Genomic DNA, 230,686 nt, shown 5'->3' on the forward strand with positions numbered 1-230,686 from the left:
AGCGCATGGAATATGACGCCAAGGCGGATAAGGTGCAGCTCTTCAAGAAGGCGAGACTGAGACGTGGCCAGGATGAAGTGCATGGCGATTATATTTCTTACGATGCACTGAATGAGTTTTTTCAGGTGACCGGGAACAACGATACGAGTGCTCAGAGCCAATCCGAGGGGAGAGTGAGGCTGGTCATCCAGCCCAAGAAGAAGGAGCCGAAACCAGACGCTGAAAAAGATGAATGAAATCGACTAACGCCCGGATCCCGAAAAATGAGCGAATTAAAAGCCGTTAATTTAAAAAAGCGATATAAATCCCGGACGGTGGTACAAGACGTTTCACTTTCTGTCAGCAGCGGTGAAGTGGTCGGCCTGCTGGGCCCCAATGGCGCAGGCAAGACCACCTGTTTTTACATGATGGTAGGGTTGGTACCCCTGGATGGTGGCAGCATATCCTTGGACGATGTCGATTTGAGCCCAATGCCGATGCATCTGCGCGCGCGCCTGGGCCTGAGCTATTTGCCCCAGGAGGCTTCAATTTTCAAGCGACTGTCCGTGGCCGATAATATTCGGGCAGTACTGGAACTGAAAAATTATACGCGCGATGAAGTGCAGCAGCATCTCGACGATCTGCTGCATGATCTGCACATCAGTCACATACGGACCAATCCGGCAATCAGCTTATCCGGAGGCGAGCGACGCCGTGTCGAAATCGCCCGGGCATTGGCAACGCAGCCGCGCTTTATCCTGTTGGACGAACCGTTTGCCGGTGTGGATCCTATTGCCGTGCTGGATATCCAGAAAATCATCGGGTTCCTGAAGGAGCGTGGCATCGGTGTGCTCATTACAGACCATAATGTCAGGGAAACGTTGGGGATTTGTGATCATGCCTATATCATCAGCGAAGGAAAAGTCCTGGCTAGCGGAAACCCTGATGAAATCATCTATAATGAAAGTGTGAGAAAAGTATATCTGGGAGAACATTTCAAGCTGTGAAAAAGATTCGGTCCGCACGAATCTTGCCTTACCGTGGGTATTCCAAATTATGAAGCCTACTCTTCAGTTTAAGCTGTCGCAGCACCTGACGCTTACTCCGCAATTGCAACAATCCATACGGCTGCTACAGCTTTCCACGGCAGAACTGAGCCAGGAAATAGAACGTATGGTTCAAGAAAATCCTCTCCTTGAACTTGACGATCATATCGGTAGCGATACGATCGACTATCGGAATATGCCCAACGATATTCGGGCAGAGCCGTTATCGGATCTGATTGAGATTCCGGATGAAGCCAGTGCGAAATTGCTTTCTATCGAGGACAGCTCCGACACGAGAAAGATGACCGATGAGTCAGACTGGTTCTCGGACGATAGAGCCGTTCGCAACACGCGGGATGATGATGACGAACGGGATTTTCAGCAACAAGCGGCGGAACCGCCCAGCTTGCGTGAATATCTTAACCTGCAGCTAAGTCTTAGCCAGATTCCGGAGCGTGGGCGAAGAATCGTTGGTTTGCTGATCGATAGTCTGGATGACGACGGCTATCTTGCACAGGATCTTGAAGAGCTCGTTGAACTGCTGCCGCCCGAGCTCGCGATAGACATCGACGATCTTCACAATGCTCTGGAACAGTTGCAACGCATGGATCCTCCCGGCATTGGGGCGCGTAACCTCAGGGAATGCCTGCTCATGCAATTGCATGCGCTGCCGGGATGTACTCCTTACCTGGATCAGGCGGTGCTGCTGGTGAATGACGATCTTGAAAGCCTGGCATTACGGGATTTCGCCACCATTAAAAAACTGCTGCACTGTGATGATGAATGTCTGCGATCGATCCGGCACCTGATTACCCGACTGAACCCGAGACCCGGCATGGCATTCAGTTCCACTGTCGCCCGTTACATCATACCCGACGTAATTGTGACAAAGATCAGCGGTTCATGGGTAGCCAGCCTTAATCCTGAAGCAATGCCCCGCCTCAAAATCAACCGGCTCTATGCTGATATCCTGAAACGCTCTCATGATGATTCCGCACGAGGCCTGTCGGGCCATCTGAATGAGGCGAAATGGCTCATCAAGAACGTACATCAGCGTTTCAGCACGATACTCAAGGTATCCTCAGCAGTGGTCGAACGCCAGCAACAGTTTTTCGAGCATGGCGCAGTGGCCATGCGCCCCATGGTATTGCGGGAAATTGCGGATACGCTTGACTTGCATGAATCCACGATTTCGCGGGTAACGACACAAAAATTCATGAGGACGCCACGGGGCATATTCGAATTAAAATATTTCTTTGGCAGTCATGTAGCGACCGACACCGGCGGTGCTTGTTCCGCCACCGCAATTCGTGCTCTGATCAAGCAAATGATAAACGCCGAAAATGCACAGAAGCCACTGAGCGATAGCCAGATTTCAGAAATTCTGGGGCAGCAGGGAATTATGGTTGCCCGCCGTACCGTGGCAAAATATCGGGAGTCCATACAAATTCCTCCCGTTAATCTTCGGAAATCTTTTTAATCCAAGCCAAGGAGACATGATGAATCTCAATCTTACCGGTCACCACGTAGAAATTACTCCTGCGCTGCGCGATTACGTTACGTCAAAGCTGACGCGGGTTATGCGTCATGTCGACAACGTCATCGATATCAACGTGATTCTATCCGTGGAAAAGCTTAAGCAAAAGGCTGAAGCAAATGTCCATGTGCCTGGTAAGGATATTTTTGTCGAGGCTGACGGTTCCGATATGTACGTTTCCATCGATAACTTGATGGATAAGCTTGACCGCCAGATGCTCAAGCACAAGAAAAAAAATGAAAGCCAACGTAATATCGGCGCATTAAAGAATCAGGATGTCGAACAACCTGAATAATCGGCTCAATCAGGACTTTAGCATTGTTAGATAAGCGGAAGCTTTGCCCCTTTGTCCTATAACTTGGGAGATGATTCAAACCAGATGCCCCGATTTAACGTTGCACAGCTATTTGAAGACAAGCAGTCAAATCTGAGCCTGACCTGGGAAGCCGGTAAAGACGGCGGCGACCGGTATCTGGACGCGGAAGCCGTTGCCCGGTCGACACAGGGAATGATCGGTCACCTCAATTTCATCCACCCTAACTGGATACAGGTACTGAGCGAGACCGAAGCCAAGTATCTCAACACGCTTGGTGCCGAGTCGCTGGCGCAGAGTATGCAGCAGATCGCGCAAAGCGACCTCCTGTGCATTATCGTTGCCGGTGGCGGTTCAGTGCCGGACTCGATAAGAGCCTTGGCGGATGCCACCCGCACTCCCCTTTTCTGTTCACCCTACTCCAGTCTGGAGGTGATCTGGACGTTACGCCCCTATCTGGGGCGCGTCCTTGCGCCCTCCTGTAGCCGCCATGGCGTACTGCTGGACGTTCTGGGAATGGGCGTAATGATCACCGGTGAAAGCAGCGTCGGCAAAAGCGAATTGGCGTTGGAACTCGTGAGCCGGGGCCATGGGCTCGTTGCGGATGATGTCGTGGAACTTTATAGAATTGCGCCAGAAACGCTGGAAGGTTGCTGTCCTCCGATATTACGTGATTTTCTTGAAGTGCGTGGGTTGGGGATGCTGAACATCCGAACTATTTTTGGCGAGACCGCGGTACGCCGGAAAAAAAACATGAAGCTCATCGTGCATTTGCAAAAACCCAGCAGCGTTGATTTCAACACGATGGAACGACTGCCGATCAACGATGTTACTGAAAGCGTCCTGGACGTCAATATCCGCAAGGTGATCATCCCGGTTGCCGCTGGGCGAAATCTGGCCGTGCTGGTAGAAGCGGCGGTGCGCAATTATGTTCTGCAACTTCGTGGTATAGACAGTGCTCAGGAATTCTTTGCGCGACATCAACAGGAAATGGAAAATGGCCAAAATAGACAAAAGCAGGAAAATGAACTTTGAATTGCAGGGCGGGAACCATTAATTCTCCGCTCGTATTCGAAAAATGCAGCTGATCGTCATTAGCGGCCTCTCCGGTTCCGGCAAGAGTATCGCCCTTACCGTGCTCGAGGACAGTGGCTACTATTGCGTGGACAATCTTCCAGCAAACCTGCTGCCGGAGGTTACGGTATATTTGAAGGAATCCGGACACCAGCGCGTAGCGGTCAGTATCGACGCAAGGAGCCGCGAAACCTTGCATTTGTTGCCGCAACGCTTGGCCGATCTAAGGCGGCAGGGAATGGAAGTGCACCTGCTGTTCCTTGAAACTAAAACCGATACGCTGGTAAAGCGTTTTTCGGAAACTCGGCGCCGCCATCCACTCAGCGATAACCGCTCGACTTTGCCGGAAAGTATAGAGTTGGAACGCGAAATGCTGCGCGAGATACACGATCTTGCAAACCGCATCGATACCAGCGATTTGAGCGCCAGTTCATTGCGGGCATGGATAAGGGATTTTGTCGGTCTGAATCATGCAAGCCTGACTCTCCTGTTCCAGTCATTCGGCTTCAAACACGGCATCCCTCTGGATTCCGACATGGTATTCGATATTCGCTGTCTTCCCAATCCGCACTACGAGGCGCTGCTGCGGCCTCTTACCGGAAAAGATGCCGCGGTAATTGAATACCTTGATGCGCAAGCCAACGTCAATAAAATGTTTGAGGACATCAAGCGATTTGTGGACGACTGGCTACCCTGCTTCGTTCGCGACAATCGCAATTATCTGACTGTGAGTATCGGTTGCACCGGCGGACGTCATCGCTCGGTTTATTTCGCTGAACGGTTGGCACGGTATTTTTGCGGAAACAACCAGGTTCTGGTACGGCACAGGGAGTTTGATGTGTAGAGCTCTGGCTGAAGGGAAAGTGCAAGCTCATTCCGGTACGAATATCGTCTTCTTTATTCCACCCGGAAAATATACTGAAGCTTGCACACAGCGGTGGGGCTGAATGCCATCGCTGGTTATGACCTTACCGGAGTGTCTCTGCCGCGCATTCTTCGGGAGAGATCAACATCAGGCCGGTTGCCGCCACCCGATAAATTCCGGCCTCGGTCACAATAAAATCCATCGGAATATCGTGCGGTTGCGGATGCGTAGTGTGCATTCTCAAAATTTCGAACGCGACGCCGATCGCCAAAGGCCGGGGAGTGATCGCGATCAAAGTACGATCAAAATAACCGCCACCATATCCCAGCCTGAAGCCCAGTTGGTCGAAGCCTATCATTGGGATTACCAGCGCGCCAACCGTGACCACGCCGGTATTATCAGGTACCGGAATGTCATAGGTCCCCTTTTTCATCGGCGCACCCGGCCACCATCTGCGAAAACACAGTGGTTCCTGTTTATTCACTACTTCGGGCAGTGCAAGCGTCGCGCCGCGTTCCCGGATAAAATTCATCAGCGGGCGCGGATCGTATTCGCCTCGATGAGGCCAGCAAAACCCCACCACGTTCCGCTGCAAGGATGGAAAGCCCTGTTCCAGCAAGGCTGTGATAGCCGTACTCCAGCGGCGGTGCTCCCCTTCGGTAACGCATTCCCTGCGTACCATCAACTCTGCGCGCTGCTGCTTTCTCCACGCTTGCCAGTTATTCATCATCTTGAAGCGCTATCTGCGAAGGCGACATCTTTCCTTCCATCACAACTGTTTTTCGACGGGTGCGTAATGATCATGGCAAGCATATTGCATGAGCAGTTTTCTGACTGGCGAAGGAATGGCTGCCTTCAGTGCATCATCAAACGTTATCCAGCTTTTGCTCCCGTCCGGCGTCACGGCTGAGGGGCATGAAACCACTTGCAGTGGCTGTGGATGAATCCGCAGCCTGAAGTGAGTAAAGGTATGATCAAACGGTAGCATTCGCGCCAATGGCGCTACTTTCATGCCAAAACGGCGCATGCAATGTTCATCTGCACTTTCACTCACCGGCATTTCCGGCAGACACCATAAATTACCCCAGATTCCTGCGGCCGGGCGTTTCTCCAGAAAAACCCGCTCCTGCTTCATCAGCATCAGAAGCGCCGTCTCCCGCTCCGGTAGCGGCTTTCTTGGCCTCGGAACAGGGAGTTTATCGGTTCGGTTATCCCGGAACGCGATGCAATCCTGTAACAAAGGGCATGATGAACATTTGGGCTTGCCGCGAGTGCAAATCGTGGCGCCGAGATCCATCAGCGCCTGGGTATAAGCTTCAATTCCAGCTTCGGTCCCGTTCCCGTCTTTGCCGGGCAACAATTCTTCAGCTTTTTGCCACAGTAGAATCTCGTTCTTTTTCTCTCCGGTATAGCCATCGATTCCGAAGTAGCGGGCAAAAATACGCTTGACGTTACCGTCGAGTATCGCGCATTGTTGCCCATGAGCAAACACGGCAATTGCGGCAGCAGTAGAGCGCCCTATGCCGGGCAGTTGCCGGATCACTTCCACATTTCGAGGAAAGACGCCTCCATGGTCTGCAATAATCAGGCGCGCAGTCCGATGCAGATTTCTTCCGCGCGAGTAATAACCGAGCCCGCTCCATTGCGCCAGCACATCATCGAGGGATGCCGCAGCAAGGCTTCCGATATTGGGGAAGCATTGCAGAAAGCGTAGGTAGTAAGGAATAACCGTACTCACCTGCGTCTGTTGCAGCATGATTTCCGATAGCCATATCGCATACGGGTCGCGAGTGTTCTGCCAAGGCAGGTGGTGGCGGCCATGATCCTTTTGCCAGCGGATCAGCTTTGTGGCAAAAGAGCTCAATGAGGGTCCCGGTACTGATCGGTCCTGATATTCAGTTTTACCCCGGACGACGTGACGTTAGCAGCTTTCAGTATGCCGATCCGGATCGAGCCTTGGATTTTCACACTCTCCAGATCATCGAATAAGGATAAGTCGAACGGTTCATCCACACGTTTTGCGCTCGCAATCTTTGTTGTAAACTCTCTTGTCCCCCGCTGCTTTTGCTGGGGTGGCAGGAAGCGATCCAGATTAAGCTGGCCGATATCCACCAAAAAATTGAGGACAGGTTGAGTTAAGTTGCTTGCTTCCAAATTCCCTTTGATATCGCTGTCTCCCAACTTGCCATTAAACTGCACCTGTACATTTTGAGCCAAGCCATCCAATAAAGCGCTACCCTTCAAATTACCATGGAGGCCATCTGCAATGCCGGAGCTGCCGGCATCGATAGTGACCGCCAGATCCGACAAAGCCAGTTGCTGGGCAGTGGTGCTGCCGGCAAGCGGGGAGGCAAGCATGGCCTTGACGACTCTCTCATTTATCTGTGATTCCATCTCGACCGTGAGCACGCTGCTCTTGAAATCGCTTATCGTGCCGTTCACGCCTGAAAGAGAGAAATTACCGTTGGTGTTACCCCCAGCGCTGATAATTTTCAGCACCGCAATAATTCTATCGCTGGCCACTTTTTCGCCATTCAGGCTCAGGCGCGGTGCGTCAAACTTGATATCGAAATTATTTCCGCCACCTGTTCCAGCAATGCCGAGAGTCAGGCTACTTACAATGAATTCACCGGCAGCAACACCAGCAGCAAATCTCGCAGAGAGATCCCCCGAGGAATTTATCACGAGATGATGGATCCCGTTAATTGTCCCGGTGCTCTCAAGGTTAAGGCCACTCACGGCGTAATATTGCTTTTCCGCATCCAGCATTAAATCAAATGTCAGTTGGGTGGCAAGATCGATCTCAGGCTGTTCGGGTTGGTTCATCCTGAACGCTAATTCCAGTTTGCTGCGAATAACATCATCCATCGAGCTGGACGCGGTATTGATCTGGTCAGCCTTGAGATTGAGATCATCGAATATATACTGCTTCTGGCTGGCTTCATCGCGAAAAACGAGCATGCTTTTTTCCGCGAGTACGTGACCAATATTGAATTTGAACTGTTCCGGCTTTTCGCTTTTAACGAGCAGGTCATCAATATTCGTATGCCCATCCGTAAAACGGATCAGATTGGCTTTCAGTCCCGTTATCGTGATTTCGTCCAGCTCCAGTTGCTTCCTGAGCAATGGCAAGAACGCCAGAGATACCAGAATATTCTCCGCAGAGGCAAACTCCACGTCACTTTGATATTCGCTGAGTGAGAGGCCATTGATCTCCGCGCCGAGCCTGGGAAAAAACGTAAGCTTGATATCGCCATCGAGTTTGAGGTCGCGCCGATTTTTCTCCTTCACTAGCTGGATGATCTGAGGCTTATAAGCGTTAGGGTCGAAAGTTGCGGCAATATATATGGCAAGACCGGGCAGCAGAATCGTCAGGGCAGCGACAAATATGGTAAAAGCATATCTGAGATAACGGTTCATAGGCCGGGAAAGGTGGAGCGGGTGAAGGGAATCGAACCCTCGTCGTAAGCTTGGGAAGCTTCTGCTCTGCCATTGAGCTACACCCGCCTCATGGGCGAATTATACGATGGAAACAGCGTTATAGCGCTATAGCAGTAAGATGCCATGACAAAAATGCTGGGCATAGCACATCGATGTCACCGTCGCGTTCACCGATGATTAGATCAGGATAGATGGTCTGGATTTTCAGTAAGGCCGGGTTTGATTGCTTTACGAAAACTGGCAGCGTCGGTATAGCCAGTGCCAAGAGCAACTTGTAACTGCTTCCAACTCATGAAGCGAGGTCGCCTGTCCTGAGCGCCTGAAGGTTTAGTCGATCGAGAGCCGGACCTGCAGTATTCGACCGATGAATCACGCTATTGATTAATACCCATCCAAGAATGTCGGGAAAGTTTGCAGATTTCATAATATCAGATAGAAATATCCATATAAGCATATGAATACATAGTTATTTATATCGGGCATGTTGTTTGCCAAGGATATTAAGCTGTAACGTTAAGGAAGCGCTGAACAAATAGCGACTTCCAGGTTTTTAAGTACACTGCTGCCATTTTTTAAGCACGAATCGTCTAGCAGCCATTCTTTGGCATGGATAATGGTGGCGTCCACCATGGTGCCTCTGGACCAGGAGACCTTGATTCTTGAGGTGAGCATTGACCTCGTCGAGCAGAACCAAGGTCAGGTTGTGCTTCTCCAACAAATGCCGGAAGTTGAGTATCGTGGTCTCGTCCGGTAACGCATCGGTGACGCCACTGAAACCGCCAAAGCGGCAGATACTCTCGATCTCGTATAAGGCATCTTCCATTTGCCGGTCGGATAAGTTGAACCAGTTTTGCATGCAGTCCTGCACCTCGAAATGCGTGTGCTGGAAAATGTTTAAATATAAACCTGGTTAGGTTTGTTGCTCATCCTACCTGCGCCATCGGGGCCCGTGATGAAGGCGTGGAGAGAACCATCGACCGTGGTAGGAGTGCCCACTTGCCCCACTTGTTTGTTCTTCGCATCAGATTCAATCCAGTATGTCTGCGGCAAAAAATGTCCGAACGACAATTGCATTCTGATGATCACCCTGATAACGGGACAGCAAGCGTTTTTCGATCAAGCTAGCCCTTTTTGTAGTCAGACTGATAAATAATTACATATCATTAGGCTAAGTATGAGCTATGCTTTTAAAGCAGCTTTGGGCCCAAAAATACTTGTTATCCTGTAGCGCTTAAAGTTGCCCCCAGAAATAATAACTAACCATGAAGGAGATAGAAATGCTGCGCAAACTTGGCTTTGGCGTTCTGCTCGCAATGGCAATACCGTTTTCTGCAAGCGCTGCACCTGTGACCGTTTCTTATTCTGCAACTATTGGATTTAACCCGTCTGCAACAGTCGGGGTCGGCGGTCAGAACGCAGGCGCGTTGATCAATGAATTATTTGGCCCAGGTATTGGTTCCACGGGAACCGCGACTTTGACTGGAACATTTACTTATGAAAGCACCACGCCTGCTTTTAATATTAACAATCTAAGCGCCGGCTATACAAATACGATAACAGGGGCGACTGCTACCATTGGGACCTCAACGGTAGCTGCCGATATTCATAATATTGCGGCTAATGCAGCGACAAGTGAGGTCGGCTACAACACGAACCCATCATCTGGGTTTTGTGGCGACCGTGAAGGTTGCGCGGCTATTGGGTTAGCGTTTACGCCCACCGGAAACGTGGTACAGGCAGTAAATGATTCCAATTTCTTCCTGCTACAAAACGGAAACAGGGTTAACTATTTTAATCGCGATGCCATTTCTTTATCAGTCGGCTATACGGACAGCGACAGTAACTTTTCTCCTCTTCTCTCGACTCCCAGCTTTGGTGATGTCAATGTGCATGGGCTGGCGCTTAACCTTATTTCCAACGCAAGCAGGAGCCTTGTTGATAGCGTTTTACTCCCGGATTCAGCTTCCTTCGTGACCTCCAGTCAGGTGGAAACCTCGATTTTTGAGCTCGTGTTTTCCAGTCCTAAATTGGTCGATGATTTTACCCTAAGTGGTCAATTGACGAACTTTACGACAAGCCCTGTTCCAGAGCCGGAAAGTTGGGCGATGATGATGGCGGGGCTCGTTCTTCTTGGAAGTCAGGTCCGGCGTTTAAAAAAGTAAACGGGAAAAACGAGTCAGTCTATTCGCTTTAGCGGAGTTTTTATTGCACGCTGCTTGTGCATTGACTGCCTCTAGTTGGAGTGAACTTCAAGGCGCTGTGCCAGTTAGGCCGGCGCCTTATTTAGCCAACGCCGCCAGGGTTGGAGATGCCGGCAAAATATTCAATGCCGATTCTCGGGAAAACGCATTCTCTGGTGCGAGGTAAGGGTGGAGTAAGTCGAGACTGGCGTATAGAAGTAGAAGTCCTGATTGTCGACTATGAGGCTGCTCCACCGTATAATCTGCATTAAAGCGGCATTAAAAGAACGTTATTGCTCAAGCCAAGTCACAGTTAATCCCAGCGTATCCGCTTCAAGCGACTTTTAAAAATGATACAACTTATCGTTAATGGTCAACCCCAACGCTTTCCCGTCTCGCCTGCGGAAACAGGAACCCGGGACGCGGACGCCGTGACGCTGAACGTGACACAATTGCTGGAGCACATGGGATTACAGGGCAAGCGCATTGCCATAGAGCGAAATGGCGAAATCATCCCTCGCAGCAAGTTCGACCAACCCATTCTGGCGGAAGGCGATCAGCTTGAAATCGTCGTGGCTGTAGGTGGGGGCTAAGGGTGGACAATATCGTCATTGCCGGCAAGGCTTATTCTTCCAGGCTTCTGGTAGGTACCGGAAAATACAAGGATTTTGACGAAACTCGCGCTGCGGTTGATGCCAGCGGCGCGGAAATTATAACGGTAGCGATTCGCAGGACCAATCTCGGCCAGAACCCCGACGAGCCAAACCTGCTGGACGTGCTGCCGCCCTCCCGATATACCTTGTTGCCCAACACAGCCGGATGCTATACGGTGGACGACGCCGTGCGCACTTTACGCCTTGCGCGTGAATTGCTGGACGGCCACACGCTGGTAAAGCTGGAGGTGCTGGGTGATCCGAAAACCCTCTACCCCAACATGATGGAAACCCTCAAAGCTGCCGAAATTTTGATAAAGGAAGGTTTCCAGGTAATGGTTTATACCTCGGATGATCCTATCGCAGCCAAGCAACTGGAAGAAATCGGCTGTGTGGCGGTGATGCCGTTGGCCTCACTGATCGGTTCCGGCATGGGTATTCTTAACCCATGGAATTTGCAGATCATAATAGAAAATGCCAAAGTTCCGGTAATAGTGGATGCAGGTGTCGGTACGGCTTCGGACGCGGCTATCGCGATGGAGCTAGGTTGCGACGGTGTTCTGATGAACACCGCAATTGCTGCCGCGCGCAATCCGGTACTGATGGCTTCCGCCATGAAAAAAGCGGTGGAAGCGGGTCGCGAAGCCTATCTGGCTGGACGCATGGCCAAGAAGCTTTACAATGCCAGCCCCAGTTCGCCAGTCGACGGGACCATTGCCGGCAGCCATCAGCAAAAAGACAGAGACAAATCCTGATCACTGCCGGTTTTTCAGATTCCTTATAAATGGTAGAGCATCGTCCCATCCGAAGCTTTGTTCTCCGCCAGGGTCGTGTCTCGAATGCGCAGCGTCGCGCTCACGAAACATTGATGCCCCTATATGGCGTTCCGTTCACCGAAAGTGCTGCGACAAGCCTGCTCGATCTCGAAACCATCTTCGGCAGGCGCGCGCCCAGATTCCTGGAGATTGGCTTCGGCATGGGTGAGACGACGGCCGTTATCGCCAAGGCGCATCCACAGAACGATTATCTAGCTGTTGAGGTTCATACACCCGGCGTCGGCAGTTTGCTCAAGCAAATCGAAGAACTTGGGCTGACGAATATACGCATTGTCCAGCATGACGTAGTGGAAGTGCTGCAACAAGCATTGCCGCCGGAATGCCTTGACGGCGTGCACATTTTTTTCCCCGACCCTTGGCCCAAAGCCCGACACCACAAACGCCGATTGATACAGCCGGAATTTGTTGCGCTGCTGTGCCGGTATCTGAAGCCCGGCGGTTATATCCACGCCGCGACCGATTGGGAGGAATATGCGGATCAAATATTGCGGGTATTGTGCGGTGAACCGCAGCTGGCCAATACCGTTGTTGATTATGCATCACGTCCTGAATACCGGCCTTTGACCAAATTCGAACAGCGTGGTTTGCGGTTAGGACACGGGGTGTGGGATTTGATATTCCGAAAAAAGTAACGAGCTATACCTAGCCCGGATGTTTCATAAATTGACGCGCGCCCTTGCTGGTCTTTTGTTTCGTATGAAAATTTCGTTCAGTCGGGCGTATGAATAACTACGCCACTCTTTCACAAAATCTCCCTACAAAACAAAATCCTGCGCAATCATCACGCGAATTTATGAAATATCCAGGCTAGTCGTTACTTTTTTCGGGAAGGAAGATTTGCAACAGATCATTCAAGAAGCGCCTGCCGGTGAGCGTAGGCGCAATGCGCCGATAATCGCGCGTAATCAGGCCTCGTTGCTCGGCCTCGTCAAGCTGTCGTTGTATGCGGGTGATGGGCAGGCCGGTACGCTCCGTGAACATTTCCGTGGCAAAGCCTTTCGTAAGACGTAGCGCGTTCATCATGAATTCAAACCCACGGTCGTTCCGCCCTACTTCATGCTGTTCCATGACAGGTGGGCCGGCATCCGGTGTGGCCCGGGCGGTTTTGGCGAGGTACTCCCTGGGTTGCTTGTAGCGCATCTGGCGCACGATCCTGTCGGCAAAGCTTATCTTGCTATGCGCACCTGCCCCGATCCCAAGATAATCGCCGAACAACCAGTAGTTCATGTTGTGATGCGATTCTCGGCCCAATCGGGCAAACGCTGAAGTTTCATAATTGACATAGCCTTCTCGCTCGAGCGTTTGCTCGACCATTATCTGCATTTCCGCAGCCAGATCATCGTCGGGTAATGGCGGCGGATAGCGATGAAACAGCGTGTTGGGTTCCAGCGTCAGATGATAGGCCGAGATGTGCGCAACATCACACCTGATCGCGGTCTCGATATCGTTGCGGGCTTCCTCCAGCGTCTGGTTCGGCAGACCATACATCAGATCGAGATTCACATTGTCGAAATTTTTCCGAGCGATCTCAACGGCCCGCTGCGCATCGTTGTCGTCGTGTATTCGGCCCAGAGATTTAAGATGCCTGGGGTTGAAGCTCTGGATACCGATAGATAAGCGATTGATCCCCGCCGCGCGAAAATCGGCAAATTTTTGCGCCTCGAAAGTGCCGGGATTGGCTTCCAGCGTCACCTCGGCGAAAAGTTCGAGCGGTAGCAAGGCCCGCACGGCACCCAGGATTTCGTCTATGGACCGGGCACTGAACAGGCTTGGAGTGCCGCCGCCAAAAAACACGCTGACCACCTTGCGACCCCAAACTTGCGGCAGCGCCGCTTCCAGGTCATGAATAAGCGCCGCCACATACTCAGCCTCGGGCACGCCATCCCGATCACGAACCTCATGGGAGTTGAAATCGCAATAGGGGCATTTTTTCATGCACCATGGGATATGAATGTACAGGCTTAACGGGGGCAGCGATTTCAGCTTCGGCGACTGAGAACCCAGTATGAGTGCAGGAGAAATAATTGTTGTCATGACTAATAGGAGAGATGACAAACAAAAGAAAATATCGTTTCAGCGATGATTGAAATTATCGATCCTGCAAGAAAACAATATGAATTTTGTCATCCGGACTTGACCCGGAATCCAAACCAACAACGCCATGCTTTGTGAGCCGGATCAATCTTTTCGCCGATCCCAGGACGCAGTCCTGGCTCAGAGCGTTTCTTCGCTGATTCGTTCAACGAGCCGAGCCAGTGCTTTACCGCGGTGGCTAATTCGATTCTTCTGCTCCGCCGGAAGCTCCGCAGCAGTTTTACCGAGGTCCGGCAGAAAAAAATAAGGATCGTACCCAAAGCCCCCGGCCCCGCGCGGCCGAAGCACAATTTCACCGTGCCAGCTTCCATCGGCAATAAGGGGCTGCGGATCGTCGGGGTGGCGCAAGAGCACGATTACGCAGTAATAGTGAGCTTTGCGGTCGGCTTCGTCTGTCAACACATCGACCAGCTTCTGATTATTGCGCTCATCTGACCTGGGTTCTCCCGCGTACCGTGCCGATAGAATGCCTGGTTTGCCATTTAAGGCGCTCACGCAAATACCCGAATCATCCGCCAGAGCCGGCAGCCCGGTGCATCTGCTGGCATGGCGCGCCTTGACGAGGGCATTTTCGATGAAAGTGCAATACGGCTCTTCCGATTCAGTAACATTGAACGCAGACTGGGGCAATACCTCGATCCCCAGCGGCTGCAGCAGTTGGCCGATTTCCCGCAACTTACCCGAATTACTGCTGGCGATTACCAGTTTTTGCATATCAGCTCTTTATCGGGCGGCCAATACCGCTTTTTGAATTGCGATCAATTCCTGTATCCCCTGCTGCGCCAGATCTACCATGGCGTCCAGGTCGTGGCGGCTGAACGGAACCCCTTCCGCGGTTCCCTGCATTTCCACCAGACCAGAGTCGCCGGTCATGACAACATTCATGTCGGTGTCACAGCGGGAGTCTTCAAGATAATCGAGGTCGAGCACCGGCACGCCTTCGTACATGCCGACCGAGACCGCTGCAACATGACTTAGTATCGGCGTAGCTTCTATCATCTGCTGGTGTAACAGCTTTTCTACCGCATCGTGCAGCGCGACAAAAGCCCCGGTAATGCTGGCGGTGCGTGTACCGCCATCGGCCTGAATGACATCGCAATCGATCTGGATGGTGCGCTCGCCCAGTTTCGTCAAATCCATTACTGAGCGTAATGCGCGCCCGATGAGGCGCTGGATTTCCATCGTGCGCCCGGATTGCTTGCCCTTGGCTGCTTCGCGCTGCATGCGCTCGTTAGTGGAACGTGGCAGCATGCCATATTCCGCAGTGAGCCAGCCCTGCCCTTTTCCACGTAGAAACGGGGGTACTTTTTCATCCAGGCTGGCTGTACATAATATCCTGGTATCGCCACACTCGATCAGTACCGCACCTTCAGCATGCTTGGTGTAATGACGGGTAATTTGAACCGGACGAAGTTGAGCCGGCGTGCGATTGCTGGGACGCATGGTTGTGATTCTCTAGATGATTTTGTAACGGCGGCGTTTTACCGGCGATTGGGGTAAGGGTGCAAACTCGTTCTGCATGTCTGCGACGATCATATGCGATAATCCCCATCGCTCCCCATTTTAACCTATCAGGACCTGTCAGTGGATGAGTTAGCGACGATCTATAGTATGACCGGCTATGCCGTGGTTGCCCGCGAATTGCCACAAGGTTCACTGAATCTGGAGCTGCGCTCGGTTAATAACCGCTATCTGGATATCCAGTTCCGCCTGCCTGACGAACTCCGCTTGCTGGAAGTGACGATGCGTGAATTTCTGACCGCTCGGCTGAATCGTGGAAAAATCGAGTGCCGCGTAAGCTTTTCCGGGATCGCGAATACCGAAGATCTGCAGCATATCAACGCTGACCTGTTGCAAAAACTACTGGCGCTGAACCGTACCGTCAGGGCTGCGCTACCAGACGCCCACGGTCTCGAGGTGGCGGATATCCTTCGCTGGCCCGGAATGTTGAGGGCCAATTCACTGCCGACGGAGAGCCTGCGCGAACCTTGCCTGGAATTGCTGGCCGCTGCCCTGCATGAGTTGGCGGCGGCACGCGCCCGCGAAGGCGAAAAACTTAAAGTCATCCTGCTTGAGCGCCTCTCCAGGATGCGTTCCCTGGCAGCAGAAGTGGCACCGCGTATTCCCGCCTTGCTTGTGGCATTTCAGGAAAAAGTCAAAGCCCGTTTGCGCGATGCCATGATAAATTGCGATGATGAGCGTATCCGGCAAGAACTGACGTTGTTCGCTGGCAAAATCGATGTAGACGAGGAACTGTCCCGCCTGCAGGCTCATTTTGAAGAAGTGGAACGGGTTTTACGCAAAGGCGGCGCAGTCGGCAAACGGCTGGATTTCTTGATGCAGGAGCTCAACCGCGAAGCCAACACAGTGGGCTCAAAATCGGTAGATGCGGAAGTATCGAAAATTTCTATCGAACTCAAAGTCCTGATCGAGCAGATGCGTGAGCAGGTGCAGAATCTGGAGTGACGTTTCACTCAAAATCACACCATGTCAATTTTTCGTTAAAGCCGCTAACCATGCGGCTTTCTTCCTTTCAGGCCATTGCAATCCATATCATCAAGGTTCAGAATGAGTGTGTACCCAAGTGTGTACACATGGTGCTTGCGGCGGAAATTTAGATGGCCAGCGTGCCCGACTACATGGATGTGCTGGACAAACTGAAGGCGTTGCGCTCGTGAAGCCGGTCGTGGGCGACCTTTGTCAGTGGCTATCAATTAATATAATTAATACTCTTAAACTGACAAAAAAAGAGGGAAAAAGTGTCCGGAATATTTGTCGGTGCTCGCCGCGCCTAACGTCCGTTCCGACTACGGGTTTCTCAAGAACGAGTACCGGCGCATCGACGCGCTGCCTCAGCACAAGGTGCTGTGCACGGCTTTTTCAAGCTCCAATGTAAATTTCACCTAATATGATAAATAACCATATCAAGTGGGGTGACATGAATCGACAAAGATTAACTATGAATAGGACGAATTCGGTTGGCAGTTTAGATAAATTAAACCGTTTTCAGGAGTTGCCAATGAACTTTAGGAGCACGTGATGAGTAACTCCATTCTTTATACTATGCCGGGTACCTGTGCGCTGGCACCCAACATTGCCGTCGCTTGGCTGAATGCCCCTGTGACGATCAAAACGATGGCACATGGAGATCAAAAAAAAGAAGAGTATCTGTCTATCAACCCAAAAGGTAAGGTGCCGGCCCTGCAATTTGACGACGGCGACGTATTAACTGAAGCCGCGGCGATTCTGGCATATCTCGGCGCCGAATACGGCAAAGAAGGCTATGCGCGCAATGAGAAGTTGGGGCGCAAGGAAGCCGAAGCGCTGAGTTACATGACTTCGGAAGTTCACGCAGCGTATGGTCCCCACTTCGCAGCACAGTCGTTCGCAGACAGTGATTTGGCCCAAAAAGAAATCAAGGCCAAAACGTATGAAAAGCTGGCAACGCATTACGCTCGCATGGAGGGGAGTCTAGCAGCCGCCGGTGACTGGTATCTGAAGGATCGGAGTTTTGCCGATGCCTATCTGTATGTACTCACGCGATGGATCGAACAGACCCCACTATCCATCGATAATTATCCGAATCTGAAAAAACATCGTGCGCGAATGGAGGCTGATGAAAGCGTAAAGCTTGCTTTGCAACGCCAGAATATGGAGCCGTTGTCATACCTCACATAAAACCGATAAACGGGGAGCGGGTTTGCCGAAAGGCTAAAGGGGTGAATTGCATCGGGAGTGCATATCAGATTACATGGCTAATTTCCATTAGCTGTGTGATTCATCCGTAAGCTTCCCCGTCTGGTAGACAGTTCCACGGCGAGCTGCGGCATTTGCCCAGACCTGGCGCGGCCACTTGGTGCGCCACGCCTGATCTACCCACAGCAGCTACAGCGCCGCCGCGTCATCGAGAAGATCCGCGACCGCGCCCCTGGATGGGGATCCGTCCGCACTAGCCGCCATACCGGAAAATCTCTGGTTCCAAGCAAGCGGGCGGCAATCCGCACTGCCGCCACCAATCCGGGTGGCGTTACCCGATAATTGCTTTGGGTTCCAGATATGTCTCCAATCCAAACACGCCGAACTCCCGCCCGTAACCCGACTGCTTGAAGCCACCGAACGGGGCCAGTGGGTCATGGAACTCGCCATTAATGCACACGCGGCCAGCATCAAGCTGGTTAGCGATACGGTATGCGCGCGCCTTGTCGCCTGCGGTGATGTAGGCCGCCAAGCCATAGGGGCTGTCGTTGGCGATGGCAATGGCGTCCGCTTCGTCTTTATACGGGATGATCGACAGCACGGGGCCAAAGATTTCCTCTTGCGCAATGCGCATGGAGTTCTTCACGTTGGTAAAAATGGTGGCTTTGACGAAGTTGCCAGCCTCCAGACCAGTTGGCTTGCCCGTGCCGCCAGTGAGCAAGGCGGCGCCTTCTTCAATGCCGATACGGATGTAGTCCTGCACGCGCTCGAATTGCTTCTGGTTGACCATGGGGCCGATGATGGTGTCTGCATCCTTCGGGTTGCCGACTTTCACCGTGCCGGCAATGGCGGCCTTGGCTAGTTCGTTCACTTCACTCAGACGATTTTCAGGCACCAGCAGACGCGTGGCAGCCACGCAAGCTTGCCCGCTGTTGATGTAGGCTGCAAGAATGGCCTGCGGAATGGCGGTGGCGAAATCTGCATCCTCCAAGATGATGTTGGGTGATTTGCCGCCCAGTTCCAGCGTTACACGCTTCATGCTCTCCACTGCACCTTTGGCGATGATCTTGCCCACCCCGGTGGATCCGGTAAAGGTAATCTTGGTGATGCCGGGATTGCGTGTCATTTCCGCACCCACCACATCGCCCGTACCGTTGACGAAGTTCACCACACCCCTAGGCAGTCCCGCTTCGTGAAAGCATTCCGTCATCAGCTGCGTTTGCTGTGCGCTGAATTCACTGGGCTTGATAACGCAGGTGCAACCCGCGGCAATGGCTGCCGAAACCTTGGTGGCAATGAAGCCGTTGCTAGAGTTCCACGGAATGATGACACCCACCACGCCTACGCCCTGCAGGCGTACCCGGGAATGGCCGACCTTGGGCTCCAGGTCAAAGTCCTTCAGCAGTTGCGCCATGATCTTGAAGTCGTCCACTGCGAGGTCGATCAGCGACGTGGTGAAATATAGTGGGCAGCCGTATTCGTCGATCATCACATCGATCAAATTCTGCCGGCGGCGTTTCAGAATCTCGTGCATTTTTTCGAGATAGCCGATACGTTCTTCCTTGCTGGTCTGCGAGAAGGTCTTGAACGCCTTCTTAGCTGCGACGATGGCGTTTTGGGTATCGACTTCATCACCCAGCGTCACTTGCGCTACCTTCTCATTGGTGACAGGGCTGAGCAAATCCAGCGTTCTGGTACCGTGTGGTGTAACGAATTCGCCGTTGATGTAAATCTGGTTAAGTTGTTTCATGGTGAGAATTCCTGCCGGTTTTGCTGAGATCAGGTGTTGAGCATGAAGCCGGTCTTGCCTGCAAATGCCACGGATTCAGCAAGTTCCTTTTGTGCTTCTAAGGCCTTTAGACTGCCCGCCGCTGGTAAGCAGCAAAGCCGAAAGCTGGGCATGCTATTTATAAGCGATAACCGCGCTGCAACAACCTGCAAAGTGCATGACCTCATAACACTGGAAACCGGCTTCCTTGCACCATCTCCAAAAATCAGCTCCCGTGAAATCAAATGCGTCGCCAAACTCCATCAACATGTTAAGTGACATCAAGAGTCCGAAGACATTGCTGCGCGTTTCTCGTCAATGAGATTCTCTATTGCCACGAACACGCCCTTTTCCGGCAGACTCGTAATACATCCAGAAGCCCCGGACGTTTAACCTGTTGCCAATGACATCGCCTTGTTGCAGATGGATCGGCAATCCACCCAGCCACGCATAACACAAAATGCGCGCCTGCGAGAGGGGCGCCTTCAAAACGCCACGCTAGGCGCTACCCGACGCGATACTGACCTCCGTCTACTACTATTACCTGCCCTGTGATGAATGCAGCATCGTCGCTTGTCAAAAATAGAACTGCGCCAGTGACATCCTCGGGTTCCCCGAGCCGTTTGATCGCCTGCTGTTTCCACGTGGAGCGCTTTTGCTCTTCCGACTGAGGTCGGATTGCCACTGTATTCGTCAGGCCCGGCAAAACCGCGTTCGCGGTAATACCGTCGTTTGCAACATCATTGGCCAAACCTCTCATGAATCCGATAATTCCCATTTTTGAAGCAATATAGTGGCTCATGCCCGGTATGGCCAGGCCAACCATGTTTGACGATATGCCGACGAAGCGGCCCCACTTCTTCTTCCTCATCGTTGGCAAGAAATACTTCACACTTAAGAAGTGTGAGTCCAAATTCGTGGCCATCGTCTTCCGCCACGTCGGCAGATCCAGTTCGTCGATAGAGCGATTTGGAAAATAACCCGCATTGTTTACAACGATATCCACCTCGCCGATATCGCGGCTCTTAAGGGATACCGAACGCCAGTCCTCTTCCTCTGTCACGTCAAGTTGAAACGCGTGCGCCGATCGGCCGATCTTGTCCACGGTCTGGTGCGGAAGCGTGAGGTCCGTCGCAATCACTTCCGCGCCCCGTTCCGCGAGTGCCAATACGATTGCTTGTCCGATACCTTGGGCGGCGCCGGTCACCAATGCCACGTGTCCTTCGTGTGTCTTTATCGAGGTTTTCATGCTGTCCCAATCAAAACTCTCAGGCTGCCTTTAAAGCTGAGGTCCACCGGAGGAGATCGTCGATCATGACGTTGGCTGACTTTTCCAGTTCGGCGAGCCCTTTCGGTGTCCGGCCTTTAGGTGCAGAATTTAGAGTGACATATCGTACGGCGTCAGACCGAAATTCGCGCGAATAAAAGGTTTCATACAAATGTCCACCCTTCTATCCGCCTAGACCACGAGTTACTCATTACGTGTAGAAAATCGGTATTAGGTAGGAGGTCAAGCGACATGACCTTTATTTTATAAGCGTGGATGGGGCGGAGCATTAAAAGTCTGCGAACTTCCCTTTCTAAATTGGCCTGAGCAGTACCCCAAGGCGTTTATGGGTCCGAGGCGATGACTTATACCCAACCTATTCCCAGAATGCCCAAACCGGCAACAAGTATTACAATATAAATAATCCAGGAAGTTATACTATTCATGTCGTTCCCCTTCATATAGAGATGGAGCATCCATATCATTTGCCTTTTCACTGCTTATATCGGTGCGCTAAACCACAGAGATAATATGGAGGCCAGTTTGCCCCAAAGCGAAGATGGGATATCTCCGGGATGCTTTTTTGCAGCCGCCGCAAGAATTGGACATTAGATTAAAAAGCTTGTCAGGTCGTGTGAATCAAAAAGACCGAACATGGATAAATGACATTTGAAACCGGGCGGATCGCCCTCATCTGATCAAGTAATCAATCACTGCGATATACGAACTCCATGAGCGACTCCTCTCACCTCGTATGCCCTCGCTGTCAAGCGATCAATCGTGTGCCGACTGCGCGACTCGACCAGAAACCCAGTTGCGGGCAGTGTCACCAGCCTTTGTTCACGGGCCATCCGGTAGAGCTCACCACGTCCACATTCGCACGACACCTTGATCACAACGATATACCGCTGTTAGTGGATTTCTGGGCGCCGTGGTGCGGACCATGCAAGATGATGGCTCCAGCCTTCGTGCAAGCCGCGGCGATGCTGGAGCCCCTTGTCCGTGTAGCCAAGGTGAACACCGATGCCGAGCAAGCGTTGGGTACACAATACAGCATCCGCAGTATCCCTACTTTGATTCTGTTTAAAGACGGGCATGAAGTAGCGCGGCAGGCCGGTGCTTTGACAACTCAGGATATTGTGCGCTGGGTTCGTGCACATTAATGGCATTGATTGGATTAACCGGATCAGTTGGCTTGGTTGGAATGAGCCGAAGCTGTTAAACTTTGGCAGCACACTTGATAATCAAGCGACAGCGCTGCTATAAACCTAAATCCGGTAGTTGACCGCTCATTTAATAGATCAGTGTTATGATTAATAACAATATCTCATATTATTAACGCCACTTTCCGGGTGAGGGCGCTACGGGGTGAATTGCACAGTTTTTGGGGCACATGGCTGCGTTGCAACTTCTTGGAATGGAACGACCATTCCGCGTCGTTGCGCCTTGCCCTGCACCTCAAAAACTGTGCAATTCTCCCCGTCCAACTACCGGATTTAGGTTAAAAAAGCTGGAAAGAGGGGAACACCGCAACCAGCAAACTGGGGGGTGATACCGTGCGTTAATACTGTAGGGTTAACTTCAATATGATCATAACGCCGGGTGACTTATATATTATCAGCGCCCCATCCGGGGCGGGAAAAACCAGCCTGGTCAAAGCCCTGCTTCAAACCGGTATCGATCTGAGCCTGTCAATTTCATACACTTCGCGGTCGGCGCGTCCTGAAGAAATCGACGGTCGCGATTATCATTTTATACGGCGGGAGATTTTCGAGCAGAGGCTGAAACAGGACGAGTTTCTGGAAAGTGCGCAAGTTTACGGAAATTTCTATGGCACTTCAAAACATTGGATCAACGAAACCGTAGCTTCGGGACGCGACGTTCTGCTGGAAATTGATAGCCAAGGCGCTCATCAGGTGCAGAAGGTTTTTCCTCAGGCAGTAAAAATTTTTATTCTGCCTCCCTCGCTCGAGGTGCTGGAAATGCGTTTGAGGCAACGTGCTCAGGATAGTCTCGAAGCGATCGGACGGCGCTTGGCGGCGGCCCGCGACGAAATCAGCCATGCTGGCGAGTATGACTATGTTATCATCAATGACAGGCTGGACAAGGCATTACAGGATTTGAAGTGCATTGTACAAGCCGAGCGCTTGAGAATGACGAAACAGCTTGCCCGCCACCATGGTCTGGTGGCGCAACTCGGCCGAACGCCTTCTCCATAAGCGACGATAATTCCAACGTCCGGTCGAATGGCTGGCGGCGCTACACTTCTCTTTCGCAGGTTGCCTTTAGTTGGTGGGGCATTCTATACTTCAATTTCTATACATTAGCAGAGGCAAGATCATGGCGCGTATTACCGTTGACGATTGTTTGAAAAGAATTCCCAACCGCTTCGATATGACGTTGGTCGCGACCGTTCGTGCAAGACAGCTTTCAGTGGGGGGCACCCCCATGGTGGAGTCCGCCCGAGATAAACCCACCGTCATCGCATTGCGCGAACTTGCACAAGGAAGAGTGGGAATTGAACTTCTCACAATGGGTCCCATTTGATATTTGAACGGCCTGAGCTTTCTTGTAAAAAGCCCTGCTTGAATACACTGATAAGCATTTGTAGAAAAGAATTATCGATTGCCATGAAGGTGATGCCGTCCTGAAAAAAACTGTACTGGTATAACAGGAAATCAAGGAAACGACGATGCGAGCACGAGGTCTGCCGGATTCTTCTGCTACCTTGCCTGAGGCGAATTTCCTTTTTCGCGAGCTGTCGAGCTATCTTAAACGGGAGGATGTTTCCGAACTTCAGAACGCCTACCTTTTCAGTCAAAGCGCCCACTCCGGGCAATTCCGAAAATCCGGCGAACCCTATATTTCTCATCCGCTGGCGGTAGCCAGCATACTCGGCAAATTACGCCTGGACACCCAGACGCTGGCAGCCGCGCTACTGCACGATGTGATGGAGGATACGCATGTCTCCAAAGCCGAGATCAGTAATAGATTTGGCAAATCGGTTGCGGATCTGGTGGACGGTGTTTCGAAGCTCGACAAGATCGAGTTCCAGACCCATGCGGATGCACAAGCGGAGAATTTCCGCAAAATGCTGCTGGCCATGGCGCGGGACGTGCGCGTCATACTTATCAAATTGGCGGACCGGTTGCACAACATGCGTACGCTGGAAGCGATGCGGGCAGAGAAACGGCGCCGTATCGCACGCGAAACCATGGAAATCTACGCCCCTATCGCCAATCGGCTGGGGCTCAACAATATCTACCATGAACTGCAGGATCTAAGCTTCCGTTACCTGTTCCCGACGCGTTACCGTGTTCTGGCCAACGCCACCAAGGCGGCCCGCGGAAATCGCCGGGAAATGGTCACGAAAATCCTGGATACGATCAAGCAGCGCCTTAAAGTGGCAGGGCTGGATGCCGAGGTGACGGGGCGAGAAAAGCAGCTCTATAGTATCTACACGAAAATGGTGGAAAAGAATCTCACATTTTCCGAAATCCTCGATATCTACGGCTTTCGCGTTATCGTCAAGGACGTACCCTCGTGTTATATCGCACTGGGTGCATTGCACAGCCTCTACAATCCCATCCCCGGAAAATTCAAGGACTATATCGCCATCCCCAAGGGAAATGGCTACCAGTCGTTGCACAACACCTTGTGGGGACCCTACGGCACGCCCATCGAAGTGCAAATTCGCACGCCCGAAATGCATCGAATCGCCGAGGCAGGCGTCGCGTCTCACTGGCTCTACAAGAGTACGGATGCGGATCTCAACGACCTGCACATGAAAACCCACCAGTGGTTGCAGAGCCTGCTGGAGACGCTCAGCGATTCCACCGATTCACTGGAATTCCTGGAACATCTCAAAGTAGACCTGTTTCCCGGCGAGGTTTACGTATTTACGCCCCAAGGCAAGATATTGGCGCTACCGAAAGAATCCACTGCGGTGGACTTCGCCTATGCAGTGCATACCGACATCGGCGATTGCTGCGTGGCGGCAAAAATAAACGGTGAAAATGCGCCGCTGCGTACCTTGCTCCGGAGCGGCGACCGCGTGGAGATCGTGACTGCGTCACATGCAAAACCCAATCCTGCCTGGCTTAATTACGTGGGTACCGGCAAGGCACGCTCGCATATCCGCCGTTTTCTCAAGACCATGCAATATGAAGAGTCGGCCAAACTGGGGGAACGCCTGCTGAATCAAGCTTTAATTTCGCTCAAGGTCGATCCCGAAACGATAAGCGCGGCGCAGTGGGAAAAACTGGCGCGTGAGAGCGGGTCTAAATCCAAGACGGATTTACTGGCGGATATGGGGCTGGGCAAGCACCTGCCGGCGGTAATTGCCAGACGGCTGGCGGTTCCAGGAGAATCCGCCTCCGGCCCGAACGGGACCGGAGGCGTCATCACCATACTTGGCACAGAAGGCATGGCAGTGCAGTTTGCGAAATGCTGCCGCCCCATCCCGGGGGATTCCATCGTTGGCTTTATCAAGAAAGATCAGGGGCTTGTGATTCATACTCATGATTGTCCGGCCGCTTTAAAAAACCGCGGTAACTCGGAAAACTGGCTGGACGTGGCTTGGGGCAAGGATATCAGCAGGCAGTTCGAGGTCAGTATCAAGCTGCTGGTGGCCGATCAACGTGGCGTGCTGGCGAGAGTGGCCGCCGCAATCGCCGAGGCCGGATCCAATATTGACAATGTTGCCATGGACGAAGATGAAGGAGAGGGTACGTACACAACCATGAATTTCATGTTGCAGGTCCGCAACCGCCATCATCTGGCGCAAGTGATGCGCAGCTTGAGGCGTATTCCCGAAGTGGCGAAAATCACCCGTATGAAGAGCTGATCGACTCGTCTCGCATCACCTTTCTACAGAACACTGCATGCCTGCAGTCAGTTGGCCAGCGTCAGCCGGCCAACATTCACTTTTCGACCGTAGCTATCGATCATATGCCAGGACGGGCGCCAGCCATTGCTCTGTTTCCTCCAGCGTCCAGCCTTTGCGCTTCGCATAATCTTCCACCTGATCCTTGCCGATTTTACCTACCGCAAAATAATCGGCGTCGGGGTGAGAAAAATAAAAACCGGATACCGCCGCAGTAGGCACCATCGCGTAAGATTCAGTGATGATAATGCCCGCATTTTCGGGCGCTTTCAGCATTTCGAACAAAGGCCCTTTCTCGGTATGATCGGGGCAAGCGGGATAGCCCGGCGCGGGGCGGATGCCACGATACTCTTCGCCGACGAGTTGCTCGGTATCCAGGTCTTCATCTTTTGCAAAACCCCAGAATTCGCGCCGTACCCGCCAATGCATGTGCTCGGCGAAAGCTTCGGCCAGACGGTCTGCCAGCGCCTTCAAGATGATTGCGCTGTAGTCGTCATGCGCCTCCTCGAATGCTTTTATCCGCGCATCTATACCCATGCCCGCAGTCACCGCGAATGCCCCGATGGCATCCTTTATCCCTGTTTCCTTGGGCGCGATGAAATCCGCCAAGCATTGGTTTGGACGCCCAGTCGGTTTCTGGGTCTGCTGGCGCAAATTGTGAAAAGTCATCGCCAACCGGGTGCGAGCCTTATCCGTGTAGATTTCCACGTCGTCATCATTTACCGTGTTGGCGGGAAAAAGGCCAAACACGGCATTGGCTGTTAGCCACTTCTGCTCGACGATTTTTTTCAGCATGTCCTGGGCGTCACGGTACAGATTGGTGGCCGCTTCTCCCACCACCTCGTCCTGCAGAATTGCCGGAAACCGGCCGGACAATTCCCACGCCTGAAAGAACGGCGTCCAGTCGATGAAAGGCACCAGTTTTTCCAGTGGATAGTTTCTCAAGGACCTTACGCCGATGAAATCCGGTTCAGGCGGCGTGTAGCTCTCCCAATCGATTTTAAAAGCATTCTTCCGGGCATCCGCTATGGATAGCATTGGCGCAGGCCCCCTTTTATTTTTATGCTGGGCGCGCACTTTTTCGTACTCGGCCTGGAGTTTCTCCACGTAACCCGCTTTTAGATCCTCCGACAGCAAGTTACTGCATACGCTCACGGCGCGGCTCGCATCCGGGACCCACACGGTAATGCCGCTGTAATGGGGAGCCACTTTCACGGCAGTGTGCACACGCGAAGTTGTTGCGCCGCCGATCAATAAAGGAATGGTAAAACCTTCCCGTTCCATTTCCTTCGCCACATGCGCCATTTCCTCCAGCGAGGGCGTAATGAGGCCCGACAGCCCGATCATATCGGCCTGCTCACGCCGCGCCATTTCCAGAATCTGTGCGGAAGGCACCATTACGCCCATATTCACTACGGCATAATTGTTACACTGAAGGACTACCGTGACGATATTCTTGCCGATATCATGAACATCGCCCTTGACCGTGGCGATTACGATCTTGCCCTTGGGCCTGGAATCGCCCAGCAGTTTCTTTTCCGCTTCAATGAACGGCAGCAGGTGCGCCACCGCCTGCTTCATGACGCGCGCTGACTTGACCACCTGGGGCAAAAACATCTTGCCCGAGCCGAACAGGTCGCCCACCACGTTCATCCCGTTCATGAGTGGTCCCTCGATCACCTGGATGGGGCGCCCGCCTGCCTCAGCGACTTCGAGCCGTGCCGCCTCGGTATCTTCCACGATGTAAGTAGTGATACCCCTTACCAGCGCGTGAGTCAGGCGTTGCTGCAGCGATTCATTGCGCCAGGCAAGGTCTTCAACGTTCTCCTTGGTCTGTCCCTTGAAGCTCTCGGCAAATTCCACCAGCCGCTCGGTGGCGCTTGCGTCTCCACCTTCTTTGGGGGGGCGGTTCAGCAGCACATCCTCGACCCGTTCCAGCAGATCCTTGGGGATATCCGAATAAACGCCAAGCTGCCCGGCGTTGACGATGCCCATGGTCATGCCGGCGCGAACCGCATGATAGAGGAAAGCGGTATGGATCGCTTCCCGCACCGGCTCGTTGCCACGGAAAGAGAACGATACATTGGAAACGCCGCCGCTCACCTTGACATACGGCAGGGTTTGCTTGATCAGGCGCGTAGCATTGATGTAATCCAGGCCGTAATTGTTATGTTCCTCGATGCCCGTGGCGACCGCGAAAACGTTGGGATCAAAAATGATGTCCTCAGGTGGAAAGCCTACCTCATCCACAAGAATGCGGTAGCAGCGCGTGCAAATGTCCACTTTGCGCTCAAGCGTATCAGCCTGGCCTGCTTCATCGAACGCCATGACAATTACCGCTGCCCCGTAACGGAGCGCAAGCTTCGCATGTTCGATGAACTCCGCTTCGCCTTCCTTCAAGCTGATGGAATTGATGATCGCCTTGCCCTGAATGCATTTCAGTCCCGCTTCGATCACCGACCACTTGCTCGAATCCAGCATGATGGGCACGCGGCTGATATCCGGCTCGGCGGCGACAAGGTTCAGGAACGTAACCATCGCCTTCTGCGAGTCGAGCATCGCTTCATCCATGTTGATGTCGATGATCTGCGCGCCACTTTCAACCTGGTTCCGGGCAACACTCAGCGCTTCCGAATAGTTGTTGTTCAGTATCAAACGGGCGAAGGCTTTCGAACCGGTGACATTGGTTCGCTCGCCGACATTCACGAACAACGAGTCATCGCCAATGGCAAGCGGTTCCAGGCCGGACAGCCGCAATTTTTTTGGAATATCGGGTATGACTCGCGGCGCGATACCGTTTACCGCATCCGCAATCGCTTTGATATGGGCGGGTGTCGTGCCGCAGCAGCCGCCGACGATATTGACGAAACCCGATTGGGCAAAATCCTTTATCAGACTCGCGGTGTATTCAGGCGACTCGTCGTAGCCTGTCTCAGCCAGCGGATTGGGCAGGCCGGCATTGGGGTGCGCGCTTACACGTACACCAGCCACCCTGGACAAATCTTCGATATAGGGACGCATCAACTCCGCTCCGAGCGCGCAGTTGAGCCCGACCGACAATGGCCGCGCGTTACTTACGGAATTCCAGAAAGCCTCCGGCGTCTGTCCGGAAAGCGTACGCCCGGAAGCATCGGTAATCGTTGCCGAAATCATCACGGGAAATCTTGTGCCGTGCGTCTCGAAGTATTGATCCACGGCGAACAGCGCTGCCTTGGCATTGAGCGTGTCGAAAATGGTTTCGACCAGCAGGATATCGGCGCCGCCGTCAATCAGGCCGCGAATGGATTCGGAATAATCCGCCACCAGTTGATCGAAAGTAATGCCGCGGAAACCGGGATCGTTTACATCCGGGGAGATCGATGCCGTCTTGGTAGTCGGCCCCAGCACACCCGCAACAAAGCGCGGCTTTTCCGGCGTTTTTGCTTCCATCGCTTGCGCCGCTTCCCGCGCGAGTTTGGCGCCGGCAAAATTGAGCTCGTATACCAGATCCTGCATGTGGTAATCCGACATCGAGGCGGCAGTGGAATTGAAGGTGTTGGTCTCGATGATATCCGCACCCGCTTCCAGATAGGCATCGTGGATAGCGCGGATAACCTGCGGCTGGGTGAGCGTCAGAAGATCGTTATTGCCTTTGATGTCATGGGGAAAATCGGCAAAGCGAGCGCCACGATAATCCGCTTCGTTGAGCCTGTAGCTCTGGATCATGGTTCCCATGGCGCCGTCCAGCAGCACAATGCGGCGTGCGAGGATTTCTTCCAGCAATTTGGTGCGAGGAGTTTCGTTCATGGCAGTGCTACGTTTGAGGTGAAGATTGATTCTATCACGCCCCTGCGGGCATTTGCCCTAACCATCCCCAACCGTCGCCAGGCGTTAGGCCGCCCTTACTTCGATAGCGCGATAGCGGAGCTCATCTCAGCCAATTGATTTTGCCTGTTTCTCCATGCTGCGTAGAACGCGCCTCGCCGATCGAAGCGAGCCCTCGATGAAGCCCTGGTAATTTCACGACAATCCAGTTTTTGTCGCTGAAATAGGGCGATTCGGCCACGTCGGGGAACCAGGTCCTGGCCTTTGGAGCTGAGGATCTTCCGACGGCACCTGATCGGTTTGGTTTTGACTTGATTCCATCGTCCTCAGGTAATCCGACCAGAATGTGATGGCATGGCGGTCGGTGTACACCATGATCAGCCCCTTGGTCCTATCGTTACTTTTTACGTAGAGCAGTTCTCGCGTGGGTATATCTGTGGCACTACGGTTTCCACGATCACGACATCGTAAGGCGCGGCTACCGGTTTACTGGTTTTATTGTTTGGCATCTATGTTTCCCCCAGGCGCTGAAGTTCTTCCAGGGAATAACGGTAACCAGGGTCCAGTATTAACGCGGCGCGAAAATAGCGTACCGCTTCCGGCAATCTTCCCAGATAGCGCAGGCAGACTCCCTTGTTGTGATGTATTACCGCTCGATTACCATCGATTGCCAGTGAGGCATCATATAGCGGCAATGCTTCCGCATAGCGACCCACATCAAATAAGACATTTGCCCATTCATTGAGTGCCGGCGCATATTCCGGATCAAGGCTGAGCGCAACGCGAAAGGCCGATATTGCGGCTTGCGTTTCGCCAAGATCGCGGCGAACCAAGCCCACATTTCCCCAGTGCATCGGATTCCATGGCGACAGGCATAACGCTGCGCTGAAATGGGTAAGGGCGACCGTAAAATCCTGGCGGGACCAGGCAACATTGCCTAACCCACGCCAGACATCGGCGCAATCCGGTTGCTTCTCTGCGTTTTCCTGAAAGAACAATCGGGCATCCTCGAGCTTTCCCGCTCGCCACGCTTCGTAACCTGGCATAAGCGCCGGATCGCTTGGAGGCCAATCATTCCATTGCATGGCGTTAAGGTTGTCTTGTGGGTTATTCTGGGGTTGCTAACTGGTAGCAGCCCGCCAGCATCGTCATATGTTCCCCCGTAGCCAGAGCGGGCCGCAGGTGCGCCTGCTCGGCGCCGTTCAGGAAAACAATCCGGTTGGACAACCCGGTGATGCGTAGCAGTAACCCGCTTGCTGCATTGTCGCCGCGAAAGACGTGTAGTTGAAGCCCCGCCGACGGTTGAACACCGGGCATCCAGAGGGTCTGAAGGTAGATCAGCAGAGCAATGCGACAGGCTTCCTTTTTGTCGCAGTGTTCGCCCATGTACTGACCTGGCTCATCGTAATAGGTATAGCAACTGGCACTCCAGGACGGAGCAAGCCGATGGCCGGTGACATGTTCCAGGTAAGCCAGCACAGATGCCGACGAGAGAAAGCTCCGTGCGTGCGGTCCGAGATGCGCGCGTATATTGTGCTGGGAGATTTCTCCAGGACATTGCTTCGCAACCAGGCTCCAGCTCGCATCCCGCCGTTGCGCAAGCGCCTCGCCGAGAAGATTCATATGCGTATCATGGCTGAGAGCGGGCGGCCCAAATACGGCCGCGCCACGATCAAGGAATTCCATACGAAGCCGGGCAAGCGACGAGGGGTCGATATTCAGATCCGTGCCGGTATCGACCATGCAGTCGGGAGTGAGAGTATTCACAGCAAACTTTCCTCGCGGGCAAATTCTTCCAGCAGGATGGCGCCGATCTGCGTCGGTACAGCATGCTCGCGCAACGTAATGCCTGCCTGAATCACATTCCGTTTTTGTCGCTCATAAATCGTGCCGGAGGTCCATGCATCGGGAAATCGCATCTCCAGCCGTCGATAATAATGGCAAACATTGAGAAAAGCATGTACGCCATCCACCAGCCCTCGCAATGGGCGCAAATCCGGCCGCCAAGGGGAGACGAAACCGATGGCTTCCGAGGCTGAATCGCGCGCGCGGGCAATCGCATCGTAGCGCCGAAAAATATTCATCCTGATATGGCTTGATTCATGGCATAACAAATCGCCGATATGCTCGACGTCATCGGCGCTCATGAATATGGTTCCCGGCAGCTCCGGCGGGCTGTGGCTGCGCGAGTACCCGCGTTGTTTCAGAATACACAGTGCTTTGACGTGGCGATGGAGGGCATGGAAGGCGAGCGGCCAGATCTGGCCAAGCAATTCCAGCGCTGTTTCGATACGCCCGGTTCCCGCGTCAATCTCCTCATCCGTTGCGGGCTCGAAAGAGGATAGCAGGGGAGTAACTTCGGCGACTCCGTTAAGCACGGGAAAACCCCCGATATACGGCAGGGCCGCAAGGCGGGGATGACTGAAACCCGCCGGTAATCCGCTTCCGTTATTGACAAGCGTCAGACTCAATCCATCGCTCCAGACGAAATGCGTTTTACCTTCATTTTCCACCACCGCCAGTGTGATACCTGGCGCATCATTGGACAGCACGGCGTGGACATGCGGCAGATACAGCGGACCCGCCGCGAAGAGACAACTGGGCAGAATAAAGGTGATGTCGCGTACGTCGGGATGGTGAATGAAATGCCGCACCCCGGACAATATCTTTCCCGCGCCGGGATTGCCGGGGTCGTCCGGTTCCGCCCTCGGAGCGGTGTCTATTTCCGCCAGTGGAGTGGAAAATAGCCGGGCGCGGGTATCGGCGGGCAGGTTGTCAAGGGTCGCGATAAGACGCTGCGCGAGCGGGTGCTCATTCGCGTCCATTGTGTCCATCGCCGCAGAGAGCTGGTTCCGTAAGTGTACCGAACGGGCCAGTGCAGAGAATCCGAGCAATATGTCGACGGTTTCGCCGGGCCCGGCCGGGTAACACAGGCCCGCACAGTCCGTCAGTACATGTTTCGGCAGCCCTTCCCGCGGCATTTCCTTCAGACCGGCGTCATTGAGCTTCACACTGCTACCGCATGGCATTTTATGGGTGCAAAGTCGCGGGAAAAGCGTTCACCCTCGTTATTGAAATAATTGTAAGTGTTCAGGTGATCGAACGCGATTTCATCGAAGGACAGCCAGCGCATCAGATAGGGATAAAGCGTTTTGTAAAAGGAGCATTCGGGGGTGCGGTGCCGGACCGTGCCGTAACGCTCCCAGGCTTGTGCGGAACACCCGGACTGACATAGCTGTCGATAGGAGCAGGTGTCGCACCCTTCGAGATCAGCGGGGCGGCGTTCGCGAATTTGCTGTATGACGGCATTATGCCGGGACGGTTGTGACAGGCTTTCCAGGCCGGCATCGAAAATGTTTCCCAGCTTGAGCCCAGGTGATTGCGTGGCACGGCCGCAGGGATAGATATCGCCATTGGCGGCAACGGCCTGGAAAGTTTCCCCCGCTCCGCAGTGGGTTCGCATGCAGCGCGTTCTACGCTGTTTACTGGTGAGAAAGTCGCACATGCTGCGGACGTTGTCCTCCAGCAACGGCAATTTTTGCGCCACTACGTGACTCATCAGGTCTTTGACAAAATCAATAATCTGATCCTGGCTCAAACCAACCTTGTTCCAGTTCTTTCGCGCATCGCCCAGATAGGCCACGGGATTCAGCCGAAAGCCATGGATGCCGAGATTGAGCATGGTGGCGGCCAAGGCCGCCGGGTCATCCGCATTGGACCGGTTCAGCACCACCAGGCCGCCGAAGGGTACCTCGAACTGGTGCAGCAGGTCGATTCCTCTGGCAATCTTGCTGAAGGACTCCTTGCCGTTGACCTGAGGGCGGCTCGAATTTTGCTGTTGTGCGCCTCCATCGAGAGAAATTCCTACCCGGATATCCTCCTCCTTCAGCCAGCGGACCCGTTCCTCGTTCAGTAAGGTGGCATTGGTTTGCGTGCTGAGAAATAGCCTGCGGTTGCCTCGTAATGGATGATTACGAATGTATGTCACGGTTTCCTTCATGAGCTCATATTTCAGGAATGGCTCACCCCCGGCAAACTCGAAAGCCAGCGTGTCGCTCTCGCGCATGGCAAATGCAAGATCCACAGTCTTTCGGGCAATATCCCGATCCATGGCCGGCATGGATGAGTTGGCTCCCGCCAGGCAGTAGGGACAGGCAAGATTGCATTTCTCGGTAATGAGCAATTCGATCAGGTTTCCCTCATCGTAATTGGGTCCGTCGGCGAACATCCGCCGGTCCACGGCAGCATGTCCATTAAGCGTCAGCAGACCGCGCCGATAGAGTTGGGCGGCAAAATCGAGCGCATTGTCCGGACCGTATTGCGATAGATTATGGCGTAACCAGCCAAATGGCTTTTTATCCAGTTGCCGAAACCACTTTGACTCGCCGGCACTGAGAAATGCCCACGCCGCATTCTCGGGGTGAATGGCAAGCGTCTCGCCCGCGATATCCTCCAGGACAATGCCTTCCGTGCCCAGCACGGTTTGATCGCTTAAGCTGATCGTACCGAAAGGTTCGTAGTGCTTGCGGTGAGCCTCCGCCAAATAGGTACTTTCGGCGCTTTCCCTGTAGGGCCTGCTGAAATATTTCATATCGCGATTCTCCTAAACAGCCTCATCGAGGCTGACATCCAGCAGCCAGCCTGGAACGTCGCTACCGGCAATTTTCCAGCCCCCGTTCATACCCGCCGTCAATCGGGACGAAGATACGATTTCATCGGTAAACATACTGTCCATACCGATAATCCGGACCTGTTCGGGATCATAGATCAGGCTTGTGCCGGTGTCCTCGCGCACCACGCGTCCACCGCGAAAAAGGCTGTAGCCGTGATTGGGGATCACCAGCAGGGGAGATGCCAAATATCCCAGTATCTCCTGGGCTTCCGCTGGCCAATAGTACGTAAGTACCGCAAAATAGCGCCAGGCCAGATTTGTCGTGGCGGGACAATCCAGCCGGCAGGGAAAATGCTGAATGATTTCCCACCCAAAATAGCGCGAAAAAATGTTTGTGGTCCAGCTCAGATTATGCACCGCCGGCGCCGCCGCTTCCGATTCCTCCAGCAGCATGAGGCCTACGTCCCCTTCGTGGTTCGAAGCAGCGATTGGCCAGCGGTCTTCGAACGCTTTGCAGCAGCAGGACGGATAACCGAGCAATCTTCCCAGGAAGCTTTCCCATCCAAACAGCTGGCATAGCCAAGCCATCAGCACGGTTTGTTCGTCGGGAGCAACCAGCAGTCCACGCCATGCGCCGGAACCGGCGCATGCGCCGGTTACCTTTATCATGCGATTACTGTAGCCACCCTTGCATGAATCGTGTTGCGGCAGGAATTCATGCGGACCAAGCAGCGTGTAGTAACCGTGGGCTCGCATCCAGGTTGCCAGGGCGGTCAGGCTTTGTTCGCTGCCATGGATCAGGGCCAGAGGCTTGGCGCCCGCAAGTAAAAGGCGCAGCTGCGTTTGCCGCAACAGTGCCTTATCCGTCTCGGTTCGCCACGCTATCGGACCCAACAGGCTCGCGTCATCGATACAGACCGACACCGCGCCCATAGGCGGAGGCAGCGATGCCGGCACGACATCGGATTCCCACTGCCACTCGCGCAGCGCCGTCGCAGGATCTATTTCGAGTAACCGGCGCAGCTTTTCATTCTGGCAGGCCGCTTCGACAAAAGCGCGAAGCGATCGGGCCGCACGGCCTGACCAGGTCGCCCCCTCAACCAACATGGACCGGCATATGATTCATCGGCCGGGTTGGCTAACGTGTAATGTGGAAGCCGCGTACGTGGAAATCCACCGGGCCGGCAGCCGGAATGGCGACCTGGCCTCCGTCCGGCAGGGTGACGTTGATGAGCCCGGCGCCCACGTTAGCCCTGGGATCGAAATTGGCATGCCCCCCGCCATTGACGAATCCCGGCGGGCCTGAGTTCACATGGACACCCGCCCTGCCGAGATCACCGACATTCACGCGATTGCCAATGCCTCTGGCTGGGTCGAAATTGGCATGACCGCCGCCGTTGACGAATCCCGGCGGGCCTGAGTTCACATGGACACCCGCCCTGCCGAGATCACCGACATTCACGCGATTGCCAATGCCTCTGGCTGGGTCGAAATTGGCATGACCGCCGCCGTTGACGAATCCCGGCGGGCCCGAGTTCACATGGACACCTGCCCTGCCGAGATCGCCGACATTCACGCGATTGCCGATGCCCCGGGCCGGGTCAAAATTGGCATGGCCACCACCGTTGACAAAACCCGGCGGACCGGAATTCACATGACTGCCGGCAGCGCCTATATTGCCGACATTGCCAAAGCGGGATGCGATGGCTTTGTTGGTCTCAGCCGCAATAATGGAAGTCAGATCGCCGATCGTAAGATCGGCCAGTCTGGCATTTGCAGCCAGCGAACGAGGCTGCGGCGTTCTCGCTGCCTGTGGATCAATTTCCGGGACGGGTGCTGGAGAATCCTCCGGTTTCTGCTCATCAGACATTATTAACTCCTTTTTATGGAAAGTAGCAGCGATAACTCAAGGGAATTGGGGGATGTAATTTCAGGCTGGATTGAGATTGCAATGTTTGTCCTGCCGGATGAACACAGGCTTCTCCCCGGTTTGTTTCTTCCAGCATGTTTAAAATTAGTATACCGAATTATCGCTGTCAAGCCGTTTGATAAAAAATATTTTACGCCGCAAAGCAGAGGTACGCCGGATTCAACGGATTTAGTTTTTTCAGGGTAGCCGGCGTAACTCGACAAAACCCCGGCGTTTGTCTGAATGACAAAGGTGGAATCGAATGGGCCCGCCAAGTTGCGTCATATTGATCCATGTGATTGAGAGTGGCTTGATACACCCTGGCTGGTCTAATTCCTGTCCAGCTTCCGGTACTGCACCGCTTCCGCAATATGGGCACTGGCTATGGTTTCGCTTGCCGCCAGATCGGCGATGGTGCGTGCCACTTTCAGGACGCGATGATAAGCGCGTGCGGAAAAATTCAGCCGGCTGATGGCTTGTTTGAGCAAAGTCTCCCCCAGCGCATCCGGCACACAGTACTTGTCAATGTCCTTTACTGCCAGATGGGCGTTGGCCTTGCCTTGCCGAGCTATTTGGCGCTGATAAGCCATTTCGACCCGCTCCCCGATCGCTTTGCTTGCTTCACCTTGCGCCTGGCGCATCAAATCTTCCTGCGGCACGGCGGGCACCTCCACCTGTATATCGATGCGATCAAGCAACGGACCCGAAATCTTACCGCGGTAGCGCGCTACCTGGTCGGGAGTGCAATGGCATTTTCCGCTGTAATGTCCCAGATAACCGCAGAGGCAGGGGTTCATCGCGGCAATCAGCTGGAACCGAGCGGGAAAATCCGCCTGGCGCGCCGCGCGTGATATGGTAATACGTCCCGATTCCAGCGGTTCGCGCAATACTTCCAGAACCTTGCGGTCGAATTCCGGCAGCTCATCGAGAAACAACACCCCGTTCATCGCCAGTGAAATCTCGCCGGGGCGCGGATTGCTGCCGCCGCCGACCAGCGCAACGCCCGATGCGGTATGGTGCGGTGAGCGATAAGGGCGGCGTTTCCAGTTGGCAACGTTGAAGCCGCCACTGCTCAGGGACTGCATCGCCGCGGATTCAAGCGCCTCAGCCTCGGTCATGGAGGGCAAAATGCCGGGAAGGCGCGCAGCCAGCATGGATTTGCCTGTGCCGGGCGGACCCACCATCAGTACGCTGTGGCCGCCCGCCGCCGAGATTTCCAGGGCACGCTTAGCGTGCGCCTGACCTTTCACCTCTTCCATGCCTGGATGCTGAAACCTGCTCGTTTCCGTGCCTGCTACGCTGGATACCGTGTACAACTGCAACGGCTCGCGACCGGCAAGGTGTGCGCAAATCTGAAGCAGCGATGTCGCGGGATAAACAGCGGCTTCCTTGACGAGGGCGGCTTCAGGCGCGTTTTGCGCAGGCAGCACGAAACTTCGTCCGGAACGCGATGCGCCGTACGTCATCGCCAACGCGCCGCGTATCGCGCGCAGTTCTCCGGTCAGGGCGAGTTCACCCGCCCATTCATATCTGTCGAGCTTGTCCGAAGGGGTTTGGCCCGTTGCCGCCAGTATGCCCAGCGCGATAGGCAGATCGAAGCGTCCGCTCTCCTTGGGCAAATCGGCGGGGGCGAGATTGACGGTGATGCGCCGGGCGGGAAATTCGAACTGCGCGTTTTGCAGCGCCGCCCGCACCCGGTCTTTACTTTCTTTCACTTCCGCTTCCGGCAGCCCGACGATGGTAAAGCTGGGCAGGCCGTTTGCGATGTGAACTTCCACCGTGACCAGTGGCGCCTCCATGCCGGAGATCGCTCGGCTATAGAGAATAGCTAGCGGCATGCAGAAAGATCCTCAGCCAGAAGCAACGGGATCAATGGGAATAGTGCGGCGGGATCAAGTCTTTGCAGGATGTCCGAAAACGCGATATTTTAATATTGAATATCTGGTTATTCGGTCTCCGACAGATCATCCAGCGTCTCCACCGGAACATCGAGCGTGCCTGCCGATTTATCCGACTTCGCGGCAGCTTCAAGCGCGGCTACCCTGGTTTCCAGTGCCGTCAATTTCTCGCGTGTACGTTTGAGTATTTCCTGTTGCACCTCGAATTCTTCGCGGGTTACCAGATCGAGGCGGGTGAATAATCCCGAAAGCATGACCCGCATGTTCTTTTCCACATCCTTTATGGGATTCTGTGACAAAAGCTCATTGACCTTGGTGACGATTTCGTCCACTACTTTTTGACTAGCCATGGTTATCTCCATAATTTTTGCTCCCTCACCCGGCCGGGTGAGGAGTGACGCACGCGTGCTAAAATCTCATACTTCGGCAAAATAGGCAATCAGCGAACTATTATGGAGCGTTTTCGCCTCCTGGAAAACTGGATCGGGACACAATTTCCCGGTAAACCCTTCACCTTGGCGCCCGCCTCCGCAGATGCGAGTTTCCGCCGTTATTTTCGTGTGACGTTCAGCGACGGGACGCTGATCGCAATGGATGCACCGCCGCCTCAGGAAGATTGCGCGCCTTTTGTGCATGTGGCCGGGTTATTCGCCGCGGCAGGCGTGCACGTGCCGGAAATCCTGGCGCAGGATCTGGCGCAAGGTTTCCTGCTGCTTTCCGATCTCGGAAGCACAACCTATCTCCAAGCGCTGAACGGCGATGCAGATGATACCGATCGCTTATACCGCGATGCGGTGGTGGCACTCATTAAAATCCAGCTTGCGAGCCACGCGAATGTAGTGCCGAATTACGACGAAGCGCTGCTGTTGAGAGAGCTGAACCTGTTCCCGGACTGGTATCTGGGCAGGCATCTGCATGTCATGCCCGGGTCGGCTCAGAAAGCGGAGCTGGACCGCATTTTCCAACGGATTGTCCAGAATAACCTGGCTCAACCCAGGGTGTTTGTGCACCGCGACTATCATTCGCGCAACCTGATGGTGACCACCCCCAATCCGGGCATTATCGACTTTCAGGATGCGGTCTACGGACCCATTACCTATGATCTGGTGTCGCTCTTCAAGGACGCGTACATAAGTTGGAGTGAGGAACGCATACTGGACTGGCTGATCCGCTATTGGGAACAGGCGCGCAAACTCGGGCTGCCGGTGGCTGGCGATTTCGCCGATTTTTATCGCGATTTTGAATGGATGGGCGTACAGCGCCATATCAAGGTGTTGGGGATCTTCTCGCGCCTGAATTACCGTGACGGTAAAAGCGATTACCTCGCTCATATACCAGTGGTGGAGGAATATTTGCGAAAGGCATGCGAGCGCTACCGCGAACTTCATCCTCTGCTGACGCTGCTGGACGAATGGACAGTCACCAAATCAACGGAAGCGAAAGTTGGCTACACCTTCTGAAAATGTCTCCTTCAAGACCATGATCCTGGCAGCGGGGCGCGGCGAGCGCATGCGCCCCCTGACCGATACATTACCCAAGCCGCTGCTGCGCGTGGGGAATAAGGCGCTGATCGAATATCAACTGGAAAGTCTTGCGCGTGGCGGCTTTGCCGACATCGTCATCAACCATGCTCATCTGGGACACCTGATCGAGGCTGCACTTGGCAACGGCGACCGCTATGGGGTGAACATCCGTTATTCGCGTGAACCGGTGGCATTGGAAACCGCGGGCGGTATCGCCCAGGCGCTACCCCTTCTGAGACATGAGCGGGAAAATCGAGGAGGCCAACCGTTTCTGGTGGTTAATGCGGATATTTATTGCGAAATCGATTTTTCCTCCCTCCTCCCGGTTTTAAGGCATATGCAAGCCAGCCCGGATGGCGATCTCGCCCATCTGGTACTGGTCGATAATCCTCGTCATCATCCCGAGGGCGACTTCACCCTCGATTCCGGCAGAGTGGCACTTTCGGGGAAAAATAACCTTACCTTCAGCGGCATCGGCATCTACCAGCCGAAGCTCTTCGCCGATGTCGTGCCGGGTTCCCCGGCAAAACTTGCACCCCTGCTGCGCCAGGCAATTTCATCGGGTAAAGTGAGCGGCCAACATTACAAAGACGTATGGATAGACGTGGGCACGCCGGAGCGGCTTCAGCTGATCGATTCTCGGCTAAGCACCGCTAGTAACTAGTCCCCCGCAGGATGGGTGAAGCAAAGCGCAACCCATCAAAAATCGATCAAAAACCACCAGGATACTTTGCTTTATCCGGTAAATGCTGTAAGAATCTTTATCCATGATCCCCATTCAAGCCTTCAGCGAACGGCGCCGCCGTCTGGCATCCCAAATGCAGAAAGGCGTTGCCATCATTCCCACCGCGCCGGAGCGGGTGCGAAATAGAGATGCGCATTATCCCTATCGCTTCGACAGCTATTTTTATTACCTGACAGGCTTTGGCGAGCCCGAGGCAGTACTTGTGATCGTGGCGGGGGCCGGTACGGATGCATCGAAGAGCATCCTGTTTTGCCGCGAGAAAAATGTCGAATATGAAATCTGGAATGGGTTCCGTTACGGGCCCGAGAGTGCCCGGGAAACATTCGAGTTCGACGAAACATATCCCATCGCCAAGCTGGACGAAATGCTGCCCCGGCTGTTGGCGGACCAGCCCGCCGTTTTTTGCGCGCTGGGCGACGACACGGCGTGGGACGCGCGCGTGATCGGCTGGGTCAACCGGGTGCGGCAACGATCGCGTAGCGGTACTGCCGCACCAGCCGAAATTCGTGACATCCGGTTGCTGCTGGATGAGATGCGCCTGTTCAAAAGTACGGAAGAGCTTCAAGTCATGCGCCGTGCGGCGGAGATTTCCGGCGGCGCGCATCGCCGTGCCATGCAGAACACGCGTCCCGGCATGAGCGAATATGAAGTGGAGGCCGAACTGCTGCACGAGTTTCGCCGCCATGGCGCACAGGCGCCCGCCTATACATCCATCGTCGCGGGTGGGGCGAACGCCTGCGTACTGCACTATGTCGAAAACAATACCAGGCTGAAGGCCGGCGAATTGTTATTGATCGACGCCGGTTGCGAATTGGACGGCTACGCCGCCGACATTACGCGTACCTTTCCGGTGGACGGAAAATTCAACCCGGCGCAACGGGATTTATACGAATTGGTATTGTCCGCACAGGCGGCAGCGATAAACGCGGTGCGGCCGGGCAACACCTGGGATGCCCCGCATAACGCCGCATTGCAGGTGCTGGTTCAAGGTTTCATCGATCTCGGCCTGTGCCACGGCAGTGTAGATGAAGTTATCCAGTCGGAAGACTACAAGCGTTTTTACATGCACCGCACCGGCCACTGGCTGGGGTTGGATGTGCATGACGTGGGCGAATACAAGCATAACGGAGACTGGCGTCCGTTGCAGCCGGGAATGACCCTGACAGTGGAACCGGGGTGTTATGTCCGCCCGGCCGACAATGTTCCCCGGCATTTCTGGAATATTGGTATACGCATCGAAGACGACGTGGCAGTGACGGAGACCGGGTGTGAAGTATTGACGGGGGCCGCGCCCAAAACGGTAGCGGAGATTGAAGAACTGATGCGCGATCGGAAAAAATCGAAATCATGGACGAAAACGATCGGATAATCATAAAGCGCATATCCCGACAGGGAAATGCCGGTGGTCCCGAAGACGAGACCGTGCATATTTTTCGTGCCGGGGGTGGCAACCCCGGCAAGCGCTGGCTCACTTACCTGCTCCTGGCCCCATTTTTGATCATCATGGTGGTTTTGGGCATTTTCTTTTTTACCGCATTTCTTGCATTATTCGCGGTTGCCGCTGTTGGATTTGGACTCAGGTTATGGTGGCTGCGTCGCAAATTGCGAAAATCGGTGGATGCAGTGGAAGCACCCTATGTCGTTATCGAGGACGCCGAAATTATCGAGGAAAGCACTGACAGGGCAAATCAAAACAAGCGCAATGATCGCCATGAGCAATCATGAGCCGCCTTGGGCCACCATGGGCGATAGGTGGCAACAAAGATGAAGTGTGGCAAAAATGAGGCGTTGAGCAAGGTCCTCTTAAAATCTCCGGCTAAAACAGTATGAACACCCATCATTACGATTACGACCTGGTCATTATCGGCGGCGGGCCGGTAGGGATGGCCTCGGCACTCGCCCTACGCGACAGTGGCACGTCCGTGCTGCTGCTGGAAGCGCGCGGAATGCCTGCAAAAACGGAAGACTCCCGTCCGCTGGCGTTGTCCCACGGCAGCCGGCTCATCCTGCAGCGTTTAGGCGTCTGGGATAAGCTGCCGGAAGTCACGCCCATCCTTACTATCCATATCTCCAATCGAGGCGGGTTCGGCCGAACCGTATTGACCGCTGAGGAAACCGGTGTGCCGGCTTTGGGTTACGTAGTCAGTCACCATGATGTGTTTCGGGCCATGCATGAGGCGTTGAAAAACTGCAATGTCGACTACCTGGCAGGGGCACAGGTAACCCGGCTGGAAACATCTGCCGGGCTGGGGCAGGTTGAATTTCAGCATGATGGCGTTACAAAGAAAGTAACGGCGCGGCTGCTGGCAGTTGCGGACGGTGGCCGCCTCACTGCGCAAATCGAAGGCGTAACCCAGCACGTGCATGATTACCAGCAGTGGGCCATCGTTGCACAGGTCAAAACGGAGCGCTCCGGGAGCATGCCGCCCACGGCGGTAGCGAAATCACCCGCCGCCGCATTACGCCGATCCGCAAAACGAATTTCGCAAACGACGAACGCCAGCGGCAACGAACCCGTGCGTGCTCAGCGCGGCATCGCTTATGAGCGCTTTACGCCGGATGGCCCGGTGGCGCTGCTGCCTTCGGGCGACCGCTTTGCGTTGGTGTGGACCGTTTCTCCGGCAGCAGCTCAGGAAATTCTTGCACTGGATGACGCGGCCTTTCTTGCCCGGCTACATGGCCATTTCGGCGACCGTCTCGGCAAATTCATCGAAACCGGCAAGCGGGCCGGTTTTTCCCTCGCATTGAAATACGCCACGCCCGTCACGGCTTGCCGTGTCGTATTGATCGGTAACGCGGCGCAAACTCTGCACCCCGTTGCGGGACAGGGTTTCAACCTGGGGCTGCGCGATGCGTGGGAACTGGCTGAGGAAATTATTGCATCGCCCGCCGACATAGGCACGCCGTTAATGCTTGCCAGATATCGTGATAAGCGCCGGACGGATAGCAGCATCGGGCGGATATTCACCGATTCATTGATAAAGCTTTTTTCCAACGACGATCTCGTGCTGGGCGCCCTGCGGAACAGCGGGCTGAGCGTGCTGGATTGTTTGCCGCAAGCCAAGCGATTCGTCGCGCGGCGTATGATGTTCGGTGCGAGAGGATAACCGGACTATAACCCGGATGTTTCATAAATTGACGCGCGCCCTCGCTGGTCTTTTGTTTCGTATGAAAATTTCGTTCAGTTGGGCGTATGAATAACTACGCCACTCTTTCACAAAATCCCCTACAAAACAAAATCCTGCGCAATCATCACGCGAATTTATGAAACATCCGGGATAAAACCCGAAGACGCTGCCTGTAGCGAGCGCCGGTGCAGTTAACTGAATTATCGTCCCGTAAAATCCCGCATCTATCCATTGATGGCACAGTGGTTTTAGAAGTCATGATCATTTCCTGTTAAGATTGCACCTGTTTTGTTCCTCTGTGCGCTTTGCCGTCGGCATTGCCGTCAAATCAAGTCATGCGAATCGGTTCTCACATTCTCAAAAACAAGCTGATCGTGGCACCCATGGCAGGGGTGACTGATCGTCCTTTCCGGCAGTTGTGCAAGAGCATGGGCGCGGGTATGGCGGTATCGGAAATGGTATCGAGCAATTCGCTGCTGTGGGGTTCCGAGAAGACGCGGCGCCGGGCAAATCATGAAGGTGAAGTGGACCCGATTTCGGTACAGATTGCGGGTGCCGACCCGGCGATGATGGCTGAAGCTGCCCGCTACAATGTGGCGCAAGGGGCGCAAATCATAGACATCAACATGGGCTGCCCCGCCAAGAAAATCTGCAATGTCATGGCAGGTTCCGCGTTGCTGCAGGATCAACCCCTGGTCGGGCGCATCCTTGATGCCGTGGTCGGCGCGGTAAATGTTCCCGTTACCCTGAAAATCCGTACCGGTTGGGACACTCAACACAAAAACGCGCTCGCGGTGGCGAAGATTGCCGAGAGCGCCGGGGTTCAGGCGCTGGCCATCCATGGACGCACCCGTGCTTGCGCCTACACCGGCCATGCGGAATATGACACTATCGCCGCCGTAAAGGCCGGGGTGAAAATCCCGGTCATTGCCAATGGTGACATCACCACCCCTGAAAAAGCAAAACACGTGCTCGAATATACCGGCGCCGATGCCATCATGATCGGCCGTGCCGCCCAGGGGCGGCCCTGGATCTTCCGCGAGATCAACCACTATCTGGCAACCGGCAAGCATCTGCAGTTGCCCGAAGTCGCCGAGATTCACCGTGTGCTCATCCAACATCTGCATGATCTATATAACTTCTATGGAGAATATTCCGGCGTGCGCATTGCCCGCAAGCATATCTCCTGGTACACCAAGGGGCTGGTCGGTTCTGCCGGGTTCCGTCATGCCATGAACCAGTTGCAAAGCACTGACCAGCAGTTGTCGGCGGTGAATGAATTTTTTACCAGACTTGCCGGCTATGGGCGGCGGTTGACTTACGTTGAGGCTGAGGAACTCGTCGCATGAGCATTATTAACGAAAACGACATCGCCCGGTGCGTACGGAAGGCCGTGGAAGATTATTTCAATGATCTGGACGGCGAAAAGCCGCACGCCATACACGATATGGTAATACGCAGCGTGGAGAAGCCGCTGATCGAACTGGTAATGAAGCATGCCGGCGGCAACCAGACCCGCGCTTCGGAGTTGCTCGGTATCAACCGCAATACGCTCCGCAACAAGATGAAGCAGTATCAGATCAAATAGGCCAGGATAGTTCACGTCCGCCACCATCACAGCAGCACAGGTAACCGAAGCATGAACCGCCGCAGCAGTGGCGCTATATACTCAATTCCAATAATGACCTCGAATGTCCATTAAACAAGCACTGATAAGCGTTTCCGACAAAACCGGCATTGTCGAGTTTGCCAGAGAACTGCGCGAGCTGGGCGTAGCTATCCTGTCCACCGGTGGCACCGCCAAATTACTGAAGGAAGCCGGTCTGGCCGTTACCGAAGTCGGGGATTACACCGGCTTTCCCGAAATGCTCGATGGGCGGGTGAAAACCCTGCATCCAAAAATACACGCCGGTATTCTGGCGCGGAAAGACCTGCCCGAGCACATGTCAGCCATGGAAAAGGCGGAAATCCCGGCTATCGAGCTGGTGGTGGTGAATCTTTACCCTTTCCGCGAGACCGTTGCGCGGCCCGGATGCAGCCTGGAAGAGGCCATTGAAAATATCGACATCGGCGGCCCTACCATGGTGCGCGCCGCGGCGAAGAACTATAAAAGCGTAACCATTGTCACCGATCCGGAGGATTACGCGCCTCTGTTGGCGGAAATGAAGTCATCCGGTTGTGCGGTTGCGCAGGATTCCCGTTTCAAACTGGCTTGCAAGGCTTTCTCTCACACCGCTGCTTACGACAGCGCCATCAGCAATTACCTCACATCGATCGAAAGTGAAGGTGGAGAACGCCAAGCCTTTCCCGAACGCCTCAATCTCAATTTCAGCATCGGCCAGCATTTGCGCTATGGCGAAAACCCCCATCAGCAGGCTGCGTTTTATCGCGAACCTGTCCCTGTTCCCGGCAGTCTTGCCAGTTACACCCAGGTGCAGGGCAAGGAGCTGTCATATAACAACATCGCCGATGCGGATGCCGCATGGGAATGCGTCAAGACATTTGACCTGCCCGCCTGCGTCATTCTCAAGCATGCCAATCCCTGCGGCGTAGCCGTTGCCACCACACCGCTCGCGGCTTACAAGCTGGCGCTTGCTACCGATCCGACTTCCGCTTTTGGTGGCATCATCGCCTTTAACCGCGTACTGGACGGCGCGGCGGCTGAGGCGGTGATCAAGCAATTTGTCGAGGTAATCATTGCACCCCAGTTAACCGGCGAGGCGCAACAGATACTCGCCCGAAAAGCGAACGTGCGCGTCCTGACCGTGCCGCTCGAGACCGGCAGCAACACTTTCGACTTCAGGCGCGTAGGCGGCGGGCTGCTGGTACAGACACCCGACAACCTCAACGTCACGGCCGCGCAACTGAAAGTGGTGACCAAGGCACACCCGACGCCGCAACAATTGCAGGATCTGCTGTTCGCCTGGCGCGTGGCTAAATTCGTCAAATCCAACGCCATCGTGTTTTGCGCCAACGGCCAGACGCTGGGTGTCGGCGCGGGACAAATGAGCCGGGTGGATAGCGCGCGCATTGCGTCGATCAAGGCACAGAATGCGGGGCTCGCGCTTGCTGGTTCGGTAGTGGCCTCGGACGCGTTTTTTCCATTTCGCGATGGGCTGGATGTAGTCGTTCAGGCCGGCGCCACGGCGGTTATCCAGCCCGGCGGCAGCGTGCGCGACGAAGAAGTCATTGCTGCCGCGGATGAGCAAGGTGTGGCAATGGTATTGACCGGCGTGCGGCATTTCAGACATTGAGCATGTGTCGAAGTGTCGTTTCTTCGGTAAATATGCACCACTCCCAGTTTAATGCGTATGCAACTTGGGTAGGATGGGTGAAGCGCAGCGCAACCCATCAAAACTACCGGCACAAAGTCGGATAGCACAGGCATTCCGCAAAGCGAATATTCGCAAATTCAGGTTAGAAATATGAAACTACTTGTAGTCGGCGGAGGCGGCAGAGAACACGCTTTAGCGTGGAGACTCCTCCAGTCATGGCGGATCAGCCGCTCCATAAAGGTCTTCGTCGCGCCGGGTAATGCCGGCACGGCGATGGAAGACGGCCTGGAGAATCTTCCCATCACAGCTATTCCCGAATTAGTGGAATTTGCCAAGAAGGAATCCATCGCGTTCACCATCGTCGGGCCGGAGGCCCCTCTGGCGGAGGGCATCGTGGATGCTTTTCGCGCCGCCGGGCAGAAAATTTTCGGCCCCACCAAACAGGCTGCGCGGCTGGAAACATCCAAGGATTTTTCCAAGGCTTTCATGCAGCGCCACGGTATTCCCACCGCCGCCTATGCTACCTTCAGTTCCGCTGCCGAGGCCCATCAGTATGTGGATCAGAAGGGCGCGCCCATCGTCATCAAGGCAGACGGCCTGGCTGCAGGCAAGGGTGCCGTGGTGGCGATGACGCTCGCAGAGGCCCATGACGCAGTCGATGCGATGATGATCGAAAACCGGCTGGGCAATGCCGGGGCGCGCGTTGTGATCGAGGATTATCTGGAAGGTGAAGAGGTCAGCTTTATTGTCATGGCCGATGGGCGCCATGTGCTGCCGCTTGCCACCAGCCAGGATCACAAGCGGCTGAAAGAAGGCGACCAGGGGCCAAATACCGGCGGCATGGGCGCCTATTCTCCCGCACCCATGATTACGCCAGCCCTTCATGCCAGGATAATGCGCGAAGTGATCCACGCAGCCATGCAGGGCATGGAGCAGGAAGGCGAACGGTACACCGGTTTTCTTTATGCCGGACTGATGATCACGCCGGACGGCGGCATCAAGGTGCTGGAGTTCAATTGCCGCATGGGCGATCCGGAAGCCGAAGTCATCATGTTGCGCCTGAAAAGTAATCTGATAACGCTGATAGAGCATGCCCTGAATGGAACGCTCGATAAAGTGGAAGCCGAATGGGATCGGCGCACCGCCCTGGGTGTGGTATTGGCGGCCCATGGCTATCCAGATTCGCCGCGTAAAGGTGACGTGATCCATGACCTGCCGGCGGAGTTGGTGTCTACGGAAGAGCCGGAAAAAGACTTTCACGTATTCCATTCAGGCACGGCATCGGGGGCAGAAAACGGCAAGGAAATCGTGACTGCGGGCGGGCGTGTGTTGTGCGTTGCCGCACTCGGGGATAGCGTAAAAATGGCCCAGCGCCGAGCCTACGAAATTGCCGAGCAGATTCATTTCGATGGTTGCCAGATGCGGCGCGACATTGGCTACCGGGCTATCAATCACCGTAAATAGCCCATAGACATGGGCACGGAGCACGGCTGCCCGGAAAAATAACAGAGCGGTATCGGGAGTGTGTATGGACACCACGCAACAGGCTAAAGAGTTTTTCACCGGACTTCAGGAACGCATTGTCGAGCGCCTGGAGAAAGTGGACGGAAAACGCTTCCACCGTGACAAATGGGAGCGCCCCGAAGGGGGCGGCGGGTTAAGTTGCGTGATGGAAGAGGGCAACGTGTTCGAGCGTGGCGGGGTGAACTACTCGCACGTATTCGGCGGCGGCCTGCCCGCCTCCGCCACTGCCGCGCGACCCGAATTATCGGGACGCAGCTTTGAAGCGATGGGGGTGTCGATCGTGTTGCATCCCCGCAACCCATACGCGCCTACCGTGCACTTGAACGTGCGTTACCTGGAAGCGCGCAAGGAAGGCGCCAAGCCGGTATGGTGGTTTGGCGGCGGCATGGATTTGACGCCCTACTACGGTTTTGAAGAAGACGCCATGCACTTCCACCAGACCTGTAAAGATGCGCTACAGTCGTTCGGTGCCGACTATCACTCGCGCTTCAAGAAGTGGTGCGACGATTATTTTTACCTGAAGCACCGCAAGGAGCCCCGCGGTATCGGCGGCATCTTCTACGATGATCTGGGCAAGCCAGATTTCGATGCCTGCTTCAACCTGACCAAGAGTGTCGGCGATCATTTCATACCTGCCTATGTGCCGCTCCTGGAGCGTCGCCTGAATATGCCATACGGCGAACGCGAACGCGACTTCCAGGCATACCGTCGCGGCCGCTATGTGGAATTCAACCTGGTATGGGACCGTGGAACCTTGTTCGGGCTACAATCGGGTGGCCGCACCGAATCCATCCTCATGTCGTTGCCACCCATCGTGAAATGGCGCTATGACTGGAAGCCCGCGGCGGGCAGCCCTGAGGATAAGCTTTATACGGATTTTTTGATTGGGAAGGATTGGGTGTGAGTGGACCGGAGCTTCGTCAAGTTTCTTTGTAAGTCATTCGCCCTACCGCGGTACTCGCTGGTATTGGGTGCCCATTTGCCGCTTCCTGGGTAACGTAAATATTCTGCTGTCGTTTTTTGTTATAAAATAGCGCTTGATACATGGGGACGTAGCTCAGCTGGGAGAGCGTCGCGTTCGCAATGCGAAGGTCGGGAGTTCGATCCTCCTCGTCTCCACCAATCACCCGTTTTAAGCGGTTCAAGTTAGTTCAAAAAACCCGCGTAAATCAAATAGATACGCGGGTTTTTTGTTTCCTGCCATCCATTCCCATCTATTGCAATCAAGCTGTCAAAAGGGGCATAATTTGGCAACAAATGCCCCCAGTAGGTGAATTGACATGAAATTAAACGATGTCGCAGCCCGGAAGGCCAAGCCTGGAGCCAGGTCGTACAAACTAACGGATGGTGGTGGAATGTATCTTGAAGTAATGCCGAACAGTTCAAAATACTGGCGGTTCAAGTATCGGTTCGGAGGAAAAGAAAAGCGCTTGGCGTTTGGGGTGTAGTCGAGCACGCTGCCCAGATACTTGCTGCTCCTGCACCGAACAGTGGCATAGCAGTGCGGCGCTACTTATCCGCTTTGAATTCGTATTAGAGGTGAGCTGGGAATGAGTCCGGCAGATCGATCCAAGGTTTCGATATTAAAGACCGATGGAGCGGAGAATCTTTATGGGGAGTTTGGGTAGAAGTACAAAAAAATACCCGCTCTAGGCGGGTTAATTTACACACTTCGTTTATTAGCCGATCAATTTCTAACGCTGCGTATTCTCCATCCTAAAAGACCGAGACCAGCCAGGAGCATGGCGTAGGTTTCGGGTTCTGGCGTGATTGATACAGGACCATTAATAATCAGGTTGTCCATAGCGAATCCTGTCCCGGTGCCGCTAAACGTGCTGTTCGGAATTCCCCCTCTTGCCGAAAACAACAGAGTATCAACATGCTCCCAATCAAATGTCATGAGAGTGGGGTGCTGTGTATCAATAGTGAATGATTTACTATGAGTGATTAACCCCTCTGATAAGCCTCTGACGTTAACCTCAAGGCCATCATTCCAATCTGCGGCGAAGTAAGCGGAATTTAGTGTAAACGGCGCTATGGAGTATATCTGGGAGGGCAAACCGGAATCTGTATTCGCTACACCGGGTAATGACACACTTGCCTGTACCGCACCGCTATTGGACCAACTGGGATTTGTAACCTCTATTAGATGGAAATTTGTCCATCCTAGCCAGGCGGATCCATAATAACCATCTGGAACAGCAACACCATTCGGGTGACCGATCACCGCGTCAAATTTAATAACCGTGTTGGCGTGCGAAGCAGAGGCAAATACAATGAGAGCAGTTGCAACTAACGATTTGCTGAGAGTCATGACTGGTTCCTAAGAGATAGGTTTTTCTGAGCTTCCCGTTTTTGGTGCTGTTACTTTGCGTGATTTACTGCACAAACTTATTAAGTATAGATCGCCTTCAGCAACTTGCTGGCAAAAAATCTAATCGGTTTCTTTCCGTTTCCTTTTTGTGTCAATGGAAGTGCTACAAATTCCGTTACTGAAAGGATTCTTTTTTGGCAGAATACGAACTACGGGAAGGTTGTGGGGGCATAATTGGGGGCATATTTTTTGCCCGATTTCTAGAACCGTTTGTACATGAGGATTTAAAGGCTTATTCGAGTGTCCTCATCCCACCACTGATTTGAAACGGCTTTTATTTACTAAAAATTATAAGTAAGAACCTATATTGTAGTGATTACGTGTAGCAACTGCGTTGAGCTCCGCCACCGCAGTTGCTACACCGGCACCGTAACCCATCCCACTCCATTTTTGAAATAATACCGACCATTGCTTTTGTGCCAATCAAAAGCCTATAGTCCGGTTGCTGATATTAAGGTAGCAACCACAACCTTCCTCTCGAATCGCTTATCCGAGGGCTAAATCTTCATAAGATGTAGGGTGCTCGCGGGCATGGCATCGGCTGCGTCGGAGCCAATAGTCCATTTGATAGAAAATTCTACCTTATCATAGACCTTGTGTAGTCGAGTCATGGAACAGTCGACCATTCGTACCCTTTCGCCAGAAAGTTCCCAAATTGGGATTGACAAAGTGAGTTGGGTCAGCGAGAATTGTTACCAATAATGGAACTTCGAGATATGAGATTAATAGGACGCAGCAAATTGAGCCATCATGCGCCTGAAGTTATGAAGTGGCTACAGAGCTGGACGGCAGAAGTCATGGGCGCGCAATGGCGTTCGCCTAACGACGTGATTCAGCAATTTCCGAAAGTATCGTATCAGGGACAAGGCAATTTCCTGTTCGCAGTAGCTGGTGGAATATTATTTTTGAAATTGATTGTTGCATTTCCGCAAGGAGTTGCATTTATTTGTGATTTGGATGAAATGAAGTGACCTATGGAAACTAAGGTTATACGTACGGAAGATCAGTATCGTCAGTATCTCCAAGAGGTTCAGTATTTGGTATCAGCGACCCCATCATTGAGTTCATCTGTAAGCGAAAAGTTGGAACTTCTGACCGTTCTGATTGAATCGTATGAGCGATTAAAATACCCAGTTGAGTTGCCGGACCCAATTGATGCAATCGTTTTCCGTATGCAAGAAAAAGGGTTTAAACAAGCTGATCTGGTGCCATATCTAGGCACCAAAAGTCGAGTTTCTGAAGTTCTCGCTAGAAAGCGCCCATTGACCGTACAAATGATTCGAGCGCTCTCTGTGGGACTTGGAATATCTGTTGAAACTCTAGTTGGAGTTAACTCCTCACCTAGCGGAGAGGGCTCTAATACGGTTGAATGGAAAGATTTCCCTGTTAAAGAGATTTGCAAACGTGGTTGGCTAACTGATATTTTAAATCGTAAAAAAGTTGATGTCGAAGAGGCTGTTAGAGGGTTTATAGAGGAGGCAGGATTTAATTTCGGAGTTGCCGCATTTCGTAGAAATATCTCAGGTGATGCTAGCACTCCAGCTACCAAATATGCGCTGCATGCTTGGCTCGCTCGGGCTGTTTTATTAGCAAGGGGAAAAAAAGGTGCACTTGGCATCTTCAACCCCAATTTTTTGTCCTCCACTTTTTTAAGAGAAGTTGCGCAACTAAGTTGGTTTGATCAAGGGCCTGTACTTGCAATCGAATTTTTGGAACGCCATGGCATTGCTGTTGTAATAGAAGAACATTTAAAAGGAACTCATCTCGATGGGGCCGCGCTGATGGACATTGATGGGACTCCCATCATCGGCCTAACATTAAGATATGACAGAATTGACAATTTCTGGTTTACCTTAATGCACGAGCTGGTTCATATCTGGAAGCATGTTGGCAAAGAGGAAGCTTTTATGGACGATCTTGATTCTGAATCCGAAGACCGAAGAGAGGCCGAAGCTAATAGGCTTGCACGAGAAGCTTTTATACCAAGAGCAATATGGAGACGAAGTGATGCTTTTATTTCGCCGAGTAAAGAAAACGTTATCAATTTAGCAAAAAATTTAAAAATTCACCCCGCAATTATTGCAGGGAGAATTCGTCGAGAAAAGGGCAATTATGGGCTTCTCTCGGATTTGATGGGGCAAAACGAGGTAAAGAGTCTTCTTAAAAAGAATATTATGTTTGAGGTTTAATATGAATCTTATATATGTGCCAATGCTGAAGGCCCTTGATGCAGAAACAGAGGCATTGAAAAATTTATCTAGTAGGACGTGGGAAAAAATCATCCCATTTTTTGATATCCCAAGAATACCAAAAAAGGAAAAGCGACCAAAATATTTGGGCACTTCTTCTCCAAATATGATTTTTCTTGATAAAGCCCTAAGTCGTATCGGATCAGTTTGTGCAGGTCGAATGGCTATGATTGATGCATACCATTGGCTTGGGGATGCATCAGTCGAAACTGGTGAAGCTGTAATTCCTTATATTATTAACCAGGCTTTAGCCAGAGGGGTAATTGCCATTCCTGTTATTGGCTATGACCGGTGGGATGTTGAATCATACAAAGTTGCATTATTGGGAGTTAATTTTTCGGCAGCTCCACTTACTTGTCTTCGTCTTGATCTCACCGCAATAGAAGACTCGCTTGAACCAGATCTATTTCTGGAAAATATTGAAGCCATGCTTAGCGATATAGACGTTCAACCATCTAAGTGTGCGGTATTAATTGATTTCGGAGATGCATTTCACTCTAAAGTGGATGATCTTTTTTCCAGTGCGCAGCGGGTTATCAATCTTCTTGGAAAGTATGACTTTAAATTTCTTATCACCTCAGCATCTACTCTTCCCAACACAATTGACAAAGCCGTCCCTCAAAAAGATAGCACAGCAAGAATAAGAAGAAAAGAGATGAGTCTTTGGAAAAAAGTCAGGCAGTCCGGCTCAGCTAAAAGATTTAACGTTATTTATGGAGATTATGTAATTCGCGGACCGCATTCCAACGAAGGAGTCCCGAACCCCAACGCCAATGTAAAAATAAGATATACCATTGACGATCATTTTTATATTGCCAGAGGTCACTCTGTATCCGAGCCTGATAAGTTTTCGCAATTATTTGTATTAGCAGAGAAGATAGTAAATTCCGGCTTTTATTTATCAGAGAAGTTCAGTTGGGGCGATGAAATGATCGGTGAAGCCTTAAAAGGTAAAACAACAAAAACGCATGCCTTTTGGATTTCTGTTGATACCTGCCACCATTTAACATATGTAGTTGCTGAGGTTGAGCAATTTGTCATTAACTTCGGTATTAATGTTCAGCAGGTAAAAATCTAATTTTTTAAATTCAATTCGATAAAAAGACTATCTCTAGATGGTCTTTTGTATCAAGCATCCTTCAAAACACTTAAGTTAACCGTTCACCGAATTTTCTACCCATGCAAAACAGCAGGGCCTGATCTTGAGGTTTCCCCTCAAAGCGTATTTCTATAGGGTCAGACTGAGCTAACCCCACAAAATTCAGGCACACAATAAGTTTTTGATGTAAGGATTGATCGTTGTGAGCGATTGCCAGATTTGATTGGTAAATTTGATTGGTAATAATAGGAACGCCGGTTGTCGCAGGAGCAAACGCGCGAGAAAGATCACCGACTACGGATCACGTTTGCTGGAGGAGTTCACGCTTACCTGTTTAGCGATTAGTTGGTTTTTCCCGGCAACGCTGATACCAAAGGAGGAAGGCAGTCAGTGCAGCGATCAGAAGCAAGTAGTTAGCCGGCAGATACATACGCCGGTTGCGGTTGCGAGGTGTCAGGGTATTTGGATTGCATCGAGTGGAGGTTGAGCGCTCCCCCAATCCGATAATGCGGTAAAGTGAATCAAGACCATCCGCCGCAGTCCCTCGCCTGATCCGTTATAAAACGGCAGTCAGTCACCAACCCGGGTTTTTTGGCTTCGAACGCGTGTCCAGTGCGGGGGCACCTGGAAGTTGGCCTGCGCAGCCTCTGCCACCATTCCGATACGGTCAATGATAGAGCCCAGTTGGCTAGCGCACTTGTCCCGAAGGGAGGGCGAAAGCTCCTCAGATAGTTTGATCAGTTCGTTCAAAGCGACGATCTCATATTCGATTGGGGTTTCCCCGAGTCCGACTTGAACCAGGTGGTGCCGCGCTTGGGCCAACCCGATCAGCGCCTGTTCTGCGGGGCCCTTCCGAAGGAGTATGTCCGCAGTCCACATAAGATCGTGGCCCAGCCAATACAGACTTCCGGTTGCACTCGTTCTCAGAGAATGCGGGGGCGCCGCGGATTGAGATTGTGAGTATTTCTGCAAATTCAGATTGTCGAATTTCGCTTGACCATAAGTAAGTGTAGCAAGATCGGCGAAGACCCGCGGATCAGGGAAGGCCTCGGGCGGATACAGATTCACATGGCGGAAGCTCACGAGCCAAGCAAAGACCAAGAACACAATTACCGGAAACAATACTAGGAACCATACCAATATGGACTGATTATTCTCTCCGATATTCGTGGTGAACCCAACAACTAGACTGGCAAATCCATGAATTAGCACGATAAAGAGGGCGATAATACCCAAAGGCCTCTGAGAAAGCTTGACGGCCGTACGTTCAAATTGGTCGGTCATTGTCCGCGAATTCCTCTGCTTGAAAGCCTTCTGAAGGCTATCGCCTTTTCCGAAGTTTTCTCTGTTCGTTAGTGAACATAACGTGAAACAACTCTCGATTCGCATAATGAGAGCGTCAAAACGACATGCCAACCGGATGGGGGGCACTTCAACTTTTAGCAACGGACGAAAAGGGTTTTTGCTGGGACTTGACCTGGTCGAGCATGCGCGAACGGAAGATTTGGAACTGAAGCCCGACCGTCTCTTTTGGCACTTTGAGTAATTAACATCTGACAAGGCTGCCAAATCAAGCCGGAACTATCTTAAGGAAAGCGGGCTTGTACCTACTGGTGCTACCTAACGGCGGCAAGTGTTGGCGGCTTGATTAGCTACGTGATGCAATAGAATCCTGGTTATAAAACGGTGCTGGGCTGCAATTTGGCTAGGGCGATATCAAGCGAGTGCGGGCTCCTGTTAAAGGGTATCGACCAGTAATCGCCGAGCTTGCTATTTTCTGTTTCCGCTGCTCTAAGCCGCTTAGCGTTAGAAACCTACTGGGCATGGAAAGAAAAAAATATGTATCCCGATCTTGCGACGCCGAAGCTCATCTTAAGTGTGTTAGCATCTGACAGATAATGTTGGAACTTCTAACTCCCGAGCGGGGTGACGGACCAAAACAATACTGCTCGGAATTGGTTCTGCGTATAGATGATTGGCGAAAGCGGCGTAAAGCGATACAACCCCGACTATGCAAAATGCTGGGAGTTGGAGTCCTTTAAGGCATCCTTCGGGGTGCCTGTGAGCTACACCAAGCAACTGCTATTGTTGCACTCGATTTTGAATCCGCGCCATATTATTGATTTTTAAAGAGGAAGAAATTTAATGAGTTTCAAACATATTGTATTTATTATTACCCTTAGTGCCGCATTGGTTAGCTGTGGTGGCGGAGCTCCCGAAGTAAATTCAACGAATTGTTCCGGCACAGGAATGCAGTCGGTGCTCACCACTTTCGAAAGCGAAGCTGAGCGGCAAGCTTTTGTTGATAAATGCCAATCTCTTGCAGGAAAATAAAGCTCAGGACAATCTGTTGCATTGAGTGCGGCGGTCATCACCAGCCAAGATTTAAGCAAATTGTGAGATTTTTGTTGATCGATGACTGGTCGCACTGGACTTTTCAGTAATTAGCGCCTGACAAGGGCTGCCAGATCAGCCTACAAATCCATGGGGCGCATGTTTCGATGGGGTCAGCCTCGATCGAACCGAGAACGGTAAGCGGACAGAGACAATAACAGCATTATCAGCCTTGGCGCGTGCGCAGGAATGCCCTCCTGGCGGACGCATGATGGTGCGAGCTACTTGCTGTCGGGAAGCGCTCAAAACCGAAGATCACGTTCAGAACTGAAGATCAAAGCGGCAATCACCCCTCTATTCCTCGGTTCAAATAAATCGCGCCTGCGTACACTTACCTGAGGCCGCCATTTTAGATGGTGGCCTCGCTCACTTACAGGTCCACGTCTCCCGCGTGGGCCTTTTTTTCGTCCTCAATTAACCTTCACAAGAAAAATACTATGCCCTACCTGAAAAAGCTTGAGCACCATATAGCTCACGTCGATAGATTAATGAATATTGCGAATAAGGCCGAACTGGCGGAATGTGCCAGATTACTTGCAATGAATGTCGCACACTATCAGATGCGTTATGGGAAGTTGCCATTGGACGAAACGCTGGCAATGATAGATGTTCCAACTCCAAATAATGAGCAGCTTGAGCTAGTGGCGAACGGCAAGGAAACCATGGCCGGCGTATTGGGTAGCGTTATGCACGGATTGGATGGCGAGACCGAGCATTAATAGCTAAGCTGGGATTTCAGCGAGCGCTGCCTGGCTGAAGATGGGATATCCGGACGATATCAGGATACGCGTTAGCAGTGAGACGATCTATCGCTGGGTTACCTCTTCATCCAAAAGTGTAAAAACTGGCAACGCGACCTTGCAAATCCAAGGCGTTAACGATTATCGTGTGGCGGCGTCGCATTCCCGCAAAAGCGGCCGCTTGGCTCATGCAAGAATACCGAAGTGGCGGGTGCACTAAATATTACTTCGATCCGGTACAGAAGCAGCCTGGATTAGCTCGGTCTTGAGCTCCAATGAGCGCGTGCGCCACAACACTGCCAGCAGACTACCCAGCAAAGAATGCATTACCGCTGAAATAGCACCGACAACAGGCGCCAGTGGCAGCAACGGGAAGGCCTGCTTGGCCAGCACAATGGCAAGCCCCGAGTTTTGCATACCGACCTCAATGGAAATTGTGCGGGCGGTTTGGCGCTCGCAGCCCAGCAACCAGGCGAAATTGTAGCCAAGCAGGAAACCCCCGCCATGTAGCAGCGCAACGGCGAGAATCAGTTCAAGGCCATGGTTTAGTATGGCTTCCGCATTGGCTGCAAACACCACAGCACAGATGAAGCACACTCCTATCACCGACAACAGCGGTGCCGCCGGCATCACGCGCATGACCAGGCGCGGAACGTAGCGGTTGAGCAGGATACCCAGCACGACAGGGATAATCACGACTTGCAGGGTTTGCTTGAACAATAGCCAGGTATCCACCGGGACCATGGTTCCCGCAAGGAATTTGGTCAGCAACGGTGTGAAGACGATAGCAGCCAAAGTGGAGCAGACCGTCATTACCACTGAAAGTGCTACATCCGCATCTGCGATATAGCTCACCAGATTTGAAGCCGTACCACCGGGGCAGCAGCCCACCAGGATCAAGCCTACGGCAAAGTGCGGCGGCAGGTTCAGTGCATTGGCCACTCCCCAGCCCAACAAAGGCATGATTGTATACTGGGCCGCAAAACCGATTGCCACTGCCCTTGGCATGCGGGCGATCCTGCGAAAATCCTCAAGGGTCAGCGTCAGCCCCATACACAGCATGATGAAGGCAAGGACCAGGACCATTATCGACCCCTGATTCATGGCCACCAACCACTCCGGCCAGCACAGGGCGATTGCCCCGGAGAGAATCATCCAGACCGGGAATAGAAAGGTCAGTTTCTGGAGCATGGCGGTGGGAGAAAAGACCTCAGCCTTTGGTTGGAGCAGATCGTGAGAACAGGATCGTGTAATGCTGCGCGTGGCGGTTGATCAATCGAGTGGAGTTCAAACCCGCTGTACCGGCCATTTCCTGCAAGGTCGAAAGACATTCGGGGTAGTCGTGGTCATGGACATGCGTACAGGCTTCTTCCAACTGATCCTGTGGCACGTGCGTCCATTTCTCGCGCATGAATTTCAGATAGCCGTCCAGATAGCTTTCCCGGTCCTGATTTTCCTCGCGTACGACATCCACCAGGATCAGCCAGCCGTTTTCCGAAAGGCAGCGCCCGGCCGCGTGGAAAAAACGTGCTTTCTCATCGGGCATCAAGTGATGAATCGCAAATCCAGTGAAGAGGATGTCCCAAGTTTTTTCTGTCGACTCTACCGCTTCCAGAAGATCTCCATGGGTCAAAATGACCTGACCTGTCAATCCCGTAAGGTGCTCGCGCGCCTCGGCCAGCGCCGCTTCGGACAAATCCACCCCTTCATACAACGCCGGAGGTGATCGCTTCAGGCAGGGTGCCAGATAGCGTGCGTTGCCGCAGCCCAGATCCAGCAGGCGATAATTGCCCTTATCGTTTCGCAACCCCAGAAGATCGGCGATACCGCTATATATCTCATGGTGAAACATATAGTTGTGTTCGGTGAGCAAGTCGTAGAGCGACCAGGAGCGGGTGAAGATGGTGGTGGGATCGGCAGAAGTCATGGGCTGGCGGTTAGTAATCTGGATCGCACTTTACAATATACCGAGGCTCAAAGGTACCCCTATTGCCATACCGATGAGCATTGAGCTCCAGCATCAAGCGATTTGAAATTATCGATAAGCAAATTTAAGGCTTTCTTGACGCGCTGGCCTGAATGACCTACAAAACATAGTGAAGCAAGGGAATACGCTATCGAATTGCTGTTTTCTATCCCTGCCAGATAAGAATAACGACCATTCTTGATAAAAATGAGGCAAAAAATATGTTGGAGCACATCTACTACCATATCGGCATAGTCGCTCGTGATTATCAGGAAGCCGCTGAGCACTACTCGAAAGTGCTGGACGTGAAATTTACCGAACCCGCAGAGAGTGTCCTGTATATCGAGAATCCGGAAACGCAGCAGGCGGAAACCATAAAAGTGGCCGCGGTGTACTCCCGGAACCGACCACCCTATGTGGAACTGCTTCAAGCCAATGGTAATGGAATATTCTCGGAAAAAAATACTGGGCAAATTCTCTACTTTGGCATTTGGGAATCAGATATAGAAGGTAGGATAGAAGAATTAAAGCAGCAAGGTATCGGCATTGATGCGCTTCTGCGCTCGGAGCCTGGCAAGCGTGCTCACGCGATTATTACCGCACCCGACAAAATGGGCGTGCGTATCGAATATGTAAGCACGTTATTGCGACCCGTTATCGACGCGTGGGTACTCACCGGCAAGTATCCGGGCCGGCAGCATTAACATCAGGCAGAGTCGCTCACCAGCAAAGTTTGCGGAAAACTCTACACCGGCAAGTTTGCTATTCGCCTCATCATAGACGTCGACATGCGCTTTTTGCCGAAAAGTGCAATACTTTCCGGATGGTCACCGCAACATTCCGGTTCTACGAGGAACTGAACGATTTTCTCGCGCCCGAACGGCGCAAGCGCGAATTTGCTTGCCCTTGCGCCCGAGCGGCGACAGCCAAGCATATGATCGAAGCGCTCGGCGTGCCCCATACCGAGGTTGAATTGGTGCTGGTCAATGGAGAATCGGTAGGGTTCGAGCGGCTATTGAAAGACGGCGACCGGGTCGCCATCTTTCCCAAGTTCGAGATGCTCGACATCACCCCCATGTTGCGACTGCGCGAGCAACCCTTACGCACGACGCACTTTATTGCGGATGCCCACATGGGCGGGCTCGCCCGGTTACTGCGCATGGCAGGCTTCGATACGCTTTACGATAACAACTTCCAGGATAGCAAAATAGAGGCCATCGTCGCGCGCGATGGGCGCATTCTGCTTACGCGTGACCGCGAACTGCTCAAGCGCCGCACGATCATGCACGGGTGTTACGTGCACGCATTAAAACCAGCGCAGCAGTTGTGCGAAATATTCGACCGGCTGGATCTCGCGCGAAGTGTGCGGCCGTTTACGCTATGCCTGGAATGCAACACGCCATTGCATTCCATTGACAAAACAGAAGTGCTGATGCGTATTCCACCCTTTATACGCGAGCATTTCGATTACTTCAGCACGTGCGATACTTGCCAGCGCGTTTTCTGGAAAGGTTCGCACTGGCAACGTATGCTTGCCTTATTGGATGAGTGCATGGCGGGCAGCCAATCCTCATGAACGATTTACATAGGTGATTTTTGAAAGTCGAGCTACTCGCCTGGTCGCATAAAAAGCTTCTTGTCGCGTAGCATTACACTGACGCTCGTCGTGTTCCCCATTCGAATTTATCGATGGATGTGGTAGCATTGCATCGCCGAAGTCGGTACACAAAGATAAGTTGTATTTCTTGTGCCATCCAAGGTTACTTAGAAATTCCGGGTCGTTAGCTCAGCTGGTAGAGCAGCGGACTCTTAATCCGTAGGTCGAGCGTTCGAGCCGCTCACGACCCACCAAATAAAACAAGGACTTGCAGAAATGCAGGTCCTTGTTGTTTTAATCTAGTAGCCCTATAGTAGGCTTGTTGATAAGTAGCGCTTACCTTGTGTTACCGCTCACGAAATAGCTGCACCAACACGTTTCAGCCAGTCATGGCCTGCTCGCCGAAGGTCCGTTCAGCAGCAAGAAGCGGTCCATCACACTCAGCATTTCCGAGGGGCGCAGAACTTTTTCTACAGCTTCAATGCTGGCGCTCAGCGTTGCTGGAAGCCGGAGTGGCGTAGAAGCGTAGGCTGTAAGCAATCGGCTGCAGCGCTTGATTGGGGGGCATGCTTAGATCGATGATCGGTGAATCACGAACCAGTTAAATTTGTTTGTTTTGGCGTTTTGTTCTCCTCACTTGATTCTTGAGACTCAGTCTTTAGCAACCGTAGGAAGTATCGCTCGGAGAATCCTGATAGAAACGCAAGAACAAAATAAGAACCAGCATTCACAATGGTAATTCCAGGCAACACTTGCCAAGATAGAAACGTATACAAAATTAAGGCTACTAGAGCACCTATTAATGGTCTGAGCTGCAACTTGAGCATGTTTTCAAGATACTCTGTCAAGGTCACTTGCGTACTTTGAGCTTGAAGAAGTCCGCTGAGGAATCCCCCAAGCGCACCCAGTGTCATCATGGCAAAAGCGTTCATCCATGTGGACAACTCCGCTGATTGGCCGAAGATCAGTTGAGAAGGCCAACCACCAATATTTTTGAAATTTGTCGCAAGTGGAGAAACAGTAAAGAATATCAAAAGGATGCCCGACCCCCAGAGCCTCAGAGCCTTGAGGCGATTTATCTGCAAACCTCTGCCGATACGATCTTGAATGACTTGAGCATTGATTAATCCAATTGTCTCATCCAGCACTGAGCGAAGTTGTCCAGGATAAGCTTCTTTATCAGATTCAGATAATTCAGTTAACTTCTTGATAAGAAAATCCCGTCCATTGAAGGATAGCGATTCAAGTCTCAGTAATATCCCGGTGATCCGAGCCTTTCCTGCCCACGGCGGATACAACCAGACCATATACCTCTCGACGAGATCTAATGAACTGGAAACCGTCAATAACTCTGTGGTTTCTTGTTCGAGGCACTCCCTAGCTGAGCGCAGTATGTCTGAGATGCGTGCCGCAGTTATAAAGTCTACAACATCAGGGGAATTACCTAAGACAGTACGGAAGTCATTTTCGAGTTCAAGGTATCTGGCTCGCAACTGGAAAGTAAAATGTTCTTCATACGTTTGAATCTTCCTTGCCTTGTTCCCAACGTACCACTTAGGAGTCGGCCAGTCCTCTGATTTCAACAATTCACTTAACCGAACATGGTCTGTATCTGAAGTCGCATGCTGTATATTTCGAACGTCCATGTCTTTATCTCTTCCTAAACCCTAAACCAGCTCTACAAGCCAATGGCTAGCCTGCAGCCCAACAGTTAATCAAGAGACCCATGGGCCCGGACATTTACTAATATAGAAACGGCTATCATGGGATCCTATCTTAATGATTATTAACATCATGCTAAGCCACCGGTCCGATTATTACGTTATGAAAAAGGAGACCGATGACAAATGTATTATGCTCCTTTTCGAATGCACTGATGCCATTGTCAACCCAGGTACAGAAACTTTCGAAGAGTTTCTCAAGTTCACCAGTCAACTCCGATTCCCCAAGCTTCGCGCGCAACCTGCCTGAGCAGAGATTTTTCCTTTCGGGTGTACTCCGTGGCCATAGGTCAGGATTCTATGAATGCATTTTGTAACAATAGAGCAAATTTCATTAAAAACAACACAGCTAGAAGAATAATGGGTTGAGGCTAGATTTACCGCTCAGGTAGTTGAGAACAGATGGCCGCTTTGCCAGCATAAACAGACTTTGCCTAGCGATCAGTGAAGGTCCGGAACTGGCACGTTTTTGCCTGTGGCGAAAGTCGCAAACCGACACATAGGCGAACTTCAACTTGTTTTAAAGCAGAAATTCGGAACGTGTCTACAAATCGGGAGAAGTCCAATGAATTGTTATTGAACCATTGCCGCTCAAATCAAGCGCAACTGCGTCTCTGTAACCACATTGAGTTTTTCATCTGGGAACAAAGCAGATTGGCCCGACTTTTGTGAGATGCCTATGCCGGTAAGTCCCGGTTCGCGTGCCAGCAATTGTCGCAAGGGTTTCAAGTCACGCAGATTCAGCGCAGCGGAAAGTACTGCGTCTATTTCGGCACGCACAGGATCACCATCCAGCTTTGCGAGGGCTTGCAATTCCTTGCTGCACAGCGTGTCGTAAGCAGCAGCAAGCTTTGCGAGGGTCGCATGCGATAAAGCACGCACATCAAGCACAGGCATCTCCGCCCACGCTGGTTGTTTTACCTGCATCCATGCCCCTTCTGTGGTCACACGACGCGAAAGGATAACAATAGGGGACAGACCACGATTATTTTTCTGATATGATGCGCGTGTCTAGACATTAACCTCAAAGGCCCAATGCCGCGCCGCCCCCGCCTGAGTCTTCCTGGTATTCCATGGCACATTATCCAGCGAGGTAACAACCGTGCAGTCTGCTTTTATTCCGAAGATGATTACTTCTTCTATCTGCGTTACCTGGCGGAGAACGCTACCCGCTTCGGCTGCGTCGTGCATGCCTACGTGCTCATGACCAACCACGTCCATCTGCTCTTGACACCTGAAAAGGCGGACAGTGCGAGCCTGCTCATGAAACACCTGGGCCAGCGTTACGTGCAGTATGTCAACCGCACCCATCGGCGCAGCGGTACCCTCTGGGAAGGACGCTTTCGCTCCTGCCTCATTCAGGCCGAGGATTATTTACTTGCCTGCTACCGCTACATCGAACTCAACCCGGTGCGCGCGGGTATGGTACGGCATCCCCGCGACTATCGCTGGTCGAGTTACATAACGAATGCCGAGGGCATACCGAACCGTCTCATTCGACCTCATGATCAATATCTCTGCCTTGCGCAAAGTAACACCCAGCGTCGCATAGCCTACCGCGACCTGTTCAAGACGGATCTGGACGCAGACGTGCTCAGCCAGATTCGGGATTCCACCAACGGGAACTTTGTGCTCGGGGCTGAGCGTTTTCAGAAAGAGATTGAATCCACGCTCAACCAGCGTGCCACACGCGGCAAGGCGGGCCGGCCACCCAAGGCCAGTGAAGGCAAAAAAGAGCAACTGGGATTGCTCTAGGCGAGGCGTGGAGAAACACGATCTGTCCCTCTTATGATCGAGTCGTCAGCGGAAAATCGTGGAAAGCATTTGTCCAGACGGACGTGGCTGCTTCAAGAGTGTGAATGTTAGCGTAAAAGCCTTGCTATTGCATGAGTTAATCTCTTACGTTTTTCAATATACCAACAATTTATTGGCGGCTAGGGGCTCAGTCTGAGTGCATTCCAGCGATACTGGCGCCGGATAAGAATTGATTAAATTTTGAACTGCTTGCCGGTCGACAACTGGCCATGATCGAACTAATAGAAAATAAAATATCAGGATGAAATCGTTTGGTCAGAGCTCAACCGGTGCAGATAATCAATATGCAACCGACGGCAACAAGCCGTTTAGAGTAGCGAGCATTCATTCCATTAATTTTCAACCGCCAACAACAAGCACGGTTGTAAATTGCATACTCAGCACCGGCGACTATCGCATTTGCAGGTACTATCCGAATTCGCCCACTCAGGATATGCAATCTCCTAATGCAAAAAGAAGTTGAAGAGAAATCCAGGTACGCCGTCGTGGCGGCTGTACAACTGCCGAGCGTGAGCGATAGCGAGTTCGAGGCGTCGCTGAGCGAGTTGCGTGAGCTCGCAAGAACACTGGGGTATGAGGTCGTCCGCACGTTCGTGCAGAAGCGATCGAGTTTCGACGTCACAGGATATCTTGGTGCCGGTAAGCGGCAGGAGATACGCAACTTCGTGAACAACGAATCCGCCGAGTTCGAAGAAATAGCCGCTACCTCTGATAGTCGGGATATCGATGTCATCCTGGTCGACCACGAGATCTCACCATCGCAGGCGCGCAACCTTGAAAAGGAGGTCGGCTGCGAGGTAATGGACCGCACTATGGTCATCCTCGAAATTTTTCATCGCAACGCCCGCTCTCGCGCTGCGCAGGCTCAGGTGGAGATCGCGCGCCTCGGGTACATGGCGCCGCGCTTGCGCGAGGCGGCGAAGCTTGCTGGGCCGCAAGGGCGGCAGCGCAGCGGCGTGGGTGGCCGTGGAGGCGGTGAGTCGCATACTGAATTGGATCGACGCAAAATCCGTGACCGCATCGCCGAACTTCAACAGGAAATCGCCGCGATGGATGTCGAGCGCAAGACGCAGCGTGTCCGGCGGCAAAAGCGTCAAGGGTTCGCTGGCGTGGCGCTCGTCGGTTATACAAATGCCGGCAAGTCCACTTTGATGCGGGCTCTCACGGGAAGCGAGGTGCTGGTCGCGAATAAACTCTTTGCTACGCTTGATACCACCGTGCGTGCCCTCTACCCGGAGAGCATGCCACGCGTGCTCGTCAGTGACACGGTCGGTTTCATAAAGAACTTGCCGCACGGGCTCGTCGCCTCGTTCAAGTCAACGCTGGACGAAGCGCTGGACGCGTCTCTGCTGCTTCACGTCATTGATGCCAGCGACCCCGGGTTTGAGCGCCAGCTTGAGGTCACAGATAGCGTGCTTGAGGAGATCGGTGCGAATGTCGTGCCGCGCATTCGCGTCTTCAACAAGATCGACCACGTCGGGGATGCAGCGGCGCAAGCTGAACGTGAAGCGGCCCTACGGACACAGTACCCGGATTGCGTTGTAATGAGCGCACGCCGCCCTGACGATGTCGCGAAGCTCCGCCAGACGATCATCGCGTTTTTCCAGCAGGATCTGGTTGAGGCCGAGCTTTTTCTTCCCTGGTCGGCACAGCAACTACGCGGGGAAATCTACGCAAGTTGTCAGGTGCTGGAGGAGCACTCAGACAACGAGGGTACCTACTTTCGGGTTCGCGGTGAGCCCAATGCGGTGGAAAGCCTGCGCGAGCAGTTCAGCCAGGCGCGATAAATTCAGTGCTTTTTATTCCAACACACTGATTCTACGTGCCAAGTGCTGGCAACAGTCAATATTCAACCGGCAGCAACGCCAAGTAAGTATAAAATGGTTCAAGCCAGACTTGAAAACTGTGGTCAACTGCGGCAAAGTAATAACGATCCAAGTAGGAACCGTTAGCTATCGAGTGGTTGCGTTTATCACTATGTGAGCATCATCAATGCAAGGAGAGCATCATGGCAAAAGGTCAGCAAAGGAAAAACAAAGAAGCAAAGAAACCTAAAAAGAAACCGACACCCGCTATCTGACTCGCTCTTGTGCTGAACAGATCGAGTGACAGAAAAGAGTGAAAGATATCGCCGATTTTCTGATGCTCGGTGTATCGAGATTAACCGGCGATAGCAACCCGGTTTTAAAATGAAAAGTGCTTGAATCGCTGCAAGCCCTTATTTGTTTGGCTTGCCGATTCGGACAAACCTGGTACCTGTAGTCAACAAGCGGTTCTCTGGTGGTCAATAAGGCCAATAAAGCAGAAGCGTCCTTCTCCTCGTTCTAAATCTCTTCCTTGATCCGTTCTGCCGACCAATCGCGAGCGAGTATCCTGAAGTTGAGCCTATGTATTCCAATCCCTGAAGCAAAGGCGTCGATTAATCCTCCTCATTCTCAAAATCTGCAACAGAAGTTTGAACAATGTTTCGCAGTGTCTTTAAGACGTTATCATGAAAAGAATTTTGTTGTTGCTATGCTTCCTGCCGCTCGCGGCGTGCGCTACCCAGAAGGCGTTGAAGGGATTCGATAGTGAATTTGACGGCGGCAAAAGCTGGACTGAGCTGCAGGTGCAACTGCCCGCCTACCCTGAAGTTGAGAATCTGCTGCCTTTTGACGCTGGTCCTGCCAGCGATAACCTTCACTATATTGACGCTCCTTCCATCGTGGTGGGAAAAGACAATATTGTGCGCTACACGTTGGTAATCAAATCTCCCCAAGGCGCGACAAACATAAGCTACGAGGGCATGCAGTGTGCGCTCGATGGTGCTGGAGAGAACGTGAAAGCGGAAGTGTTGATATTTAAATTGCGGGGTACCGCAAAAAGGCTATACGCCATAGCCCGTGACGACAAGACGTGGGTACGGGCACGGGTATCAAAATGGGAGGAACTCGAAGATGTATCACAGCACTATGCGCAACGGGCGCTTTCCAGATATTTCTTCTGTCCGGCTGATATTACCGTAGGAAGCGGGGAAGAGGCCATTTACGCATTGAAGAGAGGCGGCCATCCACGCGTGATTCAGTAGGAAGAGTACGCCCCAAATTCCCACATCTTGGCCCACACGTGTCGCATGATTCTGGCAGTCGCGGAGGCCCGGGTAGCCTGAATGTTGATCATATTCCCATTGCTCCTATATCTACCGAAATCCGAAAGTACTATCAACAAAGACTATTGACATTTGGCAGTAATCCACATCTGTAACGCAATCCACACAAATGCCCACAATAACTCCGTGGAAAGTGGCATGAACGTTGGCTTTCCATCTAAGTACCTGATAATGCTATCGCATTTTTTTAGTTTAAAAAAAGGTCAACTGGGTAAATAGCGTTACAGAAAGATGACTTACCCCTCGTGTCCAGAGGTTACCCACAAACTTATCCACAGCAATTGTGGAGAAGAAAAAGGTCATTTTCGCTAATCAGGCATGCCGACCCATTTAATCGTCTGGCTCATATGCGACGTCTACCATCGCTTACGTGCGCTAACAGACCGATTATTTAAAACTTTCCCCATAAACTCATCAGTAGTCCTGTTAATTAGATTCTATTGATCTTTGGGGAGGTGGGCGATGAAAGACTTTTCGAGATATAAATGCTATCAAATGATGAGTGTAATGGTTCTTGCCGTTGTATTCGCAGCAGGTTGCGCAACCACGGAAAAGAGAGATACGGCGGCTCAGCTTGCAGTTGCGAAAACTGCAGTTGCCGACGCGGTAAGCGCCGGGGCGCCGGAATTTGCGCCGGTGGAATTGAAAACCGCCCAGGAAAACCTGGAGGATGCAGAAAAGGCAGCGATGGACGATGACTACAAACGTGCCATAAGGTTAGGTGAAAACGCACAAACAAATGCGCAATTAGCGAGCGCTAAAGCGCGCGCGGCGAAAGCACAGCGAGCAGCAGACGCATTGAAGGAAAGCGATCAAACGCTACAAAACGAAATGAACCGCAAATTAAAGTAATTACCTGGAGGAGATACGCTCATGAAGAAAAATGGCTATTTAACCATCCCGTTTATGGTTATCGCAGCGCTGGCGGGCTGCGGCTCGACACCAAATGCACTTCTGGATAGCGCCCACAGTAGCTATCGCAGTGCGCAGGGCGACCCTGAAGTTACAAATCTCGCGCCTTTGGAACTGAAGCAGGCAGGCGACACGTTGGCACAAGCCGACAATGCCTGGAAGAAAGGAAAAGATGCTGCCAAAGTGGATCATCTGGCTTATCTGGCACAACAGCAAGTTTCGATAGCGCAGGAAACAGCAAAGCGCAAAGCCGCTGAAGCAGATGTGTCCGCCGCCGATGCCGAACGCAATAAAATTCGTCTTTCTGCAAGAACAGAAGAAGCGGAAAAGGCTCAGCAGCAGGCACAGAGTGCTGAAATGCGGGCAAGCACGCTTGAATCGCAGCTTAAAGAACTGAATGCAAAAAAATCAGACCGGGGTACGGTCATTACTCTCGGCGATGTGCTGTTCGATACTAATCGTGCGGAGCTCAAATCGGGTGGCGTTCGCGAGTTGCAAAAACTTGCTGACGTTCTCAAACAGAATCCCCAGCGCAACGTTGCTGTCGAGGGGTTCACAGACAGCACTGGGAGCGAGAACTACAATCAGCAGCTTTCTGAAAGGCGCGCCAATGCAGTCCGCGATACCTTGATGAATATGGGCATCGATTCCACTCGCATCACTACGCGCGGTTATGGGAAAAGCTTTCCAGTCGCCGGTAACGACACCCAGGCAGGCCGACAATTGAATCGTCGGGTAGACGTCGTTATTTCGGACGAAAACGGGAATATCAGGTCACGCTAATTCTCTCGCAGGGCATCTGTCGTATTGGCAAGGAAATGACCGGAAAAAACATACGACAACTTGCGATAACGATAACCGGTTAACGCTTTGAAGGCATTGCTGGTTATGTTGTGATATTGCATCTTATTCACCGAAAAATCTTGATTCGCGGGTCGAGCGTTCGGACCGCTCATGATCCACTTATAATCAGCAGGTATCCGGGCTTCCGATTTCGAGATAACAGAAGATAGTTCCTTACCCTGCCCTGCTTAGCCTTCCAGGCTGAGCAGGGTTCGTAACAACCCAATATCCCCTACCCTGCTCAACTGTGTCTCCCGGATCTCGCTCAAAGGGATGAATCGCTCGCTCAAGAAAACCCCCGCAGCGCAACAGCGGCCAAGCCGTAGATCACGACAGCCAACAGAATCACCACGGTAAAACCAAGGTGAATAGCCAGCAAGGTCGCGAGGACGGCCCCTACCACCGAGGCAAAACCATTGATCGCCCACGCCCACGGAATGGCGTCCTGGGTGGTGGCTGCCAGTCGCATCATACCCGTGGGAAAAGGCATTCCCATGCATACCGCCAGCGGCGCGATCAGCAACACCGAAATCGCTATCTTCGCCATGTCCGGTAAATGGATGAGCGCCTGGAACAGGCCCGGCAGGATAGCGAGATAGAGTAGCGATAACGCGGTCATGGCCATTACAGCCACGATTAGATGGTTGGTGCCCGTCACCCGCTTCTGCCACCGTCCGGCAAGCCAGCTTCCCACCGCCGCGAAAACCAGGAACGCGCATAGCACGACCGCCACGGCATATAGCGGGTGAGCCAGAAACAGCACAAATTTCTGGATGAAGGCGATCTCGATGAACATGAAAGCCAGGCCGATGGCGAGGAAGTACAGGGCTACCCGCCCGTTGGGCAATGTATGCCTGCATCGCGATATCGCCAGCGGCACCAGGATCAGCAGAACGCTGACGACAAATGCCTGTACCAGAGCCGCCACCAGAAGCGGATAACTCCAGTCGAGAAGCGGCATGCCGCCCTGCTCGCGCAGAGCGAATAATTCAGCGGCAGCTTCCCACTTGAAGAAATGGAAAAAAAAAGGCCGGTCATCAGTTGCCGGTTCGATATAGAATTTATATCGGTCTATGAAGTTCTGCCGCTGCGGGCCGAGCAGTGCGACAGCGCCCTCGAAGAAATAGGGTTGCACCAAAATGTTGTAACGGTTTGCCTCGTCGGCGTGCATTCCCGGATAGTAGGCTACGTCGAAAGAACGCTTGCGGCTGAATTCCTTGATCACCTCGATTTCACTCGCTGTGAAATCGCTGTTTTTCACCAGCAAGGTAACGGTTTTCCAGCCGCGTATCATCACCAGTCGCTTGCCAGGATCGGGCACGCCGTTCCGCTCCAAAGCGAGCGTTGCTGTGGCAAACAGCTTCAGTGCATCGCGCGGCGGCAGGGTCAGCCAGCGCGTAACCGCCAATAAGCCGCCGGGTCTGAGGCGGTTCAGGTAGGTCTGAAGTGCCTCCACCGTGTAGATATAGCTTTCGCTCAGGCCGTAAAGTCCTGCCGAGGCGACACCAAATGAATCCAGCAATGCCACCTGCACAAGGTCGTAGTGTTCCCGGCTGGCGTTGGCGAAACCGCGCGCCTCGCCTTCGTGCACGTGTACCCCAGGCTGGGCATAAAGATCACCGGCAAAGTCATGGAAGCGTTGCCGAACCAGATCGATGACGTTGCGATCGAGTTCTACCGCATCGACAGACGCTGCGCGGAAGTAGAGTGCCTGCAACACGTCGCTGCCGGCGCCTGCGCCCAGTACCAGTACCTGTGGCCGTACATGCGGCCGTGCCAGCACATGGTAAGGCAGTGCTGACGTAAACTGGTCGAGGTAGGCCAGTGGCGCCAGGTTGCCATCAAACCGCGTCAATACGGACGGCCCTTCTCCATCCACGAATACGCCCAACTGAGCCGGTGGTTCTTCCGTTGCGTTGAGACTCATCCCCGGCGCATGGCGGAAGGGGATACGGGTGTTTTCCACTACCGTGATTTGTCCCAGCGGACTGGAACGTTGTTCGATCACCTTTGCCCCGGCAATATTCAATGTCTGGCTCAGGTCCTTATAGGGCGAAATGTGCACTTGCAACCAGTCGCCGGGCAGCACTATAGCCACCAGGGAAGCCAATCCAGCAAGCACGCCCACCAGCCATTTCGGCCGCACCTTCAGCTCGATGATGGCGACAGCGGCAGCCAGCAGGGCCAGCGCCGTGAGGACGATGAGCACCTTGTTCGGTGGCACGAGAAACAGCACGCCGATAACGCCCAGGCTGCCCACCCCCGCTCCCAGGATATCAAAGGCATAGATGCGGCCTGCTTCTTTGCCGAAGTGCCACAAGACGAGGCCGATACCCAACCCTCCGCAAAAGAAGGGCAGCATCATCAGCAGATAAATGGCGAGCAGCTTGGCTAGCTGTGTTTTATCCCACAGCAGTTCGAGCGGATTAAACGGAACCTGTTGCGTCAGCAGAAACGCTGCGGGCATCAGAAAAGCCATCCCAGTGGCAGCCATGACATAGACTGTTCCAACGTGTGGAATGATTTTTTTCTTCAGCAACGTTAGCGCCGTTCCGCTCGCCCCATAGCCCAGCATTGCCGCGCTAATGATCATATAGGCGAAGTGATGCCACAGCACGATGCTGAACAGGCGCGTCAGCAACACTTCATACGCCAGCACGCAAGCAGAGAGCAGCCCGATGGCAACAAATGGTGGGCGTGGCGCATTCACGGCTAATGTCCGCCGACAAGCGGAACGAAACTGACCGGCACGATTTGGTGGGTCGTCACCGACCCGTCCGCCTGTTTCTCCACCAGCATCAAATATTGGGTCATAAAATGCGTACCGAGCGGGATCACCATGCGTCCGCCCGGTTTTAGCTGCTTGAGCAGAGGGGGTGGCACATGGCTTGCGGCAGCCGTCACCATAATTGCGTCGAACGGTGCCGCTCCCGGCCAGCCGTAGTAACCGTCGCCCACTTTTGTTTTTATGTTGTCGTAGCCAAGGGATTTCAACCGCTCGCCCGCTTGTTTTCCCAGCGGTTCTATAATTTCAATGGTGTAAACCGAGCCGGCTATTTCCGCAAGAACAGCCGCCTGATAACCTGAGCCGGTGCCGATTTCTAGTACTTTGTCATCCTTCTTGACTTTCAGCAGATCGGTCATGCGTGCGACGATGAGGGGCTGCGAAATCGTCTGGCCGTAGCCGATGGGGAGAGGGCGATTGAGATAGGCAAAAGGAGTTAGCCAGGCAGACACGAATCGATGGCGCTGCACTTTTTCCATTGCTGCCATGACACTGGAACTCGGAGGAAAATTGCCGGATGTGGCCAGCACCTCCTCCATCATTTTATGGCGCGATCCTTCGAATTCCCCGCCTTGAGACGGGAAAATACAGCAGCAAAACAAGAGTGCGCCAAAAGCGAAGCGGCATTTCATACCCTCATTAAAGCAAATTCCCGGCGGTTTGCCGGGAAAATGGGGGTTGCAAAGCTGTTATGAGAGGTTATGTCCGTTCAGCTTCCCCTGGTCCGGGGTAATGCAGCTTTAGCGCGGGGGCGGCGGTGGAGGGATGCCCGGAGGCGGTGGCGGAACTACCGAACTCCGCCGTATGCTTCTGGCGGGGGGATAAGATGGGTAAGGTGTATCCATGTATTGGTTGCCGCCATTTGTATAAGGGTCATTGGTGACCTGGCCCTGTACAGGGACACGATGGCCTTTTCCATACATGCATTGTATGTAGCCATTGTCGTAGCGCTGTTGGCTGGCGTATCCCGAGGCCCCGGCGGTGCGCGTTCCAGCCAGGCCTCCAGCCACCAGACCAGTACCGGCCCCGATAGCTGCGCCGCGTCCGCCGCCCAAGGCCGCGCCTGCCGCTGCCCCTAGCGCCGCTCCTATCGCGGCGCTACCTGCTCCACTGGATATCGATGCCTGATTCGGACCCATGCCACCGATTTGTTCATTAGCGAATTGTCTGCAATAGTAATCGTCGTAGCGAAATTGCTCGAAGCTTCTGCCGGAGCCTGGCAACGCCATTATGCTCGGTCCTGTCGGTATGCTCGTACAACCGGCCAGCGAGAATATTGCCAACAGAGCGAATAATCCAGGTTTTTTGCGCATCCTGGCAGTACCTTTTATTGGCTGGGCTCGGGCGCGACTTGCAGCCACCCGTCCGGGCATTTTTTCACGTAGGGATAATACCCTTCCGGGTTTCGGCAGTAGTGCCAATAGTTGGCAGCTTGAGCTTGTGGCTGGACCTGCACGACCTCCTGCTGTTGAATGTAAACGGATGGAGCGGGGGGAGCCACAACGGCCGGGGCATACCCATAAGGCTGCGCATATCCGTAATTAGGCGCGTACCCGACAGGAGGATAGCCATATTGATTTCCGTAGCCATACGAAGGTGGATAATAAGGCGCCCTGTTGCCATAGTAGCCCAGGCCATAACCCAATAATCCCATTCCTAACGCCAATCCATATCCTCCATGACCTCCTCCATGGCGGTGATGGTGGTGTCCGTGATTGTGATGGCCATGGTGACCATGCCCTCTGCCCGCCGATGCTAATGGAACCGACCCGAGCAGCATAAGTGCCGCGCACATCAATTTCATTTTTCCCATTTACGTCTCCATACCTCAGTAGTGCTTGTGTTTGATCAAGGACAGCAAGTGCTCTTTATCACCATCTCTGCTGGATATAAACCGGCGGTGCAGGAGGAACGATAACGGGGGCATATCCATAACCCGGCGCGTAGCCAGCGGATGGATAGCCATATTGAGGTGGATAGGAGGGTGCTCTATTACTCAGATAGCCCAGGCCATAACCTAACAATCCCATCCCTATTGCGAGTCCATATCCTCCATTACCCCCTCCATGGTTGTGATGGTGATTATGGCCGTGATGATTGCGGTGGTGGCCGTGGTTATTGTGACCGTGGCCATGGCCTCTTCCTGCCCAAACTGAACTGGCGGGAACCATCCCAAGCATGATAAGAGCAATGCAGGCAAGTTTTATTTTTGTCATGAAAGTCTCCATTTCCTCGATGAGGATCACAGTTGATAAAGAACCGCCGGTCAAAAAACAAATTTAGTGCTCTTATTTAAGTGCACTTAATCGATATAACGCATCAATAGACAATCGGTTGTCGTATAGTTACATAAACTTCACAAAAAATTCACAAATAAATATTCGACGTAAACGAATGAAGCGGATCTGCGTTATTGCGAATAGGTAATCGAGATGGACTACTCTGATTACTTATGCACTGCTGGTTGTACTTTAGTTCAATAGTAAGGGGTACCAAAGTCAGTAAAGATTGAAAGAGCCGAAAATGAGTTTGAAGAGGATAACGTTCCCGCATTCGTGGGAGCCGATTGCCGGACAAAGCTGTCATCAACATAAATAGTTTAATAAGCACAAGAGGAGATCGAGCATGCATAAAGGTTTGTCGGTATTGTTGGTGGGTGTTGTTCTGGCGTATGGCAATACGGCGATAGCGCGTGAGGGTGGCGGCGGGCACCATGATGGCCATCATGCAAAGTCGGGTGGCATGGCGTCCGAACACATGGGTCAGCAGGGTACCGAGAACTCGAACGCACAATGGTCTGCCGGGGCAACGAAGGGGCAGGAGCGTTCTGACTTGAGGAATCACGACCATCACGGGCATGAAGCGGGAGGCAAAGACCAGAATCGTGGAGAAGGTAAGCACAAGGGTCATGAGCATACGGCAAAGGACAAAAGTGATAAGAACAACAATGGCAAAAGCGGCGATGGCAATAAAAACGGGAAAGGCGGCAAGCACGGGTCTCACTGAGTAGGCGAGAAGGCGGTGGTTGAATAGATGCAGGAAAGATAAATGACAAAAGCAATACATTTCAGAAGGAGCTACGATGTCAAACGAATCCGTTAATTATTGGAAATTCGCGACGATTGGAATACTGCTGGTCGGCGCAACCGTGGCCGCCACACTGCTTGTCACAGGACGAGATTCCAAGACTGAGGTGCCTGATTCTCAAAAGGCAGTTGATGCGTCTCCAACCGTTGGGGTAGAAGACACGACAAAATCGGGTACGTCGGCGAAGCTGGCCGAAGAGGTGGCGCCGGTCGAGCCTCAGCGGAGCACTCGCGTTGCGAAGTCAAGCAGGAACACTTCGGGCGCTATCCCGCCACCCCCACCAGCGGGGTACTCTCCTCAACCGGCTTACCCTTCGCAATCCGTCATGGAAGCGTGCAATAAGTATGCGAATGGGCAGGTAGCCAGCAAAACCGAGGAGGTGGTCAAGAACGCAGCGCTGGGCGCCGCTATCGGCGCGGCGATAGGCGCTGCGGGCGGTGCGATCGCGGGTGGAGGTAGCGGTGCCGGAAAGGGAGCTGCCATCGGCGGGGTAACAGGTGTGGCGGGAGGAAGTCTATACGGGCTCAACGAAACCAAGTCGCACGACGCGCAGTATCAGGCGGCTTATGCTTCATGCATGCGTTCGAAGGGTTACTGATAGTACGGCGAGAGATGAAGATAGTATGATTCGTCATCCCAGGTCAAGCTTGGAATGACGAATCGACATTGGCGGAGTTATTCCATCACTGCTGGCAACTGCGCGGCAAGCGCATTCTTTTCCTTGGTTGAAACACCCAGCAGCGCGTATCCCAGCAATTCGCCTTCCACACTTTGAAACAGGGCCTTGACTCCGTTTTCATCTTCCTCTACCAGCCACTCTCCCTGTTTCCCTGCGTTGGGCGGTGACACCACGGCAGGACAGGCTGGTGTCTTGACCAGCACAGGCATGGCAGGGTAGCGTACTGGAGTCAGGGTCTGGGCAAGTGTTGCCGCGAGTCCGCGCGCTGCATGCATGATCGGCATCACGAACGGCAGCACTCTACCTTCCACTTCGGCGCAGTCGCCCAAAGCATAAATATCCTCATAACAGGTTTGCAGCGAGCGGTTGACCGAGATACCGCGATTCACCGCAATACCGGCTGCTTGAGCCAGCGCAGTGCGGGGACGCAACCCGACAGCGGAAAGCACGATATCCGTCTGGATGATTTCTCCATTGGCGAGCGTCAGGCGCAGGCTTTCTTGTACACGTTCAACATATTGAGTCGCCGCACCCAGGTGGAAAACGACACCGGCTGCTTCCAGCCTGCGTTGCATGAAGGCACCGCCAGCTTGCGGTAGCAGCCGACCAAGAGGTTGTGCGCTGATATCGATCACGCGTACCCGGTAACCCGCCATGGTCAGGTCATTGGCGAATTCGCAACCGATCAGGCCCGCGCCCAGGATGGTCACCTCTTTTTTTCCTTCCAGAACATTCCGCAAACGCTCGTAGTCATCGAGATCGTTTACGGAAAGAATGTCCGCCGTCCCCTCGCCTTCCAGCGGCAGCCGGATTGCATCAGCTCCCAACGCCAGAACGAGTTGGCTGTAGGATAGTTTCTCTCCACCTTCCAAAGTTATAGTTTTACCGGATGGGTCAATGGCCGTCACCCGGCTATAGGGCCGGATCGTCATCTTGAGCTGCGCGGCCATTTTCTCGGCGCTGGCATTCAGTATGGACGCGGGCGTCTTCCCCGTTGCCAGCGCGTTCGAAAGCATCGGCTTGGAGTAAAATCCGCCATGATCCGCGGAAATGATCAGGATAGGCGTTTCCGCATCCAGCTTGCGAAATTCCCGGGCCACGGTATAACCGCCAATACCGCTGCCGATGATGATTACCGGCTCCTTGCTCATGCCAGCGCCCCCGGCAGTTCAAGACCGGCACTCATCATGGCAGCATTACGTTTTTTTTCGCCCATGGTCCCCACGCGGGCGAGTACGCTTATACTGTATCGAGCGACTTTTGTATTAACATAGGTAAAAATGCAGGGATTACGCGTGCCTTGTTGAAATTGGATCATTCCGTTTCCTTGTAATTATCAAATGGCAATATTCTTTTTTATTTTGACGCTAAAAAATGAGCACGCGCATTTGGAATGCGGCGTCTAGTATTTAAGCGCGGCAACGACAAAGCCTGCTCGTAGGATGGGTGGAGCAAAGCGCAACCCATCATTCGGTTACCCAAGCCCCATCCGTACGCAGCAATGACGCGGCCCAAAAAATTATCTCGTAGGTTGGGGTGACGAAGGAACCCCAACGTTTATTTCCAACGGCAAGAATGTTGGATGTACACCTACGCTAGCAAAAAAATATGAGCATGCGTTAGAAATACGCTCTCGTATTCGGCACCCGGATCGCGAGAAAGTTTACACTAGCGAACCCTCGCCACCCGCGAAAATCCGTGAATGACAGGCGAGCCCAAAAGTATAACTGAGATAACCGACGGGACTTCAAGTGCTGATGAGCAAAAAATGACAAGTATCGGTTTCATCGGCCTCGGCATCATGGGAAAGCCCATGGCCGGGCACCTTATCAAGGGCGGCCACCCATTGTTTCTGCATTCTCGCAGTGGCGTGCCGGATGAATTGCCCAAGCTGGGGGGCAAGGCTTGCTCTTCGCCCAGCGAAGTCGCCCAAAGCGCCGACATTATCATCACCATGCTGCCTGATACGCAGGATGTGGAACAGGTACTTTTCGGTAAAAACGGCGTGGTGGAAGGGTTGCGCAGCGAGCTGAGCGGCACCAAGCGCGAAAGCCCGATTGCACGCAAGATCGTGATGGACATGAGTTCCATCTCTCCCATCGAAACCAGAATATTTGCCGCTGATATCAATAAGCTCGGTTGTGACTATGTGGATGCGCCCGTGTCCGGTGGCGATATAGGCGCAATGAATGCAACCCTTACCATTATGGTGGGCGCAACGGAACCGGTATTCGAGAGGGTCAGGCCTGTTCTCCAATTACTGGGAAAAACAATAACGCTGATCGGTGAGAATGGCGCAGGTCAGGTCTGCAAGATTGCCAACCAGATCATCGCTGCGCTTACTATCGAGGCTGTTGGCGAGGGCCTGCTGTTTGCGTCCAAGGCCGGCGCCGATCCTGCCAGGGTGCGCCAGGCGCTGATGGGTGGGTTTGCTTCATCGCGCATCCTGGAAGTTCACGGCGAGCGTATGATCAAGCGCGCGTTCGAGCCGGGATTCCGCATAGAACTGCATCAGAAGGATTTGAACCTGGCACTCTCCAATGCGCGCACGTTGGGCATCAGTTTGCCCAATACGGCCGCCGTTCAGCAAATGTTCAATGCATGCATCGCCCACGGCGGCGCAAAGTTGGATAGCGCAGCAATGATACAAATGCTGGAAAAATTGTCGAATCATGAAATTAACGATTCGATTCAGGATTCGCAAAAAGAATTAAATTAACCGAGTTTATAATTGAGATGAATGCGCTCGAGCTTGTTTCCAGGCTACGTACCTTTCTGCCACCCGATGCGGTGCTTCATGAGATCGAGGACCTGAGGCCGTACGAGTGCGACGGCTTGTCGGCATACCGGCAAATGCCCTTGATCGTGGCACTGCCGCGAACCGAAAATGAAGTGATCGAAATTTTAGAGGTTTGCTATGTAGCAAAAATCCCGGTAGTGGCACGCGGGGCGGGAACCGGCCTGTCCGGGGGCGCGCTGCCCCATGCCGAGGGTGTGCTTCTGTCGCTCGCCAAGTTGAAACAAATACTTGAGCTTGACCCGGCAGCACGCACCGCGCGGGTGCAGCCGGGGGTACGCAATCTTGCCATCAGCGAAGCGGCGGCACAGTATGGCTTATATTATGCGCCCGATCCGTCGTCGCAAATTGCCTGCTCCATCGGCGGCAATGTGGCAGAAAATTCGGGAGGCGTACACTGCCTGAAATATGGGCTCACCGTGCATAACATTATCAAATTGCGCGTGATAACCATAGATGGCGAGATCCTTGAAATCGGCGCTGATGGGCTGGATGCGCCAGGTTACGACCTGCTGGCGCTCATGACGGGCAGCGAAGGCATGTTGGGCGTCGTGACTGAAGTTACCGTAAAACTCACGCCCAAGCCGGAAAAAGCCCAGGTGGTCCTTGCTGCATTTAATGACCTGCGTAGTGCCGGTGATGCGGTGGCGAATGTGATCGGCGCGGGCATTATTCCGGCCGGTATGGAGATGATGGATAAAATGACCACCCGCGCAGTGGAGGAGTACGTTCATGCCGGCTACAACCTTGATGCGGCCGCGATTCTGCTATGCGAAGCCGACGGTACGGCAGAGGAAGTGGCGGAAGAAATCCGGCATATTAACGAAATCATGGAAAGAAGCGGCGCTATCGAGATCAGGACGTCGCGCGATGAGGCCGAGCGGCTTAAATTCTGGGCCGGGCGCAAAGCCGCTTTCCCGGCAGCGGGCCGCATATCGCCGGATTACTACTGCATGGACGGAACCATTCCCCGCAAGAGTCTTGCAAACGTATTGTCCGGAATCGAAGCGCTCTCCGTCGAGTATGGCCTGCGTTGCATGAATGTCTTCCATGCCGGCGACGGCAACTTGCATCCGCTGATTCTTTACGACGCAAATCAGCCGGGAGAGCTTGAATTAACCGAGAAATTTGGCGCAAGGATACTTCAGATGTGTATCCAGGCCGGGGGAACCATTACGGGTGAACACGGAGTCGGTATGGAAAAAATCGACCAGATGTGTTCTCAATTCAAGATCGGCGAACTGAAGATGTTTCATGCGGTAAAGGCGGCCTTTGATCCGGATGGACTGCTGAATCCCGGAAAAGCCGTGCCGACGCTACGCCGTTGCGCCGAGCATGGCGCCATGCATGTGCATCGCGGTGAAGAAAAATTCCCAGGACTGCCGAGATTTTGAAAATTGATGAGGCGATTTTGCACAGTCTGAAGACTGGCAAGGATTAGGCATGCAATATCTCATCGATCAATTTGCCGACACCATTCAAGCGGCCGGCAGCGCTGACGAGCCATTAATGATACGCAGCGGTGGTACCAAGGATTTCTATGGCCATCGCGTTGTTCCCCTGTCCCTGGTCGATCCTCTTCCTTCGGGTGGCGGCATTCTCGATGCCACCGCTTACGCCGGCATAGTCGATTACGAACCTACGGAGTTGGTGGTCACCGCTCGCGCAGGGACGCGACTGTCCGATCTTGAAACCGAACTGGCCAGGCACGGTCAGATGCTGGCTTTCGAACCACCCCATTTCGGGGCTGGCGCTACGCTCGGCGGTTGTGTTGCTACCGGCCTGTCCGGTCCGCGTCGGGCATCCGCCGGCGCGGTACGCGACTTTGTGCTGGGAGTGCGCATGCTGGATGGTAGAGGAGAGGATCTGCGTTTTGGCGGCCAGGTCATGAAGAATGTCGCCGGCTACGATGTCTCGCGTTTGATGACGGGTTCGATGGGCACCTTGGGCTTATTGCTCGAGGTTTCACTCAAAGTGCTGCCGCTACCGGCAATGGAGCTGACGCTGCGCTTACCGATGAACGAGACGGTAGCCATCGAAAAGATGAATTTTTGGGCGGGTAAGCCGCTGCCGGTTTCCGCAACCTGTTTCTGCGATGGTGCCCTTTTTTTGAGGCTCTCCGGCGCAGTCCCTGCCGTGCGCGCCGCGCGTGCGATAATGGGTGGAGAGGAAATCGATGACGGCACCGTTTTCTGGGAAACAGTGCGCGAACAGGCCCACCCGTTTTTTCAGACAGGGAAGCCGCTCTGGCGACTGTCCATAAAATCGACGACTCCGCCACTATCGCTGCCCGGGAATCAATTGATCGAATGGGGTGGAGCATTGCGCTGGCTGGTAATTGACTCGGCCGATGCGGATATCGAGGCCGTGCATTCCGCTATACGCACCGCTGCGAAAGCCGCGGGCGGCCATGCTACTTTATTTCGCAGCTACGGATCGCGCGCTGCCGTGTTTCATCCTCTCACGCCGGCTATGATGAATATCACTCGCCGCCTGAAAGAAAAATTCGACCCCATGCGTGTACTTAATCCCGGCCGGATATACCCGGAAATATAACCTAAATCCGGTAGTTGGACGGGGTGAAGTGTGCGGTTTTTGGGGTGCAGGGCAAGGCGCAGCGACGCGGAATGGTCGTTCCATTCCAAGGAGTTGCAACGCAGCCATGTGCCGCAAAAACTGTGCAATTCACCCCGTAGCGGCCTCACCCGGAAGGTGAGCGTCAAATATATGAAATATTGTTATTAATCATGACACTGATCTATTAAATGAGCGGTCAACTACCGGATTTAGGATAAATGCAAACCCATCTCGCCGACTTCATCAAAGACTCTCCGGAAGGACAGGAAGCGGAGGCGATACTGCGGAATTGCGTTCATTGCGGCTTCTGCCTTGCCACCTGCCCGACTTATCAGTTGCTGGGCGACGAACTGGATAGCCCGCGGGGGCGTATCTATTTGATAAAACAGGTGCTGGAAGGCGCGCCGGTCACGCAAAAAACACAATTGCATCTCGACCGTTGTCTCACTTGCCGCGCCTGCGAGACGGTTTGTCCCTCCGGCGTGCAATATGGACGGCTGGTGGATATCGGCCGTGGCATTGTTGAAAAAAAGGTGGGACGAAGTTTCGCTTCAGCTACCGTGCGCTACGCATTGCGCCAGACGCTACCCAACCCAGGGGTGTTTGCTTCATTGCTGAAGCTGGGGCGATCTGCGCGCCCGTTACTGCCGGGTGTGCTTCGGGATTCAATACCGCATATTAAGAATTCTCAACCAGCGAGGCCACGGTTTTCTCAGCCTCTTGTACAACATCAACGCAAAATGCTGGTGCTGGAAGGCTGTGTACAGCCGACGCTGGCGCCTAACATCAACGCCGCAGCTGCAAGAATATTGGATAAGCTCGGCATATCTCTCATCAAGGCGCCGGATGCAGGCTGCTGCGGCGCCGTGTCTTACCATCTCAATGCCCAGCAGGAAGGGCTGGATTACATGCGCCGCAACGTAGATGCCTGGTGGCCGTATGTCGGAATGCAAGATGACGGAGGAGGAGAAGGGGCAACTGGAGTAGAAGCCATCGTCATGACCGCCAGCGGTTGCGGCGTGACCGTAAAGGAATACGGCCATTTATTGCGTCATGATCCTGCCTATGCGGAAAAGGCGGCACGGATCTCCGAACTGACTAAAGATATCAGCGAAATCCTGGAAGCCGAGACCCAAGCACTCGTCTCACTCCTCGGCAGACCACTGGCGAACACGGGCGTGGCAAAAAAAACCCGACTTGCCTTCCATTCCCCCTGTACTCTGCAACACGGAATGCAAATCCGGGGTGTTGCCGAGAAGATTTTGGTTGCCACAGGCTTTGAATTGACTTATGTGCCGGATGCGCATCTTTGCTGCGGATCGGCAGGCACCTACTCCATTTTGCAGCCCGAACTGTCGCAACAGCTACTGAAAAACAAGGTAATGGCGCTGGAGTCGGGCCAGCCAACCCGGATCGCGACCGCCAACATAGGATGCCTCATGCACGTCCAGAGCGGTACGTCGCTGCCAGTCGAGCACTGGATCGAAATACTGGATGAAAAACTTGGCCATGGCGATAAACAGAGAATTTGAGATCGTCGGTTGCTTCATCGTTTTCCCATAAGTCCCATAAGATCTCAGGTATTCCCATAAACCCTGAAAATAGAGGTGAGCACAGGGTACATTGGGAGCCAAACCATCTACGTACGCTCCTCGTTTTTCCCCATTTACAAACGCTTATATCATCCATGTCCGCGTTCCAGCGAGGCACCCGCGGCGACAGTTCGGTTGCAATGTGGAAGAAGCATTGTCACCGGCGCATGCTTTCAATGAGTGGCCAGGAAGACTTGCATTCGCAAAAACGCCAGCCATTCACAGGACTTCCTGTAACCGAAACAGCCGCAGCTGAAGGCGAATCGTAGCGCCGACCGTTCAGCATTAATGCACCACCCTCAACTCGTGCCGTTATGGTCCGTCCCTTGTAATTGGCACGAAATTCAGTGGCAGCAGGAAAAATGCTTTCCTTGGCAACCCAGTCCTCTGGAGAAGGGGGATGGCTTTCTCTCCTGCCTTGGGTTCTGCTTGGCCAAGTCCTAGAAGCTCTCACGTTGTTATAACTAACATCCTCGGTAGCCCGACGGAGGTAAGTTGCTTATAAACCTCAAAATCAACCTCAATAGTGTGCATCACTGGCTCCTTTTTATTGTTAAGCACGCAATTGCACTTAGAGTGCTAAACGTCAAACCTGATCTTTATTTAACAATTAATCGCGGGAACGCCTCGTAAACGGAACTAAAAGAGCTTTATAAGGGGTGGCCTTAATTGCTCACTGAAGCCAGAAATCAATGCCGGCAAAGCTTTCCAAGCTACTTCTGAGCTGCACCTTCACTACTAGTATCATTATTTCATAATTAGTACTATAAAATATTATGTTTACATTTCCATGAAATTATAGTTTAATAACATCCTTGGAATAAGGATGAAAATGGAAACGGCAAAAATACCATCACTAGAACAACTTCAAGAAGCATTAGGCGCGCGATTGCTCGGCTTGGCGGCGTTTCTCAACATAAGTCTGGGAGACACTGAAGGCAATTCACCGGGCAATCGCGCGCTTCGTCTCGATACCGATGAATATGGCGCTCCCTGGGATATGGAACTCAGCGAAATTGAAGTGCGTAGATATCGTGTGGGCCGAATGCTTCCTTTTTTGTATGACTACGCCTACCACGGTAAGCGTGGGGCTGACAGTACTCTTAGCTGGAGTGAATGGCGGGGAGACTACGACGATCGCGAAGTATTTAAGTACTTCCTCAGTTTAACCGCCGAGGACGGTATCGTTAATATCGATCTTTCTTTAGGCGACATAATCGCCAAGGATCAATTAAACGACATGCTTAATCGCGCAGATGCCCGACAGCTCCTGGATTCAGGCGAAGAATTATCAATCAGCGATATTGCGCTTCTTGCCAACATGAACGAAAAAAGCGTGAGCAATGCGCTTCGCGCAGAGGGGGATCACCGTCTGGTTAGTGCGGACGGCGAGCATGTGGAAAACGCCGAAGCTTTACGGTGGTTGCGATCCCGGCGCGGCGGATTCAAGGAAACCACGATCTCCAACTTTAGCGAAAAATCCCAGCCGGACAGCCTTACGTACGCAGAGCTGGCACCATTCATTCAAGATCGTCTGAAGCGGCTTTATCCCGATGGTGATGAAGACGTGTGCCTATTTGGCAAGGCGGCAAAAGTATTAGGGTGGTCATCCAAGCGGGTATATGCGGTAACGGAAGACGCCGGCAATATCCGCCCCGAGGACTGCGAGGCGCTTGCTAAAGCGCTGCGCGTAGACGTTAGCTGGTTCACTGAACAAGTCATGTGTGCGCTCTTTCCTAAACAAATGGCCCTGGTCATGTATCGCCGGGAGTTTGAGATAGAGTCAAACGACGAGTCGCCCTCTATTGAAGTCCGGCTCACGGAAAAAGGAATCAAGAATGGGTACCTAGATATCCCAGCAGATCACGCCCTCTTTTTTCCGGAAGACTGTTTTGGTGGCCGCGGCAGCCAGGAAAAAGGTGTAGAAATTGAGCTTCGATACGGCGGCACCTCGCGCATGACAGACATCAGGCGCAAGAGCTCAATCACCATTAGCCCCCGGGCTCGTTTTGTTAGCTACTTCAATGCGATCCAGGCAAAACCGGGTGATGTGATGAAAATTGCTCGCCTTGGCGATCGGACCTATGAATTGTTGGCTGCGAAAGAGCAAACCGGAGCAGGTGGGTAGACCTCTATTGATCTCATTCCGGCCACTGATAAACATTCAATTAAAAAAGGGGGAAAACACTATGAATATGAGTCAACACGCAAGCGTTCGCAGCCAGCAGCGTGCCATTCCACAAATCCTGATCGATCTCCTGCTGCAGTTCGGCACCAGCGTCTCCGCTGGTGCGGGGGCATCAAAGGTGTTTTTTGATAAGGCCGCGCGCCGTAGGCTAAACGCGTATGCAGGTCCACTAGCAAGACAATTCGATGAACACCTTGACCTATATGCCGTGGTCGCCTCAGACAGCAGCATCATTACTGTAGCGCACAGAATCGACAGGATTCACCGGCATTAATCCCGATTGCAACCATTAGGAACCGGACTGTTTTTCAACTACTCTGGACTTCTAAAAATCATTATGCAAAAACAACTCTTTGAACAGTTTTCTCCAGTCATCCGTTCCCTTGCCCCTACTGAACTCAACGGTTCGCCTACCCTAAACGCCAAGCTGCGTCTGGCGCAGGAAGGAGATATTGAGGTCTGCTACGCCCCCTTCGAATACATCAATCCCGCGGCCCGCATAGTTCTTGTCGGCATCACCCCGGGCCGTACGCAAATGCTGAATGCCCTGAAGGAAACCCGCAAGCAGCTTGATCAAGGCGCTGATCCGATAAGCACCTTGATGGCCGCGAAAAAGGTCGGGGCGTTTTCCGGCGCGATGCGCCCCAACCTGGTCAGTCTCCTAGACTGCATCGGGGTTAACCGCTGGCTAGGCATTCGAAGCTGCGGCGAGCTATTTGGAACAGCATCGCACCTGATGCAGACGACGTCCTTACTACGCAACCCTGTTTTCATCAATAATGAAAATTACAGCGGTAATCCAGCCATGACCCGCCACCCGTTATTGCGCGCACAGCTTTTGTCGTACTTTGGTGAGGACGTCAAATCCCTGCCTAAAGCAGTATTCATTCCGCTAGGCGACAAAGTAGCCGCAGCGTTGCGCTTTGTAGCTGATCAGGGTTGCATCGATCACAGCCGTATCCTTGATGGCATGCCTCATCCATCTGGTGCGAATGCCGAGCGCATCGCCTATTTTCTTGGCAAGAAAAGCCTGAGCGAATTGTCCGTCAAGACCAACCCAGCCAAACTGGACTTGGCCCGGGACCTCCTGACCCGTAAAGTCATGGCGCTTGCATAAAGATCAGCTTTCAATCCAGCATCTGAAAAGATGTTGGATTGGCTGCACCCAGTCACCCTAAAGGAAGGAGAAAAAATGCAGGTTATAAAACTATCGTTGCCTCTGTTACTGTTGCTGTCCATGAACGTCCAGGCAGGGGAAAAAGCCGTTTACGTTGGCGGAGGCCGCTATGCTTGTGATTCCGACTCTACCGATTGCGCAGTTCTCAAACAGAGAAATGAGGAACAGACGCGCAGGGTACAGGAGAGATATGAAAATGAACGACGGTACGAACGAGAGGAACGTCATGAAGCCGAGTATCAGCGGCAGTATGAAACAGGTGATTTTTGAGCAGCAAAGTCATTTTGCTCGCTAAGGTTCCGATATCAAACAGGGACGAAAAGTTTGTTGCCAATACCAGGAAGCGCCCAAAGGACAGCATCGCCTAGTACCTAAGTCCAATTGTTCGCTCAGCTATAAAACCTAGAATAGGTGCTGTTGGGTAATCTTTTGAACAGGCCCTCTCGCTGACATGGAATGCGTCATTCAGATCAGGCACGAAGAGTGTTATCAATCCAACAGCCTTGATCCCCGCTTTAGCAATCCGCACTTACTCTGTGTTGTTAAGTTTTCGGGACGGTTAATCCACTGCGCAAAAGAATATAAGGCAATTTAATACGCGATTAGCATACTTAAAGGCCAAATCCAGGAAACCTAACACTGACATGATCGACAATTTCGCTCTTCATCGCATTGCTCAAAGTGCTGGCCTAGAAATCAGCGAAGATATTTCCTTTCCTGCCAGGGCTGCCAAGTTTTCAAGTATTCCCTCCGGTTTGCACTCTGATGTCGAAAAGCACATTCAAACGCTATATCCGCTCGGGTTATATGCGCATCAAGCGAAAGCAATCGAGTCGGGGCTTACTGGACGAAACGTGTGTATTGCTACGTCCACTGCTTCCGGTAAAACGCTCGCTTTTACGTCAATAGCGGTTTCGCACCTCTTGGTATCGAAAGGCAGGGCCATTCTTGTGCTTTATCCGGCCAAAGCACTCCTACGCGACCAAGAAAGAAAGTGGAAGGAAGCGACCAATAGAACCGGCCTAAGATTAGTGATCATTGATGGCGGTGTTGAGGTTTCGCAGAGGACAGCGCTTCTCGCTCAATCACAGATAGTTCTCATGACTCCGGACGTGCTTCACGCATGGCTAATGTCAAAGCTTGGCCAAACAGAAATACGCAAGTTTTTGGCCTCGCTATATATGGTCATTCTTGATGAAGCGCACATCTACGATGGCATCTTTGGCACTAATATGGCGTATTTGCTTCGCCGGCTTCAAGCCGCAAGCGGCGTAACTAACTTTCTAGCCAGTTCCGCCACAATTGGAGATCCTGTCGGCTTTCTTCACAAATTAACGGGTATGGAATTTGATCTGATTGCCGGGAATGATGATGGCGCGGCCGCGCCGGAAAAGACCGTCATGTTATGTAGAGTTCCAATAAAAAAAACACCAAAGTTCCTAAGCGGATTAATGCTGGAATTCGCTTCAAACGAACATGGCCGATTCCTCCTTTTTGCCGATTCTCGCAAAAGAGTCGAAGAACTTGCAGCCGAGATGAGCCGCCTACTTCTAAAATCCGATGAACAACCAAACGATAACACAATCGACGAAGATATTGATCTTGGGGACTCACTGGTCAAAATAGACGAGCAAAGGGTACTGCCCTACCGTGCAGGCTATGAAGAAGAAGATCGTGACCGAATCCAAAAGGCGTTAACCAGTGGAACCCTGCTGGGGGTAATAACCACTAGCGCGTTAGAGCTTGGAATAGACATTGGTGACATTGAGTTAGTGGTCATGCTTGGCGAACCGCCATCTGTAAAATCTTTCTGGCAAAGGGCAGGGCGAGCAGGTCGGCAAAACGTGGGAAAAGTCGTCCTGCTCGATTTAGATGGACGCATCACCTCTATGGGATTGCAGCGCTATCTTGATCGTATGCCGGAACCAAACTGGCTCTATTTGGACAATGAATATCTTCAGTACGCGAATGCACTTTGCGCTGCCGAAGAACAACAGCAAACACCACAGATGCTTTATTCCAGAAAGCCATTCGCGACGGTGCCCGCTACATTTTCAGAACTCCTTGACAATGAACTTGTACCTACGCGTTCTATTCCTCATGACCTCTATCCGTTAAAGCAGCAGGCTATTGGCAGCCCGCATCGTGCGTTTCCCCTCCGCAGCGGTATTGAGAAATCCTACAAAGTTATTTGTCGCCATCTGCCAAATCAGGGATTAGGGACTTTGAGCTATTCTCAAGTACTACGAGAGGCATTTCCAGGAGCGATCTATCGTTACCTTGCCAGCCCTTACCGAGTATTCCAACTGAATCACGCAAGAGGAGAAATCAATACAACCAGAACGAAGGGAATCGGACGCACTACTCCGGTCGTGCAAACCGCTGTGTTCCCACAGTTTACGGATCAGATGTATTACGTTCGGATGTCTGCTGAGGCATTTATTACTGAATGTCGCGTTCAGGTTTCGGAGAGAGTCATTGGATTTATTGAACAGTACGGACAGAATAAGAACGAAGTATCCTACGGACCGGGTAATACCTATTCACAAAAACCCCTAAATCGCTACATCGACACGACTGGCGTATGTTTCTATTTTCCCGAAGAGAACTTACAGCGGGAACAATTAGGAAAATATATCTGTCTTGCTTTTTGTAAGGTGTGCTCCGTTTAAGATCGAGATGTCGGTTGGGGAATGTTTATTAGCCAGGCATCACCCCTTGGTAAGGATCCCGTAAAAGGATTTGCTGTTTATGACTCTGCATTTGGTTCTTTGCGACTAACTCGGCAAATTCCATCTTGCTTAGATGAAATTTTGCTAGAAGCTGCCCGTATCGCAACTGAAGAAGGCGCATCAAAAATCGCCGCCGGAATTAAAAAGATCATCCGGCAAATAAAGTTGCTTGGGCAAGCCCAAGAAAATATTGCCGCAACCGAAATTTTTGCATCTGGGGTGGATGATGGCTGGGTTACTGTCGTTGCGCCGGATCAGCCCGCAATTTGTCACGACGGCCAGTCCCATATAAACGAAGAGGTGACCGTATTGAAGTATCTATATACGCCTCAAGGCATTCGATATAGCCTCAAAGCGCTGCGTGAAGGTGTGAATTGGCAGGTAACCGCAGCGATGGTTCACCCCATCAATGGGGTAACCAAGCTTGAGCGGTACAACATTAACACAGGGGAAAGTGCTTCACTCTGATTACGGGTTCATGAATTGACTTGATCGCCACCAAAGCGCAGAGGGTCAGATATATGAATTAACGGCTCAGAGAATCTTTATCTCTACTTCACCTTTACATGCTCACAGATATTTCGAAATCTCGAATACAACTATATCAATAGATTTAACGGCAGAATCTCTTAATACTTAACTCACGTCGGACTGCCTTTCGACAACTCTTGCGACGACAAGGATCTATGTTGTGGCAATATTGGCAGGCCCAGCCAATCCTGTACCTTAGCGATATCCGTTTGGTGAACGAGCGCATAGGTTGTGTTAGAGCACTTTTCTCATCCAGCTTATGAATAGCAAGGAACGTTATCGAGAGTAAGCGAAGCTATGACGGGCGCTATGGTTTAGCTTGGTTTTCGGGAATTTAGTGTCGACTTGTAACGCCAAATTTCTCCCAACAGGCGGCCGTTTTGCTTTTTACCCCTGCTTTAACTCTATATAATCAGGTTAATTTTTTCATATCCTGAGGTCGCTTGACGCTATCCATGAGTTCTGTCAAGTCAATGGCGAAAAAATCGAGTCCCAATCCTTTACCGCCGAGGGTTGTCAGGCTGCTGCGCGAGTCGACGGGGCTCGCGTTGCTCGGCGTGGCGCTTTACCTGGTGCTGATATTCTATGGATATGAGCGCGCCGATCCCGGATGGTCCCACAGTGGCGCTGCAACCGTGCAAAATCCCGGCGGGATGGCGGGAGCTTGGCTGGCGGACTTGCTGCTATATCTATTCGGCGTTTCAGCTTGGTGGTGGGTGTTATTTTGCGCTTTTCTCGTAACGTGGGCTTATCACCGTATCGACGGGGGCATATTCGATCGTCGCCCATTGTTTGTTTCGGCTGCCGGTTTTCTTGTTTTGCTATTCGCCAGCAGCGGACTTGAAGCATTGCGTTTTTATACGCTCCAAATAACGTTGCCCCAGACGCCGGGCGGCGTGCTGGGCCTGATAATCAGCAAGAACCTGTCGCAGATGCTGGGCTTTACCGGCACGACGCTGGCGCTGGTGACATTTATCGCGATCGGCTTCAGCTTGTTTACCGGCCTGTCGTGGTTGCGTTTTGTCGAGAAACTGGGCGCGGTGATGGAGGGAAGCTGCCTGATCGTCAGGCGCCGCTGGGAAGACTGGCAGGATCGCCGCGCGGGCCTGGCCTCGGCAATAAAGCGGGATGAATTGGTCGAGGTCGGGAAAAAACGTTTCCAGGAAAATCCGCCTTTACATATCGAACAGCCCGCCACAATGATTCCGAAGTCACCGCGGGTGATCAAGGAAAAACAGACACCGCTATTCGTCGATTTGCCGGATTCGCCTTTGCCGCCTTTGCGCCTGCTGGATGAGCCGGCGAAAAAGGATGTGGAAATCCTGTCGACTGACACGCTCGAATTTACTTCGCGCCTGATCGAGCGGAAGCTGATCGATTTTGGTGTGGAGGTCAAGGTTGTGGCGGCTTATCCCGGTCCGGTCATTACCCGGTATGAGATCGAGCCCGCGGTGGGCGTAAAGGGTAACCAGATTCTCAATCTTGTGAAAGACCTGGCGCGCTCGCTGTCGGTTGTGAGCATACGCGTGGTGGAAACCATTCCGGGAAAGACCAGTATGGGCCTGGAGATTCCCAATCCCAAGCGGCAAGTGGTGCGGCTATCGGAAATTCTCAGTTCGCAAGCTTATGCCGAGATGGCCTCGCCGCTGACCATGGCGTTAGGCAAGGACATCGGCGGCCATCCGGTCGTAGCGGACCTGGCCAGGATGCCCCATGTGCTGGTTGCGGGAACAACTGGATCAGGCAAATCGGTGGCCATCAACGCCATGATACTGAGCCTTATCTATAAGGCTACGCCTGAGCAGGTGCGCCTGATTCTGGTAGACCCAAAAATGCTCGAGTTGTCGGTATATGAAGGCATTCCGCATCTGCTGGCGCCCGTGGTGACGGATATGCGTCAGGCGGCAAGCGCGCTGCGGTGGGGGGTGGCGGAAATGGAGCGGCGCTACAAGCTGATGTCTGCACTGGGTGTGCGTAACCTCGGTGGGTATAACCAGAAAGTCCGGGATGCAATAAAGAGCGAACAGCCATTGACTAATCCATTCAGCTTGACGCCGGACGCGCCAGAGCCGCTGGAAGAGATGCCATTGATCGTAGTGGTAATAGATGAATTGGCGGATTTGATGATGGTGGTGGGCAAAAAAGTCGAGGAATTGATCGCTCGGCTGGCGCAGAAAGCACGTGCCGCCGGCGTGCATTTGCTGCTCGCCACGCAGCGACCTTCGGTCGATGTGATTACCGGCCTTATCAAAGCCAATATCCCGACCCGTGTGGCGTTTCAGGTATCCAGCAAGGTGGATTCGCGCACCATTCTGGATCAGATGGGGGCGGAGGCGCTGCTTGGGCAAGGCGACATGCTTTATCTGCCTCCCGGCAGCGGTTATCCGCAACGGGTGCATGGCGCTTTCGTCGCCGATCAGGAAGTGCACAGGGTGGTGGAATACCTGAAGGCGCATGGTGCGCCGCGTTATGTGGACGGCGTACTTAATTCTATCGAAGATGAGGGCGGCGCGGGCGAAAGCGCTGGCATAGCAGGTCAGGAAGGCAGCGAAGCCGATCCGCTTTACGACGACGCGGTTGCGATGGTGCTCAAGTCGCGCCGCGCTTCAATCTCGCTGGTACAGCGACACTTGCGTATCGGCTATAACCGCGCTGCGCGCCTGATTGAAGAAATGGAACGTGCGGGCCTGGTTTCAGCCATGCAAACCAACGGTAATCGGGAGGTGTTGGTCCCCGCGCGCAACGACTAGTCGATGCGAAAGACGACATCACGACGAATTGCAAGAATACTGGTCTGCTACTTTTGTTCGTGCTTAAAAAAGGACGAAGTTGTTGCATAAATTAAGACCGCCCTACTCCCCTGATTCCTTGGGGAGCGGGCGGCCCGAGCGTGGTTTAGGTTAACTACCCAGCCGATTACGGTACGATCCGGTTGTTGAGGATGACTTTGCTTTGGCCATTCCAGACGACGTCGGTCAGGTTGGAGTAGCGGGTGATGATCTGTGCTGCGATCCCGCCTGCAAACAGTCCCGACCAGCCCAGGATGACGAAGCCCCAGTGCAGCGGTGCGCTGAAGAGTTCTTCCATGAACCAGAAGGCATGACCCCATTCGTTCAGGCCTACGTTCGGCAGGATCATGAGCGGTCCGGCAATGGCCATGACGAGTGGGAACGAGGTGCCACGGGAGTACAGCGGCAGGCGGGTCATGGCGTACAGGTAGCTTGCCACGCCGCAGACGATGTACATGGGGAAGGAGCCGTAGAACACGACTACGTGGCTGGGGGTGAAGCTGGTGTCGCGGATGATGACCTGGTGCCAGGAGGCGTCCTGCTCGGTGAAGAAGCTGCCGCCCCAGTATACGCCAAACAGGTAGACGCCCAGCCACATCATCCAGTAGAAGTAACGCTTGACTTCCAGTTTGGGGTCAAGGTTGTCCAGGTTGGTGTCGCGGGTCTTCCAGATCCAGCCCCAGGTGATGAGGGCAAAGATCGGCATGACGATCATGTGGACGCGCCACAGTCCCATCCATACTTTTTCAAACTCGGGTTCCATGGAGTCCATGCCGTGCGAGTAGGCGTAGGTCCGTTGGTACCAGACCCAGAATATCGCTACCAGCAGCATGGTGATGAGCCCGAATTTGTACCACCTCGAGTCATACCACTCCGACATGTCGTAGTCCCGGCCGCTTGCCTTGGCGTGACCCGACGTTCCTAGTGTTGTTGCCATGTTGTTTCCTCCTGTTGCCAATAGTTGAGAGAATAACGACCAACATTAAGTTGACGGGAACCATTCTCCGCCAGCAAAAGTTAGACTCTATTGTTATAGGACGGTTCCAACATTTTTATGCCGGATTTTCAGCCTGGTCCATATATACGATATCTCCCGGAATACATAATGCGAGACATTTTTGGCGGGACAAAACAGAAGCCGGTAAAATCGCAGGCGAAACCAGATCAAACCAGCTTGCGATCAGGAAATAGGAAAATGGTATTCTCAGGTAAACCGGGCTTATTCCACACGGGCGAAAGCACTTCTTTATAATACTTCCCTTGATGACTTAAGGAATACCATGAAGCTACCGGAACGATGCTGGGTTTTTTTGCTGTTCTTTTTGTTTATCTCTACCGCCGAGGCAAGTGCGATAAACAGTCTCAAGAATTTCATTCAGAATACCCGTACTGTTAGATCGGTGTTTTCACAAACTGTTCTCGATAGAAGTGGACGCGCGGTACAAAAAGGTGGCGGTACGATGCAATTCGAGCGTCCGGGCAAGTTTCGATGGATTTACGAGAAACCATACGAGCAGCTTATTGTGGGCGATGGTTCCCGCATATGGTTTTATGATCGCGATCTTAATCAAGTAACCGTGCGCAAGCTTGATGTGGCTATCGGCAGCACCCCTGCGGCGTTGCTTGCAGGGAACAGTGACATTGAAAATAATTTCGATCTAACGGAAATGGGCTTGCAGGGAGACACAGAGTGGCTGGAAGCCAAACCTAAAGCCAAGGAAAGCACGTTTGAATGGGTGCGTCTGGGATTCGCACCAGAGGGCGCCCTGAAGAGCATGGAGTTGCATGATAACTTCGGCCAGACCACAGTGCTTACCTTTAGCCGAGTAGAACAAAACCCCAGACTTGCGCCGGAATTGTTTAAATTCACCCCACCGGAAGGTGCGGACGTGATCAGTGACTGACTTGTTCGGGCAACGTGAAGCTGCCGCGCCGCTCGCCGAGCAGTTGCGTCCTCATGAACTGAAGGATGTTGTTGGGCAGTCTCATTTGCTCGGTCCCGGCAAGCCGCTACGTCTTGCATTTGAATCCGGCAAGCCGCATTCGATGATACTGTGGGGGCCGCCCGGCACCGGCAAAACGACGCTGGCGCGGCTGATGGCGAGGGCGTTTGATGCTGAATTCATCGCCTTGTCGGCGGTGTTATCGGGGGTCAAGGATATCAGGGAAGCGATTGAACGCGCACAGGTCGTATTGCAGCAATCCGGACGTCACACGATCCTGTTTGTGGACGAAGTGCATCGCTTCAACAAATCGCAACAGGACGCGTTTCTACCCTATGTCGAACAGGGGTTGGTGACATTTATCGGGGCCACTACCGAGAATCCTTCGTTTGAGGTTAACAGCGCATTATTGTCCCGGGCACAGGTTTATGTTCTCACTGCCTTATCCGAAGATGAGCTCGCTACCTTGTTCAAGCGAGCGGAGCATCTCGCATTGCAGGGATTGAATTTTTCCGATGACGCCAGACGCTTATTGATCGAATATTCGGACGGTGACGCGCGGCGTCTGCTCAACTTTCTCGAGCAGATAAAAACTGCAGCAGCGACCGAGGGAATTGCGGAAATAGAAGCGGAGTATGTGCATAATGCGCTTTCCCGCGCCAAGCGCCGCTTTGATAAAGGTGGAGATGAGTATTTCGACCAGATTTCGGCGCTTCATAAATCGCTGCGTGGTTCCAACCCGGACGCGACGCTCTACTGGATGTGCCGGATGCTGGACGGGGGCGCCGATCCACGCTACATAGCGCGGCGCTTGATTCGAGCATCCGTGGAGGACATCGGCTTGGCCGATCCGCGTGCATTACGGGTAGCGCTCGATGCCTCGGAGACTTATGAGCGCCTGGGCAGTCCCGAGGGGGAATTGGCGCTGGCGCAAGCGGCGCTTTATCTCGCTTGTGCTCCCAAGAGCAACGCCGCCTACCTTGCGTATAATAAAACCCGATCTTTCATTGGCGGCGATAAGTCACGCCGCGTACCTGAGCATTTGCGCAACGCACCTACCCGCCTGATGAAGGATATGGGCTTTGGGCGAGACTACCGCTATGCTCATGACGATCCCGAAGCCTATGCCGCTGGAGAAAATTATCTCCCGGAAGGCATGCCGGAGATTAAATTTTACGAACCGGTCACGCGAGGATTCGAAAGTAAGATATCCGAAAGGCTGACGTACTTGCGCGAACTCGACAAACAGGCAAAGAAAAAGCCTGGATAAGGCTGTTATTGCCCGGCACACGTTTTTTGGAGTAAGGATGTTAGATATTCAATTGTTACGTACCGATCTGGCCCATGTGGCCAGGGTTCTCGCCATGCGTAATTATGTTTTTCCGACTACGGAATTCAGCACCCTGGAGGCAGAACGCAAGAATCTACAGACCTATACGGAAGAGCTTCAGGCGCGGCGAAATGCCGCCTCAAGACAGATCGGTAACGCCAAAAGCAGAGGAGAGGACGTCTCGGGTATCCTTGCGGAGGTGGCTAATCTTGGCGACGAACTAAGGCAGGCGGAAGCTCAGCTACAAAAAACTCAAACCGCGTTGCAGCAACTATTGTTGCAAATCCCCAATCTGCCCCATAGCAGCGTGCCGGAGGGCATTAATGAAGCCGATAATCGCGAGATACGCCGTTGGGGAACCCCCCGCACATTCGATTTTATGGTGAGAGATCACGTGAGCATAGGCGAGGGTTTGGGATTGCTGGATTTTCCGACCGCCACCAAGCTCAGCGGCGCACGTTTCAGCTTGATGACAGGCGCGCTCGCACGGCTTCACCGCGCTCTTGCGCAATTCATGCTGGACACACATACGCAGGAGCACGGCTATACCGAGACATATGTTCCCTATCTGGTCAATGCGGAAAGCTTGCGGGGCACCGGGCAGTTGCCGAAGTTCAAGGAGGACCTGTTCGAGATTCCTCGAAAAAAGACGGGTTCAGTTGAAGTTCTTTCGGGGCAAGAGAATTATCAAGACGCGTTCACGGGTAATTCGCCCTATCAGCCCGAAGGGGATGATCTGTATCTGATCCCTACCGCCGAAGTTCCACTCTCCAATATGGTGCGCGATCGAATCGTTGCTCTCGAATCGCTCCCCATCAAGCTCACAGCGCATACACCATGTTTCCGCTCCGAAGCGGGAAGCTATGGCAGGGATACGCGTGGCATGATCCGGCAACATCAGTTCGAGAAGGTAGAGTTGGTGCAGATTGTGCATCCACAACATTCCTACGAAGCACTGGAGGAGTTGACCACTCATGCGGAAACGATTCTTCAGAAACTGGAATTGCCTTATCGCGTAATGACCTTGTGCACGGCGGATATGGGTTTCTCGGCGGCTAAAACATACGATATCGAAGTCTGGTTGCCGGAGCAGAATGTCTTTCGCGAAATTTCTTCATGCAGTAATTGCGAGGCATTCCAGGCGCGGCGCATGCAGGCGCGCTTTCGCAACGAAAAAGGTAAACCGGAATTATTGCATACCGTTAACGGCTCGGGGTTGGCGGTGGGACGGACGCTGGTGGCGATTCTGGAAAATTTTCAAAATTCCGATGGCAGCGTATCCATTCCGGAAATTCTGCAACCTTATATGGGCGGTCTTGTTCGGCTTACAGCGTAGATTACTATTCTTTCATCACTTAGGGAGTTTTTATCATGCAAAACGTAACCGGCGGTGAAGCTTCTCCTGACACAATTTCGGACACATCCGCGCTCGAGGCCAAAGTGCGCAACAGCATTGCCCATGGAAACAACGTCCGTGAAGAAGTTCGGGATTTCACGGTGAAGGCCTTGAGTACGCAGGACCAGGATCAGAAATCGCTACGGAAAGTCGTGACGGCGGTGATGAAAGGAGTGAGTGAAGGCGCGCAACAAAAATTGCAACAAGCACCTGCGCAGACGCAAGCAGTACTGGAGCCCATACGCGACGCGGTCGCCGGATTGGATGCCGCGCTCGCGCAGCTTGCCGAAGCTTCAAAACTGGCTTTAGAGGAGGCTGCAGGCCGGGCGCAAAAATTTTCAAATGAGGAGCTTACCCACGCCCGCACCGAACTGGAAAGTGTTGAGACACTTTTTCTGGACGTCGTACAGGCATCCGCTTCCGCCGCTCAGGAACTGGTGAAGGAAACCCTGGGGGATTTGATCGGCCACGCCAAACGCAACGGAACCGCGGTTGGTTCTCAGGTGAAGGACACCCTCGTGGTTTTTAATCAGCAGATGGCCTCGGTCGGACAGAACCAGCTAGAGGCGGGCATCAAGCTGACTCATGCCATCACCAATCTGATGCGTGAAGCAACTGCCGAGGTACTTACTGGGATTGCAAAGCGCGTTAAACCGGACGATATACGCAAGACAGATCAAGGTTAACTGACTTTTCTAAATGAGCGGCTCCGGAAAAACTCCACCGGCTGATCATTGGAATGACACCATAGACCCCACATTAAAAGGACAGGCCCTGCAATAACCTATTCAACCTGCAAATCAGACGCTGCAGCCGTCCGCGTCGCAGGCGCCACCTCCACTACCGGCCGGGATGGCTTCAGCCATGCCGGAAGATTCATCAATTTCTTCGGAAAGCAGCGTACCGATCGAGAATCCAATCGTAAGGTCGCTCACATGTCCGAATTTATGCAGACGGATGTGTCCGGTTCTATCGATCAGAACCAGGGATGGCGTGCCCTGCATCCGATAAGCATGCATGGTCAACGGAATGCCTTTTGGTTCGCCGTCATACTTGTCTATACCGATCGGAAATCGCAGCCGATACTCATGTATAAATACTTCGAGGGCGTCGGGGCCCATCACGGCGTGATGTTCGAATACCGTGTGCAGCCCGATCACTACTACGCGATCAGGATCAAATTCCTGATATATTCTCTGCGCCTGCGGAATACCTATCTGCACGCAACCGGGACAGAAAATCTGAAAAGTATGCAATACAACCACCTTCCCCCGCAGTGAGGCGAGCGTAATCGGTCGGGGCGTATTGAACCATCCTGACGTTTGTAGCTCCGGAGCCATGCTTGCCGTAGCGGCGTTACTGGTTTCCGCCATTCTCATACCCTCTGGAAAATCTCATCAAATAGAACCGCTGAATAATTAAAACAAATGGTGCCGCCGCGAAATCTTCAGCCTTATTATAACGAGCCCAGTTTGCCTGGGTCGATGTAAGTATCAGGGGATTCCAGAATGCGAGTTTACCGTTATTCATGTCTTTCGAAGCACTTTCGCACTTCTTTTTGCCGCTGTAATAATAGGCGGAACCCGTCTGACTCGTCAAGCAAGCACGATTTTTCTTCACCGGTATCCCTTCCACCGCTATCCCGTGATAGCTTCAGGGCGAGCTCATTTATTTCATTTTCGCTATACAAAGCCCTTCTAATCATGCAGGTGACGATAGAGATTTCAACAATGACAAGCTCAATGGTAAACTGCGCCGTACGGAGCGGGGCCGCGCTATGCCAAAAGGATAAATTGACGCCTGAATACTCGTATTACCATAATTCAAATAGGGTAAAATTACCACAATTAGAAGAGGGGGAAATACCGTTTTTTAGAATAGGGGCATTATTAATTTTGCTTAACGGGATAAAGTTTCTTTCTTGTACGCTCCATTTTGCTGTGGTAGAATTTTTCCGTTTCAGTAGTGGCGATTCGGATAATAGTTGAAACAGATGTTGTGAAATTCTGAAGAAATTTGATCGGCACCAACAGAAAATCGGAATAATTTCAGCCGGAAAACCGCATTAAATATGGGTTAAGGCAACTTCGGCAATTTATGTACTATGCTTAATACGATAAGCATAGTACATAAAATTTTCATGATATAAACGTAACCCGGTTTGATGAGCTTTCGTTCGTTTCCTGTTTTGATGATGCGGTATTGAGTATTAATCAGGAAATTAATTGTTTAGATTTTATTAATGACTGCGCATAACAAATTTTTGTTTTCAGCTGAAACTTTGAACTTATGGGCATGCCATTATTCTTAATGTTTAAAATCGGCATAAGGCCGTAGAATAACACAATTACCGACATTCGCAACATGGCTATTAGGCAGAAAACATCCGGTAATCAGGATGCTTTTTTCCCGGCTATCAGGTAGGCGCCGAGCTAAACAAAAATGATCTGGAAGCCAGTCCGTGGGACCAGTCAAAGGTCGTAAAATTTTGGAATTATTGGCTCGTACTGTATTCAGCAATCAAGTGGGGGGAGATATGAGTAGCAAAGCAGCAGCAACCATAGTTGGGATTGTGGCGACCGCATTGTATTCCGGGTTGGGAATGGCGGCAGCGGCGGATCCTTACCAGTTAAACTTGCCCGAGCCGCAAACGCCGATAGCCCAGCAGATATACGATCTTCACACGCTGGTTTTATGGATATGCCTGGTGATATTCGTGGGCGTGTTCGGGGTCATGTTGTATTCCATACTCAAGCACCGCAAATCCTTGAACTACCCGGCGGCCAACTTCCATCACAGCACCACGGTCGAGATCATCTGGACCGGCATCCCGTTCCTCATCCTGGTTGGCATGGCCTATCCATCCACCAAGACCATCATCGACATGAAGGACACCTCCAGCTCCGAGATCACCATCAAGAGCACCGGTTACCAGTGGAAATGGGGCTACGACTACCTGACGGGCGAAGGAGAAGGCATCAGTTTCCTGAGCAGCCTGTCCACCCCCCGCGACCAGATCGAGAACACCGCGCCCAAGGGTGAGAACTACCTGCTCGAAGTAGACAACCCGCTGGTTGTGCCCACCGGCAAGAAGATACGCGTACTGCTCACCGCCAACGACGTACTGCACGCCTGGTGGGTACCTGCCCTGGGCGTAAAGCAGGACGCCATCCCCGGCTTCATACGCGACGTTTGGTTCACCATTGAAAAGCCTGGCACCTATCGCGGCCAATGCGCCGAGCTCTGCGGCAAGGAGCACGGCTTCATGCCGATCGTAGTCGAAGCGGTGACGCCGGAGAAATATGCCCAGTGGGTGGCTGAACAGAAAAGCAAGACCGCTGCGGCGACCGAGGACGTAAACAAAGTATTTACGGCAGAAGAACTGAAAGCCGAAGGCGAGAAAGTCTATGCCGCCAACTGTGTTGCCTGCCATCAGGCCAATGGCCAGGGCATACCCGGGACCTTTGCCGCGCTGGACGGCTCGAAGATCGCCAACGGTCCCAAGGCCGACCATGTCGACATTGTCATGAATGGCAAGACCGGCACGGCAATGGCTGCATTCAAGCACCTGTCGGATGTACAAATCGCGGCGGTGGTCACCTACGAACGTAATGCCTGGGGGAATACCGCAGGAGACGTGGTGCAGCCATCGGAAATCAACCAGTTCAGAAAATAGCATCAAGGAGGACACCATGGCAGCAGTACACGATCACGACGTTCCGCACGACGCACACGACGCTCACGATCATCATCCCAGCGGCATGATGCGCTGGTTGATGACCACTAACCACAAAGACATCGGCACGATGTATCTGTGGTTCAGTTTTCTGATGTTCCTGACCGGGGGCGTGATGGCGCTGACTATCCGCGCCGAGCTCTTCCAGCCCGGCATACAGATCGTCAATCCGGAGTTTTTTAACCAGTTGACGACCATGCACGGCCTGATAATGATATTCGGGGCCATCATGCCGGCGTTCGTCGGCTTTGCCAATTGGCAGGTGCCGATGATGATCGGGGCGCCCGACATGGCTTTTGCACGTATGAACAACTGGAGTTTCTGGCTATTGCCCCCGGCGGCCTTGCTGCTACTGACCTCGTTCTTCGTGCCGGGCGGCGCACCTGCCGGTGGTTGGACGATTTATCCGCCGCTGTCGGTACAGATGGGCATGGGCATGGACATGGCGATTTTCGCCATCCATATCATGGGCGCTTCGTCCATCATGGGATCGATCAACATCATCACGACCATTCTCAACATGCGGGCGCCGGGCATGACATTGATGAAGATGCCGATGTTCGTATGGACCTGGCTCATCACCGCCTACCTTCTGGTTCTGGTGATGCCGGTGCTGGCGGGAGCGGTTACCATGCTGCTGACGGATCGCAACTTCGGTACCAACTTCTTCAATGCGGCGGGCGGCGGTGACCCGGTGATGTTCCAGCATATCTTCTGGTTCTTCGGCCACCCCGAAGTCTACATCATGATATTGCCGGCATTCGGCATCGTCTCGGAAATTATCCCGGCCTTTGCGCGCAAGCCATTGTTCGGCTATTCCTCGATGGTGTATGCCACCGCTTCGATCGCCATCCTGTCCTGCATCGTTTGGGCCCACCACATGTTCACTGCCGGCATGCCGGTGACCGGACAGCTGTTTTTCATGTACGCCACCATGCTGATCGCGGTTCCGACCGGCGTGAAAGTGTTCAACTGGACCGCCACCATGTGGCGTGGTTCCATGACCTTCGAAACACCCATGCTTTTCGCCATTGGCTTCGTTTTTCTGTTCACTCTTGGTGGGTTCAGCGGAGTCGTTTGCGCGATAGTGCCGATCGATGTCCAGGTACAGGATACCTACTATGTGATTGCACACTTCCACTATGTGTTGGTATCGGGTGCGCTGTTCGGAATATTCGGCGGAGCCTATTACTGGCTGCCGAAATGGACCGGGCATATGTACGACGAAACGCTGGGTAAATGGCATTTCTGGTTGTCCATGGTCTTTTTCAACCTGACCTTCTTTGTGCAGCATTTCCTGGGACTGGCGGGCATGCCGCGTCGTATTCCCGACTACGCACTCCAATTCGCCGATTTCAACATGATTTCCAGCATAGGTGCATTTGGTTTCGGCCTTAGCCAGTTACTGTTCCTTTACGTAGTGCTGAAGTGCATCCGCGGGGGCGCAAAAGCACCGGCAAAGCCTTGGGAAGGTGCGACCTCACTGGAGTGGACATTGCCATCCCCTGCGCCATACCATAGCTTTGTAACGCCGCCGGTCATCAAGTAGGAACAGGAGCGGAACGTGACGCAAAATGCAGAGAGAAGGCGCGGGGCAATTAGAACAGCGCTGTTTCTGCTGGCAATCGTCGTAGCTATTTTTGTAACGGTTATCGTAAAAAACTGGCAATGAGCGTAATCCAAGCAAATACCGTAATAATGAAGAAGCTACTGATTTTTTCAGTGGTCATGTTCGTTTTCGGCTTCGCGTTGGTTCCGTTTTACGAGAAGATTTGCGACGTGACGGGACTCAATAATCTTTTGCAGGCGGATACGCTTACCGAGAACTCGCAAGTGGATACCGCCCGTTGGGTAACGGTCGAACTAGACGCCAATACACGTGGGCTGCCTTGGCAGTTCAAATCCCTGCAATCCAGTCTGCGTGTACATCCCGGCGAATTGGTGGAGGTAATGTACGAAGTTACAAATAACTCCAATCGGGAAATCAGCGGTCAGGCGATACCCAGCTACAGTCCGATGCTGCTGGTCAAACATCTGAAGAAACTTGAGTGCTTCTGTTTCAGCAAACAGGTAATGAAGCCCAATGAGACACGGCAGATGCCGGTTCAATTCATGATAGAACCTGGGCTTCCAGCAGATGTGAATACCGTTACTATTTCGTACACCTTTTTTGAAATTGGAGTCGACCAGGCTACGAATATGAAAAGTGAAGTCGATAAAGGTTGAAGGACGACAGCACAAAACCGAAAAAGGCGACTTTTTTGCAGGTTGCAAAGGCAGTATCCTGGGCTTTCTTCGGTGTTCGCAAGAAAAGCGATCTCGAAATGGATGCAAGTTCGTTGACTCCGGCGCAGGTGGTAATCGGGGGAATTATTGGTGCCGCGGTGTTTGTGTTAGCCTTGGTGTTGCTAGTTAAGTTTGTGACATAGAAAATTAATCAATTACAAGCAGGAGAAAGAGCATGAGCCAGGAAGGAAGCAATTATTACGTTCCAGCGCCATCGACCTGGCCTATGACCGGGTCGATAGCATTGTTTTTCATGGGGTTTGGCGCGGCGTTCTCGGTCAACAAGATGCCAGTGGGCTACGCGATGCTGACATTGGGCTTTGCCATACTCTTTTACATGCTTTTCGGCTGGTTTCGCACCGTGGCGCGCGAAAGCGAGAGCGGCAAGTTCAATAAGCAGGTGGATGCGTCTTTCCGCTGGGGGATGAGCTGGTTCATTCTTTCCGAAGTCATGTTTTTTGGCGCCTTCTTTGGCGCGCTGTATTACATGCGGGCGCATTCCATTCCTGACCTGGGCGATCTGGAACATAAAATACTGTGGCCGAATTTCACGGCGGACTGGCCCACAGCCGGCCCTGGCATCACCGAGAAATTCCTCCCCATGGGTCCGTGGGGCCTGCCGGCAATCAATACCGTCTTGCTGTTGACCTCAGGGGTGACGGTCACCTGGGCGCACTGGGCACTCAAGCTCAATAAACGCGGCCAGCTCAAACTGGGATTGTTTCTCACCTTTGCCCTGGGGTTTCTCTTTGTCGGCCTGCAAGCCTACGAATACGGCCATGCCTACTCTGACCTCAACCTCAAGATGACAAGCGGCGCCTATGGCGCAACCTTTTTCATGCTGACGGGTTTCCATGGCTTCCACGTGACGCTGGGTTCCATTATGCTGTTCGTCATCTATTGCCGCGTACTGTCGGGTCACTTCACGCCGGAGAATCATTTCGGCTTTGAAGGCGTTGCCTGGTACTGGCACTTTGTGGACGTGGTCTGGCTGGGCCTGTTCATATTCGTCTACTGGCTTGTATAAGTAGGTAAATCATACCGCTGGGTATTAATGACTCAGCGGTATGAATCCCAAATAGGTCCCCAGCATGAGCATGGCAAACAGAAAGACTGATAGCCCAACGCGCAGGGTCAAAGACTTAACCGCACGTATGCCGTTTCCCTTATCCTTGATTACGTAATATAGCGCGGACGCCAGGCTGCCGAGGATAAAGAGGAGAAATAGAACGACAACGATTTTCAAGGTCAGTCCTGTAGTTATTGGGTCTGAGAACAAGTTTAGCCGAGTTCTGCATACTATCCAATGACTATTTTAGGCTGGCGATTCACGCCGCAATTGTGGTCAACAGTGGCAGCCACAGCCGGTATAGTAATCTTCATACAGCTTGGCAATTGGCAGCTTTCCCGTGCCGACGAAAAGGAATCGCGGCAGGAACGACTTGATCTTCTTTCGAAAGAACCTGCTGTAGCGGTACCCGAAATTCCGGTCAGGGTCGAAGATTTTCAGTACCGTCAGGTCGAGGCACGAGGCGAGTATGTGCCGGCACACACGATTTACCTCGACAATAAGATATTTCAGGGAATGGCTGGTTACCAGGTAATCACCCCGCTGAGGATAGGTAAAAGCTCAATGCACGTTCTGGTGAACCGGGGTTGGGCACCAGCAAATCGGGACCGTAGTAAATTGCCAGAGGTGCCTGCACCAAATGGCGATGTGGTTGTCTCAGGATTAGCAACGATAGCGTCACAAAAAACACTGGAACTGTCAACGGAAGTTGTATCGGGTAAAGTGTGGGAAAATCTTGACCTTGAGCGTTATCGGCGCGCTACGGGATTGACGTTGCAGCCGGTGATGATATTGCAAAAAGACGATGTGAAGGATGGGTTGGTGCGTCAGTGGGTGCGGCCCGATTCGGGTGCCGCCAAGAATCTCGGATATGCGCTTCAGTGGTTTGCCATGGCGCTGGCTGTACTGATTATTTATTTGGTGTTAAGTGTCAAACGAAATCGCCCCAAGGAAAAATAGACGGACGCTGATCTTACTGCTGCTAACGTTTTGCGCGCCCATTATTGCTTCTTATGCACTGTTTTTCTCGAGCGTACGACCTGACAGTGTTAACTATGGTGAACTACTCGAAGTTAAGTCCCTGGCTGGGAGCGCTTTAAATCAAACTGACCAGACGATTTTTCGCATGCGTCAAGTTCGTGGCAAATGGGCATTAGTATCAATTGACTCAGGAAAATGTGACGAGCGATGTCACAAAAAATTATATTACATGCGTCAGGTGCGCCTGGTGCAGAATGCCGAACGGGATCGAATCGAGCGGCTATGGCTGATCGATGATAATGAAGTCCCTTCGCCGGAACTCGCAGGTGAGTTTGAAGGCACCCTGTTTATTAATGCGAAGGATAGCGACCTGCTCAAAGCGATCCCTGCCAAGGTTTCCCAGCACGACCATATTTACCTTGTCGATCCAATAGGAAATCTTATAATGCGTTTTCCGAAAGACGTGGATCCGACAAAGATGTCGAAGGACATCAAGCGACTGCTCAAGGTTTCTCAATTGGAACATGCGATGGGAACGGACAAGCGCCACTGAGCTGATATCCGCTGGCGCCGCCGGAACATTGAAACGAAAACCGAGATCATTGCAATAGCTGACGAATTCCCGCGATTGCAGCGATCCTTTGAAGTCGGTAAGTGCAGGTATAGTGCCTGCGCCTGATTAGGAGATGAACATTATGTCTACTACGAGTATTGCCTGGCAACAGACCGCCTCACGTATGCAACACTTTTATCGGTTAGCGAAGCCGAGGGTTGTATCACTGATCGTCTTTACCGCGGTTATCGGCATGTTTCTCGCAGTACCCGGCGCTGTGCCGCTAAACGTGCTGATATTTGGTACGCTGGGAATTGCGCTTGTAGCCGGCGCGGCTGCGGCAGTCAATTGCCTGGTTGAGCAAAAGATCGATGCGATAATGAATCGTACACGTGGCAGGCCATTGCCGCAAGGAACGGTTACCTCGCCCGAAACCTTGTTCTTTATTGCGCTGGTAGGCGGGGCCGGATTACTCATGCTTCACCAGCTGGTGAATCCGTTAACCATGTGGCTCACCCTGGGGACTTTTGTCGGATACGCAATCATATATACCGTCATACTGAAGCCCAATACACCGCAGAATATCGTCATCGGCGGTGCTTCCGGCGCCATGCCGCCCGTGCTCGGTTGGGCGGCGGTGACGGGAGAGGTGTCCTCGGACGCGCTGCTTCTGTTTCTCATCATCTTCGCCTGGACACCGCCCCACTTCTGGGCGCTGGCGCTATACCGCAAGCTCGAGTACGCAAAGGTGGGAATGCCGATGCTCCCGGTTACCCATGGCGATAAGTTCACGCGCCTGCATGTTCTGCTATACACGCTGATACTCATCGCAGTCACATTGATGCCTTATGCCACGCAGATGAGCGGACTCATCTATATTACCGGGGCTTTGGCGCTGGATGCGGTATTTCTATACTATGCGGTAAAAATATACCTCGATTATAGCGATCAGCTTGCGCGCCGGGCGTTCCGTTATTCGATCTGGTATCTGGCTGCGCTGTTTACGGTGCTGCTGGTGGATCATTACATTCGGTTATAGCAAGCGTGTGAAGCATAGGCAATTCCATTCGAGCACACTATGGCCAGCGGCGGCAACGCTTCTGGCCGCGCTCCTGCTCATAGCCTGCAGCGACGGCAGCGCCCCCAAACCGGCATTTCTCTCGACGGATATCACCAATGCCAACTTTGGTGCGGATTTCGACTTGGTCGACCAGACCGGCAAAATGCGTACGCTTGCGGACTTCAAGGGTAAAGCGGTAGTCGTATTTTTTGGCTATACCCATTGCCCCGATGTATGTCCCGCCACGATGGGCAAACTCGCCGCTGCGATGAAAGAGCTCGGTCCCGAGGCTTCGCGTGTCCAGGTATTATTCATTACCGTAGACCCCGAACGTGATACTGCAGCGGTGCTCAAGGAATACCTGTCGGCTTTTGATCCGACATTTCTTGGTTTATACGGCGATGAGCGGACGACAAAAAAGGTCGCAAAAGAATTCAAGGCCATTTATCAAAAACAGGAGGGAGAATCCCCCGGACACCATACCGTGGATCACTCTACCGGTACCTATATCTATGATACGAAGGGAAAGCTTCGGTTATACGTAAGCAGCGAGAAGGACGCCGATGTTTTCGCTCATGATCTTTCCGAGCTATTGAGAACGACAAGTTAGCATAACTGCAGCAAAGGCTGATTTAGTCCCGGCTCTCCACATCATGGCGGGTCTGGAATAAGCTCAGGCTGAGGTAATTCCACGATTCAAGGGAATAGCTTTCCCGGATTCAGTATATTGTTAGGATCAAACACGCGTTTGATCGCTTTCATCAACGTTATCGTCGGCGCATCGATCTCCTTCCCGACAAACGCGCGTTTTTCGCTGCCCACGCCATGTTCGCCTGAAAGCGTGCCGTTGAGCTCGATCACCAGATCGAATATCTCATTCAGGCATTTTTCCGCACGGCTCATCTCATCGGCGCAATCCGGATTTACGAGCAGATTGACATGAATATTGCCATTGCCCGCATGACCAAAATTGACATTGGCAATACGATATCTACCGCTCAGCTGCATCAAACCATCCAGAAATCGAGGTAGTGCCGAAACCGGTACAACCACATCCTCATTAATCTTTTTGGGTGCGATATCGCGTAGTAACGGAGACAACGTTTTTCGCGCCAGCCATAAACTCGCGGCATCCACTGTTTCATCCGCATGGATGAGTCCTTCGTTGCGGCATGCAGAAAGGATCGCCGCACGTGATTCCGAAATATATTGCTCGGACCCATCCATTTCAATCATCAGCATCGCATTGGCGTTCAGCGGCAGCATATCGGGGAATCGGCCACGTATCAGGTCGAGTGAGCCGGCATCCAGGAATTCGAGTGCGCTGGGTGTCTGCGGCAGCGCCATAACCCGGACTATCGCTGCGGCACAGCTCGCAAGGTCCCGGTAATGCACAGTGAGGCCGCCATAAGCTTGAGGGAGCGGAGTAAGCTTGAGTGTTGCTTCCGTAATAACGGCCAGCGTACCCTCCGAGCCTATTAAAAGTCGCGTGAGATCATAACCCACCACGCCTTTGGTGGTATAGCAACCCGTCCGGATTATCTCTCCCGCGCCCGTAACCGCTTTGAGCCCCAGCACGTGATCACGTGTCGTCCCATATTTGACGGCATGTGGCCCCCCCGCGGAGGTCGCCAGATTTCCCCCTATGCTTGAGTAGCCCGCACTGGACGGATCAGGCGGCCAGAAATAGCCATGAGGCCTCGCCGCTTCCTGGATCGACTGATTGATAACGCCGGGTTCAGCCACAATCACACGATTGGCGGGATCGATGTTGACGATGCGTAGCATCCGCTCCAGGGATAACGCCACCCCGCCCTGCTCAGGAAGACTTCCGCCCGAGGTCCCGGTGCCGCGTCCGCGCGGCGTTAGCGGAACCTTAAAGTCGTTGCAAAGCGCCACGACCGCCTGCACCTCGGCGGTGGTAACCGGAAATACCACTGCATCCGGTGGAAAAATCTTTCGCGTGTTGTCATACGCATAGGCATAACAATCCACCGGGTCCGTATATATCCGATCCGGCGGAAGCAGACCGACAAGTTTGGCAATGAAACCAGGCGTAATCACATGAGACCTCCTATTACCCGTCGGCTCCGCTTTTCCATCCTAAAAAAGTAAGGTACCTGCTCGGTCAAACCTTTCCAAAAAACTTAATCCAGGTACTCGAAAACTTTCACAACCTTCCGAACACCACTTGTAGATCGTGCAATGTCCACCGCACTGTCTGCCTCCTTGGCCTTTACAAGGCCCAGCAGATAAACCACAGCATCTTCAGTAACAACTTTAACGTGATTGACCTGAAACTCTCCGCCATCCAGAAAACGCGCCTTGACCTTGGACGTGAGCAATGCGTCATTGCTGCGGGAACTGAACGAACTCACGTCGCCTACCGCTATCTCATTGGTGACTTTTCGTACGTTCTCCACGCCCGTCACCAGTTTTCCAATCTCCTTTTTCAATCCATCGGTCGGCGCCTCGCCTGTAAGCAACACGTTGCGATTGAAGCTGGTAACGTTGACATTAACATCTCTGCCCATCTTCTCGCTGATTCGCCGGCCGCCTTTAAACTCTATCCCCTCATCCTCCACGAACATACCACTGGTACGCCGGTCCTGGGATACCGCCGCGCCGGCGCCAACACCCGACACCACGCTGGCCGCAACCAGCACTGCGCAGCCTGAAAGGAAGGGAAACAACAATATCAGCAACCACTTCAAATTCCGATTAAGCATTCATACCCCTAACAAAAATAAATAACCGCATCAGCATCATGCGGCCCGGTTCCAGCAATTTTTTAATCCAAATGAGCACAAGTCGTTTCCATGACGCATGGTATGCTGCTATTCTCCAAAAGCGTTCCTGATCCATTCAACCTCCTTACCGCCACGGCCCGACAATAATACCGCATCGAAACGGCACGACGGCTCGAACTTCAGGGCAGCAAGATAGTGGCGCGCCGCACATAGCAATTTTTTTCGCTTTACAAAAGTTATGCTGCCCGCCGCCCCACCAAAGGCTGGACTTGTACGCATACGCACCTCGACGAACACCAATGTCGTACCATCTTGCATGATGAGATCAATTTCGCCAAAGCGGCAACGGTAATTCCTTTGGAGCAAAACGAGATCATGGCGCCGAAGAAACGCCTCCGCATAGCGCTCCGCCTCGTTCCCATTCAATTTGAATGCTCCATAAGTGTACCGCGCAGTTATCCAAATACCGATAAAGATATATTTTACAATACCCAGCATCCCAGCAATCGCCAAACACCGCCAAATGCAATCAAAGGAATTACCCGCGCCAGGCACGTTATATATAGTGGCTACGCCGATAGGAAACCTCCGCGACATCACCCTGCGCGCGCTGGATATACTTTCCGCAGTAGATGTGATTGCCGCAGAGGATACCCGCACCACCGCTAATTTACTGAGGCATTATTCGATAAGTAGAAAGATGATGGCCTTGCATCGCCACAACGAAAACGCCACCGTAGAAAAGGTCGTCAATTTGTTGTCGCGCGGGCAAGCAGTGGCGCTCGTTACCGATGCAGGCACCCCGGGAATCTCTGACCCTGGGGCAATTCTCGTTAAGCTGGTGCGGGAACAGGGATACAAAGTAGTCCCAATCCCTGGCGCCAGCGCGGCAGTATGCGCTCTCTCGGCAGCAGGAATCACCGCGGCCCAGTTTCTATTTTATGGTTTTCTCCCCGCCAGCGGTGGGCAGCGGCGGCGGGAGCTGGAAGCGTTGAAATTACAGCCATACACCATCATATTCTACGAAGCGCCCCACCGCATTCTCGAGTGTCTGACCGACTTGGCCAAGGTGCTGGGTGATCAACGCCGAGTCACGATTGCGAGAGAATTGACAAAATTATTCGAGACCATCCACAGTTGCGAGCTCGGCGACGCCCTTGTCTGGCTCCAGGCTGACACCAATCGTCAAAAGGGCGAGTTCGTACTGCTGGTATCCGGCGCAGAAGCACCGAACCCGGCGGAATTGACTGAACAGGCCCAACATATACTGAAGCTATTGTTGCGCGACTTGCCGCTAAAGCATGCGGTAACGCTATCTGCGGAGATCAGCGGCGAAAGCAAAAATACTCTTTATTCGCAGGCTCTTTTACTACAACGGGCGAAAAATCAACCAAAGTAGCCACAGGTGCCCTCCAGTGCCGCTAGCCACGCCCTAGGGGAGGCTTATGCAAAAAACATCGGGGTGAACTAAAGGGTTCCAATCAATAAACCGGGCATTTGATCGAGCACGCGCTTCCTGATACTTCATCCGTTCCGGATATGCTGTCAACGAGCTCAGGCCGAGCATGATCCTGATGAGGCTGGCGCAAGGTTGGGGCAGCGACTATAATACCCGGTCGCATGGTAACATCAACTGGTTCTTGCGAACGTGGGTAGCCCCCACTGACATTTAAATTTTTTGGAGAGTCGACTATGAAAACACCTGCTACCTTTTATCACGCTGGCTGTCCCGTATGTGTCGAAGCCGAGCGGCAGATTGCGGACGCTCTGGACACCGACCGTTACGAGGTTGAACTTGTGAATCTCGGCGAGCAAAAGGATCGTATCGCGGCTGCTGAAGCGGCTGGCGTCAAGTCGGTGCCCGCAATTGTCATCAATGGCGCACCTTTCCACATCAACTTTGGTGCACCGATGTCGGCATTGAAGTCCTAATTGTCGGGAATGGCGGGCAAACTGCTCGCCATTTGCAGGACATTTTTTCCCCTTATAAAGATATAACACTACTTCCCGCCGCTCCACCCAAGCCCAAATCCCCCGCATTTCCCCTCCCCTGGGCGCCCCTGTCTGGCGAACACCGGAATTTTTTAAAAATCAGTAGCACGGCCGAGCATACGTTGACGGTATGAAGTCGAGTTTTCTTCTATACTGAGAAAATATCATCGGTATTATCATGACCACCAACTGCAGGAGGAACAATGGAACTCATCCTATGGCGCCATGCTGAAGCTGAGGACGGTACTCCGGATAGCGCACGAGAACTGACCGAAAAGGGGGTGAAACAAGCGCGCGCGATGGCGGAATGGCTGAAACCAAGGCTACCCAAAAACACGCGGATGATAGTCAGTCCCACTGAGCGAACCCAGCAGACTGCCGTCGCACTTGACGAAGATTTTGAAACCGTCAAAGAGATTGGACCCGCCGCGTCGGCGAAAGCAGTTCTTGCAGCCGCTGGTTGGCCAGATGCCAAAGGCGCAGTCGTGGTGGTGGGCCATCAGCCCACGCTAGGGGAAGTTGCAGCCTTACTTATATCCGGCGAACCCGCGGGATGGCACATGCGGAAGGGTGCGATATGGTGGTTCAGTCACAAAACAAAGGAGGGTGTCGAGGAAACGGGGTTACGCGTCAGCATTTCACCCGATATGTTGTGAAATAGTTGTCAGCTGATCTTAAAAAGAAGTTCACACCATTTTGCCGATCTTGACCCGGGGATGGACCGACAGATATTCACCTGTTCCCGGTCACTAATGGTTTTTGATTGAGCGAGAGGCAACGTAAGCAGAATCAGCAGTACCATGCCATAGCCCGCCAACGCCGCTAGTCCCCGATAATGCCGCCGAAAATTCCAGTACATAACTGTGGCGCCAAGCCTGAACCCGCGACTGGCGACGCCTGACAGGTCGCCTGTGCCCGTGCATGCGGCTCGTGTACAATGCATCAACGTGCCGCGGCGGTCAGTGGCGATCATTAAATCATTAGGTTCAGCCAGAACAGCCGAACCGGATATCCGGGTGCGTTAAATTTAGCCCGTCCAAAGGCGTCCAAATTTAATTAACGTGTACCGTACCTTTGTACTCGCAAAAAACCCCTTAAGTTTTCGCGGCTTTTCGCTTACATACGATTTCCCACCCACTGCTTTTTTCTCATCAGGTGACCGTGCATTCCGGTGCAACGATCAAGACCAGCCAAAATATGGAATCAAAAAAAACCGTCGGCCACCAATCCCTGGGTTTGCTGAGCCTGGCGGCGCTCGGCGTCGTCTATGGGGATATCGGCACAAGTCCCCTATACGTCATGAAGACTGTTTTTGACCCTATCCACGGACTTGCGGTCAACGAAGGCAATGTAATCGGCGTCATCTCGCTCATTTTCTGGACGCTCATGATTGTGGTCTCGCTCAAGTACATCACATTGATCCTGCGGGCGGACAATCATGGGGAGGGCGGCATTATGGCGTTGCTGTCATTAGCGAGCTCATCGGTCGCGGGTCGCCCGCGGCTGCGTAATTTCCTGTTTCCCATTGGCGCGTTTGGTGCCGCATTATTCTTCGGCGACGGCGTCATTACCCCGGCTATCTCCGTATTGAGCGCCGTGGAAGGACTGGAGGTTGCAACTCCCCTTCTCAAACCCTACGTACTTCCCATAACGTTGATTGTGCTGATCGCGCTTTTTTTGCTGCAGCAGCGCGGTACAGGAGGCATTGGTACCCTATTCGGACCAGTGACGCTCATATGGTTCGCTACCCTGGGACTGGCCGGCCTGACCAACATCGCTGTTGCGCCACAGATATTGGCAGCGTTTAATCCCATTCATGCCGTCGCCTTTTGCCTCAACAATGGCTGGCTGGCGTTTATTGCTTTCGGCGCCGTGGTGCTGGCGGTAACGGGTGGAGAGGCCCTCTATGCCGATATGGGACACTTTGGACCGAAACCGATACGTCTGGCATGGTATGGATGCGTTCTTCCCGCACTCATACTAAACTATCTTGGGCAGGGAGCACTTGTGCTCTCGAATCCGCTGGCAATCGCCAATCCTTTTTTCCTGCTTTTCCCCTCCTGGGCGCTCTATCCCGCAGTAGGACTGGCTACCGCAGCGACAGTGATTGCATCGCAAGCCGTTATTTCCGGGGTCTTTTCGGTGACCAGACAGGCGATACAGCTGGGATTCCTGCCGCGCATGCAGATCAAGCATACTTCGGATCGAACCATCGGCCAGATCTATATTCCCTTCGTCAATTGGATGCTGCTGGCAGCCGTGATCATGGCGGTACTCGGGTTTGGCTCGTCATCCAGTCTTGCGTCCGCCTACGGTGTCGCCGTGACCGCTACCATGGTAATTGAAACCATACTTACTTTTTTCGTACTTCGTTATGCCTGGAATTACCCGTGGCTGCTATGCGTTCTGGCGACCGGATTCTTCCTGACGATCGATACGGTATTTTTTGCCGCCACCATTCTCAAAATCGCTCAAGGGGGCTGGTTTCCATTGGCAATTGGAGCAGTTATCTATTTTGTCATGGTTACGTGGAATCGCGGGCGTCACATCCTGCTTGAGCACCTGCGCTCGGCTGCAATACCGCTCATGCCGTTCCTCGAGTCACTGACTGCGCACCCGCCGGTGCGCGTTGCGGGGACGTCTGTTTTTTTGACGGCCGACCCGGATGGAGTACCCCACGCGCTATTGCATAACCTTGCCCATAACCAGGTCTTGCACGAGCGCGTAGTGTTTTTGACTGTAACGTATATCGAAACTCCCTGGATTCCAGCAGACGAGCGAATATCGGTAAAGCCATTAGTGGAAAACTGCTACCAGATTACCGTTCGATACGGCTTCAAGGATGAACCCAATCTGCCCTATGCGCTCGAATTATGTGAACACCATGGGCTTGTGTTCGAGCAGCTTAAAACGTCATTTTTTCTTAGTCGCGATATCGTGGTGCCCAGCCCCGGGGCCGGGATGGCAATGTGGCGGGAGCGGCTTTTTGCAACCATGGCGCGCAACGCCAGCAATGCGGCCGAATACTTCAAGCTCCCCGCAAATCGTGTTCTCGAACTGGGTGCGCGGGTTGAGATATAACGGGTTTCAGGATGAGTTATTCATAAAATGGCGACCGGAGCGGGAAGAAAACGCAGGATGGTTTCAGGAATGGTGCGCTCGGAAGAAAAACTTCGAGTGCGCTTTTACCAGTTAGGGGATATTAACTCTAATAGCCATATTGCATGCATTCAGGCATACTTATAGGCAGGGAAATCACTCAAGCCTAGTACGAGCGAATCGTACACTGTCTGCCGCTTCAGCGGGGCAATGTCAGTCTCAGCAATCTAAGCGTATTGAACGCCATTTTGTATGTAGCGAGCATGTCTGCAAGGTGCAGTCTGCCCCCAATACTTCGGTAATTGGCACACTATCTACACTCGCATGAACCGCTGTAAAAGAGGTTTGCTGGATCAGATAATTGAGCCACCGCGGCGAGCACGGATCGTTCGCATCAAGATCGAGGCCGTTTCCCTAGATAGAGCCCTCGTGAGATTCATCCGGACAGCACCGGGGCAAAAAAAACAATCCACAATCCATTGGCAAGTCGCGCGGAGGATGGAGCAGCAAAATTCATATGGTTGCCATCGGATGCTCGAACGGCTATCCATTTGTCCTGCCCCTTGGACAGAGTCACGAGGCCGTGAAGGGACACAAACCGCTCAACAGCCTGAAATAAGTCCCTCTCACCGGTTCGTCTGGTAATGGATCGCGCTTATCAAGGAAATGAAACACTACAACTGCGGTGGACCTTTGCTTCATTGCAGTAGTCCCGCTCAATTCTAATCCGGTTGAGCTTTCGGAATACAACAAGGTTATTACCGGCAGCATAACGAGATTGAGCGATTGTTTGGGAGACTGAAGAATCCGCCGTATCTTTTCATGTTTCGAAGAAACTGTATGTAAAGTTCACTTGCTTCACCCACTTTATCTTGATTGTCGAAGCTCTTAGATTGTGCTAGCAGGCATCTAAGGAGGATTAGTTAATTTCAGGTTTGGGGAAGCGCAACAATTTCTATCCTTAAGTTTCGATAAGAGCAAAAATAGGAAAGGCGCACCTTATGGCACGCATAATCACTCTAGATGGGGATAATAAGGAAGTTCAAAAGGCACTTGCGCGCTCATTTCAATCCGGCCACGTCAATTTCCTGTTCGGTTCTGGTGCATCGCAGCCAGCTATATCAATCGCCGGACAAATGGAAAAAGAGATTGCTCACCTCATTGATCTTGGCGATGAAGTTGAGGCGCGAAATCGTATGTATGATTTCCTTATGGGTATTCAGGGACCGACCAATAAGCTGATTGCCAACGAAAATGACGAGAATAATGCTAACACACTCGAGAACTACAGAGATTGCCTCGGCATAATCGAAACAATCCTATCGGAACGCCGCACGACCCTCCTTCCTAAACAGGCGACTATTTTTACCACAAATTACGACCTCTTTATCGAAAAAGCATCACTCGACTATCCTGCGCTTAAGCTTAATGATGGGTTTAGCCGGGTTCCCAGTCTCGACAACAAAATGGAGTATTCATCGCGAAATTTTTTCGATACGACATATAACAGTGGAAACCTTTATCACTACAAAGTCGAGATTCCTTGTATTAATCTCGTGAAGTTACACGGTTCTCTTTCGTGGAAAAAAAACGCAGAGGAAGTCGTGTTTAGTGTTGAAGTAAAGGATATTCTATCTCCAGAAAAAACAGCGGAGCAAATCGAGAAATTCATCAATGAATATGCAATTGTTTTGCCCCAAGCCACCAAATTCCGAGCTACGTTGGTGGATCGAACTTACTATGAGCTCATGCGCCTTTATGCCAACGAGCTCGATCGAGAAAACACATTGCTTGTCACGTTCGGCTTCTCTTTCGGCGATGAGCATATTCTCGGTATTACTAAACGCGCATTGAAAAATCCCACACTACGCCTCATCGCTGTAGCCTACAACGAAGCGGATCGGGATTCTTTCGTCAAGATATTTAATGGGCGGAGAAATGTAGAAATTATTTCACCAGCGGCTGATACGCAGATCGATTTCTCGCGGTTTAACGAACTGCTTCGCGGCGCACTACCGAAGTGGGGAAGTAACGCATGATCGTTGAGAAGCTTATACGGGATGCGGTACTGCGTATTGGAGAGGTATGTGGTGTTGATGGCCGTCGCATCTATGTGCTAGTCGATAAAAACAAAAATCTTTCTGACATGTTTCTTGACGGAGATATCCTGAAAAACATTTCCGTCAATAGCTACATTGAAATCAGAAAGGGATTTTTTAGCATAATCGGGCGCGTAGAGGGCGAAAATATCGAAGAAGAATATCGACCACCAGATCGAGATCTTCGAGAGACCATCAATAAAGACAAACGCATTCTGACTGTTTCTTTGTCGGGCTATATCGATGAAGCAGGTGCGTTTATCGGCGGGACTAAAGAATTGCCACTTATCGGAAACGAAGCCTATATTGTGACGCGAGAAAAAATACATCTGGTTCACAATCTAGTTCATCCTGATTCTCCATCAATAAATATTGCAACAATTTTTGGTGAAGATTTTGACATCAAGTTCCCGATTGACGGTCTTTTCAATAGCCATATAGCAATCTTCGGAAACACTGGGAGCGGAAAATCCAATACGCTCGCCGCTCTCTATCGAGAACTGATCATAGAGCTTTCTGCTCGCAATCCGACTGCTTTTATTAAAAATACCCGTTTTGTCTTATTCGATTTTAATGGGGAATATGTCGGTAATAGCTGCATCACTAACGCGAAAACTGTCTACAATCTTTCAACGCGAAACAATGATGGTGACAAGCTACCGATGATCGAGGATGGATTGTTGGATATTGAAGTGCTGTCTATTCTTGCCGATGCGACTGATAAAACACAGAAGCCATTTCTGAGGAGGATGCTTAGATTTTACGAGCGCATTCAAAATTCCCACAATTCGGACGAGTTTTTGAAGAATGTATTGCGTAATCGCGTGAAAGACGCCTTACAAATGAGCGACAAGGTTAGAGCTTTTCTACTTCTTGATTATTTCCGAGAGATTTTGCCTCTTGAAGATGCCGATGGTAATTTGGTTGAGATCGACCATGACATCGATTGGCACAACACCGTTTCAGAATTTAAACTCAAAGGGACAAGTATTTTTCTAGCCCAGAGCCCCGATCGAATTTCTGAAACGACTCTTTATTCTCATATTAAGAATTTTGTTCTACCTGATAGTCTTCTCTCGCGGCTTATTGTCTTTCTGTATCTCCAGCTTATCGTCGATGTAATTGCAAATCGCGCGCAGAACGATCACATCGCGCCTGTTATTAACCGTCTGAAAAGCAAAAAGCAAGACATTGATAAACTCTTTGATCTAAGCGACGAAGCCCAATTTTGGTCTAGCAATTTTGTTGTGATTAATTTGGACAATGTCAGTCTCGATATGAAGAAGACATTGCCACTTCTTTTGTCGCGCAAGCTGTATGCTGAGCACAAAAGAACAAGGCCTACTGGTTCCCTAAATATCATTATCGATGAAGCGCACAATATCCTTTCGGTGAATTCATCTCGTGAGGCTGAAAGCTGGAAAGATTACCGGTTGGAGACCTTCGAAGAAATTATTAAGGAAGGGCGGAAGTTCGGAGTCTTTATGACGATTTCAAGTCAAAGACCCAATGATATTTCCGCAACCATTACTTCACAGGCGCATAATTATTTTATTCATCGGCTTATCAATGAACATGACCTTCGGACCATTGCTAGCGCGGTTTCTTATATAGATCGGGTTACTCAGGAATCTATTCCAACATTGCCGACGGGAACATGCGTTTTTTAGTGGCGTTGTAAGCCAAGTACCTTTAAAGATAAACATCAGGCCACTCGGCGATATGGATCGCCCAAGAAGCGCGACGCGTGAATTTACGAATATCGTACCGTTGGGCGAAACTCTTTAAGGAATGGGATTACTGCTCTCCGGTTGCTGCACCCGAGCATGGATGGCTAACGCGCTTTCACAAAGAGCGTTAGCTTGCCTAGAGATTCTCTAAGTTGCTGATAATATGGCGCGCCCAACACGATTCGAACGTGTGACCCCCGCCTTCGGAGGGCGGTACTCTATCCAGCTGAGCTATGGGCGCTAATGTAGATAAGCTTATCGCTGAAGGAATCTCTGATAGCCCCCATCTTTGATAGTGATTGCTTCATGAAGGCTAATCCAAGACCCGGGCGATAGAATAGCTTTTTTTAAACCCTACGTCCAACGTAACAAATCACTTTTTGCTTCGGTAGGCATGAACCTATACAATAATCACTTTACTTGGAGTTATCGTGAGCGCCGCTGAAGACGAAGAGCATTCCTCAATTATCAAAACACCAAAACAATTGATGGTGGTTGTCCTGGCCGCTTTCGTGTTTCCTGTTCTGATTATTTGGCTACTGGGGAAATATGTTACCGGAGATATCCCGATAGACCAAAACAGCCCTGTTTTTTCAAATGAAGTGGTGGCGCAACGCTTGAAACCGGTGGGCGAACTGGTGCTTGCAAGTGACCCTTCGCAGCCTGGAGTGCAATCTGGAGAAGGAACTGGCGAACCGGCGAGTGCGGTAGCTGCTACTCCTCCGGCAGTGGATGCGGCAGTTGCTCCAGTAGCGGATGCAGGAGGCCCGGATAAAATAAAGGCAATCTATACTGCCAGCTGCGCTGCGTGTCACACCACCGGCGCGGCGGGCGCACCCAAGCTTGGCGATAACTCTGCATGGGCTCCCCGCATCAAGGCTGGCAACGAGGCGCTCTACAACAGCGCACTCAAGGGCAAAAATGCGATGCCTCCAAAAGGCGGAAATGCCAGTCTCTCCGATGCCGACGTGAAAGCAGTAGTCGATTACATGGTGAGTCAGTCCAAGTGAATCTCTGAGCAATTTGCGAGTTAGTAAGATAAAGGGCGATAGATAAGTTGCATATCGCCCTTTATTTTTTGTGAAGGATGCCCGCGTACGTGTATTTGATCTGCCGGGATTATTGATTCCGTAAATATGGCCACGTTCGCAATCGGTGATTTACAGGGTTGTTATCAGGAGTTTCGGGATCTCCTCGAACTGGTTCGTTTTGACCCTGCAGAGGACAAGCTGTGGCTGGTAGGGGATATTGTCAATCGGGGTCCGGATTCTCTGGCTGTATTGCGCTTTGTCAGAGGGTTAAAAGACGCGGCAATAATGGTTCTGGGCAATCATGATCTCCATCTACTCATGGTGGCCGAAGGATGCGTCAAACTGCATCGGAACGACACACTGAACGATATTCTCGGTGCGCCTGACAGGGATGAGCTGCTCCACTGGCTGCGGCAACAGAAGTTGCTGCATGTGGAGGGTAGTTACGTCATGGTACACGCGGGTTTATTGCCTTCCTGGAGCGTCGCCCAGGCCTCGCTCCTCGCGAAAATAGTGGAAACTGCGCTGCGCAGTCGGGATTTCCACGCGCTTTGCCGCAATATGTATGGGAACCAGCCAGACCATTGGGACGGCAGCTTCGAAGGTTATGAGCGCCTGCGAGTCATTATCAATGCCATGACACGCATGCGTGTATGCACAGCGGGCGGAAAAATGGATTTCGGCTACAAGGGTGTGATACAGGACATTCCGGCCGGTTATCTGCCGTGGTTTGATATCCCAAATCGCGCCAGCCAAGAGGCAACCATCATCTGTGGACATTGGTCGGCGCTGGGGCTGCAAATCAGGGACAATTTGATAGCGTTGGATACGGGTTGCCTCTGGGGCGGAAGCCTTACCGCTATTCGCCTTGAGGATCGGCGGGTTTTTCAGGTGTCTTGTGCGGCAGGGGAAGGGATAAGGCATCTGCAATAGCGTGTTCCGCACCTCGCGCGAGTTCTCGCCGGTTTTTCCCGTTACTGTCGATCGGGTCGGCAAAAATCAGTTCCAGGTCAATCCACGGTTGCCTTAACATCTGCTGTAACGATTCCAACAGTGAGATTTTGACGTATGGCACTGCCCTGCTGATTTCCCCTGCTGTGTCCGTATAACGTATCGCTACTGGATAAACCAGGGCTGCAACCATGATTGCGGGCTGCAACAGCGATGCATGAAAATGTCGAAGCAAAGTACCATCGCTGGTAGTGCCTTCGGGGAATACTGCAACCCGATCGCCAATTGTTAATGCATCCCCGATATGTTCATTTATCCGGGCAGTATCGCGGCGTTTTGTGCGTTCAATGAACAACGTGCCCACGTTACGGCTCAACCAGCCGAATAGGGGCCAGTCACGAATTTCAGCTTTGGCTACAAAACGTGCGGGACATACAGCGATGAGAGCATGCACGTCCACCCAGGAAACATGATTCGCCGCCAACATCACGCGTTGCGTTTCGGCGCCAGGGGGGGTGCCACGACAGCGCAATCGGATACAAAGGATCGCGAGCAATCCAGCGCACCAATTTTGCGCCATACGTCTTTGTGCCGACTGACCAAGATGTGGGTAAATCGCGGATTGGACCAGGCCCGAAACGATATGCAACAACAGGCGGACGGAGCGAAAAACCTGTATCAGCCGGCTATTGGTATTGATTTCGTTTTTCATGTCATTATTATTGCATCAATAATGACATGTGCCTCAGTAGCAGCGCCAGGTACTTTTTTCAGTCGGTTTCATTGCGCCTTCCGTTATAGAATGCGGCTACCGAAAATTTCAAAATATCGCTGATCTATTTCATCCCGGGTGAAGCTGTGATTCTGGCCACCGCGTTGGGCAATTTTCAACGCGCCCATTAGTGAACTGAGTTGCCCGGTGCTCTGCCAATCCAATCCATTGGTAATTCCGTAAAGCAGGCCAGCGCGAAAAGCGTCACCGCATCCGGTGGGATCCACCAGTTTATCCGCCTTGACGCTCGGAATATCGATTTGTTGACCATCAGAATAAATTACCGACCCTTCACCGCCTTTTGTGACAATAAGTCCCTTTACCAATTTTGCCAGCGCTTCCAGCGTACATCCGGTACGCTCACGCAGCAATTGGCCCTCGTAGTCGTTAACGGCTACGTAATCCGCTTTGTGGACAAAATCCAGGAGCTCTTCACCGTTGAACATGGGTAATCCCTGACCCGGATCGAACATGAATGGAATGCCGGCTTCGTGAAATTCACGTGCGTGCTGCATCATGCCTTCCCGGCCATCCGGGGCAACGATGCCCAAGCTTGCAGATTTCGCGTCCGCTACGTGATTTTCATGAGAAAAATTCATCGCACCCGGATGAAAAGCGGTTATCTGGTTATCCGCCAGATCGGTTGTAATGAATGCTTGCGCGGTAAATATACCCGGAACGCGGCGTATATGAGTTTGCACAAGATCCAGGCTCGTCAACCGGTATGCATACGGCTGATAGTCATCCCCAACGGTCGCCATAATGAGTGGCTTGCCACCTATCATTTTCAGGTTGTAGGCGATATTCCCTGCACAGCCGCCGAATTCCCTGCGCATATCCGGCACCAGAAAAGCCACATTCAGTATATGAATTTTCTCGGGCAGGATATGGTTCTTGAAATGATCGTTAAACACCATGATGGTGTCGTAGGCAATAGAACCGCAAATGAGTGTATTCATGGGCCTGGGGGACAGTGAGAGTTTGCGTGCTTCAGGTCGGAATGAACATTAAGCGCTATGCTGTTTCCATACCAGATCCAGTTCCCGCGCGGCTTTTACGTCGTCCAGCCTGCGCACGGGAGTTGTATGAGGCGCGTTTTTTACCAAATCGGGCTGAGTGTGCGCTTCTTCCAGGATTTCCTTCATGGCTGCGACAAATGCATCGAGCGTTTCCTTGGATTCAGTTTCAGCCGGTTCGATCAACATGCATTCCGGCACCAGGAGCGGAAAGTAGATGGTAGGGGCATGGTAACCTTTGTCCAGCAGTCGCTTGGCTACGTTCATCGCGGTTACGCCTGTGCTTTCCTTCAGGTCTTTCAAGGTGACGATAAACTCATGGCTGGCTCGGCGGTTCGGAAAGGCAATCTCGAAACCTGCCTTGCTCAGTTCCGCCATCAGGTAATTGGCATTGAGCGCAGCGAACTCAGCCACCCGATGCATTCCTTCCGCACCGAGCAGACGCACGTAGATATAGGCCCGGAGCAGCACGCCCGCGTTGCCCATGTGAGCAGAAAGCCTGCCGATGGATTGCGGTATCTCCTTTTCCGTGAGCCAGCGATAAAGTCCATTCTCGAGTGCTACCACCGGTACGGGCATGAATGGCAATAACCTAGGGGCAACACCGACGGGTGCTGATCCTGGGCCGCCGCCGCCGTGAGGTGTCGAAAAAGTCTTGTGCAAGTTGATGTGAATGACGTCGAAACCCATATCACCGGGCTTCACCTTGCCGAGTATGGCGTTCAGGTTTGCGCCATCGTAATATAGCAAGCCACCCACCTGGTGGACGATTTTGCTCATCTCAGCCACGTTTTTTTCGAACACGCCAAGCGTCGAAGGGTTGGTCAGCATCAATCCAGCCGTTTGCGGACCTACCGCTGCCTTCAGCGCGTCCATGTCCACGTCGCCGTCTTTGTCGGTGGGTATTTCTACCACCTTATAGCCGCACATGACCGCCGTGGCGGGGTTGGTCCCGTGCGCCGCATCGGGAACGATGATTTCAGTGCGGGCGGAATCGCCGCGCGACTCATGATAAGCGCGAATCATCGATATCCCGATCAATTCACCCTGTGCCCCCGCCATCGGCGTAAGACATACTCCCGCCATGCCGGTTACATCTTTCAGGATTTCCTGAAGCTCGTACATGCAGGCAAGAAATCCCTGACCGGTACTTTCCGGCGCCCGCGGATGCCGCGCCAGAAATTGAGTCAGCATCGCAAGCGAGTTGCATGCTCGAGGGTTATATTTCATCGTACAGGAGCCAAGCGGATAGAACTGCGTGTCTATCGAGAAATTCTTTTGCGACAAGCGGGTGTAGTGACGTACGGCATCCATTTCAGACACTTCCGGCAGCAGCGGCGGCGCTTTACGCAACAGGTTTTCCGGGATGCCGGCTATCTCCGCGCTTATTGCCGGGGATTGGGAATAATTGCGCCGACCGGGGCGTGAGTGTTCAAATATCAACATAGTGAAATCCGATTCTTTGCAGTAAATACTTATTGAAAGGGAGGCCCGCCAATACGGGCTGCCTCATCGTGTCGTTGGTATCCGGGTCTATTGCAGAGCAGTCAGGGCTGCGTCGTAGTTGGGCTCATCCTTGATTTCAGGCACGAGCTCAGCATGAATCACTTTATCGTTCTCATCCAGCACCACGACGGCCCGGGCAGTGACCCCGGCCAAAGGACTATCGGTAATCGCCACGCCGTAATTTTTCATGAATTCGGAACCGCGCATGGTCGAAAGCGTTACCACTTTGTCCAACCCTTCGATATCGCAGAAGCGGCTCATTGCAAAAGGCAGGTCGGCAGCGATTATCAGCACCACCGTATTGGCCATGTTACTGGCCTTTTCATTGAACTTGCGCGTCGACATGGCACAGACCGGGGTATCCAGGCTGGGAACAATGTTGAGTACTTTTTTCTTACCAGCAAAATCAGCTAGCGTCACATCCTTCAGATCCTTGTTTACCAGCGAGAACGCTGGTGCCTTTTCACCGATTTTCGGAAAATTACCTTCAACTTTAATCGGATTGCCGGCTAACGTAACCATATTGTTGCTCCTTGTGTGAGGGCGATATCGCTTCGCGTGGTTGAGAATCAACTGACAAGTTACAAATTATCGATGGCGTGCATCAACTTCTCGGTATAGTTTTCCAGATCAGCAGATGTCTTGGTCTCCGTGGCGCATACGAGCATCGCACTACCAAGCTCCGGGTAATATTCGTCCAGATTCAGCCCGCCCAATATCCTCTGGTTTTTTAGCGCCTGCAGTACATCCTTGGCTGGCGCGGGTAGGGAAACTACTGTTTCGTGAAATAACGGCCCACTGAAAATTCTTTTAACGCCCTTGCAGCTCTCCAGTTTTTCCAGCAATGCCAGCGTATTTGCATGGGACTGCGCGGCAATGCGCCGCAACCCTTCCGGCCCTGTCAGGGATAGGTAAATAGTGGCCGCGGTGACCATCAATCCCTGATTGGTGCATATATTCGATGTGGCCTTGGAGCGCCGGATATGCTGTTCACGTGCCTGCAGCGTCAGCACAAAACCGGTCTTGCCATCCAAGTCCGTCGTGCGTCCGATAATGCGTCCCGGCATTTGGCGCACCAACGCCTGCTTGCAGGCCATGAAGCCGAAGTAGGGTCCGCCGCTCGAAAGTGGAATGCCCAATGGCTGGCCTTCACCCACTGCGACATCAGCGCCCTTCTCGCCCCACTCGCCGGGGGGCGTGAGTATGGCGAGCGCCATGGGATTGACCACGGCAATAGCCAATGCGTTTTTGCTGTGCGCCCAATCGGTGAGGGCATCGACCTCTTCGAGCACGCCGAAAAAATTGGGCTGGGGAATGACCAGGGCGGCAAATTCTTCCTTGCCGAACTCATCCAGCGTTTCAACCAGCACTTGACCGGTTTGCTTGCAGTAAGGTAGCTCAACAACATCGATACCCTGGTTTTTGACGATGGCCCGCACCACGCTGCGATAAACGGGATGAACGGTCGTCGGTATCAGAATACGACGCGAGGATTTGTGAGAGCGTACCGCCATCAATGCCGCTTCTGCCAGCGCGGAGGCGCCGTCGTACATGCTTGCATTGGACACATCCATACCTGTCAGCGACGCCATTATTGTCTGGTATTCGTAGAGCAATTGCAGTGAGCCCTGGCTGGCTTCAGCCTGATAAGGGGTATAAGAGGAGTAGAACTCACCGCGAGTGGTTATCTGCCATACAGCGGCCGGGATATGGTGTTCATAGGCGCCGGCGCCTATGAAATTGAGATACCGTCCATCCATCTCGGCCCGTTCCAGCATCAGCCGTGATATTTCCATTTCGCTCAAGCCGGGGGGCACACGTTTCAGGCTGCCGGTTTTGAGGAAGGCCGGAATTTCATCGAACAGGTCGTCAATGGCGTTTGCGCCGATGCTCGCAAGCATCGCATTTATATCTTCTTCAGTATGGGGAATGAACGGCATATTTTTTCCGCGAAATCATTGAGTGAACGGTAAACCTGGTAAATAACCTCGAGTCATTTATCAGTCGCCCTCGGCTTCGAGTAGTTTCTGATACGCTGCATAATCAAGCAGATTATTCAGGTCGCCGGTATTTTCCGGCTTCAGCTTGAAGAGCCAGGCCGAGTAAGCGTCCTGATTTATCTTCTCGGGAGCCGATTCAAGCTCGGGGTTGACAGCGGTCACCTCTCCTGCGATGGGCGCATACACGTCAGCCGCCGCCTTTACCGACTCGACAACGGCACACTCTTCTCCCCGCTTGAGTTTGCGACCCACGTTCGGCGTTTCCACGAAGACCATGTCGCCCAGTAACTCCTGAGCGTGCTGGGTAATGCCGATGGTTACCGTGCCATCATCTTCGAGCCTCACCCATTCGTGGGATTTGGTGTACTTCAGATTGTTTTGGGTATTCATGTCTTCACTCCAGAATTAAATGACAACCGCGTTGCCGCCAATATCAAACCAGGATCTTGCCATTTCGCACGAACGGGTATTTCACCACCTTCGCTCTCAGCATCTTGTCCCGCACCACGACTTGCACTTCATCTCCGGCAGATACGCTTAAAGGCAGGCGTGCCAATGCGATGGATTGATCAAGCGTGGGGGAAAAGCCGCCACTGGTAATTTCACCTTCATTCTGATCGGGGCGAGTTATCACCCGCTGGTGACTGCGCAATACGCCACGATCCAATAATATCAAACCGATGAGCTGCTGTTTTACCGGCTTTTCCAGAAGTGCCTGCTTACCGATAAAGTTACGGTCGCTTTTCAACTCAACCGTCCAGCCCAACCCTGATTCCAGCGGATTGGTCGTATCATCCATATCCTGGCCGTAAAGGTTCATGCCCGCTTCAAGCCGTAACGTGTCGCGCGCACCTAATCCCGCCGGTGTCACGCCCGCAGCATGGAGCGCATTCCAGAATTCTACGGCATCCACCGCCGGCAGCATGATTTCAAAACCGTCCTCGCCAGTGTAGCCGGTACGGGCGATAAAATATTTATCAAAAAAAGTTGCCTGGAACAGCTTCAGGTTCTCCGTTTCCGCCTGAGACCCCGCAATAACTTGCCAAACCCGGGCACGGGCTTCAGGCCCCTGTACCGCAATCATGGCGAGGTCACGGCGCGGAATAATTTCAAGTCCGGGCGCGATCTCATCACGCCGCGCCAGCATCCATGCCAGATCCTTGTCGGCAGTGCCGGCATTGACGACAAGGCGGAAATGCGATTCCGTCAGAAAATAAATGATGAGATCATCTATTACTCCACCCTCGGGATTCAGCATGCAGGAATAGAGTGCTTTGCCGGACTGCGTCAGTTTGTCCACATTGTTGGCGACCAGCTGCCGCAGGAAATCACGTGCGGTCTCACCCTTGATATCAAGGGCCAGCATATGAGATACGTCGAACATGCCCGCACCACTGCGCACCCGGTGATGTTCGTCAAGCTGGGAGCCATAGTGCAGGGGCATATCCCAGCCGCCAAAATCGACCATCTTGGCGTTCATATCGCGGTGAGTTTGATTAAGGGAAGTTGCTTTCACAGATCGATACCTCAAAAAAAAGGGTGAAGTCATGTCATATGACTTCACCCCTCTGTCCTTTTTACCTGAGAGATTACGGAATATTTGTTTCTCTATTCCGTCTGCCCCTTCGGTGGCCAACTCAATGCCGGCGCTCTCCAGATTGCCTTTTCGCAAGCGGTTATCAGGGATCAGGATCGACCTGCTCCACGCCTGGGCGATTCCGGGGGGTTGCGCCTTCGGCGGCGACGATGAAACCGGCGCACTCTTCCGCTTGGATATAAATAAACGGCAGACTCGAACTATACTCCAGCAGTCGGGATCAAGACAAGGCATATCACATGGCGGAACTATTCTGGTCTGTAATTCTAAATAAGCGAATCAATGTGTTTTGACTTTAAAATGGTATCTTATTCAAGCCCGGCAGCGATTAACTTCAAACCTTTGTGCTGCTTATATCCGGACGAGGAAACGATTTGTCCATGATAACGGGGCTTTCTGAATGTGAGGATAAAAATGTATCCTGGCCACATTGGGTTCTCTGAGCAACCCTTTGCCGATTCATCGGTCACCGATTTTTTTTACGAAGGAGCCAACCGGGGCGCGACCCTGGATGCGCTCTTTTATATGCTTACCCATGGTGAGGGGGCGGAGGGTGTCATTCAGGTCATCGGCGAGGCCGGCAGCGGTAAAACCACGCTATGCCGATCGTTGATAAAACGATTGCCTGCACAAATGCAAGCTGTTTATCTCGCCAAGCCGGATTTTTCGCGAGAGGAACTTCTCCATTCAATCAGGGATGAGTTGAATGCGGGAGTCGCTGAAAACACCACTACCGCTGCGCAGACCCCTGTTGCGATAGAAGAACTGCAACGTGCGGTGACTGAGAAACATGCCACCGGTGGACAGGTCGTGTTACTCGTGGATGACGCGCATACCCTGTCTGCGGACGCGCTTGAAGAGGCACTGGCGCTGCACGACCTGGAATCGTCCCGTCACAAGTTGCTTCAGATCGTCCTGTTTGGTCAGGCCGAACTTGAAAACAGGTTGGCTTTGCCACAGATGCGCAAGCTTAAGGATCGCGTCACTCATCACTTTGCCTTGCAGCCTTTCAATACCAAAGCCGTGGAAGAATATCTGATGGGACGCGTGCGTGCGGGGGACCATCGCGACCCCGACGTCTTTTCGGCTAAGGCGTCAAAATTGATTTCAAGGGCTTCCGGTGGACTCGTTCGCCAGTTGGACATTCTGGCGGATAAGTCCCTGCTGGCGGCATCCATCGCCGGAACTCGCGAAGTAGAAGCACATCATGTTGAAGCAGCCATTGAGGATCTGGGAATCAAGCGCGGCTCCAGTGGGGGAAGCCAGCGAAATTGGCGGGTTTTTCTGGGCCACTGCACAGTCGATGCGATCGCCATATTTTTCACGGTCGCTGTCGTAATGCTGGGCGTGCTGGGCTGGCAGGATACTCGCTCCCCCTCACCGGAGATTACCTCGCTTGTTGCTTCGATGCCGCTTGAACCAAAAACGCCAGTGCCTGTTTCAATTCCCACACCCGGTCCCGTATATTCCACGAATTCCACAGTGACCACAGCAGTTCCTCCCAGTATTTCCCCTTCAGTTTCAGCGACTGCAACAGTGTCTTCCGGCATTTCCCCTTCAGTTCCGGCAGTTGTCTCTAACCCTGCACCCCCGGAGGCTACAGCGGGGATAGTATCTTCCGCAGAGAGTAAGCCCGCTGCTGAGATCGGGCAGCGCAGCACGGCCAGAACGCATATTGCCGGTGTTGAGTTGGCGGGAAATGCATTGTTGGAGCAGCGAATTGAAGCGACAACCAACACCATGCGCAAGACGGATAAGAGTTTCTATACGATCCAGTTATTCGCCACCGACAATATACAACCCGACCGTATGGAACGATTTCTGATACGTGCCCGAAGTCAGGTTGATTTATCCGATCTCTATGTGCACCCGGTAAGTAACGGGAACCAGGCCAAATTTATCGTTACATATGGCATTTATCCCAGCCGTGACGAAGCCGATGCGGCAGTGGCAGGACTTCCAGAGAAATATCAAAGCTCGTTTCAGCCGGCCTTGTATGCCTTGAGCGAACTCCGCTGATCCTCGTGTTCGTATGGAAATTCCCCACGGCCCGTTTTCAATATCCGCGGCGCGGCTGTTTTCGATAGCGACGGGCGCGGTAATACCTGATGCTACAATGGTAATAGTCCGCTAAACATCAATCTTACTCATGCCCGCCCCCTATCTTGCCACCGCCTTGACCGGCCCGATCTTTGATCTGGAGACAGGCATCATCAATGCCATGCCCGCGATTGAGCACTGGTTGAGCAATGCGTGGCAGAAGCATACAGTGCCGTTTTATTGCTCCGTGGATTTACGCAACAGCGGGTTCAAGCTGGCACCGGTGGATACCAACTTATTCCCCGGCGGTTTCAACAATCTCAACCCCGAATTTTTGCCGTTGTGCGTACAGGCAATGATGACGGCGGTTGAGAAAATATGTACCGGTGCGCGCAGCGTGCTGCTGATCCCGGAAAACCACACGCGCAATATTTTTTACCTGCAAAACCTGGCAGTTTTACAAGCCATCCTGCGCCATGCCGGCATCGATATTCGCATTGGTACCTTGTTACCGGAGATTACCGCGGCCACCGTGATCAATTTGCCCGATGGCGGCAAGCTTACGCTGGAACCGGTCCAGCGCAGAGGGGATCGCGTGTCAATAGAAGGTTTTGACCCGTGCGCTGTGCTTCTCAACAACGATCTCTCGACAGGCATACCGGCAATTCTGCAAAATCTCGAGCAGACCGTCGTTCCGCCTCTTCGCGCAGGATGGGCGACCCGACGCAAGTCTCAGCATTTCACGGCTTACGACAACGTGGCGCGAGAATTCGCCGACCTGATCGGCATCGACCCGTGGCTCATCAATCCCTATTTTGCAGCCTGCGGCAAAATCAATTTTCGAGAAAAGAAAGGTGAAGACTGCGTCGCAAATACCGTGGACGAGATCCTGAGCGATATTCGGGAAAAATATGCGCAATATGGCGTCAAGGAAGACCCGTTCGTCATTGTCAAGGCCGATGCCGGCACTTATGGCATGGGCATCATGACCGTGAAGGATGGCGCCGAAGTCCGCGCGCTTAACCGCAGGCAGCGCAACAAGATGGCGGTCGTGAAAGAGGGTCTGCAAGTGACGGAAGTCATGGTACAGGAAGGCGTATACACGTTCGAGAGCATTAATGAAGCGGTAGCCGAACCTGTAATATATATGATCGACCGTTACGTGGTGGGCGGATTCTACCGGGTCCACACCAGCCGTGGAATCGACGAGAACCTCAACGCACCGGGTATGCAGTTCGTGCCGCTAGCCTTTGAGGATACCTGCCTCATGCCAGATCGTGAAGCCCGGCCAGGCTGCAGCCCTAACCGATTTTATGCTTATGGCGTGATAGCGCGCCTCGCGTTGCTCGCGGCAGCGCAAGAGTTGGAAAAAAGCGAAGGGCGAACCGAGGCTTTTGTCGCTTAGCATGACGCCATAATTCCTTCTTCAATTACTTTATCAGAATACTGAGCGTGCAGGCGCGTTCTGGAAAAAACCGGTTTCGCCTTTGTATGCTGACAGCGTAACCGAGGGGTTCATAATTCATGAAAATCGCCTTCATTCTCGACCACCTCGATTCAATAAAAACATACAAAGACTCGAGCTTTGCCATGATGCGCGAAGCCGTTCTCCGTGGCCATGACCTGTTTGCCCTGCAGCAGGGCGATCTGGTCTGGAAAGGCGGCGAGACAATAGGACTGGCGCGAGCTCTGGAATTAACGAACGAGACTGATAAAGGACGTCCGTGGTATCGAACGGATGAACCCAAAGAAACGCTGCTGCAGGAATTTGACGCCGTGCTGATGCGCAAGGACCCGCCGTTTGACATGGAGTATGTTTATAGTACCTATCTGCTGGAGTTGGCTGAAGACCACGGCGCTCATGTCATCAATAGTGCACGAGCAGTGCGGGACCATAATGAGAAGCTCGCGATAGCGAAGTTTCCCGAATACACCGTGCCTACTCTGGTGACAAGGCAGGAACACCTGATTCGCGATTTTCTTGCTGAACACCGCGATATCATCCTCAAGCCACTGGACGGCATGGGCGGTGCGGGCGTGTTTCGCATTCACAGCGCCGATCATAATATAGGCGTCATAATAGAAACCTTGACGCATTACGGTATACGCACGATCATGGCTCAGCGTTACATCCCCGAAATCACCCAGGGAGACAAGCGTATTCTGCTAATAGCGGGAGAGCCGGTGCCCTACACACTCGCGCGCATTCCCAAGCCGGGCGAGACCCGCGGCAATCTTACCGCAGGCGCCAAGGGCTTGGCGCAGCCGCTTACGAGGCGCGACCGGGAAATTGCCGAAGCATTGGGTCCGGCGTTACATGATAAAGGCTTGATGCTTGTCGGGTTGGACGTAATCGGTGATTATCTTACCGAGATTAATGTCACCAGTCCGACAGGGATGGCGGAAATTACTGATCAGACCGGCTTCAACGTAGCAGGGATGATGTTGGATGCGATCGAAAAAATGTTCAACTGATGTATTCATCTCCAGATATTACTGACCGAACATGATCGGAATTTTAATTATCTCGCACGGCAATCTGGGTGACAGCCTTATCCATTGCGTTGACCACGTCATGGGTCAAAAATCCGAGCGGTTGACATACCTGAGCATTACCGTTCGGGATGACCCCGATGTCGTCGTACCCAAAGCGCTGGAATTGGTGAAACAACTTGATCGCGGCGATGGCGTGCTGGTGTTGAGCGATATCTGCGGGGCAACGCCATGCAATATCGCCAGCCGGCTCGTTAGGCCCGGCAGTGTGGAATGCCTTGCCGGAGTCAATCTGCCGATGCTGATACGAGCGCTTACCTATCGCAACGAACCACTCTCAACCGTAGCGGAGAAAGCGCTATCCGGCGGCAGAGAAGGCGTTATGCGTATTGATGCAGGACCAACATAATGCAATACCAGGAGGTCAAAATCCTGAACAAACTGGGTCTTCATGCGCGTGCTTCCGCGAAGCTCACGCAGTTGGCCTCTCGATACCGCAGCGAGGTCTGGCTATCGCGGGACAGCCGTAAAGTTAATGCAAAAAGCATTATGGGCGTGATGATGCTCGCTGCCAATCAGGGTGTCATTCTGGGCATTGAAACCACCGGTACGGACGAGGCCGAGGCCATGCAGGCGCTGGTGAATTTGATCGAGGATGGTTTCGGGGAAAGCGAATGAGCTTTGTGCTGCATGGCGTGGGCGTTTCCAGCGGCATTGCCATAGGACATGCATATCTCGCTTCGCACGCCGCACTGGAGGTGGCGCATCACATCGTGCCGGAGGATCAAGTCAGCAATGAAATATCCCGGCTCGACATCGCATTCAATGGTGTTCGTGAGGAGCTTGAAGCGCTGAATGCTTCCGTGGTCAGCGGCCCCGCCACGCCGGAATACGGCGCGTTTCTTGAATTGCACCGGATGATTCTGGACGATCCCACTCTCTCCACCGCTGCTAAAACTTATATTGCCCAGAACCAGTGCAATGCCGAATGGGCCATTACCCAGCAAATGGGCGTATTAATGGCGCAGTTTGAAGAAATTGAAGATCCTTATCTGCGCGAACGCAAGACCGATGTTATCCAGGTAGTCGAACGCGTGCTGAAAATCTTGCTGGGGCATCCGGGTTACGTTCCGATCCCATTGAAGCATGATGGCGACAGCATTCTGGTTGCCCATGATCTAAGCCCCGCTGATGTGATTCAGTACAAGCAGCACCGTTTTACGGCATTCCTGACCGACCTGGGCGGCTTGACTTCGCACACGGCCATTGTGGCACGCAGCCTCAACATCCCTTCTATCGTTGCGCTTCATCACGCACGCGGGTTGATACGCGACAATGATGTTCTGATCGTGGACGGCGCTCAGGGCGTGGTAATAGTGGGCCCTGACGAGCATGTGCTGACGGAATACCGGCTTCGCCAGAACGAACTGGAGCTGGAAAAGCAGAAACTGAAGCGCATCAAGGCGACCCCTGCCACGACCCTCGATGGTACAGCCGTGGAATTGCAAGCCAATATAGAACTACCTCAAGATGTCGAGCAGGTAAAGGAAAATGGAGCCACAGGCATTGGCCTGTTTCGCAGCGAATTCCTGTTTCTCAATCGCGATAGTTTGCCCGGCGAGGACGAACAGTTCGAAGCTTATCGTACCGTGGCGCGAAAAATGCGGGGAATGCCGGTAACGATACGCACATTTGACCTGGGCGCCGACAAGAATCTCGACAATGCAAAGCGCGTAGCTGCCAATCCGGCATTGGGATTGCGCGCTATTCGCCTATGTCTTGCTGAACCTCAAATGTTCAATACGCAGTTGCGTGCGATTCTGCGCGCTTCCCGTTATGGCCAGATTCGTATTCTGGTGCCGATGCTCTCCAGCGTTTTTGAAATTGCCCAGACATTGCAATTGCTGGAAAACGCCAAGCAAAGCTTGCGCCAGGAAAAAATTCCGTTCGATGAGAAAATTCAGATAGGCGGTATGATAGAGATTCCCGCCGCGGCGCTATGCCTCGATGTTTTTATGCGCAGGCTGGATTTCTTGTCCATCGGAACCAATGATTTGATTCAGTACACGCTGGCCATAGACCGTGCCGATGATTCTGTGGCACACCTTTACGACTCGCTGCACCCTGCGGTGTTGCGGTTGGTGGCTCACATCATACGCACCGCCAACCGAACCGGAGTACCCGTGGCGATCTGTGGCGAGATCGCGGGAGACATCGTATTTACCCGGCTTCTGCTTGGTTTTGGGTTACGGACGTTTTCCATGCACCCAGCACAACTGCTGACCGTGAAACGAGAGGTATTGAGAAGTAATCTGCCTGATATCATACCGCTTGCGCAAAAAATACTTAAAGCCGATGATCCGGAGCGAATTCAAGGGTTGTTGACAAAGCTGAACGGCTGATTTATACCTACAAGAGATTTATACCGATCCAGATAAACTGCTTAGCGGCTATGCATGAAAATAAACTGGCGCGAGAGGTGGAGATTATATGTACGGAAACATTTTTGCTGAATGGAAAGCATACTCACAGCGCCACGTGATTGGCGGCAGGTTAAGTGTGCCTGCCGGCTACCGATAGTGTTAATACATGTGCTCTGTTAACCTTCCAGGTCATGCTGAATTTTTAGCCGTTCGATGCGGGAAACCGATGTCGGTATCATTTATTCTACCAGGCATGTCACGGAACATGTATTTGCAGACCGTTAGCCCTATACAATTCTGCTGACGATCCTTTTACATCAATGCAAGATTCCGATTCAATTGACATCGTCGCTCCGCAAACCGCGCGTTTCGACACACCGCTGCATTTAAAAAGCGGACCCGTGCTCGAGAATTACGAGTTGGTTTATGAAACCTACGGCCAGCTCAATGCAGCCAAATCCAATGCTGTCCTGGTTTGCCATGCACTCTCCGGTAATCATCATCTTGCGGGGGTTTACGCGGACAATCCCAAGAGCGGTGGGTGGTGGAATAATATGATCGGTGCGGGTAAATCCATCGATACGGACAAGTTTTTCGTAGTGGGGGTCAACAACCTTGGCGGCTGCCATGGTTCTACCGGACCTGCCAGCATCAATGCAAGGACCGGTAAATGTTATGGCGCGAATTTTCCGTTAGTGACAGTGGAAGATTGGGTAAGAACACAGGTGCGATTGGCAGACTACCTGGGCATCGATCAGTTCGCCGCAGTGGCGGGCGGCAGCCTCGGCGGGATGCAGGCGTTGCAATGGACGCTCGATTTTCCGGACAGGGTGCGGCACGCATTGATTATTGCGGCTGCGGCAAAACTGACTGCGCAAAATATCGCTTTTAACGATGTGGCGCGCCAGGCCATCATCACCGACCAGGATTTTCACGGCGGAGATTACTATTCGCACGGCGTGGTGCCGCGGCGGGGTCTGCGGCTCGCGCGCATGCTGGGGCATATTACCTACTTATCGGATGACGCGATGGCGGCAAAGTTCGGGCGTGAGTTGCGTAACGGCGCGCTTGCATTCGGTTTCGACGTGGAGTTCGAAATAGAATCCTATCTCCGCTATCAAGGGGATAAATTTGCCGACCAGTTCGATGCAAACACCTATTTGCTGATGACCAAGGCGCTGGATTACTTTGACCCGGCGCACCAGCACAATAACGATTTGAGTGCGGCATTTCGCGCCGCCAAGGCGAATTTCCTGGTGTTGTCATTTACCACTGACTGGCGTTTTTCACCAGAGCGCTCCCGCGCCATTGTCAGGGCATTGCTGGATAACGAGCTGAATGTCAGTTATGCGGAAATCACCTCCAGCCATGGACATGATTCCTTCCTGATGGAAGATCGCCATTATCACAAGCTGGTGCGTGCTTATATGGACAATATTGCCATATAAGCCGGTTGCGGCGGCTTATATCATACGAATCAGATCGAGGCAGTGCCTTTGAGGAGTGCCATAGTAAAAGACCAGTGGCTGATTGCGTCTTTTGGTGAGCCACTCTGGGTCAGGGGCCATAAACATCAACTCCGCCCGAGTAGTTGGCCAGATAGATCCTGCCGCCCGGCATTCCGCCCACGCCTCCCGTATTCGGCGATGCCGTTTCGTCACTCGATGCCAGGAAAGTCAGGGTAAGGTTCGCATTCACCTTCCAGGCGCGCAGACTCGGTTCTCCTCCCAGCAGCACACCATCCACCGGCGTACCGGCGACTTGTAGACCACGGGCGTCAAGTGCTGTTGATGAGTCTTGCCGTCGAACAGCTTGTTGAGCCGGGTCATGTCGATTGGAGTCGGGCTAACGTCGAAGCCGGGGAAGAATGTGAACCAGCCGATATATCTTCCCCTCGCATAGTTGCCGGCGATCTTCGCTATCGCCGCACCTGTATTGGTCTGCGACAATTTGCCACATGCGGCAATATGCCACATTGATTTATCGATATGGATAACGAATACTCTGCCGCATCGGTCCTGCCCACGGGCATGCTGATGCTAATGACATTTAATATCATCCATGAACAGGGGCTACACATGAAAAAAACCCTCAGATATGCACTTTTCATTGCTGGCATGATTTCCTTGCCAGCATTCGCTCACGTTGGTTATACCGGCCGCAACTTCGGCACTTTCGATAATACTTATGCCATGTCCAGCATATCCAATCAGGCGGTTACGGGTAATTACGGCTGGATCGACGGCACGGATGCGGACTACGGCGATGCGCATAAAACACTGGCTTACCGGTTTACGTTGCTTAACCCGACAGACGTGACGCTCTCGTTCGCTAGCCAGGTTTACACCGCGGCAGCGGGTGCTGCTCCCGTGCTCGATGGATTGACGCCCGGTTTCTCGCTCTATCAGGGGCTTGCGCATGTTGCACCGATCGGAGCGGATTATGATTCCTCGGATATCTCAAAAGCAAACCGGCCTGCTGACACCGAAGGTTCGTTCAGAGCATTGAATGACTGGAAAATCGGCAATGCGCCTGATCCGGTAAAAGATTTACCCGCTGCCCTGAGCTTTTTTAAATATGTTGGCCATGCTTACGATGGAACAGGAACGATCCCCGGATTCGACGGTGTAGCGGATGGCAAGGTTTCGCACACTTTCATGAATCTGGCCGCAGGTGATTATTCAGTGTTCGTGGGAGGATCGGATTATCTGGCTCAGGATATCGCCAATCCACATCTTCTGGATAAGTATGGCGTTACGGGCACCTTGGTGGCAGGCGTGGTACCTGAACCGGAAACCTACGCCATGCTGCTGGCCGGCCTGGGGCTGATGGGTACTGTCGTTCATCGGCGTAAATCGCGACAGGCCCTGTAGATGAGCCGCATGGCAGCTGTCTTGATACAGCCAGGCTTTCCAGTCGTTACTAATCCCGCTTTTGTTCTTCCGGTTCAGCGAGGAGTTCATTTTAATGAATGAATGCATCCGACGCTGACTCGGCCTTCGATTCGGCATCGGATGCATTGTTTTAACGCGAAGAAGATCGGCCAATAACGCGCAGCGGGTCAGTCGCCATCCCGCAGCGCGTTGTCGAGGCAGTTTATGCGACCATACCACCGGCTTTGTCGCGCTAAAAATTATCCGGCATACGCGCGCCTTAGTTCATCAATATCCATCTTCTTCATATGAAGCATTGCTTCCATGGTCCTTTCGGATTTTTCCGAATCGGCATCATTCAGCATCTCGAGTAGAACGCCGGGAACAATTTGCCATGATGCGCCGTATTTATCCTTCAGCCAACCGCACTGCTGTGCTTTTTCCTCCCCGCCTTCGGACAGCTTTTCCCAGTAATAATCCACTTCTTCCTGTGTCTCACAATTGACTTGAAATGAGATGGCCTCGTTGAATTTGAACGTCGGGCCGCCGTTAAGCGCGATGAACGCCTGCCTATCGAGTTCAAATGAGACGGTCATTACTGTTCCCGCCGGTTTTCCGTGGATTTCATGCCCTGCTTTTCCATAGCGAGAAATGTTCAATATCTTCGAATTCCGAAAAATACCGGTATAAAACTCAGCCGCTTCTTCGGCCTGATCATCGAACCACAAACATGGGGTGATCTTTTGATTGTTTTGCATGGCATTTCTCCAAGGATTGGTAACGATGAGATGACTGTGACCACAGCTTGATCGTCTGCGAAATCCTGATATCGACAAGGCCGAGCTAACGGGATTGATATCATTTCGGCAATCAACCGGTTCCAAGCCTATTTAGCATGGAGGCTTGTAAAGCCAAAAACTGGCGTGGTTGCGAGCTTTCCCTGTTTTCCAGGTATAGGCATACAATTTTGCCAGCTCTATTAAACTATAGTCTTCAAGAAAAGGGCTTTCAAGAGAACCGGATTCATGGGTTAATGAAAATCCCGGCTCTCCACCATGAGATTACCCAACAAATGACTATGGTCTACCAATCGCTTGGCAATCAGATGCTTGACTTCGCCTTCACGTTGCCATACCCCATACACCGTTAAAAGCCTTGAGTTTAATATTTCACGGCGTTGTTTCCGGACAAGCTGGCTCCATACCACGACGTTCGTTATCCCGGTCTCATCTTCGAGCGTAACAAAGACCACGCCGCTTGCCGTTCCAGGACGCTGACGGCAGGTTACGATACCGGTGGTTCGCACCAGCCGCCCCGTTGGGCAATTGTCCAGCTCCAATGCCGAATGTAAATTCATCCTGGTCAATTTTGGCCGCAACAAGGCAAGGGGGTGTCTGCGCAAAGTGAGCTCTGTGCTGGCGTAATCAGCCGTAATTTCCTCTCCTTCACGCGCAGCGGCAATGTTGAGTAGCGCCTCCTTCACGGGGACGTCTCGCATCAGATCCAGTTGTTTTATGTGAGACGCGACCGCCCATAAAGCCTGCCGCCGATGACCCGACAGCGCGCGCAGCGCATCGGAGCGGGCGAGGGAGCGCATCTCAGCGCTATTCAAGGATGCGCGGCTTGCCAAATCGCCCGTATTTTCAAATGGTGAGATTTTTCTTGCCTCAACGATATGCCAGGCAGCCTTAATGCCAATCCCTTTTGCCCTGTTCAGACCCAGCCGGACAGCAAGCTGAAAAGATTTCTCCATCTGTTCTTCAAGCGTGCAATCCCAGTCACTGATTGTCACGTCTACCGGCCTGACTTGAACGCCGTGCCGCTGCGCATCCTGGATCAGTTGCGACGCGCTATAAAAGCCCATGGGCAAGCTGTTCAGCATGGCGCACAGGAAGGCAGCAGGTTCGTGGCATTTGAGCCAGGCCGATACGTAAACCAGCAGCGCAAAGCTTGCGGCATGAGATTCAGGAAACCCATATTCGCCAAAACCCTGGATTTGGCGGAAGATCCGTTCAGCAAAATCGAGGGTGTAGCCTCGGCTGGTCATTCCCTCGATTAATTTCTTATGGAAAGAACCGAGCTCCCCTTTTCTTTTCCAGGCAGCCATGGAACGTCGCAACTGGTCTGCCTCGCCTGGAGTAAAGCCGGCGGCCAGCACTGCCAGTTGCATCACCTGCTCCTGGAAAATCGGGACGCCGTAAGTTCGTTCCAAAGCGGTTTTGACTTCCTCGCTTGGATAGCTCACCGGTTCCAGCCCTTGACGGCGCCGTAAGTAGGGATGCACCATGCCTCCCTGAATCGGCCCTGGACGAACAATGCCGACTTCTATTACCAGATCATAGAAATTCCGGGGCCTCAAGCGCGGCAGCATGGACATCTGTGCCCGGGACTCGATCTGGAAAACACCGATGGTGTCGGCTTTGCAGATCATGTCGAAGGTTTTTTCATCTCCCCCCGGGATATCCTGCATCTGGAATGGCTTGCCGTGCCGTATGGAAACCAGATCGAGCGTGCGACGGATAGCCGATAGCATACCCAGCGCGAGCACATCGATTTTCATCAGCCCTACCGCTGCAAGATCGTCCTTATCCCATTGGATAATGCGACGATCCGGCATGGCGGCGTTCTCGATGGGGACAATGCGGCACAGCTTGTCGCGGGTAATGACAAAACCACCTACATGCTGCGATAAGTGACGTGGAAACCCATATAAGGCCGGGATCAGTTGAATCAGCTTCCGGATGATGGGGCTATCAGGATCGAAGCCGTTTTCAATGAGCCGCGTACCAATATCCGAGGTCTTGTCCCACCAGGCAAAAGAACCGGATAACCGCTTGATACGTTCGACATCGAACCCCAGCGCTTTGCCGATATCCTGGACCGCCGAGCGGGTACGGTATGTGATTACCGTTGCTGCTATCGCAGCACGATCCTGGCCATATTTCCGATAGATATGTTGAATAACCTCTTCCCGGCGTTGATGCTCGAAATCGACATCGATATCAGGAGGCTCATTGCGTTCTTTTGAAATAAACCGTTCAAACAGCAGGCTGCTGCGCTCCGGATCAATCTCGGTAATACCCAGGCAATAGCAGACCGTCGAATTGGCCGCCGATCCGCGTCCCTGGCAGAGAATGCCGCGCGACCGGGCGAACCTTACGATATTGAATACCGTCAGGAAATAGGGCTCGTAGTTCAGATCGGCGATCAGCTTCAATTCATATTCGACCTGTTTCCTGATTTTGACCGAGGCGCCTTCGGGAAACCGTCTTGCCATGCCCTCCTCGACCATGCGTCGCAGATAGGCGGCATACGTCTCGCCGGTTCCTGCTGATTCATCAGGATATTCATAGCGCAACTCGTCCAGCGAGAAAGTACAACGCGCTGCGATCGAAACGGCCTCCTGCAAGAGCTGCGGCGAATAGATTTCTGCCAATTGCAATCTTGTACGCAGATGCTGTTCCGCATTAGGCTGGAGAGAATAGCCGCATTCGGAAAGCGCCTTGCCGATACGAATGGCCGTCATCGTATCTTGCAGGGGCTTACGAGAACTGTCATGCATAGTGACATCGCCAGCAGCCACGAGCGGCATTCTGGTCATAGCCGCACCCTGCCGTATTCGTTCGAGCAGGTGATCCTCGCCGGCATGAAGCAATAGCTCGACAGCAGCCCAGCAGCGGCCAGGAAATAGCGACAGTGCCCAGCGCATGTCATTTACCAGACAGGCTTCCGTTTGAGTAAAGCGAGGAATCAATAAAATCAGACAATCTCGCAATAGGGCGAGATGGGGCGCATCAGGGCAGCTTTCAAAATCTGCGCGGCTTATACGATAAGCCCCTTTCTTGTCACGCTGTCTTGCCAGCGTTATCAGTTCGCATAGATTGCCGTAGCCTTCCCGATTCATGGCCAGGCAGACCAGCCGCAGCCCATCCTCCAGGATAAATTGGCTTCCGATCAGAAGAGGGAGGCCGGTTTTTTTTGCTTCGGAATGGGCCCGCACGACCCCGGCCATGGAACACTCATCCGTTATGGCCAGTGCGCTATAGCCCAGGCTTACCGCACGTTCAACCAGCTCTTCCGGAAAGGAAGCACCTTTCAGAAAACTGAAGCTGGAGCAGCAGTGCAGTTCAGCATAGGAAGGAGGAGAAGAATACATGTTCAGGAATAACTCAGAATGCCCGGGATGGAGGCAAAGCTGATTTATCCAAATAGCCCCTGCAAATACCAGTCTTTTTTCTTATTTTCCCTTGCTAGGTCGTGCTCGCAGTAAATCCATAACAATTGGCCAAGATTATTTTCCGCAATAAAATAGTCGCGCGTGATCGCGCCATCGTCCCACCAGCCTGCCTCGATTCGCTCCGGCCCTGAAATTAATTTCAATAGCGACCCGTAAACCGGCTGCTGGCGTTGCAGCTTCAGTTCCAGCGGTGTTTCCATTAACCAGGCAGGACGGATTAATTCCGATGAAATTCTGTCCCGATGCGTTCCACGGCATGAAAATCCACCTATTCCTGAAGCATCGAATCTTTGGCTGCATTCCGGCCGATAGTCAGAAATAGCTTGCAGACTTGTAATGGCTTGCGGCCCCAGGCGGGAGGAAAGTTTTTCAATAAACCGGCTCAATGAAGTCGCTTCCGATTGCGCGGTCGGGAACAGTTCCAGATTAGTCTCCATTCCCGCTGTTATTTCGTCCGCTATCAGCTCCAATCCACAAACCGGAACCATCAGTTTTGTACGATCCAGGCGTTCACGGAGCAAAATCATTAAATGACCGGGATCATTACTTTGCTCGGAAAGCCGTATGTTTATGGGCGTGGATCGATGTGGCTGCCGGAGAGAATATTCATGGTGCAGAATGAGCGAGAACGCTGAAACCGCCGTATAGCGTGAAACCAGCCAGCCGCACATTTGCTCGATCATCCGCTGTACGGGAAGCAGCAACATGCCGGCATTTTCAACTTGCGCCATTAATTCCATCTTTCGCTGGAAGTATTCCGGTGCTTCAAACCATTTTTGAGGGTCTGGCGAGTCGCCGTAAGCCTGATCCAGCTCCATTAGAAGACCCGTGCCAAATCGACGCGCCATTCCTCCACGTGGCAATCGCCGTAAATCAGCCAGCGTTTTGCAGCCTATGCCGCGAATGACTTCAAGATGAGCCTGGGCCGACTCCAGCAAACTGACGGGCAGGAAGTCGAGCAATAAGTGGAATTTAGCCCCCGCGCCATTGATGACGGTGTGCGGTGGCGTGGACTGTGCGAGAAGCCATGCTCCTTTGGCAGTGGGAGCCACGCCCACGCAGAGTTGCAAGCCTTGTACAGTCACTGCCCGGTTGAGTAATCGGCACAATTTTTTCAGGCCGCCAAACAGTTTCAGGCTTCCGGAAATCTCCGCGATGAGGCCGCTGCATTGCAGCACAATATTGGGGGTGAAACGCAAAGCGGCATATGCAGCTTCCTGCAACGCTTTCATTTCTTCATTCGGGTCATGCTCCAATACCACCAGGTCGGGAAAAAGAGACAGGGCACTTGCCAAGGGTTGATGAGCCGTTATCCCCCATTGTTGCGCCGGCTTATTGGCTTGCCGGATATAAACCTGATTACCCTTGCGAATAGTCACCGCCATTGCGGGGATCAGTGCGGCAGGAAACCGGCGTTCAATCCAGTCGAGCGATAATGTTGGACAATGTAGCGCGATCCACAACATTGTGATCCAAGGCTCAACAGTGGGCTAAAGCAGGTCTGGATACAGCGGAGCTGGAGAAGGGCTTTATCTGAGGGAGGACGATGTAAATGGGCAGGACAGCCGGAGCACCCCGCCGTTTCAGCAGGCGCACAGAAAGCGTATGCTGCGCTACCGGACCGAGCAATATTCTAAGCGGGGCCGCGGAGGATTCGAATTGCGCGCTCACCGGCCTGAACAAGAAAACCAGGCTGGCAACAGTTCGCGCGATGACCTGTAACCTGCGCGTCGTTTGCAGGCTGGATTCGGGCAGCCAGCCGATAACAGCTCCGAAAGCAGCACTTTTGATCCCTTGTTCAAGTACCCATAATCGCTCGGTGGGTTTGTCGACTCTGGCAATTACAATGCGCCGACTATCAATATGCAGGTTCTCCCACGCATGCATATAAGGAATATAAGGCGGACCAACCAATAGAATATTCCTCCCGTCTCCCGTGATCTGCTCAAGCGGTCGACCCAATAATCTGATTTCTCCCAGTCCTTCTGCCGGTAGCAGCAATTCCGTCAGATTGTGAACAGGCCATCCCCCTCCAGGCAAAGCTTTATCCAGTTCATTGAAACCACTGGAAACAACCGGATCCGTTGAAGATCCTGATGGATCGCCCCGCCATATCCTGTTTTTGAATCGAGCTTCGATTTGCAAAAGCGATAGCGGCGCAGCGGGTGAGGAGGCAAGCGTCGACATGACGAAGTTCCATTAACCACGGCTGGAACCGATGTGGTTTCCAGAAGCAGGGGCTTTTCGAAACAGGCCAACATAAAATCCGTAGATTTCCAGTTTCTGCTCAGGGCGGATAGGCAGGTACTCCTTGCTTCGCCTATCATTGCGCGCTTCCAGGTAATAGCCTTCCTTGTCCCTGGCCAGAACCTTGAGAGTGAATTCGTTATCCACGATAGCCAATACGACCTGGCCAAGTGAAGCTGAATTGCTGCGTTCAATAACCACCATGTCGCCCTCGAGTATTCCCAGATCGATCATCGAATCGCCTTTAACGGGAAACAGAATGGTTTGAGAAGGCTTTTCGATAAGATAATCATCTATGCGCAATAATTCAGGCTGAACGTCGAAAGCCTCTTGAGGCAGCCCTGCACGGACCGTATGCCCGACCGTTCGCTCGAAAAAGCGAGGTCCCGGACGCAATCTTCCGCCCGGACCATTTTCCAGAAAGCCCTCTTCTTTTAAACGCTGGGCGATCCGATGTGTCCAGGAACGGGCCTTTCCGTTCCATAGCACAGATAATTGAGTTGTCGAGGGGATGATTCTTTCCTGGGCGTAGTAATCCTGAAGCTTGCCAAGATAAGAAGAAATGTCGAGTTGCTGCATGGCGGGAGCTGAATAGAGAACGATTGTTCTTATTATAGAGAGCAATCGTTCTCTATTCAAGCCGCTCCATGTTTGCTGTTTTTCTACCCCAAACTTCTGCAATAGGGCAGCAATGTTCGCAAGTACTCAAGAATAGAGCCGGCGATAGGGTTGATTGCGGCTTTAATGCATAAAACTGAATTGGCTCACGCCCGCCGAAAGGTGGACTGGGACGACGATATCCCGTTAGACTTTAGATACTACTGCTGAGCGAGCAATTGGGCCTAAGTACACCAATGACCCGAGTAGGATATTGCCGACACGGGCGTGAACATGCCCATGTCGGGAGGCGCTTCAGGAATTTAGCAGAATCTGGTCACACCTGAAACATTCCGTCTTCATGCGGCAGTTGTTATTCCAGCAAGCAACTTTTTTATCGTAGTCTATAGCGACGCGTTCCAGGTGATCGATGTGTGCTGATCCCTTCAGGAGTATTACTTCCCCGGGTATCATGGTTTGGCGGATCAGATCACGTAACTCCACAATGTTTGACACAAATTGAGCACGTCCCGCTATCAAATCTTCATCCCCTGGTCTTGCGTGAGAAGCCTTGTCCCCAAAGAAAATTACTCTATCAGCTAATTCTCGAGCGAGTTTATAAGCGGGTTTATAGTGGGTAAAAATCCCTTTCTTGGATTTATCGGAAACGGTTCCAAGTACGATTGTTCTTCTTGGCGCCTGTGGAAAGTTACTTATCGTTTGTAAAGCGAGGTTTAGTGTCTCGAATGGTGCTTTCGTTGTATCACAGATAAAAATAGGCGCATTCGGATTGGGGTGTAAAGAGCAGCGTCCTTCTGTCTGAGTAAAAGTTTTACCGCGCTGAGCCAATGAAGACAGGGAAATGCCAAGTTGGTGCGCACAAGAAATAGCGCCCAGCACTGGCGTGATAAAGTGTATTCCTAATAGCCCTACATCAAATTGAGCGGATTCTTCTCCATGATGGCATTTGAATTGTAAGCGCCCAGCAGATGAAATGATCAAGTCCGTGGCACGATAATCCGACTCTTCTGATCTCCCATAGGTAACTACTTTTGCTCTGGACCTTGAGCGCATATCAAGAACCCGGGGATCATCCGCATTCAGAAATACCCGTCCATCCGGCGGAATATTTGATACCAGGCAGCCTTTTTCCCGAGCGATCTCCCCGATGCCATGAAAGTTTGTAATATGATCGCTTGCAACTACCGTCACTATTCCAAGCTGTGGCTGGATATATCTACAGGCGGCATCTATCGCCCCCTGCTTGTCTCCGCTGATCTCGAAGACTGCGTATTTGATATTTTTTTCAAGTTTTCGCATGCCTCCTATGATTGACAGAAAGGCATTATCGAATACGGATAAAGCGCATTTGTCTTTTTCACTTAGCAGGTGATGAATAAAGCGGGCTGTAGTGGTCTTGCCGCCGCTACCCGTTATCCCTACAAATTTTGTGGGACCCATTTTGGAGCGCTTAAGAAGAACGAATTTCTCCATTTCCTCGCTGGATGGGCGTTTTCCTGATTTCAGTAATGTTTTAAGCTTGAACCACTTGTAATCCAGAGCCATACCCATTTACCCTATCCATGATTTTTGAAAATGAATTCGTTGCCGTTTTCTATAGTCATAATGCACGGGTGACAGCAGGCTTGCTGATGTGGATGAGCAATTTTCAGGAACCTGTGATTTGTAAACCTATGCGGCTCGGGACAATCGCAACAATGTATAGACCTGCCTACCTCGATTGATCGCAATGCCGGAAAGCTTTCAAGCATCTGCTGTATCACGGTTAATAATTTCTTCTGACCGCTGAATCAGCTTACGCAATGCTTTATCAACGGGCGGATCAAGATGTCCCGCCAACTCTCTTCGAAAATTAAGCGATAAATCATCCGTTATTGGGGGCAAAGCCTCAATAGCTTGAACCAGTGGTATATTTTCCGGCAAAGTGTCGAGCTTGAAATCAGGGGCATGCCAACTCAAGGTCATGCGCAGCAGGACGCATTTATGGCAATAACCGCAATTCCCAAGTGATGTCGGGTGTTCCCAGCATACGCGTAGATGGCGCTTCAGAAGTGGCTTGGCAATAGCATGGTTCACCAACCGCTTTATCTTCTCTGATCGAGAAACCTCATATCCTATGCTTTTGACCGAAAGTCGGCTGGAGGACCAGTAAGGATCGAGATCAGGGTGCGAACCCCAGGGACCCAGATGATCTTGGTCATGGCTCGATGAAATAAGCAAGGAACCGATGCGTTCATGCAGGAGATGCCCTAAAAATGCAACCGCACTCCCATGGGAGAACTCCCAGGATAATCTCCGAAAAAGACGATGCCTTCTGAGATCAGTTTCGATCACTGTCCAATCTTTACCCGTTACCTCGGCTACTGCGGCTAGAGAATTACACATCGATGCAAGGATATCTTTTCTTTCTAGCGGGATATCGAATCCGGAAGCCAGAATTAAAAGATCGGGTGCCGGATCGGCAAAAAAGTTGGAGTAAAACGAATCAACCCCTAAGCTGAACGCCAACCCGACCCCCTGGCTTGGCCGGCCAGGATTGCCGGGTGCCAAGTCAGGCTGAACTGCCCCGTAATCCCACCACGCATTTACCTGATCGAGTATGCGTTGCGTATTCTCCAGCCATACCGGATCGCACGACTCCCCGACAAGACGTCTGCCCATCGCGACAGTAGGCAACAGGAAAGCAGTACCCAGTGCCTCCGGGGATAGAACAAGTTTCGTGCGTTGACTTCGGATACGCAGAAAATTACCGTCGATCCTGGTGCATAAATCATTACCGTGCTTTATGCCTTCTGGTATATGAACAGGGATGTCGAGAAAACGAGCTATCCGATCGCGCAGTTTTGGCTTAGGCATAATAATAGGGGTTATTACCTGGAGGATGGGGCGGACGCACGCAAGCATTGCGAGTTGGATAAGACAGCCCTACTCTCCTGACAGCTTGCCGTCATTCCTCTTTCGAAAGAGGATTATTCTTCGGTTTTATTCAACGTTTTTCGCTCGGTAATCCACGATACTGCTCGACCCGGTCCACGCAGTGATATAAGAATAATTCTTGCCATAAGAGTTATTCAAGACCGTATTCGGAATCCCCATCAGACAGGACAAAATGTGGGCATGCAACCGGTCAGTCGTGACTACCTCGAATCTGCTGAAAAGATCGATCGCCTCGCCAACCAGTTTCGTTGCGTATTTGATCCACAAGTCCATCTCAAGGGACAGGATACCCGAGTCGAGGTGCGCCAGGTGCAAGGCAGCCAGCACTCCCCGCATCATTCGAATCCAGGTATTTTTATGCCTGACCAACTCCCGCCAGTCAGCACGCATATCAAAATCGATAACCTCGCTCCCTGCGGACTCGACATCAGCTCTCAATAGCGCGAGACGATGGCCCTCGCAATGCCGGGCTTGTTGTATCGGCCATAACTGGTGCGCCATATCCGGGAGAAGATAAACATGCCGCGACATGGGAACCGCCAGTTCAAATGACTTATGGTCCCTGACACAAATATGGAGATCGGGGTGCTTTGCAAAAATCCTGCAGCATTGCGCATACGCATCCGGGGAACGGAAGTGGATGGTCTGAGGGAAGATAATTATCCTGTTTCCCGGTAGCTTCTCTACCACATGTTGACGCATCTGCTGCGGTCCTGCGTAAAGATCGCCAAGATTACCGCCGCCCTGGAATACGATCACATCCCCGGTTCTTGCCCAGCTTGGGCGGTAGGTAAAATACGCCGCCTTTAGACTTATCTTCAACTCATGGAGCGCGAAGAAGCGGAGCGTGCCCAGCATGATCAGCAGGTCACCTATGTTCCTGTGAACAGGTAAATCGACGTAATGAACCGGAGCTGTTCCAATCAAGCCGGCAAGAACATGGTGTTTACCAGCCAGAGAGCGCATTAATTCAGCATGAGGTGCATCGCTCATTGTTTTTATCTGCTCGATTAGAGTCATCCCGCCTTGATCAATTCCCTGTTGAATATCTCGACATAACAGTTACCCATCGGCTGCCAGGCCGGCTGAAATCCTTCCGCCTCACTCTGAAGTTCAAGCAGAAGGAGCGCGACGCACGCTATCGTAAACGGTGCCGCACACCAGAAACGCCTTATCAGCGTGCCATGGATTGAGAGAGTGTAACCGAAGAGACCAGGTCAAAACCGCGAACACTGCACGAAATACTGAACCCATTTGATCTGAAACAGCAGATCGATGCCGAATAAGTCACATCTTTTCCATGGTCAAAGTTACCTCGGTTATGAGGCAACGATCCTGACCTTCGGTATCCTTTTGTGATGAGGAAACGCGTTGAAATCTCCGCGGAGCATAACAGTGCCGGGAGATCAAGGATCAGGTTTGTAAATACCGTCAATACGCCGCCCGCGGCGCTTCGTTTCTAGTCCAATCGCTTCAGCTATCCCGTCATTTCCCTGTAATGGATTTGTCATGTAAGACGCTTACACTTCGTATCGTTTTGCAAAGTCTACTAATGGATTCGAGGATACTGAGATGAAGCGTTGGCGTATCCAGCGGCGTACGCATGCGGCATATGGATTCACGCTGCTCGAGTTGCTGGTCGTAATGGTCATTATAGGATTGCTGGCCGGCTATGTGGCGCCCAAGTATTTTTCGCAGGTGGGCAAGTCCGAAATAAAAGCGGCTCAAGCCCAGATTGATTCCCTGGAAAAGGCGCTGGATCAGTATCGCCTGGATACCGGTCACTATCCAGCTACCGAACAAGGACTGATCTCTCTGGTGACGCGTCCCACCAATGAACTGAAGTGGCAGGGGCCTTACCTCAAGAAGATGGTGCCGCCAGATCCCTGGGGGCGACCATATGTCTATAAATATCCGGGTGAACGCGCGGAGTTCGATTTGTATTCCTATGGCAAGGACGGTCAACCCGGCGGTACGGGTGAAGCGGTCGATATAGCAAACTGGTAGGCTCAGATGCACTACGAAGTGAAGGCCGTACTTGTCGGACAAGGCACGGTATTGCTGAAACTCGAGGCGGATAGCGAGAAGGATGCCCGTCTCCAGGTAATGGCGCAGGGCGGCATGGTTTTGGACATACGCCGGCGGTTTACCGGTTGGATACCGAAACCCCGACTACGTTTTCCACTGGCGCATTTCAGCCAGGAGTTGCTCTCCCTGTTGGGGGCGGGGCTCAGCCTGGTAGAGAGCATCGAGACGCTGTCGGAAAAAGAGCAGGACGCCGGCATACGAAAAATCATGGGCGAACTGCTTGAGCGGCTTTATGAGGGCATGACTTTCTCGCGGGCATTGGAGCTTTATCCGCAGGCGTTTCCGCCTCTTTATGTCGCCAGTGCGCGCGCAAGCGAGCGCACTGGCGACCTGCCTGAAGCCTTGACGCGTTTCATGACTTATCAGGCGCAGATGGATCTGGTCCGCAAGAAATTGATTGGCGCCTCCATTTATCCGGTTCTCCTGCTGGTGATAGGGCTGCTGGTGGCAATGTTCCTGCTGGTTTTTGTGGTGCCGAAGTTCAGCGCTATTTATGAGGATCTTGGATCCGATTTGCCGTGGCTCTCCATACTTCTGATTGAATGGGGGCATTTCGTGCATGACCAGGGATGGCAACTGGCGGGTGTGGGGACAGTCACGCTAGGAATTGCCATCTATAGCCTGACGCGGCCGCTGTTCAGAATATGGGTGTCGCAACAATTATGGCGCATTCCGGCCATCGGAGAACGTATGCGCGTTTATCAACTTGCCCGGTTTTACAGAACGCTCGGTATGTTGTTGCGTGGGGGTATTCCGGTGGCAAAGGCGTTGGAAATGGTGAGCGGTCTGCTACAGCCGCACTTCAGGCCAAAAGTGCATGCGGCCGCTGCCAGTATCCGCGAGGGAAAAACGATCTCCAGCGCGATGGAGGCGGAAGGACTGACGACGGCCGTTGGCAGCCGCATGCTGCGGGTCGGGGAAAGAACCGGTTTGATGGGGGAAATGATGGAGCGAATCGGTAATTTTCATGATGAAGAAATTGCGCGCTGGGTCGAGTGGATGACGAAGCTGATCGAGCCCTTGTTGATGGCGGTGATCGGTGGGGTGATCGGTGGAATCATCATCCTCATGTATATGCCGATATTCCAGTTGGCGGGAAGCATCAATTGAGCTGCGTGATTGAATCCGCGTTACAGCCATCGGCATTGCAGCCGATCGATATGCGTCAGCTTGGCGAGGCACGCCGGGAAGCGTCGAATCGGGGTGTTCCAGTCATGGCGGTTCTGGAAGAAGCTTGCAGCTATGCACCAGGCCAGTTCGTTACGGAGCTTGGCAGGCTGCTCAGGATGCCCGTGTTGACAATGGAGGATCTGCGGACATGTGATCCCGTATTCGAGATGCTGTCTTTTAACGAAGCGGTCACGCAGGAGTGCGCGTTGTTCCGGCGGGAAGAAAAATACCTTCTTGCTGTCGGTAATCCATTTTCGCCCAATCTGAGAGCATGGGCAGAAGAATGTATCGATGTCGCAGCCACGTGGCATCTGGTGCATCCCGTCGATCTGGCCGCTTTTTTTGCGCAACAGGAAAAAACGATGCGCGCGATGGATAGCGTGCTTTCCGCGGCAGAGCGCAGTGCGATACAAGTGGGAGAGGAAGATCTTTCGCTCAAGACGATTAACGAGGGTACCAGTCCGGTAGTGCGGCTGGTTCACTCCACGTTATATGACGCTCATAAATCGCAGGCAAGCGATATTCATCTCGAAATGGGGATGGGTACCCTGTCGATCAAATACCGGATCGATGGCGTACTGACGCTGATCGGCGTGATGCAGGGCATGGAGCTGGCGGAACAGGTGATTTCCCGCATCAAGGTAATGTCCGATCTGGATATTGCCGAGCGTCGCGTACCGCAGGATGGCCGCTTTAAAATTTCCATCCAGGGACGGGAGATTGATTTTCGTGTATCGATCATGCCGAGTATTTTCGGTGAGGATGCCGTGCTGCGTATCCTTGACCGGCAGGCCCTTGCCGATCATGTTGAGGGGTTGACACTCGATCATCTTGGTTTCGACCAGGACACGATGGCGAGTTTGCGTCGCCTCAGCGCCGAGCCCTACGGCATGTTATTGGTGACCGGTCCCACCGGAAGCGGCAAAACGACGACGCTTTATGCCGCAATTTCGGAAGTCAATGATGGTCAGGACAAAATCATCACAATAGAGGATCCCATCGAGTACCAGTTGCCGGGTGTGCTGCAGATACCGGTCAACGAAAAAAAGGGATTGACCTTCGTACGTGGCTTGCGCTCGATCCTGCGCCACGATCCGGACAAGATCATGATCGGCGAAATCCGCGATCCCGAAACGGCGCAGATCGCAATACAGGCCGCGTTGACGGGGCATCTGGTGTTTACCACGGTCCATGCCAATAGCGTATTCGACGTAATCGGGCGTTTTGCGCACATGGGCGTGGATCCCTACAGTTTTGTTTCCGCCCTGAACGGAATCGCCGCGCAAAGGCTGGTTCGCCTGCTTTGCACGCATTGCGCGGTGGAAGAGCGCCCGGACGAGCGGTTGATTGCCGAGTCGGGCATTGATCGCGCTGGCGCGGGCACCTTCCGGTTTCGTACGGGTAAAGGGTGCGGCCAGTGCCGCGGCAGTGGATACCGCGGACGCAATGCAATCGCGGAGATGCTGGTGCTGAATGATGAAATCCGCGAACTTATCGTAGCGCGGGAACCCATACGCCGGATAAAAGAGGCCGCGAAGCGAAGCGGTACCCGTTTCCTGCGTGAAGCCGCGCTGGCGATGGTAATGAAGGGGCAAACGAGTTTACAGGAGGCCAATCGTGTCACCATTGTTGCGTGATCGGATACAGGTTTTTTTTGCCCCCGATCGGATCGACCTGGTGCGATCCTTCCGCGGAATAAAGCCGAAGGAGGACCTCAGGCTCGTGGCGCCTTGCGAGCGCGAGCCGGGCTTGCCTGCCTGGGAACCGCCTCTCGGGCAATTGGAGCAGATGATCGAAGATGCTGCCGGCGTAGACATGAGCATCACGATTTCCAACGATCTTGTGCGATACGCCGTGGTATCGGCGCAGACGCAAATTGCGAGCCCCGGTGAACTGTATGCATACGCGGCTTTTCACATGCGCGAGGTGTACGGGGAGCGCGCAGCGACATGGGCGCTCAGCATCAGTGCCTGGGATCCGTGTGGCGGGGCCGTCTGTGCCGCGATCGAGCGCAATCTGCTCGAACGTTTGGGGGACATCGCCATCCGGCGCAAGGTAAGGTTGAAAAGTATAAAGCCTTATCTGACGAGCGCATTCGATCGATGGCGTAAACGGTTTGACGGATCCCAGGTGTGGTTTGCCCTGATCGAAACCGGGCGTCTTTGTGTTGTCTTGCTGTCGAATGGCGCCTGGCACCGCATAAGCAACCGGAGGATGCTGCATCGCCCCGAAGACGAACTGCTTGCGGCACTGGATCAGGAAGCACTCCTTTTTTCGCGACAGAAAGAAGAGGTCGAATCGGTCTATCTGTTTGCACCGGAGCATCCCGAAATGAGACTGCCGAGCGACTGCGGCTGGCAAGTTGTCCCCTTGCTGACGGAGGGTAAGCCTGCGCCACTGCATTACCCGTCTGCCCTGGTTTTCGGCAGGGGAAGCTGATGCGCAGCTTGAATCTGAATTTCCCGGATGGCGGACAGGAAGCTCGCAGCGCCGGATTTATCGTGTTGATACTGGGCATAGCCGCTTTGACAGGTGTGCTTTATCAGTTCAAAGCGGCCATGGAAGAGGTGGCCTACTGGGATTTGCGCATTGCGGGGATGGATCGCCGGACGCAACGAAAAACGCTGCCGCAGGGTACATCCACACCCGGAGGCCGGGAAATAAAACAGGAAATAAAAAGAGCCAACGCAGTGTTGAGTGAGATTGATTTGCCCTGGGAGGCTCTCTTTGATTCTGTCGAATACGCAACCAATCACGACGTGGCTCTGCTGTCATTCCAGCCGGATGCCTCCGGCCACACGATGCTGATTGGCGGCGAAGCAAAAAATATGCTTGCGCTGCTCGATTTTGTCGGCGCCCTGGAGCGTGAACCGGTCCTCAAGGATGCGTATCTGCTCAAGTATGAAATCAAGCGGGAAGATCCGCAGCAGCCGGTTATTTTTTCCCTTATGGCATCATGGATCGAGATCTCCTGAGGAATACCTTGCTGCGAGCGCGCTGGCAGACGGCGCGACTCGGTACACCCGGAAAAATAGGTTTCGGATTGATGATCTTTTCGGTCGTTTTTTTTATTGTGGCAGTGTTGCCGCGCCGTGCGGAATCGAGCGCACTGATGGGCAAAGCCGAAGCGATGAAAGTGCTTATGCAAACAAAACCTGCAATGACACCAGGCAGGAAAATACAAGGCGACGAGGCGCTGCAGGCTTTCTACGCTTTTTTTCCACATATCGATTCGTCGCCATTCTGGATCAAGGAGCTGGTGCAGGTTGCAGGGCAGCACAATGTAGAGGTCAACGGGAGCGACTATCGCATGGTCCGTGAAAAAAACTGGAAGCTCGCACGTTATGAAATGGCATTGCCCATCCGTGGCAAATATTCCCAGGTACGTGGCTTTGTTGCCGATGCCTTACGTGCCGTGCCTGCAATGGCCCTGGTGGATATCGCCATCAAACGTGAAGGTGTGGAATCCGAATTGCTCGAAGCAAGTCTCAAATTCAACCTCTATCTGAGCGAAGACAAGAGATGAAAGGAGCCGTGCAAGGACGCACATTGTGGCTGGGCGGCGCGTTGTTGGCGGCGCTCCTTTCCGCCCAATGGGTGAGCGGAGAAGACGGTCACTCGGACACGGCCCAACCTGCGTCCGGAGAATCCCGCCAGAGTGCGGTACAAGACGGCGCTTCCGTGGATCGCATGGATTCAGGGCCATCCACATCCGAAGAAAGTACCCTCCAGGGGGGAGTGCTCACGAAAGATGAATCCGGTCAATTGGAACTCGAGCGGCTGAAACGTAGAAAATTCGGTGTACAGGCAGGTGACATTTTCTCCCGTAAATCGTGGATACCGCCGCCGCCAGCCATGAAACCTCAACCGCCGTCGCCGCCACCCCTATCGTTCAAATATCTCGGTAAGGTTACGGAGGGAGATGAAACGCGAGTGTTTCTTTCTCTTTCCGAACGTAATTATGTGGTCAAGGCCGGGGAAAACATCAACGATCGATATCGGGTGGAAGAAGTTGGCGATCACGCGATCATCCTGACTTATCTACCCCTTAACATAAGGCAGACTCTTGTCACCACCAGTGGAACGGCAGGAAATTTTCAATGAGAGCGGTTGGATGCATCATGATGACCGTGCTGATGTTGGCCGGGCTTGCCGGATGCGCTTCGGACAAGGCGTTCGAGGAAGGAAAACGACTTATTGCGGAGGGCAAGATGACACCAGGCCTGACAAGTCTGGAACAGGCCGCGCGCGAGGAGCCGGACAACCTCGAGATCCGGGCGGTGCTGGCGCGCCAGCGTGAGGCGGTAGCCGGACGTCTGTTGACAGACGCCGACAATGCCAGATTGTCAGGCAAACTGGATGCCGCCCAGCAGGGATACCATGGCGTGCTTGGGATAAACCCTCGAAACGAGCGTGCACAGGCAGGCCTGGCCGCGCTGGACGTGGAGCGCCGCCATGCAGCCAAAATCAAGCACGTCGAAACGTTGCTGGCGCACAACAATTTGTCCGGGGCCGAAACCGAGATTCAATCGGTACTCCAGGAAAACCCCATGCAGCGAGATGCCCGTCGGCTCATGAAGCAAATCACCGAGGAACTGGCGGGAGAAAAAACAGAGACGGTATTAAAGACCGACTTCAAACAGTCGCTGACCCTGGAATTTCGTGATACTCACCTGAAATCCGTCTTTGAAATCATTGCCCGCACCGCAGGGATCAACTTCGTTTTCGACAAGGACATCAAACAGGACACGAAAATCACGATTCTGATCCGTAACAGTAATATCAACGATGTACTCAAGCTGTTACTCATGACGAATCAACTCGCTTACAAGGTGCTTAACGAAAACTCTTTGCTGATTTATCCCAATACGGCGGCCAAGCAGAAGGAATATCAGGAGTTGATGGTGCGCGGGTTCTATGTGGCAAATACCGATGTGAAGCAGATTGTTGCCATGGTCAAGGGGTTGGTCAAAACAAAAGATATTTACGTGGACGAGAAGTTGAATCTTTTTGTGATGAAAGATACGCCAGAGGCAATCCGTCTGGTCGAACGGCTGGTTGCGTTGAACGATCTGGCCGATCCCGAAGTCATGCTGGAAGTCGAAGTGCTTGAAATCGCCCGTAATCTCTTGCTCAATCTTGGCCTGCGCTATCCCGATTCAATCAACGTCAGCATGCTCAATGCAGCCGGCGCCGCCGCCGGCCTTCCGAATCCCATCCCGCCTTTCCAGATCAACAGCGGCGGGATCAATGGCAATGGGTTCAGTGTCGACGGATTGACCGCGGTGATTACCAACCCGGCAGTTTTGATTAATCTCAAGCAACAGGACGGGATTGTCAACGTGCTTGCCAATCCACGTATCAGGGTGAAGAATCGTCAGAAAGCGAAGATTCTCATTGGCGATAAAGTGCCGGTGGTTACCACGACTGCTACCGCCAACGTCGGTGTTGCGTCATCGGTGAGTTACCTCGACGTCGGGCTCAAGCTGGATGTCGAGCCTATCGTGGCGTTAGGGGACGAGGTGTCGATCAACGTCAGCCTCGAAGTAAGCAATATCGTCAAGGAAGTGCCGGTGACCGGCGGTGGGCTTGCCTATCAGGTAGGCACACGCACCGCGACCACGACGCTGGCGTTGAAGGATGGGGAGACACAGATTCTGGCAGGCCTGATCAATGACTCCGAACGCACCACTTTCGACAAGATACCGGGGCTGGGTGATTTGCCATGGGTCGGCAGGTTGTTTTCGAGCCAGAACCATACTCGCAACAAGACAGAAATCGCCTTGCTCATTACACCGCGCATTGTGCGCAATATTGCACGCCCATCGAGACCGGATAGTCAACTTTCATTTGGTACTGAGAACGCCGCAGGAATGTTTCCGGTCACCATTGCCAAGATGGCGCCAAGATCGCTTGCGATGTCGTCTTCTTCCTCAGCGGCTGTAATTGCCAGACCCGTTGTCCGGCCTGAAGAGCCATCCGATGAGCCCAAGGCGGAGCCTGCCCGTTCCGCTGCACAGACTGCACCACCACCAGTCCTTACCCTGATGGCACCCACGGAGGCATCCCCCGGCAAGGAATTTACGGTAAATATAAGCCTTGCGGGTGGCGAAAACATGCCAGCTGCGGAACTGGAACTTAATTACGATGCGAGTGTGCTCGAAGCGCTGGATGAAGGGGCAAAAACGGGGGCGCGGCTGTTGCAGCTGAGTAAGAGCGAGGGTGCTGCGGTAACTGCCGAGGTGCGGTTCAAGGTTATCGCGGTGGAATCAGGCTCAACCCGGATCACTGTCCAGAATCTTTCATTGCCGGGTGAAAGCGAAATGGCGGCACAGGTTACCCTGCCGCCCGCAGCGAACATCGATATCCGGTGAGGCATGGCAAACGGCAGCTTGACAGCGAATCCGTCATCCAGCCAGGGTTTCACGCTGGTTGAACTGATGATCGTCATGGCGGTCATGGCGGTGCTGGTTTCCGCGGCTATGCCCTTATACGAACTCACCTCGCAGCGCGACAAGGAAAAAGAACTGCGAACAGGGCTGAGGCAAATACGGGAAGCCATCGATGCATACAAACGGGCGGTAAACGATGGACGTATTGCCCGGAATGCTGACGAATCCGGTTATCCACCCAAATTGGAGGATCTCGTCGCGGGGGTGCCTGATGCGAAGGATCCGGAAAAGCGCAAAATCTATTTTTTACGCCGATTGCCGCGCGATCCCATGGCCACCGATTCCGGACTTACCGACGCCGGCACCTGGGGTAAGCGTGCCTATGGAAGTCCACCGGATAATCCTCAGGAAGGAGACGACGTTTTCGATGTGTACTCACGTTCGCAACAGGTTGGTTTGAACGGCATTTCCTATGACGCATGGTGAATTATGCAGAGAATACGGCCGACGCAGAAAACAAAAGCCAACGCGATGCTACCGATCAACCGGAGTTGCTCCGGTTTTACCCTCGTCGAATTACTGGTAGTGATGGCGATTATCGCCACTTTGCTCAGCATCGTGGCGCCAAAATATTTTAATTCACTCCATCGATCCAAAGAAACGGTATTACGACAGGATCTGAACATCATGCGTGATGCCATCGACAAATTCCATGCCGATACTGGCAGCTATCCCGGCGCGCTGGTTGAACTGGTGGAGAAACGATACTTGCGCAACATTCCGGTGGATCCGCTGACGGAGAGTGCGGAAACCTGGATCGTGGTTTCCCCTCCCGGTGATCTCGATGGGGTTTATGACGTGCGCAGCGGTTCGCCTGAACAGGCAAACGATGGAATCTCTTATGAGGCGTGGTAAGCGGGAGTGAGACATGCGCGGGGAAAGCGGTTTTACCTACATCTGGATGCTATTCGCGGTCGCATTGACCGGCATCGTGGTGGCCGGCGCAGGCCAGATATGGCAAACCGAAGCACGACGGGAAAAAGAAGTGGAGCTCATGTTCGTCGGCGAACAATTCAGGCTGGCGATAGGGTCGTACTACGAGAGTTCACCGGGGATGCCCAAGCGTTACCCTGATTCTCTGGAGAAATTGCTCGCGGACGATCGCTTCCCGATAATCAAACGGCATTTACGCAAAATCTTTTTCGATCCTGTGACGGGCGTTGCCCAATGGGGGCTGATCAGGCAGCCAGGCATGGGAATTATCGGCGTGCACAGTCTCTCGATCCGGAAGCCACTCAAGCGAGCTAATTTTCAGGAACGCTATGCCGCTTTCGCGGAAGCGGTAAGTTATCAGGATTGGAAGTTCATTTATTTGCCAGGAGAAGCCGGCGGATCCTCACCGCAACCGGAATCACAATCACAGCCCCAGGCAGACCCACCATCACAGCCCCATCCTCAGCCGTGGAACGAACCAGGGCGAGACCTTCAACCCCGGGCGCAGCCGGAACAACCGCCATTCCCGGTTTCTCCCGATCCATCGGCTGAAGCCGATCCCGTTTTTCAGCCACCAGGTTTCCCTTCCGGAAACGCACAGTACTAGTCATGGGCTGTGATGCCGTCGGGCAATGCCATGAAATTGACGACGATTCCCGCCAACGATATTCCGTATCGCGCAAAAAATGACATCGTCACAGCATGTCGCCTGTGCAAGCAGGCGGGCATGATCCTTCTGCCCAGCATCATGTTCATCTATTTGACACGCTTCCTTAATTATCCCGTCATGCAACATGCTGAGAATGAGCGGGCTGCCGAGGTTGAACAAGAACAGCGGTGCCAATATCGTCGCAGGGCATGCGGCACAAATAAAAATCAAGGCACGGGAGCCGGTATATGAGGAGCATTACGCTGACAGAGAGAGAAACGGAATACCTGTTTCGGATTATTGATTCATCGACAGCTATTTCCTTGCGTCATCAATTTTTCCTGTGGGCCCAAGGCGAGGTGCAAAGTCTTTTGCCGCATGGCATGCTCATATGCATATTCGATGAAGGATCCGGCCAGTCGGTCAGCATGGAAAAATTCAGCCGTACCAGCATAAACGATGCCACGTTTTCCGAGCTTTGCCGGCCGGATGGCGGTGTCATGACCCGAGTCATGTCGGCATGGGCCGCAGGCAAAAACCAGCCATTCCTGTTGTGTCCACAAAACCCGAACGGCATTGCATACAAGCATTTCGCAAACGATCTCAAGCGTGACAATCTGGAACGCATCGCAGCGCACGGCATGTTCGATGTCAATGGCCGGGTTCGGAGTCTGTTCGCCTTTACGCAAATTTCCTGTGCATTAACCGAGCGTCACGCCTATTTTCTCGAACTGCTGATGCCTCATATGCATATAGCGCTGGTACGCATGCTGTTCCACGAGCGCGATTGCAAGCACGGCGTTACGGTGGAAAAAAGCAGGAAGCTCATCACGGACCGGGAGACGGAAATCCTGCGCTATGTGCAAATGGGCAAGAACAATCTCGAAATTTCGCATTTGCTCGATATCAGTCCGCTTACCGTTAAAAACCATGTTCAAAAAATTTTGCGCAAGTTAAATGTCAATAACCGGGCTCATGCGGTAGCCAAGGCAATGGCGTTGAAGCTCACGCTTTAAACGGCACGTTCGCAGGGGTGCCGCAGCTTCCTTCCCTGCCTCTCTTCCTCAGCGCACCAAGTTCCGGTTCCTGCCGCATAGTCCGAACGCTTCATGAAAAGCCCGGGCGAGCTACCTATCTACCGTCATATGGCATCTCTAGCATTGGGAGCGGCATGACCAGGTATTGACGACGTTTTAAGCGTGGGTGCCGCGCACAGAAAAAATGGACAAAAGTACTACGAAAACCACGGGATCGCTTCACGCGCGCTTCACGATGGCTGCATATAGTGGCAAGGGTTCGGTAACAGGCGCAAGCGCTTGAGCCGTTCAGGAACAAAGCCAAACCTGTCGCGAGGCGGGGACGGAAAGCTGCGGGTCTACGCACAAGCGGAGGCAGCCGGGTTGCTCCTATAGGTTGATCTGAATGTTTGCAACATTAACTATTTAGGGAGTATTCGGTAATGAAAATGAATTTCAAGCTTGGCGCACTCGCAGCCGCCATCATCATGGGAGCCTCGGCGCCGGCCTTTGCCTTCATGGAGAGCGGCGCTAGCGGCAATGGCGAATTGCTGCTCAACGTGCGCTACTACGGCGGCACATCCGCTACCTCCGGCGGCGACGACGTTTCCGCCTTGTTCGATCTCGGCATGCGGATGGACGATATGATCGCCGCCAATGGCCAGGCCGGCTTTAGCAAGGCCTGGGATCTTACCACCGGCGCCTACGGCGCTTCCTGGAACCAGTTGTTGAGTTTCGTTGGTCCCGCCAACGTAAGTCGTATCGAATTCAGCGTCATCGCTCTGGATTTCAGCACCGTCGGTAGCAAACATTTTCTGAGCACCATGAATGTCGAGAAAATTCCAAGTCTGACGAACGCCAACCTGCGTGGGTTTGAGAAAATGGGACTGTATATCGATGCCAACAATAGCCGTGGCACCCACGCCACCGATGCCAATGGCGCCAGTGTCGCAATGCCGACCGATCAACCCGATACTTTCTTCGGTGCTATCGGAGGGTCGACGCAAGGTGACAACTGGGTGGCAAAAACTACGGTCGATACGACCCAGTCGCTGGGTACGGAACAGAATTTCTGGTTTCTGACCGAGAAGCCAGGTAGTGCCTTCAACCAGGTTGTGTCGACACCTTTCGGCGTGGACCTGAATAACGACGGCGTTATCGGTACGGGCGAGTTCAGCAAATTTACCCTGAACGAAGCCGGAGTCCTCGGTTTCACGGCGGTAAGCGCCGTGCCTGAAGCGGATACTTGGGCCATGCTGCTGGCAGGTCTCGGAATGCTCGGCATGATGGTTCGTCGCCGCACCGGCGTCTAGGATTTTCTTTGCCTGCCCATGTCCCCGTCGGGGAATCGGAAAGACACAGGCTTATTGACTGTACCAATCAGTTTAAAAGGATATCAAGATGAAAATGAATCTGAGCAAGATCGCTGTGGCTGTGGCCGCGCTTGGCGCCGCCCAGGCCGCGTTCGCATTGACCCCCGCCCAGGTCAACGCAGGCCCCACCACCTACGTGTGGCTGTCCGGCGCGTCGGCCCCCACCAATGCCGTGTTCCGTAGCGTGATGGCGCTTTGCAATGGCTTGGCCGGCAACGGCGGCGCCAACGACGCACATATGTACCTGGAAGGCGCGGGCACCGAGCCCGGCAAGAGCAGCGGCGACCGGGTCGCCTATGCCTGCACCATGAGTTCAGCCGCGGGTTCGCTGGCGGGGAAGAAAGTGGTGGTGTATCACACCGTGGAAGGCGGTTCCTTCAACGCCTACGCTCCGCACCTGAGCATGGCGGGTGAGCCGAATCCCCATGGTTATCTGCCGGGCAACCTCAAGCGTGTGAATGATTTGAAATCCCTGGGTGCGGGTGGCAAATGTGCGGCCGGTACCCCTGCAATCACAAATGTCACGCTCAACGGAGTGGCTTACCCCATCGGGCGCTACAACAGCTGTAGCGACACTATCACCAAAACCTTTACTGCTTCGCTCAAAGGCGATGCGGCGGGCAAGCCTGGGGAGAGTTACCCCGACGGCGGCTTTTCGGATACCGAGTATCTGATCAACCGGCAAAATCTCGATATCGGGCTTGATCTGGGCGCAATCGGCGGTGAAGTGGCCACGAACGTCGGCCAGGCTTTTGGCGTGGCGGTGAGCTATCCGCTGTACCACCAGTTGCAGAAGAACGATGTCGCCAGCGGTATACTGGCTTCGACGTGTGACGACGGGTCGCCCACCGCCCCCATTCTCACGCCTGCCTCCTGCCAGCCCAGTCTTCCAGCCCAGCGCTATACTGCCGTTGCCAACAGGGATACGGTTGAAAACGTGGATGGCAGCCTGTTTGGTGGACCCGCGGGTTCCATAGTCAATCTTGTCCGGCGTGTTCCCACTTCCGGCACTCAATCCGCTTCGAACATGCGTTTCCTGGCCAAGCCCTGCTCCACCGGATTGTCTGGAGGCTCATTGGAACCCGCTCGGGCGACGGGTAGCACACCGACGGTAGTGATAACCGAGCAATCCAGTACCGGCGGCGTGAAGAGTGCATTGAATACGGCAACCGGCGCGGGCCAATTCGCCCTGGGCGTGGTATCCGCGGAAAATACCCCGGCACCCACCGCGACGGCCGACCGCTGGGCCTTCGTCAAGCTGGATCGCGTGTCGCCCAACTCCGATGCCCAACAGCGCGCGGAAGCGATGGATGGCTCTTACTCCTTCTGGTATGAGCTGGCGGCATTTACGGCCGGAGGTTCGGTCAGCCCTGCCAGCGCTGCGGGTACGGACCTGATCGCCGCAGCCGCCGCCACCCTGGGGGAAAGTGATCTGAAGGGTATCTTCGCCACGCCGGCCGCCGGTTCAAGCGGCCCCACTTCCAAGGGCGCGCGTCTCGGCAACTCCTGCCAGCCTGCAATCCAGTAGGCATCGCGCTCTAAAGGCGGTGCAACGCTGCCGATAAGTTGTTCGGGACAACCCATTCCGGGTTGTCCCATTTGCATTTATGTAAAAAGCGGTTTGAGCCGGGCTTGTGAATATCGATCGAATGTGGCGAACAGTTAATAAAGTATTGCGAGTGTGCTGCCTGTTTTGTCTTGCCGGATGGATGCAGGCATCCCATGCGCAGGATGCGCAATTCGATGTGTTCGAATACCGGGTCGAAGGCGCGACATTGCTGCCTGTCACGGTGGTGGAACAGGCGGTTTATTCTTACCTGGGTGAAAATAAAACGCTGGCGGATGTGGAACAGGCGCGCGATGCGCTGGAACGCGCCTATCACGACGCGGGTTATCTGACGGTGCTGGTCAGCATCCCTCAGCAAAAGGTAGAGGACGCAGTGGTCAGGCTGGCAGTAACCGAGGCGCCGGTGAGACGTATGCGCGTGGTCGATTCGCGCTATTTCAGCCCGGCCGATATCAAGGCCGCGGTGCCTGAGCTGGCCGAGGGGAATGTGCCAAACTTCAAGGAAATGCAGAAACAGCTTGCTGGCTTGAATCGCTCGGCCGATCGCAGAATCACGCCGGTGTTAAGGGCCGGCAAAACACCCGGCACCGTGGAAGTCGATCTGAAGGTGAAGGATCAGTTGCCGCTGCATGGCAGCGTGGAACTGAATAGCCGGCAGATCCCGAATACGACGCTGACACGGCTCAGCGCGAACCTGAGTTGGGACAACCTGTGGCACAGACAGCATAGCCTGGGGTTGACCGGGCTCATTACGCCGGAGAACCCGGACCAGAGCAAGGTATTTTCCGCCAATTATACGCTGCCGCTGGAATCCGGCGGGTTTCTCGCCCTGTATGGCATCTATTCCGCATCCACCGTCGCCTCGCTGGGTACGCTCAATGTGCTTGGGAATGGCATGATATTCGGGGGGCGCTACATCCTGCCGCTGCCGGGCGGCGCGAAATTCTTCCATACCGCAACGCTTGGGATGGACTACAAGGATTTTACCCAGAAAATCAATCTCATTGACGGTGGCAACTTCAATACGCCGATCACTTACACGCCTTTCACCGTGGGCTGGGATGGCACCTGGATGGGAGAGGGGCGTACTACCAAACTGGGGCTGTCGTTGAATTTCCACGTGCGCGGACTGGTAGGAAGCGAAACGGAATTCGCCAACAAACGCTTCAAGGCGCATTCGAACTACTTATTTTTGCGTGGTAATTTTTTGCATACCGAAACCATGCGCCAGGGCTGGGGCGTGACCGGCCGGGCGACCTGGCAGATTGCGGCGCAACCGCTTATTAATAACGAGCAAACCATCGTGGGCGGGATAAGCACGGTGCGTGGCTACTATGAAGTTGCCGCATTGGGCGACGATAGCGCGACCGGGCAACTGGAAGTTTTTACGCCCGACTACGCCAGTTATCTGCTGGAGGCGCTGAATGAGTTTCGCCTGCTGGCTTTTATCGACGGTGGAACCGTGCGTGTGCAGCAGCCATTGCCGGGACAGAAGGACCGGTTCGATCTGGCGGGCACCGGGATGGGTCTACGGATCAGAGGCTGGGACAGCGTATCGGCCGACTTTAGCTGGGCCGTCGCGCTGGAAGAAGCCGGCCGAACGAAAGCGGGAGATAAACGCGTGCATTTTCTGGTCCGGCACGCATGGTGAAGCATGAATGACCCATACGAGAACCGGCTACAAAAGGCCGCACGGCAGACCATCCTTGAAGGAGCTGACGGATGAATCGCAATATATACCGGTTGATTTTCAACCCAACCTTGGGAATGCGGGTTCCCGCAGCGGAAACGGCGCACAGCCGTGGCAAGGCGGCAGGCGGGAGGGTGTTGCTCCTAACGGGACTTTTGCTGGCCGCATCCGCGCAGGCCGAGTTGCCGGTGCCCTGTGGGGGCGGGTGCGGCGCGGGAGTGCCGGGTTTTGTCACCGCAGGTCAGGCGAGCTATCAGGACCATGGTCATCAGGCCGTGGTCAACCAGGTAGGCGAAAAAGCGATTCTCAACTGGGAAACGTTTAATGTCAGTCCCGGACATTCGGTACAGTTTCAGCAGGTGGAGAGCCTTGCCGCGCAGAATCTGGTGCAGGGCGCGAATTTCACCACCCTGAACCGCGTCTGGGACAGCGACCCCAGCGTCATAGCCGGCATTCTCACCCAGGCAGCCGGACAAAATGCTAACGTCATTCTTGTCAACACAAACGGCATTGCCTTCATGGGCTCATCGCAAGTGAACCTCGGCAGTTTTACCGCCAGCAGCCTGGATATTCACGACAACTTCATCCTTAACGCTTTTCTGACCACGCAGAAAACGGTCCCCCAATTCGAAGGCGCGGGCGGGTTCATCAAGGTATTCGAAGGCGCGCGCATTACAGCTGGGAGCCAGGGACGGGTGATGCTGATCGCCCCCACGGTGATCAACAAGGGCACGGTGGAAGCACCGGACGGGCAGGTGATCGCCGCTGCCGGCACCAAGGTATTTTTACGTTCGGCGTCCGCCGAACCGGTGGATGCCAATGTGCGCGGCCTGCTGGTTGAGGTGGAGAGCCCGGCCGGCCTGGGAGATTTCGACACGGCCAACACCGATATCAAGGATGGCGTTCTGGATGGCCGGGCCGTGTCGTTGAAAGAAGGCGCGCTGGACAAACTCGGTCACGTCACCAATCTGGGTGAACTGAGCACGCCGCGCGGCAACGTCACCATGGTGGGGTATGCCGTCAACCAGAAGGGTATCGCGCGGGCAACGACCTCGGTAACCGCCAACGGTTCGGTTTACCTGCTGGCCAAGGACGCCGCAACCGCGCAGGATAATTCGACGCGCGCGGGCCGCGTGGTTCTTGCCGGTGGCAGCCTGACGGAGGTGATGCCGGAGGTGTCGGACAAGACCGGTCTGGTGGATGGACTGACGGGTACGGGCCTCGTGCTCCCATCCCAGGTGAGGGTGCTGGGGCAGGACATACGGATGGAAAACGGGGCAGTAATCCATGCACCAGCGGGTGAGGTGAATTTTATCGCCATCGATGATCCCGGCATGGTCGTGAATAATGATCCGTTCAAGCAGCAATTTAATTTGCCTGCCTCCAGCACGGCGCGTATTCACATCGCCAGCGGTGCCCGCATCAGCGTATCCGGACTCGAAAACGTGCAGGTTTCCACGGCACGAAACGGCGTGGAAGTCGAATTGCGAGGGGACGAATTGAAGGATTCCCCGGTGAACCGCGACGGTCCGCTGCGTGGCCAGAAGGTTTATGTCGACATCAACCGTGCCCTGAGCAACGCCAATACAGGCATGCCTACCCTGATCGCCAAGGATAGCCTGCAATCCTATCAGGCGCGTCTCGAACGCACCGTCGCAGAGCGCTCGACCCAGGGTGGCACGGTGCGCCTGAACTCGCTGGGTGAAGCCATCATCGAATCCGGGGCGGTGGTCGATCTATCCGGCGGCAGCCTGCGCTACACTCCGGCCAGCGTACCCACCACCCTTGTCATGTCTCGCGGCGTAACGACCGATATCGCCAGTGCGCGCGCCGATGTGCGTTACGACGGCATTGCCACCCGTTACGTTCAGAATTTCGGGCGCTGGAACGTAAAAGAGGTGATCGATCTGGGGCAGAGCTACAATTATGACCCAGGCTACATCGAAGGAAAGAATGCGGGCGCCCTGGAAGTAATCGGTCTGCGCGCCATTGTGATGCAGGGGGAAGTTCAGGGCCGCACCGTTGTCGGCGAAGTGCAGCGTGACGCAGGCGTCATGCCTGCCGGCGCCCGCCTGACCCTGGGCACCGGGGCAGTTACCCATGCGACCAGTACCGGAGATGACTATAAATTAAACCAGCTGGTCGAGCTGAGCAGTACCGGCACTACGCTGCCGGACGGGTTCAAGTTTGGTGATGCGCTTGCACCCGATCTCGTCAATACCCTGCGTCTCAACCCGACGCTGCTGGGCAGGGACAGGATCGCCAACCTGGAGATTTTCAGCAATCAGGCGGTAGCGGTGCGCGAGGCGTTGCGTACTCCGCAAGGCGGCAGCATAAATATTACCGCACAAGGATTGACGGTCGATGCGGATATCGTGGCGCCGAGTGGTTCGATTGTGCTCGATGCGCGCAGGAACGATGTCAATATCGCTTCCGGCCCTGTGGATCTGGTCGTGGCCGAGGGCGTGACACTTTCGGCACGAGGCGCCTGGGTGAACGAATTGCGCGGCGTCCCCGCGGGCTCGGGCGAGGTTGCGCTGCCGCATGGCGGGGAGATCACGCTCTCGGCTTCCGATAATCTCGCCCTGGGGCACGATACACTGATGGATGTCACCGGCGGCGGCCGGCTCAAAGTCGATGGCCGAGGCAAGGTCATTGCAGGGAAAGGGGGCGAAATCAGATTGTCGGGCAATGCCTTATCGGGCCTTGGCGACAATGTGCGCGGCCATGGCCTCGGCGGTGGCGGCACGCTCACTGTTTCCAGCAACAAAATACAGATAGGCGGCACGCCGGACAATAATTCCGGCACAGTGAATCTGGATACGGGATTTTTCGAGCGCGCAGGTTTTGCCAACATCAATCTTGCCGGGATCGAGAATGTGACGTTATCCGAGGGGGTTCGGATCAAGCCGACCGTTCTCAGCCTGGAACTGCTGCCCGAATATACGCTACGGCCGAGCGGCAGCCAGATCGAAGGTTTCAGCCACAAGGTTAAACTGGATGATCTGGTGCGCCAACCGGTAAATCTGAGTCTTGTGGTGAGAAATCCCGACGAGCAGGGAGCGGCCGATCTGTTGATCGGCGCAGGCGCGCATATCGAGGCGGACCCCAAGGCTGAAATCATGCTTGCCGCCGATCGGCTGGTAGACATACAGGGCCGGATCACCGCTTCCGGCGGCAGCATTACGGCAACGCTCGATCACAGCCACGAGTTCAACTTCAATGCCGGCAACGGCATCTGGCTGGGCAAACAGGCCGTACTCGACGTATCCGGGTCGGCGCTGACCTATCTCGACAACCAGCGGTTGACGCAGGGTGAAGTGCTGAGTGGCGGCAGAGTAACCTTGAACGCACAGTTCGGCAATGTCGTAGCCGAAGCGGGTTCAAAAATCAACATTGCCGGCGCCGTGCCGGTCCGGCTGGATATTCTGAACGCGGCCGGGGGTCTGGGGCAGTGGGTGGGCAGCGACGCCGGCTCCGTCAACATCGTTGCACGTGAAGGCATACTGCTCGACGGGGGCATCATGGCGCGGGGAGGCAGCGCGTCGAATCGCGACGGCACGCTTGATCTCGTCCTGGGACTTGTGGATGTGAGCAATCCGCAGGACAAAGGGTTTCCCGCCGGCGAGCGCGTATTGAGCCTGGCGCAGACAGTTGCGCCTCAGGCAGGCGGCCTCATTCCGGGCGTCGCCCTCCCCGCCGGACTTGGACGGCAGACCCGGCTGGGCGCCACGGCGTTCGACGCAGCCGGTTTCGACCGCATTGCGCTGAAAAGCCTGGATGCAATCCGCCTGGAGAACGACCTGAACCTGGGCGCCAATCGAGCCCTGCCATTGAAAGAGCTGGTGCTCGATGCCCCCCGCATCGAGACAGCGGGGGGCGAAGCCGCGCTGAAGGCGGAAACCATCCGGCTGGGCAATTTCGATGTGGTGCTTCAGGATCGGGTGAATACACCGGTTGCGGGCACCGGCAACTTCAGGGCTGACGCGCAGTTGCTGGAGCTCGCGGGCAATCTCAGTCTGACCGGCATGGCGCGTTCCGAATTCAAAGGCGCCCGGGAAATAAGGCTTTCGGGAGTGAGCACAGGCGCCACACCGCGTCCGACAGCCACGCTGTCGAGTGCGGCCGATCTCGTTTTTCATGGCGCGGTGGTTGCCCCTACGACCTATAGTCAAGTCGATATTCGGGCGCCAGGGCAAACAGTCACATTCAGCGGCAATACTATGCGGCCGCCGCAGCCGTTGTCCGCCTTGGGCAGCCTTGCGGTAACCGCCGCGAATATCATCCAGGGCGGCAATATATGGGCGCCGTTCGGCCAACTGGCTTTCACTGCTGCCGATACACTTGTCTTCAAGGACGGAAGCCTGACTTCCATCGCTGCCATTCCCGGCAGCCTGATTCCGTTCGGCATGACCGTGAATGGCCGTAGCTGGTTATACAGGCCGGACTCACAGGATATCCCGCAGCTTGCATTGGCTGAAAAATCCATCCGTACCCAGGCGGCGAATATCGACATGCAGGCGGGCGCCACGATTCAACTCGCGGGTGGGGGAGATTTGCAGTCTTACGAATTCAGCGTGGGACCGGGAGGGGCGCGCGACATACTGAACGATCCGGGCATCTATGCCATCCTGCCGGGTTACGCGAGTTCTTATGCGCCCGGCGACAGGCAGGAAAACACCGGCTTCGATCGCACGGCGGGCGATGCCGTCTACCTTTCTGGCATACCCGGGCTGCCTGCGGACACCTACACGTTGCTACCCGCTCACTACGCACTGCTGCCCGGCGCCTATGCGGTCCGGCTCAACCCGGGCGTATCCAATCTGCTGCCGGGACAGGCTTACAGCAAACAGGACAGTATTCAGGTTGTGCCGGGCTATGTAACGGACAGCCGCGCAGCATCGGGCGGCCCGCGTGATGCGCTGTGGAGCGGATTTGAAGTGCTGACCCGCGATCAGGTTTTACAGCGGTCGGAAATTACGCTTACCCGCGCGTCCGATTTTTTTGCAAACGACTCCAGCCGTCCGCAGGATGGGGGTCTGCTCACCCTGGAGACCACCGGCGGCCTGACGCTGGATGCCATTTTCAAACTGGCCGCAGCCGAAGGCGGCCGCGGGGCGGCAGTGGATATCAGCGCGCCCGACATTGTTGTCACCAGCGGCAACCCATCCGGAATCGACCCCCTGGCCACCCGCATCGAGGCTGCTACACTCAACGCCATGGGTGCGGCCAGCCTGTTGCTGGGCGGCACGCGCAGCGCGGGTGTCGCGAACCCTGTCACCGGCGGCACTACGATCGGCCTAACGGTCGGCGCAGATAAGGTGACATTGGCCAATGATGCCGGTCACGCCCTGAAAGGCGATGAAATCATCCTTGCGGCGAAGGATACCCTCACGCTCAAAGCCGGCAGCGCCATCGAAGCGCAAGGCAACGCGATGAGTACGGGTGGAACGCGCAGCTATAGCGCCGATGGAAACGGAGTGCTGGTGCGGGCGGCTTCCACGGTCGCCGGTTTTTCGCGTAGCGGCAGTCCGGATCAGTCCCGGGGTACGCTGGCAGGGGAAGCCGGCAGCATCATTCATGCATCGAATTCGATTACGCTGGATGCCACCCATCAGAATACGTTCGCGGGCACGCCTGTTTTTTCGGATGGCAAGGGTAATCCGGTCGCTGGAAATTTATCGATTGGCGCAGCACGCGTTAATTTTGGCGACGCACCGGCAGGTTCCGACGGCCTGACTCTCGGCCAGGGCGAGCTCGATGGGTTGAACAGCCTGAATTCACTGACGCTGACGAGCTATAAGACATTCGACCTGTATGGAGATGTCAGCATTGGCGGGGTAAACGCGGACGGCAAACCGACACTGCACGCCCTGAATCTGCAGGGCGCCGGGCTGGCCGGCCTCGACAATGGCGGTAAAACCGCACATCTGCGTGCGAACAGCATCGTGCTGTCAAACCCGGCGGCAGCGGCCTTCACGCCAGGCGGAGCGCTCGGCAACGGCATGCTGGCAATACAGGCGGATAAACTGGTGTTGGGCGAAGGCGTCAAAGCCATCCAGGGATTTTCCCAGGTTGACGTCATGGCGACCGAACTGATCGGACGCGGTACCGGCAGCACCGATATCGGCGCCACCGGAAATACGAATCTGAACGTGGCGCGGATCAGCGGCGAGCAAGGCGCCGATCAGACGCTGACTGCAAGCGGCAGGCTCGATGCCACTATGAGGTCGCCCGATCGCGTTCTTGCGGCGATAAACACGCTGGGCGCGAAGTGGGCGCTGTCGGGTACGGAGGTGATGTTCGACACCCAGGCAATTCTGCCATCAGGACAGCTCAAACTTGCGGCGACCGCCGGAAATCTGGTGCTGGGCGCAAATGGCGTATTGAACGTGGCAGGCCGGCCGGTGGTTTTTTTCGATGCGAGCCGTATATCACCGGGCGACATGATCGCATTGGCAAGCGATAACGGAGACATACTCGTGCAAGACGGTGCGCGGGTGAATGTATCCGGCGCGGAGGGCGGCGATGCCGGTAAAGTAATCATGCGCGCAGCCAATGGTACCGCAAACATTGCCGCGAGCAGTCTGCAGGGTTCGGCCACGGCGGATAACAGCGGTGCAAGAGGCGATGGGGCGCGTTTTGAGCTGGATGTGGCGATGCTGCCGGATTTCTCCACACTTAATACGGCACTCAACCAGGGTGGATTCGATGGCGCAAGAACGCTGCGCGTACGCACGGGCGATATCCATCTGGCGGCAGCCGATACAGTCAAGGCAAAAGAAATACACATTGCGGCGGATGGCGGAAAATTGGATGTGGCCGGCCACATTGACGCCTCAGGCAAGGATGCGGGCCGTATCGATCTTTACGCAGGGAATGACGTGACCGTACTGGCAGGCGCCAGGATCGACGCCTACGCAACGGGTTCGAATAGAAGCGGCGGCAAAGTCGAGATCGGTACGACGGAAGGTAAGCTGAACCTGGCCGCGGGCAGTATGGTGGATGTGCATGGCGGCAGCGGCAGCCAGTCCGGCGAAGGCGGCAAGGTATTGCTGCGCGCCCCCCGCTCGGGCGCAGGCGATGAGGTGGGAGTGAGCGCCATCGACGGCAGTATCAGCGGAGCCGGATCGGTCGTGGTGGAGGCGGTAAAGGTGTACGGCAATATCACCACGCTCACCGACACCGGCACAAGTAGCGGTACAACGCTGAGTCTTGCCACAGTGAACGCCGATAACACCCATTTTGCGTCCCATGCAGGCACGATCGCCTCGCGCCTGGGCAAAACCGGCGATACTCTTTTTCATGTGCGTCCCGGTGTCGAGGTACGATCGGCAGGGGATATCACGCTCAGCAAGGACTGGAACCTCGGCGTTAGCCGAGCGGGTGGCGAGCCCGGCATGCTGACCCTGCGTGCCGGGGGCAACCTCAAGATTAACAGCAATCTGTCGGATGGATTCAACGTCGCGACCCAGTTCAGCAGCGGTACGACCCCCGCAACCCTGCTCGCGGGAGATTCCTGGGGTTACCGGCTGGTTGGCGGAGCGGATACCGGCGCCGCCGACCCGCTTGCAGTGAAGGCGGGCAGTGGCGACATCACTCTGGCGGCGGGCAAGCTGATACGCACCGGCACGGGAGATATCCGCATGTCCGCCGGACGCGACATCAAGCTCGCTGACGGCAAGGCGGCGATATACACTGCCGGACGCGTGGCAGATGTGGCCGATGGTTTCATTACGCCTGCCGATGCCCAGTTCAGCCAGGGCGGGGGAAGCATCGGCATGACGGCAATGGGCGATATCATCGGGTCGCCGTCGGCGCAACTTTATTCCAACTGGTTATTCCGCCAGGGCAGGCTGAATGAAACCACTGGAGCGTATACGCTCCAGCCTGCCTGGTGGGTGCGCTTCGATCAGTTCCAGCAAGGCGTCGGCGCGCTGGGCGGCGGCGATGTCACACTGACCGCTGGCGGCAGGATCCAAAACCTCTCCGCCAGCACGCCGGCCCAGGCGCGCATGACGGCCATGGCACCGGATGCGGGCAGTCTGGTGAAGACGGGTGGCGGTGACGTGCGGGTGGAAACCGGCGGCGATCTGCTGGGTGGGCAATACTATGCGGATCGCGGAGATCTGGTCGTGAATGTGGGCGGCAGGATAGACAGCGGGCAGAACGTGAATGGCAAACCACTCTACACTATCCTGGCTTTAAGCGACACGCAGGCGCGGGTGCGCGCGCAAGGAGATGTCAACATTCATTCCGTGCTGAATCCGCATCTCGTGATTCAGGCCACCGGCAGAGGCACGACATTCAATCTCAATGCCAGCGCGCTCAGTTCCACCAATCCGAGCTGGAGTCTGTTTTCGTCTTACGGCGAAGACAGCGGTGTGCATCTGCAGAGCGTGGATGGAACGGTGACGCTGCACAACGATACCAGCGTGCTGGCAAAGGCTTACGGGGCGCCGTTGAGTTTTAATGTATCCGCCAATACCTATACGACTGAATTGCTGTCCATCCTGCCGCCCAGCCTGTTGCTCACGGCCTTTCAGGGAAGCATCGTCCTGCCGAATACGCGCGCAGTGGTGCTGAGTCCCGCAGGGCGCGGGAATCTGGAGCTGCTCGCATCGGGTTCCGTCAATATTCATACGCCGGTAGTCATGAGCGACCGGGATCCCGCACTGATCCCGACTGCGATCAGGCCGGGTATAAAACCGAATCAGTTTCCGCTTTCCACCGTGAGCCCTGCCGACCGGGAACTTGTCCATGCCACCACGCCTGTCCATGCGGGCGATACGCGGCCGGTGAGAGTCTACGCCGTTGCGGGCGATATCCAGGGTAATTTCAATGAACTGACTCTCGACCTTGCCAAGGCGTTTCAGCTCCGAGCCGGGCAGGATGTACGCGACGTGGGTATCGTTGCGCAGCACGTCAACGCGGGCGATCTCAGCCGCGTGGTGGCGGGCAGGGATGTCGCCTTCACCTCCGGTAACGACCGGACAGAGAATGCCAGGATCTGGGTGGGCGGTCTGGGCCGGCTGGAGGTGACCGCGGGACGGAATATCGATCTGGGGACGTCGGCGGGCATCGTCAGCCGCGGTGATCTCGACAATGCGCAACTGCCCCGCGGCGGCGCCGATATTCATGTTGCAGCGGGAATGGGCGCGCAGGGAATCGATTATACCGGCGCTGTCGACCGACTGGTAGCTGAACTGGAAAAGGCGGGCGGCAGCCCGGATAATGCCCTGTTGTGGCAGGCGCGCTGGCTGGTGGGGAACGATGTCCTGAGCGGTTCCGATGCGCTGCAAGCAGTGAAAGCGGTACAGGTGCTGGATGGGGAAACCCAGCGCGGCATGGTGCGCGAGATGATTTATTCGGCGTTGCTCGTCACCGGACGGGACTCGAACAATCGCGAAAGTCCTTATGCCGCCGACTATGAGCGTGGTTATGCGGCGCTGGAACTGGTGTTCCCGGGCATACGGGAACAAAACCCGGACGGAAGCTTCAAGAATTATCAGGGAGAGATCAACTTGTTCGCCAGCCGCATCAAGACCGAGCGCGGCGGCAACATCGAGTTCATGGCACCGGGAGGAGGCGTGATAGTCGGCCTCAGCAATACGCCGGAAGTACTGATAAACACAGGCAACGATGTGTTGGGCATGGTGGTGGTGGCTGATGGCAACATTCGCGGCTTCGCCCGCAACGACATCCTCGTGAATCAGTCACGCATCCTTACCGTGGGCGGTGGAGATGTCCTGTTATGGTCGAGCGAAGGCGATATCGATGCCGGTAAAGGCAAGAAGACCGCGGCCGCAGTGCCGCCGCCGGTCGTCAAGGTGGATGCGCAGGGCAATGTAACCCAGGAACTGCAGGGAGCTGCATCAGGCAGTGGGATCGGGGCGCTTTCCAGCGGCGGCGTAACCGCAGGGGACATTGATCTGATCGCGCCCAGGGGCACGGTGAATGCGGGTGATGCCGGCATTCGGGCGGGCAATCTCAATATCGCCGCACAAGTTGTGCTGGGTGCGGATAACATTTCCGTATCAGGCGCTTCCACCGGCACGCCGGTAGCGGACGCCAGTGCAGTCACCGCCACCACCTCGGGCGCTACGTCGCAAGGAGACGATGTGGCGAAGGCTACCGCTGCGTTATCGCAGAATCTGTCGGATGCCACACGAACATCCGACGAGATGAGGCAGCTTAAACCTACCTTTATTTCAACCGAGGTGATCGGCCACGGGGAGTAAGGGCGCGGCAACATGCCGCTATGCCGATGCACCAAATGCCTGGCAGCCATGGCGTTCCTGTGCGGAAATACCGGCTGGCAGTGACCCTGCATGGCGCATATCCGGCCAGTATCAGGCAGACACGTCCGCTATCGGCGATCAGCGAAGGTTCATACAATTGGCATAGTAGCTCACGGTCGCCGGCCAGTCGCTGAAGATGCCGATAATGCCGATATCCTTCGCAAGCACGTCCAGCACTTTCATCACGTCGCCCTCGCGGGCGATCGCCGAGTCGAAAGTCTGATAATAAAAGCCGTTGTCGCCATCCGCTAAAATTCCCGAGCGTTCCAGCGTCCAGGTAATCATGTCGAGTCCCGCGGACTTCGCCTGTCCGGCGTATCTGGAGGGCACGATGTTGCCGCTGCCATCGGTAGCCAGCAGGGCAAACAGGGGCGGAGCGACGATATTGATGCCCTCGGCCTTGTATGCGGCCAGTTGCGCGGCCTGGGGCAGATCAGCGACGGCGTTGGCATCGTCAAGGTAAACCGCCTGTTTGCCGAATCGCGGCTCATTGGCGATCCAGTAGCGTATGTCGCGGATATCGAACGACTGGACGTAAACATTCCGGGGATTGACATCCGCAGCCTTGTATTCGTCGATCATCTGTTGAGCGTAGTCCTGCTGTGTGTAGTCGCCCACACCATCGCCATCGCTGTCATAAGGCATCGCCATGCCGGTGCTCTTGAGCTCAGGCATCATTTTTACGCCCAGGTCCGTGAACAGTTGTATGCTTTCCTTATGGGTAAGGAGAGTCCCGCTGGTGGGGCCGGCATACAGGCCCGTACGCCAACCCGGGATGCCAGCCAGATATTCCGGGACACTCCTCGCTGCGGGGTTGAAGCTGTCCATTTTGCCTTTGAGACTTTTGAATTCGTCCGCGGTGAGATCGCTGGTGCAACATCGAGCGGACGCCTCCCGAACAAGATTTCCCGAAGCATCGAACTGAGCGGGTGTAAAAGGCCCGCTGCATTTTTCCGCAAGCGGTGTATTGAGAATATTGGTCGTCGTATGCAAGTCGCATTGCGAATGACGGCAGACCAGTATCTTGTCCCCGGTAAAGGTTACGTCGCACTCCACAATGCCCGCGCCCATGCGTGCGGCTGCCTCATAGGACTCTTTCGTATGCTCCGGAAACTGCAGGGCTGCGCCACGGTGGCCAATCGAAAAATCGGTTTTACGGAATGGCCCGTTGCCGCAGCGCTGCAGCCTGCTCTTGAGTTTGCCGGGCTCCATGTCTTCGACGAGGAAAAAAGGACGCGGGCCGAGCTGGATATTCATGTCGGCTTCCATCTCGCGATCATGGCGGGCGCTTTCTCCATCGTTATCGCTTTCGCCCGCTGATGCAGGTGCGATAACGATGGATAGTGCGGCCAGCATGAGGCATGTTATCAATGCCGCCAAGACGAAATTACGCGAGGGCATGCCGGGCTCGGTTTAGCGGGCGAATTTTTTGGTCAGTACTGGTACTGCCTCGAATATGGGGTCGCGATTACTCAACGCTCAGCAGCCTTCACAAGGGATCAGGAACCGATCACGCCGCCATCATCCTTGGTGATGACCACTACGGCGGAGCGTGGTTTCGATACTGGCTGGCGGCCGCTGGCTGTAGTCGGGCCGTTGACCCCGCTATCGGGCCAGGTTGAGTTTTCGGTAAAATTATCGCTCCAATCCTCACCAGGGTGCTGAATTCCCAGGAACATGGTTTTTCCGTCCGGGGTTGTAGTCACGCCGGACACTTCGCAATTTTTCGGGCTGGTGAGAAAGCGCCTGGTTTCTCCGTTGGCGGGGTCGGCACACATCATCGCATTGCCGCCGATATTGATCCAATCACCCGTGGCATCGCCGGCCTGGTCGGTCTGAATCCACAGGCGTCCATCCTTATCGAACCAGAGACCATCCGGAGAACCGTAGTCATCACCGTGGATGTTGCCGGCATAACCGTCATGACCGGCCTGATTGTAGCTGGCGCCAAGGTTTCTGTTCGCGCCGCCGCCAGCCTTGTCGCCGCACTGTACGAAGACATCCCATTTGAAGGTGGTGGCGGTCAGCTTGTCCATGTGCTCACGCCAGCGGATGATATGGCCATAGATATTATCGGGGCGGGGGTTGGCCGCATCCACCGGAGGATTGGCACGTGCGGCGGTACTGGTACCATCGGGCGCGTTGCCGGAAACCGGGCTGTTACCGCGACGATTGTTATTGGTCAGGGTGAGGTAAATTTCCCGCGTGAAAGGATGCGCAGCGGTCCACTCGGGCCGATCCATCATGGTGGCGCCGACGCGGTCGGCAGCCTGGCGGGTTTTGATCAGCACCTCCGCCTGACTGTTGAAGCCGTTCTCCGGCGTCAGTCCATTCATGCCCCAGGTCAGGGGTAACCAGACCCCGGACCCGTCGCTATCGAACCTCGCCACATAGAGCGTGCCCGAATCCAGCAAATCACGGTTGGCCTGGGGATTTTCAGGGCTGTAGGTTTTACTGCAAACAAACTTGTACACATATTCGTTGCGCTCGTCATCACCCATGTAGACCGCGACCCTGTTTTCGTCGTCAACGACAACCCACGCGCCCTCGTGCTTGATACGGCCAAGGGCGGTACGCTTGACAGGAATGCTATAAGGATCCCAGGGATCGATTTCAACCACCCAGCCAAAGCGGTTGGGTTCATTGCAATGGAGATCGGCACGGAAGCGCTTGTCCACCTCGTGCCAGCGATAGCCAAAGCCTCCCCTCACAATGCCATAGCGATTCTGGCTGGCGAGAATGTCGGCTTTCCGAGCAGGGTCGCTTATGCCCGCAACGTTTCCGGTCTCATTGGAAAAGTAACTATTCCAGTTCTCCTCGCAGGTCAGATAGGTGCCCCACGGCGTATAGCCATGGGCGCAATTGCTGAGCGTGCCCTGTACATTCAGACCGGCAGGATCGGCGGAAGTGGTCATCAGATCGTGTCCCGATGCGGGACCGCTAAGCCTGCAGAGTGTATTGCCGGTAATGCGCCGGTTGAAGGGAGACTGGGATACGACACCCCAGGCACCCTTCTCCCTTTGGACCGTGACAATGCTCACGCCATGAGCGGCCTGCTGGGCGCGCACCATTTCCAGCGTCAAAGAAACAGTTCTATACGATGATGCCGGCTTGATGTTATTCACCAGGGCCGGGTCGCAATACTCGTTGCCGGCCACAAGCAACCCGCGCGAGTTGCCGAGGTTACCCGGGAACGGAGAGAAATGTATCCCATCGGAATGAGCGCCGAAGGAGTGCAACTGGGTCGCTTCGTCCATTGCGCCTACGGTATCCCAATGGGGCGCCGCGGTGAGAGAATCACCCCAGGCTATCAGTACCTTGGCGGTGTATCCGTTCGGAACCGTGACCGCGTCGATCATGGACAAAATATTGGCTGGAACCGGCGTGAAGCCGATGCCGTTCGGGATAGAGGAAGCGGCCCGGGCGTGGTAGCCTCGTCCGTCGAACCAGCATCCACCGAATAACGAAAGCATGGTTACGCCGAAGGTTCCCTGGAGAAATCCCCGCCGGGACAGTTTGCGCGCGTCAATCAGATTTCGGATGGACTCGTTACCTGATTCGTTGCAACTGGTCAAACCCGGGTTTATTTTCCCGTCGGGATGTAAAGCGCTGGTCATGATGTCTCCTTTGCCGGTGAACGGTTTCGATTGTGACTGTGCTGTCGGCATGGATACCGTACATGGGCTATTTTCATCATTCAATGTTACAAAAGTTATATTGTCATTCAGATAAAATCCGTACCTGATAGACCGGACGCCACCGCGCCGGTTTCATCGCCTGTGCGACTTATTTCCCGCAACCCACTCCGTTTCCAGCTGTTTTGCCGCCATCGTGTGATGATCCGTTCGGACCATATCTCCGCCTAATGGCTGTAATCTGGTGCATGGATAATCACTGATTATTTTATTCAGGCGGATACCCATGCGCGTCCTTGCGCTTCTTCTTGCTTTCGTGTTGTGTAGCTTCTCGCTGCCCAGTCATGCCTGGTGGAACGATGGATGGACGGCGCGCAAGAAAGTCACGCTGACGAGCGCGGCCGGAGAAGTGGCGGATGCACCGGTACTCATTCGCTTGCATACAGGAAACTTCGATTTTTTCTCGGCGAATGATGACGGTAGCGATTTGCGCCTGGTTTCCGGAGATGACAAGGCTGAACTGAAATTTCATGTCGAAAAATGGGATAGCGCGAATCAGCTGGCGTTGATCTGGGTGAAGGTACCCAGGCTTTCCGCGCAGACAGCACTTTTTCTCTATTTCGGTAATGAGAATGCGGCATCCGCGGTAGACCCCAAAGGAACGTACGATGCCAGCAGCGCCATATACCATTTTGCCGAGCCGGAAGGGAATCCGCGAGATAGCGGACTCAACGGTCTGCATGCGCAATCCTCTGTACAGCGGGTTGCTGCGTCGTTCTCAAACGGCGGCGCGGGGTTCGACGGGTCGCAAAGCCTGACGTTGCCCCCGGTGAATGCGAGCACCGGGTACAGCTTCTCGGTATGGATCAAGCCCTCGTCGCTCAAGGGCACGTTATTCCAGTCGGATAATGTCAGCGCAGTGCTCGAGGGCGGCCTGGTCAAAATGAAGTCGGGCGCGGCAAGCGTTGCTTCAAGCACGGCGCTTGGCGCAGGCCAATGGCATCACCTGGGATTCACGGTTGCGGACGCGCTGCGCGTATATGTGGATGGCAAGCTGGCGGGCGAGTTGCCGGGCGCCGCGTTGCCGTCGGGAAGCGTCATGCTGGGCGCCGGCTTTACGGGCGAAATGGATGAGGTGCAAGTATCCGCGATCGCGCGCAACGCGGAATGGATGGCGGTGCAGGCGGCGCAAGGGTCGGACGGCAAGCTTGTCACGATGGGCGAGGAAGAGACCGCCGAAGGTGGTGGCGGCGAAGCTTCGCACCTGGGCATCATCCTGAAATCGCTGACCGTGGATGGATGGGTTGCGATTGGACTGCTGGCGGTCATGCTGGTGATCGCGATCTGGGTAATGTACAGCAAAACGGTCTATATCAACCGCGTGGATAAATCCAATAGCCGTTTCATGGATAAATTTCGCGAGCTCTCCACCGACCTGACGACGATAGATAAAGCGCAGGGACTGGGGAAAGACTTCAAATATTCGCCGCTCTACCGCATTTACCACATCAGTGCGGTTGAATTGGCGCATCGGTTCGACGACACCGATGCAGCGCATCTTTCCAAGTCGCTGTCGCCGCAATCGCTCGACGCGATCCGTGCCAGCCTCGACGCGGGGTTGGTGGAGGAGATTCAACGCATGAACAGGTTCATGGTGCTGCTGACCATCGCTATCTCCGGCGGACCCTTTATCGGGTTGCTGGGTACGGTGATGGGGGTAATGATCACATTTGCGGCGATTGCCGCCGCCGGGGATGTCAATGTCAACGCAATCGCACCGGGCATCGCGGCGGCGCTGGCTGCAACGGTGGCCGGCATGGGCGTGGCGATCCCTTCGCTGTTCGGCTACAACTATCTGGCTTCGCGCATCAAGGCCACCGTATCAAGGATGCATATTTTCGTCGACGAGCTTGTTACCAAACTTGCCGAAAACTACAGTCGCTGATCGGGATTGTCATGAAACTTCAGGAAGACAACGAGCTTTACGACGAAATCAATGTCGTGCCCATGCTGGATCTCGCCTATGTGTTGCTGGTAATTTTCATCATCATGACCACAGCATCGGTACAGGGAATAAAGGTCAATTTGCCCAAGGCCAGCAATTCTCCCAGTCTGGCCAAGCCCCAGACCAAGGCGATCACGATCAATGAAAGCGGGCAGATTTTTCTGGATGCCTATCCGGTAACGCTGGATGAATTACGAACCCGGCTGGGCGAATTGAGAGCTGCTAATCCCGAGCTGCCGGTCGTGGTCAAGGGAGATACGGTAGTGCAGTACGGCAAGGTAATGGAAGTGCTTGAATTACTGGGGCAACTGGATATTACGCAGTTGGGCCTTGTCACCCAGAGACTGGTGAAGTAGTGCATGGAAGAATCAAGCGAAGACCGAAGGCCGGCCTGGGTGCGCTGGGCTGTCGTTTTACTTGTCGTGAGCGGCGCGGTCGCGCTGGGATTGTGGCTGAAAGATTTTCTGGGAAGTAACCAGCCACCGCCGAAGCCATCGCTTCAGCAGATCACCTTGATCAAGCCGCCACCTCCGCCACCCCCTGAGCAAAAACCGCCGGAGCCTGTTGTAAAGGAAGAGATCAAGCTTTCCGAGCCCGACCCCGAACCAATGGATCAGGCGGATGAACCGCCGCCAGGGCCGGATCTGGGTGTGGATGCGGAGGGAACCGGCAGCGGCGATGGGTTCGGGCTCGTAGGAAAAAAAGGCGGGGCCGATTTGATCGGTGGCTCCAAAGGGAATCCATGGGCCTGGTATGACGCCATAGTGAACGATGCGGTGAATTCCGCTTTTCAGGATGCGTTGGCGCGCGAGAAGGCGCTCAAGGACAAAAGCTACAAGGTGGTGGTGAAGGTATGGATCGATGCCGGGGGGAAAGTGGCGCGAATTACGCTGGTCGATAACACCGGAGATGCAAAGGTTGATGAGTTACTCAAGGATGTGCTGCAGAACCTGCGGGCCATGCGAGAGGGTCCGCCTGCCGATATGCCGCAGCCGTTGAAAATACGCGTGACCTCGCGCGCCTGATGGGTCTGGAGAAGAAAAATAAAATGAAGATCCTTATGATGCTCTCGGCTGCCGTCGTGATGGCGGTATTTGCGAGCGGCGCCCAGGCAAGAACCGAGGAGCGCCAGAAGGTCGAGATTCTGTATGAGACCACCTTGAATCTGATCCATCTTCTGGTTGAGCAGGGTGTGATCAAGCGAGAGGCGGCTAACGAAATGATCCGAAAGGCGGAAGAAAAAGCCAGGGTTGCGCAACAAGCCCAGGAAAAAGCCTCACCACCCGCTGTCGAGGGGCTAAAAAAGGGTGAGGTGCGCGTTACTTATGTGCCCGAACATATCAAGAAGGAAATTCGCGATGAATTGCGCGACGCAGTAGTGGGGCAAGCCAAGCAGGAAGGTTGGGGTGATGTGAATGTCGTACCCGAGTGGGCCAGCCGCTTCAAGCTGGAAGGAGACATACGCCTGCGCGAACAGGCCGACTTTTACGCCAGTACCAATGCGCCCGCCGCTAATTTTCAGGCCATTGGCCAGCAGATCGACAACACCACCGAGGACAGTCTTCACCGCGAAAGGCTCCGCATGCGTCTCGGCATTAATGCCAATGTCACTCGTGGAGTGGATATGGGGTTGCGCTTGACCACCGGTAATATCAATGATCCGGCGACGACGGGGAGCACGCTGGGAGGGCCGATATCCATGGGATCTCCCACATCCACCCTTCAGACGCTGGGAACATTCAATAGTAAATTCGGCTTTGTGCTGGATCAGGCTTATCTCAAACTCACTCCCTGGGACTGGATCACGGTTAAAGGTGGACGTTTCCCCAATCCCTTTTTCGTCGGCACCGTGGGAGACGTATACACGGGCACCATCAGGGACGCGCCTCACACGATACCGACGGCCGGGGTCATACATACCGATCTGTTATGGGATGCCGACCTGAACTTTGAAGGTCTTGCGATCAATCTTCATCCCTGGCTCAAAGAAAACAGAACCATGAAACCGTTCCTCAACGCAGGGATATTTCCCTTGCAGCAAATCAACCAGAGCGAGACGGTCAAGGCTAAGGATAAATGGTTCTACGGAGCCCAGGCGGGCGTGGAATGGATCCCGGACGACCTCGACACCAAAGTCAGGGTTGGAGTCGCCTATTACGACTACCGCAATATCAGCGGGGTCCGCAACCCGGCCTTCGGAGATACCCTGTTCAATCAAACGGCTACCCTGTTCCGGCAGAAAGGCAACAGTCTCTTCAACATCGATAACGATGGGGATCCCACCACCAACCTATGGGCCCTGGCAGCGGATTATCGTATCGCCAACGTCACCATGGTGGCGGACTACTCGCGATTCAAGCCCATCCACGTTGTTGGAACCGTGGACTATGCACGGAATGTGGGCTACAACCAGAACAGGATATTCACCCGTACCGGGCAGAATATCAAGCCGGAAACCGATGCTTATCAGATTCGCTTGACGGTTGGCTACCCTGTTATCTCGGAGCGGCACCAATGGCAGATCTTCGGCTTCTATCGTTATTCGGAGCGGGACTCGATGCTGGATGCCTTTACGGATTCCAATTACCTTTTGGGCGGTACCAATCATAAGGGCTACACCGTCCATGGTTTATACGGCGTGGCCCATAACACCTGGTTTGGACTTCGATATAACTCCTATAACCAGATCAGCGGCTTGCCGCTGGGCATCGACTCGATCAATCTGGATCTGAATGCCAGGTTCTAAAGTGCGTGACCGCCAGACGGACCGATACGGCGTTGTCATTGATGGGCATGGCGGATGTGGCGCGTTTTGCGGTGAGCTTAATACCTTTATTACGCGGCGTTTGTTTCATCGGCGATCATCGTTTCGTTGCAACCGGGAAAGGTTCCTGTATGAATAACCGTAAGACAGTGGGTTCGCGCTTGTTGTGCCAGGTAATAGCCGTCGCGCTTCTGGCGACCTCGTGGCCGTCCAGCGTCATCGCTGCCAATGATAAGGATCAAAAAAAACAGAGGCAGGCGCTACGACACATGCAACAGCAATTAAGCGAGATCCAGCAGCAAAGATCGGCGTTGGACCAGGAGAAGACAGTGCTGGAGGAAACGTTAAAAAAAACCCGCGATGAAACAGAATCTCACAAGCGATCCGCCGCGAGTGTTGCCGCCAAAATCCCCCGTCTTGAAAAAGACCTCGATGCGGCAAGCACAGAAAGAAAGGAATTGCGCTCACAGCTTGATGAAGCAATCAAGCGGAATGAAGAATTATCCGGTCAACGGAATCAACTGGAACAGGACCTGAAGAATTCCACAACGGTGCTCGGGAAGCAAAACGACCAGAGGAAGCTCTGTGAAAAAAATAACGACGAGCTTTATCAAATAGGCCGGGAACTGGTCGATTGGTATGGCGGCAAGGGGGCCTTGAACGCCATCCTGGAGGCGGAACCTTTTACTCAGATCAAGCGCGCCGAAATGGAAAATCTGCTCGAAAACTATCGCGACAAGATTGAAGACCAGCATTTGTAACTTCACTGAGTCATTAATTCATGTACGGAATCGACCGACGGATTCGATGATTTGATCGGCGGTTTTATGCCAGACGAAAGGAGTCGGTGTTGGTTATAGACCGCAAGATAATCGCGGATGGCGCGCAAACCAGGTACGCGCCGACGGGGTTTTTCCTTCGCCGGCACACGAGTACGTAAAGAAAAGTCTTGATCTCAATACCTTCCCTTCCTGATAAAGGAACCACCAGTTTTAACGTGATAATCACGTTTCCCTTTTTAGTCCCTCGGACACCGCTTTTGTTTAAAAAATCTGTTCTGGCATTCTTTTTCAGGAATTTGATAATGCTGCGGAAGGGTTAATTACAGTGTTAATTTCTTGGTCTTGGCAATTAATCAACCTGGCGGTAGGCTGGAACAATTCCGCCGTTCCGGAACCGGAAATCTACGCTATGTTGGCTGCATTAATCGAAACATGGAACGACAAAGTAAGTAAAAAAGCAGAGTTGCTTGTTCAAAAAATTACATTGTGCACTTGTTGTAAATAAAAAATTTACGTTCCAAAAAAACTTATTTATACTCAACAATAGGGATATTAATCAGATTGGAGACGTGAAATGGCAACCACGGGTAATAAGAACGTTTTCTACGGGTTTCTGCTTTTTGCTTCCATACAGAGCACTGCTGCATGGTCACAGAATCTGGAGGAAATCCAGAGGCAGTTCAATGAGGAAACAATTTCCAAGCCCTTTATTGTTCCGGATGATGCGAGTCTGACAGCATCTCTCAAAGCCGCGACGGAGAGGGGAACACCGACCAAATCCCCTGCCTATGTTGCTCCTAGCATACCGCTGCTAGGGGGATTTGGTTATGGTGGCTATGTTCGTCCGTATTACGGCGGACTTTATGGAGGGGGTTACTCCCCGTTCTACGGCGGCTGGTGGTAAAGCTCTCTGGAAGTATTGGTTCATGTAATTCAATAGCATATTGGCGATAGTTAAATAAGAAAAATAATAAATATTTCTTATTAGCCCCGCCCGAAGTAATTTAGTCATTAATAAAAAGGGGAGAAAATGAGTTACTTGAAAGGTAAAGGTATTACGCTGGCCGGTTTCATGGTGTTTTCGATGATATTAAGCGGTTGTGCCGCCGTGCATACGTCAATAGCCAAAAAGGATCTGGACGTTCAAACCAAAATGAGCGATACCATTTTTCTTGATCCAGTTGAGCCGGATCAAAAAATTATTTATTTAAATGTCCGGAATACGTCCGACAAGGCAAACTTTGATATCGCCGGTCCTGTTGCAAGAGTGCTTGAAGGAAAAGGCTATACCATTACCAATAATCCGAAAGTGGCTCATTATTGGCTCCAGGTCAATGTCCTGAGCGTGGACAAGGCTAGCCCGACAGCTGCGCAAGCTGCTTTGGGGGCGGGCTATGGCGGCACTATTTCTACCGGGGCTGCAGTGGGAATGGCAACAGGTGCCGCGCTAGCTGGCTGGACGGGTGCCGGTATTGGCGGATTGGCCGGCGCCGCGGCTTTTGGTATCGCGGACACTGTCGCGAGTGCCGCAGTGAAGGATGTCATGTTCATGGCCATTACCGATGTTGAAATCGCCGAACGGGCCGAGCAAGGCGTTGTAATTCGACAAGATAGCCAGCAGGATGCCAAGCAAGGGATCGGCGGATCAAGAAGACAGTCATCTACCAAGGTCAGCAATATGAACAAGTATCGCACTCGTGTTGTCAGCACGGCCAATAAGGTAAATCTGGCGTATGACGAAGCGGCCCCGGATTTGACGAATGGATTGACGCGCTCTATTTCTGGACTTTTCTAGTTTTTCCGCTGGAGCGACTTTGGTTACGATGATCGTAACCAAAGTCGCTCCTGTCTCCGCTAGCCCTCGAATAGCCCTCGAATCATATCCACCTTTCTTTATCGGGAACCGCCTGATTCTGGTCAATTCAGGCGATTACTCCACCATAAGTAAATAATCACCAGATAAACCCCAGAGAAATAATAATGAATAAAAAACTGATAAATATCTCACTGATTTTGGGCCTTCTTTTGACTCCTGTTGCCAGCCATTCTCAACAAAACGACACGGGATCCGCGGATAGGAAAAAAGGAATCGAGCACATGAGTAAAGAGCTGGGCTTTAGCGCAGACCAACGAACCAAGGTTGAAGTCATTTTCGATACGGAGAGAAAGAAAGTCGATGCTATTTTCAATGAGGAAAAGCAAAAATTGCAAAAAGTGCAGCAGGAAACGCGGTCAAGCCTCCAAGGAGTGCTCACGCCAGAGCAGATGAATAAACTGGATCAAAAGATGCGTCAAAACGCTCAGCGCGATCCAAAGAAAAAGCAGGATCGTGAAAACCAGGCTCTCGAAAATTGAGGTTTGAAGCGTGGAGTGTCGAGACGAGGTGGTTTCGCATTTCAAGAAGATCGACGAGACTCCTTCGAGTAGGCACATGACTTACCGTGCTTTATAACCCCTGGCATATGGACAGGGATGTCGAGAAAACGAGCTATCCGATCACGCAGTTTTGGCTTAGGCATAATAAAGGGGGTTGTTACCAAGGGAATTGAGCGGGCGCACACAAGCATCGTGAAGTTGGCTGAGACAGCCCTACTCTTTTGACGGCTTGCCGTCATTCCTCTTTCGAAAGAGGATTATTTTTCGGTTTTATTCAACGTTTTTCGCTCGGTAATCCACGATACTGCTCGACCCGGTCCACGCAGTGATATAGGAATAGTTCTTGCCATAAGAGTTATTCAAGACCGTATTCGGAATCCCCATCAGACAGGACAAAATGTGGGCATGCAACCGGTCAGTCGTGACTACCTCGAATCTGCTGAAAAGATCGATCGCCTCGCCAACCAGTTTCGTTGCGTATTTGATCCACAAGTCCATCTCAAGGGACAGGATACCCGAGTCGAGGTGCGCCAGGTGCAAGGCAGCCAGCACTCCCCGCATCATTCGAATCCAGGTATTTTTATGCCTGACCAACTCCCGCCAGTCAGCACGCATATCAAAATCGATAACCTCGCTCCCTGCGGACTCGACATCAGCTCTCAATAGCGCGAGACGATGGCCCTCGCAATGCCGGGCTTGTTGTATCGGCCATAACTGGTGCGCCATATCCGGGAGAAGATAAACATGCCGCGACATGGGAACCGCCAGTTCAAATGACTTATGGTCCCTGACACAAATATGGAGATCGGGGTGCTTTGCAAAAATCCTGCAGCATTGCGCATACGCATCCGGGGAACGGAAGTGGATGGTCTGAGGGAAGATAATTATCCTGTTTCCCGGTAGCTTCTCTACCACATGTTGACGCATCTGCTGCGGTCCTGCGTAAAGATCGCCAAGATTACCGCCGCCCTGGAATACGATCACATCCCCGGTTCTTGCCCAGCTTGGGCGGTAGGTAAAATACGCCGCCTTCAGACTTATCTTCAACTCATGGAGCGCGAAGAAGCGGAGCGTGCCCAGCATGATCAGCAGATCACCTATGTTCCTGTGAACAGGTAAATCGACGTAATGAACCGGAGCTGTTCCAATCAAGCCGGCCAGGATATGGTGTTTGCCAGTCAGAGAGCGCATTAATTCAGCATGAGGTGCATCGCTCATTGTTTTTATCTGTTCGATTAGGGCATCCCTCCTTGATCAATTCCCCAAAAAATTACCTGGAGATCTACAACAGCTTCTATTTTGCCTGTTCTGATTCCGCTTTCAAGCAGCGATTTATACGTGAAAAATACATCTTCTCCGGCGATCCGAGCAGCAACTCGTCTGGCACCCTTGAAAATCAGTAGGATTCCGCCCGAGGCAGAGTGCAATATGGCGGTGCTTTGCATCCGCTCGATGAAAGAAGCCTTGATGAGTTACGGGAAGTTGGTTATAGGAAACTTCAAGTGGAGATAAGTTTTTTACGGCTCCCAATTTTATTTGTGGATATTGTTCATGGGCAAGGCAATGAGTTAATTGTCGAAGTGGCGATTCCAGGGATGAGATGCGGACTCGGACGATAAATCGGAGAATAGACTTCAATCGATCCCTGCACTCGACGCAGTCGTCGAGTACATGATCTCTCACAATTGTCAGGTATCTGGAAATGCGGATTACATCCTGCTTTGTTTAATGGCAGTCACGCAGCATCTTTGATTTTATGTTATCTGCAAGTAACGGACCGTCCCTGAAATACATGGATACGGATACCTTTGGTATTTTTATTCCCCATTCTTCGGTCATCTCATCTTATCCTTGTCCGGTCGTTGCGGAGCAGGGATAATATCAAGTTCTCTTTCATGCCCTTCTCCTATGCCCGACATAAAAAGGCGAGACATAAAGGATTTTTATCTATTTTCCCAGGATAAATTTCCATAATGCTGTTGATGATCGACAATTACGATTCTTTCACCTACAACCTGGTGCAGTATTTTGGCGAACTGGGTGAGGAAGTGAGGGTGTTTCGCAATGATGAAATCACATTCGATGAAATTGCGCGGCTAAAGCCTGCGCGCATCGTAATTTCACCGGGCCCCTGCACGCCAGATGAAGCAGGCATATCGGTATCGTTAATTGAGCATTACAACAGTCAAGTTCCCATACTGGGCGTCTGCCTGGGTCACCAGAGCATAGGACAGGCTTTCGGCGGGAAAATCATCCACGCCAGGCAGCTCATGCATGGCAAAACGTCGCCTATCTTTCACAGTGGCGCCGGCATATTTCGTGATTTGCCAAACCCGTTCACCGCGACTCGCTATCATTCGCTGGTCATAGAGCGCGAGAGTCTTCCAGCGTGCCTTGAAATCACTGCGTGGACTGAAGATGGGGAGATCATGGGCGTGCGCCACAAGACTCTGCCGGTCGAAGGCCTGCAATTTCACCCGGAATCCATGCTGACGGAATACGGACACCAGTTGCTGGAAAACTTTCTGAGCCAATAAGGGCTATCTGAATGGCCTTTGGATAGGCCATGTGAAGCGGATGCACTCCGGAAAAGGAAGGATTTATGAAGCCTCAAGAAGCGCTGGCCCGCATCATCGAACATCGTGAAATCTTTCACGATGAAATGCTTTCACTCATGCGGCAGATCATGCGTGGCGAGTTGTCACCCGCACTGATCGCCGCTATCGTCACCGGACTGCGGGTAAAGAAAGAAACCATTGGTGAAATCGCCGCCGCGGCACAGGTGATGCGCGAATTTGCTACCCGCGTGGAAGTAGCGGATAACCGGCATCTCGTGGATACATGCGGGACCGGAGGCGATGCCGCCCACACTTTCAATATTTCAACCACCGCGGCTTTTGTCGCGGCGGCTGCGGGTGCACGGGTCGCCAAGCACGGTGGGCGCTCCGTCTCCAGCAAATCGGGTAGCGCGGACGTGCTTGAAGCCCTTGGTGTCAACCTCAACCAGACTCCTGGTCAGGTAGCCGAAGACATAAAGGAAATCGGCCTCGGATTCATGTTCGCTCCCAATTTTCACAGCGCCATGAAACATGCCGCACCGGTGAGGCGTGATCTGGGCGTGCGCACCCTGTTTAATATCCTGGGGCCGCTGACCAATCCTGCCGGGGCAAGAAATCAGTTGCTGGGCGTATTTCATCCCGATCTCGTCGGTATATTGGCTCGGGTACTGCAGCGCCTGGGCAGCCGCCACGTGATGGTGGTCCACGGCAGAAATGGGCAAGGTGGATTGGACGAGATCACCATCGCCGGCGAAACCTGGGTAGGTGAACTCAGGCACGGCGAGGTGATTGAATATACTATCAAACCCGAAGATTTCGGCATGAGTACCGCTGCCATTGAGTCGATACAGGCACAAGATAGTATTCAATCCAGAAAGATGTTGCTGTCGGTGCTGGATAATCAACCCGGCCCGGCCCGCGATGTCGTATTGCTCAACGCAGGCGCGGCGGTCTACGTTGCCGGTGTAGCGGAATCACTGGAGCAGGGTTTGGAAAAAGCCAACGTCGCGATAGAGAGCGGTGCAGCCAAGGCAAAATTGCTGGAGCTGGTCGAATTCTCAAATCGTGAAAATCGGAATGAAGCTTCCCGGGTTTAGTCTATGACCGACATTCTGCAAGAGATTTTAGCCGTCAAGTGGCAGGAGATCGCTGCCGCAAAGGCTGCGAGGCCGCTTGACGAATTGTATCGCGAAGCCGAGGCCGTGCCCCATCCCAGGGATTTTGCCGGGGCACTCCGCAATAAGATGGACGCCGGGTTGCCGGCGGTCATTGCGGAAATCAAGAAAGCCAGCCCCAGCCGAGGTGTCTTGCGGGAGCAGTTCGACCCGGCTGCCATCGCGGCCACCTATGCGAGACATGGAGCAGCCTGTCTGTCGGTATTAACCGATAACCGGTTTTTCAGCGGTTGCGCGGAGTATTTAAGGCAGGCCAAAGCCGCTTGTGATCTGCCGGTACTGCGCAAGGATTTCATGCTGGATCAATATCAGGTGGTTGAGGCCCGCGCGATGGGAGCGGATTGCATCCTGGTTATCGTGGCGGCCTTCCGCAAGGCTTCTCTCATGACTGGAGAGTGCCGGCAAGAGACGGAAATAGTAGCTCGGATGCTCGAGCTTGAATCGCTCGCGCACGCGCTCGGCATGGGGGTGCTGGTTGAGGTACATGACGGTGCAGAGCTGGAGCTCGCGTTGCAATTAAATTCCTCCCTGATCGGCATCAACAATCGCAACCTGCATACGTTCGAAACTCGCCTGGACACTACGCTGCAATTGCTTGATCGCATTCCGCCCGAGCGCATTGTAATAACCGAAAGCGGCATACTCGTACCCGCCGATGTCGTGCTGATGCGCAATCATCAGGTCAATGCCTTTCTCGTGGGTGAAGCTTTCATGCGCGCCGATGATCCGGGGGCGGAGCTGGCACGACTGTTTGGGCAGGATTGACACACAAGTGTTACGGTTTACCACGCCCGAACCGGCGCTTACCTTTTACCTGGATCGCGAGCCGAACCTTTTTGTTGCAAAAAAGCAACACATACATCTTCCATACTTCGAAAGTCTCGTTATTTCCTTGCTAGCAATTGCTACGTTAGGCACAATCTCTCAACCCTCTCATTCAGAGAGGTCCAAGCAGCGGGACACTACATCACCGAAATAGGGTCGGTGAGAGGCACCCCACCGTTTCAACTTTAAAGGAGATTTTCCATATGAAAAAGAAACTGATTGCACTGGCTGCTGCTGGTGCACTCGCGGCCCCGGTGGTTGCATCCGCTCAGGGGACGAACGTCACAATTTTTGGCCGGGTACAAGCTGAATACAGCCTCGTCGATTTTGCTAGCCAACCCAGCCAAGGATCGCTGCAAGACAACTCCCGCTCATCACGTTGGGGTCTGCATATTACCGAGGATCTCGGTAATGGATTCAGGGCAAATGCCCGTCTGGAAATGGGCTTGAACGCCGGTTCCGGCTCAGCCACCACACCTCGTGAGCAATGGGTGGGTCTTTCCAGCAATCAGTGGGGCGATGTCAAATTTGGCCGCGTTCAATCTCCCTTCAAGGACTTCGCCGGTGGTATGACCATTGATCCGTTTGCGTACACTACGCTGCAAGCCAACGGTGCCGGCGGTACCATGTCTGCTGGCGCCAACGGTATGGGCTCAGGTGCAAATGGCTTCGTCAACAGTGCCATCCGCTACGACTCGGCAACGATAGAGGGTTTCTCTTTTTCCGGCTTGCTTATGCCGGGTGATGCAAATACGCTCGATCCCCTGCAATCCGGTAGCCTGATAGCTGGTTTCGCTCCGGGCGGACTGGGCAGCCAAGGCAATACCGGTGGTAGAAACGGTGAGTTCGACGGCCAGGCTGCTGCCAAATATCATGTCGATTTCATGGGCATGGGGCTTGATATATTTGGTGGATACTCCAGAGACAACGCCAATGGAACACAGAAGAGCATCGGTCTCAAGACAGAAGAAGTATGGCGGGTTGGTGGTGCATGGACTTGGGAAAACTTCAAGTTCAGCGGCCAATATGAAAATATCAACAACGCGCTCGGCTCCGCCACCTGTACCACAGCAGCCGCGCTGGTAGCGAACCCGCTCGACTCCGCTGGTAGCGGCACAGGGCAGTGCAATTCCGCAATGAACTGGGGCGGCGATGGCAACATCTGGTTCGCAGGCGCGCAATACAAGTGGGGCAACACTACTCTGGTGGCTCAGGGCGGTATGACCAAGGCCCACGCAGGCGGCGTCAATAACTCAGCAGCACGCAAAGCCGATAGCTTTACGGTAGGTGCAATCCACAATCTGAGCAAGCGCACGAGCGTGTTTGGTGGTTATCAGCATGTATACGTGAGCAACCCGAATGGTTCAGATGCAAATAACCTCGGTACCTCTACTGTCAGCTATGCTGCCCCCAGCTATGCAACAGGTAGTCGTGCTACCTACACGATTGGTATCCGTCACAATTTTTAATTGAAACGAACCAGTTGAAAATGGGGCGCCTAGGCGCCCCATTTTTTTCCTTCTTTTATGGAATCGGCTCCCCCCTGAAAATCGAAGCGGAAGGGGATCGAGCATAGCGCAAAACCGCCATTACGTCCGCGTTGGGGGTTGTTCGGAGCCTCATTAGACCCTGAAAATGTTGTGTGTTTAGTTTGAAAAATATCCGTGCTAATATGTTGTTGTAACAAGAATGTAAGCGAAAAAAATGACTGGAACCTGATCTGTCGCAGGGCGCTTCGATGTAGCGGAATGAACAGCTTTTTGACCCGGAATGCATGATGGGCCAGGGGTTGGAAACCGGAGTACCGGCGAGCAGCTTGCAAGTATGCAAGAGTGGGATATGGGATCGTCCGGAGATCAGAACGTATTCTGACTATCAAGTTCGGCATGGGAAAATAACAGAAAAAACTGGGCACTTATTGCCTGTGGCTATCAATCGGTTTTATACAAGTTTTTGGAGGGTTTACTCATGGGAGTTCCTTTACGTCAACAAATAGCTGTAGGCACTTATCTGCTCAAGCAAAAGTTGAAAGGGGTAAAAAAATATCCTATGGTTCTGATGCTGGAGCCTCTGTTTCGTTGCAATTTGGCTTGTGCAGGCTGCGGTAAAATAGACTATCCGGACCACATCCTGGACCAGCGGCTTTCTGTTGAACAATGCATGGAGGCGGTTGATGAGTGCGGCGCGCCAATGGTGTCCATTCCCGGGGGAGAGCCGCTGATACATAAGGAAATGCCGCAAATTGTCGAGGGTATCATTGCGCGGAAGAAGTATATTTACCTGTGCACGAATGCGCTCCTGTTGAAAAAAAAGATGGACGACTATACGCCGTCACCTTATTTGACTTTTTCAATCCATCTGGATGGCCTGAAAGAGCGGCATGATGCCTCGGTTTGCCAGGACGGTGTTTTTGACCGGGCAGTTGAAGCCATAAAAATGGCGGTGGCAAGAGGGTTCAGGGTCACCGTAAACTGCACCCTGTTCCAGGGCGAGACGCCCGAGGATGTTGCCGAGTTTCTTGATTATGCCATGGAGCTAGGTATCGAAGGCGCAACCATCGCGCCGGGATTCAGCTATGAACGCGCCCCGAGACAAGACATCTTTATCAAGGGGAAGGATACCAAGAATCTATTTCGAGGTATCTTCAAGTTGGGCAAGACGCGGAACTGGAAGTTGAATCATTCCTCGCTTTATCTTGATTTCCTTGCAGGTAATCAGAATTATCAGTGTACCCCCTGGGGCAATCCGACGCGCAACGTGTTCGGATGGCAAAAACCTTGCTATTTATTGTCGGATGAGGGATATGCGTCCAGTTTTCAGGAACTGCTGGAGGACACCCCGTGGGAAAAATACGGTAACAGTAGCAATCCCAAGTGTGCCCAGTGCATGGCCCATTGTGGCTATGAGGCGACCGCCGTTGAAGATATGTTACAGCATCCGGTGAAGGCATTACTCACCTCCCTCAGGGGTCCAAGAACCACTGGTCCGATGGTGGCTGAGTCCACACCTAAATGGGCGTCCGAAAAACTGAAATCTCCAGCAACGCTCGCTGGAATTCCTGTTAAAGTGGAATGATAAATCAGGGTCGTGCCCTTAAAGCCCGCACGCCGGCTTTAAGGGCACCGGAAACCCGATTTCCTCATGATGACTCGCTGTCCACAATGAGTCCATGGGGCATGGCCTTTATCGACGCTTGTGACTCCCGGCCTTAAACAGATGGGGCAGCCATGGCAGGTTTATCCAGTCATGGTAGCGCCCAGCCCATCGGGTATAACGTTTGGCCGACTGATCAGGCCTCACTTCGGCGCTACGGCGTATAGCGCGATTAGCGTTGCTATAAAGGTTGTCAATATGAAAATCCTGCGCGCCATTACGTCCGCTTTGAAATTTCAGGTGATAGCAGTCATGTTGCTGGCTGCGCCTGTATCCTGGGCCGAGACCCAGGATACCTCCAGCCCGGAACAGGTCGTGAATGACCTGCACGAGTCGCTTATCAAGGCGATGCGAGAAGGGCCCAAACTGGGATATGAAGGTCGCTATGAATTGCTGGCCCCTGTTATTGATCGCACCCACGATCTTGATTTTATTGCCCGCACTACGCTAGGGGCTAACTGGACTCAATTGGATGCCGAGCAACAGCGCACGTTCAAGGACATTTTCCGAAAGCTCAGCATTGGCACCTACGTGGGTTGGTTCAGAAGTTACGAAGGTGAGCGGTTCGAATTTATAGAGCAACAATCGATGCCGCGGGATCAGATAATGGTACGCAGCAAGCTGTTTTTACCGACCGGCGAGCCCGTACGTTTCGACTATATCCTCCGGAATGGGAAGGATGGATGGCGCATTGTCAACGTCCTGGCTGACGGCGTCAGCGATCTCGCACTGAAACGGGTCGAGTACCGTGCTATCCTCCAGCGTGATGGTTTCGCGACACTCATCGACATGCTCAAGAAAAAGATCATCCTGACCGAGCAAGGTTAAAAAAACCTGGGCAGCACCGAGGATTGATCGTCCTAAATTGCTTCCTCAAGGATGGCCACACCAATCAAAGCTTCTCACAGCCGCATATACGACATCTTCGCGCGCTGGTCCACACTCTCTTACCAATACGCCGCCTGGATTCTTCTAGGGGCTTTGTTGGTCACTGTCGTGTGCGGATTATATGTTTCGCGTAACCTCGGTATAAATACCGATACCACGGACATGCTCTCGGAGCATCTGCCGTTTCGCGTCAATATGAAGCACTACAACGAGACGTTCCCGCAGGACATGGAAACCCTGCTGGTGGTGCTGGACGCCCCCACGCCCGAGCAGGTATATCTGGCAACCGAACGTCTTGCCGCACAGCTTAAAAAAGATACTGCAAGTTTTTACGATGTCTACACGCCTAACGTGGACGTTTTTTTTGAGCGTAACGGCTTGCTCTATGAAAGTATTCCCGAGCTGGAACAGATCACTGATCGCCTGGCCGCGGCACAGCCGCTCATAGCGCATATCTCCGAAAACCCCACCTTGTCATCTTTTGCTTCCGTGCTTACCCGAGCGGTGGACGAGTTGCGCGAGGGACGCAGCATGGAGCTTCAACCCGTGCTGAACGGGATAAGCGCAACTTTTGATGCACGGCTCAGTGGATCGCCCCGGGCTTTATCATGGCAATCACTGTTCAATGGAGAACCGCAGAAGAATAAGTACCAGCAGTTGATCGTAGTTAAACCGAAACTTGATTACACACAGCTATCACCGGCGGAGCAGTCCATCGCAGCCCTTTATGCAGCAGCAAAAGATGTTGGCGTGTCGGAAAATGGACCGGTTCGGTTGCGAATTACCGGCGAGGTAGCGCTGGCTGAGGAGGAGCTCAACAGCTCGCTGCGCGGAATGGAGTATGCCGGAATCATTACATTTGTAATGGTCGCTATCGTGCTCTACTTCGCGATGCATAATGCGGGACTGATAATTAATGTACTCGTTTGCCTGACGATGGGTTTGCTTCTTACCGCAGCGTTTGCCACTGCGGCGGTCGGCCACCTGAATCTGATCTCTATCGCATTTGCAGTGCTATATATCGGCCTGGGGGCCGATTTTGCCATCCATTTTCTGCTCCGATATCGTGAGATTCTGGAAAGCGGTACTTCGCCGGCCGAAGCCATGCACCTGTCCGGCGGCGATGCCGGAGCGGCACTGACTGCTTGTACGATCACCAACGCCATCGGTTTTTACGCATTCATGCCTACCGATTATAGTGGAGTCGCGGAATTGGGGATCATTTCCGGTACCGGCATGGTGATCAGTCTGCTCGTTACCCTTACCATAGGGCCCGCCCTGCTACGTTATTTTCCCAGGAAGTTGTCAACGAAAGCCACCACAAAGAGCTCAGTGGGGAAAGTGCTTGAGCTATCCTTGAAGTGGCACAAGTTGACTTATGCCGTCACTTTCGTCGCTTTGGTTGCTGCTCTTGCAATACTGCCTCGGGTAACATTTGACTATAACCTGCTGAATATGCAAGCACAGAATGGAGAAGCGATACGGACATTCAAGGAACTTCTTCTGGACGTCGACAATTCCCCCTGGCATGCGACTGCATTGGCCCGCGATCGAAAAGAAGCAGAACGTCTGGCGCAGCAGCTGGCCAAGCTTCCTGAAGTGACCAAGGTGGTTACCATCTTCGACCTGGTGCCAGCAGAGCAGGAAGAGAAACTTTCGCTTATCGAGGAAATGGCTCTTACGATGGGACCGATAACGAATACAACGCAGGCTCGGCCGATGGGCGGTGAAGCCCAGGTAAATCAACGTAAATCGTTGGATACACTAGCCGCCGTATTGGATCGATTTATCGCCGAGCGTCCCGATCATCCCGCATTGGCAAGTGTTCGTGCTCTCAAAGCATCTCTTACCGCTCTGTTTGTCCGACTCGATGCGGCGAGTGCCGACGAGAGGAGTCACTTGCTGCAGTCAGCGGAGGCCGATCTTCTGACTACACTACCCTCCGCTTTGCAGAGCTTGCGGATTGCTACTGAAGCTGTCCCATTTGGCATGAAGGACCTGCCGGAATCGCTAAGCAGCCGGTGGGAAAGCCGCTCGGGCGAGTACCGGATCGCAGTCTATCCGGCTGAAGATCTTAACGACAACGATGCATTGCGGCGTTTTGTGCGTTCGGTGCAACAAGTCGCGCCGAACGCCACGGGGGCGCCCATGGTGAGCCTTGAAGCAGGTGAGGCGGTGGTGCAGGCATTTATCCAGGCATTTCTACTGGCGCTGGCGGGGATTGTCATCGCACTGCTGATAATATTGCGCAGCATGAAGTATACCCTGCTGGTGCTGACCCCGCTTTTGCTGTCCAGTTTATTCACTGCCGCGTTCACCGTCGTGTTGAATGTACCGTTCAATTTTGCAAATATCATTGCTTTGCCGCTATTGCTTGGCCTCGGTATCGACAGTAGCCTGCACATGGTGCACCGAAGCCTGAATAACGAGATGGTGAGCGAAGTCTTGATCCACACCAGTACCGCAAGGGCTATTTTCTATAGTGCTTTGACTGCACTGGTCGATTTCGCAAGTCTCATGTTTTCGTCGCATGAAGGTACCGCCAGTATGGGAATAATGCTTACCGTGGGACTGACTTTTACGCTCCTCTGCACCTTGGTGATACTGCCGATCTTATTGAAGGCGCCCGCTCAAAGCATCAAGGTATGATCAAATCTGACGCCGCTGGCGAATGAGTCTGGGAATGAGGATGAAGGGTTGAGAGACCGGTTACCGCCTCTGCCCCGGCGGACTTATTCTCCCTTTGTTTACGTAAGCGAAGTTATACGCTAAATTGTCATTTATTGTTTATACTCCCGACTTGGAGCGACCGCTGCATTATTAAAGTAGCAATGCCTGGAGATTAGCAGTCATGCCTATCTTAACTGATCATGATACATAACTACCGGACAACCGTTCTGCTGGCAATATGTGCCGTATTGTTCGCGGGATGCGCTACCACACGAACGGGCGATTCCGGAACGAGCGACTCCGGTATAAATCCGATTGATCCTAATGAAGAAACCAATCGCAAGTTTTATGACTTCACGGATACGATTGACCGAAACCTGCTGGCGCCAGTTGCTGATGTTTATATAAAATACATACCTGACCCCATGGTGCGTTCGATTGGAAATTTCTATGACAATCTCGCGTATCCGAACGTTATCCTGAACGATTTTTTGCAAGGAAAAGTCCGTCAGGGCTTCCAGGACAGCCTCCGTTTCGTCGTTAATTCAACGGTTGGCCTGGGCGGCTTCTTCGACATGGCAGCGCCCATGGGCTTGCCGCAACATGACGAAGACTTTGGGCAAACACTTGGCGTATGGGGTGTCAATACGGGATCTTATCTTTTTGTTCCTTTGATCGGCCCCAGCACCTATCGTGATGCGCCGGGAATACCTGTAAGCGTTTTCAGCAACCTTTTATTTTATGCGGGCACCTTCGCCAGTAGCGCTATCGTAGGTCCCGTCACGGTTTTAAGCATTATCGACAAAAGAGCAAGGTTATCCGGCCCTATGCGAGTGCGTGACCAGGCGGCGCTGGATCCCTATCTATTTGTGCGAGAGGGGTTTTTGCAACAACGCAAGCATTTGATTTATGATGGAGATCCGCCGCCAGAGAGCTACGAGGACCCTATGGACGAAGACCTCGGGGACGTTCCGGAAGCGGCGGCATCACGCTGAAACCAACGCTCGCAATATGCTTGATTGGCTTGAGGACCGGCCAACATCGATCTCATCGTAAGGCATTTCTCCCTCCCAAGCATCAAACGCGCGTAGCGGCATGGCGCATAGCAAATCCATGCAGAACACAATTTCATGAGTTTCTTTCGTTATTTTCTTATCATATGGATGGATTGCATCCTGAATTCCGCCAGAAACGCGACTTGGGTAAAAATTAGTGAATAGATTCGGAGGTACCGCCACATTGTCATCTCAACAGGTTAGCCCAGCCAGCAAGACGTCGCTGGAAGATGGATTGACGGCAGCGCGTGATGCGTTGCTGTCGCTACAGAAACAAGACGGTCATTGGTGTTTTCCGCTGGAGGCGGACTGCACGATTCCGGCGGAGTATGTATTGATGATGCACTTCATGGATGATGTCGATGTAGACCTGGAAGTCAGGCTCGCCCGATTTATCCGTGAAAAACAGGATCTCGAGCATGGTGGCTGGCCATTATATTATGGAGGCCATTTCGACCTCAGCTGTACGATCAAGGCATATTATGCTTTGAAGATCGTAGGTGATTCGCCCGATGCGCCGCACATGATGCGTGCCCGCGCCGCCATTCTAAAACATGGAGGGGCCGCACGGGCCAACGTGTTCACTCGCATACTGCTTGCCATGTACGGTCAGCTTCCCTGGCGCGGCGTTCCATTCGTGCCGGTGGAGATCATTTTGCTACCTCGCTGGTTCCCTTTCCACCTGAGCAAAATTGCTTACTGGTCTCGTACCGTTACGATACCGCTGTCCATTTTATGCAGCTTGAAGGCGCGTGCGGTGAATCCGCGAAAGATTCATGTCCGTGAACTGTTTACGGTGCCTCCGGAGGAAGAGCGTGACTATTTTCCGGTTCGCACTCGTCTCAACCGCCTGTTTTTAATAATTGAGCGTACCGCTTCGCTATTCGAGCCGCTCATTCCACAGGCGCTGCGCCGTATTGCAATACGGCGAGCTGAACAGTGGATCGTGGAGCGGCTAAACGGCGAGTGTGGTCTGGGAGGAATTTTTCCCGCCATCGTGAACGCCGGCGAGGCACTGGCATTGCTGGGCTATGCCTACGATCATCCCTATCGGGACCAATGCCGTCGGGCGCTACGCGGGTTGCTGGTGGAGGAAGGCCAGCGCGCCTGGTGCCAGCCGTGTACGTCGCCCGTGTGGGACACCGTCCTTACCTGCCTCGCCATGCAGGAAAGTGCCGATGTGGATCAAAAGCCCGTCCGTGACGCGCTCGACTGGCTCATCCCCAACCAGATACTCGATGCGCCCGCGGATTGGCAGGAAGACCACCCCGACTTGCCAGGTGGTGGCTGGGCCTTCCAGTATGCCAACCCGCATTACCCGGATCTGGACGACACCGCAGCCGTGGCGTGGGCGCTATACCAGGCGGATCCTCAAGCTTATCAGGGGAGTATAGTACGCGCTGCGGACTGGCTTGCGGGAATGCAGTCGCGCGACGGCGGCTTTGCGGCCTTCGACGCCGACAATACCTATTATTATCTCAATGAAATACCATTTGCCGACCATGGCGCCTTGCTTGATCCGCCGACCAGCGATGTCACTGCGCGTTGCACCGGTTTTCTCTCATTGTATGGTGAACCCAGGCATAAGCCTGTCGTGGAACGAGGCCTCGCCTATCTGTTTCGCGAGCAGGAACCCTGCGGAGCCTGGTTTGGGCGCTGGGGAAGCAATTATATCTACGGCACCTGGTCAGTAATGGAAGCGTTCCGCTTGGCCCGCGTTGATACCGGCCATCTCGCCATTCGCCGTGCGGTGCAGTGGCTGAAGTCAGTGCAGCGCGATGACGGAGGCTGGGGCGAAAGTAACGATACCTACTTCGAACCTCAGCACGCCGGACAGTTCGAGAGAAGTACCTCTTTTCAGACGGCCTGGGCGCTGTTGGCCCTGATGGCGGCAGGAGACGGGCATAGCCATGAAGTGCGCAGGGGCATCGAATACCTGCTGCGTGAGCAGGGTAGTGATGGATTATGGAATGATCCCTGGTTTACGGCACCCGGTTTTCCACGGGTTTTTTACCTGAGATATTATGGTTATACCAAGTATTTCCCGCTATGGGCGCTGGCCAGGTTCCATACTTTGACGCGGAAGACCTCTGCATGAGGGAGGTTGGCATCATCACGGCGATGCGGGTGGAAGCTCGATGCATTACCTCGCTCCGTCTGCCCTTCAATCAAAGAATCAGCTTGGGGGAAAGCGCTGCGATCTGGCTCTGCGGGATGGGTGAAGAGGCTGCTCGCGAAGCCGCAGCAGGGCTGAAAATGGGCGGCGCGCGTGCCTTGATGAGTTTTGGATTTGCCGGCGCATTGGATTCCAGCTTGCGTCCGGGGCACTTGATATTGCCTGAGTCCATCCATGCCGGCCAGTCACTGCAAGTCGATCTGAGCTGGCGTGACAGCTTGCGGCAATGTCTGCCTGCCCATTTGAATGTTACCGGCGGCATATTGGCTGCGAGCCGGGAGATGCTGACCTCGGCTATTGCCAAGCATGAGCTGGCGCAGGCGACCGGTGCTTGCGCAGTGGATATGGAAAGTGGTGCGATGGCGGAAGCTGCTGCGCATGCGGGCATGCCGTTTCTGGCGATACGGGCGATCTCGGATCCGGTCGACTTTTCGCCGCCTCCAGTTCTGCTCGATGCAGTGCGCCCCGACGGAAGCGCCGATCTCGTTCGCCTTCTGCCGCTATTGGTACGAGGATCTTTAGCTGTCGGCACGCTGCTTCGCCTGGCGATGGGCTCGCGCGCAGCATGCTCCACCCTGTCAGCCGTAGTGCAATATGCCGGCGCGGAAATGGGCATAAGGACACGTAATTCCGCATCACCTCAAGGATATGTGTCAGACTGACAAGCTGGCCAAGTATGATTTCGAGAGGGTACGCAAAGACGGCTGTGGCTTGCCGGAGCAAAATTGCACCTTGGCAAACTCGACGTCACCTACCAGCCCGATATTCGAAAATGAAATAAAGTCATCACATTACTTGAGAGTTGACCCTGTTAAAGAGTAAAATGTCGCCCTTTCCTATTGGGCGTAATGGAGAGCAGTATGGCAGTCAAAACCGAACAAAAAGCGCAAGTGGTGCGCGACTATCAACGAGCAGACGGAGATACAGGTTCTCCCGAAGTGCAAGTGGCTTTATTGACCGCTCGCATCAACGATTTGGCCGGTCATTTCAAAGCGCACGTCAAGGATCATCACTCACGCCGCGGTTTGTTGCGCATGGTGAGCCGTCGTCGCAAGCTGCTGGATTACCTGAAGCGTAGCAGCACTGATAGCTATCGGGCGCTGATCGAACGCCTTGGCTTGCGCAAATAGATATCGAGCAGCGGTGAGATAGCAGCGGCATGAACGAAATCGCTGTTTCCATCAAGCCTGGCCGGAGCTATAGCCGTTGATCTGACGTCAACCGGCATGATTTTATCGAAAAGGGCAGTTAATTGAAAATCAAGAAAAGCATTACTTACGGATCTCATCAACTAACACTCGAAACCGGGGAAATAGCAAGGCAGGCGCACGGCGCAGTGATGGTTACCATGGACGATACCGTGGTTCTTGTTACCGTGGTGGGTGCAAAAAACGCTAAACAAGGGCAGGATTTTTTCCCACTTACCGTGGATTATCAGGAAAGGACCTACGCCGCCGGTAGAATACCCGGTAGTTTTTTTAAGCGCGAAGGCCGTCCATCGGAGAAGGAAATTCTTACCTCCCGTCTTATCGACCGCCCCATTCGTCCGTTATTCCCAGAAAGTTTTTATAACGAAGTTCAGATTGTGGCCACGGTCCTGTCCTCCGATAATGAGGTGGATGCGGATATTCCCGCCCTTCTGGGTGCCTCCGCCGCGCTGGTTCTTTCCGGCATACCATTCGATGGTCCTATCGGCGCGGCCCGTGTAGGCTATATCAATGGCGAATATATCTTGAACCCGAGCACCACACAGCTCAAGCAGACTCAATTGAATCTGGTGGTGGCGGGTACTCAGCGAGCTGTGCTGATGGTGGAGTCCGAAGCACTGGAGCTATCCGAAGAAATCATGTTGGGTGCCGTCGTCTACGGCCACCAGCAAATGCAGGTGGTGATCGATGCGATCAGCGAATTGGCCGACGAAGCAGGAGTTACCGCATGGGATTGGGCTCCGGTGTCAAAGGACGCCGCTCTTGCCGAGAAAATTGCCGATTTGGCGGAAAATGACTTGCGCGCCGCATTCCGGTTAAAGCAGAAGCAGGCGCGATCGGAAACCATAGACAATATCTGGAAAAGAGTCTTTACAGAAATGGGTGTCAATTCGGAGGAAGGGCCGGACGCGCAATCCGTAAAGGAGGCCTGCTTTGCTCTGGAATCAAAGATTGTACGAACTCAGATATTGGATGGCGAGCCTCGTATAGACGGGCGTGATACGCGTACCGTCCGGCCGATTACGATCCGTAATGGCTTGCTACCGCGTGCCCACGGCTCTGCGTTGTTTACCCGAGGGGAAACTCAGGCGCTGGTGGTTGCAACGTTGGGCACAGGTCGGGATGAGCAGAAAATCGATGCGCTGCAAGGTGATTACTCCGAACGCTTTATGCTCCACTACAATATGCCGCCTTATGCGACTGGCGAGACCGGTCGCGTAGGCACGCCCAAACGCCGTGAAATCGGCCACGGACGTCTTGCCAAGCGGGCTTTGGTTGCTGTGCTGCCCACTCCGGAAGAGTTTGGTTATTCTCTTAGAGTGGTATCGGAGATTACCGAATCGAACGGATCCAGCTCCATGGCGTCGGTTTGCGGTGGTTGTCTTGCATTAATGGACGCAGGTGTACCACTGAAAGCGCATGTGGCAGGTATTGCCATGGGATTAATTAAAGATGGCAACAGATTTGCGGTGTTGACCGATATCCTGGGAGATGAAGATCATCTGGGTGATATGGATTTCAAAGTGGCCGGTACCGAAGCAGGTATCACTGCGCTACAAATGGATATCAAGATTCAGGGCATTACCAAGGAAATTCTGCACGCGGCACTGATACAGGCAAAGGAAGGCCGTCTGCATATTCTTGGGATTATGAAACAGGCTTTGCCCACCACGCGTGAAGATATTTCGGAACATGCGCCGCGTATCATCAAAATAAAAATCAATCCTGAGAAAATCCGTGATGTGATTGGTAAGGGCGGCGCGGTAATTCGCGCGTTGACGGAAGAAACCGGAACCACCATCGATATCACTGACGACGGTACTGTGATGATAGCGTGTATCAGTGCCGAAGGTGGCGAATTGGCAAGAAAGCGCATCGAAGATATTACGGCCGAGGTTGAGGTGGGAAGAATTTACGACGGAACCGTTTTGAAACTTCTGGACTTCGGAGCAATCGTTAGCGTCCTCCCTGGCAAGGACGGGCTGTTACATATCTCGCAAATTGCCAACGAGCGTGTCAATAGCGTTACTGACCATCTCAAGGAAGGTCAGGTGGTACGTGTTAAAGTTCTGGAAGCCGATGACAAGGGTCGTTTACGCCTGAGTATGAAGGCTGTCTCCACCGAGGTCACCGACAACCCGGTAACGTAAGTATAGCCGGACAACTTCTTGCGAGAACTGCGGCTCTTCAAAAAGGAGCGCGGAGCATATACTGCTCTCCATCACTGGAGGGCAGATCCAACCTGGTTTCCAGGGAATAAAAAAAGCCCTGATCGTGAGATAGGGCTTTTTATCTTACAACAATAATATTCGATTCAGCTACATCTGCGGATGTATGCCTGTAGAAACGAGCCGAAAAATATTATTTGGCGACCTGCTTCTCCCTTATTTCATCCAGGGTCTTGCAATCAATACAGAGCGTGGCAGTGGGCCGGGCTTCAAGTCGTTTAAGACCGATTTCTACGCCACAACTTTCACAATAGCCGTAATCGCCAGTATCTATTTTTGCGATAGTCTCGTCAATTTTCTTGATCAGCTTGCGCTCACGGTCCCGGTTCCGTAACTCCAGCGCCATGTCAGATTCCTGACTGGCACGATCGTTAGGGTCGGCGAAAATCGTGGCTTCGTCCTGCATGGTGTGAACCGTGCGATCTATATCTCGTCCCAGCTCAAACTTGATGCCTTCCAGTATATTGCGGAAATGCATCAGCTGCCCGGAACTCATGTAGGTTTCTCCCTTCTTCGGCTTATAGGGACCAGCCTGTTTATGCAGTTCTTGCGGCATATTAATATTCCTTTTCCATTTCTGGTGATCTGTGGTAACACTTACAGAAAAAAACATTATACAGCAAGTAGCTTGACGGTTCGTCTGATGTGGTTTCCGAGAACTTGACCGAGCGTCAGCGTGATCGGTTAACGAGGTAAGTTGATGCCGTATAACCTTCGCTCTTGAGCTTCAGACGGCTTCCGGCCAATCCGTTTGCATGAAGTCTACCTTACATCGGCAGCGGGAATTCTTGCAGAATTCCCATCGCTTGAATACCCCCAAAAGGAAATAAATAACCCATTAATTTAATGGTCGAGAAACGTTTGTTCTAACCCGGATGTTTCATAAATTGACGCGTGTCCTCGCTGGTCTTTTGTTTCGTATGAAAATTTCGTTCAGTCGGGCGTATGAATAACTACGCCACTCTTTCACAAAATCTCCCTACAAAACAAAATCCTGCGCGATCATCACGCAAATTTATGAAACATCCGGGGCTAGTATGGCAGGTCCTTGTCTTATTTCTCCGTAAAGCGTTGCCATGATCGGACAGGTGCGGCAATTTGCCGCACCTGTTCCAAAATTTGTGCTATGTTTCTAGGTCATTCTTGTCTTCCGGCGATATTCGCATTATTCAAGAATGGCTGAGGTTGGTTTATATCGGGTATCTGCGTCCGCGTCGAAACCGGTCGCAAAAAAAGGAACTGGTCGATAAAAGTCGACGCGACAATCTGTCTTTCGCTAAGTCGCGTTGTAACATCCCTAACATATATAGGAGAACATGATGTCCAACAAAAAATCCCTTATTTCTATCGCCATAGGCTCCGCTTTTGTCGCTACGCTCGGTACTGTACCGGGTGTTTCTGCCGCTGATAATCCATTCACCATACAGCCCCTCGATAAAGGCTACATGGTGGCCGATTCTCATAAATATGGCGAAAAGAAAAGTGGAGAAGGTAAGTGTGGTGGTGAAGGTGCATGCGGCGAAGGCAGGTGCGGCGCGGCTATGGCGGACGCAAACGGTGATGGGAAGATCACCAAGGAAGAATGGACCAAGCATCACGACGCCATGTTTGCACATATGGATACCGACAAGGATGGCGTTATCAGCAAAGATGAGATGAAGGGCAAAATGAAAGACGGAAAGTGCGGTAGCGGTAAATAACTAAAGATACATCTGAACTGTTCAGAGTTACTGTCGAATCCGTATCTTCTTTGTTTTGAATGGCCTAGCCCGCTTTCCTGTGCACCATCGCGCGCAGGAAAGCGGGGTTCCAGCTAAGCCGATCCCCAATTCATTCGAATTGTGACATAATATTCCATCCAAAAATTCAGGAGAAAATACTGTGCGCAACAAGAAAACCATGATTTCCCTAGCCGTTGGTTCCGCTCTTGCCGCTACACTTGGCGCCGTACCGCTTGTCTCCGCAGCAGATAGCCCCTTCACCGCTCAATCCCTGGATAAGGGCTATATGCTGGCGTATGCCGATAAGGTAGACCCCAACAAATATGGCGGTGGAGCAAAATCCGGCGAAGGTCGATGCGGTATGTCGATGGTGGATGCCAATAAGGATGGCAAGGTCACCAAGCAAGAATTTCTCAAGCATCATGAAAACATTTTCGACAGGATCGATGCCAACAAAGATGGGGCGGTGGATCAGCCTGAGGCCGATAGCTATGGGGGAACCAAGCCGAGTGCGCCGAATACAGCTCCGCATGCTGGAATGAAGAAGTAATCTTTCCCGTCGTGGAATTCCTGCCACCCGCCAGCGTTGGCCTCGGTTTTCGGCGGGAATTGATCCCGGCATTAAAAACCGGTGTTCCCGATGCCATCGACTTCTTCGAGATTGCTCCAGAAAACTGGATCGATCTTGGCGGCATCCTGGGGCGCGATCTGCACATTTTCACTGAACGCTATCCCTTCGTCTGCCATGGCCTTTCGCTCTCGATCGGCAGCCCGGCGCCGCTGGACGAGGTATTGTTGCAAAAGATCCGTCAGTTTCTGGATCGACATCAAATCCGCCTCTACACCGAACATCTTTCCTATTGTTCCGACGATGGCCATCTATACGATCTGCTTCCAATACCCTTTACTGAAGAAGCGGTAAAGTATGTTGCGGCTCGGGTTCGCCGCACCCAGAATATTCTGGAGCGACGCATCGCACTGGAAAATGCTTCGTTTTATGTGCAGGCACCCATCGCCGAGATGAGCGAAGCGGATTTTATTCGCGCCGTATTGGTCGAGGCGGATTGCGATCTGCATCTCGACGTCAATAATGTATACGTCAATAGCATCAATCACGCCTACGACCCGATTGAATTTATTCGTGCGATGCCTACCGAGCGCATCGTTTATATGCACATGGCCGGTCACTATAATGAAGCGGAGAATTTGATCATCGATACGCATGGCGCGGACGTGATCGATCCGGTATGGTCATTGCTCGAACAAACTTACCATATTCACGGCGTGGCGCCCACCCTGCTGGAGCGCGATTTCAATATCCCGCCCCTCCACGAACTGGTGCGCGAAGTCGAGCGCATCGGCTTGATCCAGACCCAGCATTATGGGCCGGGCCATGAGTATGCCGCTTCCTGAATTTCAGCGTTTCCAGTACGCTTTCACTGCGCATATACGCAACCCCAGGATAAACCCCTGCCCGCGCGGTATTGACAGGCGGCGCATGGAAATATACAGGAAGCTGGTTTACAACAATCTGGAGAGCTTTCTCCTTACCTGTTTTCCCGTGCTCAAGAAGGTGCTGGGAAAACGGCGTTGGACTCGACTTATGCGCAGTTTTCTTGCCACGCATCGCAGCCATTCGCCTTTTTTTCGCCAGATACCCGATGAGTTCATCCACTTCCTGCAGGGCGAAAAGGCAATACCGGCAAATTATCCGGGATTCGTGCTGGAGCTCGCGCACTACGAATGGGTAGAACTGGCGCTTTCCATTTCAACCCTGGCCCCGGCGTGGGCAGCAATCGACCGGGAGGGTAGTTTGCTGGAACAGCGTCCGATTTTGAATCCCGTTTTCGCTAACCTTCGTTATAACTGGCCAGTACACCGTATTGGTCCCCGCACACGAGTCACGCCAACAGAAACCTATTTGCTCGTATTTCGCAATGCCGATGATCAGATCCAATTCACCGAAATAAACACATTTACGTCACGCCTGATAAATCTCCTGGCTTCTGCCGAGCATACGGGCGAAGCGGCGCTTCAAATCGTGGCCATGGAAAGTCGACATCCCTCGCCCGAGGTCGTGATTCGGGGCGGGCTTGAAATCATGCGCGATTTGATGGCGCGTGGCGCGATACTGGGTGTTTCCAAATAATATAATGTCATTGTTTTCCGTACACTACTCAGTTGGGCAAGCCATAGCCGCTTGCCCATGGAATAAATCGCGATAATATTTTTATCCCGGATGTTTCATAAATTCGCGTGATGATTGCGCAGGATTTTGTTTTGTAGGGAAATTTTGTGAAAGAGTGGCGTAGTTATTCATACGTCCGACTGAACGAAATTTTCATGCGAAACAAAAGACCAGCAAGGGCGCGCGTCAATTTATGAAACGTCCGGGTTATATCATATTCGATGAGAGTCGCCCGATATGAAGCCAAATTTGCTGGATCTCAGGGAAATCACCGACCTTACGCTGGCTCGCTACAACGAACGTGCCGAGGCTTTTTGGACGGGAACGAAAGATCATGACGTCGGGCAAAATATCGCCGCGTTGCTTCAACATATCAAGGCCATTCCGCCCTTCAACATATTGGATTTCGGCTGTGGACCAGGCCGTGATCTGAAGGTTTTTGCAGAACTAGGCCATATCGCAACAGGACTGGAGGGGGCGATAACCTTTGTCGAGATGGCCCGCAGTCATAGCGGTTGCGAGGTATGGCATCAGGATTTTCTCAGGCTCGATTTGCCGGACGGATACTTCGACGGCATATTTGCCAACGCTTCACTGTTTCATGTTCCCACTTCCGAGCTATCGCGTGTATTGAAGGAACTTTGGGCAACGCTGAAACCGGACGGGGTGTTATTCAGCTCGAACCCCCGGGGAAATAACGAGGAGGGCTGGAACCAGGGGCGCTACGGCGTATATCACCATATCGAAAGCTGGCGGCACTACCTCGCCAATGCCGGGTTCGTCGAAATTACCCATTACTATCGCCCTGCCGGCCTTCCATTCGAACAGCAATCATGGCTCGCCAGCGTATGGCGTAAAGTGGCTGCATTACGCTGAGCACTGAGCATGGCTGCAATACGCCACATGAAATCAAAAAAAGACGTAGTGGTGATAGGTGCCGGGGCGGCCGGCATGATGTGCGCAATCGAGGCGGGAAAGCGCGGGCGGTCCGTTCTGGTATTGGAACATGCAAGCAAGCTGGCGGAGAAAATCCGAATCTCCGGTGGCGGACGTTGTAATTTCACCAATCTCCACACCGGCCCGGAAGCTTTTCTCTCGCAAAATCCGCATTTCTGCCGATCGGCATTGTCCCGCTTTACGCCCCAACACTTTATCGCACTGATGGAAAAGCATCGGATTCGCTATCACGAAAAGAAGCTGGGGCAATTATTCTGCGACGACAGTTCCCAGCAAATCATCGACCTCCTGCGACACGAATGCGATAGTGCCGGCGTCGAGTGGGAAATGCCGTGCCAAGTAAGTAATGTAGGCCTACTCGGCGTCAACGATTCCAGGTTCGTGCTGGAAACCGACCGTGGCGCATTGGCAACGGATGCAGTGGTAATTGCTACCGGTGGCCTCTCCATTCCACAAATTGGCGCAAGTCCCTTCGGGTATCGCATCGCGGAGCAATTCGATATCGCGGTTACCCCTCTGCGACCGGGATTGGTTCCGTTGATTTTCGCACCCCAGCAGCTGGCCGGTTTTTCAGGAATTCCTGGCGTTGCGCTTGATGCAGTAGTGAGTTGCAATGGCGCCCGATTCCGCGAGAATCTGTTGATCACGCACCGCGGCTTGAGCGGTCCCGCGATATTGCAGATTTCTTCATACTGGCGGCCGGGATTACCGCTGCATGTCGACCTGCTGCCGGATCTCGACGCGGCGGGGTGGCTGCTCGATCATAAACATAGCACCACGCTGTTATCCAATCTGTTAGCACAGCACCTGCCCCGGCGTTTTGCACGGGTCTGGTGCGAAACGGTCATGCATGGGCAACCAACCGCGCCGGTAAACCAGTACAGTGACAAGCGCTTGAAACAGATCGCCGCACAATTGCACGACTGGCAGGTTATTCCGGATGGGACTGCGGGCTATAGAAAGGCGGAAGTCACGCTCGGCGGCGTGGATACCCGGGAATTATCATCCAAAAGCATGGAAGCGAAAAAGGTGCCCGGGCTTTATTTTATAGGCGAAGTGGTGGACGTAACGGGACATCTGGGTGGGTTCAATTTCCAGTGGGCCTGGGCATCCGGGTATGCCGCCGGTCAGTTTGCATAGTTCCGCCTTCATTCATCACTCCTTCATGAAGCGCATTCTCCGCCGTATCGATACCGATATTTCCCCGCCGAGCAAAATTCATTCCCAACGGTTGAAAATGGTACTGCGTCGCAAGTTTCCCCGGATCATCGAGCAACGCTTGGCATACCCCGGAATGGAATGAACCATATCAACGGCCACGCCCGCCCGAACGCTGCAGTGCGGGCATGCGACCGGCAGCCGGTCCCGTAGATAATCTGGCGGATGGCAGCTTGTTACCTGGCTGGCCTCCCCTTCGTTGATTACGTCCGGGGAGTCCAGGCGGTGAGCGGCGCTGTCCCCCGCCGCCATTTACGATCGGCTCGGCCTTGATTCGCGGGTCTGGCTCGAAGCCAGCGATAATTTCGCTGGATAAATCCCGTTTGATCAGCCTTTCGATATCCGTCAACAGCTTGAGCTCGTCCACGCATACCAGCGACACCGCATCCCCCTCCGCACCTGCCCGCCCGGTGCGTCCGATACGGTGAACATAATCCTCCGCCACGTTGGGCAATTCAAAGTTGACTACATGCGGCAATTCGCTGATATCGATTCCGCGTGCGGCAATGTCGGTGGCTACCAGTACCTGCAGGCTGCCGGTCTTGAATTCCGCCAGTGCCCGCGTGCGTGCGGACTGGCTTTTATTGCCGTGTATGGCAAGCGATGGAATGCCGCTCGCGACCAGATGCTCAGCCAGTTTGTTGGCGCCGTGCTTGGTACGGGTGAATACCAGCACCTGCGACCAGCGGTGCTGCTTGATAAGATGGGCAAGCAGGTCACGCTTCCGCTCACGGTCAACCGGATGCACGATATGTGTCACATTGGCAGCGGTTGCGTTCCGTGCCGCGACATCGATCATGGCGGGTTGGTTGAGCAAGCCTGCCGCCAACGCACGAATGCCGTCGGAAAAAGTGGCGGAGAACAGCAGATTCTGCCTCTGTGCGGGCAGCAGCATGAGTATTTTTTTAATGTCGCGAATGAAGCCCATGTCGAGCATGCGGTCAGCCTCGTCCAGCACCAGGATTTCAACGTGCGACAGATCGAGCGTTTTTTGCTGTACGTGATCCAGCAGACGGCCGGGGGTGGCGACCAGAATATCGACGCGGCTCTTCAGGCGGGTGATTTGCGGATTGATATTGACCCCGCCAATCATTATCATCGAACTCAGCTTCAGGTATTTGCCATATATACGTATGCTTTCCTCCACCTGTGCTGCCAGCTCGCGCGTAGGGACGAGAACCAGCGCGCGTATCGGCGGCCTGCCACTGGATGGCCCCTTGACGCTCCTGTCCGACAAACGATGCAGGATGGGCAAGGTAAATGCGGCGGTCTTGCCAGTGCCGGTTTGAGCCCCGGCCATTAGATCGCCGCCTGCCAGCACTGCGGGGATGGCTTGCAGCTGAATGGGCGTTGGATCGGTGTAGCCGCGTTCATTCACGGCACGAAGGATTTCATCGGACAGACCGAAGGTAGAGAAAGACATAAAACTCCAAGGTAACATCGGCCTGTCGCCTCGATTGCGAGACGACAGTCTTAGGCAGACGGGTAAGTTCGAAAAACAGAATGGACGGCGTGAAGACGTGGAGCGAACGCCGCAGATCGGAATTGTAACAGATCAGGTCCCGTCGCACCGTCGGCGAGATGCTTTTCTTCTACATGAAGACGGAATGAAAACCGCTCGAGGATATCGGAATTTACCAGCTAGCGGCCTGTCGGACTTGAAGAATTGCAGTGAAATATGAACCAGCCAGACGCTTTTACAGCCGATTCCCCCAAGTCCGGCAGGCTGCTAGAGCACGTAGCGTGCCAAGTCTTCACTTTGTGATAAAGTATTGAGTCGCGCATCCACATACGCCGCATCGACGACAACTTTGGTATCACGATGTTTTTCGGCATCGAAGGATACCTCTTCCAGAAGCTTTTCCATCGCGGTATAGAGACGTCTCGCGCCGATGTTCTCGGTTTTCTCATTAACCGCAAACGCAATCTCCGCCAAGCGCTTCACCGCGTCGGGCGTGAATTCCAGCTTGATGCCTTCGGTTTCCAGCAGCGCCTCATATTGACGCGTCAGACAGGCGTCCGTATTGGTGAGGATCTGCACAAAATCGTCAGCGCTAAGACTCGCGAGTTCTACACGAATCGGAAAGCGCCCCTGCAATTCAGGGATCAGGTCGGAAGGCTTGGCAAGATGAAATGCACCGCTCGCAATGAACAGGATATGATCTGTTTTGATCATGCCGTACTTGGTTGAAACGGTAGTGCCCTCCACCAGCGGCAGCAGGTCGCGCTGAACACCCTGGCGCGAGACATCCGCGCCGGAACTTTCGGACCGGCTTGTGATTTTATCGATTTCGTCAAGGAATACGATACCGTTCTGCTCAACATTCTGCACCGCGTGAAGCTTCAATTCTTCATCGTTGACCAGCTTGGACGCTTCCTCATCGATAATGATTTTCAATGCTTCCCGAATTCTCAGCTTGCGGGTTTTCTTCCGCTCTCCGCCGAGGTTCTGGAACATTCCTTGAATTTGGGTCGTCAGTTCCTCCATTCCGGGGGGAGCGAAGATTTCCATATGGGTGTGCGCGGACGACACCTCTATCTCGATTTCCTTATCGTCGAGCTCACCTTCACGCAATCTTTTGCGGAATTTCTGCCGGGTGGTATTTTCCATCTCCCCCACCTCCGTCTGCACACCCATCTCTCTCGCGGCAGGCAGCAGAACGTCAAGGATGCGCTCTTCCGCATGATCTTCCGCACGCGCGCGCATTTTATGCGTTTCCTGTTCACGGGATTGCTTGACGGCGGCTTCCACCAAGTCGCGGATGATCGAATCGACATCCCGCCCGACATACCCCACCTCGGTGAATTTCGTCGCCTCCACCTTAATGAAGGGCGCCCCGGCCAGTTTAGCCAGACGTCGCGCGATTTCGGTCTTGCCAACGCCGGTCGGGCCGATCATTAAAATATTTTTCGGCGTAATCTCCTGTCGAAGGGGATCCATGACCTGCTGCCTGCGCCAGCGATTTCTCAGGGCAATAGCCACGGAGCGTTTGGCGCTGTCCTGGCCGATGATGTGTTTATCCAGTTCGTGGACGATTTCCTGCGGGGTCAGTTGTGACATGATTTCAGGCCGGTGATAAATGCGAGAGGTACGAAGCCAAGGTGAACCAGGGTGGAAGTATGCGATATGCGCGACTATACTGTCCTGCGCTCATTCGTCGAGAGGCATATATTTTTACCCCTGTAATTCATGTCATCTTCCACGGTTATATTCCTCGATTACCGTACAAGTTTTTCAGTTTACTCGAGTACCTCGATAACATGGTTCTGATTGGTATAAATGCACAGGTCGCCGGCGATGACCAGCGCCTTCTTGACGATTTCCACCGGCGTCATACTGGTGTTATCCAACAGGGCACGTGCGGCGGAGTGAGCGTAAGCGCCGCCACTACCAATCGCAGCAATACCGAACTCGGGCTCGATCACGTCGCCCGATCCCGTTATGATGAGCGTGGTAGTCAGGTCGGCGACGACCAGCATTGCTTCCAGCCGCCGTAAAATTCGATCGGTGCGCCAGTCCTTCGCCAGCTCCACCGCCGAACGCATCAGGTGTCCCTGATGCCTTTCAAGCTTACCTTCAAACCGCTCAAACAAGGTAAAAGCATCGGCGGTTCCGCCGGCAAACCCCGCAAGTATCTTTTCATGGTAAAGCCTGCGTACCTTGCGCGCGCTCGCCTTGGCGACAATGGCACCTAAAGTTACCTGGCCATCCCCCCCAAGCGCGACCTGGGCGCCTCGTCGAGCGGAAAGTATGGTTGTGCCGCGATGTTCTAGCATGGAAATTGGCGCGTGATGATTGAGCGAAGATTATAACGCTGATCCGCAGAGAAAACGCAAGCTGTATGGTTGCTGAAGATTCAACTTTTTTCCTTCTTCCTGGCACGTGGATGGGTCGCATCGTAAATCTTCGACAAATGCTGGAAATCCAGATGGGTATAAACCTGGGTAGTGCTGATGCTGGCGTGCCCCAGCATCTCCTGCACAGCCCGTAAATCGCCGCTGGATTGCAACAGGTGCGAGGCGAACGAATGCCGTAGCACATGAGGGTGAATATTGGCGCTGACTCCTTGACGCAGCGCCTGGATTTTCAGCCGCTGATCGATTGATCGGCGGCTGATATTTTTGCCATACCGTGACATGAATAGTCCCGTTTCGCCGGGTTTAGCCAGGGTCTGGCGTTGCTTCATCCATTCGCGCAAGGCTTGCGCCGCCTTGCTGCCAACGGGCACGATGCGCGTTTTTCCGCCTTTACCGATAACTCGCGCTGTGCCGTCGTCCAGACTCAAATCCTCGGGTTTCAGGCCAGCGAGCTCTCCCAACCGTAGCCCGGATGAATAGCACAGCTCGAACATGGCTTTGTCGCGCAATGCCATTAAATCGTCGGAGGCGGGAAACTCAAGCAGCTTAGCGGCCTCGTCGGGTGAAAGGGTGTGCGGCAAGGTTTTTGGCGATTTTGGCGCGCGTATCCCATCGCAGGGGTTGGACGCATAGCCGTGATCCCGCGTCAGATATCTGTAAAAGCCTCGCCAGGCCGACAACATCCTGGCTAAACTCCTGCCGGAAAATCCTTCTCCATGTAGCTGAGCGGCAAACCGGCGGACGTGATGAATTTGCAATCGGTCGAGAGGCGTTTCTTGCGCAAGGTTCAACAAAGCACGAATATCGCGAGCGTAACTTTCACAGGTAAGCGGTGACAAACGCCGTTCTTTGGCAAGATGGAAGAGATAGGCCGAGGCAAGTTCGGCTTGGTGATTACCCGATGTCATGTTGATGGCAGCGTACTTTTCTTATCCTTCAGCACGTGTGAAACGTTTTAATGCGGCGCTTACCAGTTCGCCCAGTTGCGTCAGGTAAATCGTTCCCATCTCCGGGTAAAATCGCTGCGGGTCCTCGCTGGCCATCACCAGCAGACCGATGGTTTGCTCTGCCGACAGGGACACCATCGCAAATGAGCGCAGGCGAACAGCATCTTCTCCGAACCAGTCTCTGATCTCGTCCAACACGTGAGAACCGCAGTAAGGGCGTGACAGGTTTTCAGCCAGAGCATGGGTATCGGGGCTGGTTGGCGCGAACTCGGGTAGCGCGGGGCCTTCGGCAGTCATGTTCCACAACCTCAAGGCCATATGAGGTATGGAAAAATCCTCGCGCAAATGAAAGTTCAACCCATGTAGAAAATCAGCCAGGTGAGCGAATGTGAGGAGCGCTACTGCCAGACGGTGCATTTTTTCGGTAATAGCGCCGTTTTCCTCACCAAATCTGATCAACTCGCCCAATTTATCCTGCAAGATGCGATTCTTGTCCCGAAGGGCGACGATCTGGCGTTCGCTAATGGGAATGGCTCTGCCGCCATGAGGATGCGGAATCTGAATCTCTGCCAGCACATCGGCATATTCTTCAAAAAATTCAGGATGTGTGCGCAGGTATTGAGCGACTTCTTCCGGACTTGATTCCATATTTCTCCCTGTCTGAATTCTTATAAGTCGATCTCTCCATCGAACACGGTGACTGCGGGACCTGTCATCCAGACCGGATGATTTTCGCCTTCCCATCGGATAAGTAAATCGCCGCCGCGAAAACTGACCTCCACTGGTGACTCAAGCACGCCCCGTTGAATTCCCGCTACCACTGCGGCACAAGCGCCAGTGCCACAAGCTAGCGTTTCGCCAGCGCCGCGTTCATATACGCGCAGCCGGATATGATGTCGGCCGATAACCTGCATATAGCCGGCATTCACCCGCTGAGGAAAACGTGAATGACCCTCGATCATCACACCTTCGGTCAATACTGGCGCATCATCTATATCCGGCACCAATTGCACGGCGTGGGGATTACCCATCGACACAACGCTGATTTCCAGTTGTTTGCTGTCGATATCGAGTAGATAAGTCGGTGCGCGTTTTTCGGCGACGAAGGGGATTTCCCGAGGTTCGAATTTGGGCGCGCCCATATTGACAGTGACTTCTCCATCGGCCTCCAGCCTTGGAATTATCACGCCTCCCAGCGTCTCCACGCGGATTTCGCGCTTGCTTGTCATTCCGCGATCATGCACATAGCGAACGAAACAGCGCGCGCCGTTGCCGCACTGCTCCACTTCGCCCCCATCCGCATTGAATATTCGATAGCGATAATCAGCATCGCCTTCCGCGGTTTCTACGAGAAGAACCTGATCACAGCCGACGCCAAAATGGCGGTCGGCAAGCCGCTGTAATTGTTCCGTACTGAGGGAAACCGACTGACTTACGCCATCAATCACAACGAAATCATTGCCGAGGCCATGCATTTTGGAAAACTTGATTCTCATCTGTGACGTGCCGAACTGAATGTAACGTCCGTGTATATGGAAAGTTGCACACGGTCAGGCGTAAAGCGTAGCAGTGTCGGGGAGAGCGTCAATAAGCGAAGCGCACTGCGCCGCATGAGAAAGCCCTCGGTACCATTATCATGCTCGATTCCCTCGCCATCCCTGGCGAACCACTCGCATCCGTGCCTGACGTACCTTTGCGGTATCCAATCCCAAAACGCCATCGTTATGCAAGTGCGAAAGGTGTTCAAGGATTCCGCAGGAATAAACATGGTTTCACTATCATTGATCTTCTTAATACCCGAGTAATTTGGTATTCTACAGACCTTTTACCACTATAGCGGCTGGACAACATGAGTGAATATCTTTTTACTTCCGAATCCGTATCCGAAGGTCATCCAGACAAGGTAGCTGATCAGATTTCCGATTCAATCCTGGATGCTATCCTCACCCAGGATCCCAGTGCACGGGTAGCCTGCGAGACGCTGTGCAGTACAGGCCTGATCGTGATGTCTGGTGAAATTACCACCACAGCCAACGTCGACTATATGCAAGTTGCACGTGCGGCGGTCAAGCGTATTGGTTACGATAGTTCCGATATCGGTTTCGATTATCGTACCTGTGCTGTGCTTACCGCGTTCAACAAACAGTCTCCTGACATTGCGCAAGGAGTCAACCGCACCAAAGAAGAGGAAATGGATCAGGGCGCGGGCGACCAGGGACTCATGTTCGGCTATGCCTGCGACGAGACACCGCAATTGATGCCGATGCCGATTTACTATGCCCATCGCTTGATGGAGCGGCAAGCGGAACTGAGAAAAGATGGGCGCCTGCCGTGGTTGCGTCCAGATGCGAAGTCGCAAGTATCGGTGCGCTATGTGAACGGCATACCGCAGCGGATCGAAACCGTGGTGATATCCACCCAGCATCATCCGGATATTCCTCACGCGCAACTGAGCGAAGCGATAATCGAAGAAGTCATCAAGCCGGTACTTCCGAAAAAAATGCTGAATGGCGAGAGTCGCTACCTCATCAATCCTACCGGACGTTTTGTGGTAGGGGGACCGATGGGCGATTGCGGCTTGACGGGCCGCAAGATCATCGTAGACACCTATGGCGGTACGGCGCATCACGGTGGTGGCGCATTCTCGGGTAAGGATCCTTCCAAGGTCGACCGTTCTGCAGCCTATGCAGGGCGTTACGTGGCCAAGAACATCGTTGCCGCCGGTATCGCCAGCAGATGTGAAGTTCAGATAGCCTACGCCATTGGCGTCGCGCGTCCTGTCTCACTGATGGTGGAAACTTTCGGAACAGGAAAAATTTCCGACGCGAAAATCATCAAGCTGATCGAGCGTCATTTTGATTTGCGACCCCGTGCTATTATTTATACGCTTGACTTGCTGCGTCCGATATACGAGAAAACCGCCGCCTATGGCCATTTTGGGCGTGACGAGCCGGAATTCACCTGGGAAGCCATAGATAAAGCCGCATTGCTGCGCGACGAAGCAGGAATCAAAACCGCGGTAGAGGCTTAGGCAACGACGCGTGCTCAGGCTTGAATTTTCAGATTAGCTTCATCCCTTCGCCATGCCGAGGAGCGCTGCAACGGGCACAGTCCCGCGAGGCTCGGCAGGGAAGGATCGTAACAAACGGCGCTCGTTCATCTTTCAGGAGATAATTTCATGAACGCTGTGCTCAATCCTGCATCCGCATCTGCCTCCACAAGCAAGGGCAGTGAATTTACGGATTATAAAGTTGCCGATATGTCCCTCGCGGAATGGGGGCGCAAGGAAATTGCCATCGCCGAAACCGAGATGCCGGGTCTGATGGCGCTACGCGAAGAATACGCTGGTGCCAGGCCTCTGGAAGGTGCGCGTATTGCCGGGTCCCTGCACATGACCATCCAGACGGCGGTATTGATTGAAACGCTGATCAAGCTGGGTGCGCAGGTGCGCTGGGCGTCATGCAATATTTTTTCCACGCAGGATCATGCAGCCGCGGCCATCGCGGCGGAAAGCATACCCGTATTCGCCTACAAGGGCGAGTCGCTGGACGATTACTGGGAATATACCCACCGCATTTTCGAGTGGTCCGGTGATCAGGCATCGGATGCGAGCAGCGCCCCCAATATGATCCTGGATGATGGAGGCGACGCGACGTTGCTCGTTATCCTCGGCAGCCGCGCAGAAAAAGACCTATCAGTCATAGCCAACCCGACCAATGAGGAAGAACGTGCGTTGTTCGCAGCAATCCGGAAACGGTTGAGCGTCAGCCCCGGTTGGTACTCCAGCAAACGCGATGTTATTCGCGGCGTGACGGAGGAAACCACCACCGGTGTCCATCGCTTGTACGAGATGCAAAAAAAAGGCGAGCTGCCGTTTCCTGCATTCAACGTCAACGATTCGGTGACCAAGTCCAAGTTCGACAATCTCTACGGTTGCCGCGAGTCGCTGGTGGACGGTATCAAACGCGCCACCGACGTCATGATTGCCGGCAAGATTGCGCTGGTATGTGGATATGGAGACGTAGGCAAGGGATGCGCTCAATCCCTGCGAGGTCTGGGCGCTACAGTCTGGATAACCGAGATAGATCCGATATGCGCGCTGCAAGCGGCAATGGAGGGCTATCGGGTCGTATCCATGGACGAAGTTTGCCATCAAGCCGACATTTTCGTCACCGCCACGGGCAATCTGCGCGTTATTACCCATGACCATATGCTGAGAATGAAAGACCAGGCCATCGTGTGCAATATCGGCCATTTTGATTCCGAAATCGATATCGCATCGGTCGAGAAATACCAATGGGAAAATATAAAGCCACAGGTGGATCACGTCATTTTCCCCACAGGTCGCCGCATCATCGTGCTGGCGCAGGGGCGGTTGGTGAACCTCGGCTGTGCCACCGGCCATCCTTCGTTTGTCATGTCCAGTTCGTTTACCAATCAGGTGCTGGCGCAAATGGAGTTATGGCAAAATGGCGCCAGCTATGAGAAAAACGTCTATGTGCTGCCGAAGTACCTGGATGAAAAAGTGGCGCGATTGCACATCAAGAAACTGGGCGTCAAGCTCACCGAATTGACCGAGGAGCAGGCAAGCTACCTGAACCTGGACAAGAACGGGCCGTACAAGCCTGCAATGTACCGGTATTGATTTTCGGCTTTCAAGCGGTTAGGAGGAGATAAGGGGAGTACTCAAATCTTTATCTCCTTCGCCAGCGTGGTCTGGCTCAAATACGCCAAACAAAAATGTCATAAGCCGGTATGAGTATCGTATCGGCCAAGGACACCGGGATCCTGTTTCTATCCTCAGCGTGCTTGCGTGCCACTGGGTATCCTGGATCCGTTTGCGCCCCGCTTCCTGAAAACATTCTCCGATAGTCGACGATGTGCCGATAGCCGATAGGCTTGCAACCACCTAGCGTCACACTATCCCTGTGAATCAACCCGGCGAGTAAAAATGGAATCGCAAAAGAAATTTGCCCCCACCTTCAGTTTCGAGTTTTTCCCGCCGCAAACGCCGGAGGGAATCGAGAAGTTGCGTGCGACGCGCAAGCAACTGGCACAACTCAACCCGAAATTCTTTTCCGTGACCTTCGGTGCAGGGGGATCCACCCGCGACCGAACCCTTGAGACGGTTCTGGAAATTCAGGCAGAGGGTTATGTAGCGGCACCCCATCTTTCCTGTATTGGTGCGACCAGCGAAAACATCCGCGACATGTTGCAAAAATACCGCGACGGCGGTATTCGCCATGTGGTTGCGCTGCGAGGGGACCTTCCCTCGGGCATGGCACAAGGGGGAGAGTTTCGTTATGCAAATGAACTGGTGGCGTTTATACGTGAGGAATTTGATGACGCGTTCCACATTGATGTCGCGTCTTATCCGGAATACCATCCGCAGTCCAACTCGGCTCAGGAGGATTTGCTGAACTTCAAACGCAAGGTTGAAGCGGGAGCGGATTCCGTTATCACCCAGTACTTCTATAATGCGGATGCCTACTTCAGTTTCATTGATGCATGCGAAGCAATGGATATCCGTATCCCTATCGTGCCCGGCATCATGCCGATCAATAAATTTTCACAACTGGCAAGATTTTCGGATGCTTGCGGCGCTGAAATACCTCGCTGGATCAGAAAAAAACTGGAAGGCTACGGTGACGACAGCGCATCGATACGCGCCTTCGGACTCGATATCGTGACCAATTTATGCGATCGGTTGTTGAATGCCGGCGCGCCGGGATTGCACTTTTATACGTTGAACTCGGCGGGGCCGACGACTACCATCTGGCAGCGGCTGGGGTTGTAATTCAGTTTTTACCTGTTTCAGATAGGCTCGGTGCGTTCAACGAGTGAAGCGCATTGCGCTGCAAGAAAATCCCCTTTTATGGATGTCGCTACCTGATAGAGTAGCTCTTGCAGGATGAGTGAAGGCTGCCAAGCTGCAACCCATTATTAAAATCAATGGGTTGCACTACGTTCCACCCATCCTGCCGCGGAGGATAAGATTCAGGTTAAAACGTTGAATCAAGCCGCCTGGGCAGCGTTTTTACTTTCCAGAGGTAATGGGTTAGCCGCATAAGCATAATGTGCGGCGGATTCTGCCGCGCCATGTTCAATTTTCTTGCCCATGTCGGATAACACCGTTTCCAGGGCACCCAGGCTCAGCATGACATTTTCCATTCTGCTGGAATAACCCATCAGGCCGAAGCGCCAGATCTTGCCGGCGAAGTCGCCAAGGCCGGCACCAATTTCGAGGCTATAGTCGGCGAGTAACCTCCGACGCACCTCTTTTTCATCGATTCCATCCGGCACACGCACGGAATTAAGCTGTGGTAGGCGCGATTTTTCCTCCACAAGATATTCCATGCCCAGTGTTTCAAACCCTGCCCTGAGCGCCTTGTGGTTGCGTTGATGACGTGCCCAGGAATGTTCCAGCCCTTCCTCGTGCAGCATTACCAGAGATTCGTGCAGTGCATAGAGCGCGTTTGTGGGGGCGGTATGGTGGTAAGTACGGGAGCTTCCCCAATATCCGAGAAGCAAATTCAAATCCATAAACCAGCTTTGTACTTTTCCCTTGCGATTCTTGACCAGTTCCACCACACGTTCGGAAAAACTGACAGGCGACAACCCCGGTGGGCATGAAAGACATTTCTGGCTACCAGAATAAATTGCGTCGATCTTCCATTCGTCAACCTTGAGTGGTGAACCCCCCAGGGAGGTGACGGTATCAACGATGGTCAAGCAGTTGTGGCGATGAGCGATCTCGCAAAGGGTTTTTGCATCTGACAGCGCGCCGGTGGAGGTCTCGGCGTGAACAAAGGCAACAATCTTCGCGTCAGGGTTCTGCTTCAATGCGTCTTCCAGTTTTTGCGGATCAACCGGCGCTCCCCATTTGTCTTCAACCACCACTGCCGTACCACCGCAGCGTTGCACATTCTCGATCATGCGCCCGCCAAATACGCCATTGCGGCATACAATCACCTTATCGCCGGGGCTGACCATGTTGACAAAGCACATCTCCATCCCAACCGAACCTGGACCCGAAACCGGAAAAGTCAACAGATTTGTGGTTTGAAAGGCATAGCGCAGCAGGCTTTTCAGCTCTTCCATCATGTCCGTGAACACTGGATCAAGATGCCCCAGAGTCGGGCGGGCCATGGCGGACAAGACGCGCGGGTGGGTATCGGATGGTCCCGGTCCCATCAAAGTGCGTTGCGGTGGATAAAATGTACCGATTCTTTTGGCTGGGCCGAAGTGTATTGTCATAGCTGATCCTGAGTTGGGGTGGGCGGAATAATTGAGAAGGAAGATCGATTTTATCAAGTGGGCAGAGAATTTGCTATCAAGATGCCAGAACTGGCCCGTTTTTCTTCCCAGGACATCATTACAATTCGCTGCAGACCGAATCCCAGATAATTCATTAGGCGGCTCTGCGAGCCTACCCGAGTGCTGGCGGTCAGTTTGCGGTCATTTTCGCCGCTTGCTCAGCGTCCATAGACTAAGCTATGGATTTCTCCAACCCGAAAAACTGTCTCGCAACCTGCCTCGCCATAGATAGATCGGGAATCTACCGCACCAGCAACATTGGCCTGATAGAAAGGCTGCGGGCGATCTTGTCGGCCGCCTGCCTGGCCACCACCTGATCCGGATAAGGGCCCGCATGGACCTTGAACAAGCCATCTTGCGGGACGATACCGAGCGCATCGATTGAAGGAAGCGCGCTGCGCATGCGTGCAAGGAAATTATCGGCATTATCATAGGCACTGAACGCGCCCAGTTGCAGATAGATTCCCCTTGCATCCGCGGTGGCGGGAGCAGCAGTGCTGCCGGATACGGATGCGCCTGACTCCATGGGTGAGTATGCAACTTCGAACAAGCCTGGTCCGGCCGCTGCCTCCTGTTGCCCTGCACCAGCAGGCGCATCTGTCTTTTCGCCGGCGACGGCGGATACCGGAACAGGTGCGGGGGGATTTGCGGCAAAGGTGCGGACCGTATTCGGGGCAACGGCAGACGCCGACGCAACCCGCATGGCAGGATCAGAACCCGGCAGGACAGTTTCCACTTCGACCCAGGCGCTGCCGCCACCCAGTACATCGAGCTTATAGGCGGCGGTGTAGGAAAGATCGATGAGGCGGTCGGAAAGGAAGGGTCCGCGATCATTAACCCTTACTACTACGGATTTTCCGTTCCTGATGTTGGTGACGCGAACATAGCTGGGCAATGGCAAGGTGGTGTGCGCTGCCGTCATGCCATACATATCGTAGACTTCACCGGAGGCAGTCTTTTGCCCATGGTACCGCCGGCCGTACCAAGAAGCGATTCCACGTTCCCTGTAGGATTCCAGGACAGTCATCGGCGCATAGGATTTCCCCAGCGCGACATAAGGGCGCATGTTTGCCTGACGCAAGGGCTCGTCGCGGGGAACGGCATCTGGAATGGACGCGAGATCGGCGGGTGGATTATCGCCGGGGCCATCGTCCAGGTAATAACCACCTCCCTTTTTCAGGCCGGTGCCGAATAGCGTCGATGTGCCGGTTTTGCCTCTCTTGTCCTGTTTCAGGATGGTGCCGCAGCCGCCAACGAAAGTAAGAATAAAGACTGCGATAATCCAGGCTGCCCATTGCCGAGGAGGGGGCAATGGATTCGACACGGATTCTGATCTCGAATCAATATTCCTCATGTCTTCACCAACTTGGGATGCGTCTGTATGCTCATCAAAATACCAAATCCCAGCAGCATTGTCACCATCGATGTACCGCCGTAGCTGATCAGAGGCAGCGGTACTCCCACTACGGGCAGAATGCCGATGACCATGCCTATGTTGACAAAAATATAAGTGAAAAATGTCAGCGTGATCGAACCGGCGATAAGGCGCGTAAACTGGGTTGAGGCATTGGCAGCGATAATCATGCCGCGGCCGATAACCACCAGGTACAGCAGCAACAGCAGCGAGTTGCCGATAAGCCCGAATTCTTCGGAAAATACCGCAAAGATGAAATCGGTGCTTCTCTCGGGAAGGAAATCGAGATGGGTCTGGGTACCATGCTGCCAGCCCTTGCCAAGAATGCCTCCAGAGCCAATAGCAATGGTGGATTGAATGGTGTGATAGCCTGCGCCGAGCGCATCCTGTGTCGGATCAAGCAAGGTCATGACGCGCCTTCGCTGATAGTCATGCATCGTCGACCATAGTATCGGCAAGCTTCCTGCCCCGGCGACGAACAAGGCGCCCATGATGCGCCATGACAGCCCTGTGAGGAACAGTACGTAGAAGCCGCTCGATGCGATGAGCAGCGCTGTGCCCAAGTCCGGCTGGCGTACGATCATCAGTACGGGAAGTATCAGCAGCAGCGTTGCAACCGCATAATCCCTCAGCCGCAAGGTGGCTTCATGTTTATCGAAATACCACGCCATCATCAGCGGCACGGCTATCTTCATCAACTCGGACGGTTGAATACGGGTAAAGCCGATGTTCAACCAGCGCCGAGCGCCATTGTTTATCTCACCGAACAGCGCCACGCCAAGCAGCAGCAGAACGCCGGCTACATATATCGGCAGGGCAATGCGCATGATATGCTGCAATGGAATGTTGGCGACCAGCCACATGATGCCCAGTGCAACCAGCATATTGACTGCCTGATTGGTGACGCGGCCGAGGTTGGCATCGGTTGCGCTATACAGCGTGAACAAACCGGTCAGCATCAGTAGCAATATTCCGCTCAGCAGGAAGCTGTCCACATAACGCGTGAGGTAATGCCACAAGCGCATGGGTTCAGTCATGCTCGTCCTCTTCTTCATTCGGCTCGACAGCTTCTGCCGCCGCTTCTGTGGGCAACTTGCCAAGCAGGAAGTAGTCCATCACCATCCTGGCGATCGGCGCAGCGGTAGACCCGCCATGACCGCCGTTTTCCACCAGTACCGATAGCGCTATTTTTGGGTTCTCGGCGGGGGCGTAAGCAATGAACAGCGCGTGGTCGCGAAAACGTTCCCGGATCTTGCTTTCTACGTATTTCTCCCCTTGCTTCATGCCGATCACTTGTGACGTACCGGTCTTGCCCGCAAAAACATAGGCAGCGTCGGCGCCGGCGAGTGCCGCGGTGCCGCCAGGCTGGGTAACATCTATGAGCGCGTTTCGCACCGCCTGTAAATTATCGGGATTGAGATTGAGCGTGTATAAGGGCTCCTTGGCGATTTCCCGCACCACCTCCTTGTTGTTATTCAGGACCTGCTTCACCAGATGTGGACGAAATGCTGTGCCATTCCCCGCCAGTATCGCGGTAGCAAAGGCCAGTTGTAGCGGAGTGGTCAGATTGTAGCCTTGGCCTATGCCCACCGAAATCGTGTCGCCGGCATACCACTTCTGTTTGTGCCGTCGCATTTTCCATTCTTGTGAGGGCAACAGGCCGCTAGCTTCTCCCTCGATATCGAGGCCGGTTTTCTTCCCCAATCCAAACTGACTGACGAAATCGAAGATGTTGTCAATGCCGAGGTCGTTGGCAAGCCCGTAGTAGTACGTGTCACACGATACGACCAGAGATTTGTGCAGGTCCACAATTCCATGGCCCCCGGCTTTCCAATCGCGAAAGCGGTGCGTGCTGCCGGGCAGGCTGAAATACCCGGAGTCGTTGATTGCATGCCGTGGCCAGCGTTTTTTCAGCTCCAGGCCGGCCAGTGCCATAAATGGTTTGAACGTGGAGCCTGGCGGGTAAAGCCCGCGCAACGCGCGGTTGTTTAAAGGCCTGTCGATGGAATTATTCAGTAAATCCCAATTTTCAGAATCGATGCCATCGACAAACAGATTGGGATCGAATCCCGGTTTACTGACGAACGCGAGCACCTCGCCGGTAGCAGGTTCAATCGCGACCAGCGCGCCGCGCCGATCTCCAAAAGCTTTCTCGGCGACCTCTTGCAATCTGGCGTCGAGCGAAAGTGTCAGATCGTTGCCGGAGATCGCCGGCGTACGGGATATCACTCTTATCACCCGGCCGGCGGCATCCGTTTCCATTTCCTCGAAACCCGTGATACCGTGCAGTTCTTTTTCGTAACTTTGCTCGATACCGATTTTACCCATGTGGTGGGAGCCTCGATAATTGGCCAAGCCGTCGCTGGCTTCCAGTCGCTCAAGATCCTTGTCGTTGATTCGGCCGATATAGCCGACGACATGAGATGCGCTTTCTCCCTTGGGGTACTGGCGGAATAAACGTGCCTTGATTTCCACCCCTGGAAAGCGATAGCGGTTGGCTGCAAAACGGGCGACTTCTACATCCGACAACCGGGTACGGATGGGCAAGCTTTCAAATCTCTTACTCTCCTCCATCAATTTTTTAAAACGCTTGCGGTCTCTCGCGGCTATTTCGACAACGGTAGCCAATTCATTAATGAGAGCCTCAAGGTCTCCAACCTTGCTGGGCACGATTTCAAGCGTATAAGCAGAGTAGTTATGCGCCAGCACTTCACCATTACGGTCGAAAATCAAACCCCGATTGGGCACGATAGGTGAGATGGAGATGCGGTTGGCTTCCGCCAGAGTATGATAGTGCTCGCGCTGCGATACCTGGAGGTAAGAGAAACGCGCAAACAGCAAAAGGAATAGCAGCAGCACGAATCCCGCGCTGAAGGCAAGCCGCAACTGGAAATTTTTCAGTTCACGCGGATGGTTACGAAGCTCTACTGTACGGCTCATCGGGCATCGGATTCAAACCTGGGCTTCTGTGGTATTCTCAGCAATGAAGAGAAAAACGGCCATAGCAATGTGCCGGTAACGCTCGCGAGAAAGAAATTCCAGCCGGGAAAATGGGACCCATCCAGCAGCCCTGTCAGAAGTATGATGAGTTGTCCCAAAAGCAATATCAATCCTATCTGCGGAGCTTGCTTTAGCAATTCAAAGTTGCTCAGGCGCCGGTGAAACAGCAGTGCGACAAAAGCCATGATGCTGTATGCCAGGGCATGCTGGCCAAATGTGGTGGCATCGCCGAAATCCATTAGCAGGCCCATTACAAATGCGACGCTGATACCGACACGCTGCGGTTGGCTGATACACCAGTAAAGTATCGCCAGGGCGATGAAATCCGGCCATAGCGCTAGCGCTATGCCTTTTAACGGCATGAGATTCAGCAATAACGCCACCATCAGGCTGACGACGATGAACGAGCCCCTGACAGGCAGCAGAATTTCATGTTTGGGATGATTAGCGAATGCCACCTTTTTCTCGCTTTCTGCCCTCGGGCTTCAATTCGAACGCCTCCACCGGAATTTCCGTAACGGGCGCCAGCGTGGACAATATCAACAACTGGCGGTTATGACCTACTCCGGCGACAGGTGTACAGGTAACACGGGCAAAGACATACGTAGGATTGCGTTCGATCTTTGAAACCACCGCGACGGGAAGGCCAGGGGGATAAACCCCATCTATTCCGGAAGTAACCAGGGAGTCTCCTTCCTGTATATCGGTGTTGACAGCCAGGTAACGCAATTCAAGCATCGCATCCTTTCCCGTGCCCGATATCACTGAGCGAAGGCCGTTACGCACTACCTGCACCGGCACGGAATGATCCTTGTCAGTAATGAGCGTGACTTCGGATGCCCATGGATAGTCGCGTGTAATCTGCCCCACCACGCCAATATCATCCACCACCACCTGACCTGGCTGGACCCCGCTTTGGCTACCTTTATCAAGCATAACCTTACGGTTAAACGGATCGCGCGGTACATGCAGGATTTCAGCCATCACCGCTTTGCTTTCAACCCGCTGCGTGGCTTCCAGAAGCTTGCGCAACTGGGCATTTTCAGCTTCCAGGGCGCTCAACTGCTGGAGTTGGCCCCGGTCGACAAGGTGCTGCTGCTTGAGATGAATATTCTCGTCGGCCAGATGCCCGCTAAAGAGAAGCTCGCTTACGCTGTCGTAGATCGTTCCCGGTACATTGGCTAGTTTCTGTAGTGGATAGACCACGGTAGAGAAGGCCTGGCGAATTTCGAGAAGATATTTAAACCGGGCGTCGACGGCCATCAGCACTAATGACAGCATTACAAAAAAAACAAGCCGCGCCAGCAGACTGGGACCATGCCTGAAAAACCGCGGATTCGTTTCCGTCATGTCTCTCGGGTTTCACGATGGACGATTCAATATGCGCTCGGCCGGGACCCGACCGGACGTCCTCGAAAACCCGCTAGTCACTGGCAAAAACGCCGACCAACTGATCCATATTTTCCAGAGCGACACCTGATCCCCGCACTACACAGGTGAGTGGGTCTTCAGCGATAATAACCGACAACCCTGTTTCTTCCATCAATAGGCGATCAATGTCTCTTAGCAGTGCCCCGCCACCGGTCAATACCATGCCTTTTTCAGCGATATCCGCACCCAGCTCAGGCAACGTATGCTCAAGCGCCGATTTGACCGCGCTGACGATACTATTCAGCGGATCCGTCAGCGCTTCGAGGATTTCGTTGCTGGAAATAGTGAAGCTGCGCGGAATTCCTTCTGCCAGATTTCGTCCCTTGACTTCCATTTCCCGTACTTCCGAGCCGGGGAAGGCGGATCCTATTTCCTTCTTGATCAGTTCGGCGGTAACTTCACCGATCAGCATGCCGTAATTGCGGCGAATGTAATTGATGATTGCCTCGTCGAACTTATCGCCTCCGACGCGTACCGAATTTGAATAAACGATGCCGCCGAGTGAAATTACGCCCACTTCGGTCGTGCCGCCACCGATATCAACCACCATCGAACCAGTCGCTTCCTCGACCGGCAAGTTGGCGCCGATCGCTGCCGCCATCGGTTCCTCGATCAGTTCGACCTTGCGTGCGCCGGCGCCGTAAGCGGCTTCGCGAATGGCGCGACGCTCCACCTGAGTGGATCCATAAGGTACGCAGATTACAATGCGGGGATTGGCGGAAAACAGTCGCGGCGGATTTACCTTCTTGATGAAGTGCTTCAGCATCTGTTCGGTTACGGTGAAATCGGCGATAACGCCGTCCTTCATAGGACGGATCGCGGTGATATTACCGGGGGTCCGTCCCAGCATCTGCTTGGCCGCCAGCCCTACCTGCTGAATTACTTTTTTGCCGTTGGGGCCGCCATCCTGGCGTATTGCTACTACGGAAGGTTCATTTAATACAATACCCTGGCCGCGTACGTAAATCAGCGTATTGGCGGTTCCCAGGTCTATCGCCATATCGGTCGAAAAATAACCCTTCAATACATTATTGTTTATAAAATTAAGCATGGTTTACGAAATCCGTTGCAGATGGCGATGATAAAGCGCGGAAAAGGATGCGTCACTCAGGCGGGCTATGATACTCTATTACCTATTTGAATATAAGGGATTTGGCGGTCAATGTCACTGTCTCTGGATGAGGTAAAGCGCATCGCCAACCTGGCGCGCATTGAAGTCAGCGAGGATGAGGCGAGTACCGCGCTGGCTCAGTTATCGGGTATCTTCAACCTGATCCAGCAGATGCAGGCGGTGGATACATCGACCATAAAACCTGTGTCCCATGCGCAGGATTTGATGCAACGGTTGCGCCCGGATATCGTGACGGAGGTCGATCAGCGCGAGTTGTTTCAATCCATAGCGCCCCAGGTAGAGGCGGGTCTTTACCTCGTGCCAAAGGTTATCGAGTAAAACCTGGCGCGCCCCTGAGTTCTCCTTCCACGTTTGTAATCTTTTGCAAGATTTGCTTCACCCCGCGAATAACATGTTGAACTCCAGCCTCAAGCAATTTTCCACGCTCCTCGCCGCGAAAAAAATCTCCAGCGTTGAATTGACCGATGAATTCCTCAAGCGTTCCCGGGTGCTAAATCCAGGCTACAACGCCTTCATTACCATCAATGAAGAGACTAGCCTGACTCAAGCGCGTGCCGCGGATATGATTATCGCATCCGGCCGGGCCCAGCCGCTTACCGGTATTCCGATCGCCCAGAAGGATATTTTTTGTACCAAGGGGTGGCTCACTACCTGCGGATCGAAAATGTTGTCCAATTTCATTTCCCCTTACGATGCTGCCGTGGTTGAACGTTTCAATGCGGCAGGGGCGGTGAATATCGGCAAAACCAACATGGATGAATTCGCCATGGGATCCAGCAACGAAACCTCCTATTACGGGCCGGTAAAGAATCCATGGGATATCACAGCCGTGCCGGGCGGCAGTTCGGGGGGTTCCGCTTGTGTGGTTGCCGCACGCATGGCCCCTGCCGCGACGGGCACGGATACTGGCGGTTCGATTCGTCAGCCGGCCGCGTTATGCGGCATTTCCGGGATCAAACCCACCTATGGACTGGTTTCGCGCTACGGTATGATTGCTTTTGCTTCCAGCCTCGACCAGGGCGGACCGATGGCAAAATCAGCAGAAGATCTGGCGTTGATGCTGAATGTCATGGCAGGATTCGATACACGTGATTCGACCAGTTTGCAGCGCGAGGTGGAAGATTACACGCGCGATCTGGAAAAGCCGCTCGAAGGGTTGCGTATCGGCCTGCCGAAAGAATATTTCGTGAAGGAAATAAACGATGACGTAGCGCGCGCGGTGGAAGCCGCTATCGCGGAATATCGCAAGCTTGGCGCAAAAACGGTGGAAGTATCGCTACCCAATACGAAGCTGTCGGTACCCGTTTACTATGTGCTGGCCCCGGCGGAAGCGTCGAGCAATCTATCCCGGTTCGATGGCGTGCGTTACGGCTATCGTGCCCCGGAGTATATCGATCTCGATGATATGTACCGGAAAAGCCGCGCGCAGGGTTTTGGCGCAGAGGTGAAGCGCCGCATTTTAATCGGAACTTATGTGTTGTCACATGGATATTACGATGCATACTACATTCAGGCACAGAAGCTCCGGCGTCTGATAGCACTGGATTTTGCCGAGGCTTTCAAGCAGTGCGACATCATCATGGGCCCGACTTCGCCCACGGTAGCATTCGATCTCGGAGAGAAAAGCAGCGATCCGGTGCAGATGTACTTATCCGATGCCTACACCATCGCCGTCAACCTGGCCGGCTTGCCCGGCATGTCTATCCCGGTGGGTTTTGGCAACAAAAACCGGCCGGTGGGATTACACATCGTTGGCAATTATTTTACGGAAGCGCAAATGCTGAATGTGGCACATCAATACCAGCGGACAACCGACTGGCATTTTCAGATGCCCGGCACATCCAAAGGGTAAATTGAGCCTGTACTGACCTGTATCGGGCACGGCTTTCATCTTTCATCTCCGTGAGAGTACGATGAATTTAACCATTCCAGACTTGGCCCGGTATCCAGTTCAAAACCCGCGATGGCCTGCTTTCCACCCTCGGATAACAAGTTCGGCTGGTATATCGTGCCGATTATCGCCGGGATCAATTTTTCGTAGCACGCCCGGATGAGTACTATTCCAAAAAGGAATTCTCGCAATGCAATGGGAAATCGTTATCGGTCTTGAAGTCCATGCGCAGCTCTCGACCCACTCGAAAATATTTTCAGGCGCCT

At 53.3% G+C, this 230,686-nt stretch carries 205 protein-coding genes, 4 tRNA genes, 2 pseudogenes and 3 riboswitches (2 of these 214 only partly in view); of the genes and pseudogenes, 137 read left to right on the forward strand and 74 right to left on the reverse strand.

Annotated features, from left to right (window positions below; translation table 11 throughout):
* The 6 genes from lptA to rapZ all read left to right on the forward strand — a co-directional run.
* Positions 1-236, forward strand: partial view of a lipopolysaccharide transport periplasmic protein LptA gene (gene lptA, locus KJS40_RS00290; protein ID WP_244859631.1) — the final stretch only. Its footprint begins 379 nt before the window's first position; only the last 236 of its 615 coding nucleotides appear in the window; its start codon lies off the left edge, out of view; its stop codon occupies positions 234-236.
* 27 nt (positions 237-263) lie between these two features.
* The gene (gene lptB, locus KJS40_RS00295; RefSeq protein WP_213538602.1) at positions 264-986 is read left to right on the forward strand and encodes an LPS export ABC transporter ATP-binding protein; all 723 of its coding nucleotides are present in this window, start codon (positions 264-266) and stop codon (positions 984-986) included.
* Between the two features lie 49 nt (positions 987-1,035).
* A complete protein-coding gene (locus tag KJS40_RS00300) occupies positions 1,036-2,505 on the forward strand; it encodes an RNA polymerase factor sigma-54 (protein ID WP_213538603.1) in 1,470 nt (489 codons plus the stop codon).
* Positions 2,506-2,524: 19 nt separating this feature from the next.
* Entirely contained in the window at positions 2,525-2,857 is a 333-nt protein-coding gene (gene raiA, locus KJS40_RS00305) for a ribosome-associated translation inhibitor RaiA (protein WP_213538604.1), read from the forward strand.
* 84 nt (positions 2,858-2,941) lie between these two features.
* The gene (hprK, locus tag KJS40_RS00310) at positions 2,942-3,910 is read left to right on the forward strand and encodes an HPr(Ser) kinase/phosphatase (RefSeq protein WP_213538605.1); all 969 of its coding nucleotides are present in this window, start codon (positions 2,942-2,944) and stop codon (positions 3,908-3,910) included.
* A gap of 43 nt (positions 3,911-3,953) precedes the next feature.
* Positions 3,954-4,793, forward strand: a complete 840-nt coding sequence (rapZ, locus tag KJS40_RS00315; RefSeq protein ID WP_213538606.1) for an RNase adapter RapZ — start codon at positions 3,954-3,956, stop codon at positions 4,791-4,793.
* A gap of 124 nt (positions 4,794-4,917) precedes the next feature.
* Here rapZ and KJS40_RS00320 read toward each other — a convergent pair whose 3' ends face one another.
* The 5 genes and pseudogenes from KJS40_RS00320 to KJS40_RS00340 form a co-directional block, all read right to left on the reverse strand.
* Positions 4,918-5,541, reverse strand: coding sequence for a 5-formyltetrahydrofolate cyclo-ligase (locus KJS40_RS00320; RefSeq protein WP_213538607.1), 624 nt, complete (start codon positions 5,539-5,541; stop codon positions 4,918-4,920).
* A 42-nt stretch (positions 5,542-5,583) separates the two neighbouring features.
* A complete protein-coding gene (mutY, locus tag KJS40_RS00325; RefSeq protein ID WP_213538608.1) occupies positions 5,584-6,678 on the reverse strand; it encodes an A/G-specific adenine glycosylase in 1,095 nt (364 codons plus the stop codon).
* Positions 6,675-8,234: an AsmA family protein gene (locus tag KJS40_RS00330; RefSeq protein WP_213538609.1), complete on the reverse strand. Its 1,560-nt coding sequence runs from the start codon at positions 8,232-8,234 to the stop codon at positions 6,675-6,677. The genes mutY and KJS40_RS00330 overlap by 4 nt, the downstream gene beginning before the upstream one ends.
* A 13-nt stretch (positions 8,235-8,247) precedes the next feature.
* Positions 8,248-8,321 (reverse strand) — tRNA-Gly (locus KJS40_RS00335).
* A 537-nt stretch (positions 8,322-8,858) separates the two neighbouring features.
* A pseudogene (locus KJS40_RS00340) lies at positions 8,859-9,111 on the reverse strand (transposase); the annotation flags it as partial.
* A gap of 406 nt (positions 9,112-9,517) precedes the next feature.
* Between KJS40_RS00340 and KJS40_RS00345 the strand changes: the two are divergent.
* The 4 genes from KJS40_RS00345 (at position 9,518) to trmB (ending at position 12,556) form a co-directional block, all read left to right on the forward strand.
* On the forward strand, positions 9,518-10,417 hold the full coding sequence (locus tag KJS40_RS00345) for a PEP-CTERM sorting domain-containing protein (RefSeq protein WP_213538611.1): 900 nt from the start codon (positions 9,518-9,520) through the stop codon (positions 10,415-10,417).
* A gap of 368 nt (positions 10,418-10,785) precedes the next feature.
* Positions 10,786-11,028 (forward strand): sulfur carrier protein ThiS, encoded by a 243-nt coding sequence (gene thiS, locus KJS40_RS00350; RefSeq protein ID WP_213538612.1) that lies wholly within the window; start codon positions 10,786-10,788, stop codon positions 11,026-11,028.
* 2 nt (positions 11,029-11,030) lie between these two features.
* On the forward strand, positions 11,031-11,843 hold the full coding sequence (locus tag KJS40_RS00355; RefSeq protein WP_213538613.1) for a thiazole synthase: 813 nt from the start codon (positions 11,031-11,033) through the stop codon (positions 11,841-11,843).
* A 29-nt stretch (positions 11,844-11,872) separates the two neighbouring features.
* Positions 11,873-12,556, forward strand: coding sequence for a tRNA (guanosine(46)-N7)-methyltransferase TrmB (trmB, locus tag KJS40_RS00360; protein ID WP_213538614.1), 684 nt, complete (start codon positions 11,873-11,875; stop codon positions 12,554-12,556).
* A 175-nt stretch (positions 12,557-12,731) separates the two neighbouring features.
* On the opposite strand, the gene hemW is transcribed toward trmB, so the two are convergent.
* From hemW to rph, 3 genes are all read right to left on the reverse strand, one after another.
* Positions 12,732-13,958, reverse strand: coding sequence for a radical SAM family heme chaperone HemW (gene hemW / locus KJS40_RS00365; RefSeq protein ID WP_213538615.1), 1,227 nt, complete (start codon positions 13,956-13,958; stop codon positions 12,732-12,734).
* A 180-nt stretch (positions 13,959-14,138) separates the two neighbouring features.
* A complete protein-coding gene (rdgB, locus tag KJS40_RS00370) occupies positions 14,139-14,732 on the reverse strand; it encodes an RdgB/HAM1 family non-canonical purine NTP pyrophosphatase (RefSeq protein WP_213538616.1) in 594 nt (197 codons plus the stop codon).
* A 9-nt stretch (positions 14,733-14,741) separates the two neighbouring features.
* A complete protein-coding gene (rph, locus tag KJS40_RS00375; RefSeq protein WP_213538617.1) occupies positions 14,742-15,461 on the reverse strand; it encodes a ribonuclease PH in 720 nt (239 codons plus the stop codon).
* A 168-nt stretch (positions 15,462-15,629) separates the two neighbouring features.
* On the opposite strand from rph, the gene KJS40_RS00380 reads away from it, so the two are divergent.
* From KJS40_RS00380 to KJS40_RS00385, 3 genes are all read left to right on the forward strand, one after another.
* The gene (locus tag KJS40_RS00380) at positions 15,630-16,484 is read left to right on the forward strand and encodes a YicC/YloC family endoribonuclease (protein ID WP_213539651.1); all 855 of its coding nucleotides are present in this window, start codon (positions 15,630-15,632) and stop codon (positions 16,482-16,484) included.
* 312 nt (positions 16,485-16,796) lie between these two features.
* On the forward strand, positions 16,797-16,925 hold the full coding sequence (locus KJS40_RS15425) for a hypothetical protein (RefSeq protein WP_280520238.1): 129 nt from the start codon (positions 16,797-16,799) through the stop codon (positions 16,923-16,925).
* 132 nt (positions 16,926-17,057) lie between these two features.
* Positions 17,058-17,696: a glutathione S-transferase gene (locus KJS40_RS00385; protein WP_213538618.1), complete on the forward strand. Its 639-nt coding sequence runs from the start codon at positions 17,058-17,060 to the stop codon at positions 17,694-17,696.
* Positions 17,697-18,045: 349 nt separating this feature from the next.
* Here KJS40_RS00385 and KJS40_RS00390 read toward each other — a convergent pair whose 3' ends face one another.
* Positions 18,046-19,464: an aldehyde dehydrogenase family protein gene (locus KJS40_RS00390; protein WP_213538619.1), complete on the reverse strand. Its 1,419-nt coding sequence runs from the start codon at positions 19,462-19,464 to the stop codon at positions 18,046-18,048.
* A 42-nt stretch (positions 19,465-19,506) separates the two neighbouring features.
* Between KJS40_RS00390 and KJS40_RS00395 the strand changes: the two genes are divergently transcribed.
* Positions 19,507-19,761: a hypothetical protein gene (locus KJS40_RS00395; protein ID WP_213538620.1), complete on the forward strand. Its 255-nt coding sequence runs from the start codon at positions 19,507-19,509 to the stop codon at positions 19,759-19,761.
* A 226-nt stretch (positions 19,762-19,987) separates the two neighbouring features.
* On the opposite strand, the gene KJS40_RS00400 is transcribed toward KJS40_RS00395, so the two are convergent.
* Entirely contained in the window at positions 19,988-20,731 is a 744-nt protein-coding gene (locus KJS40_RS00400; RefSeq protein WP_213538621.1) for an SDR family NAD(P)-dependent oxidoreductase, read from the reverse strand.
* Between the two features lie 749 nt (positions 20,732-21,480).
* On the opposite strand from KJS40_RS00400, the gene trxC reads away from it, so the two are divergent.
* The 4 genes from trxC (at position 21,481) to KJS40_RS00420 (ending at position 25,595) form a co-directional block, all read left to right on the forward strand.
* Complete coding sequence (gene trxC / locus KJS40_RS00405; RefSeq protein WP_213538622.1) at positions 21,481-21,912, forward strand: thioredoxin TrxC; 432 nt, start codon at positions 21,481-21,483, stop codon at positions 21,910-21,912.
* A 423-nt stretch (positions 21,913-22,335) separates the two neighbouring features.
* The gene (gmk, locus tag KJS40_RS00410; RefSeq protein ID WP_213538623.1) at positions 22,336-22,968 is read left to right on the forward strand and encodes a guanylate kinase; all 633 of its coding nucleotides are present in this window, start codon (positions 22,336-22,338) and stop codon (positions 22,966-22,968) included.
* A 121-nt stretch (positions 22,969-23,089) separates the two neighbouring features.
* Positions 23,090-23,296, forward strand: a complete 207-nt coding sequence (gene rpoZ / locus KJS40_RS00415) for a DNA-directed RNA polymerase subunit omega (protein ID WP_213538624.1) — start codon at positions 23,090-23,092, stop codon at positions 23,294-23,296.
* Positions 23,297-23,441: 145 nt separating this feature from the next.
* Positions 23,442-25,595: a bifunctional (p)ppGpp synthetase/guanosine-3',5'-bis(diphosphate) 3'-pyrophosphohydrolase gene (locus KJS40_RS00420; protein ID WP_213538625.1), complete on the forward strand. Its 2,154-nt coding sequence runs from the start codon at positions 23,442-23,444 to the stop codon at positions 25,593-25,595.
* 93 nt (positions 25,596-25,688) lie between these two features.
* Here KJS40_RS00420 and metH read toward each other — a convergent pair whose 3' ends face one another.
* The 7 genes from metH to KJS40_RS00455 all read right to left on the reverse strand — a co-directional run bounded on the left by metH (position 25,689) and on the right by KJS40_RS00455 (position 35,920).
* Positions 25,689-29,420, reverse strand: coding sequence for a methionine synthase (metH, locus tag KJS40_RS00425; protein WP_213538626.1), 3,732 nt, complete (start codon positions 29,418-29,420; stop codon positions 25,689-25,691).
* Between the two features lie 527 nt (positions 29,421-29,947).
* Entirely contained in the window at positions 29,948-30,523 is a 576-nt protein-coding gene (locus KJS40_RS00430) for a tetratricopeptide repeat protein (protein WP_213538627.1), read from the reverse strand.
* 22 nt (positions 30,524-30,545) lie between these two features.
* The gene (locus KJS40_RS00435; protein ID WP_213538628.1) at positions 30,546-31,205 is read right to left on the reverse strand and encodes a hypothetical protein; all 660 of its coding nucleotides are present in this window, start codon (positions 31,203-31,205) and stop codon (positions 30,546-30,548) included.
* Positions 31,202-32,449, reverse strand: coding sequence for an HEXXH motif-containing putative peptide modification protein (locus KJS40_RS00440; protein WP_213538629.1), 1,248 nt, complete (start codon positions 32,447-32,449; stop codon positions 31,202-31,204). Before KJS40_RS00440 ends, KJS40_RS00435 begins: the two co-directional genes overlap by 4 nt.
* Positions 32,446-34,029: a radical SAM protein gene (locus tag KJS40_RS00445; protein ID WP_213538630.1), complete on the reverse strand. Its 1,584-nt coding sequence runs from the start codon at positions 34,027-34,029 to the stop codon at positions 32,446-32,448. Before KJS40_RS00445 ends, KJS40_RS00440 begins: the two co-directional genes overlap by 4 nt.
* A 12-nt stretch (positions 34,030-34,041) precedes the next feature.
* Positions 34,042-35,157 (reverse strand): hypothetical protein, encoded by a 1,116-nt coding sequence (locus tag KJS40_RS00450; protein ID WP_213538631.1) that lies wholly within the window; start codon positions 35,155-35,157, stop codon positions 34,042-34,044.
* A gap of 31 nt (positions 35,158-35,188) precedes the next feature.
* A complete protein-coding gene (locus KJS40_RS00455; RefSeq protein WP_213538632.1) occupies positions 35,189-35,920 on the reverse strand; it encodes a hypothetical protein in 732 nt (243 codons plus the stop codon).
* 15 nt (positions 35,921-35,935) lie between these two features.
* On the opposite strand from KJS40_RS00455, the gene KJS40_RS00460 reads away from it, so the two are divergent.
* Positions 35,936-36,166, forward strand: a complete 231-nt coding sequence (locus KJS40_RS00460; protein WP_213538633.1) for a hypothetical protein — start codon at positions 35,936-35,938, stop codon at positions 36,164-36,166.
* A gap of 122 nt (positions 36,167-36,288) precedes the next feature.
* On the opposite strand, the gene KJS40_RS00465 is transcribed toward KJS40_RS00460, so the two are convergent.
* Entirely contained in the window at positions 36,289-37,797 is a 1,509-nt protein-coding gene (locus KJS40_RS00465) for a YifB family Mg chelatase-like AAA ATPase (protein WP_213538634.1), read from the reverse strand.
* A 107-nt stretch (positions 37,798-37,904) separates the two neighbouring features.
* The gene (locus KJS40_RS00470) at positions 37,905-38,207 is read right to left on the reverse strand and encodes an accessory factor UbiK family protein (protein ID WP_025041419.1); all 303 of its coding nucleotides are present in this window, start codon (positions 38,205-38,207) and stop codon (positions 37,905-37,907) included.
* 102 nt (positions 38,208-38,309) lie between these two features.
* Here KJS40_RS00470 and KJS40_RS00475 point away from each other — a divergent pair, with 102 nt between their 5' ends.
* The 12 genes from KJS40_RS00475 to KJS40_RS15525 all read left to right on the forward strand — a co-directional run bounded on the left by KJS40_RS00475 (position 38,310) and on the right by KJS40_RS15525 (position 49,500).
* Positions 38,310-39,317, forward strand: coding sequence for a phosphotransferase (locus KJS40_RS00475; RefSeq protein WP_213538635.1), 1,008 nt, complete (start codon positions 38,310-38,312; stop codon positions 39,315-39,317).
* 19 nt (positions 39,318-39,336) lie between these two features.
* Positions 39,337-40,044, forward strand: a complete 708-nt coding sequence (gene murU, locus KJS40_RS00480) for an N-acetylmuramate alpha-1-phosphate uridylyltransferase MurU (protein WP_213539652.1) — start codon at positions 39,337-39,339, stop codon at positions 40,042-40,044.
* A 103-nt stretch (positions 40,045-40,147) separates the two neighbouring features.
* Entirely contained in the window at positions 40,148-41,494 is a 1,347-nt protein-coding gene (gene pepP / locus KJS40_RS00485; protein WP_213538636.1) for a Xaa-Pro aminopeptidase, read from the forward strand.
* Positions 41,473-41,850: a hypothetical protein gene (locus KJS40_RS00490; protein ID WP_213538637.1), complete on the forward strand. Its 378-nt coding sequence runs from the start codon at positions 41,473-41,475 to the stop codon at positions 41,848-41,850. The genes pepP and KJS40_RS00490 overlap by 22 nt, the downstream gene beginning before the upstream one ends.
* Before the next feature lie 101 nt (positions 41,851-41,951).
* A complete protein-coding gene (locus tag KJS40_RS00495; RefSeq protein WP_213538638.1) occupies positions 41,952-43,232 on the forward strand; it encodes an FAD-dependent monooxygenase in 1,281 nt (426 codons plus the stop codon).
* A 356-nt stretch (positions 43,233-43,588) separates the two neighbouring features.
* Positions 43,589-44,602: a tRNA dihydrouridine synthase DusB gene (gene dusB / locus KJS40_RS00500; protein ID WP_213538639.1), complete on the forward strand. Its 1,014-nt coding sequence runs from the start codon at positions 43,589-43,591 to the stop codon at positions 44,600-44,602.
* Positions 44,599-44,841, forward strand: coding sequence for a helix-turn-helix domain-containing protein (locus tag KJS40_RS00505; RefSeq protein ID WP_025041412.1), 243 nt, complete (start codon positions 44,599-44,601; stop codon positions 44,839-44,841). The genes dusB and KJS40_RS00505 overlap by 4 nt, the downstream gene beginning before the upstream one ends.
* A 103-nt stretch (positions 44,842-44,944) precedes the next feature.
* The gene (gene purH / locus KJS40_RS00510) at positions 44,945-46,507 is read left to right on the forward strand and encodes a bifunctional phosphoribosylaminoimidazolecarboxamide formyltransferase/IMP cyclohydrolase (RefSeq protein WP_213538640.1); all 1,563 of its coding nucleotides are present in this window, start codon (positions 44,945-44,947) and stop codon (positions 46,505-46,507) included.
* 171 nt (positions 46,508-46,678) lie between these two features.
* On the forward strand, positions 46,679-47,992 hold the full coding sequence (gene purD, locus KJS40_RS00515; RefSeq protein ID WP_213538641.1) for a phosphoribosylamine--glycine ligase: 1,314 nt from the start codon (positions 46,679-46,681) through the stop codon (positions 47,990-47,992).
* A 64-nt stretch (positions 47,993-48,056) separates the two neighbouring features.
* The gene (gene hemF / locus KJS40_RS00520) at positions 48,057-48,956 is read left to right on the forward strand and encodes an oxygen-dependent coproporphyrinogen oxidase (protein WP_213538642.1); all 900 of its coding nucleotides are present in this window, start codon (positions 48,057-48,059) and stop codon (positions 48,954-48,956) included.
* 142 nt (positions 48,957-49,098) lie between these two features.
* Positions 49,099-49,174, forward strand: a tRNA-Ala gene (locus KJS40_RS00525).
* A gap of 158 nt (positions 49,175-49,332) precedes the next feature.
* Positions 49,333-49,500: an Arm DNA-binding domain-containing protein gene (locus tag KJS40_RS15525; RefSeq protein ID WP_348529538.1), complete on the forward strand. Its 168-nt coding sequence runs from the start codon at positions 49,333-49,335 to the stop codon at positions 49,498-49,500.
* Positions 49,501-49,739: 239 nt separating this feature from the next.
* Here the strand turns inward: KJS40_RS15525 and KJS40_RS00530 are convergent, their stop codons facing one another.
* Entirely contained in the window at positions 49,740-50,366 is a 627-nt protein-coding gene (locus KJS40_RS00530; protein ID WP_213538643.1) for a PEP-CTERM sorting domain-containing protein, read from the reverse strand.
* A 761-nt stretch (positions 50,367-51,127) separates the two neighbouring features.
* Here KJS40_RS00530 and KJS40_RS00535 point away from each other — a divergent pair.
* The 3 genes from KJS40_RS00535 to KJS40_RS00545 are packed head-to-tail and all read left to right on the forward strand — an operon-like array spanning position 51,128 to position 53,753.
* Positions 51,128-51,397, forward strand: a complete 270-nt coding sequence (locus KJS40_RS00535; protein WP_213538644.1) for a type II toxin-antitoxin system HigB family toxin — start codon at positions 51,128-51,130, stop codon at positions 51,395-51,397.
* A 3-nt stretch (positions 51,398-51,400) separates the two neighbouring features.
* Complete coding sequence (locus KJS40_RS00540) at positions 51,401-52,615, forward strand: ImmA/IrrE family metallo-endopeptidase (RefSeq protein ID WP_213538645.1); 1,215 nt, start codon at positions 51,401-51,403, stop codon at positions 52,613-52,615.
* A 1-nt stretch (position 52,616) separates the two neighbouring features.
* The gene (locus tag KJS40_RS00545; protein WP_213538646.1) at positions 52,617-53,753 is read left to right on the forward strand and encodes a beta family protein; all 1,137 of its coding nucleotides are present in this window, start codon (positions 52,617-52,619) and stop codon (positions 53,751-53,753) included.
* A gap of 591 nt (positions 53,754-54,344) precedes the next feature.
* On the opposite strand, the gene KJS40_RS00550 is transcribed toward KJS40_RS00545, so the two are convergent.
* On the reverse strand, positions 54,345-55,058 hold the full coding sequence (locus KJS40_RS00550; RefSeq protein ID WP_213538647.1) for a hypothetical protein: 714 nt from the start codon (positions 55,056-55,058) through the stop codon (positions 54,345-54,347).
* An 861-nt stretch (positions 55,059-55,919) separates the two neighbouring features.
* On the opposite strand from KJS40_RS00550, the gene trbK reads away from it, so the two are divergent.
* Both trbK and KJS40_RS00560 read left to right on the forward strand, forming a co-directional pair.
* Complete coding sequence (gene trbK, locus KJS40_RS00555; protein ID WP_025041405.1) at positions 55,920-56,108, forward strand: entry exclusion lipoprotein TrbK; 189 nt, start codon at positions 55,920-55,922, stop codon at positions 56,106-56,108.
* Positions 56,109-56,605: 497 nt separating this feature from the next.
* Positions 56,606-56,887, forward strand: coding sequence for a hypothetical protein (locus tag KJS40_RS00560; protein ID WP_213538648.1), 282 nt, complete (start codon positions 56,606-56,608; stop codon positions 56,885-56,887).
* Positions 56,888-57,124: 237 nt separating this feature from the next.
* Here the strand turns inward: KJS40_RS00560 and KJS40_RS00565 are convergent, their stop codons facing one another.
* Complete coding sequence (locus KJS40_RS00565; RefSeq protein WP_213538649.1) at positions 57,125-58,099, reverse strand: bile acid:sodium symporter family protein; 975 nt, start codon at positions 58,097-58,099, stop codon at positions 57,125-57,127.
* 19 nt (positions 58,100-58,118) lie between these two features.
* Positions 58,119-58,835: a class I SAM-dependent methyltransferase gene (locus tag KJS40_RS00570; protein WP_213538650.1), complete on the reverse strand. Its 717-nt coding sequence runs from the start codon at positions 58,833-58,835 to the stop codon at positions 58,119-58,121.
* Between the two features lie 260 nt (positions 58,836-59,095).
* Here KJS40_RS00570 and KJS40_RS00575 point away from each other — a divergent pair, with 260 nt between their 5' ends.
* The 3 genes from KJS40_RS00575 (at position 59,096) to KJS40_RS00585 (ending at position 60,725) form a co-directional block, all read left to right on the forward strand.
* Positions 59,096-59,578, forward strand: coding sequence for a VOC family protein (locus tag KJS40_RS00575; protein WP_213538651.1), 483 nt, complete (start codon positions 59,096-59,098; stop codon positions 59,576-59,578).
* A gap of 119 nt (positions 59,579-59,697) precedes the next feature.
* Complete coding sequence (locus KJS40_RS00580; protein WP_213538652.1) at positions 59,698-60,450, forward strand: Mut7-C RNAse domain-containing protein; 753 nt, start codon at positions 59,698-59,700, stop codon at positions 60,448-60,450.
* Between the two features lie 199 nt (positions 60,451-60,649).
* Positions 60,650-60,725: transfer RNA gene (locus KJS40_RS00585), tRNA-Lys, on the forward strand.
* Between the two features lie 336 nt (positions 60,726-61,061).
* Here KJS40_RS00585 and KJS40_RS00590 read toward each other — a convergent pair.
* Positions 61,062-62,117 carry a hypothetical protein gene (locus KJS40_RS00590; RefSeq protein WP_213538653.1) on the reverse strand — a complete coding sequence of 352 codons (1,056 nt, stop codon included), beginning with the start codon at positions 62,115-62,117 and terminating at the stop codon, positions 61,062-61,064.
* A gap of 666 nt (positions 62,118-62,783) precedes the next feature.
* Positions 62,784-63,119, reverse strand: coding sequence for a hypothetical protein (locus KJS40_RS00595; protein ID WP_213538654.1), 336 nt, complete (start codon positions 63,117-63,119; stop codon positions 62,784-62,786).
* Positions 63,120-63,227: 108 nt separating this feature from the next.
* Between KJS40_RS00595 and KJS40_RS00600 the strand changes: the two genes are divergently transcribed.
* From KJS40_RS00600 to KJS40_RS00620, 5 genes are all read left to right on the forward strand, one after another.
* Positions 63,228-63,947, forward strand: coding sequence for a transposase (locus tag KJS40_RS00600; RefSeq protein WP_213538655.1), 720 nt, complete (start codon positions 63,228-63,230; stop codon positions 63,945-63,947).
* A gap of 506 nt (positions 63,948-64,453) precedes the next feature.
* Positions 64,454-65,794, forward strand: a complete 1,341-nt coding sequence (gene hflX, locus KJS40_RS00605) for a GTPase HflX (RefSeq protein ID WP_213538656.1) — start codon at positions 64,454-64,456, stop codon at positions 65,792-65,794.
* A gap of 704 nt (positions 65,795-66,498) precedes the next feature.
* Positions 66,499-67,074, forward strand: coding sequence for a CNP1-like family protein (locus KJS40_RS00610; RefSeq protein WP_213538657.1), 576 nt, complete (start codon positions 66,499-66,501; stop codon positions 67,072-67,074).
* 576 nt (positions 67,075-67,650) lie between these two features.
* Positions 67,651-68,007 (forward strand): DUF4398 domain-containing protein, encoded by a 357-nt coding sequence (locus KJS40_RS00615; protein ID WP_213538658.1) that lies wholly within the window; start codon positions 67,651-67,653, stop codon positions 68,005-68,007.
* 21 nt (positions 68,008-68,028) lie between these two features.
* Positions 68,029-68,850: an OmpA family protein gene (locus tag KJS40_RS00620; RefSeq protein ID WP_213538659.1), complete on the forward strand. Its 822-nt coding sequence runs from the start codon at positions 68,029-68,031 to the stop codon at positions 68,848-68,850.
* Positions 68,851-69,196: 346 nt separating this feature from the next.
* On the opposite strand, the gene KJS40_RS00625 is transcribed toward KJS40_RS00620, so the two are convergent.
* The 5 genes from KJS40_RS00625 to KJS40_RS00645 all read right to left on the reverse strand — a co-directional run bounded on the left by KJS40_RS00625 (position 69,197) and on the right by KJS40_RS00645 (position 73,911).
* A complete protein-coding gene (locus tag KJS40_RS00625; protein ID WP_213538660.1) occupies positions 69,197-71,620 on the reverse strand; it encodes an SAM-dependent methyltransferase in 2,424 nt (807 codons plus the stop codon).
* Between the two features lie 2 nt (positions 71,621-71,622).
* Complete coding sequence (locus KJS40_RS00630) at positions 71,623-72,237, reverse strand: protein-L-isoaspartate(D-aspartate) O-methyltransferase (protein WP_244859632.1); 615 nt, start codon at positions 72,235-72,237, stop codon at positions 71,623-71,625.
* Between the two features lie 198 nt (positions 72,238-72,435).
* Complete coding sequence (locus KJS40_RS00635; RefSeq protein ID WP_213538662.1) at positions 72,436-73,008, reverse strand: YMGG-like glycine zipper-containing protein; 573 nt, start codon at positions 73,006-73,008, stop codon at positions 72,436-72,438.
* A gap of 14 nt (positions 73,009-73,022) precedes the next feature.
* Entirely contained in the window at positions 73,023-73,508 is a 486-nt protein-coding gene (locus KJS40_RS00640) for a hypothetical protein (RefSeq protein ID WP_213538663.1), read from the reverse strand.
* 58 nt (positions 73,509-73,566) lie between these two features.
* Positions 73,567-73,911: a hypothetical protein gene (locus tag KJS40_RS00645; protein WP_213538664.1), complete on the reverse strand. Its 345-nt coding sequence runs from the start codon at positions 73,909-73,911 to the stop codon at positions 73,567-73,569.
* Positions 73,912-74,320: 409 nt separating this feature from the next.
* On the opposite strand from KJS40_RS00645, the gene KJS40_RS00650 reads away from it, so the two are divergent.
* Both KJS40_RS00650 and KJS40_RS00655 read left to right on the forward strand, forming a co-directional pair.
* Entirely contained in the window at positions 74,321-74,701 is a 381-nt protein-coding gene (locus KJS40_RS00650; RefSeq protein ID WP_213538665.1) for a hypothetical protein, read from the forward strand.
* 76 nt (positions 74,702-74,777) lie between these two features.
* A complete protein-coding gene (locus KJS40_RS00655) occupies positions 74,778-75,380 on the forward strand; it encodes a hypothetical protein (protein WP_213538666.1) in 603 nt (200 codons plus the stop codon).
* A 77-nt stretch (positions 75,381-75,457) separates the two neighbouring features.
* Here the strand turns inward: KJS40_RS00655 and KJS40_RS00660 are convergent, their stop codons facing one another.
* Positions 75,458-76,612, reverse strand: coding sequence for an FAD-dependent oxidoreductase (locus KJS40_RS00660; protein WP_213538667.1), 1,155 nt, complete (start codon positions 76,610-76,612; stop codon positions 75,458-75,460).
* Positions 76,609-76,779, reverse strand: a complete 171-nt coding sequence (locus KJS40_RS00665) for a hypothetical protein (RefSeq protein ID WP_213538668.1) — start codon at positions 76,777-76,779, stop codon at positions 76,609-76,611. Before KJS40_RS00665 ends, KJS40_RS00660 begins: the two co-directional genes overlap by 4 nt.
* Before the next feature lie 450 nt (positions 76,780-77,229).
* On the opposite strand from KJS40_RS00665, the gene KJS40_RS00670 reads away from it, so the two are divergent.
* From KJS40_RS00670 to KJS40_RS00725, 11 genes are all read left to right on the forward strand, one after another.
* On the forward strand, positions 77,230-78,180 hold the full coding sequence (locus KJS40_RS00670; RefSeq protein ID WP_213538669.1) for a 2-hydroxy-3-oxopropionate reductase: 951 nt from the start codon (positions 77,230-77,232) through the stop codon (positions 78,178-78,180).
* Positions 78,181-78,197: 17 nt separating this feature from the next.
* A complete protein-coding gene (locus KJS40_RS00675) occupies positions 78,198-79,652 on the forward strand; it encodes an FAD-linked oxidase C-terminal domain-containing protein (RefSeq protein WP_213538670.1) in 1,455 nt (484 codons plus the stop codon).
* Positions 79,653-79,701: 49 nt separating this feature from the next.
* Positions 79,702-80,814, forward strand: a complete 1,113-nt coding sequence (gene glcE / locus KJS40_RS00680; RefSeq protein ID WP_213538671.1) for a glycolate oxidase subunit GlcE — start codon at positions 79,702-79,704, stop codon at positions 80,812-80,814.
* A gap of 239 nt (positions 80,815-81,053) precedes the next feature.
* Entirely contained in the window at positions 81,054-82,367 is a 1,314-nt protein-coding gene (gene glcF / locus KJS40_RS00685) for a glycolate oxidase subunit GlcF (protein WP_213538672.1), read from the forward strand.
* 886 nt (positions 82,368-83,253) lie between these two features.
* On the forward strand, positions 83,254-84,555 hold the full coding sequence (locus tag KJS40_RS00695; protein WP_213538674.1) for a hypothetical protein: 1,302 nt from the start codon (positions 83,254-83,256) through the stop codon (positions 84,553-84,555).
* A gap of 61 nt (positions 84,556-84,616) precedes the next feature.
* Entirely contained in the window at positions 84,617-84,889 is a 273-nt protein-coding gene (locus KJS40_RS00700; protein WP_213538675.1) for a hypothetical protein, read from the forward strand.
* Positions 84,890-84,952: 63 nt separating this feature from the next.
* Positions 84,953-85,732 carry a hypothetical protein gene (locus KJS40_RS00705; RefSeq protein WP_213538676.1) on the forward strand — a complete coding sequence of 260 codons (780 nt, stop codon included), beginning with the start codon at positions 84,953-84,955 and terminating at the stop codon, positions 85,730-85,732.
* A 75-nt stretch (positions 85,733-85,807) separates the two neighbouring features.
* On the forward strand, positions 85,808-86,062 hold the full coding sequence (locus tag KJS40_RS00710; RefSeq protein WP_213538677.1) for a hypothetical protein: 255 nt from the start codon (positions 85,808-85,810) through the stop codon (positions 86,060-86,062).
* Between the two features lie 374 nt (positions 86,063-86,436).
* Entirely contained in the window at positions 86,437-88,464 is a 2,028-nt protein-coding gene (locus KJS40_RS00715; RefSeq protein ID WP_213538678.1) for a DEAD/DEAH box helicase, read from the forward strand.
* Between the two features lie 21 nt (positions 88,465-88,485).
* On the forward strand, positions 88,486-88,992 hold the full coding sequence (locus KJS40_RS00720) for a hypothetical protein (protein ID WP_213538679.1): 507 nt from the start codon (positions 88,486-88,488) through the stop codon (positions 88,990-88,992).
* Between the two features lie 518 nt (positions 88,993-89,510).
* The gene (locus KJS40_RS00725; protein ID WP_213538680.1) at positions 89,511-91,805 is read left to right on the forward strand and encodes a DNA translocase FtsK; all 2,295 of its coding nucleotides are present in this window, start codon (positions 89,511-89,513) and stop codon (positions 91,803-91,805) included.
* A gap of 166 nt (positions 91,806-91,971) precedes the next feature.
* On the opposite strand, the gene KJS40_RS00730 is transcribed toward KJS40_RS00725, so the two are convergent.
* Positions 91,972-92,781 (reverse strand): methane monooxygenase/ammonia monooxygenase subunit C, encoded by an 810-nt coding sequence (locus KJS40_RS00730; RefSeq protein WP_213538681.1) that lies wholly within the window; start codon positions 92,779-92,781, stop codon positions 91,972-91,974.
* A gap of 343 nt (positions 92,782-93,124) precedes the next feature.
* Here KJS40_RS00730 and lolA point away from each other — a divergent pair, with 343 nt between their 5' ends.
* The 4 genes from lolA to KJS40_RS00750 are packed head-to-tail and all read left to right on the forward strand — an operon-like array spanning position 93,125 to position 97,199.
* Positions 93,125-93,748 (forward strand): outer membrane lipoprotein chaperone LolA, encoded by a 624-nt coding sequence (lolA, locus tag KJS40_RS00735; protein WP_213538682.1) that lies wholly within the window; start codon positions 93,125-93,127, stop codon positions 93,746-93,748.
* Positions 93,741-95,057 carry a replication-associated recombination protein A gene (locus KJS40_RS00740; RefSeq protein WP_213538683.1) on the forward strand — a complete coding sequence of 439 codons (1,317 nt, stop codon included), beginning with the start codon at positions 93,741-93,743 and terminating at the stop codon, positions 95,055-95,057. The genes lolA and KJS40_RS00740 overlap by 8 nt, the downstream gene beginning before the upstream one ends.
* A 37-nt stretch (positions 95,058-95,094) precedes the next feature.
* Positions 95,095-96,453 carry a serine--tRNA ligase gene (gene serS, locus KJS40_RS00745; RefSeq protein WP_213538684.1) on the forward strand — a complete coding sequence of 453 codons (1,359 nt, stop codon included), beginning with the start codon at positions 95,095-95,097 and terminating at the stop codon, positions 96,451-96,453.
* A 35-nt stretch (positions 96,454-96,488) separates the two neighbouring features.
* Complete coding sequence (locus KJS40_RS00750; protein ID WP_213538685.1) at positions 96,489-97,199, forward strand: DUF6781 family protein; 711 nt, start codon at positions 96,489-96,491, stop codon at positions 97,197-97,199.
* 114 nt (positions 97,200-97,313) lie between these two features.
* Here KJS40_RS00750 and KJS40_RS00755 read toward each other — a convergent pair whose 3' ends face one another.
* Both KJS40_RS00755 and KJS40_RS00760 read right to left on the reverse strand, forming a co-directional pair.
* Positions 97,314-97,886, reverse strand: coding sequence for a redoxin domain-containing protein (locus tag KJS40_RS00755; RefSeq protein WP_213538686.1), 573 nt, complete (start codon positions 97,884-97,886; stop codon positions 97,314-97,316).
* Positions 97,870-98,133, reverse strand: a complete 264-nt coding sequence (locus tag KJS40_RS00760) for a hypothetical protein (protein ID WP_213538687.1) — start codon at positions 98,131-98,133, stop codon at positions 97,870-97,872. The genes KJS40_RS00755 and KJS40_RS00760 overlap by 17 nt, the downstream gene beginning before the upstream one ends.
* A gap of 916 nt (positions 98,134-99,049) precedes the next feature.
* Between KJS40_RS00760 and coxB the strand changes: the two genes are divergently transcribed.
* The 5 genes from coxB to KJS40_RS00785 all read left to right on the forward strand — a co-directional run bounded on the left by coxB (position 99,050) and on the right by KJS40_RS00785 (position 103,562).
* Entirely contained in the window at positions 99,050-100,189 is a 1,140-nt protein-coding gene (gene coxB / locus KJS40_RS00765; protein WP_213538688.1) for a cytochrome c oxidase subunit II, read from the forward strand.
* Between the two features lie 16 nt (positions 100,190-100,205).
* Entirely contained in the window at positions 100,206-101,798 is a 1,593-nt protein-coding gene (gene ctaD / locus KJS40_RS00770; protein WP_213538689.1) for a cytochrome c oxidase subunit I, read from the forward strand.
* A 119-nt stretch (positions 101,799-101,917) separates the two neighbouring features.
* Positions 101,918-102,475: a cytochrome c oxidase assembly protein gene (locus KJS40_RS00775; RefSeq protein ID WP_213538690.1), complete on the forward strand. Its 558-nt coding sequence runs from the start codon at positions 101,918-101,920 to the stop codon at positions 102,473-102,475.
* On the forward strand, positions 102,472-102,678 hold the full coding sequence (locus KJS40_RS00780) for a DUF2970 domain-containing protein (protein WP_072769003.1): 207 nt from the start codon (positions 102,472-102,474) through the stop codon (positions 102,676-102,678). Before KJS40_RS00775 ends, KJS40_RS00780 begins: the two co-directional genes overlap by 4 nt.
* Positions 102,679-102,710: 32 nt before the next feature.
* Entirely contained in the window at positions 102,711-103,562 is an 852-nt protein-coding gene (locus KJS40_RS00785) for a cytochrome c oxidase subunit 3 (RefSeq protein WP_053111337.1), read from the forward strand.
* A 24-nt stretch (positions 103,563-103,586) separates the two neighbouring features.
* Here the strand turns inward: KJS40_RS00785 and KJS40_RS00790 are convergent, their stop codons facing one another.
* Positions 103,587-103,781 (reverse strand): twin transmembrane helix small protein, encoded by a 195-nt coding sequence (locus KJS40_RS00790; protein WP_025042156.1) that lies wholly within the window; start codon positions 103,779-103,781, stop codon positions 103,587-103,589.
* Positions 103,782-103,841: 60 nt separating this feature from the next.
* Here KJS40_RS00790 and KJS40_RS00795 point away from each other — a divergent pair, with 60 nt between their 5' ends.
* From KJS40_RS00795 to KJS40_RS00810, 4 genes are all read left to right on the forward strand, one after another.
* The gene (locus tag KJS40_RS00795; protein ID WP_213538691.1) at positions 103,842-104,564 is read left to right on the forward strand and encodes an SURF1 family protein; all 723 of its coding nucleotides are present in this window, start codon (positions 103,842-103,844) and stop codon (positions 104,562-104,564) included.
* The gene (locus tag KJS40_RS00800; protein WP_213538692.1) at positions 104,533-105,138 is read left to right on the forward strand and encodes a hypothetical protein; all 606 of its coding nucleotides are present in this window, start codon (positions 104,533-104,535) and stop codon (positions 105,136-105,138) included. Before KJS40_RS00795 ends, KJS40_RS00800 begins: the two co-directional genes overlap by 32 nt.
* A 142-nt stretch (positions 105,139-105,280) precedes the next feature.
* The gene (cyoE, locus tag KJS40_RS00805) at positions 105,281-106,177 is read left to right on the forward strand and encodes a heme o synthase (RefSeq protein WP_213538693.1); all 897 of its coding nucleotides are present in this window, start codon (positions 105,281-105,283) and stop codon (positions 106,175-106,177) included.
* Positions 106,178-106,184: 7 nt separating this feature from the next.
* Positions 106,185-106,808 carry an SCO family protein gene (locus tag KJS40_RS00810; RefSeq protein WP_213538694.1) on the forward strand — a complete coding sequence of 208 codons (624 nt, stop codon included), beginning with the start codon at positions 106,185-106,187 and terminating at the stop codon, positions 106,806-106,808.
* 86 nt (positions 106,809-106,894) lie between these two features.
* Here KJS40_RS00810 and KJS40_RS00815 read toward each other — a convergent pair whose 3' ends face one another.
* The 3 genes from KJS40_RS00815 to KJS40_RS00825 all read right to left on the reverse strand — a co-directional run bounded on the left by KJS40_RS00815 (position 106,895) and on the right by KJS40_RS00825 (position 109,374).
* On the reverse strand, positions 106,895-108,262 hold the full coding sequence (locus KJS40_RS00815; RefSeq protein WP_213538695.1) for an FAD-linked oxidase C-terminal domain-containing protein: 1,368 nt from the start codon (positions 108,260-108,262) through the stop codon (positions 106,895-106,897).
* 83 nt (positions 108,263-108,345) lie between these two features.
* Positions 108,346-108,927 (reverse strand): BON domain-containing protein, encoded by a 582-nt coding sequence (locus KJS40_RS00820; RefSeq protein ID WP_213538696.1) that lies wholly within the window; start codon positions 108,925-108,927, stop codon positions 108,346-108,348.
* A gap of 108 nt (positions 108,928-109,035) precedes the next feature.
* Positions 109,036-109,374: a YraN family protein gene (locus KJS40_RS00825; RefSeq protein WP_244859633.1), complete on the reverse strand. Its 339-nt coding sequence runs from the start codon at positions 109,372-109,374 to the stop codon at positions 109,036-109,038.
* Positions 109,375-109,471: 97 nt separating this feature from the next.
* Between KJS40_RS00825 and rsmI the strand changes: the two genes are divergently transcribed.
* From rsmI to KJS40_RS00860, 7 genes and pseudogenes are all read left to right on the forward strand, one after another.
* Entirely contained in the window at positions 109,472-110,347 is an 876-nt protein-coding gene (gene rsmI, locus KJS40_RS00830; RefSeq protein ID WP_213538698.1) for a 16S rRNA (cytidine(1402)-2'-O)-methyltransferase, read from the forward strand.
* Between the two features lie 293 nt (positions 110,348-110,640).
* Positions 110,641-110,880: a thioredoxin family protein gene (locus tag KJS40_RS00835; RefSeq protein ID WP_025042147.1), complete on the forward strand. Its 240-nt coding sequence runs from the start codon at positions 110,641-110,643 to the stop codon at positions 110,878-110,880.
* A 263-nt stretch (positions 110,881-111,143) separates the two neighbouring features.
* Entirely contained in the window at positions 111,144-111,596 is a 453-nt protein-coding gene (gene sixA, locus KJS40_RS00840; RefSeq protein WP_213538699.1) for a phosphohistidine phosphatase SixA, read from the forward strand.
* Between the two features lie 541 nt (positions 111,597-112,137).
* Entirely contained in the window at positions 112,138-114,021 is a 1,884-nt protein-coding gene (locus KJS40_RS00845) for a potassium transporter Kup (RefSeq protein ID WP_213538700.1), read from the forward strand.
* 197 nt (positions 114,022-114,218) lie between these two features.
* A pseudogene (locus KJS40_RS00850) lies at positions 114,219-114,941 on the forward strand (IS5 family transposase).
* A 99-nt stretch (positions 114,942-115,040) separates the two neighbouring features.
* On the forward strand, positions 115,041-116,078 hold the full coding sequence (locus KJS40_RS00855) for an SIR2 family protein (protein ID WP_213538701.1): 1,038 nt from the start codon (positions 115,041-115,043) through the stop codon (positions 116,076-116,078).
* Positions 116,075-117,808 (forward strand): ATP-binding protein, encoded by a 1,734-nt coding sequence (locus KJS40_RS00860; RefSeq protein ID WP_244859634.1) that lies wholly within the window; start codon positions 116,075-116,077, stop codon positions 117,806-117,808. The genes KJS40_RS00855 and KJS40_RS00860 overlap by 4 nt, the downstream gene beginning before the upstream one ends.
* Before the next feature lie 224 nt (positions 117,809-118,032).
* Here the strand turns inward: KJS40_RS00860 and KJS40_RS00865 are convergent.
* Positions 118,033-118,109: transfer RNA gene (locus KJS40_RS00865), tRNA-Arg, on the reverse strand.
* Between the two features lie 190 nt (positions 118,110-118,299).
* Here KJS40_RS00865 and KJS40_RS00870 point away from each other — a divergent pair.
* Positions 118,300-118,878 (forward strand): c-type cytochrome, encoded by a 579-nt coding sequence (locus KJS40_RS00870; protein WP_244859635.1) that lies wholly within the window; start codon positions 118,300-118,302, stop codon positions 118,876-118,878.
* A gap of 126 nt (positions 118,879-119,004) precedes the next feature.
* The gene (locus KJS40_RS00875; RefSeq protein ID WP_213538702.1) at positions 119,005-119,832 is read left to right on the forward strand and encodes a symmetrical bis(5'-nucleosyl)-tetraphosphatase; all 828 of its coding nucleotides are present in this window, start codon (positions 119,005-119,007) and stop codon (positions 119,830-119,832) included.
* Here the strand turns inward: KJS40_RS00875 and KJS40_RS00880 are convergent.
* The 7 genes from KJS40_RS00880 to gcvT all read right to left on the reverse strand — a co-directional run bounded on the left by KJS40_RS00880 (position 119,759) and on the right by gcvT (position 126,624).
* Entirely contained in the window at positions 119,759-120,562 is an 804-nt protein-coding gene (locus tag KJS40_RS00880; protein WP_213538703.1) for a lysophospholipid acyltransferase family protein, read from the reverse strand. The two genes, KJS40_RS00875 and KJS40_RS00880, sit on opposite strands and share 74 nt — an antisense overlap.
* Positions 120,563-120,645: 83 nt before the next feature.
* Positions 120,646-121,581 (reverse strand): carbohydrate kinase family protein, encoded by a 936-nt coding sequence (locus KJS40_RS00885; protein ID WP_025042140.1) that lies wholly within the window; start codon positions 121,579-121,581, stop codon positions 120,646-120,648.
* Positions 121,582-121,629: 48 nt separating this feature from the next.
* Complete coding sequence (gcvPB, locus tag KJS40_RS00890) at positions 121,630-123,084, reverse strand: aminomethyl-transferring glycine dehydrogenase subunit GcvPB (protein ID WP_213538704.1); 1,455 nt, start codon at positions 123,082-123,084, stop codon at positions 121,630-121,632.
* A gap of 87 nt (positions 123,085-123,171) precedes the next feature.
* Positions 123,172-123,666 carry a thiol peroxidase gene (gene tpx, locus KJS40_RS00895; RefSeq protein ID WP_213538705.1) on the reverse strand — a complete coding sequence of 165 codons (495 nt, stop codon included), beginning with the start codon at positions 123,664-123,666 and terminating at the stop codon, positions 123,172-123,174.
* A 59-nt stretch (positions 123,667-123,725) separates the two neighbouring features.
* Positions 123,726-125,084 (reverse strand): aminomethyl-transferring glycine dehydrogenase subunit GcvPA, encoded by a 1,359-nt coding sequence (gcvPA, locus tag KJS40_RS00900; RefSeq protein WP_213538706.1) that lies wholly within the window; start codon positions 125,082-125,084, stop codon positions 123,726-123,728.
* A gap of 60 nt (positions 125,085-125,144) precedes the next feature.
* Complete coding sequence (gcvH, locus tag KJS40_RS00905) at positions 125,145-125,534, reverse strand: glycine cleavage system protein GcvH (RefSeq protein WP_025042136.1); 390 nt, start codon at positions 125,532-125,534, stop codon at positions 125,145-125,147.
* Between the two features lie 43 nt (positions 125,535-125,577).
* Entirely contained in the window at positions 125,578-126,624 is a 1,047-nt protein-coding gene (gene gcvT / locus KJS40_RS00910) for a glycine cleavage system aminomethyltransferase GcvT (protein WP_244859636.1), read from the reverse strand.
* Positions 126,625-126,702: 78 nt separating this feature from the next.
* Positions 126,703-126,811, reverse strand: a riboswitch (glycine riboswitch).
* 344 nt (positions 126,812-127,155) lie between these two features.
* On the opposite strand from gcvT, the gene KJS40_RS00915 reads away from it, so the two are divergent.
* The 7 genes from KJS40_RS00915 to KJS40_RS00945 all read left to right on the forward strand — a co-directional run bounded on the left by KJS40_RS00915 (position 127,156) and on the right by KJS40_RS00945 (position 135,145).
* Positions 127,156-128,760: an AAA family ATPase gene (locus KJS40_RS00915; RefSeq protein ID WP_213538708.1), complete on the forward strand. Its 1,605-nt coding sequence runs from the start codon at positions 127,156-127,158 to the stop codon at positions 128,758-128,760.
* A gap of 130 nt (positions 128,761-128,890) precedes the next feature.
* Positions 128,891-130,186 (forward strand): glutamate--cysteine ligase, encoded by a 1,296-nt coding sequence (gene gshA, locus KJS40_RS00920; RefSeq protein WP_213538709.1) that lies wholly within the window; start codon positions 128,891-128,893, stop codon positions 130,184-130,186.
* 119 nt (positions 130,187-130,305) lie between these two features.
* Positions 130,306-131,256 (forward strand): glutathione synthase, encoded by a 951-nt coding sequence (gene gshB, locus KJS40_RS00925; RefSeq protein WP_213538710.1) that lies wholly within the window; start codon positions 130,306-130,308, stop codon positions 131,254-131,256.
* 31 nt (positions 131,257-131,287) lie between these two features.
* Complete coding sequence (locus tag KJS40_RS00930; RefSeq protein ID WP_025042131.1) at positions 131,288-131,683, forward strand: PTS fructose transporter subunit IIA; 396 nt, start codon at positions 131,288-131,290, stop codon at positions 131,681-131,683.
* Positions 131,683-131,952, forward strand: a complete 270-nt coding sequence (locus KJS40_RS00935; RefSeq protein WP_025042130.1) for an HPr family phosphocarrier protein — start codon at positions 131,683-131,685, stop codon at positions 131,950-131,952. Before KJS40_RS00930 ends, KJS40_RS00935 begins: the two co-directional genes overlap by 1 nt.
* Complete coding sequence (gene ptsP / locus KJS40_RS00940) at positions 131,949-133,676, forward strand: phosphoenolpyruvate--protein phosphotransferase (protein WP_213538711.1); 1,728 nt, start codon at positions 131,949-131,951, stop codon at positions 133,674-133,676. The genes KJS40_RS00935 and ptsP overlap by 4 nt, the downstream gene beginning before the upstream one ends.
* Before the next feature lie 341 nt (positions 133,677-134,017).
* Complete coding sequence (locus KJS40_RS00945; protein WP_213538712.1) at positions 134,018-135,145, forward strand: homoserine O-acetyltransferase; 1,128 nt, start codon at positions 134,018-134,020, stop codon at positions 135,143-135,145.
* 109 nt (positions 135,146-135,254) lie between these two features.
* Here the strand turns inward: KJS40_RS00945 and KJS40_RS00950 are convergent, their stop codons facing one another.
* Positions 135,255-135,443 (reverse strand): hypothetical protein, encoded by a 189-nt coding sequence (locus KJS40_RS00950; RefSeq protein WP_213538713.1) that lies wholly within the window; start codon positions 135,441-135,443, stop codon positions 135,255-135,257.
* Between the two features lie 242 nt (positions 135,444-135,685).
* Between KJS40_RS00950 and KJS40_RS00955 the strand changes: the two genes are divergently transcribed.
* Positions 135,686-136,570: a PEP-CTERM sorting domain-containing protein gene (locus KJS40_RS00955; protein WP_244859637.1), complete on the forward strand. Its 885-nt coding sequence runs from the start codon at positions 135,686-135,688 to the stop codon at positions 136,568-136,570.
* A 260-nt stretch (positions 136,571-136,830) separates the two neighbouring features.
* Here the strand turns inward: KJS40_RS00955 and KJS40_RS00960 are convergent, their stop codons facing one another.
* From KJS40_RS00960 to KJS40_RS00995, 8 genes are all read right to left on the reverse strand, one after another.
* Positions 136,831-137,328 (reverse strand): VOC family protein, encoded by a 498-nt coding sequence (locus KJS40_RS00960; RefSeq protein ID WP_213538714.1) that lies wholly within the window; start codon positions 137,326-137,328, stop codon positions 136,831-136,833.
* 272 nt (positions 137,329-137,600) lie between these two features.
* The gene (locus tag KJS40_RS00965; protein WP_213538715.1) at positions 137,601-140,726 is read right to left on the reverse strand and encodes an error-prone DNA polymerase; all 3,126 of its coding nucleotides are present in this window, start codon (positions 140,724-140,726) and stop codon (positions 137,601-137,603) included.
* Between the two features lie 44 nt (positions 140,727-140,770).
* The gene (locus KJS40_RS00970) at positions 140,771-142,273 is read right to left on the reverse strand and encodes a DNA polymerase Y family protein (RefSeq protein WP_213538716.1); all 1,503 of its coding nucleotides are present in this window, start codon (positions 142,271-142,273) and stop codon (positions 140,771-140,773) included.
* Between the two features lie 13 nt (positions 142,274-142,286).
* Positions 142,287-142,994, reverse strand: coding sequence for a translesion DNA synthesis-associated protein ImuA (imuA, locus tag KJS40_RS00975; protein WP_213538717.1), 708 nt, complete (start codon positions 142,992-142,994; stop codon positions 142,287-142,289).
* Between the two features lie 12 nt (positions 142,995-143,006).
* Positions 143,007-143,633 (reverse strand): S24 family peptidase, encoded by a 627-nt coding sequence (locus KJS40_RS00980; RefSeq protein ID WP_213538718.1) that lies wholly within the window; start codon positions 143,631-143,633, stop codon positions 143,007-143,009.
* A gap of 333 nt (positions 143,634-143,966) precedes the next feature.
* Complete coding sequence (murF, locus tag KJS40_RS00985) at positions 143,967-145,217, reverse strand: UDP-N-acetylmuramoyl-tripeptide--D-alanyl-D-alanine ligase (RefSeq protein WP_213538719.1); 1,251 nt, start codon at positions 145,215-145,217, stop codon at positions 143,967-143,969.
* A gap of 198 nt (positions 145,218-145,415) precedes the next feature.
* The gene (locus KJS40_RS00990) at positions 145,416-146,528 is read right to left on the reverse strand and encodes a hypothetical protein (protein ID WP_213538720.1); all 1,113 of its coding nucleotides are present in this window, start codon (positions 146,526-146,528) and stop codon (positions 145,416-145,418) included.
* Between the two features lie 126 nt (positions 146,529-146,654).
* Positions 146,655-147,629, reverse strand: a complete 975-nt coding sequence (locus KJS40_RS00995) for a polysaccharide pyruvyl transferase family protein (protein ID WP_213538721.1) — start codon at positions 147,627-147,629, stop codon at positions 146,655-146,657.
* 552 nt (positions 147,630-148,181) lie between these two features.
* On the opposite strand from KJS40_RS00995, the gene gspG reads away from it, so the two are divergent.
* From gspG to KJS40_RS01080, 17 genes are all read left to right on the forward strand, one after another.
* The gene (gene gspG / locus KJS40_RS01000; RefSeq protein ID WP_025041367.1) at positions 148,182-148,616 is read left to right on the forward strand and encodes a type II secretion system major pseudopilin GspG; all 435 of its coding nucleotides are present in this window, start codon (positions 148,182-148,184) and stop codon (positions 148,614-148,616) included.
* Between the two features lie 6 nt (positions 148,617-148,622).
* Positions 148,623-149,807: a type II secretion system F family protein gene (locus KJS40_RS01005; RefSeq protein WP_213538722.1), complete on the forward strand. Its 1,185-nt coding sequence runs from the start codon at positions 148,623-148,625 to the stop codon at positions 149,805-149,807.
* Positions 149,808-149,857: 50 nt separating this feature from the next.
* Complete coding sequence (locus KJS40_RS01010) at positions 149,858-151,504, forward strand: GspE/PulE family protein (protein ID WP_213539655.1); 1,647 nt, start codon at positions 149,858-149,860, stop codon at positions 151,502-151,504.
* Positions 151,485-152,306, forward strand: coding sequence for a hypothetical protein (locus KJS40_RS01015; protein ID WP_244859638.1), 822 nt, complete (start codon positions 151,485-151,487; stop codon positions 152,304-152,306). The genes KJS40_RS01010 and KJS40_RS01015 overlap by 20 nt, the downstream gene beginning before the upstream one ends.
* Positions 152,306-152,842 (forward strand): fimbrial assembly protein, encoded by a 537-nt coding sequence (locus KJS40_RS01020; RefSeq protein ID WP_213538723.1) that lies wholly within the window; start codon positions 152,306-152,308, stop codon positions 152,840-152,842. Before KJS40_RS01015 ends, KJS40_RS01020 begins: the two co-directional genes overlap by 1 nt.
* Entirely contained in the window at positions 152,824-153,393 is a 570-nt protein-coding gene (locus KJS40_RS01025) for a hypothetical protein (protein WP_213538724.1), read from the forward strand. The genes KJS40_RS01020 and KJS40_RS01025 overlap by 19 nt, the downstream gene beginning before the upstream one ends.
* Positions 153,394-153,401: 8 nt before the next feature.
* Positions 153,402-153,971 (forward strand): secretion system X translation initiation factor, encoded by a 570-nt coding sequence (locus tag KJS40_RS01030; protein ID WP_244859639.1) that lies wholly within the window; start codon positions 153,402-153,404, stop codon positions 153,969-153,971.
* On the forward strand, positions 153,968-156,241 hold the full coding sequence (locus KJS40_RS01035) for a secretin and TonB N-terminal domain-containing protein (protein ID WP_213538726.1): 2,274 nt from the start codon (positions 153,968-153,970) through the stop codon (positions 156,239-156,241). The genes KJS40_RS01030 and KJS40_RS01035 overlap by 4 nt, the downstream gene beginning before the upstream one ends.
* A gap of 3 nt (positions 156,242-156,244) precedes the next feature.
* The gene (locus KJS40_RS01040; protein WP_213538727.1) at positions 156,245-156,745 is read left to right on the forward strand and encodes a type II secretion system protein; all 501 of its coding nucleotides are present in this window, start codon (positions 156,245-156,247) and stop codon (positions 156,743-156,745) included.
* Between the two features lie 45 nt (positions 156,746-156,790).
* Positions 156,791-157,174 carry a prepilin-type N-terminal cleavage/methylation domain-containing protein gene (locus KJS40_RS01045; RefSeq protein WP_213539657.1) on the forward strand — a complete coding sequence of 128 codons (384 nt, stop codon included), beginning with the start codon at positions 156,791-156,793 and terminating at the stop codon, positions 157,172-157,174.
* Positions 157,175-157,187: 13 nt separating this feature from the next.
* The gene (locus KJS40_RS01050) at positions 157,188-157,859 is read left to right on the forward strand and encodes a type II secretion system protein (RefSeq protein WP_244859640.1); all 672 of its coding nucleotides are present in this window, start codon (positions 157,188-157,190) and stop codon (positions 157,857-157,859) included.
* Between the two features lie 30 nt (positions 157,860-157,889).
* Complete coding sequence (locus KJS40_RS01055) at positions 157,890-158,153, forward strand: hypothetical protein (RefSeq protein WP_213538728.1); 264 nt, start codon at positions 157,890-157,892, stop codon at positions 158,151-158,153.
* A complete protein-coding gene (gene epsA / locus KJS40_RS01060) occupies positions 158,150-158,917 on the forward strand; it encodes an XrtB/PEP-CTERM-associated transcriptional regulator EpsA (RefSeq protein ID WP_107730194.1) in 768 nt (255 codons plus the stop codon). The genes KJS40_RS01055 and epsA overlap by 4 nt, the downstream gene beginning before the upstream one ends.
* Positions 158,918-159,227: 310 nt before the next feature.
* Positions 159,228-159,309: riboswitch (cyclic di-GMP riboswitch) on the forward strand.
* Between the two features lie 51 nt (positions 159,310-159,360).
* Positions 159,361-160,230 (forward strand): PEP-CTERM sorting domain-containing protein, encoded by an 870-nt coding sequence (locus KJS40_RS01065; RefSeq protein WP_213538729.1) that lies wholly within the window; start codon positions 159,361-159,363, stop codon positions 160,228-160,230.
* An 88-nt stretch (positions 160,231-160,318) separates the two neighbouring features.
* Complete coding sequence (locus tag KJS40_RS01070) at positions 160,319-161,818, forward strand: hypothetical protein (RefSeq protein WP_213538730.1); 1,500 nt, start codon at positions 160,319-160,321, stop codon at positions 161,816-161,818.
* Between the two features lie 106 nt (positions 161,819-161,924).
* A complete protein-coding gene (locus KJS40_RS01075) occupies positions 161,925-163,508 on the forward strand; it encodes a POTRA domain-containing protein (RefSeq protein ID WP_244859641.1) in 1,584 nt (527 codons plus the stop codon).
* 71 nt (positions 163,509-163,579) lie between these two features.
* Positions 163,580-173,788, forward strand: coding sequence for a filamentous haemagglutinin family protein (locus KJS40_RS01080; RefSeq protein ID WP_213538731.1), 10,209 nt, complete (start codon positions 163,580-163,582; stop codon positions 173,786-173,788).
* 138 nt (positions 173,789-173,926) lie between these two features.
* On the opposite strand, the gene KJS40_RS01085 is transcribed toward KJS40_RS01080, so the two are convergent.
* Both KJS40_RS01085 and KJS40_RS01090 read right to left on the reverse strand, forming a co-directional pair.
* Entirely contained in the window at positions 173,927-175,249 is a 1,323-nt protein-coding gene (locus KJS40_RS01085) for a glycerophosphodiester phosphodiesterase family protein (RefSeq protein WP_244859642.1), read from the reverse strand.
* Positions 175,250-175,347: 98 nt separating this feature from the next.
* Complete coding sequence (locus KJS40_RS01090) at positions 175,348-177,465, reverse strand: PhoX family phosphatase (RefSeq protein WP_213538732.1); 2,118 nt, start codon at positions 177,463-177,465, stop codon at positions 175,348-175,350.
* Positions 177,466-177,769: 304 nt separating this feature from the next.
* On the opposite strand from KJS40_RS01090, the gene KJS40_RS01095 reads away from it, so the two are divergent.
* From KJS40_RS01095 to KJS40_RS01130, 8 genes are all read left to right on the forward strand, one after another.
* Positions 177,770-179,428 (forward strand): DUF2341 domain-containing protein, encoded by a 1,659-nt coding sequence (locus tag KJS40_RS01095; protein WP_213538733.1) that lies wholly within the window; start codon positions 177,770-177,772, stop codon positions 179,426-179,428.
* Positions 179,429-179,439: 11 nt separating this feature from the next.
* Positions 179,440-179,844 carry a biopolymer transporter ExbD gene (locus KJS40_RS01100; RefSeq protein ID WP_025041348.1) on the forward strand — a complete coding sequence of 135 codons (405 nt, stop codon included), beginning with the start codon at positions 179,440-179,442 and terminating at the stop codon, positions 179,842-179,844.
* Between the two features lie 3 nt (positions 179,845-179,847).
* Positions 179,848-180,513 (forward strand): energy transducer TonB, encoded by a 666-nt coding sequence (locus KJS40_RS01105; RefSeq protein ID WP_213538734.1) that lies wholly within the window; start codon positions 179,848-179,850, stop codon positions 180,511-180,513.
* Between the two features lie 23 nt (positions 180,514-180,536).
* The gene (locus KJS40_RS01110) at positions 180,537-182,234 is read left to right on the forward strand and encodes a putative porin (RefSeq protein ID WP_213538735.1); all 1,698 of its coding nucleotides are present in this window, start codon (positions 180,537-180,539) and stop codon (positions 182,232-182,234) included.
* A gap of 5 nt (positions 182,235-182,239) precedes the next feature.
* On the forward strand, positions 182,240-183,013 hold the full coding sequence (locus KJS40_RS01115; protein ID WP_244859643.1) for a DNA repair protein: 774 nt from the start codon (positions 182,240-182,242) through the stop codon (positions 183,011-183,013).
* A gap of 595 nt (positions 183,014-183,608) precedes the next feature.
* Entirely contained in the window at positions 183,609-183,938 is a 330-nt protein-coding gene (locus KJS40_RS01120; RefSeq protein WP_213538736.1) for a hypothetical protein, read from the forward strand.
* Positions 183,939-184,064: 126 nt separating this feature from the next.
* Positions 184,065-184,829 carry a complement resistance protein TraT gene (locus tag KJS40_RS01125; protein WP_213538737.1) on the forward strand — a complete coding sequence of 255 codons (765 nt, stop codon included), beginning with the start codon at positions 184,065-184,067 and terminating at the stop codon, positions 184,827-184,829.
* A gap of 185 nt (positions 184,830-185,014) precedes the next feature.
* Complete coding sequence (locus tag KJS40_RS01130) at positions 185,015-185,389, forward strand: hypothetical protein (RefSeq protein ID WP_213538738.1); 375 nt, start codon at positions 185,015-185,017, stop codon at positions 185,387-185,389.
* A gap of 291 nt (positions 185,390-185,680) precedes the next feature.
* Here KJS40_RS01130 and KJS40_RS01135 read toward each other — a convergent pair whose 3' ends face one another.
* On the reverse strand, positions 185,681-186,628 hold the full coding sequence (locus KJS40_RS01135) for a polysaccharide pyruvyl transferase family protein (RefSeq protein WP_213538739.1): 948 nt from the start codon (positions 186,626-186,628) through the stop codon (positions 185,681-185,683).
* Between the two features lie 755 nt (positions 186,629-187,383).
* Here KJS40_RS01135 and KJS40_RS01140 point away from each other — a divergent pair.
* The 12 genes from KJS40_RS01140 (at position 187,384) to pnp (ending at position 203,268) form a co-directional block, all read left to right on the forward strand.
* On the forward strand, positions 187,384-187,947 hold the full coding sequence (locus KJS40_RS01140; RefSeq protein WP_213538740.1) for an aminodeoxychorismate/anthranilate synthase component II: 564 nt from the start codon (positions 187,384-187,386) through the stop codon (positions 187,945-187,947).
* A gap of 65 nt (positions 187,948-188,012) precedes the next feature.
* Entirely contained in the window at positions 188,013-189,065 is a 1,053-nt protein-coding gene (gene trpD, locus KJS40_RS01145) for an anthranilate phosphoribosyltransferase (RefSeq protein ID WP_213538741.1), read from the forward strand.
* A 3-nt stretch (positions 189,066-189,068) separates the two neighbouring features.
* A complete protein-coding gene (trpC, locus tag KJS40_RS01150; RefSeq protein ID WP_213538742.1) occupies positions 189,069-189,908 on the forward strand; it encodes an indole-3-glycerol phosphate synthase TrpC in 840 nt (279 codons plus the stop codon).
* Positions 189,909-190,171: 263 nt separating this feature from the next.
* Entirely contained in the window at positions 190,172-191,437 is a 1,266-nt protein-coding gene (locus tag KJS40_RS01155; RefSeq protein ID WP_025041340.1) for a porin, read from the forward strand.
* A 499-nt stretch (positions 191,438-191,936) separates the two neighbouring features.
* Complete coding sequence (gene hpnH / locus KJS40_RS01160; protein WP_090455752.1) at positions 191,937-193,043, forward strand: adenosyl-hopene transferase HpnH; 1,107 nt, start codon at positions 191,937-191,939, stop codon at positions 193,041-193,043.
* Positions 193,044-193,214: 171 nt separating this feature from the next.
* Positions 193,215-193,949, forward strand: a complete 735-nt coding sequence (locus KJS40_RS01165; RefSeq protein WP_244859644.1) for an HpnM family protein — start codon at positions 193,215-193,217, stop codon at positions 193,947-193,949.
* 51 nt (positions 193,950-194,000) lie between these two features.
* On the forward strand, positions 194,001-196,658 hold the full coding sequence (locus tag KJS40_RS01170; protein ID WP_213538743.1) for an MMPL family transporter: 2,658 nt from the start codon (positions 194,001-194,003) through the stop codon (positions 196,656-196,658).
* 221 nt (positions 196,659-196,879) lie between these two features.
* Positions 196,880-197,674, forward strand: a complete 795-nt coding sequence (locus KJS40_RS01175; protein ID WP_213538744.1) for a VacJ family lipoprotein — start codon at positions 196,880-196,882, stop codon at positions 197,672-197,674.
* A gap of 244 nt (positions 197,675-197,918) precedes the next feature.
* Entirely contained in the window at positions 197,919-199,832 is a 1,914-nt protein-coding gene (gene shc / locus KJS40_RS01180; RefSeq protein ID WP_244859757.1) for a squalene--hopene cyclase, read from the forward strand.
* Complete coding sequence (locus tag KJS40_RS01185; protein WP_213538746.1) at positions 199,829-200,572, forward strand: phosphorylase; 744 nt, start codon at positions 199,829-199,831, stop codon at positions 200,570-200,572. Before shc ends, KJS40_RS01185 begins: the two co-directional genes overlap by 4 nt.
* A gap of 198 nt (positions 200,573-200,770) precedes the next feature.
* Positions 200,771-201,040 (forward strand): 30S ribosomal protein S15, encoded by a 270-nt coding sequence (gene rpsO, locus KJS40_RS01190; RefSeq protein ID WP_025041333.1) that lies wholly within the window; start codon positions 200,771-200,773, stop codon positions 201,038-201,040.
* A 122-nt stretch (positions 201,041-201,162) separates the two neighbouring features.
* The gene (gene pnp, locus KJS40_RS01195) at positions 201,163-203,268 is read left to right on the forward strand and encodes a polyribonucleotide nucleotidyltransferase (protein ID WP_213538747.1); all 2,106 of its coding nucleotides are present in this window, start codon (positions 201,163-201,165) and stop codon (positions 203,266-203,268) included.
* Between the two features lie 211 nt (positions 203,269-203,479).
* Here pnp and dksA read toward each other — a convergent pair whose 3' ends face one another.
* A complete protein-coding gene (gene dksA, locus KJS40_RS01200; RefSeq protein WP_025041331.1) occupies positions 203,480-203,902 on the reverse strand; it encodes an RNA polymerase-binding protein DksA in 423 nt (140 codons plus the stop codon).
* A 763-nt stretch (positions 203,903-204,665) separates the two neighbouring features.
* Between dksA and KJS40_RS01205 the strand changes: the two genes are divergently transcribed.
* From KJS40_RS01205 to KJS40_RS01235, 7 genes are all read left to right on the forward strand, one after another.
* A complete protein-coding gene (locus KJS40_RS01205; RefSeq protein ID WP_025041330.1) occupies positions 204,666-205,046 on the forward strand; it encodes a hypothetical protein in 381 nt (126 codons plus the stop codon).
* A 181-nt stretch (positions 205,047-205,227) separates the two neighbouring features.
* Positions 205,228-205,617, forward strand: coding sequence for a hypothetical protein (locus tag KJS40_RS01210; RefSeq protein WP_090455769.1), 390 nt, complete (start codon positions 205,228-205,230; stop codon positions 205,615-205,617).
* An 11-nt stretch (positions 205,618-205,628) separates the two neighbouring features.
* The gene (locus KJS40_RS01215; protein ID WP_213538748.1) at positions 205,629-206,480 is read left to right on the forward strand and encodes a DUF692 domain-containing protein; all 852 of its coding nucleotides are present in this window, start codon (positions 205,629-205,631) and stop codon (positions 206,478-206,480) included.
* Positions 206,461-207,216: a putative DNA-binding domain-containing protein gene (locus KJS40_RS01220; protein WP_213538749.1), complete on the forward strand. Its 756-nt coding sequence runs from the start codon at positions 206,461-206,463 to the stop codon at positions 207,214-207,216. The genes KJS40_RS01215 and KJS40_RS01220 overlap by 20 nt, the downstream gene beginning before the upstream one ends.
* 276 nt (positions 207,217-207,492) lie before the next feature.
* Positions 207,493-208,131, forward strand: a complete 639-nt coding sequence (locus tag KJS40_RS01225) for a class I SAM-dependent methyltransferase (RefSeq protein WP_213538750.1) — start codon at positions 207,493-207,495, stop codon at positions 208,129-208,131.
* Positions 208,132-208,158: 27 nt separating this feature from the next.
* Positions 208,159-209,352, forward strand: coding sequence for an NAD(P)/FAD-dependent oxidoreductase (locus tag KJS40_RS01230; protein WP_213538751.1), 1,194 nt, complete (start codon positions 208,159-208,161; stop codon positions 209,350-209,352).
* A 25-nt stretch (positions 209,353-209,377) separates the two neighbouring features.
* Positions 209,378-209,515: a hypothetical protein gene (locus tag KJS40_RS01235; protein WP_213538752.1), complete on the forward strand. Its 138-nt coding sequence runs from the start codon at positions 209,378-209,380 to the stop codon at positions 209,513-209,515.
* A 6-nt stretch (positions 209,516-209,521) separates the two neighbouring features.
* Here KJS40_RS01235 and KJS40_RS01240 read toward each other — a convergent pair whose 3' ends face one another.
* From KJS40_RS01240 to KJS40_RS01270, 7 genes are all read right to left on the reverse strand, one after another.
* A complete protein-coding gene (locus KJS40_RS01240; protein ID WP_213538753.1) occupies positions 209,522-210,853 on the reverse strand; it encodes a DEAD/DEAH box helicase in 1,332 nt (443 codons plus the stop codon).
* A gap of 306 nt (positions 210,854-211,159) precedes the next feature.
* Positions 211,160-212,491 (reverse strand): ATP-dependent protease ATPase subunit HslU, encoded by a 1,332-nt coding sequence (hslU, locus tag KJS40_RS01245; protein ID WP_025041323.1) that lies wholly within the window; start codon positions 212,489-212,491, stop codon positions 211,160-211,162.
* Positions 212,492-212,670: 179 nt separating this feature from the next.
* Positions 212,671-213,207 carry an ATP-dependent protease subunit HslV gene (gene hslV / locus KJS40_RS01250; RefSeq protein WP_025041322.1) on the reverse strand — a complete coding sequence of 179 codons (537 nt, stop codon included), beginning with the start codon at positions 213,205-213,207 and terminating at the stop codon, positions 212,671-212,673.
* Positions 213,208-213,287: 80 nt separating this feature from the next.
* Positions 213,288-214,196: a tyrosine recombinase XerC gene (gene xerC / locus KJS40_RS01255; protein ID WP_213538754.1), complete on the reverse strand. Its 909-nt coding sequence runs from the start codon at positions 214,194-214,196 to the stop codon at positions 213,288-213,290.
* 21 nt (positions 214,197-214,217) lie between these two features.
* Positions 214,218-214,883: a DUF484 family protein gene (locus KJS40_RS01260; RefSeq protein ID WP_213538755.1), complete on the reverse strand. Its 666-nt coding sequence runs from the start codon at positions 214,881-214,883 to the stop codon at positions 214,218-214,220.
* A gap of 20 nt (positions 214,884-214,903) precedes the next feature.
* Positions 214,904-215,731, reverse strand: coding sequence for a diaminopimelate epimerase (gene dapF, locus KJS40_RS01265; RefSeq protein WP_213538756.1), 828 nt, complete (start codon positions 215,729-215,731; stop codon positions 214,904-214,906).
* A complete protein-coding gene (locus tag KJS40_RS01270; RefSeq protein WP_213538757.1) occupies positions 215,728-216,003 on the reverse strand; it encodes a hypothetical protein in 276 nt (91 codons plus the stop codon). Before KJS40_RS01270 ends, dapF begins: the two co-directional genes overlap by 4 nt.
* 81 nt (positions 216,004-216,084) lie before the next feature.
* On the opposite strand from KJS40_RS01270, the gene metK reads away from it, so the two are divergent.
* From metK to metF, 3 genes are all read left to right on the forward strand, one after another.
* Positions 216,085-217,266, forward strand: a complete 1,182-nt coding sequence (metK, locus tag KJS40_RS01275) for a methionine adenosyltransferase (RefSeq protein WP_213538758.1) — start codon at positions 216,085-216,087, stop codon at positions 217,264-217,266.
* A 51-nt stretch (positions 217,267-217,317) separates the two neighbouring features.
* A riboswitch (S-adenosyl-L-homocysteine riboswitch) is annotated at positions 217,318-217,396 on the forward strand.
* 17 nt (positions 217,397-217,413) lie between these two features.
* Entirely contained in the window at positions 217,414-218,880 is a 1,467-nt protein-coding gene (gene ahcY / locus KJS40_RS01280; protein WP_213538759.1) for an adenosylhomocysteinase, read from the forward strand.
* 306 nt (positions 218,881-219,186) lie between these two features.
* A complete protein-coding gene (metF, locus tag KJS40_RS01285) occupies positions 219,187-220,032 on the forward strand; it encodes a methylenetetrahydrofolate reductase [NAD(P)H] (protein ID WP_213538760.1) in 846 nt (281 codons plus the stop codon).
* Between the two features lie 218 nt (positions 220,033-220,250).
* On the opposite strand, the gene KJS40_RS01290 is transcribed toward metF, so the two are convergent.
* The 7 genes from KJS40_RS01290 to KJS40_RS01320 form a co-directional block, all read right to left on the reverse strand.
* Complete coding sequence (locus KJS40_RS01290; RefSeq protein ID WP_213538761.1) at positions 220,251-221,492, reverse strand: alanine--glyoxylate aminotransferase family protein; 1,242 nt, start codon at positions 221,490-221,492, stop codon at positions 220,251-220,253.
* Positions 221,493-221,793: 301 nt separating this feature from the next.
* Positions 221,794-222,906, reverse strand: a complete 1,113-nt coding sequence (locus tag KJS40_RS01295; RefSeq protein ID WP_213538762.1) for a septal ring lytic transglycosylase RlpA family protein — start codon at positions 222,904-222,906, stop codon at positions 221,794-221,796.
* Complete coding sequence (gene rodA / locus KJS40_RS01300) at positions 222,903-224,003, reverse strand: rod shape-determining protein RodA (RefSeq protein WP_213538763.1); 1,101 nt, start codon at positions 224,001-224,003, stop codon at positions 222,903-222,905. Before rodA ends, KJS40_RS01295 begins: the two co-directional genes overlap by 4 nt.
* The gene (gene mrdA, locus KJS40_RS01305; protein WP_213538764.1) at positions 223,996-225,906 is read right to left on the reverse strand and encodes a penicillin-binding protein 2; all 1,911 of its coding nucleotides are present in this window, start codon (positions 225,904-225,906) and stop codon (positions 223,996-223,998) included. Before mrdA ends, rodA begins: the two co-directional genes overlap by 8 nt.
* Positions 225,903-226,424, reverse strand: a complete 522-nt coding sequence (gene mreD, locus KJS40_RS01310) for a rod shape-determining protein MreD (protein WP_213538765.1) — start codon at positions 226,422-226,424, stop codon at positions 225,903-225,905. The genes mrdA and mreD overlap by 4 nt, the downstream gene beginning before the upstream one ends.
* The gene (mreC, locus tag KJS40_RS01315; protein WP_213538766.1) at positions 226,411-227,316 is read right to left on the reverse strand and encodes a rod shape-determining protein MreC; all 906 of its coding nucleotides are present in this window, start codon (positions 227,314-227,316) and stop codon (positions 226,411-226,413) included. The genes mreD and mreC overlap by 14 nt, the downstream gene beginning before the upstream one ends.
* 73 nt (positions 227,317-227,389) lie before the next feature.
* Complete coding sequence (locus tag KJS40_RS01320) at positions 227,390-228,448, reverse strand: rod shape-determining protein (RefSeq protein ID WP_025041307.1); 1,059 nt, start codon at positions 228,446-228,448, stop codon at positions 227,390-227,392.
* A gap of 111 nt (positions 228,449-228,559) precedes the next feature.
* Between KJS40_RS01320 and gatC the strand changes: the two genes are divergently transcribed.
* The 3 genes from gatC to gatB all read left to right on the forward strand — a co-directional run.
* Positions 228,560-228,847, forward strand: a complete 288-nt coding sequence (gatC, locus tag KJS40_RS01325; protein ID WP_025041306.1) for an Asp-tRNA(Asn)/Glu-tRNA(Gln) amidotransferase subunit GatC — start codon at positions 228,560-228,562, stop codon at positions 228,845-228,847.
* 73 nt (positions 228,848-228,920) lie between these two features.
* A complete protein-coding gene (gene gatA / locus KJS40_RS01330; RefSeq protein WP_213538767.1) occupies positions 228,921-230,381 on the forward strand; it encodes an Asp-tRNA(Asn)/Glu-tRNA(Gln) amidotransferase subunit GatA in 1,461 nt (486 codons plus the stop codon).
* Between the two features lie 229 nt (positions 230,382-230,610).
* Positions 230,611-230,686: the 5' portion of an Asp-tRNA(Asn)/Glu-tRNA(Gln) amidotransferase subunit GatB gene (gatB, locus tag KJS40_RS01335; protein WP_213538768.1), read on the forward strand. The gene runs 1,415 nt beyond the window's last position; the window shows 76 of its 1,491 coding nt (coding positions 1-76); the start codon lies at positions 230,611-230,613; its stop codon lies beyond the right edge, outside the window.

Source organism: Nitrosospira sp. NRS527 (genome assembly GCF_018406445.1).
Lineage (GTDB): Bacteria > Pseudomonadota > Gammaproteobacteria > Burkholderiales > Nitrosomonadaceae > Nitrosospira > Nitrosospira briensis.

Excerpts from the sequence above, each read along its gene's own strand:
- epsA (WP_107730194.1), top strand. The coding sequence starts at position 158,150 with ATGAGGAGCATTACGCTGACAGAGAGAGAAACGGAATACCTGTTTCGG.
- rodA (WP_213538763.1), bottom strand. The coding sequence starts at position 224,003 with ATGACTGAACCCATGCGCTTGTGGCATTACCTCACGCGTTATGTGGAC.
- KJS40_RS00575 (WP_213538651.1), top strand. The coding sequence starts at position 59,096 with ATGTTGGAGCACATCTACTACCATATCGGCATAGTCGCTCGTGATTAT.
- KJS40_RS01175 (WP_213538744.1), top strand. The coding sequence starts at position 196,880 with ATGATACATAACTACCGGACAACCGTTCTGCTGGCAATATGTGCCGTA.
- cyoE (WP_213538693.1), top strand. The coding sequence starts at position 105,281 with ATGTCTACTACGAGTATTGCCTGGCAACAGACCGCCTCACGTATGCAA.
- KJS40_RS00455 (WP_213538632.1), bottom strand. The coding sequence starts at position 35,920 with ATGTCTGATGAGCAGAAACCGGAGGATTCTCCAGCACCCGTCCCGGAA.
- ctaD (WP_213538689.1), top strand. The coding sequence starts at position 100,206 with ATGGCAGCAGTACACGATCACGACGTTCCGCACGACGCACACGACGCT.
- KJS40_RS00560 (WP_213538648.1), top strand. The coding sequence starts at position 56,606 with ATGCCCTACCTGAAAAAGCTTGAGCACCATATAGCTCACGTCGATAGA.
- trmB (WP_213538614.1), top strand. The coding sequence starts at position 11,873 with ATGGTAGAGCATCGTCCCATCCGAAGCTTTGTTCTCCGCCAGGGTCGT.
- KJS40_RS00395 (WP_213538620.1), top strand. The coding sequence starts at position 19,507 with ATGAAGCCGGTCTTGCCTGCAAATGCCACGGATTCAGCAAGTTCCTTT.
- KJS40_RS00465 (WP_213538634.1), bottom strand. The coding sequence starts at position 37,797 with ATGCCGCTAGCTATTCTCTATAGCCGAGCGATCTCCGGCATGGAGGCG.
- KJS40_RS00615 (WP_213538658.1), top strand. The coding sequence starts at position 67,651 with ATGATGAGTGTAATGGTTCTTGCCGTTGTATTCGCAGCAGGTTGCGCA.
- KJS40_RS00610 (WP_213538657.1), top strand. The coding sequence starts at position 66,499 with ATGAAAAGAATTTTGTTGTTGCTATGCTTCCTGCCGCTCGCGGCGTGC.
- KJS40_RS00960 (WP_213538714.1), bottom strand. The coding sequence starts at position 137,328 with ATGCAAAACAATCAAAAGATCACCCCATGTTTGTGGTTCGATGATCAG.
- trbK (WP_025041405.1), top strand. The coding sequence starts at position 55,920 with ATGAGTTTCAAACATATTGTATTTATTATTACCCTTAGTGCCGCATTG.
- KJS40_RS00995 (WP_213538721.1), bottom strand. The coding sequence starts at position 147,629 with ATGACTCTAATCGAGCAGATAAAAACAATGAGCGATGCACCTCATGCT.
- KJS40_RS00495 (WP_213538638.1), top strand. The coding sequence starts at position 41,952 with ATGAACACCCATCATTACGATTACGACCTGGTCATTATCGGCGGCGGG.
- KJS40_RS00935 (WP_025042130.1), top strand. The coding sequence starts at position 131,683 with ATGCAATACCAGGAGGTCAAAATCCTGAACAAACTGGGTCTTCATGCG.
- rph (WP_213538617.1), bottom strand. The coding sequence starts at position 15,461 with ATGCGTCCCAGCAATCGCACGCCGGCTCAACTTCGTCCGGTTCAAATT.
- KJS40_RS01100 (WP_025041348.1), top strand. The coding sequence starts at position 179,440 with ATGAAACTTCAGGAAGACAACGAGCTTTACGACGAAATCAATGTCGTG.
- hflX (WP_213538656.1), top strand. The coding sequence starts at position 64,454 with ATGCAAAAAGAAGTTGAAGAGAAATCCAGGTACGCCGTCGTGGCGGCT.
- gcvT (WP_244859636.1), bottom strand. The coding sequence starts at position 126,624 with ATGAACGCCAAGATGGTCGATTTTGGCGGCTGGGATATGCCCCTGCAC.
- KJS40_RS01110 (WP_213538735.1), top strand. The coding sequence starts at position 180,537 with ATGAAGATCCTTATGATGCTCTCGGCTGCCGTCGTGATGGCGGTATTT.
- KJS40_RS00385 (WP_213538618.1), top strand. The coding sequence starts at position 17,058 with ATGAGTAACTCCATTCTTTATACTATGCCGGGTACCTGTGCGCTGGCA.
- KJS40_RS01130 (WP_213538738.1), top strand. The coding sequence starts at position 185,015 with ATGAATAAAAAACTGATAAATATCTCACTGATTTTGGGCCTTCTTTTG.
- hemW (WP_213538615.1), bottom strand. The coding sequence starts at position 13,958 with ATGACAACAATTATTTCTCCTGCACTCATACTGGGTTCTCAGTCGCCG.
- gcvPA (WP_213538706.1), bottom strand. The coding sequence starts at position 125,084 with ATGCCGTTCATTCCCCATACTGAAGAAGATATAAATGCGATGCTTGCG.
- KJS40_RS00875 (WP_213538702.1), top strand. The coding sequence starts at position 119,005 with ATGGCCACGTTCGCAATCGGTGATTTACAGGGTTGTTATCAGGAGTTT.
- KJS40_RS00845 (WP_213538700.1), top strand. The coding sequence starts at position 112,138 with ATGGAATCAAAAAAAACCGTCGGCCACCAATCCCTGGGTTTGCTGAGC.
- KJS40_RS00580 (WP_213538652.1), top strand. The coding sequence starts at position 59,698 with ATGGTCACCGCAACATTCCGGTTCTACGAGGAACTGAACGATTTTCTC.
- KJS40_RS00970 (WP_213538716.1), bottom strand. The coding sequence starts at position 142,273 with ATGTTGTGGATCGCGCTACATTGTCCAACATTATCGCTCGACTGGATT.
- trxC (WP_213538622.1), top strand. The coding sequence starts at position 21,481 with ATGAGCGACTCCTCTCACCTCGTATGCCCTCGCTGTCAAGCGATCAAT.
- KJS40_RS00915 (WP_213538708.1), top strand. The coding sequence starts at position 127,156 with ATGTATCCTGGCCACATTGGGTTCTCTGAGCAACCCTTTGCCGATTCA.
- rpoZ (WP_213538624.1), top strand. The coding sequence starts at position 23,090 with ATGGCGCGTATTACCGTTGACGATTGTTTGAAAAGAATTCCCAACCGC.
- KJS40_RS01080 (WP_213538731.1), top strand. The coding sequence starts at position 163,580 with ATGAATCGCAATATATACCGGTTGATTTTCAACCCAACCTTGGGAATG.
- rapZ (WP_213538606.1), top strand. The coding sequence starts at position 3,954 with ATGCAGCTGATCGTCATTAGCGGCCTCTCCGGTTCCGGCAAGAGTATC.
- KJS40_RS01045 (WP_213539657.1), top strand. The coding sequence starts at position 156,791 with ATGCTACCGATCAACCGGAGTTGCTCCGGTTTTACCCTCGTCGAATTA.
- gcvPB (WP_213538704.1), bottom strand. The coding sequence starts at position 123,084 with ATGTTGATATTTGAACACTCACGCCCCGGTCGGCGCAATTATTCCCAA.
- KJS40_RS01055 (WP_213538728.1), top strand. The coding sequence starts at position 157,890 with ATGAAATTGACGACGATTCCCGCCAACGATATTCCGTATCGCGCAAAA.
- KJS40_RS00630 (WP_244859632.1), bottom strand. The coding sequence starts at position 72,237 with ATGATGGAGGAGGTGCTGGCCACATCCGGCAATTTTCCTCCGAGTTCC.
- KJS40_RS01230 (WP_213538751.1), top strand. The coding sequence starts at position 208,159 with ATGAAATCAAAAAAAGACGTAGTGGTGATAGGTGCCGGGGCGGCCGGC.
- trpC (WP_213538742.1), top strand. The coding sequence starts at position 189,069 with ATGACCGACATTCTGCAAGAGATTTTAGCCGTCAAGTGGCAGGAGATC.
- KJS40_RS01025 (WP_213538724.1), top strand. The coding sequence starts at position 152,824 with ATGGATCGAGATCTCCTGAGGAATACCTTGCTGCGAGCGCGCTGGCAG.
- xerC (WP_213538754.1), bottom strand. The coding sequence starts at position 214,196 with ATGACATCGGGTAATCACCAAGCCGAACTTGCCTCGGCCTATCTCTTC.
- glcE (WP_213538671.1), top strand. The coding sequence starts at position 79,702 with ATGCAATATCTCATCGATCAATTTGCCGACACCATTCAAGCGGCCGGC.
- gatC (WP_025041306.1), top strand. The coding sequence starts at position 228,560 with ATGTCACTGTCTCTGGATGAGGTAAAGCGCATCGCCAACCTGGCGCGC.
- KJS40_RS00750 (WP_213538685.1), top strand. The coding sequence starts at position 96,489 with ATGCAAAACGTAACCGGCGGTGAAGCTTCTCCTGACACAATTTCGGAC.
- gatA (WP_213538767.1), top strand. The coding sequence starts at position 228,921 with ATGTTGAACTCCAGCCTCAAGCAATTTTCCACGCTCCTCGCCGCGAAA.
- KJS40_RS00955 (WP_244859637.1), top strand. The coding sequence starts at position 135,686 with ATGGATAACGAATACTCTGCCGCATCGGTCCTGCCCACGGGCATGCTG.
- purD (WP_213538641.1), top strand. The coding sequence starts at position 46,679 with ATGAAACTACTTGTAGTCGGCGGAGGCGGCAGAGAACACGCTTTAGCG.
- hslU (WP_025041323.1), bottom strand. The coding sequence starts at position 212,491 with ATGTCACAACTGACCCCGCAGGAAATCGTCCACGAACTGGATAAACAC.
- coxB (WP_213538688.1), top strand. The coding sequence starts at position 99,050 with ATGAGTAGCAAAGCAGCAGCAACCATAGTTGGGATTGTGGCGACCGCA.
- KJS40_RS00710 (WP_213538677.1), top strand. The coding sequence starts at position 85,808 with ATGCAGGTTATAAAACTATCGTTGCCTCTGTTACTGTTGCTGTCCATG.
- KJS40_RS01165 (WP_244859644.1), top strand. The coding sequence starts at position 193,215 with ATGGTAGCGCCCAGCCCATCGGGTATAACGTTTGGCCGACTGATCAGG.
- metF (WP_213538760.1), top strand. The coding sequence starts at position 219,187 with ATGGAATCGCAAAAGAAATTTGCCCCCACCTTCAGTTTCGAGTTTTTC.
- KJS40_RS01070 (WP_213538730.1), top strand. The coding sequence starts at position 160,319 with ATGAAAATGAATCTGAGCAAGATCGCTGTGGCTGTGGCCGCGCTTGGC.
- KJS40_RS01105 (WP_213538734.1), top strand. The coding sequence starts at position 179,848 with ATGGAAGAATCAAGCGAAGACCGAAGGCCGGCCTGGGTGCGCTGGGCT.
- hprK (WP_213538605.1), top strand. The coding sequence starts at position 2,942 with ATGCCCCGATTTAACGTTGCACAGCTATTTGAAGACAAGCAGTCAAAT.
- KJS40_RS00505 (WP_025041412.1), top strand. The coding sequence starts at position 44,599 with ATGAGCATTATTAACGAAAACGACATCGCCCGGTGCGTACGGAAGGCC.
- KJS40_RS00545 (WP_213538646.1), top strand. The coding sequence starts at position 52,617 with ATGAATCTTATATATGTGCCAATGCTGAAGGCCCTTGATGCAGAAACA.
- gcvH (WP_025042136.1), bottom strand. The coding sequence starts at position 125,534 with ATGAATACCCAAAACAATCTGAAGTACACCAAATCCCACGAATGGGTG.
- KJS40_RS00835 (WP_025042147.1), top strand. The coding sequence starts at position 110,641 with ATGAAAACACCTGCTACCTTTTATCACGCTGGCTGTCCCGTATGTGTC.
- ptsP (WP_213538711.1), top strand. The coding sequence starts at position 131,949 with ATGAGCTTTGTGCTGCATGGCGTGGGCGTTTCCAGCGGCATTGCCATA.
- thiS (WP_213538612.1), top strand. The coding sequence starts at position 10,786 with ATGATACAACTTATCGTTAATGGTCAACCCCAACGCTTTCCCGTCTCG.
- KJS40_RS00640 (WP_213538663.1), bottom strand. The coding sequence starts at position 73,508 with ATGGGAAAAATGAAATTGATGTGCGCGGCACTTATGCTGCTCGGGTCG.
- KJS40_RS01295 (WP_213538762.1), bottom strand. The coding sequence starts at position 222,906 with ATGAGGAATATTGATTCGAGATCAGAATCCGTGTCGAATCCATTGCCC.
- KJS40_RS00300 (WP_213538603.1), top strand. The coding sequence starts at position 1,036 with ATGAAGCCTACTCTTCAGTTTAAGCTGTCGCAGCACCTGACGCTTACT.
- metK (WP_213538758.1), top strand. The coding sequence starts at position 216,085 with ATGAGTGAATATCTTTTTACTTCCGAATCCGTATCCGAAGGTCATCCA.
- KJS40_RS00420 (WP_213538625.1), top strand. The coding sequence starts at position 23,442 with ATGCGAGCACGAGGTCTGCCGGATTCTTCTGCTACCTTGCCTGAGGCG.
- KJS40_RS01085 (WP_244859642.1), bottom strand. The coding sequence starts at position 175,249 with ATGCCCTCGCGTAATTTCGTCTTGGCGGCATTGATAACATGCCTCATG.
- KJS40_RS00635 (WP_213538662.1), bottom strand. The coding sequence starts at position 73,008 with ATGCGCAAAAAACCTGGATTATTCGCTCTGTTGGCAATATTCTCGCTG.
- rpsO (WP_025041333.1), top strand. The coding sequence starts at position 200,771 with ATGGCAGTCAAAACCGAACAAAAAGCGCAAGTGGTGCGCGACTATCAA.
- KJS40_RS00930 (WP_025042131.1), top strand. The coding sequence starts at position 131,288 with ATGATCGGAATTTTAATTATCTCGCACGGCAATCTGGGTGACAGCCTT.
- KJS40_RS00715 (WP_213538678.1), top strand. The coding sequence starts at position 86,437 with ATGATCGACAATTTCGCTCTTCATCGCATTGCTCAAAGTGCTGGCCTA.
- KJS40_RS00660 (WP_213538667.1), bottom strand. The coding sequence starts at position 76,612 with ATGAGCAAGGAGCCGGTAATCATCATCGGCAGCGGTATTGGCGGTTAT.
- KJS40_RS01005 (WP_213538722.1), top strand. The coding sequence starts at position 148,623 with ATGCACTACGAAGTGAAGGCCGTACTTGTCGGACAAGGCACGGTATTG.
- lptB (WP_213538602.1), top strand. The coding sequence starts at position 264 with ATGAGCGAATTAAAAGCCGTTAATTTAAAAAAGCGATATAAATCCCGG.
- KJS40_RS01205 (WP_025041330.1), top strand. The coding sequence starts at position 204,666 with ATGTCCAACAAAAAATCCCTTATTTCTATCGCCATAGGCTCCGCTTTT.
- KJS40_RS01320 (WP_025041307.1), bottom strand. The coding sequence starts at position 228,448 with ATGCTTAATTTTATAAACAATAATGTATTGAAGGGTTATTTTTCGACC.
- gspG (WP_025041367.1), top strand. The coding sequence starts at position 148,182 with ATGAAGCGTTGGCGTATCCAGCGGCGTACGCATGCGGCATATGGATTC.
- KJS40_RS01120 (WP_213538736.1), top strand. The coding sequence starts at position 183,609 with ATGGCAACCACGGGTAATAAGAACGTTTTCTACGGGTTTCTGCTTTTT.
- KJS40_RS00345 (WP_213538611.1), top strand. The coding sequence starts at position 9,518 with ATGAAGGAGATAGAAATGCTGCGCAAACTTGGCTTTGGCGTTCTGCTC.
- KJS40_RS00965 (WP_213538715.1), bottom strand. The coding sequence starts at position 140,726 with ATGTATTCTTCTCCTCCTTCCTATGCTGAACTGCACTGCTGCTCCAGC.
- purH (WP_213538640.1), top strand. The coding sequence starts at position 44,945 with ATGTCCATTAAACAAGCACTGATAAGCGTTTCCGACAAAACCGGCATT.
- KJS40_RS00755 (WP_213538686.1), bottom strand. The coding sequence starts at position 97,886 with ATGGCGGAAACCAGTAACGCCGCTACGGCAAGCATGGCTCCGGAGCTA.
- dksA (WP_025041331.1), bottom strand. The coding sequence starts at position 203,902 with ATGCCGCAAGAACTGCATAAACAGGCTGGTCCCTATAAGCCGAAGAAG.
- KJS40_RS01220 (WP_213538749.1), top strand. The coding sequence starts at position 206,461 with ATGAGTATGCCGCTTCCTGAATTTCAGCGTTTCCAGTACGCTTTCACT.
- KJS40_RS01125 (WP_213538737.1), top strand. The coding sequence starts at position 184,065 with ATGAGTTACTTGAAAGGTAAAGGTATTACGCTGGCCGGTTTCATGGTG.
- KJS40_RS00665 (WP_213538668.1), bottom strand. The coding sequence starts at position 76,779 with ATGATCCAATTTCAACAAGGCACGCGTAATCCCTGCATTTTTACCTAT.
- KJS40_RS00730 (WP_213538681.1), bottom strand. The coding sequence starts at position 92,781 with ATGGCAACAACACTAGGAACGTCGGGTCACGCCAAGGCAAGCGGCCGG.
- KJS40_RS00990 (WP_213538720.1), bottom strand. The coding sequence starts at position 146,528 with ATGCCTAAGCCAAAACTGCGCGATCGGATAGCTCGTTTTCTCGACATC.
- KJS40_RS00390 (WP_213538619.1), bottom strand. The coding sequence starts at position 19,464 with ATGAAACAACTTAACCAGATTTACATCAACGGCGAATTCGTTACACCA.
- KJS40_RS01155 (WP_025041340.1), top strand. The coding sequence starts at position 190,172 with ATGAAAAAGAAACTGATTGCACTGGCTGCTGCTGGTGCACTCGCGGCC.
- dusB (WP_213538639.1), top strand. The coding sequence starts at position 43,589 with ATGCGAATCGGTTCTCACATTCTCAAAAACAAGCTGATCGTGGCACCC.
- KJS40_RS01170 (WP_213538743.1), top strand. The coding sequence starts at position 194,001 with ATGGCCACACCAATCAAAGCTTCTCACAGCCGCATATACGACATCTTC.
- raiA (WP_213538604.1), top strand. The coding sequence starts at position 2,525 with ATGAATCTCAATCTTACCGGTCACCACGTAGAAATTACTCCTGCGCTG.
- KJS40_RS15525 (WP_348529538.1), top strand. The coding sequence starts at position 49,333 with ATGAAATTAAACGATGTCGCAGCCCGGAAGGCCAAGCCTGGAGCCAGG.
- imuA (WP_213538717.1), bottom strand. The coding sequence starts at position 142,994 with ATGTCGACGCTTGCCTCCTCACCCGCTGCGCCGCTATCGCTTTTGCAA.
- KJS40_RS00980 (WP_213538718.1), bottom strand. The coding sequence starts at position 143,633 with ATGCAGCAACTCGACATTTCTTCTTATCTTGGCAAGCTTCAGGATTAC.
- metH (WP_213538626.1), bottom strand. The coding sequence starts at position 29,420 with ATGAACGAAACTCCTCGCACCAAATTGCTGGAAGAAATCCTCGCACGC.
- KJS40_RS00460 (WP_213538633.1), top strand. The coding sequence starts at position 35,936 with ATGGAAAGTAGCAGCGATAACTCAAGGGAATTGGGGGATGTAATTTCA.
- KJS40_RS00565 (WP_213538649.1), bottom strand. The coding sequence starts at position 58,099 with ATGCTCCAGAAACTGACCTTTCTATTCCCGGTCTGGATGATTCTCTCC.
- KJS40_RS00570 (WP_213538650.1), bottom strand. The coding sequence starts at position 58,835 with ATGACTTCTGCCGATCCCACCACCATCTTCACCCGCTCCTGGTCGCTC.
- gmk (WP_213538623.1), top strand. The coding sequence starts at position 22,336 with ATGATCATAACGCCGGGTGACTTATATATTATCAGCGCCCCATCCGGG.
- KJS40_RS00535 (WP_213538644.1), top strand. The coding sequence starts at position 51,128 with ATGGAACTTCGAGATATGAGATTAATAGGACGCAGCAAATTGAGCCAT.
- KJS40_RS00445 (WP_213538630.1), bottom strand. The coding sequence starts at position 34,029 with ATGAAATATTTCAGCAGGCCCTACAGGGAAAGCGCCGAAAGTACCTAT.
- glcF (WP_213538672.1), top strand. The coding sequence starts at position 81,054 with ATGCAAACCCATCTCGCCGACTTCATCAAAGACTCTCCGGAAGGACAG.
- hemF (WP_213538642.1), top strand. The coding sequence starts at position 48,057 with ATGGACACCACGCAACAGGCTAAAGAGTTTTTCACCGGACTTCAGGAA.
- mrdA (WP_213538764.1), bottom strand. The coding sequence starts at position 225,906 with ATGAGCCGTACAGTAGAGCTTCGTAACCATCCGCGTGAACTGAAAAAT.
- KJS40_RS01225 (WP_213538750.1), top strand. The coding sequence starts at position 207,493 with ATGAAGCCAAATTTGCTGGATCTCAGGGAAATCACCGACCTTACGCTG.
- KJS40_RS00475 (WP_213538635.1), top strand. The coding sequence starts at position 38,310 with ATGGAGCGTTTTCGCCTCCTGGAAAACTGGATCGGGACACAATTTCCC.
- KJS40_RS01270 (WP_213538757.1), bottom strand. The coding sequence starts at position 216,003 with ATGTTTATTCCTGCGGAATCCTTGAACACCTTTCGCACTTGCATAACG.
- serS (WP_213538684.1), top strand. The coding sequence starts at position 95,095 with ATGTTAGATATTCAATTGTTACGTACCGATCTGGCCCATGTGGCCAGG.
- KJS40_RS00550 (WP_213538647.1), bottom strand. The coding sequence starts at position 55,058 with ATGACCGACCAATTTGAACGTACGGCCGTCAAGCTTTCTCAGAGGCCT.
- KJS40_RS01290 (WP_213538761.1), bottom strand. The coding sequence starts at position 221,492 with ATGACAATACACTTCGGCCCAGCCAAAAGAATCGGTACATTTTATCCA.
- gshB (WP_213538710.1), top strand. The coding sequence starts at position 130,306 with ATGAAAATCGCCTTCATTCTCGACCACCTCGATTCAATAAAAACATAC.
- KJS40_RS00590 (WP_213538653.1), bottom strand. The coding sequence starts at position 62,117 with ATGGACGTTCGAAATATACAGCATGCGACTTCAGATACAGACCATGTT.
- KJS40_RS00450 (WP_213538631.1), bottom strand. The coding sequence starts at position 35,157 with ATGTTGGTTGAGGGGGCGACCTGGTCAGGCCGTGCGGCCCGATCGCTT.
- KJS40_RS01040 (WP_213538727.1), top strand. The coding sequence starts at position 156,245 with ATGGCAAACGGCAGCTTGACAGCGAATCCGTCATCCAGCCAGGGTTTC.
- ahcY (WP_213538759.1), top strand. The coding sequence starts at position 217,414 with ATGAACGCTGTGCTCAATCCTGCATCCGCATCTGCCTCCACAAGCAAG.
- rsmI (WP_213538698.1), top strand. The coding sequence starts at position 109,472 with ATGCAATCAAAGGAATTACCCGCGCCAGGCACGTTATATATAGTGGCT.
- KJS40_RS00595 (WP_213538654.1), bottom strand. The coding sequence starts at position 63,119 with ATGCAGGTAAAACAACCAGCGTGGGCGGAGATGCCTGTGCTTGATGTG.
- KJS40_RS01090 (WP_213538732.1), bottom strand. The coding sequence starts at position 177,465 with ATGACCAGCGCTTTACATCCCGACGGGAAAATAAACCCGGGTTTGACC.
- trpD (WP_213538741.1), top strand. The coding sequence starts at position 188,013 with ATGAAGCCTCAAGAAGCGCTGGCCCGCATCATCGAACATCGTGAAATC.
- KJS40_RS01095 (WP_213538733.1), top strand. The coding sequence starts at position 177,770 with ATGCGCGTCCTTGCGCTTCTTCTTGCTTTCGTGTTGTGTAGCTTCTCG.
- KJS40_RS01065 (WP_213538729.1), top strand. The coding sequence starts at position 159,361 with ATGAAAATGAATTTCAAGCTTGGCGCACTCGCAGCCGCCATCATCATG.
- KJS40_RS00705 (WP_213538676.1), top strand. The coding sequence starts at position 84,953 with ATGCAAAAACAACTCTTTGAACAGTTTTCTCCAGTCATCCGTTCCCTT.
- KJS40_RS01020 (WP_213538723.1), top strand. The coding sequence starts at position 152,306 with ATGCGCAGCTTGAATCTGAATTTCCCGGATGGCGGACAGGAAGCTCGC.
- KJS40_RS00785 (WP_053111337.1), top strand. The coding sequence starts at position 102,711 with ATGAGCCAGGAAGGAAGCAATTATTACGTTCCAGCGCCATCGACCTGG.
- KJS40_RS01010 (WP_213539655.1), top strand. The coding sequence starts at position 149,858 with ATGCGTCAGCTTGGCGAGGCACGCCGGGAAGCGTCGAATCGGGGTGTT.
- KJS40_RS01185 (WP_213538746.1), top strand. The coding sequence starts at position 199,829 with ATGAGGGAGGTTGGCATCATCACGGCGATGCGGGTGGAAGCTCGATGC.
- KJS40_RS01135 (WP_213538739.1), bottom strand. The coding sequence starts at position 186,628 with ATGAGCGATGCACCTCATGCTGAATTAATGCGCTCTCTGACTGGCAAA.
- KJS40_RS00670 (WP_213538669.1), top strand. The coding sequence starts at position 77,230 with ATGACAAGTATCGGTTTCATCGGCCTCGGCATCATGGGAAAGCCCATG.
- KJS40_RS00775 (WP_213538690.1), top strand. The coding sequence starts at position 101,918 with ATGAGCGTAATCCAAGCAAATACCGTAATAATGAAGAAGCTACTGATT.
- KJS40_RS00380 (WP_213539651.1), top strand. The coding sequence starts at position 15,630 with ATGACCGGCTATGCCGTGGTTGCCCGCGAATTGCCACAAGGTTCACTG.
- KJS40_RS00490 (WP_213538637.1), top strand. The coding sequence starts at position 41,473 with ATGGACGAAAACGATCGGATAATCATAAAGCGCATATCCCGACAGGGA.
- murF (WP_213538719.1), bottom strand. The coding sequence starts at position 145,217 with ATGGCTCTGGATTACAAGTGGTTCAAGCTTAAAACATTACTGAAATCA.
- KJS40_RS00320 (WP_213538607.1), bottom strand. The coding sequence starts at position 5,541 with ATGAATAACTGGCAAGCGTGGAGAAAGCAGCAGCGCGCAGAGTTGATG.
- KJS40_RS00620 (WP_213538659.1), top strand. The coding sequence starts at position 68,029 with ATGAAGAAAAATGGCTATTTAACCATCCCGTTTATGGTTATCGCAGCG.
- KJS40_RS00885 (WP_025042140.1), bottom strand. The coding sequence starts at position 121,581 with ATGAATACACTCATTTGCGGTTCTATTGCCTACGACACCATCATGGTG.
- gshA (WP_213538709.1), top strand. The coding sequence starts at position 128,891 with ATGCCCGCCCCCTATCTTGCCACCGCCTTGACCGGCCCGATCTTTGAT.
- KJS40_RS00700 (WP_213538675.1), top strand. The coding sequence starts at position 84,617 with ATGAATATGAGTCAACACGCAAGCGTTCGCAGCCAGCAGCGTGCCATT.
- KJS40_RS00600 (WP_213538655.1), top strand. The coding sequence starts at position 63,228 with ATGCCGCGCCGCCCCCGCCTGAGTCTTCCTGGTATTCCATGGCACATT.
- lolA (WP_213538682.1), top strand. The coding sequence starts at position 93,125 with ATGAAGCTACCGGAACGATGCTGGGTTTTTTTGCTGTTCTTTTTGTTT.
- KJS40_RS01050 (WP_244859640.1), top strand. The coding sequence starts at position 157,188 with ATGCGCGGGGAAAGCGGTTTTACCTACATCTGGATGCTATTCGCGGTC.
- KJS40_RS00945 (WP_213538712.1), top strand. The coding sequence starts at position 134,018 with ATGCAAGATTCCGATTCAATTGACATCGTCGCTCCGCAAACCGCGCGT.
- KJS40_RS00855 (WP_213538701.1), top strand. The coding sequence starts at position 115,041 with ATGGCACGCATAATCACTCTAGATGGGGATAATAAGGAAGTTCAAAAG.
- KJS40_RS00860 (WP_244859634.1), top strand. The coding sequence starts at position 116,075 with ATGATCGTTGAGAAGCTTATACGGGATGCGGTACTGCGTATTGGAGAG.
- KJS40_RS01260 (WP_213538755.1), bottom strand. The coding sequence starts at position 214,883 with ATGGAATCAAGTCCGGAAGAAGTCGCTCAATACCTGCGCACACATCCT.
- KJS40_RS00675 (WP_213538670.1), top strand. The coding sequence starts at position 78,198 with ATGAATGCGCTCGAGCTTGTTTCCAGGCTACGTACCTTTCTGCCACCC.
- tpx (WP_213538705.1), bottom strand. The coding sequence starts at position 123,666 with ATGGTTACGTTAGCCGGCAATCCGATTAAAGTTGAAGGTAATTTTCCG.
- sixA (WP_213538699.1), top strand. The coding sequence starts at position 111,144 with ATGGAACTCATCCTATGGCGCCATGCTGAAGCTGAGGACGGTACTCCG.
- pepP (WP_213538636.1), top strand. The coding sequence starts at position 40,148 with ATGATCCCCATTCAAGCCTTCAGCGAACGGCGCCGCCGTCTGGCATCC.
- rdgB (WP_213538616.1), bottom strand. The coding sequence starts at position 14,732 with ATGCAAAAACTGGTAATCGCCAGCAGTAATTCGGGTAAGTTGCGGGAA.
- murU (WP_213539652.1), top strand. The coding sequence starts at position 39,337 with ATGATCCTGGCAGCGGGGCGCGGCGAGCGCATGCGCCCCCTGACCGAT.
- KJS40_RS00695 (WP_213538674.1), top strand. The coding sequence starts at position 83,254 with ATGAAAATGGAAACGGCAAAAATACCATCACTAGAACAACTTCAAGAA.
- KJS40_RS00470 (WP_025041419.1), bottom strand. The coding sequence starts at position 38,207 with ATGGCTAGTCAAAAAGTAGTGGACGAAATCGTCACCAAGGTCAATGAG.
- KJS40_RS01235 (WP_213538752.1), top strand. The coding sequence starts at position 209,378 with ATGAAGCGCATTCTCCGCCGTATCGATACCGATATTTCCCCGCCGAGC.
- KJS40_RS00530 (WP_213538643.1), bottom strand. The coding sequence starts at position 50,366 with ATGACTCTCAGCAAATCGTTAGTTGCAACTGCTCTCATTGTATTTGCC.
- KJS40_RS00540 (WP_213538645.1), top strand. The coding sequence starts at position 51,401 with ATGGAAACTAAGGTTATACGTACGGAAGATCAGTATCGTCAGTATCTC.
- KJS40_RS00430 (WP_213538627.1), bottom strand. The coding sequence starts at position 30,523 with ATGCAATGGAATGATTGGCCTCCAAGCGATCCGGCGCTTATGCCAGGT.
- KJS40_RS00725 (WP_213538680.1), top strand. The coding sequence starts at position 89,511 with ATGAGTTCTGTCAAGTCAATGGCGAAAAAATCGAGTCCCAATCCTTTA.
- dapF (WP_213538756.1), bottom strand. The coding sequence starts at position 215,731 with ATGAGAATCAAGTTTTCCAAAATGCATGGCCTCGGCAATGATTTCGTT.
- KJS40_RS00650 (WP_213538665.1), top strand. The coding sequence starts at position 74,321 with ATGCATAAAGGTTTGTCGGTATTGTTGGTGGGTGTTGTTCTGGCGTAT.
- KJS40_RS00880 (WP_213538703.1), bottom strand. The coding sequence starts at position 120,562 with ATGAAAAACGAAATCAATACCAATAGCCGGCTGATACAGGTTTTTCGC.
- KJS40_RS00400 (WP_213538621.1), bottom strand. The coding sequence starts at position 20,731 with ATGAAAACCTCGATAAAGACACACGAAGGACACGTGGCATTGGTGACC.
- KJS40_RS00795 (WP_213538691.1), top strand. The coding sequence starts at position 103,842 with ATGACTATTTTAGGCTGGCGATTCACGCCGCAATTGTGGTCAACAGTG.
- KJS40_RS00820 (WP_213538696.1), bottom strand. The coding sequence starts at position 108,927 with ATGCTTAATCGGAATTTGAAGTGGTTGCTGATATTGTTGTTTCCCTTC.
- KJS40_RS01240 (WP_213538753.1), bottom strand. The coding sequence starts at position 210,853 with ATGTCTTTCTCTACCTTCGGTCTGTCCGATGAAATCCTTCGTGCCGTG.
- KJS40_RS01035 (WP_213538726.1), top strand. The coding sequence starts at position 153,968 with ATGAGAGCGGTTGGATGCATCATGATGACCGTGCTGATGTTGGCCGGG.
- KJS40_RS01140 (WP_213538740.1), top strand. The coding sequence starts at position 187,384 with ATGCTGTTGATGATCGACAATTACGATTCTTTCACCTACAACCTGGTG.
- KJS40_RS00655 (WP_213538666.1), top strand. The coding sequence starts at position 74,778 with ATGTCAAACGAATCCGTTAATTATTGGAAATTCGCGACGATTGGAATA.
- KJS40_RS00645 (WP_213538664.1), bottom strand. The coding sequence starts at position 73,911 with ATGACAAAAATAAAACTTGCCTGCATTGCTCTTATCATGCTTGGGATG.
- KJS40_RS00720 (WP_213538679.1), top strand. The coding sequence starts at position 88,486 with ATGTTTATTAGCCAGGCATCACCCCTTGGTAAGGATCCCGTAAAAGGA.
- mreC (WP_213538766.1), bottom strand. The coding sequence starts at position 227,316 with ATGACGGAAACGAATCCGCGGTTTTTCAGGCATGGTCCCAGTCTGCTG.
- hslV (WP_025041322.1), bottom strand. The coding sequence starts at position 213,207 with ATGCTAGAACATCGCGGCACAACCATACTTTCCGCTCGACGAGGCGCC.
- hpnH (WP_090455752.1), top strand. The coding sequence starts at position 191,937 with ATGGGAGTTCCTTTACGTCAACAAATAGCTGTAGGCACTTATCTGCTC.
- KJS40_RS00330 (WP_213538609.1), bottom strand. The coding sequence starts at position 8,234 with ATGAACCGTTATCTCAGATATGCTTTTACCATATTTGTCGCTGCCCTG.